Source organism: Myxococcus sp. CA033, assembly GCF_013336625.1.
In the GTDB taxonomy this organism is placed as follows: Bacteria; Myxococcota; Myxococcia; order Myxococcales; family Myxococcaceae; genus Myxococcus; species Myxococcus llanfairpwllgwyngyllgogerychwyrndrobwllllantysiliogogogochensis.
In genome coordinates this window covers 1-229,485 of sequence record NZ_JABUMU010000003.1, presented here as the reverse complement: position 1 = coordinate 229,485, position 229,485 = coordinate 1, and the positions used below count along the sequence as shown (strand labels likewise).

Below are 229,485 nucleotides of genomic sequence, written 5' to 3'. Positions count from 1 at the left end.
GGAGGACAGGTGTTGCTGTCGCTCGTGGCGCTGGTGTCGCTGCTGCGGGCGCGGGCGCTCGTCGCGCTGGGCTCGCGGGCTCGGATGGGGACCTATCTCCAGATTCTCGCGGGGATGGGGCTGCTGGCGCTGCTCGGCGTGCACCTGGTGTATTCGGAGGCGCGGCCGGCGCTGGGGAGCTTCTGTCTGGGGTTGGCGGTGTGGCTGGGCGCCATCGGCCTGCACCTGGTGCCGGGATTGTTCCTCGCGGGTGACGGCTTCATCGACCCCTTGGGGCGGCGCACGCGCTTCTCGGAGTTGGAGTGGTTCTCCTTCCAGAAGGGCGACGGCGAGCCGCCCCGGGTGTTGCTCCAGGCGGGACGAGGAGCGTCGCTGCGCCTGGAGGCGCGGCTCGCGCACGACGCGGTGGATGGCGTGCGAGGACGGCTGCTGCAGGTGGGGCTGTCTCCGCGCGCGCCCGGGCGCTGAGGCTCACTTCTTGGACGGTGGCGCGGGGAACATGGCGGGCGTGGTCCGCTGCTTCCACGGGTCTCCGCCCACGCCGAAGTCGACGAGGTGGAACGGGTTCTCTCCGCCCATGCGCACCAGGCCCAGGCCGGGGACGGCGGCGGACCACTCGGCGGTGATTCCTCCGGAGAAGGTGTACTCCAGCACCTCCAATGTCTTTCCGGCGACGGTCTCCGTCGTCTTCTGGAGGAACTTCCCTTCGCGTCTGGATTTGGCCGAGTCCTTCTTGAAGGGCTCGGCTGTCTCACGGGACTTCTCTCCGGGAATGGTGGCTCTCATCAGCAGGACGTTGTTGGAGCCGAAGCGGTCGCCCTCGACGAGGAATTGGATGGTGATGCGGCCCGAGGAGGGGACCTCTATCTCCATCTCGAGCCATCGTCCGCGCTTCTCCTGATAGCGCCCCGGCGCGCCGACCTTGACCACGAAGCGCGAAGGGCCGTCCGTGGCGAGGGCTTCGTAGCGCGCCCAGCCTCCCTCGCGCGGAACGATGGGGAGCTCGGGAAAGCCCTGGGGAGTCGCCACCTGGGCCTGGACCAGCACGGCCAGCAGGGAGAGCAGCGCCGCGGCACCCATCATCCACATCCTTCCCATTCGCAACCCCTCGCAGTGGAGGAGGTCTCCAAATCAAAGACATGCATCGGATTGGGGCGCGAGGGCGAACCATATAGGATTGCCCCATGTCCCGCATTCCGACGGCCTTGAGTGTTTCCTTCCTGCTGTTCGGTGCCTGCTCCGACTCCCGGCGGGGAGCGGAGGACGCCGGGCAGGGATTGGCCCTGGTTCCCCTGACGCCGCCGCCCGCCCCACTTCCGGTGGCGGAGGTCGAGGACGCGGGAACCACCGCCCCGGCCGCGCCCATCATGGTGGACCCGTCCCGCCTCAAGGAGGCCCGGGCGCTGGTTCCCGCGCCCCTGCTGTATGGCCAGCTTCGCCCCGTGCTCGGGGCGTGGGTCGACTATGCGCTGCGAAGCAAGGAGACCCAGTCGCGGGTCCGTATCTCCCTGGTGGGGGAGACGGTCCAGGAGGATGGCACGCCGCTGTATCAGCTGGAGCTAGACCATGAGACCTCGCCGCGCACGCTCGTGGTCCTCTGGGTCCGAGGCGGAGCGCGTCCCTTCGTCGACCGGCTCGCCATCTCCGTGCCGCCCCATGCACCCCTCTCCATTCCGGTGGACCTCCATGTCGACCAGCCAGAGCTCAGGGGCGTGCTGGAGGGGGAGCGGGACACCGTGCTGCGCGAGGGGCCCTTCGCGGGCAAGGCGCGCGAGCAGACCTTCCGTCGGGAGGATGGAGGCCTCGTGGGTGTGGTGAGCACCGAGCGGGTTCCGCTGCTCGGCGTGGAGTCCATCCGCGATGCGGAGACGACCTGGGTGGTCCGGGCGACGGGGACGGGCGCGAAGCCCGCGCTGGACTCGGTCCCCATCGCCATTCCCCGCGTGCCCGGGCAGTGAGGGCGTGCCACTCAGCCCAGAGGATAGCCGAGCACGACGTAGAAGCCGCGCACGTAGATTGTGTACACGGCGAAGATGTCCGGCGCGAAGGCGGACAGACCCAGGGTCCCCACGATGAGCGCCGCCAGCAGCAGGGAGAACTCCGTCAGCGCCTGTCCGCGTGAGCGAGGGCGGCGCAGCCAGCGGTAAGAGGAGGTCAGCCATCCGTTCATGTTCAGGGCTCCTGAGCTGAGTCGGTCCGTTCGAGGACCACGGTCACGAGTGTCTCCCCCGACTCCGGGCCACCCATGGGGGACAGGGACAGGGAGATGCGCTCCCCGGGCTTCTGGAAGTCGAGCAACTGCACTCCCTCGGCTTCGGAGCGTGCGTCCTTCTGGACGTAGCCGCGCTGTTCGAACTGTTGCCGGTAGAAGCTCGCGAGGCCGACGGGCGTGCCTTGCGCCACCTCGGTGATGGTGGTGTTGCCCTCGGTGGGACCCTTGTTGCGGTCCTCGAGGCGCAGCATCGTCGTGGCGCCAGGGGGGCGCGGCAGCGAGGCGGGCACCACGGCCTTCAGGTGCATGCCTTCGGGAGCATCGATGATGGAGGGGAAGACCTGGGTGCGGGGAGGCTTGCCGCCGATGCCCACGGTGGTGACGGAGACGAGTGCTCCGCGCTTCGAGTCGTAGTAGCTGATGGCGCCACCCCCGGCCCCATCCGGCTCGGTCGCGGTGCGGTGGCCCTGCCGGCGGAACTCGCGGGCATAGAACTCCATCACCTCTCCGGCGGAGTCGGTCGTCTCGAAGTACGCCATCTCCATCGGGTTGCCGTTGGCCTCCAGCCGTCCCATGGGAATGGCCTTCGCGCGCGGATAGGCGGGGAGGAGTCCCTGGAAGCGCTTCGTCATGGGCTGCGCGTTGGGCGGCGCGGAGACCAGGGCTCCCGTCGTCGTCGGAGGCTTGGGGCGCGGAGGTGGCTCGGGAGGAGGCTCACGGAGGGTGGCCGCCGTGGCCACCACCAGCAACACGCCGCCCAGCCCGATGACGCGCGTCAGGGCGCCCGTGCGGTCCGCCAGGCGCTTCATCGTGTGCCCTCGGAAATGGAGACCCACGTGCGCACTCGCGCTACTCCTCTTTCTTCTCGGAGCACGCGAGGTCTCCGTAGGTGAAGTAGTCCTCGCCCTTGCGCTTCGAGCGCGCGTACTCGGACTCCGGCTCCTTGGAGTCCACCGTGCCCTGGAAGTATTTGCCTCGGCAGTTGTAGGCCCGCATGGGCCAGTTGAAGTGGCCATACTCCGTGCGGGCCCTCCCGCGCTTCTCCTTGATCTCGTCGGGCTCGCAGCTGTCGAAGCACGCCCGGGTATCGTTCTTCCAGTAGGCCGCCAGGAGCTTGTCGCCGGGGACGGTGCGCGTGTCGCCACCTCGGGGCTTCCTGACGGCATTGTAGCGGCCCCCTTCCTTCACGTGACGGATGAGGACCGAGTCGCGGATGTAGTCTGACTTCAGGGGGAAATCCAAACCCAGCACGGAGAGCACCGCGCCAATGGTATCGAGCGCACCGCCTTCGGACGCGAGGCCCGCGTAGGCGATCTGCTTCACCCGGTCATGGGTGAGCTGCTGGACGCGAGGATACGAGTTGGCGGGGTCGTCGCCATGGCCCCAGGCGCGCCACGTGTCGTGGACCAGGAAGAACGTCTCCTTGAAGTTCAGGTCCAGTCGGTCGTCGTCGATGCGGCTCGTGAGGAAGGCGATCTGCGGGGGGATGATGCCGTTCTCGATGTGGACCTCCACCTGGGCGCGAACGGCGCCCTCGTCGGGGTCCAGGCCCATGGCCTTCGCGACATAGCCCGCTGTCGAGCCCAGGACTCCCAGCACCTTGCCCATGAACTGGGTTGCTCCTCCCTTGCTCCCGCGTTCGGAGAGGGATTCCTCCTGGAGCGCCGCGTTCGCGTTCTCGACGCGCACGTTGAGCGTGAGCCGGTTCTGATGGCCCAGTCCGGTGGGCAGCTCTCCCGTCTTGGTGGAGCCGTCGAGGTCCTGGTAGCGCTCCTGCGCTTCGGCGGTGATGCGGCCCAGGTCCGGGCGCACGGTCCGCTCGAAGGCGACGTAGCGCGCGAGCTCCGCGGCCTTGAGGCGCACGTGCTGCACCTCCCAGAAGTAGCTCGTCCCCAGGATGAGCACCACCATGACGGGGGCCAGGAGGGCGAACTCCGTTGTCGCCGCCCCCCGGCGTGCGCGCCTGCCTGGTTGCCAGCTTCTTCGCTTCGTGGCGATTGGAGTCGTCATGGCCATCCCGTCAGTAGTTGAGGGCGTCGGCGAATTCCGACTCGGCGGTGTGCCACCCATCAATCAGGTCGCCCAGGGCGCTCTCCTCCCAGTGGGTCTTCGCGGGCGCCAGGCGGGCGGTCCACAGGGGGTTGAAGAAGTTGGGCTCCTCCTTCCAGTCACCCGGGCGGTGGTAGATGGCGCGGCCCACGGCCATGGCCATCATTCCCCCCGTCTCCTCGCGGAACTTCTGGGCCTTCTTGTCCTGGACCCCGCCCGCGAGCCTCCAGGTGATGTCGAGAAAGCCTCCGGTGACCTTCTCTTTCTTGTCGTCGTGCTTCCCGGAGCTGGAGCCCGCCATGAAGCCCTTCTGGCGCATGCCCTCGAGGTGGAAGGGTTGGACCTCATCCCCCGCGCTCGTGGGAATCATGTTCTTGGACAGGATGGTGAGGTTGCACGGATAGCTGAAGTGGTTGTGCCACGGGTCGACGAAGCTGGTGTCCGACGTGAGGAAGGGCGTGAGGCCCCACCAGTTGTGATGGTCATCCGTCTTGCGTCGACCGTAGGTCTGGTGGAAGCCGCCCTGGTTGTCCGCGGCGACCCGGAAGTTGATGGACAGGATGTTGTTCCAGCCATCCTCCCTGCCGCCGAAGAGATAGGGGCAGGGGCTTCTCCACTGAATCTTGATGTCGTCGGAGGCGAAGAGCTGGTCCCTGCGGTTGTCCTCGAACCCCTCGTCGAAGCTCTTGACCTGGCTGTCCGCGACCTTGGCGACGCGAAGCTCCACGAGCAGGACGCAGAGGTTCAAGGACCACTTGCGGCCAATGAGAGGAATCTCCTTGCCCACGGCCGTCCATTCTCGCCGTGCGCCATTGACGAGGTTGCCCATCAGCAGCCGGTACTTGGCCATGTCGGGCTTGGACAGCTTGTTGTCGTCCTTGCTCAGGAGCTTGGAGCGCTTGCCCAGGCCCGTGGGGTCGGTGAGGTCGAACGTCTTGTCCTTGCTCGCGGGGCCGTCGTCGATGACGTGCAGGAAGTTCTTCAGGTTGGAGAAGTTGACGTTGTACTTGCCCATGATGGCCCCGAGCCCCGGGCCGGCGGACATGACCGAGCCTGGCCTGGCCTTGGGGTCCGTGCCTCGGATGACGCCCTCGCTCGAGTTGAGCAGCAGGTCCTTCATGGTCCCCAGCATCATGGCTTCCTGGGCGAGCCATAGGCCCACGTTGAGCGCCGATAGGATGGGGATGAGGAGTCTGGCGACCCACTCCACGGCTTTCTTCCAGGCTTTGATGACCTGCTCGACGGCGGTGAAGATGGCGCTGACGACCGGGATGTACTTGGCGTACTTGGCGATCTTCCCGATGGTCATGTCCAGGTACAGGGCATGGCTCACGTACGACATGAAGGTGAGCATGGCCGAGTAATGAACAATCATCGCGCGGTTGGTGTAGGCCAGGAAGTTGTAGGCCCGGGCTTCCTTCACCGCGAGGGAGTACGCCTGCGCGTCGGCGGCGTCCTGGAGCTTTATCTTTTCATAGACACCGTGGCCAATGCTGACGGAGGCCATGACGGTGACGGCGAGCACGAGCATGGCGACGGTGCCGATGACCAGGGCCTGACCCCGTTCGTCCCTGCGCAGCCTTCGAAGTAGCGAGAACATGGTCATCCCCCGGGAGCGGTGACGGGTCAGCCGTCGACGGCGCACCGACCAGGTCCGTGCTGGTCATTGTTGAGATAGTTGGACTGCATGCGCATGGACCAGGTGGCGACCAGCGGCATCACGTACTTGCTCTTGTTGCCGCCCAGCCGTGCCAGCGACACGATCTTCCCGTGGTCCGGGCTCAGGTTGCGGCCTCGGTCCTGGAGGTACTGGGTCGCGTTCCTGCCACCGACGCGCTGGCTTTCGAACTGGAAGCCCTTGAGCTGATCCAGATAGTCGCGCCCCAGATAGAAGCTGTGGAGCTGCCAGTTGGCGAAGGGGATGCGCAGTTCGTAGAAGTAGGTGAGCCGCACCGAGAGGAGGTTCGCCTCGATGACGCGGTCATCCCGGACGTCGTCGTAGTCGATTTCTCGCGCATCCAGGTGCGAGCCGTAGGTACCGAAGAGTTCGTCCAGCTCCCCCTTCTTCGGGTTGACGACGTCGACGCGGAACAGGGGCAACCCCACGTCCGTGTAGAACATCTTCATCACGCTCGTCGCGAGCAGCTTCCGTGAGTAGGCTTTGTGGACACCCACCGCGTACTTCACCGTGTCGACGCGGCCTTCCTTGCCATCGAGCGGCGGCAGCGTGGGCAACAGCGACGCGAGCGCCGCCTTCTCCATCAGCTTGCAGTCGCCGTGGTTGACGATGCCAGCCCGCACCGCGCGGTAGGCGCCGTACTCAGTCATCAGTCTGGCGTTGTGCACCATGCCGAGCTGGATGATGCCCAGCACCATGAACACCATCATGGGCGCGATGAGGGCCGTCTCGACGGCGGCTTGTCCGGACTGTCCGGAGGCGACTCCAGGTCTGTCTATCGAGCGCATGGCCCTCCTCGGGCACGACTTCACTGCACCCCCGGCCCACCCCACCCGCTGAACCCAGACTCTATGGAAGAACGCGCTACGAAGGAAACGTGTGGCTCCATTTGAAGTCGCAAGGATTCTGGAAACCCGCCAGTTCGTGGCTTTTGCAACACCGTGGCTATGACGTCAGGGTTTCCTGGTGGGTGTGCGGGGCATCCCCGGTCCGGCGAGACACCGGAGGCACCGGAGACACCGGAGGCACCGGGTCCCTGGGGACCGATTGTCGGGTGGAGGAAAGCGCGCGGGGCCCGAAAGGGTGGCGCGGGTGCGGGCTGTTAAGGTGAGGTGCGTTCCATGTTTCCGTCCCATCCCCGCCCGGAGAAGGTGGCCGAGGAGCTCGCCGTGTCGTCGGAGCTGTCCCAGGGAGCGTTGTCCTGGCAGGTCCTGGAGAGTCTTCCCCAGCTTGTCTGGATGACGCGGCCGGACGGGCAGCACGTCTATTTCAACCGGCGCTGGTACGAGTTCACCGGCCTGTCCCCCGAGCAGTCGCTCGGCGATGGCTGGCGGCGCATCTTCCATCCGGACGACATGGCGGAGGCGGACAGGCGCTGGGCACACTCCCTGCGCACCGGCGAGCCCTACGAGGTGGAGTTCCGCTGCCGGCGCCATGACGGGACGTGGCGGTGGATGCTCGGTCGCGCCAATCCCCTGCGGGACGCCGAAGGCCACATCCTCCAGTGGTTCGGAACCACGACGGACATCGAGGAGCCGAAGCGGGCCTCGGAGTCCATGCGCTTCCTCGCCGAGGCCGGCGCGCTCTTGTCCTCCTCCGCGTTGGATTTGGAGGGCACGCTGTCGTCACTGGCGCGGCTCGTCGTCCCGAGGCTTGCGGACTGGTGCGCCGTGGAGTTGGTGGAGGAGGACGGCCGCTCACGCCAGGTGGCGGTGGCCCACGTGGACCCCAGCCGGGTGCGGCTGGCCGAGCAGGTCCGAGAGCGCTACCCGCCGCGCCCGGATGACCCCCACGGCGTGCTGGCCGTCATCCGCACCGGCGCGCCCGTGTTGCAGGAGGTCATCTCCGAAGAGACGCTGGTCTCCGGCTCCCGGAGCGCCGAGCACCTGGACTTCCTGCGGCAGCTCGGGCTGCGCTCGGCGGTGATTGTCCCGCTGAAGGCGCGCGGACGCATCCTCGGCGCGCTCACGCTGGTGACGGCGGAGTCCGGCCGGCGCCTGGGCCCGCAGGACCTGACGCTGGGCGAGCAGCTCGCGTCGCGCGCCGCGCTGTCCGTGGACACCGCGCGCCTGCATCGCGAGACGCAGGAGTCGCTGCGCCGCAGTCAGGAGGAGCGCCGCACCGCGGAGACGCTGCTGCGCATCGGCGTCTCGCTGTCCTCGGAGCTGGACGCGGCGGTGCTCGTCCAGCGCATCACCGACGAGACGGTGGCCCTCACCGGTGCGGGCTTCGGCGCCTTCTTCGAGAACCGGGTGGACGAGCGCGGTGAATCATACCTGCTCTACACGCTGTCCGGCGCGCCCAGGCAGGCCTTCGCCCACATGCCCATGCCGCGCAACACCGCCATCTTCGGCCCGACGTTCCGGGGCGAGGGGACGCGCCTCTACGACGACGTGACGCTCCAGCCCGACTACGGCAAGAGCGCGCCCTTCCACGGGATGCCCCCCGGCCACCTGCCGGTGCGCAGCTACCTCGCGGTGCCCGTGAAGGGCCGCTCCGGCGAGGTGCTCGGCGGCCTGTTCTTCGGACACGAGGAGCCCGGGCGCTTCCGGGAGGAGCACGCGCGGCTGGTGGAGGGCGTGGCCTCGCAGGCCGCGGTGGCCCTGGACAACGCGCGCCTGTTTCGTGACGCGCGACGGGCCGAGGAGCGCTTCCGCTCGCTCGTCACCGCCACCGCCCAGGCGGTGTGGGTGACGCGCCCGGATGGCCTCATCGAGGAGGACAGCCCCTCCTGGCGGGCCTACACCGGGCAGACCTATGAGCAGTGGCGGGGACAGGGGTGGCTGGACGCCATCCACCCGGAGGACCGCGAGCCGGCCGCCCGCGCGTGGCAGGCGGCGGTGACGGACGTGCGCCCCTACGAGGTGGAGTACCGCCTGTGCCGTCCGGACGGCTCGTACTCGCCCACGCTGGCCCGCGCCGTGCCCGTGCTCAACGTCAGCGGCACGGTGCGCGAGTGGGTGGGCACCAACACGGACATGACGGCCCAGCGCCGCGTCGAGGAGGGGCTGCGCCGGTTGGACCGCGAGCAGGGGGCGCGACGGCTGGAGGCCCTGCGCGCGGAGGTCAGCGGCGCGCTTTCGCGCGAGGGCACCGTCGGCGAAATCCTCCAGAGCTGCGCGGAGGCGCTGGCCCGTCACCTGGGCGCGCAGGTGGCGCGGCTGTGGATGTACTCGCGGGACGCGGCGATGCTGGAGCTGGTGGGCAACGCGGGGCCGTCCGCCCCGCCTCCGGACCGCTGGGCCCGCGTGTCCCTGCATGGCCCGAGCCTGGTGGCGGAGGTGGCCCGCAAGCGGGAGCAGGTCTGGGTGGACCAGATGGAGCTGGATGCCCGCGTCCTGGACCGGGCCTGGGTGCGGGAGCAGGGCGTGCGCTCGTTCGCCGGCATTCCCTTGCTGGTGCGCGGTCAACTGGTGGGTGTCATGGGCCTCTACAGTCGCGACGTGCTGGGCGAGGACGCGATGGCGGCGCTGGCCACGGTGGCGGACGCGCTCGCCCAGGGCCTGGAGCGCCGCAGGGCGGAGGAGGCGCTCCAGCTGCGCGCGCGGGAGCTGGCCCACTCCAACGAGGAACTCCAGCAGTTCGCCTACGTGGCCTCGCATGACCTGCAGGAGCCCTTGCGCATGGTGGCCAGCTACACGCAGCTGCTCGCCCGTCGCTACCAGGGCAAGCTGGACGCGGACGCGGACACCTTCATCCACTACGCGGTGGACGGCGTCACCCGCATGCAGCAGCTCATCCAGGACCTGCTGGCCTACTCACGGGTGGGGACGCAGGGGCGGGAGCCCAGGCCCGTGGACGCGAACCAGGCCCTGGCCCGCGCGAAGGCCAACCTCCGGGTGGCCCTGCAGGAGTCCGGCGCGGACTTCCGCGCGGGGCCGCTGCCCACGGTGCTCGCGGACGAGACGCAGCTGGCGCAGCTGTTCCAGAACCTCATCGGCAACGCGCTCAAGTTCCATGGCGATGCGCCCCCGCGCGTGGAGGTGACGGCGGAGGCGCGAGGCGCGGAGGTCCGCTTCTCCGTGCGGGATTGGGGAATTGGCATCGACGCGCAGGACTTCGAGCGCATCTTCGTCATCTTCCAGCGCCTGCACGGCAAGGAGGCCTTCGCGGGGACGGGCATCGGGCTGGCCATCTGCAAGAAAATCGTCGAGCGGCTGGGCGGACGCATCGGCGTCGAGTCGCGGCCGGGGGAGGGGAGCACGTTCTGGTTCACCCTGCCCTGGCCGGCGGCCGGAGCCACGGTGTCCGAGGCGTCGTCATGAGTGAGATTGGCTCGAACGAGCGTCCCCTGCGCCTCTTGCTGGTGGAGGACAACCCGGGTGACGCGCGGCTGCTCCAGGAGGAGCTGCGCGAGGTGGGCACCACGCGGTTCGAGGTGCTCCACGTCGAGCGACTGGCGGACGCGGTGCGCGTGGTGAGCACCGACCCCCAGGTGGACGCGGTGCTGTTGGACCTGTCGCTGCCGGACGGACACGGGCTGGGCAACATCCCGCCCCTGCTCCAGGCCGCGCCGTCCATCCCCCTCGTCGTGCTCACCGGCACCGACGACGAGCGACTGGCGGTGCGCGCGGTCCACGAGGGCGCGCAGGACTATCTGGTGAAGGGCCAGGTGTCGGGCCCGCTGCTGGTGCGCGCGCTGCGGTATGCGATTGAGCGCAAGCGGGTGGAGGAGGGCCTCAAGCGCGAGGAGGCCGCGCGGCGCACGGCGGTGTTCCGCGAGCAGTTCCTCGGCATCCTCGGCCATGACCTGCGAAACCCGCTCCAGGCCATCTCCGGCAACGCGTCGTTGCTCTTGCGCCACGGCGGCCTGAGCGAGCCCCAGCGCAAGGCCATCAACCGCATCTCCATCTCCGCGGACCGCATGGCGCGGATGATCAACGACCTGCTGGACTTCACCCGCACGCGGCTGGGCTCGGGCTATGTGCTCGAGCGCGCGCGGATGAACCTGCACGAGGTGCTGCGCCAGGTGGTGGAGGAGCTGGAGGTGGCGCACCCCCGGCGTCAGTTCGAGTTGAGCCTGACGGGCAACGGCTGGGGGGACTGGGACGCGGACCGCATCGCCCAGGCGGCGTCGAACCTGGTGGGCAACGCCGTGCAGTACTCGCCCGAGGACACCTCCGTGCGGGTGATGGTGGCCGACGCGGAGAGCGGCGTGAGGGTGGAGGTCCACAACTGGGGCCTGCCCATTCCCACCGAGCGGCTGTCCTCCATCTTCGACCCCTTCGTGCGCGCCCAGGACATGCGCAGCGCCCAGCGCAACGGCCTGGGCCTGGGGCTCTACATCACCCACGAAATCGTGCGCGCCCACGGAGGCCTGCTGGGCGTCTCCTCCTCCTCCGAGGAGGGCACGTGTTTCTGGCTCAGCCTGCCGCGCCAGTACGTCGCCTCGGGTCTGGGCGGTTGAGCGACGACGCACGGCGCCTGCCTGCCCGTGGTGAAAGCAGGCGAGCCGCGAGGGAGGAAGCGAGCGCGTGTCGCGGCGCGCGGAGGGAGGACCCACCTTTGGCGGGTGCATTCAACCCGGCCGTCGTCTCCAGGCGGCCCCACTCCTGGAGGTCCGGCGATGGTGATGCTCGGTGCAGCCCTCTTTGGTACCCTCTTCTTCCTCGTGGCCCTCTTCGCCGTCATCCTGCTCGGCGCCGCGGGCAACAAGTGGGAGAAGGACATTCGCGCGGTGACGGAGCGTGAGCGCGCCAACGGCCTGCTCGGCGACGTCACCTTGAAGGACCCCGACATCGCGCGGGGGCCCCACATCCACGCGCACGCCTGAGCCACGCGGGCTTCAGCGGGGCCGCGGGCTGTAGTAGCGACGCAGCCAGCGGCTCAGCCCGTCCAGGCCGGGGAAGAGCACGCGCTCGGTGACGTTGGCCTGGTCCAGCTTGTCCCGCACCTCCCACTTCAGGGCCGCGGGGATGATGAGCTTGCGCACGCCCTGCTTCTGCTTCTCCAGGAAGGTGTCCAGGCGCAGGTCCGGCCCGTTCATCACCGAGAAGAGGGCGAACTGGTTGACGATGCGCGCGTCCAGCGACGGCGGCTCGAAGAAGAGCACGAAGGGGTGCTGGGTCAGCCGGTCCAGCTCCGCCATGGAGCCGGCCGCCGCCGCCAGCATGTCCCCGGTGAACACGTCCGCTCCCTCCTTGCGCAGCTGCGCCTTGAGGGGGCGGGGGAGCAGGCGGTTCGTCTCCCGGTAGTCCACGCACCACACCACGCCGTCCGCGCCGGCCAATTCGCTGTCCTCGGTGAGGAAGTGCAGCGCGACGTAGGGGCTGAACGTCCAGTCGAGCATCCGCGTGGGCAGGCCGTGGTGCTGGGCCAGGGCCAGCCAGTCCCAGACGGAGTCCAGGGGCTCGCGAGGCGTGCCCCGCGCGTACTTGCGAAAGGCGCGCAGGAGGTCGCGCTCCTGGCGGATGAACATGCCCTGGCGGTTGAGCGCGGTGGACAGGTCGTGCTCGACATGGGGCATGCCTCGGAAGACGAAGTTGGAGCGGTGTCGGCCGAGCGCCTCGTTCCAGGAGTCGGAGAACAGCGAGTCCTGGAGCTCCAGCCACGTGGTGACGCGATGCTCTTTCATGACGAGGGCGGGCAGTGCCCTCGGGCCCGCTGTCCCCGAAGATGCGGCGTGCCGGGCGGGGACGGAAGCGGGCGTCAGGCCACGCGTTGGTCGCGGGGCGCCACGGCGGCCGGAGGCGGGCCCGGCTGGGTGAGGCGGTGCAGGATTCGCGACAGCTCACCCGGGGCGAAGGGCTTGCGCAGCAGGCACACCGCTCCCTCGAAGCTGGGCAGCTCCAGGTCGAGCCCCGTCGTCAGCACGATGGGCAGCTCCACCAGCGAGCGCTGCGCGTGCAGCATCCGGATGAGGTCCTGGCCCTCGATGTCGGGCAGCAGCCAGTCCAGCACCAGCACGTCCACGCGAGGCTCGGAGAAGAAGGCCTTCAACGCGGTGAAGCCGTTCTCGCAAGCGAGGACCCGGTAGCCTTCCAGCTCCATGGTCTCGGCCATTGCGTCTCTGAGGAGGCCATCATCCTCGGCCAGGACGACCACGGGGCGATAAGGCATGCGCAAGGCTCGCGAAGACCGGAGGAGAAGGGCTCAAGCGGCGCGCGGGTCCGGACTCCCACCGCCACCGTTGGGCAAGAACCCCGGAGGCGGTGCGCCTCGTCCCGGCCTCCACGCGAAGGTGGAGGGCCGGCACGTCGGCTGCTCTTCGAACCGGGCTAGGGCCTGCCCGTGTCCGCTGGCTGGTTGAAGGCGTACTGGTCCGCGCCTGGCGCGGCGTCCTGCTGGAACATGGGGCACTTGGCGCAGGTGAAGCTGTCCCAGTCCTCACGCACCGCCATGTCGATGCAGCCGCCGTAGAAGCGGCAGTGCACGTTGCGGTGGTCCTCGACGGAAAAGGACTCCGCGCGCATGGGCAGGCGGAACTCTGTGGGACGCGGTTGTGGACAGGACATGTTGTCTCTCTTGCCCCCCTCGTGGGTGCGTTGAATCGTCTACCGGCTGTTGCGACGCGTCATTCCCGGGGCGGACCCCCAGGCCCGCGCGATTCACGGCGAACCTCATAAAGGCCAGCAGCAGGGGTTGCCATCCACGCCGGCCGTCCGGCCGTGGGGCGGGGGACCGGGCTCGGGGCGCCTCCGAGGCGCGACGGGTGGTGGAGCACACCCGTCAGGCCCGCCGAGGGGGCCAGGCAAGGGGCGTCGACATGCGAACACTTCACCCGGTGCCGGCTTTCCCGGAAGATGCGAGGCGTGTCCGCCCCCCTTCGTCCCCTTCGTTCGGCTCCTGGCGCATCTCGTGGCGTGCTCGGCGCCCTGGCCCTGGCCTCGCTGCTCGTCCTGACGGCCTGTTCGGCCTTCTCCCGCGCCGTGAAGGAGGGCGACTCGGCCAGCCAGCAGCAGAAGTGGGCGGAGGCGGAGGCGGCCTACCTGCGCGCGCTCGCCGCGGACCCGGAGGCCTCCGAAATCACGGTGAAGCTGCGCGAGGTGCGCCGCGCGTGGAGCCAGGTGGTGCTGGAGGAGGCCCGGGGCGTACACGACGCCGGGGACCTGGATGGCGCCATGAAGCGGCTGGTGCGCGCGCTGGAATTGGACGCGGAGAACACGGCCGCGCGAGAGCTTCTGGGGGTGACGCTGGATGAGCGCGTCGCGGCGGGCCTGGAGGCGCTGAAGGCGGACAAGCTCCAGGAGGCGCGCGCGGAGCTGGACGCGGTGCTGTTGGTGGCGCCGGACCACGCGGGCGCGAAGAAGGGCGTGGACCTGGTGCAGGTGGCGTGGGCGAAGCGCTGGTTCAACACCGGAGACGGCCTGGAGAAGGCCGGCAAGCTGGGCAACGCGCTGGTGGCCTACGTGCGCGCGGACCAGGAGCGCGTGGGCGCGACGGCCGCGCGGGAGCGGGCGGAGGCGGTGCGGCAGAAGCTGCGCGACGAGGTCGCCTTCCTCGTCGTCGCGACGCCGGTGGAGGACAACGCCGGAGCGCCGGACGTGGCGCAGCGGCTGGCGGCCGGCAGGCTCGCGGCCATGCTCCCCACCCAGCTCCCCCTGCGCGTGGTGACGGAGGCCCCCGAGGGCCGCGAGGGCGTGAAGCTGGACCTGTCCCTGGAGCGGGTGCTGCCCCTCAAGGCGGTGGAGGACTCGCAGCGCTCGCACCGCTACCTCGCCGGCAAGACGTCCGTGCCCAACCCCCGCCGCGCCGGCTTCGAGACGAAGCTGCTCCAGTCCGAGCGCGCCCAGGAGGAGGTGGACCGCAAGCAGGCCGCCGCCCTGCGCGAGTACCTGCGCATGCAGACGGAGATGAACCTGCTGCGCGCGGGCGCCGAGCGCTGCCGTGAGCGCGAGCGCCGCGAGTGCCTGGAGGCGCTGCAGGAGTGTGGCGAGGCCGCGCGCGAGGCGGAGAAGCCCGGCACGCTGCCCGGCGAGTGCAGCCCCGCGCGCTGCGCCAGCGGTCTGTGCGCGAAGGAGGAGCAGCTGCTGACGCTGATGGTGGTGGCGGTGAAGGACAAGGAGACGAAGCTGGAGGCCGCCCTGGACAAGTCGGAGTCGCAGCGCATCGAGGTGCAGCGCCACCGCGATACGACGTTCCGCGAGCCCGTCACCGTGGAGGAGCCCATGTTCTCCGACTTCGTCTACGACGTGCAGCTGCACCGCCTCACCGTGACGGCCTCCGTCACCGCGGTGATGCGCGATTTGCTCAAGGCCCAGGTCCCCGCGCCCCACACCGACGACTTCGCGGTGACGCACGAGGATATGGCGCACAAGGGCTACGACAGGTACGGCGTGCTGGCGGACCCGGTGCAACTGCGCAACGAGCTGGAGCTGCGCGTGGAGGTGGGGGACAAGGCCGTCTCCGACCTGGCTCGCCGCGTGAAAGAGCGCTTCGACGCGTACCGTGGCAAGCGCGTGGAAGATGCCCGCCGCGGCATGGTGCGCCCCGGCGCCGAGGACGTGGTGGAGACCGCCGTGCGAGCCCTGCTGCTCACCGCGGACGCGCCCCCGCCGGATGTCCTCCAGCCCCTGGCCCGCGCCCGCGGCCTCAACCGCCCCGAGACGCTCCTGGGCCTGTAGTCCGGCCTGACCCGCGACACTTTACAACGGGGGTGTCCTCTTCCTGGACACCTCCGCCGCGGCGTTCCAAACATTTGAAATCAAAGGAGTTTTGTTTCGGAATGTTACGGGGTTTTACAGCCGGGGCGTGAAACGTGGAGTCAGCGTGCTCCGGGTATCTCCAGCGTTTCCGTGAAAAGCATGAGGGAAATCCACTAGTTGCGGGCTTGGCATGGCGGCTGCTTCGTCGCCGGTCCCCGAGCTGTGGGAGCTCTGGCAGTACCCCCTCTGCAAGAAGGATGTTCATGTCCCAGTCCAAGTTGATCGGTGCCCTCGCGGGCCTGGCGCTGCTGGCCGGTTGTGGTGGCGGCGAAGGGTCCACCCCCGCCCCCGAGGCCGTTGGCCAGGGGATGTCGTGGGAGCAGTTCCTCTCGGTCGTCTACCAGGAGCCGGACACCGGCATCTTCATCGCGGATGGCGACACGACGTTCGCCAACGAGAAGCTGCTGCGCGAGTTCTACGAGAACAACGTTCGTAACGGGCAGCTCATCGTCCATACGGCCGGCGGCGCGGATGCCGCGTGGAACGCGACGCAGAAGAAGAACATCACCTACTGCGTGAGCACGACGTTCGGCTCCAACTACAACGCGGCCGTGCAGGCGATGGCGAACGCGGCGGCGGCGTGGGAAGCGGCGGCCAACGTCGACTTCGTCTACGTCAGCGCGCAGGACGCCAGCTGCACCGCGAGCAACGCGAACGTGGTGTTCGACGTGCGTCCGGTGAACTCGGGTGGCCAGTACCTGGCGCGCGCGTTCTTCCCGAACGACACCCGCGCCAACCGCAACGTGCTCATCGACAACACGGGCTTTGGCAACACCTCGCCCTGGACGCTGACGGGCATCATCCGTCACGAGCTGGGCCACACGCTGGGCTTCCGCCACGAGCACACCCGCCCCGAGTCGGGCACGTGCTTCGAGGACAACAACTGGCGCGCGCTGACGACGTACGACTCCGCGTCCGTCATGCACTATCCCCAGTGCAACGGCTCGCAGTCGGGTGACCTGGTCCTGACGGCCAAGGACATCCAGGGCGCCGTGGCGCTCTACGGCGCGCCGGGTGGCACGGACCCCGAGCCGCCGGGTCCGGGCACGGGCACGCCGACGACGGAGACCCGCTCGGGCTCCGTGGCGACGGGCAGCAACACCAGCTACGGCCCCTTCAACGTGGTGGCCGGCACCAGCTTCAGCGTGGCGATGACGGGCACGGGCGACCCGGACCTGTACGTGCGCTTTGGCGCGGTCCCCACCACGACGACGTATGACTGCCGTCCCTACCTGAGCGGCGCGTCGGAGTCCTGCAACGTGACGGTGCCCGCGGGCGTGACGACGGCGTACATCATGGTGCGTGGCTATGCGACGGGCACGTTCAACCTGACCATCAACTACACCAAGCCCGCGGCGGGCGGCACGCCGGCCACGGACAGCAAGACGGGCAGCGTCGCGGCGAACACCAACGTGAACTTCCCCGCGTACAGCGTGCTGGCCGGCTCCACCTTCCGCGTGGCGATGACGGGCACGGGCGACCCGGACCTCTACGTCCGCTTTGGCGCGGCGCCCACCACCGCCACGTACAACTGCCGTCCGTTCCAGACGGGCGCCACGGAGACGTGCGAGCTGACGGTGCCCGCGGGTCAGACGACGGCGTACGTCATGGTTCGCGGCTACACGGCGGCCACGTACAACCTGGCCATCAACTACACCAAGCCGTAGTCGCTTCCGGCTTCCGGTGTGGAACACGGGCGGTCTCCCTCGCGGGAGGCCGCCCGTTGTTTTCGTGGCGTGGCGCTTTCAGTCGATGAGGGGACTCAGGTCCGTGCGCACCGCGCGCTGCGAGTCCAGGCGTCGGCGCCGGGGGCCCGCGATGGCCAGCTGCCAGACAGCGCAGACGAGCCCCAGCGCGAGACAGCCGAGCCACAGCGCGGACGTGCCGGCGCGGCCGAGCACCCAGCCCCCGAGCGCGGGCGCGGCGCTGGACGCCAGGCCCCAGAGCATGTGGTACGCGCCCTGGTAGCTGCCGCGGAGTCCGGACGGGGCCAGGTCCGCGACGACGGAGGGCGCGACGGGGGCCTGGGCCATCTCCCCCAGCGTCCAGATGGCCACGGCCAGGGCCGCGAGCGCGACGTTGCCCGTCAGCGCGTGCAGGCCAAAGCCGATGCCGGTGAGGACCGCGGCCAGGGCCAGTGCCTGGGCGCGGCGCAGGCGGCGCAGCACCGGGTTCGTGAAGGGCTGGAGCGCGACGATGAGCAGGCCGTTGACGGACAGCACCGCGCCGAACTGCGCCTCCGTCAGCCCGCGCGAGCTCAGGTCCATCGGGAGCGACACCTGGCTCTGGTAGAAGATGAGCGCCACGCCGAAGTAGGGGACGGCGAAGGCGACGAAGCTCGGGTCCAGGAAGGGGGCCAGCAGGGAGCCCATGGCGCCCGGTGCCTGGGTGTCCGAGGTGGCCGGAGGCTTCACGGGGCGCGTCTCCGGCAGGAGCAGCCAGATGCAGCAGCCATAGGTGAAGGTGGTGATGGCGTCGACGATGAAGAGCGTCAGGTAGCCGTAGCGGACCATCAGTCCGGCCATGGGCAGGGCGATGGCGAAGCCCACGTTGACGACCCAGTAGAGCAGGCCGAACGCGCGCTGACGGTCCTCGGGGGAGACGACGTCCGCCACGGCGGCGGACACGGCGGGACGGTAGACCTCTCCGCAGATGCCCAGGCAGAAGGCCGCCGCGGCGATGGCGGCGGGCTCGCGCGCGAAGCCGAGGAAGAGCATGCCCACCGAGCCCAGCCACAGTCCGCCAGCCAGGGTGATGCGGCGGCCCACGCGGTCCGCGAGCATGCCGCCCAGGGGACTCGCGATGACCGCGCCCACGCCATAGAGCGACACGGTGAGCCCCGCGCGCTCCACGCTGAAGCCCCGCTCGCGCGTGAGGTACAGCGCGAGGAAGGGGACGACGAAGCTGCCCAGCCGGTTGACCAGCGTGCCCACCCACAGCACCCAGTACGTGCGAGGCAGTCCGCCGGCCATCTCGCGCAGCGCCCGTCGCAGCGCGCCCGTCATGAGCGCCCTCCCTTTGTTGCCGCGAGGAGATGCGAGGGGCACCGGAGGACGAATCGAGAAGCCATGGCCGCGCGCGAGCATGCGCCAGCGTGTCTCGCGCTCCAAGCCATCCTTGAACAGGGCGCCAGAGTCCGGAGAGTCGATGTCTTGCTTTGGGTTCCGAGCATTTGCGCGGGAATGACGAAGAGCCCGGGCCGCGCCTGATAACGCGTCCGGGGCCTGGGGAGTCCGACGCCGCGTGGGTTGCGACCCATGCGCACCGTCACCTCAGGGGCGCCGTCATCGCCGTACGGCCGCGACGGCGCATCCCATGCCAGGGCTGACGCGCTTCAGTGCTTGACGACGGGGTGGGTGGCCAGGGCTTGCGGACGCTTCTCCGGGGCGCACAGGTCATTGTCGGCGGGGCGCTGGCCAAAGAAGAGCTGGGTGCCTTCCACCTTCACCACGTCGTGGTCCCCGCCGCACTCGGTCAGCGGCTTGAATGACAAGCACGCGCCAGGGACGGGCTGCTCCACGCCCACCGTCCACGCGCCCGTGCCGCAGCCCGACTGGGTGAAGACGTCCGCCAGCGGCTGCAGGTGCGCGGTGAGGTAGCGCTCGCCGAAGGTGAAGGTGCCCTCGGTCGCGCCCGACACCTTCTCCGAATCCTGTCCCAGGCTGTAGGGGCCGACGACGCGCGCGGTGAACAACTTCGTCTGGCAACCCGCGTCGCGGAAGAAGTCCAGGCGGAGCGTCCAGGCGGACTCGGTGAGCTGGAAGTGGCGCTGGAGGTAGTTGTTCGAACCGTCGCCGTTGGGGACGGCTTCACATGTGGCGCTGTCCCAGGTGCCGGCGAGGTCCTGGGGGCGGACGTGGGACTTCGCTCCTCCGCACGCGGCGGCGCAGAGGGTGACGAGGGCAATGGCGAGGATGCGCATGGCGAGACTCCGTGGGTGGCTCGGGAGACCGCGAGTCGCGGCCTGTTTCCGGTGACGCCATGAATGCGCCAGGAGGCGGCCTGCGGAAACGCTGGAGGTTGCAGGGAGGGGCTGCGAGATTGCAGGGCACCATGCTGGACTGGAACGACCTGCGGTACTTCCTGGCGGTGTCGCGAGAGGGGACGCTCGCGGGCGCGGCGCGGGCGCTGAAGGTGGATGCGACGACGGTGGGGCGCAGGCTCGCTGTGTTGGAGGAGACGCTGGGGGCGCGGTTGTTCGAGCGGACTCCGGGGCGGCTCGCCCCGACGGCGGCGGCGCGAGGCATCCAGGGGCCCGCGGAGGAGATGGAGGGGGCGATGCTCGCGGTGGAGCGTCGAGCGGGAGGGGAGGACGCGCGGCTGGAGGGCGTGGTGCGGGTGACGACGACGGAGGCGTTCGCGGTGAACACGTTGTTGCCGCGCTTCGCGCCGTTCCGGGAGCGGCATCCGGGCATCGAGGTGCGGTTTCTCACGGACTACGGCGCACTGGATTTGACCCGGCGCGAGGCGGACGTGGCGGTGCGGCTGACGCGGCCGAGCGAGGCATCGCTGGTGGCGCGCAAGGTGGGGGACATCGCGATTTCGCTCTATGCGTCGGAGGCGTACGTCGCGCGCCGGGGGTTGGCGGACCCGGCCACGGGGTTCGCGGGGCATGACGTGATTGGGTACACGGGGGCGGCGGCGAAGTGGCCGGAGGCGCGGTGGTTGGAGTCGGTGGGGTCGTCCGCGAGGGTAGGGGTGCGGTGCAACTCGTTGCTGTCGGTGATGGCGGCGACGGGTGGGGGATTGGGGTTGGGGTTGATGCCGTGTCTCCAGGGAGACCTCACGCCGGGTTTGCGGCGGTTGTTGCCTCCGGTGGTGGCGTTGCGGCGAGACATCTGGCTGGTGGTTCACGCGGACCTGCAGCAGAACGCGAGGGTGCGGGCGGTGATGGACTTCCTGGCGGAGCTCATCCAGCGCGAGCGCGCGTTGTTGTCGGGAGGCGGGGTGGTGGGCGTTGGGAAACAGGAGTCACGGTCGCCGCGCGCGGGACAGCGTCGACGCGGGAAGGCGCGGGCGTCATGAGTCAGGTCATCGGGTTGTTGGGGACGTGTCTGGTGCTGGGGGTGCTGGCCCGGCGCAGTGGAAAGTTCCCCGAGGGCTCGGCGGGGCCGTTCAACACGTTCGTGCTGTACGTGGCGCTGCCGGCGTTGGTGTTGCGGGTGATGCATCGGCTGGAGTTCGTGCCGTCGCTGCTGGTGGCCGCGGTGGTGCCGTGGCTGTACTACCTGGCGGCGGGGCCGTTCTTCCGGTGGCTGGGGCCTCGGCTGGGGTTGTCGAAGGAGTCGGTGGCGGCGCTGGTGTTGACGGGAGGGTTGGGCAACACGGCGTTCGTCGGCTTGCCGATGGCGGAGGCGCTGCTGGGCTCGGAGGGGCTGGCGGTGGCGGTGGTGGCGGACCAGCTCGGCTCGTTCCTGGTGCTGTCCACGTTGGCGACGCTGGCGGCGGCGCGAGCGAGCGCGGAGGTGGAGCTGCCGCTGAGCGCGCTGGCGAGGAAGGTGGCGACGTTTCCGCCGTTCGTGGCGTTGGTGGTGTCGCTGCTGTTGCGGCCGGTGGGGTATCCGGTCTGGGTGGAGTCGGTGCTGGAGCGGCTGGGGGCGTTGTTGACGCCGCTGGCGTTGTTCTCGGTGGGGTTGCAGTTGCGGCTGTCGGGCGTGAAGGCGCGATTGCCGGCGCTGTCGCTGGGGCTCTTCTACAAGCTGGTGCTGGTGCCGGGGGTGGTGACGCTGGGGTTGTTGGCGTTGCCGGGGTTGTCGCCGGTGGTGGTGCAGGCGACGGTGCTCCAGGCGGCGATGGCGCCCATGGTGAGCGCGGCGATTCTCGCGGCCGAGCATCGGTTGGACCCGGAGCTGGCTGTGCTGATGGTGGGCGTGGGGATTCCGCTGTCCTTCGTCACCGCGCCCCTGATGTTGTGGCTGGTGCGGTGAACCAAGTGGGCCGTCGCCCGCTCGCCTGCCCTTCGGGCGGGTGCGCGGACGACTCGCTGACGTGCCGGCCCTGCTCCCCTATCTTCCCTCATGGCCGAGCAACCACCGAAGGCCTCCGGGGCACCCGGAGGAGACCCGAGGCGGATGGAAGTGCGGCGCTCCGTGGCGGAGCTGGGCGCGCGCACCTACGCCATCCAACTGCTTTCCGACGCTGGCATCCCCTTCCTCGTGGGCGGCGCCTACGCCTTCGCTCACTACACGGGCATCTATCGCGATACCAAGGACCTGGACCTCTTCCTCCACCGCAAGGATGGAGACCGCGCCCTCGAACTCCTCGCGCGCAACGAATGGCGCACCGAGAGCGAGGTCCACGGCTGGCTCCACAAGGCCTTCTGGGCGGACTTCCTCGTCGACCTCATCTACGGCTCCGGCAACGGCATCACCGCCATCGACGAAGCCTGGTTCGAGCACGCCGTCCCCGCGCAGGTACTGGGCTGCCCGTGCCGCGTCCCTCCCGCCGAGGAAATCTTCTGGAGCAAGGCGTTCGTCCTCGAGCGAGAGCGCTTCGATGGCCACGAACTCACCCATCTGCTCCTGAAGACCGGCGCGACGTTCGACTGGGAACGCCTGCTGCGCCGCTTCGACCGCTACTGGGAAGTCCTCCTCTCCCATCTGCTCTTCTTCCGCTTCGCCTATCCATCCGACCGCGCCATTGTCCCCGACTGGCTGATGCGCGAATTGCTCTCCCGCGCGGACAGCTCCGTGGACCACGGGAACTGGCAGGAGCGCATCTGCCGGGGACGACTGCTCTCACCCACCAGCTACCGCGTCGACGTCGACGAGTGGGGCTACGAGGACGGCGACTCCTGGGACAAACGCGAGCGCAAGCGCGATGACCCGTCCCTCGCGGCAGGCGGCGCTCCAGGCGCTCACGGGCCCCACTGAGCCCGTCCCTCCATGCGAGCCCACGGGGTGCACGGCCATGCCCGCCCCGGGCTCGCGACCCTACCTTCCCTCCAGTGCCCAGAGGAAAGGCAGGTGCCCCGTGTCACGCCCCGAATCCGGACCCCGAGGAGCGCTCGGCAGGCTGAGCGCGGTGCTGCTGTCGCTCGGACTCGCCGCGCCCGCGAGCGCGCAGCTCGCCGTCTCCGAACGAGGCGGTCCCATCCGCTTCCAGGTGGGCGAAGAGTCCCTCACGGTGTCCCTGAGTCGCGACGTCGTGCGCGGCGGAGGCTTCGACCTGCGCCGCACCGGCTCCTCGCTCAAGGGCCGCCTGCGCGGCGGTGACGTCGACCTGCGCTGGCCCCAGGGGCCCATCGTCGGACGCGTGGGCGTGGAGGACAGCCGGCTCGAACTGTCCCGCATGGCCTCCGAGCAGGGCCTGCGCGTGGATGGCGAACTCGCCCACTGGCCCACCTCGCTCGTCATCTCCCCCGTGGGCATCTCCGGCGACGTGGGCGGCTGCAGCTACACCCTGACGGTGGCGGGGGGCCACTACACCGGCTGGCGCACCTGTCAGCCCGACGTGGACGGCGAGCCGACCTCCGTCTCCCTCAGCCTGCCGAAGACGATGGAGGTCCTCGGGGAGAAGGAGCAGGCCGCGCTGCTGTCGCTCTTGCTCTCCGCGCAGGGCCTGCCGCCCGCACCGCCTCGTGAGGCCTCCGACTCCGGGCGCACCCTGGAAGGCCCCGGCCTCGACGAAGGCCCGCGCAGGTGAGGCCCCTGCACCCCACCGTGTCCGCTCTGCTCGAAATAGTGAAATCGAAGTGCAGATGCCACGGTGAATCATGGGCCCGTGCCTGACGGGGCACCCACGGGTCATGCTTCAATCCCTCTCCAGCGCGCACGCGCGTGCGTGATGGGCCATCGCCCATCCTTCGCTGAAAGAGAGCCCACCCATGAAGCTGTCCCTGACGGTGCTGTCGGCGCTGGTCGTGTCCGGTCTGCTGGCCTGTGGTGGAACCGAGGCCGTCGAGGCGCTGGAGCCTCTCGCCCAGGAGGAGAGCGCGCTCGAAACATGTACGACGACCTGTTCGAATGGGTCGACGGTGTCCTGCACGGGCACCACGTGCAACACCTACCCGGGCGAGTCCGTCGAGTGCGATGGGCTGCACAAAATCTGCCCCATTTCGCTGCCCTCCATCTGCCTGCAGCCCAACAGCTCCTGCTTGAGCCTCGCGGGCAAGGCGTGCTCACCGGCGGGCAGCGGCACGCGCTCGTGCTGCATCAACCGGCGCGTCGGAAACTGCTTCTGCACCATCCAGGGGGTCTGGGCCTGCTCCGCGAATTGAGCCTGCCCGTGGGGTGAGCGCGTCGAGCCTCGTGGATGCTCGACGCGCGGGACATCAAGCCGTGGCCGCCGCGCCGAAGGACAGCTCCACGCCGTTGTCCTTCACGCGCATGCGAGGTTTGGACAGCCAGTGGCAGTGGGCGCAGTAGCTGTGCGCCCCGGAGGGGCTGGCGCGCACGTTCACCGCCCCACCGCAGAGCACGCAGCCGTCGGGAAGGACGAATTCGGCGAACCGCTCGCCGATGTTGCTCTCGAATTCAGTCATGCCTCTGAGTTAACGCAGGAATCGCGCGGCACAAGCAGACCGCTCCAGGCCCTGGGTACGCGCCCTGGAGGGCATCGCACCCTTCCACCCCACAAGCAGGCAGGCAGGCGGGCATGGCTGCATTCCTTACCGCCTCGCGGCCGACTGACGTCCCGTGGACACCGCAACCCCGGGCATCCGCGTGGACTGACTGGCACGGTGATTGATCTCCAAGACGCCAGGAAACGGGAGAGGGGGACGGCATGGGTGGCGTGGAGCGCGTGGACGTGAGCGAGGACAGGAAGGGCTGGGGAGTGGAGGTCGTCACGTCGGAGGGCGAGGTGCGGCGCTACCGGTACCGGAGCGAGGCCCAGGCGCGCTACTTCGCGGCCGTCTTCGCGCTGGGGCCCCGGGTGCTGCCCCCCGTGCGCCGGGGGAAGGCCCGGAAGGCCGCTTGAGGGCCTCATTCCGGGGGGATGTCCGGGGACCAGGCCTCCAGGCGCCGTCACCGTGGCTTCCCACTACCCTTGCGGGCGGGTTTCGGGGAGGCTTTGCGTCATGAGCGACGCGAGCAAGCCCTTCCTCATCCCCGCCAACCGGCAGTACATCACCAAGGAGCCGGACCCCGCGGGCCGCTGGTCCACGCTGTTCCCGGACATGATTGGCTACAAGAACCAGGGTGGCGGCAAGGTGCCGGCGGACTTCGGCTGGAACACCAACCCCAAGCAGTGGCAGGAAGAGATGACGCCGGGCACGCTGGCCGAGCGCTTCAACGAGCTGCGCGTGCTGCCGTCGAAGGCGGAGGCTCCCGCGCTGCCCGCCGACACGAAGAAGTAGTCGCGGCCACCTAGCTGAAGGGCAGGGCCGCGAGGCGCTCCCGGAAGCGCTCGAGCAGGCCGTATGAGCCCGTCTCGGCCAGTCCCTCGGCGGCCTCCTGTCGCGCCTTGCGCAGGAAGCCGTCGAACGGCGCCGAGCGGCCGTACAGCGCCGCCGCCGTGTCCACCGCGTCCGCCAGCACGCGCGCCGCGCCTGGCGAGCCGAGCGTCAGGTGCATCTCCGCCTGCTCCAGCTTCGCGCCACACGCCGCCCACAGCTCGCGGTCATGCACGACGAGCCACGTGCGCGTCACCTCGTCCATGGCCTCCTCCAGGAAGGCGAGGAAGGGCTCGACGAGCGAGGGCAGCACGTCCGCCGCCAGCTCGGGCTGTCCTCCCGCGTCCTGGAGGCGCGCGCGGAAGGTGAGCACGTGGTGCTTCTGCGGTGTGCGCAGCGCCACCGAGGCGGACAGGGTGATGAAGGCCGACACGCTCTCCGCCATCTGTCGGGCCAGCGGGGGTCGTGACGGGGCCTCCGCCTTCGTCGCGCGCTCCAACCGTCCTTGCAGCGAGCGGCGCAGGTCCGCCGCCGCCCCGCGCAGCGCCGAGCGCGCGCCCACCTGGTGCACGTAGCCGGGCACCACGTCCTCGCGGCGCACGTCCTCGAAGGCCGCCGCCGTCAGATAGACGAGGTCGCCGATGCGCACGCGGAAGTCGGCGCGGAACGCCTGGAGCTTGGCCATCAGCGTCCAGCGGTCGCTGACGACCTCCGGCTTTCGCATCTGCTGGCCCAGCTCCGACACCCGCTTGGACAGCCGCTCCGCGGTGGCGTGGAGCACCGCCTCCACCTCCTGCGCCAGCCGCTCATCGGAGCTGGCGGGGGGAGGGGCCCAGCCGGTGTCCCCGGTGCTCGCGGCGCGCGCGGGCGGGGGGAACTGCTGGTGGATGGCGCTGACGAGCTGGTTGACGCCCACGAGGGTGTCGCCGATGGCGGGGGCCATGGTCTCCCAGAGGGACAGGTCCGCGCCGCCGTCCGACTCCAGGGAGGTGGGCTCGTACCGGGCGATGCTCAGGTGTCCCAACTGGTCGATGGCCACCGCCGCCGCGCGATGGACGCGCTCCAACCTGTCCGCCAGGTGCCGGTCCGTGAGCGACTCCAGCAGCGTCTCCAGTCGCGAGGGCAGGGCATCCGGGGGAGCTCGGGCGGCACGGGGCTTGGGCGACGGGAGCATGAGACGCGGGACGCTACCGCACCGGCGCCGGGTGCGCGAAGAAGGGGGCTCGGCAGCCAGGGGGACTCCCGGCATAGAGTGCGGCCTAGGGGAGGATGCATGACAGAGCGTTTCCGCCGTCGGGCGAAGAAGGGGGGGCTGGCGGCCCTGCTGCTGGTGGGGGTCTGGGCCTTCGCGGCATGGGACGTGTGTTTGAGCGCCTGGGTGCTGCGTGGGGTGAAGGTGCCCCAGTGCCCGGACGGACAGTTCCGCCAGACGGTGGGCCTGGATGTCCGCTCGGTGGCACGAGGGCTCTCCGGACGCGTCATCATCTGGGCGGACGCGCACGCGCCGGACGCTCGGGGCAGCCTGATGACCGCGCGGGTGCGGCGGGGCTCCGCGGAGCTGTTCCTGGTGGATGCCGAGGGGAAGCAGACGCCCCTGGAGCCGGAGAAGAAGTCCCCGTGGACGCGCGACTCCGACGACACGCTGGGGGCCGAGGTGAAGCTGCCCGAGGTGCCGGACGGCGACTACAAGCTGCGCGCCCGCGTCACCACGCCCCTGGGCACGGACACGGTGGACGCGACGCTGCCGCTCTACGCGCCCGCGGTGGCCCATGTGCTGACGGACCGGCCGCTCTACGAGCCGGGCAACGAGGTGAGCTTCCGCGCGGTGGTGCTGCGCACCCGGGATTTGTCTCCGTTGGATGGGCGGCCCGGGACGTGGTTCCTGAAGGACGCGACGGGAGAGACGGTGCTGGAGGAGCGAGCGCCCGCGGGGCCGTGGGGCGTCGTGGCTGGCAGCTTCCCGTTGGACCGGGGCGCGCCCGTGGGGGTGTGGACGCTGGTGTGGAGCAGCGGGGATACGCAGGCCAGCGCGACGTTCCAGGTGAAGCCCTTCACGCTGCCGCGCTTCCGCGTGGAGGTGTCCAGTCCCCGGCCCTCCTGGCGCGCGGGTGACACGCCCGAGGTGGAAGGCCAGGTGGTGTACGCGTCGGGCGCTCCCGTGACGGACGCGGAGGTGGAGCTGCGGTGGACTGTCTCCGGGGCGTGGCCGCCGCCTCCGGAATGGAGCACGGGAGGACTGCCGCTTCGGGCGCGCTCGGATGCGGCGGGGCGCTTCCGCGTGACGTTGCCTCGCGTGCCGGAGGACCTGCGCGGTCAGGTGACGCTTTTCGCGAGTGTGTCCGCGCGAGACGCCGCGGGGGACCGGGTGGGAGGCGCGGTGGCGCTCCTGCTCTCGGAGGATGCGCTCGCCATCTCCTCGGTGACGGAGCTGGAGGACGGGCTGGTGGATGGCTTCAGCAACCGCGTCTACCTGCGCGCCACCACGCCGGACGGCCGGGTGCTGCCGGGGGCGGAGCTGACGGTGACGCGCGCGTGGGATGCTCGGGACGAGGGCGTGCGCGGCGTGACGGACGAGGACGGCGTGGCGGCCTTCCAACTGGACCCGGGACCGCCCGTCAACGTGGTGGTGCCGCCGTTGCCCGTGCGCCGCCCGCCACGGCCGCCTCCGGTGCGGCTGGTGACGCTGACGAACCTGTTGGAGGAGGACAGCCAGGCGTCGCTGAAGGAGCGGCTCGTGGTGGAGGGCTGGCTGACGTCGCTCTTCCCGTGCGCGCGCTTCATCCCGCCGGATGAGGAAGAGCGGATGGTGAAGCTGGGCGTGCGCGTGGGCGCGGGGGGCGCGGTGACGGAGGTGGGGGGCGAATTGGACGCGCTCACGGCGTGTCTGGCCCAGGGGGTTCGCGCGCGCACGCTACCCGCGGGTCGAGAGCGCGTCCTCGCTCTGACGTTCGAGGTGCGGGATGCGGGCTTGCCTTGGATGGAGCTGGTGGCGGAGCCGGCCTTTGGTACGGGCACGTCGCTGACGGACGCGCTGGCGCCCCTCGTCAGTGACGCGCGTGCGTGCCTGCCGTCGAAGCTGGAGTCGGGAGATCGCCTGCCGGTGGCGCTGAGCTGGCGGCTGGGCGCGAAGCGGGAGTTGACGACGTCCTGGTCCGCGCTGCCATGGGTGAAGAGCACGCTGAGTCCCTCGGTGGTGGCGTGTGTCCAGGAGCGCCTCGCGCGCGTGAGGCTCACGGGTGACATCGAGGAAGAGGAGTCGATGGGGGTCGTGGGGTTCACGGTTCATTCCGGTGACGATGACTCGGAGACGGAGGGGCAGGCACAGGCCACCACGTTCCTGGGCTACGAGCTGAAGGTGGTGGCGAAGGTGGACGGCAAGCCGGTGGGGGACACGAAGTGGATGTCGCGCCCGGCGATGCTGCCGCCCTTCCGGCTGCGCGCGACACCGGTGCTGGCGCGAGCGGGCGAAGAGGTGCGCATCGACCTGATGCGGGGCCCCGCGTTCGAGGGGACGCTGCCCAAGGAGCTGCACCTCACGGTGGGCAAGCAGGAGCTGGTGGCGAAGCTGGAGAAGGGCTCCACCACGGCGCGCTTCCAACTGCCCGCGGACTTCGAGGGCTGGGCGGAGACGTCGTGGGCGGGGGCTCGGGCGCGGGTGTACGTGGCGCCGCGCGCGCAGCTCTCCGTGGAGGTGTCGTCGGAGAAGCCGGCCTATGCCCCTGGTGACCTGGCGCGGCTCCAGGTGCGCACGCGCGTGGATGGGAAGGATGGGCCCGCGGCGGTGGGGCTCATCGGCGTGGATGAGACCTTGAGCCAGTTGGTGCCGCTGCCGGGCACGGATGCGATGGCGAGCGTGAGGCCCGCGCCGACGGTGTCGCAGCCCGCCTTCGGGGTGCTGGATGGCGTGGCGCTGGCGCAGGGGCGCATCCGGGGCTCCAACGCGGCCGCCGCGGCGCTGCTGCGGGTGAGCGCGGTGCCGACACCCGAGGATGCGGAGACGCGCGTGAGCGCGCGGGCGCGGAGTGAGTTCGACCCGGAGTCCGAGCTGACGGAGCCCTTCTACGCGGTGCTCGCGGAGCTGCACGCGCAGGTGCGTGAGTGGGAGGAGAAGGCGCCGGAAGGTGAGACGCTGAACCCGGCGGGGCTCGCGAAGCTGTGGACCCAGGCGCTGGCGTCGTGCGAGCAGCGGGGCGAGAAGGTGAAGGATGCCTTCGGCCAGCGGCTGAGGCTGTCGCGGTTGCCCAGGGAGTTGCTGGAGCTGACGGACCCGCGTGCGGTGGTGTCGCGTGGGACGCGACTGCCAGAGGACGTGGAGAACTGGAACGCGTGGGTCGCCCGGGAGGCGCCATGATGCGCAATATCATCGTCGGGGCGGTGTGCCTCGTCGTCGGGGCCGGGCTCACGCTGACCCTGTTCGGGGACAACCTCCGGGGCCTCTTCGGAGCGTCCGCGTCCGCGCTGGGAGGCGACTGGGAACCCAATGCCCAGACGATGGGAGTGTCGGCGGACTTCGCCCTCAAGGAGTCGGACGCCCTCGAGGTCGCCGCCGCGCCCATGCAGGCCCCCATGGGAGGGGGCGCGGCGCCGGAAGAGGAGAGAGAGGGCGGCTCCGACAAGCGCCTCGCGCGGGGGAAGGGGGGAGAGCGCTCACCGGGCGGTGGTGGGTTGCTGGAGGAGAAGCCCGCGGCCCCAGGGGCGCCGAGCCGCGCGTGGTTCCCGGAGACGTTCCTCTTCGAGCCGCTGGTGGTGACGGATGAGTCCGGTACCGCGACGCTGCCGGTGCGCGTGCCGGACCGGCTCACCCGCTGGCGCGTGCTGGCGCTGGCGCACTCGCGCACGGGGGCCCAGGCCGGCGCGGTGACGAGCTTCGCGGGGACGCTGCCCACGTACGTGGACCCGGTGCTGCCGGCCTTCCTGCGCGCGGGCGACTCCGTGCGTGTGCCGGTGCAGGTGGTGAACACGACGGATGCGGCCGTGGAGACGTCGCTGAAGGTGGAGGCCACGGGTGCGGCGGTGGAGGGCGCCACGCGCACGGTGCGCGTGCCGGCGCGAGGCAGCGTGGTGGAGTACGTGACGGTGCGCGTGTCGGGCCCGGGGCCCATCGCGGTGCGCGCGGCGCTGGGAGACGCGGACAGCGTGGAGAAGCCCCTGGACGTGTGGCCCACCGGTCGGCCCGTGGTCCAGACGTGGAGCGGCACGCTGGCGGCGCCGCGCACGCTGTTGCTCACGGGCGCCGCGGATGCGCAGGCGGGCAGTGAGCGCGTGCGGCTCCAGGTGTATCCAGGAGGGCTGGGCGTGCTGCGCTCGGAGCTGACGTCGGCGGGGGCTCGCGGGGGTTCGGAGGATGTGGCCTATGCGCTGCTCCTGGCCGGGCGCGCGCCGGAGCTGCTGACGGCGCTGGGCGAGCCCCAGGCGGCCGAGGTCCTGAAGGCGGCCCTCTCCCCGAAGGGCGCGCGCGTGGCATCACCGCCGGAGGCGGCGGGAGGGCTCGTGGACGCGGAAGGCGTGCGGGTCCTCGTGGCGCAAGCGACGCAGCGCGCGCTGCGGCTGGGGCGCACGCCGGACGTGGTGTCCGCGACGCTGCTGGTGGAGGGCACGCTGCTCCATCCGGACAACCCGGTGCTGGCGCGGCTGGGCGAGCGGCTCGCGGGCTGGGTGGCCGCAGCGCAGCGTCCGGACGGCACGTGCCAGGGGGGTGAGGGCTGGACGCTCCAGCGACTGCTGGTGGCGACGGCGGATTGCGCGCGAGCGGTGGCGGCGGCGTCCGGGACGCCTGGGGGGCAGCGGCGCGCGGCGCGCTTCTCCACGCTGGCGTCGGGCGCGTTGGAGCGCAACCGGGCGCACGTGAAGGACGGCTACACGGCGGCGTCCCTGCTGGCGAGCGGCATCGTGACGGGCGCGCTGCGGGACTCGCTGCGGGCCCAGGTGCGTGACGCGCTGAAGAAGCGCGAGGACGGCGCCGCGTACCTGCCGGTGGAGTCGGGCGTCGTGGCGGCCAATGGAGAGGCGCCCTCGGAGGCGGAGGCCACCGCGCTGGCGGTGCTGGGCCTGGAGGGTGACGCGAAGGCGCCGCTGGCGGACCTGGGTGCCTCGCTGCTCGCGGGCTATGGGCCGGCGCGGGGCTGGGGCGGAGGCCGGGCGAACCGGCTGGCGCTCAAGGCCGTGGTGTCGCTCTTCAAGGAGCCGCTGCCCGCTCGGGTGCGCGTGGTGCTGGAGCGCGACGGGAAGCCCGTGGCCGAGGGCACCTATGACGCCAAGGCGCTGCGCGAGGTGCTGTCGCTGGAGGCCCCGGCGGCGGGCTCGGCAGGCGCGCATGTCTGGACGGTGCGAGCGGAGCCCGCGGTGCCGGGCCTGGGCTTCGCGCTGGCGTTGTCCGCCGCCGTGCCGTGGAAGCAGGAGGCGCAAGGGGGACTGGAGCTGGCCGTGGACTCGCCCCGGGAGGCGAAGGTGGGGCAGCCCGTGGAGGTGACGATGCAGGCCTCCACGCCCTCGGGCCTCGAGTTGGAGCTGCGGCACGGGTTGCCCGCGGGCGTGCAGGTGGACGCCGCGAGCCTGGACGCGCTGGTGGCGGTGGGGAGTGTCGCGTCGTGGACCTCGGAGGATGGCGCGGTGACGCTGAAGCTGCGGCCTCGGGGACAGGGAGAGCCCTTCCAGGTGCGCTTCCGCGTCATCCCCACGCTGGCGGGGACGCTCCAGGCGGGCGCCTCCTCGCTGCGGGTGGTGGCGCGGCCGGACCTCGTCTCCTACGTACCTCCCGCTACGTGGGCGGTGCGCTGAGGCGGGGTCCTCGACGACTTCGGACCCGGGCCTCGTTGCGGAGGGCCCGGTAACGAGTGTCCGCTCGCGGGCTTCTGGACCCGGCACATCAGGGCAGAAGGGCGGCTGCCACTGGGAATCCGCTCGGCGAATACAGAAGATTCATCGCAGCGTCGGCAGGCCGGGGAAGGCTTCGTCAGTGGTTCTTCACGGGTGACACCATGGAGCTCGACGGCGCGGAGAGAGACGAGTTGCTGTTGGCGATGCTGGGGGCGTTTCCCTCGGTGGAGGACCTTCGCCGGGTGGTGGCCTCGGTGTGCCACCGGGATTTGGAAGCGCTCGTTCCCACGGGCGGCCCGAGGGAGCGGGCGTCGGGACTCATCCATCGCGCGGAGTCGGAGGGCTGGACGCGGGAGTTGGTGACGGGCATGCATGGTGCCCATCCGCGCCATCCGCGGCTGCATCGCTTCATGCAGGGCTATCTCGCCTCGGTGCAGCGGAGCATTCCGCGGCGCAGCCTGGAGCGCATCGTCGGTGCCTGGAGCGAGGCCGGCGGCGCGGACGGGTGGCGCCGGAGGCTGGCCGCGATAGAGCGGCGCGTGTGCCGGGTGGAGCCGGTGCTGGGCGCATCCCTGGGCACGGGGTTCCTGGTGTCGCGCGACGTGGTGCTCACCAACTTCCACGTCATCGAGAACCGGCTCCTGGAGTCGCTGCGCGTGCGCTTCGACCACAAGGTGTTGCCGGACCGGACGTTGCTCCAGCCGGGGACACGCTACGCGGTGAAGCGGTGCATCGCGCGCAGTTCGTACAGTCCCGCGGACCTGATGCACCCCCGGCCCCGCGAGGCGACGGTGGACGAATTGGACTACGCCTTCCTCCAGGTGGAGGGCGCGCCGGGCGACGAGCGGGTGGAGGGCGAGCCCCGGGGCTGGCTGGAGTTGCCCGAGGAGGAGGTGCCCTTCGTCGTGGGCAGCCTGGCGCTCATCGTCCAGCACCCGGAGGGACAGCCGATGAGCGTGGTGCTGGACGAGTTCCTGTCCGTCAACGCGTCACGCACGCGTGTGTCCTATCGGACCTCCACGAGCCCGGGGTCCTCGGGCGCGCCGTGTTTCACCCAGGACTTGCGGCTGGCCGCGTTGCATCACAGCGGAGGGCCGCGCCTGCCGTCCGCCACGGGACACAACGAGGGTATTCCCACGGACACCATCCGCCGAGGACTGTCCCCGGAGGTGAAGGCGCTCCTGGGCTGGGAGTGAGGGTGTGAACTGGAGGCGGGGGACGCGCCTGTTATCGTCGGTGGATGTTCGTCCTCGATGCCCGTTGCCGCCGCCGTGGTCAGGGCCTCCCGCGCCTGGTGTTGCTCGTGGTGCTGACCGCGTCGAGCGTCGCGCTGGCGCAGACGCGGCTGCGCGTGGCCGGCGCCACGGCCAGCAACGAGGTGAAGCTGCGCACGACGTCGGAGGACTTCCGGACGGTGCTGCGCGTGGACCTGCTGTCGCCGCCTCCGGGTGACGCGGGTGTGGAGGAGGCGCTCCCTGGCGGCGTGACGGTGCTGGTGGACCCACTCCAGGCGAGTGACGGCTCCCAGGTGACGCTGACGGCCGTCGTGCGCGAGGCTTTCGCCGAGGACGCGGGCACGGCGGTGTCCACCTCACCGTCCATCTCCGCGCGAGCCCCGCTGCATCTGGAGGTGAGCGGAAAGCTGCCGACGGCGGGGGACTACACGGGGCAGTTGGTGCTGGTGCACGCGGGTGGGCGCGAGACGACGGCGCTCATCGTCACGCGGACGCAGGCGGTGCCGGTGGTGCAGTTCGTGGCGACGTCGCCCGCGGTGGCCTCGTCGGGTTGGGGCCTGGGCACGGTGGACGCGACGGTGCGGCTGCCCTTCAAGGAGACGGCGGGCGTGACGGGGAAGGTGGCCGCGCCCCGGTTGCTCCAGCTCCAGCACAAGGCCCCGGACCTGGGGGCGACGCTGGTGCAGCCGCGCTTCGACGGCGCCAGCTTCTCGCTGGAGGGCGGCGGGAAGGACGGCAAGGACCTGGAGCTGTCGGCCGCGGTCGACACGGTGACGGTGCCAGCGAATGGCAGCGGCACGCTGTTGTTGCATCTGCGTGGGCTGGACGGGCCGGGCGAGTACACGGGCACGGTGCGGATGGCGGTGCCGCAAGGCGTGGCGGTCGAGCAGCCCTTCACCGTCTGGGTGAGGACGCCGTGGCTGTGGGGCGCGTTGCTCATCGCGGCGGGCGCGGTGTCGTCGTATGGCGTGCGCCTGTACACGCAGAACATCCGGCCCCGGGCGCAGCAGCTCCAGCGGGCGCAGGCGCTGCGGCGGCGCGCGGCGGTGCTGCTCAATGGTCAGGACGCGGAGACCCGGCGGGTGGGGCTGGAGGTGCGCGCGCGCATCGACTCGCTCGTCTCCCGGATTCGCGGGCCGCTGCGAGGGGGCCGGGTGGCGGAGGCGGAGCTGGCCCGGGTGGAGCCGGAGTTGCGATTGTATGAGGCGTGGTGCACCGGGACGCGCGAGCTCCAGGCGCTGCCCCGGGAGTTGCGGCCTGCGCAGGCGAGCACGCTGCTGGACGAGGCGGAGACGTCGCTTCGCATCGGGAAGGTGCCGACGGAGCGACTGGAGGAACAGCTCAAGGCGCTGCGCGGGCAGAACGTGGAGGAGCTGGCGCGGGCGGGGCTGAAGGCGAAGCTGGCGGAGCTGGAGACGCAGGCGCGCGCGCTGGCGCAGAAGCTGGGGGATGACAGCCTGGGCTTCCGGCTGATGTACGAGCTGTTGCCGCTGCTCCAGGACGTGCGCGCGCGGCTGGACCAGGGAGACCTGGCGACCGCGCGGCAGCAGTTCGAGATGGCCCGTCGCTCCTACTTCGACGTCCTCTGCGCGGAGCTGTCGCTGGCGGTGGCCTCGCCGCGCAATCCCCGGGGCTTCTCGCTGGAGGAGTGGCGCGAGCTCACCACGGACGTGAAGGAGCGGCTGAAGCAGGCGCGGGCCCGTGCGGATGTCAGCGTGGACGACGGCTTCCGGTTGTACCAGGGCGCGTATGCGCACTACGTGCGGCGGCTCCTGCTGGAGCTTCGTGGAGCACTGGAGGAGGCGCGGAGCACGGCCAGCGATGCGCAGAAGGCGGAGCTGGACAACGCGGAGGCGAAGCTGCGCGAGGCGATGCTGGCGCTGGCGGCGGAGTCTCCACACGAGGCCGCCGCGAAGTACCGCGAGGCACGCGACATCCTTCATCACGCGCAGACGGGCCAGGTGCGCAAGCGCATCGACGGGCTGCGCGAGGAGGTGGCGCGCAAGCGAAGCGAGGCCACCGCGGATTCCGAGCTGCATGAGCTGGGGCACATCGACTCGCTGCTGAACGAGGCTCAGCTGGCGCTGACGCCGGAGACGCTGCAGGACGCGGACTACAAGGCGGACAAGGCGCGGCTGGCGCTCCAGAGCTACCCGAGTCCACAGAGCGCCAGCATGAGCGGCAGGATGGGGATTCCAGCGGGGAGGGAGTCGCTGTTGGCCAATGCGGCCTCCGCGCCAGAGGTGCCCTCGGCGAGCGCGCCCACGGGAGGCAGCCTGCCGTCGCTGCCGGAGGCTCCGGGCGATGACAACGCGGATTCCGCGGGCGGGCTCGGCGCGCTGGAGGGCATGCCGCTGCCTTCGCCGCGTCATCTGTGGGTGGTGGAGCTGGCGCTGCTGGCGCTGCTGACGGGCGTGGCGGTGGTGCTGGGACTCCAGCTCCTCAACGTCTTCTCTCCGACGTGGGGAGGCTTCGGCGCGGGCATGACGGCGTTCCTCTGGGGCTTCGGACTGCACCAGGTGGGCAATGCCAGCTTCGAGGGCCTCACCGGCCTGTTGACGCGCGTGGAGCGGCGGGGCGGCGCGAGTGATGGGGGCGGCGGTTCCTGAGCGCCCGCGTCATGCCCGGCTCGAGAGGCCGGGTCTGGGCGGCAATTTATGACGGCGCCGCAATGGCTGTCATGGCTCGGGTTGATTTGTCATTCCTGGGGACTTGCGCGATTTGAGTTGAATCCCTAGTGGTGGGCGTATGTCCAAAGACAAGGCAGTCCCCCCTGTCCGTTGCTCGGCGGTGTCCTGGCGTTCCACGGTGGTGAGCGCGCTTGCCCTGGTCGCCGTCTGGGTGGGCGGCGCGCCCCAGATGGCTCATGCGGAGGAAGACGCGGCGGTCTCCACGCTGGAGGCGAGTCTGGCTCCGTTCTTCGGCTCGGGCCATGGCATCACCGTGCATGCGGTGCGGCCCATCACGGACCGGCTCATCGACGTGGAGATTTCCACGGCGCTCGTCTCGCTCAACGCCGTCTATGACCCGCGTCACCATGTCCGTGTGTTGTTGCCCACGGGCTACGAGCAGAACCCGGGCTTGCGCTATCCCGTCGTGTACCTGCTGCATGGAGGCGCTGGAGCGAACTCCGCGCAGTGGGTGGAGTTCGGTGCGGCGTATGCGATTACGGAGAACATGCCGGTCATCACCATCATGCCGGACGGTGGCAAGGTGGGTTGGTACACGAACTGGGTCTTTCCTCGCGGGGTGAATCAGGCGTGGGAGGAGTTCCACCTGAACCAGTTGATTCCGTGGGTGGACCAGAACCTGCGCACGCTCGCGTACAAGAAGGGGCGGGCGATTGCGGGCCTGTCGATGGGAGGCTTTGGGGCCATCAGTTATGCGGCGCGGCGGCCGGACCTGTTCGCCTATGTGGCCAGCTTCTCCGGGGCGCTGGACCTGGGGGACTCGGGCATCCGCGCGCTCATCACCGAGGAGGCCACGCGGTGGCTCCAGAACTCGGACGGCCCGTTTGGCTCGCCGTTCTGGCCGTTCGACCAGGCGTGGAACATGAACAATCCGCTGGGGCGCGCCGCGGGGCTACGGGGCGTGGCGGTGGCGCTCTACGCGGGCTCGGGCACGTGGGATGGGGATGTGGTGGAGCGTGTTCCGGGGGCATCCACGGACCGCTTCCACCACGCGCTCAACGGTGCCGGGGTGCCGCACCACTATGAGATGTATGGCCGCCCCCTGCCGGGCCAGAAGCCGTTCGGCTGCGACGGCGGCCACAACTTCAGCTGCTGGAACTACGCGTTCTTCGACGTGCTGCCCAGGATGTTGTCGGTGCTTGACGGGCCCTGAGGGCTACGCCTTTAAACATCGCGCTCCACGAGGAATGGCTGCTGGCGGGCGAGCAGGTGTACTTGGCAAGCGGCTGCTCCGTATGCGTGCCCTTGCCCCTGTGCTGACGGTAGCCCCTGGCCACTTTGGGCGTGGGGGTTCTACTGTCATGTTCGAAGCCATCGTGGAGCGCTTGCTTGCCCAGAGCCCACTCCCTGTCTTGGCCCGGGTGGTGCCGGAGCGTGCCTGTGACGCAGCGTTGGTCGATGCGGCGCTCCATGAGCACAGAGGCCGGCAGTATGAGCGGAGTTGCTGTTCTCCGACGACGTCGACCGCACGAGCCTGGTGGTGCTGGGCATGCGACCGCGCTGCACCCTGCTGCCCAGCGGCACCGACCTCTCGTCGAACACGAAGGTGTGCCGAGCCGGCGGTCCTCTGGCGTAGCCCGTGCGCGCTCCTTCGGGTGTGCGCCGTTACGCAGTGCCTCAGTCCATTTCACCCTGACGTTGAGTGATGCCACCACCCACGCAGGTCGAAGCAATGCTGCGTCCCAGACGCCATGTCTGGGTTTCCGACACTGCTCGTTCGACGCCTGATCAGGGCAGGCCAGCATGTCGCCTCCGTCGCAGGTGCGCGCAACGAAAGCACCGTGCATGAGTTGATGCCTCTCCTCGGTCGTGATAGCACGCGCACTCCCGCATGAGCCCCCCACTCATCTAATGGCGGCACGGAGAGTTGGGATAGGTGGCGACTACAGCAGGCGTTAGTGCGGCCCCCGCGCCAGTCGAGGTTGAAACCGAGTTCAATGGAGGGACGCCCCGAGCCGGCATCGGGTGCTATCTCCGCAGGCGGCGACGGATTCTTTCAGGAGTCGTGGTCCCTGGATGGCTTGTCTTTCGGTGAAGCTACAGTTCCCAGGTTTCATTCGCTGGACCGAAGTCGTGAGCCTCTGTCGGACCCGCATGATTGAGTCATCTGCGAAAGGCGTAGGTGGTGCTGTTGATTTGGACTGAGCTGCAGGGAGTATTCAAGTAGCCGGCACTTGCAGTCGCGATGAGAGTCGTGCCTTGCCTCATGGTGTTACGAGGCGTCGTCCGCTGAGGAGCGGTTTCCTGATGAGCTTTGTTTCTTTGCATTCCGTTGTTTCGCGGATGGCGGGAGTCGTGCTCCTGGTGGCGGTGCTTGGTGGGCACGAAGCGACGGCCACGTGTTTTCCTGAAGGCGCTACCCAGGCATGTAGCAAAGGTGCGTGTGTGGGTACGCAGGTGTGCAACGAGTATTGGAGCGACTGCTCCTACGTGACCAACTCGACGCAGTCTTGCGCGGTCTGCGGCCGCTCTGGCTTTCTCCGGTGTGATTCGGATGGTGAGGTGATCTCCGGCTCGTGTACGGCCTTGGGGCCAGAGGTCTGCAACAACTGCGATGATGACGGCGACGGCCTCGTGGACGAAGGGCTCACTGCGGGGGCATGTGATCCCCAGGGCAATGGCTGCTCAGGAACGATGACCTGTGTAGCGGGTGGGTGGACCTGCAGCATTCCTCCAGGCAAGCAGCTGTCGTGCAGCGGCCAATGTGGGGCCGAAGCCTACCGACGGTGTGGCCAGGATGGCTCGCTTGGTCCGTGCACGCGAGTGACTGCCGCAGGCGAGTCGTGCAATGGGTGCGACGACGACCGAGATGGACTCGTCGACAACGCGCCTGGGCAGGGGGCGGACACATTGACCACCATTTGCGTGGGGCCCAACGGTGCCTGTCCTGGCTCGACGACTCGCTGCTCGGGAGGGGCGTGGTCGACCCAGTGCGACGCTCCCCCGGAGCAGTGCAATGGCCTGGACGATGACTGTGACGGCGCATTCGATGAAGGGGGCATCTGTCGCTCGGACACCCTCACGTGCCAGTGTCAACCCTGGACCTGCTCGCAGCTGGGGGTGAACTGCGGCTCTGTGCCGAATGGCTGTGGCGGGACGCTCGAATGCGGTGGCTGTACCGCGGGGCAGTCTTGTGGCGCCGGTGGCCTCCCCAACGTTTGTGGCACGACCAACGGGTGTATTCCCGTTTCCGTGAACACGGCCTGTGGTGGAAAGAACTGTGGCCCTGCCGCAGATGGGTGCGGGGACAGCTACTCCTGTGGTACCTGCACTGGCTATACTTCCTGTGGAGGAGGAGGTACGCCGGGTGTTTGTGGATGCACGCCTCTGACTCAGACGACCGCTTGCAACGGCAAGAACTGTGGTGCGGTCTCCAATGGCTGCGGCGGGTCGGTTTCGTGTGGCACCTGCGCCAGTCCAAACTCTTGCGGCGGTGGCGGGACACCGAATGTCTGTGGTTGCACGCCAACAGCGAAGGCGGCCGCATGCGCGGGAAAGAACTGCGGCCAGGTATCCAATGGGTGCGGGGGCTTCCATGACTGTGGTTCCTGCGCCAGTCCGCAGTCTTGCGGCGGCGGGGGAGCACCGAATGTCTGTGGGTGTACTCCGGTTCCCCAGGGGACGGCCTGCAATGGCAAGAACTGTGGCTCCGTTCCCAACGGTTGTGGCGACACATACACCTGTGGCACCTGCAGTGGCCATAACTCGTGCGGTGGCGGGGGCACGCCCAATGTCTGCGGTTGCAGGCCGATGACCAAGCCGGAGGCATGTGGTCTGGCGGAGCTGGAGTGTGGCTCCACTACCAATGGTTGCGGCGGCAGCATCATCTGTGGCCCGTGCCCAACAGGCACCTTCTGCAAGGCCGGCGTGTGCGAAGGCGATTTGGATACCCGGAGGAGCCAGGACTAGTCGTCCGGCTTGTTCTCTCGATGAAGACTCGTGGCGATGGTCGAGGCCGTCAGATGAAGCGACTTCTTTTCTCCGCATGGTGCGTGGCAATGGCCACGGGGTCCTGTGGCCCTTCGGATATAGCGACGTGGGACAATCAGGAGTCCCTGGGCAGGAACAAGGGACGGGTGGTGGAGCCTCCCAGCGATACCGTCCTGCCAACACAAGTTGGCGCGGATGGTTTCGTGGCGGAGCGAGTGACTGGACAGTCCGGGGTGAGCCCGGACGGCTCCGCTACCTATACGCTACCCCTGTGGCTGCCCACGGGCCGTGCGGGCGTCCAGCCTGAGTTGTCACTGGGCTATCGCAGTAGCGGCTCCAACGGCCCACTCGGGCGCGGGTGGAGCCTGTCTGTGAGCTCGCGAGTCGCCCGCTGCGCCAAGACCATGGCCCAGGATGGGGACGCCGCGCCCATCACCTTCACGAGTTCGGACGCCTTCTGTCTGGATGGTCAGCGCCTGGTGTCCATCCAAGGCGCCTATGGGGCCTCTGATACGGAGTACCGCACCGAGGAGGAGAGCTTCACGAAGGTGGTGTCGCTCTCCGCTGACGCGCAGGGGCCCCTCCAGTTCAAGGTCTACCAGAAGGGTGGCCTCATCCTGACGTATGGCCTGCTGCACAACTCGACGCTCGCTGGAAGGCGCGTCAGTGTGCGCCCCACCTTGGGCGAGGGGATTTCCACCACCCTGGAGGGGCAGGACAGCCGCTTGGTGTGGTCCCTGGCGAAGGTAGAGGACCGCAGCGGCAACTCCATCAACTACCACTACACCGTCCATAGCGATGCCGCTGGCGTGGGGTATGAACAGACGTTGGACCGCATCGCCTATACCGCCTCCTCCGTTGGGGCGGGGATGGCGGCCTCGCGCTTTGTCGACTTCGACTACGGGGGGGATGCTCGGCCCGACACGAGGTCCATCTATGTTTCGGGCCTGTCGCTGAAGATGTCGCGGCGGGTGCGCGAGATTCGTCTGAGCGCGCCGAATCCCACGACGGTGGGGCTCGTCCGCGCCTATCGCTTCACTTATGCCCAGGACTCCGTGAGCAACCTCAGCCTGCTGCGGACCTTCCAGGACTGTGACGGTGCTGGGGCCTGTAAGCGCCCCATGACGTTCGACTACACCCAGAACGACCCCGGCTTCGAGGAGGTGAATACGGGCCTGACGGACCTGACACAGGGTTCCATGTTCAACGGCCGCTTCTGGGTTCTCAACCCCGTGGATGTGGACGGCGACGGTCGCGACGACCTCCTCTACCGCACGCCGGATGATGATGTAGGGAGCTACAAGTGGACCCTGCGCCTGTCATCTTCGTCGGGGCAGTTCACCGTGGGCGAGACGGGCAATCTCCCGCGCGCGTGCTGGGAGGCCCCAGCGGGGCTGGACGGACGCTGGGTGGACATCAATCTGGATGGTCGCATCGACGTTAGCCTCGAGGAGTACGAGGGCTGCGTCACCAGTCCTCCCCGGAGGCTGAAGCACTTCCAGCGAACCAACCATCCTCCCCCTTCCTATAACTGGTTCTCGGAGACGGGAGACGACGGTCGAGGGGGAAATTTCTGGTACGCCGAACTCAACGGTGATGGCTATCCAGACCTGGTTCGCGAGAGTCTGGTGAACAACTCCAGGCAACTGGGCTACCGCCTCAATGTGGGGGGGACGCTCCAGGCGTTCCAGCCCATTGTGACATCGGTCCGTAACGACAATGCACAGATGGTGGCTGACCTGGAGGGTACCGGCAAGTCCAGCCTGCTCATCCTCGATATGCAGGACAGGCCAGGTGTTCCTGGCAGCTACGACGTGGTGGGGTCGAAGTACTGGGCGGTGACGCTGCGCAACGGCACCTTCACGAAGGAGGAGACGACCCTTGTCCGGACCGATGTGTCGGGAAAGCAATATTTCTTCCCCGACCTGAATGGTGACTCCCTGCCCGATGCCCTGCGCGCGAAGGCCGATGGCACGGAACTGGAGGTGCTCGTGAACACGGGCAACGGTTTCGCCGAGCCCGTCGCCGTAGCGCTTCCGCCAGGAGGCGGGCTCGGGAGCTTCACCCGAGACAATGGCATCCGCGTGCTGGACTACAACGATGACGGGCGCCAGGACTTGTTGTTGATGGACCGCGTGGGGGATGTGCGAACGGGGTTGGTGGTGCTCGAGTCCCAGGGCACGGGCTTCGCCCTGCGCCCGCTGCCCATCCCGGTGGGACAGGTCGCTTCGACGCGAGGGTACAAGCTCTCTCAGGTGCTGGACTACAATGGCGATGGCCTGATGGACCTGGCTCAGGTCGTCGATGGCTCGTTGCGCCTCTATAAACGCAAGGGAACCAAGGCGGGGCTGCTGGCGAGTGTCAGCGACTCCCTGGGCGCACAGGTCCGGTTCACCTACAAGCCGATGGTGGACTCCACCGTTTACACGCCGGGCACCACCTGCACGTGGCCGCAGCACTGCCTTCGCAAAGGCATGTGGCTGGTGGCCGAGCACATCTCCGACGCGGGGGACCACCCCATGCGCGTGAGGCAGTACAGCTACGAGGACGGTCGCTCGGACCTGTGGGGCCGTGGCTGGTTGGGCTTTGGCGCGGTAACCGTGCGCGAGGTGGCGGCTGGAACGGAGCTGCGCGCCGAGTTCGACAATCAGACGCGGGTGGGGACGGCCTATCCGCATGCGGACAAGCCACTCAAGGAGGTGGCCCGCATCACCTCGGGCGATCGGCTCAATGTCCAGACTCGGCAGGTGACTCGTGAGCACCGGGTTCGAGCTGGCGTTGGCGCGGGGACGGTCATCACGATGCTTCCCGTGGGGTTGACGGAAGAGGTTCATGACCGTCAAGCCTCCGAGCCAGAGACCGCGGGGCTTCTGCGGCGGGTGGAGAGCACGCGGGAATATGATTGGACCTACGGCAATGCCACGAGTTGGCGCGAGGCCGTGGGTTCGGAGGTGACGACGGGGACCGAGATGTTCCTCAACGACGCGTCCACCTGGCTCGTGGGATTGACGCTACACCAGACGGTGACAAGCACCGTCAACAGTGCCTCCGTGACGAGGAGCCAGTCCTTCACCTACCAGCCCGGGACAGCGTTGCTGTCCAGCGAGTCTGTGGAGGCTGGGGACCCGAGCCTGGCGCGGACGACGACATACCTGAGGGACTCGGATGGACTGGCACGGCAGATTGTCCGCACCGCGGCGGGGTTGCCGGCTCGGACCACCTCCATCACCTATGACACGGTGGACCGCACCTGGCCGTCAGTGATGACCAATGGGCTGGGGCACTCTGTGAGCCTCGCCTACCACGGAGGACTGGGCCTGCTCGCGTTGGAGGTGGACGCCAATGGGCTCACCACGCGCAAACAGTATGATGGGTTTGGCCGGCTGAGGAACATTGATGTTCCGGGGCTGTCGGACACGACGCTCAGCTATACGGCCTGCGCGGACAGCTCCCTCTGTGCGCTGACGAGCACGGTCCGGCGGCGCACCTCGGTCTCAGCGGACGGGTACCAGGAGGAAGTCTCCACGGCGGACCGACTGGGCCGGCCCAGGAGCTTCAGCCGGAGGGAGTTTGGCGGGGGACTGGCCACCACGACGCTCGAGTATGACGGCCTGGGCCGGCTGAGGAAGCAATGGGTGCCCTCTCCGACAGGCTTCGAGCGAGTCGCCACCACCTTCACCTACGACAACCTGGGCCGCCGCGTGCGCATGGAGTCGCCGGACGGTACGCATCAGGATTGGAAGTACGAAGGCGCCAAGCACTCCAACTGGGATGAGAAGGGCAACCTGGTCGAGAGTTGGTTTGACGCCCAGGGCCGCCTGCTGCGCACCGAGGACGTCGTGGAGACCCGGCGTCTGGCGTCGACCTACACCTATGCCCCGTTCGGGCTGCTGGCCTCCGTGACGAATGGGTATGGTCAGGGGCCTCATTACACGTATGACAAGCTAGGGCGCGTCCTCCAAATCCAGGAGCCCAACGCCGGGACACTGCTGACGCAATACAATGGCTTCGACGAAGTCACTCAAGAGACTCGCGCCAACGGCGACACGACGACCTACGCGCGGGATGTGTTGGGGCGTGTCGTCACGCGGACCGACCGGACGGGCGTGTCCCGCTTCACGTGGGACGTCTCCGGCTCGCTGGGCAAGGTGGGGGCGCTGCTGAGCAGCTCACAGGAGGGAGACCCGGGGTCCAACCTGGACGATATCAGCGTCGTCTACACCTACGACGCGCTGGTGCGCCCGGTGGACGAGACGTGGAGCGTGGAGGGCAGCGTCTTCTCCCTCTCCCGGACGTTCGACGACTACAACCAGTTGCAGCGGCTGTCCTATCCCTCCGCCGGGGGGCAACGCTTCGCGGTGGACTACCAGTACAAGCGCTGGGGTGTCCTGGAGTCGGTGAAGAGTGCGGGTAGCGGGCAGACCTTCTGGCAGGCGCAATCGCGAAACGGGCAGGGACAACTGACGTCGGAGGTCTTCGGCAACGGGGTGGTGAGCCAGCGCCGATATGACACCCGGGGTCGTCCGCTGTTCATCGAGACGAAGGCGGGGGCGCAGGCGCGCCAGGTCCTGGCCTACGAGTACGAGTCGAACGGCAACCTGCGCGGAAGGCATGACCGCGTGGGGTCGACGACGGAGGACTTCACCTACGACGCGCTGGACCGGCTCAAGAGTTGGACGGCCTTCCAGAATTGCGGCTCCACGGCGGTGGACTTCAACTACGACGACCTGGGCAACCTGTTAGGACGTACGGTGCGCCAGGGGGCCGGGGAGAGCCTCTCATACTTCTACGAAGGTACGGGGGGCGCAGGGCCCCATGCGGTGTCGCGCTCCTCCTTGGGGGCGTACACCTACGACGCGAATGGCAACCAGCTCACCGCGCCTGGACGGACGGTGGAATACACGCCCTTCAACTTGCCCTCGCGCATCACCAGCGGCTCCCAAGACCTGACGTACCGCTACAACGCCCACGACAAGCGGACGGTGAAGCGCTCCTCGGCCGGGGATGTGACTTTTTACGTAGGGGACCTCTACGAGATGAGGCGCACGGCGTCGGGGGTCGTGCTGCATGCCTTCAATGTAGTGGGGGCGGATGGGGCTGTCGCCCAGGTGTCGTGGACGACGAACGCCTTGGGGCAGTTGGTCGCACAGAAGACGCTCTATCTGCACAAGGACAACCTGGGCTCGGTCGACACGCTCACGGATGAGGGGGGCGCGGCTTTCGAAGTGTTGAAGTACGAGCCCTATGGCGGCAGGCGGTATCCGCATTCAATGGGGAGTCCGCAGACGCGCGGCAACTCGCGGGTGCGTCAGGGCTTCACCGGACACGAGCATGACGAGGAGGTGGGCCTCATCAACATGAGGGGGCGCATGTATGACCCGAGATTGGGTCGCTTCCTGAGCGCGGACCCCCTGTTCTCAGGACCTCGGATGAGCCAGGTGCTCAACCGTTACAGCTACGTGCTGAACAACCCGGTGCGATACACGGACCCCTCGGGTTTCGTGCCCAACGAGCTGCCGGTCATCATCTATGACAGTTGGTACGGAGGCTTCGCGGTTGCGGGGGCGGCGCGCGGGGGCGGTGCCACCACTCCGTCGGACTGGTGCACGACTCCAGAGGAGGGCGCCACCTGCTACGTGGGCTTTGAGTCGAAGCCGCCACCCGAGTTCGTCATGTCCGAGGAGTTCAGGTACTTTGTCCTGAGGACTATGTACTCGCGGCCCGACCCCCTCGAGACGGTGAAGGGCGTATTTCTGGGTGCGATTGGCGGAGCTGTCCCCTTCCTGGACCTGGTGTCCCCTCCTGAGGGGCAAACGCGCGACTTCTATGTCGGCTACGCCGGAGCTCAGTTTGCGTGGGGTGTGGTCCGGTTGATTGGAGGGACGATTGGGCTCGCCGGTGGCAGCGCCGTCGCAGGGGCTGGAACCGCAGCGACGGGAACGGGCATTTTGGCACCTGTGGGCGCGCCAGCGGCGGCTGTGGGCGGTGCCGTGGCGGTGACGAGCCCCATCGCCCTAGGACTCGGCGCGCTGAACATCGTGGCTGCCGCCAATACCGTGCAGATGGCCAATCAGGCCGGGAGCGGTGCGGGTGGGAAAGCCGGAGAGAGTGCCGCAAAGGAGAGCGTGAACTGGAAGAGCGTCAAGACGTTCCAGCACACGTTCAAGAAACATGGGGAGGGCGCGAAGATCACCCGTAGCCTCACAGATACGGCTCGAGCCACAGGGAAGCCCCAAGGACAGTGGCTGGACAATGAGGCCGCTGCGGAGTTGTTGCACAGCCACAAGGCTGGGCTTGAAGGCCCGGCGTCGATTCGCATCCCCGAAGGCCTCGGACAGGTCATCATGCCGGACGGGTCCGTCGTGGGCACGACACGAGCGACGATGGTCCCTGGCCCCAACGGTTTTGTAACCGCCTACCCCATCCCCTGATCATGATCGCCTTGAAGAAAGCGTCCATCGACAAGCTGACTGCCGCACTTGATCTTCCTGCCAATGGCCAAGAGCAGGACTGGGAGATCGAACTGGCGGATCCCTCGCGCGTAGGTGAGTTTCTGACCGCGTATCGGTCACTTCCTCTGAGCCCAGACGACAAGGTTGCGCTTATGGCGCTGATACTTGCCTCCGTGGATCGCAGGCTGGATTCTGGGATCGGTGTCCCGACCGAGTGGACTCAGATCGTGGAGTTGCTCCGTGCTGACCGGGACCTTCATCGTGCGTCGCTTGAGTACTGGACGTGCGAGGGGGACGACGATCCCGACAGCTGGTTTCAGCTGACTCCTCTGGTTCGGTCCGTGTCCACGGGTTGAGGGAGGCGCGGGTCCGGCGGACCGAGCGCACAACCTTCACCTTCCGCCCCACCCATCCTCCCCGAGTGGCGCAGGCCGCTGAATCCAGCCCAGGTTGTGCTCCAGCGTCCAGGTCCTAACCAGCGTCCGCCGGGGCACATGCCTGGCCTGGGCGATCTCCCTCCAGTTCCGGCCCTCGGCGCGCAGCGCGGACACGGCATCGAGATCCGCATCCCGCCGGGGCCTGCCGATGGTCTTGCCGCTCCTGGTGCGGCCCGTGGCCTTCACCCTGGCCGGGCTGGCGCGTACCCGGTCCCGGAAGGGTAAGCGCTCAGGGAGGGATGTGCGGCTGAAGAGGGAGCAGGCCAGAAGCCGTTCGGCTGCGACGGCGGCCACAACTTCAGTTGCTGGAACTACGCGTTCTTCGACGTGCTGCCCAGGATGTTGTCGGTGCTCGACGAGCCCTGAGAGTCACTCCTCTACCAACGCACGTGGCGTTCGAACGGCCTCAGGCAGTGAGGCTGAGGTCGGTTCGACGCGGGGATGGACTGCGGAGCGTTGGGCATTTCGTGCGGTCAGGGAGGCATTCCCTCGAGCCATGAGCCGAGCGATGGTGCGGCTCTGCGGTGGCTGCGGGGGACGTTGGCGTGCAGGTCGAGCCACACGTGCTCGATGCGATTTCCCTGAGGCCGTACGGACATTGAACTCTCCGGCTGGGTAACGCTTCTGGTTGTCGCCAGGAGTCACGACCACCCGCGCTGTCCTGGCAGGCACCAGTCGCGCACACTCAGCGATAGAGTGAATCAATGCGCCTACAACCTGACCACGTTGCTCTATTCCATGAGCGGTTCTTCGACTTCCATGACGGAGTGGTGCGCAAGGTCGAGCTTGAGGTAGGAGTCGCTTCAAGAGCCTGTCGGATTGAAGTGCAGTGCAAAGACCGAGATTCGCGCTCTGGATGGTCCAGGGTCACTTTTTCTGTGCGAGACGTGAAGGAGTTCAGGTTTCAGCTTGGCAGGACGACATTCGAGGTGCTGTCGGGCGGGGTGCAGATCGCCTGGCAAGACGACCGTGTGTATGTGGTTCTGGATGCCTATCCTGATGACGGGCCTGGACTGCCTGATTTGGCGAAGAACACTGCGTTTGTTGCAGGTGCGGATTGCGAATGGAGTTGCGTCGAGGAGCTTGATGACTGACGGGGCGCAGCTCGAACAGATTCGCCTGGTCGTTGCAGCTTGAGGGAGGTGACGGCCGTGTGGATTTGCTCCACGAAGTAACGGTTGCCGTCAAAGAGGATGTTTAGAGGGATGGTCCTGAGCGTCCGTCTGGGAGAGCTGCCGCCGCTCGAAGAGGTCCAGGGCGACGTCCAGCGTCCCATCGACGGCGCGGTTGACCCAGCGGACCATTCCATAGGTGCCGGAGAGGGCGGCGTCATGGAGGGATTGCAGGGCGCCCACGGGTGCGTCGAGCGTGGGAATCAACCGCAGCACCTCGAAGGGCTTCGCGGCGCTGGAGCGGTGGATGCGCTCCACCGCCATGGCGCCCTGCTCCACGGCATCGTGTACCAGGTCCTTCACACCACGTAGGCGAGTCATGAGGCCTCCACTGCGAGCGACTCGCGGAGCCGCGCGTAGACGTCCGCGTGGTGGGCGAGGGTGACGTGGTCGATACCTGCGACCACCTTGACGTTTTCCGGCGGGAACAGCGGGCTCGTATCACGCGGGCCGGTGCGGCCGGAAGCGCTCGCCAGGGAGACGACGCCGTCACCGAACATGGCGGACAGCCACTGTCCCTGCTGGCCGAGCGCCCCGACGATGAGGTGGTGGGCGATGCCCGGAGGAGGAAGCAAGGGCTTGCATGGAGACGCGGTGTCTTCCCAGTCCTGTCGGCGCAGTCGCGCGACGCCCAGGTCCTTCACGCCGCTGCTGCGCAGGTCGACGACGTCGGCGACCAGGCGGGTGTAGGGATTGGGCACGGCGCGGAGGACCTGGGCGACGACGTTGCCCATGCGCTCCAGGGGGCTGCCGAAGTGGGGCACGCCGATCGAGTACGAGCGGCGCACGTGGGAGAGCCAGGAGAGGCAGCTCTCGGAGGCGATGTGGCAGGCGCTGCGCAGGACGAGGCCGCCCATGCTGTAGCCGACGAGGACGAGCTCGGTGATGGGGACGGGGAACTCGGCGACGAGGCGTTGCAGGAGGTTCGCGAGGGCCTCGCCGTTGTCGGAGATGTGCAGGCCGGTGTTGTAGCGGAGGTAGAGCGGGGTGAAGCCCGCGTCGCGCTCCAAAAGGGTGCCGTAGTCGGTGGTGGGCTCGGCGGGGAAGGCCCAGACGGCCTCGGTGACGGCGAGTCCGTGGACCCAGAGGGCCACGCGTCCTGTCGACTGGGGATGGGCGGCGCGCAGGGCCTCTCGCTCGACAGGGAGGGGGCGGCCCTCGTGGTAGAGGCCCATGGGCGTGGCGAGCGCGTTGTTCTGTCGGTGGAGGTAGTCGCCCAGCACGCCGTTGAGCACGCCGAGCGCGACGTCCACCTTGCCCACGCGAGGCTTGGGCGGAGCGGGGAGCGCCGCTTCGGCGGGAGAGGACGAGACCACCGGGAACCCAGGCTCGGAGTCTGGGGTTTCAGGCCCTTCCGAAGTCGTCATTCAGTACCTCCACGCGCAGTGTGACACGATGCGTCATGGAAGTCGAATCACGGCCTGGACGCAGGGAAGCTCCCTCTCAGGGCGTCCGTCCTTGCCACTGAATGAGCCCTCTCCTTCAGCCCATGGCCCCGCTCACTTCCGCCGTTCCTGAATCGCCTTGAACACGATGCGGTCCAGGAAGCCCGGGGTGAAGAGCTTCAGGTACTGACCCACCTTGCCCTTGGTGGTCATCACCACCTCGCGCTCACGCTGATCCATGGCCTTCAGGATGATGGACACGCATGTGCCCACGTCCATGTTGCCTTCCGTCTCGTCGTGCGCGCTCACCTGCAGCGGCTTGCCGTCCTTGCCCAGCGCGTTGGCGCGCACGTTCGTCGCGACGAAGCCGGGGCACACCACCGTCACGTCCACGCCCGTCCCCATCAACTCCACGCGCAGTGAGTCGAAGAACCCGTTCATCGCGTGCTTGCTCGCCGCATAGCCCGAGCGCGTGGGCACGCCCGTCTTCCCCGTCAGTGACGACACCGCCACCAACAACCCGCGCCGTGCCTTCAGGTGCGGCAGCGCATGGTGCGTGCAGTACACCGAGCCCAGGTAGTTGATGCGCATCAGCCGCTCGAAGAGCGTCAGGTCCGTGACGTCCTCGAACCGCGCGTCCATGGAGATGCCCGCGTTGTTGACGAGCACGTCCACGCCGCCGTACGCCTCCACCGCGCGGTCCACCATCCGCCGACACGCCTCCGGGTCCCCCACGTCCGTGGCGACCGCGATGGCCTTCCCGCCCGCCGCCTCACACCGCTGCTTCACCCGCTGGAGGGCATCCTCACTCCGCGCGGCCAGCACCAGATTCGCGCCCCGCGCCGCGAGCGCCACCGACAGCTCCTCGCCGATGCCCATGGAGGCACCGGTGACCACCACGCTCTTGCCTTGCATGGCCCGCATTGTCGCCCCGCACTCCCAGCGCGTCGAGGACGTCGGCCCAGGCCTACACCCGCGCACAGCGTTCCGCTCCGAAAAATAAACCCGGTAACACTTTCCGGAACCCGCGGTGTTCCGTTCGCGCCAACGCATTTCGAGAGGGGAACGAACACCATGTCGTCCATCGCGGTCATCGCCCAGGTCCCAGCCGAGAATCTCGGCTGGCTCAGCAGCAAGCTGCTCGGTGTCACACTGACGTCCGCCGAGTGGGTGCTGTGGATCCTGGTCGTCCTCTCCGTGCTCTCCATCGCCATCATGTTGGAGCGCACGGTGTACTTCGCCCGGAATCGCCTCCCGGACTCGGAGTCGCTCGCGGTGCGACTGGCGCGCGGCGAGCTCGAAGCGGTGCGCGTGGCCATCCAGGGACGCCGAGGCATGGAGGCCGCCATCATCCGCGAGGGCCTCGCCTCCGCCGAGCAAGGCGCCGACTCCGTTGAGCAGGTGATTGCCTCCACCATGGCTCGCGAGCGCCCCCAGTACGAGCGCTTCCTCTCCTTCCTCGGCACGCTCGGCAACAACGCGCCCTTCATCGGCCTGTTCGGCACGGTGCTCGGCATCATCAAGGCGTTCCACGATTTGGGCTCCGCGGGCGTGAAGGGCGCGGCGATTCAGCAGACCGTCATGGGCGGCATCTCGGAAGCGCTTGTCGCCACGGCGGTGGGCCTGGCCGTCGCGATTCCCGCCGTCGTCGCCTTCAACATCTTCAACCGCCAGCTCAAGACGCTCACCAGCCGCGCCAACGCCCTGGGCCACGCCCTGGTCGGCAGCCTGCGCGCGGAGGTCCGCTAGTCATGGCCGGCGGCTCGCAGCAGGACGACGAGGAAATCACTGGCATCAACGTCACCCCGCTCGTGGACATCGTGTTGGTGCTGCTCATCATCTTCATGGTGACGGCCAACTTCATCGTCCGCGAGACGGTGGAGGTGGACCTGCCCCGCGCGGCCAACGGCGGCGAGACGGTGCAGGGGCTCGTCAACGTGGTGCTCGACAAGGAGGGCAAGCTCTACTTCGACGGCGCTCCAGTGAGCGAGGCGGAGCTGTCCACCAAGGTGTCCGAGGCCGTCGCCAAGGACAAGGACACCCGCGCCATCATCAGCGCCGACCAGAGCATCGCGTACGGCCAGGTGATGCGGCTCATCGACACCGTGAAGGGTCACGGCATCGCCAAGTTCGCGCTCAACATCGAGAAGGACGTCGCGCCCGCGCCGCGGGGCTGACGCGAAGGCCATGAGTACGAGCGTGCTCGAAAGTGGTGTCCTGCCCCGACGAGGCGGCAGCGGATTGTTCATGGGCTTCGTCACCGGCTCGTTCCTGCTGCACGGGCTGGGGCTGGTGGTGTTGCACACCCGCCCGCCGGAGCGTCCCGCGCCGCAGCGTCCCGTGGAGTTGGTCATGGTGGAGGTGACGAAGCCGCCTCCGCCCCCGCCGCCCGTGGTGGAGGAGCCGAAGCCGGAGCCTCCGCCGCCGCCCAAGGTCCGCGTGAAGCCCCCGCCCATCAAGGTCGCCGAGGCGCCCAGGCCGCTGCCTCCGCCTCCCGTGGATGCGCCGCCCCCGCCCAATGAAACCCCGCCGCCGAGCGCGAAGCCCGCGCCCCTGGTGGTCGGCATCTCCATGTCCTCCACCACGAGCGCGGGAGGTTTCGCGGCGCCGGTGGGCAATACCCTCTATGGTCGCAACGCCGAGAAGGCCAAGGCGCCGCAAGAGGTGAAGGCGTACAGCGCGCCCAAGTACACGCCCATCTACCAGGTGGACCGTGAGCCGCAGCTCGCCAGCGAGGTGAAGATTCCCTACCCGGATGAGGCACGCCGCGCGGGAATCGAGGGCACGGTGACGCTGTCCATCACCATCGACACCGAAGGCCGCGTGGTGAATGCGCGCGTGCTGAATGGGCCCGGGCACGGTCTGGAAGAAGCCGCGCGCACCGCCATCCTCCGCTTCCGCTTCCGTCCCGCCTTCAAGGGAGGCGAAGCAGTGTCCACGGAGATGAAGTACGCCTATACGTTCCTGCTCGATTGAACATCCGCTCCCGCCGGGAGAGGGTCGGAGCGGGGGAGTGCACCGGTGGGCCCCATTCACATCCACGGCCCGTCCATGCCCGCCGGCTCCTCCTGCACGCCTTCACTCCGCCCCTCTGCCGTCGGGAGCCCGACTCTCTTCACGCCCCTGTCCCTGAAAGCCCCATGTCCTCGAACGTGAAAGCCCGCGTCGCGCTCGCCGCCGCCTCCCTCTGGGTGGCGACTCCGGCGCTCGCCCAGGCACCTCAACCTGGAGCCCCCGCCGCCGAGTCGCCTCCGGCCGCGCAGCCCACCATCACCAAGCCCCCGGAGCTGGTGCAGCAGGTCCAAGCCCAGTACCCCGCCGAGGCGCTCGCGCAGGGCCTCACCGCCTCCGTGCGCCTCATCATCACCATCGCCGAGGATGGCGCGGTGACGGACGTGCAGTCCGCGGAGCTCGCGGGGCACGGCTTCGACGAGGCGGCCATCGCCGCCGTGCGCCAGTTCCGCTTCTCGCCCGCCGAGGTCGACGGCGTGCCCGCGCCGGTGCAGGTGGAGTACGTCTACCACTTCACCCTCAACGCGCCCCCGCCGACGGAGGGCCAGGTCGCCGCCGAGCCCGAGGCGCCCAAGGCGACGCTCACCGGTCAGCTCATCTCCCGAGGCAGCCGCTCACGCGTGGCCGGCGCCACCGTGCGCTGCGGTGACGACGCGGACGCCGCCGAGGCCGTGTCCGACGCGGACGGCCGCTTCACCCTGGAGGTCCCCCCGGGCGAGTGCGCCGTGCGCGTCATCGCCTCCGGCCATCAGCTCTACCAGACGAAGGAGACGCTGAAGGCGAACGAGACGACGGAGGTGAACTTCTACCTGGCTCCGGCCGGCAGCGCCTTCGAGACGGTGGTGCGCTCCGAGCGGCCGAAGAAGGAAGTGGTCCGCCGCACGGTGACGCGCGAGGAGGCGCAGAAGACGCCAGGGACGTTTGGTGACCCCATCCGCGTCCTCCAGACGCTGCCGGGCGTGGCGCGCGCGCCCTTCATCTCGGGTGACTTGCTGGTGCGCGGCTCCAACCCGGGCCAGACGGCGACGCTGATGGACGGCGTGCGCATCCCCAACCTCTTCCACCTGCTCGGTGGACCGTCGGTGGTCAACGCCGAGTTCATCGACTCGCTCGACTTCTTCCCCGGCGGCTACGGCAGTCAGTACGGCCGCGCGGTCGGCGGTGTGGTGGACGTGGCCACGCGCAAGGGCGCCGCGGACACGGTGCATGGCTCCGTGAAGGTGGACCTGCTCGATGCGGGCTTCTTCGTGGAGGCGCCCATCACCGAGGGCATCAGCGTGGCGGCCTCCGCGCGGCGCTCGTACATCGACACGCTGCTGCCCGCGGTGCTGCCGGACGACGAGGGCAGCACGCTCTCCATCGTCCCCGTGTACTGGGACTACCAGCTGCGAGTGGACTTCGGCGCGCCGCGCGGCTCCACGCCGGAGCCTGGGGCCGCGCGCAGCACCGGCTACATCATGGCCTTCGGCAGCGACGACAAGCTGCGCCTGGTGTCCGGTGGCGAAGAGGAGAACCGCGACATCTCCCTGGACACGCACACCGTCTTCCACCGTGTGAAGGGCGACTGGACGTACCGCAAGGGTCCGCTCACCACCGTCTTCACGCCGTACGTGGGCCTGGACTTCTTCGACATCAGCTTTGGCCAGTACATCGAAAACGACTCCATCTACTCGCTGGGCGCGCGCGAGGTGGTGTCGCTGGAGCTGTCCGATACGCTCACCCTGCGCACCGGTCTGGATGTCTACTTCGAGCACGTGAAGGTGGACGTGCAGGCTCCGTCTCCGGAAGGCACCGAGTACGTGCCCTTCCCGGGCAATGACCCCGTCGCGGAGCTCATCCACGAGAAGCTCACCATCAACGGCTTCGACGGCGCGCTCTTCGCCGAGGCGGACTTCAAGTGGGGCCCGCTCACCGTGACGCCGGGCGTGCGCGGCAACCTCCAGAAGGTGGGTGGCACGCGCAACCTGCTCCTGGACCCTCGGCTGTGGGTCCGCTACGCGGCCACCGAGCGGACTTCGCTCAAGGGCTCGCTCGGCCTCTACAGCCAGCCGGCGGACACCTTCCAGTTCATCTTCTCCCCCTACGGCAATCCGCTGCTGGGCTACCAGCGCGCGTTCCAGTCGAGCCTCGGCGTGGAGCAGAAGCTGGGGGACGTGTGGAACGTGGACGTCACCGGCTTCTTCAACCGCCGCTTCGAGAACGTGGTGGCGCCGGGTGATGTTCGCGCCACCGACGAGGGGAGCTTCACGCAGGACCGCTTCGTCAACGCGGGCATCGGCAAGGCCTATGGCGTGGAGTTGATGGTGAAGAAGGACCGCGCCGCCGCGACGGACAAGTGGTACGGCTGGCTGTCGTATACGCTCAGCCACGCGGAGGACGGTCGCGCGGGCGCCAAGCCCCGGGTCGACGGTGCCTTCGGCGACGACGGTCCTCCAGGCATCAGCGAGGCCACCTACGGTCTGAGCATCTGGGACCAGACGCACATCCTCACGCTGGTGGCCAACTACGTGCTGGGCAATGGCTGGGAGCTGGGCGGACGCTTCCGCCTCACCACCGGTCGACCGACGACGCCGCTGGTGCATCCGCATGACGTCTACAACTCGGACTCGAACAGCTACGAGCCCACCTATGGCCGCTCGCTCTCGGCGCGGACCTCCACGTTCCATCAGCTCGACGTCCGGGTGGAGAAGGGCTGGCGCTTCGACAACTGGACGCTCGCGCTCTACCTCGACGTGCAGAACCTCTACAACGCGGAGAACGTCGAGTTCGTCTTCAATGACTACCGGTTTCGCGACGAGGTGGAGATACCGGGCATCCCCATCCTCCCCGTGCTGGGCGTGAAAGGAAGCTTCTGATGAATACCTGGATCAAGTATGGGGCGCTGTTGCTCACGCTCGGCGCCGTCGCCTGTGTCGACCCCGATGACCGGCCGTCCATCGTGCATGACCTGCGCGTGCTGGGCATCGCCGTGGAGCGCCCGGAGTTGATGGCTCCGACGTGCGAACTCACCGCGGAGGCGCTGGAGGTCCTCACCGAGGAGGTGTCCTACCGCGCGCTGGTGGTGGACCCCGCGGGCGAGGGGCGCGCCCTCTCCTACACCCTGTGGGCCTGCGCGGACCCGGAGGACTTCCTCTGCGAGAACACCGCTCTGCGCGTGCAACTGGCGCAGGGCACCACGACGGCGGGCGAACTGGTGGTGCCCATCCGGCCCGGTGCGAGCACGCTGCCGGACGGCACGCTGCTGCTGGACAAGGTGCGGCAGGCGGACCCCTACGAGGGCTTCGGTGGGCTGCGCATGCCGCTGGTGCTGAACCTCAGCGCGGGGAGCGAGGCCATCTACGCGCAGAAGCTGATGGTGTTCTCCTGCCCGCTCGTGCCCGGCATGGCGCCCAACCAGCAGCCGGAGCTGCAAGGGCTTCGCCTGGAGGGTCAGCCGTGGGCGGAGGAGGCGCTGCCCGAGTTGACGGGACAGGGGCCGTTCGTGATTACGGCCGAGGACGTGTCCGCCCTGGAGGAGGCCTATGTGGTGCCCGGGTTCCGGCAGGAGTCCGTGTCGCTCAAGGAGGCCTGGTCCATCAGCTGGCATGTGTCGCTGGGAGAAATCCCGGACGAGGAGACGGGCGGCGCCGACTTCAACGGCGAGCCTGGGCGGCACCGCGTGGAGTGGGAGCCTCCTGAGAAGGACGGCGTCGCTCAGGAGGTCACCTTCTGGGCCGTGGCGCGGGACGGGCGAGGAGGCAGCACCTGGCTCATCCGCAAGGCCCGCTGGTCGCCTTAGCGTCGTGAGGATGGCTCGCAAGGGGGCGGCCATCCGAGGTATGCCCCCGGTGCTCACGCGAGGCCGGGCCGGGGCTGGAGCGGGGTGGGAAGCGGATGATGAGACGGAGCACAGCGCGCGGGTGGGGACGCGTGGCCAGCGTGCTGGCCGCGTGGGTGCTGGTGGCGTGGAGCGTGGGCTCTCGGGCCGCTCCGCTCGAGGAGGCGCCTGACGCGGCGCTGCGCCGCTTCGCGCTCGTCGTCGGCTCCAGTGAAGGCGGGCCCGGGCGCGAGCGCTTGCGCTATGCGGGCTCCGACGCGCTGGCCATGTCGCGCGTCCTGGAAGAACTGGGCGGCGTGGCCACCGCGGACCGGGTGCTGCTGCTGGAGGCGGACCGGGACGCGCTCCTGTCGGCGCTGGAGCGGCTCAAGACGCTGGTGGAGGGCGCGGCCGTGCCCGGCGTGCGGCGCGAGCTGGTGGTGTACTACTCGGGCCACTCGGACGCGGATGGCCTGTTGCCGCGCGGCGAGCGCGTCACCTACGGCGACCTGCGCAAGCTGATGGGCCTGGTGCCGGTGGACGTGCGCATCGCTATCCTCGACTCGTGCGGCTCGGGCGCGCTCACCCGCTTCAAGGGCGGACTGCGGCGTCCGTCATTCCTCACGGACATGTCCGCGCAGGTGCGAGGCCATGCGTATCTGGCTTCCAGCTCCGCGGATGAGGTGGCGCAGGAGTCGGATGCCATCGGCGCGTCCTTCTTCACGCACTTCCTCGTCACGGGCCTGCGCGGCGCGGCGGACACCACGGGAGATGGACGAGTCACGCTGCACGAGGCGTATCAGTTCGCCTTCCACGAGACGCTGGCGCGCACGGAGCGTTCGCAAGGCGGCCCGCAGCACGCGGCCTATGACATCCAGCTGGCGGGCAGTGGCGACCTGGTGATGACGGACCTGCGGGGCTCCAACGCGCGCCTGCGGGTGGCGGAGGACGTGCAGGGCCGCCTCTTCGTTCGCGACTGGGGCAACCAGTTGGTGGCGGAGCTGCAGAAGCCCGCGGGGCGACGGCTTTCGCTGGGCCTGGAGGCCGGGCGCTACCACGTCACGCTGGAGCGCCCCACGCAGCGCTTCGAGGCGGAGCTGCTGGTGGGGACGAAGGGTGACGCGGAGCTGCGCGTCGGTGACTTCGTTCCGGTGACGCTGACGCGCACGGCGGCGCGCGGAGGCACCGTGTCGTCGGACGCGCCGCTCGCGCGCGAGGGGGCGCTGGAGGACATGCCCTCCGTGCCCATCAACCTGTCGCTGGTGCCGCCGCTGTCCACGAGTGCGTTGTGGGGCGGTGGTGGCCTCAACAACGTGGCGCTGGGGGGGCTCGCGGTTCGCTCGTTCCAGCTCCGAGGGGTGGGCGCGGCGGCGGGGTTGGGCTGGGTGGACGGGACGATGGAGGGCGTGCAGTTGGCGGGCATCGCCAACGTCACGGGCGGCGAGGCGCTGGGGTTCCAACTGGCGGCGGGTGGCAACCTCGCCTTCGGTGGAGCGACGGGCGGGCAGTTGGCGGGCATCATCAACTACTCGGAGCGCTCGTTCTCCGGGTTCCAGCTCGCGGCGGTGGGAAACCGCTCTGACGCGGACATGCATGGGCTCCAGCTCGTGGGCGGCGTCAACATGGTGGAGAACCTCACGGGCGCGCAGATTGGTGTCTTCAACCTGGCCGGCAGTGTGACGGGCGCGCAGGTGGGCATCATCAACGTCGCGGGCAACGTGAGCGGAGTGCAGCTCGGGTTCATCAACATCGCCGATGATGTGTCGGTGCCCATTGGCCTGCTCAGCCTGGTGCGCAAGGGGCGCATTGCCTTCGAAATCTGGTCCGACGAAGTCACGCCGCTGTCCGTGGGCGTGAAGTACGGCAGCCGCACGGTGCATGTGCTCGCGAGCATCGGCATGAAGGACCTGGAGGGCGACTCCTGGCGCACCGTCACGTCGCTGGGCGTGGGCGTGCATCTGCCCTTTGGTGACTCGGACCGCTACTACGCGGACATCGACCTCTCCATCGGTGGCTGGCAGCCCAAGCTCTTCGGCGAAGGCACGGAGAACAACCTCTATCGCCTGCGCGGCAGCGTGGGCTGGGAGTTGAAGCGGCGCTTCGCCCTCTTCGGCGGTGTGTCGCTCAATGCCTACAAGCCGCCGGACGACAACCCGGACAAGGGGATGACGTGGATGCCGCAGTGGCAGACGGGGCGCGGGCCCACGGGCACGCGCATGTGGCCCGGCCTGTTCCTGGGCGTGCGCATCTGACGCGCGGGCGTCAGTCGCGAAGCAGCCACTCCAGCAGCTCCTTCGCCGCGTCCACGTGGACGAAGTGGCCCGCGCCTGGGAGCGTCGCCACCGGGCAGCCCGCGGCCTCCAGGCGAGCGGCCTCCGCGTCGGAGACGTAGCGCGAGCGGCCTCCCCGGATGCAGCGCATGGGGGGACGGTCCTTGCGCTCCACCGCGGCCCACAGGTCCGTGCCATTCACGCGCGAGTGCAGCTCCGCGAGGGCCTGTCGGTCGAAGCGCCAGCGCACGCCGTCTCCGTCCGCCACCAGGTTCATCACCAGCCAGTCCGCGAGTCCGTCGGACAGTCCCTTGGCGGTGAGCGTCGCTCGCATCTCCTTGCGGTTCGGCGCGCGGGGTGGGGCCTGGAGGAGGATGCCCAGCACCATGCCGCTGTCGGACAAGTCGTAGGGTACGGGGCCGGGGGCGATGTCGAGCAGCGACACGCGGGAGACGGCCTCGGGGACGTGGAGGCTGGCGGCGAGGGAGACACGTCCGCCCAGCGAGTGGCCCACCCAGTCGAGCGCGCCGGTGAAGCCCTGGGCGCGGGCGGTGTCGAGCACGTCGCGGGCGAGGGTGTAGAGGTCGGCGCTCGGGGGTGGGACGGGAGAGGCGCCGTGGCCGGTGAGGTCCGGCATCAGGAAGCGGCGCCGAGGGTCCGCGGCGCTCCACGCCATCGCCAGGGAGCGCAGGTTGCGTCCCGTGCCAAGGAAACCGTGCAACAGCACCGTGGGCACATCCCCCTCACCGACCTGGAAGCTCTCGAGGACCACGCGACTCACGCCTTTCTGGCCGGCCCGGAGTATTGACCTGGGGGTGGGCCGTGCCGCTTCATACCGCGAACTTCTCTTCAACGAGGTCGCCTCGCGTGTCCACTGTCTCCCTGTTGTTGTTCGTGCTCGCCTCCGCTCCCGTGACGGGAACCGCCACGGACCCCAAGGCCGCTATCACCACCGTGCTGGATGACTGGCACAAGGCCGCCGCCCAGGCGGACGAAGCGCGCTACTTCGGGTACTTCACGCCGGACGCCGTCTACATGGGCACGGACGCCACGGAGCGGTGGTCGCGCGACGAGTTCCGCGCCTGGTCAAAGCCGTACTTCTCCAAGGGCAAGGCGTGGAGTTTCAAGGCGGTCTCCCGCCACATCACCGTGTCGAAGGACGGCGCGGTCGCGTGGTTCGACGAGACGCTGGACACGCCGAACCTGGGACCCAGCCGGGGCAGTGGTGTGCTGGTGAAGGATGGCGGCACCTGGAAGATTGCCCAGTACAACCTGTCCATTCCGATTCCGAACGACCTCATGGATGAGGTGGTGAAGCGCATCCAGACGCAGGCGCCTGCGAAGCCCGCGCCGGCTCCCGCGCCTCCGGCTCCGAAGAAGAAGTAGCGGTGCGGGGTCGCGATGCGGTGCGCGTGCTACCGCGACCTCACTCAAGGCGCGCTCCTTTTCGTCAGGTGGGATTTGCTCCATCCCGTGACGAGGGCGGTGTCACCTGCTCACCGAGCCGCGAGGGCAACAGCACTCGCGGAATCACTCCGAGCACGGCCCGAAGCTGGGACTCCTTCCCCAGCGTCCTCAACCGCTCCCGCGCGATGACGAGCAGGAGCGCGTTGAATCCGAAGGCCACGAGCACGTGCCACCACGCGTGGAACTGGGGATTGGGGATGCCTCGCGCGGGCAGTGTCTCGTTGAGCGTGGGGCAGAACTGGATGTCGCTCACCCACAAGACAATCGCGAGCGCATAGGCCCCGATGCCGAGCTGGAACAGCCGCTTCGTGCCTGCGTCAGGACTGCGTCGCTGGAGGAAGTACGTCCGGCCCAGCGCGAAGAACTCCAGTGACGCGAAGCTCACCTGGAAGAGGAAGAACTGCACCGCGCCCCGGGTGAACGCCGTCAGGTACGTCACGAGCAGCGCGTGCCCGAACAACGCCCACGGGAACCAACTCCCGAACCGTTGCCGCGGCCGGTCCTCCAGCAGGATGTAGACGATGACGATGGCCAGATAGAGCATCGGCAATTCGTCCAACATCTGGTGCTCGCGGCGCAGCGTCATGTGGAACGCCGTGCTGCCCACGCCCACCAACGCGAGCAACGCGAAGGCGAGGAGGAACCGCCGCTCCAACACGCGTCGGTGCAGCACGACGCCCAGCACGCCCGTGAGAACCAGGATGAGACTGGACGCCGAGTTGAACAGCTCTCCGATGTGGAACAGGTGCTGGTAGTTCGTCTCGCACCAGTCCACCGTCGAAGTGCTCGGGCCCCAGAAGCCCGTCGTGGTCGAAGACATGATGCCCGGGAGCGTAACACCCGAACTTCAAGTCAGCGCGGCGCGACGATGTAGCGACCCAACCGCGACACGCTGCCGCTCACGGTATGAGTCACCGTGTCCACCTGTGCGCCAGGGACCTCTTGCGCGAAGCTCGTGTCGGGCTTCCAGTAGAGCGTGAGGGAAGCCTCGGAAGCGCCAGCGGGCATGAGGCTCGGCTCGTAGCGCACGGTCAGACGGACCGGCTTCTGGAGCGGCTGCTCGCCCGGCATGAAGGAGTAGTTGTGCGCCCCAGCGAACGTCGACCATCCGGAGGGCACCACCATGCCCGAGCGCCAGCTTCCAGGCTCGACTTGAAGCTCCGAGGCCACGGCCCCTGATGGAAGCTCCCAGCGAACCCGCCCTCCGTACATGGAGACGATTCCCCCTGCCGGTGTGAAGCGCGCGGAGTCACCGCACTGATTTGGACGCAGCTCGCCCGCATCGGTCAGGCCGGTGAAGGTGTCCTCGCCTGCGAGCCCATCCAGGATGCGGTGGTACTGATAGATGGACGTGGCGAGCGGAACGCCCGGGTAGAGCACCTCCACTCCTTGTCCGCTCGACCACAGTGTGTCGATTCGTCGCACGCTCTCCGCGAGATGCGGATAGTCGAGCCCATGCTGCTGGCACAGGTTCCAGGCCGTGGGCGCGAGCAGCTCGTTCGTCGCATCACACAGGCTCCGCGCTTCTCCTCCGACGCGGTAGGAGATCGCGCGCACGAACCATTCGTGCGAGAGCTCATGGCGCAGGAAGAACACGACGTGCGCGTACTCGTGTGCCACCAGCACCTGGTTCTCGCGGGCCAGCGCGTTCTCCACCGTCAAAGGACGCGGGACGCTGGGGGGCTGCACTTGTGAAGCCTCCAGCTCCCAGAGGCAGACGTTCGACCCGGGCCCGGGGCCCTCCGGTGTGGTGTTCATGAACGCCGCGCCCGCGCGGTTCCCTGGACTCCCGCACACGCTGTCCGAGGCGAGGTGGATATCCACCGGCGTCATCTTCGGCACCACATCGACGCCCGTAAGTGACAGCAGGTCGTCCTTCACCGCGCGGAAGCCCTCGTAGCGGGCGAAGATGTACGGCTCCTCGATGGGGCAGGGGACCTGACAGACGATGCGGAACGTGTCTCCGGCGCGTTGGTAGGCAACGTAGGTCTGCCCGCCCAGCGTCACCGTCTGCGCGGGAATCGAGGGCACCTCGATGGGAGGACCCGCGTCGGTTCCGGCGTCGCCCCCCGCATCCATCCCACCATCGCGCCCCGCGTCGCGCCCCTGGACTCCCGCGTCGTCAGCGTCACCGGGGGACGGGTCCTCCTCGTCGCCACAGGCCGTGAGCAAGAGCAGCGTTCCGAGCAGGGCACATCGCGCGAGGTGAACGAGAGGCGAAGGAGAGGTCATGGGTGTGAGGTCCGGAACGAGGTGGCCTGCTGGGACCGATATGGCCCAGGTCGCGCGTCATGGGGACCCATCGTCCTTGGGGTTTCCGCATGAAATGGGTCGCCCATCGGGCCGAGTCACCACGCGCGGCGCTTTGTCCTGGCGGTGTTGATGGCGTGGGTGGGAGTATCCCTGGCGCATCATTCGAAGGGGCGCCATGTTTGATCATCCTCATCCGTGGGCCTGGGCCGGCTCGAGTTTGCTGGTCATCGCTGTTGGGGCGCTGGCCATCAGAAAGGTCCGGCAGCAGCGACACCGGCGGAACTGGATCCTCACCAATGGCCGACGGGTGAAGGCCACGTTGCGCGAAGTCACATACGATTCCATGTTCGCGGGCGACGAGGCCACCATGCACCTGCGGCTCCTGATGCACGAAGGGGAGCCGGGCAAGGACTGGCTCGTGGAGCAGGTGCGTCTGGTGCACGGGCGTGAGCTCATCCTCCGGCTGGTGCCCGGCACGGTGTTGGATGTGGCCTATGACCCCGCGGACCGTGAGAATCGTCCGGTGATTCTCCAAGTGGATGGCGACACCCTGATGTGAGTCGCATCGACAGCGCCTCCCAATCAATGACAGTGGGAGGCACTGTTGGAAAACGCGGGGAGGTCAGGACGCGCGTGCGCCGGTGCGCTGCTTCCACGCCGTGAGCAGGTGCTCGATGACTTCGTCCAGGCCCACGTCCTTCGTGACTTGAGTGAAGACGAACGGCCCGCTGCCGCGCATCTTCTTCGCGTCGCGCTCCATCACACCCAGGTCCGCGCCCACGTGCGGCGCCAGGTCCGTCTTGTTGATGATGAGCAGGTCCGACTGGGTGATGCCAGGCCCACCCTTGCGCGGCACCTTGTCCCCGCCCGCTACGTCAATGACATACACCGTGTAGTCCGCCAGCTCCCGGCTGTACTGCGCCGCCAGGTTGTCGCCGCCGCTCTCCACAATCAGCAGCTCCGGCGTCAGCTCCTCCATCAACTGCTCCAGCGCCAGCAGGTTGTGGCTGATGTCCTCGCGAATCGCCGCGTGCGGACATCCTCCCGTCTCCACCGCCTTGATTCGCTCCGGAGACAGCGCGTGGTTGCGGACCAGGAACTCAGCGTCCTCCTTCGTGAAGATGTCATTCGTCACCACGCCCAGCCGATAGCGCTCGCGCAGCCCGCGGCACAGCGCCAGCACCAGCGCCGTCTTCCCACTCCCCACCGGCCCACCGATGCCGATGGTGAAGGCCCGCGACTGGTAGTCACGCTTCTTCGGCTCCTCCCGCTCCTCGAAGTGGCCCGGATGGTCCCACTCCTCATGCGTGTGGTCGTGCTCGTCGTCATGGCCATGGCCGCGGTGGTCATCGTCGTGCATGTGCGCTTCACCTCAGGACAGGAAGAGTCTCGAATAGAGCCGGTCGTGCGTGGAACCCAGCAAGTCCAACAGCGGTGAGGGCTGCGCCAGCTCCTCCAACCCCAGCCCCGCGCATCGCTCCAACACCGTGTCCAACAATGACGTCGCCTGATGCTGGAGCTGGTGCGACTCGTGCGTGCCGATGATGCCCAGCCGCACCGCCGCCGACAGCGTGCCTCTCAACGTCAGCGACAGATGCAGCCGCTGCGCCTCCGACAGCTGGACCTCCAACACGTTCAACACCGCACCGAACACCGGCGCATGGTGGAAGCCCAGCCCCGCCGCCCGCGCTGCCTCGCGCAGCGGCCCCACCGGCCCCGGGAAGATGCGCGCGCACGTGTCCAGGAATGCTCGCCCCTGTGTGCGGCTCGCCCGGTGCGCCACATGGCTCGTGAGGAACGCCTCCGTGCGCGCGTCCAGCTCCGGCAGTCGCGACGGCTCGCGATGCGCCGCGCTCAACAACGGAAGTGCCCCGTACCCCGCCTGCCACAGCAGCTCCCGCGCGAAGCGGCGCAGCTCCGGCGCCCCACGCACCTCGCCCGCCTGCACCGCCGCCTCCAGTCCCCCTGAGTGCGCGAAGCCCCCCGTGGGAAACCCCGAGTCCGCGAGCTGAAGCACCTTCCAGGAAGAGCCCATGGCGCGCGGCTCCCGGTCAGAACAGCGAGTAGCGCTGCGCCAGCGGCAGCTTCACCGCGGCCTCACACCGCAACAGCTCTCCGTCCGCCCGCACCTCGTACGTCTCCGGGTCCACCGTGATGACCGGCAGCGCGTCGTTGAGCCGCATGTCCCGCTTGCTCAAACCCCGACACCGCTTCACCGCGACCACCCGCTTCATCAACCCCAGCTCGCGCGTCGTCCCCTCCGCCAACGCACGCGGCGAGACGAACACCACGCTGGTGGCCCCGAGCGCGCGGCCTCGCGCTCCGAACATGGGCCGCATCAAATACGGCTGCGGCGTGGGGATGGAGGCGTTCGCGTCCCCCATCTGTCCCCACGCGATGAAGCCGCCCTTGATGACCAGCTCCGGACGGATGCCGAAGAAGGCCGGCCGCCACAGCACCAGGTCCGCGAGCTTGCCCACCTCCACCGAGCCCACCTCGTGCGACAGCCCATGGGCGATGGCGGGGTTGATGGTGTACTTCGCCACGTACCGCCGGATGCGCAGGTTGTCGTTGTCGCCGGCTTCCTGACTCAACCGCCCACGCTGCTCGCGCATCTTGTGCGCCGTCTGCCACGTGCGACAGATGACCTCGCCCACGCGCCCCATGGCCTGACTGTCCGAGGACATGATGCTGATGGCGCCCAGGTCATGAAGGATGTCCTCGGCGGCAATCGTCTCGCCCCGGATTCGGCTCTCGGCGAAGGCCACGTCCTCGGGAATCTCACGGTCCAGGTGATGGCAGACCATGAGCATGTCGAGGTGCTCGTCCAGCGTGTTCACCGTGTACGGCCGCGTGGGGTTCGTGGACGAGGGCAACACATTGTCCACACCGCACACGCGGATGATGTCCGGCGCATGGCCGCCACCCGCGCCCTCCGAATGGTACGTGTGGATGGTGCGGCCCTTGATGGCCGCCAGCGAGTCATCCACGTAGCCCGACTCGTTGAGCGTGTCCGTGTGGATGGTGACCTGGATGTCTTCGTCCTCGGCCACGGTGAGGCACGTGTCGATGGCCGCGGGTGTGGTGCCCCAGTCCTCGTGCAGCTTCAGGCCGATGGCGCCCGCGCGAATCTGGTCGACCAGACCCTCCGGCATGGACGTGTTGCCCTTGCCCGTGAGGCCGATGTTGAGCGGAATCGTGTCCGTGGCCTGGAGCATCCGCTGGAGATTCCAGATGCCTGGCGTACACGTGGTCGCCTTCGTCCCCGTCGCGGGGCCCGTGCCTCCGCCCACCCACGTGGTGATGCCGCTGGCGAGTGCCTCGTCCGCCTGCTGCGGGCAGATGAAGTGGATATGCGTGTCCAGCCCGCCCGCCGTGACGAGGTGCCCCTCCGCGGAGATGGCCTCGGTGGTGACGCCCACCACCATGCCCGGCGTCACCCCGGCCATGATGTCCGGGTTGCCCGCCTTGCCGATGCCGACGATGCGGCCCGCCTTGATTCCGATGTCCGCCTTGTAGATGCCCGTCCAGTCGAGGATGAGCGCGTTGGTGAGGACCACGTCCAGCGCGTCCGCGTCACCGGCCCCCGCGCGCTGGCCCATGCCCTCGCGCAGCACCTTGCCTCCGCCGAACTTGCACTCGTCTCCGTAGACGGTGGCGTCGCGCTCCACCTCCGCCCACAGCCCCGTGTCGCCCAGCCGCACCTTGTCCCCGGTGGTGGGCCCGAACATGTCCGCGTAGTGGCGCCGGTCCATCTTCCGACTCATTCGCGCTCCTCTTCATGGCCGAAGCCTTGCGCACGGACCGCTTCCATTCCGCGCTCGCGATTCTCGGCGGACACCTTGCCGCTGCCCAACGCGTTGCCGCCGCGCACCACCTGCTCGCCCGCGATGGCCACCAACTGCACCGTCTTGCGCTCACCCGGCTCGAAGCGCACCGCCGTGCCCGCGGGGATGTCCAGGCGCCGGCCGTAGGCCTTCTCGCGGTCGAAGGCGAGCGCGCGGTTCGTCTCGAAGAAGGGGTAGTGGCTGCCCACCTGGATGGGGCGGTCCCCCAGGTGCGTCACGGTGAGGGAGATGGTGTCGCGGCCCGCGTTGAGTTCGATGTCGCCGGGCAGCACGCGCACCTCACCGGGCACTCCATCCGACGTGGACACCGGCGCGCTGAAACGCTCCAGCGAAGGCACGGGGAGGAAGCTGCCATACAGCGCCAGCTCCAAATCCCCATGCTCGGCCACCACCGGGTGGTGCACCGTCACCAGCTTGGAGCCGTCCGGGAAGGTGCCCTCCACCTGCACCTCCGCGAGCATCTCCGGCACGCCCTCCATCACCTGCGCGCGCCCCAGGAAGCGCCGCCCCAGGTCCATCAGCTCCGCCACGCTGCGGCCGTCACGGATGAACTCCAGCAACTGCGTGGCGATGAGGGCGACAGCCTCCGGGTAGCTCAGCCGCACCCCTCGGGCGAGCCGCTTCTGGGCCAGGAAGCCCGCCTGATGCAGCAACAGCTTGTCGACGTCGCGAGGGGACAGGTGCACGAGACCAACTCCCAGGGGCCCGAAGGCGCCATGACTTGACGCGTCAACAGTAGTGCAAGCTGTCGGGCGTCGCCAGGGAGGGGGCTCAGACGCGGCGGGCCCAGGGGTCGTCCCCGAGCAGCGCCGGGAGGAAGGAGAGCCAGTCGCGGGTGGTGCGCACCAGCTCCTCCACGGACACGGCGGCGGCGCGCACGAGCAAGCCGTGGGTGCCCAGCGGGCTGGAGGAGGGGATGAGGGAGGCGCGCGAGGTGACGGGCAGCGCGGTGACTCGGGCGTGCAGTGCCTCGCGCGCGGTGGCCAGCGCGGGGCCGACGAGGAGGAGGGTGGCCATGGCCTCGAAGCGGCCCAGGCGCTCCGGGAGCGTCCCGTGGCTGGGGTCCAACAGCCAGCGCTCGTCGATGAGCGCGCGCTCGCCCACGTGGACGCGCAGGGTGGAGGCGTAGTGCGAGAACGCCCAGCGCTCGCCCCGGGCGCTGCGTCCGGAGGTGACGAGGTCCGCGAGGACGAGCGATGCGCCAGGCGCGAGCTGGAACGCGAGGGTCTGGCTGTATCGCGCGCCAGTGAAACACGCGGTGGGGTCTGGCACCCAGGCGAGCAGGGCGTCCTCACCCACGCGGGCGGACACGTCGCTGCGACAGCCGGAGGGCGAGCGATAGACGCGGTTGGCTCCCTGGGAAGACAGCCATGCGGTGGCACCGGGCGCCACGTCCACCTCGAGCGAGAGGTGGTCTCCATCCACGAGGCCACCCCCGAACGAGCTGGTGTAGGCCCACGCGGCGTGGCCGTGGTTGCGCGGGGTGAGCAGGCGCAGCGGGCTGTGCGCCAGCGCCTTGCTCACCACGGTGCGTGGGCCCGAGCGCTCGAAGGCGAGGTGCGCGAAGCCCGCGCGTCGGGATGTCTCGGGGAGGGGTGACCGCGGGGCCAGACTCACCCGGTCAGCCTGGGCCAAACAAGGCTGGAGCACAACGCCCGGCCCGCCAACGTGCGCGACTCGCGGCTGCAAGAGCGCGCTCGAAGCCCCCCGGAGAAGAAGGGGAGCAGCGGCTGCGCATGTCGTCGCGCATCCACGCCATGTCCAGAGCGACCCGCGAGGGCCCGTGGAGGGGGAGGCGCGTGCCCGGCTTCGCCACGGGCGTCGCGCCGTGGGTGCGTCGAGCTTCGAGTCCCTCCGCACTCCCGGAAGGGCCTCCCGGGCGATTGTCGTGAAATTTAGGTCATATGACCTATATTGATTCCCATGGGGGCGGAAACACTCCGTGCCCGAGCGTGGGAGTCGCCATGGTGTCCGAGGGAAGTGTCGTGCTGGTGGGGGGCTACGGAGTGGTGGGCGCCCGGCTCGCCCGCCTGTTGAGGGAGCGTCATCCCGGGTTGCCGCTCGTCATCGCCGGTCGGAGGCTGGAGCCCGCGCGGGAGCTGGCCGCGCAGTTGGGTGGAGCCGAGGGTGTGGCGCTGGATATCCGCGCGCCCTCGCCCCTGGCGGCGCTGGGCGTGAAGCCTCGGGCCGTGGTGTCGCTGGTCAATGACCCGGAGGACCACCTGCTGATGTCGGCGGCGCGCGACGGCATTCCCGTGCTGGACATCACCCGGTGGACGTCGCGGGTGCGAGCCGCGGTGCTGCGGCTGTCGGGCACGCCTCCTCGGGGGCCGGTGATGCTGGGCTCGGCGTGGATGGCGGGGCTGGTGCCGCGACTGGTGGCGATGGCCGCGCGACGCCTGGGGCGGCTGGAGCACGTGGACGTGGGCATCCGCTTCGCGCTCGCGGACGAGGCGGGGCCGGACTCCCTGGAGTACATGGACCGGCTGGGGCTGTCCTTCGACGTGACGGAGCGCGGCCAGGAGCGCCAGGTGCTGCCCCTGACGGACGGGCGGCGCGTGACGTTCTCGGATGGAAGGAGCACGCGGGTGTTCCGGCTCGACACGCCCGAGCAGGCGACGCTGCCCATGGTGCTGGGCGCGCGCGGCGTGGCGACCCGGTTGGGGTTCGACTCGGGCTCGGCGACGTGGTCGCTGGTGGTGCTCCAGCGACTGGGCATCCTGCGTCTGCTCCAGCATCCCCGACTGACGCCGCTGCGCCGGGCGCTGCTGGCGACGAGCGGCACGGGCGGCGAGGCCGCGTGGCTCGCGGACCTCGAGGGCGAGCATGGCCGCACCCGCATCGAGGTCGTGGACCCGAAGGGTCAGGCGCACCTGACTGCGGTGGGCGCGCTGCTCGGCGTCGAGCGACTCCTGGGCCTGGATGGCGCGCCTCCTCCGTCCTCCGGCGTGTGGTTCCCGGAGCACGAGCCGAGGCCCGAGCAGATGCTGGCCACGCTGCGCGCGTGCGGCGTCACCGTGCGGCTCGATGAGGTAGCGTCGTCCGCCGAGGTGCCGACGAGGAAGGCGGCCTGATGCCCCCACGCGTGAGCAAGTCCCCCGGGAAGCTCCCCTCCGCGAAGCCGCGAGAGGGCACGGCGGTCCATGCCAAGGGCCACGAGCGCGTGGAGAGCATCCTGGACGCGGCCATGGAGGTGCTGGTGGAGGACGGCTACGCGGGGCTGAGCCTGCGCGGCGTGGCCCAGCGCGCGGGCCTGAGCCTGGGCAATCTCCAGTACTACTTCCCCACCAAGCAGGACGTGGTGCGCGCGCTGCTCGCGCGCTACCTGGAGACCGCCATCCGCCGGGTGCGCGAGCGCATGGAAGGGGGAGGGCAGGACCCGGTGAAGCGCTCACGGCACGCGCTGGAGGCCCTGTTGGAGGACCAGGAGTCACCCCAACACTTCCAGCTCTTCGCGGAGCTGTGGGCCCTGGCCGCGCGGGACACCATGGTGGCCGAAGCGTTGGGCGTCTTCTACGCGGGCTATCGCAAGGGCATCGTCGAGCTTTTGCGCGAGCTCGCGCCCGACCTCACGCCCGCCCGACGGGAGCGACGCGCGGCCCTGCTGATGGCCTTCTTCGAGGGGCTGTCGCTCTTTCGCGGCGGAGGCAGCCTGCGCGCCTCCTCCGTGCCCGGACTGGAACAGGAGCTGCGCGCCCTGTGGGACGACGTCGCCGGACGGACGTGAGCCTTCAGGGGCTCAGTCTTCTTCGGCGACGAGCACGGACTTGAGACGCTCCAGCGTCTCCGGAGAGACGTCCGTGAACGCGAGGCCTACTTCGAACCGGGCCACCGCGTCCTTGGGAAGCTTGCGCAGCCACGCCACGCGCGCGCGACATTCCAGCGTGGAGCCGTCTCCCGGAAACAGGTCCACCTCGAGCTGGGCGCCCTCGGCGTACTGCTCGTCGGAGTAGATGCGCACGCCTCCCAGGCTCGCGTCGAGCACCTGCCGCTTGTCGCCGAATTTCAGCCGGGCCGGGCGCGCATACAGCGGCGCCTGGAGACGGGGAAACAGACGACGGTCATCCGCTGGAATGCTCTTCGTGCTCACTTGGCTCATCTTCGGCACTCCCCCCGTCACAATCCGGCGGGTCTCACGGGCCTGTCACGAGCATAGGGGATTCAGAAGCCATGTGCAGGTGGGTCAATGGAACAACCCCGCCACCACCTCCAGCAACCCACCCACCGCTTCTCCCACCACGTTCGCTCCCTCCACGGCCGCCCCGGCGGCGGAGCCCAGGCCCTCGCTGGCCGCCTCCACCGTGACGACCAGCATCTCTCCGACTTCCACCACGTCCGCCGCGTCTCCCGCTCGCTCCAGTGAGGCCGTCAGGACCTCGGCGGCCCGGGAGCGCTCGGGGCTGCCCGCGGTCACCTGGGACAGCGCCGCCGCCGCGGCAGCCGCTGCCGCCGCCGTGCCCACCACCGCCGCACCCACCACGAGTGAACGCTTGGAGCGCTGGTGCCAGTCGATCAACGCCTTGAGTTCATTCGCATCCAGCCACAGGCCATGGCAGCTCCCACACAGGTCCACGGAGCACACCTCCGTGCGGACCTGGGAGAGGAACTCCGCGCAGGACGGACAGCGCGCGGCGGGTGCGCCACACAGCCCGCACAGCTCATGTGTCGCTGAAACATGGTGTCGCGTGTGTCGACAGCGCCGGGTCGCCGTCGGCAGGGCCGCCTGGACGGCCTCTGTCCTCCAGCCCGGTGCCAGCCGTTCCAACTCACCCGCGTCCAGCCAATGGCCGTGACAGCGGGTGCAGGTGTCTACGGAGACACCGCGCAGGTCGATGACGCGCAGCGTGGGGGCAGGTTGTGGGCAGATGGGGCAGTCGCTCTTCATGCGATGTGCATCCTTCCATGAATCAGGGCGGAGGGATGCGCAGCCTGCGGCCATACGAGGGTACGCCCGCGTTGTTCACGATGAAGAGTTGGTAGTAGCCGGGCGGCGCGAGGTTGCGGTTGGCGGGCGCGGTGACGGTGAGACTGCCCGTGTTGCGCGTGAAGTTGAGGGTGAGCAGCCGCTGGTTCATGTCGAACGTGTGCGTCACCGAGCCGAGCGCGATGAGGGACACGCGGGAGATGTTGGCCGCGTCGGGCGTGGTGATGGTGAAGGTGCTCGCGGGCAGGGCGGTGGTGGGGGCCGCGGTGACGACGGGGCGCGCGCCCTTGAAGAGATAGGGCGGAGAGTAGATTTCCGCGGTGCGCTCGAGCCGTCCTCCCGCGGACAGCACGCGTCCGTCCGGCAGCAGCAGGGCGGTGGAGTGATAGCCGCGGTAGCGGACGTTGCTCGCCAGCGAGGTCCAGGTGTTGGTGGCCGGGTTGTAGACCTCCGCGTAATAGACGGGGAAGTCGGCCGAGTCGAAGCCGGGACCGCTGCTGCCACCGAGGACGAGCACGGTGCCGTCCGGCAGGAGCACCGCGTTGTGCTGGCGTCGTCGGATGCTCATCGCGGCCCGGTACTGCCAGGCGGGCGTGGCGGCGGTGAGGTCTATCTGCTCCACGGTGGCGGTGGGCGGCTCGCTGCCGCCGATGATGAGCACCTTGCCGTCCATGTACACGGCGGGGCCGTAGTTGCGGCCGCCGAAGAGGCTCTGCGGCCCGTTGGTCCAGGCGCCATTGCCGTTGGGGTCCAACCACAGCGAGAGGCGCAGGGAGCCCGCGTAGAAGAGCCGTCCGTTGGGCGCGAGGAACATCTTCGGGTAGTAGGGGAAGTTCTTCTGCGCGCTGGTCAGCGTCCTCCAGGTGTTGGTGCCCGCGATGAAGCGCTGGGGAATCTGGTTGATGTCGCCGGGCCCCGCGATTTCTCCGGAGGTGACCACCACGTCTCCGTTGGAGAGGGTCGTGTTGGTGGGGTACCAGCGCCCGTTGTTCATGTCCGGCAGGCGCGTCCAGGTGTTGGTGGCGAAGTCGAAGAGGCTCGCGTCGTCGAGCCCCACGTGGCTCGCGATGTGTCCCCCGGAGACGAGCATCTTCCCGTTCGAGAGGAAGGAGTGGCCCGAGCAGAAGATGTTGTAGCTGGGGGAGGCAAACGTAGAGAGCGCCCCCGTGGTGGGGTCCCAGCGCATGGGAGGCAGGTCGCCCTCCTCGAACTCGCCGAAGAACATCACCTTGCCGTCGGGAAGCAGACTCAGGTGGGTGGCGGTGATGGGCCAGTTCATGACACTGGACCAGCGACCGACCTGCGCGGGGGTTTGCGCGCGGGCTGAAGTCGCCAGCAGCACGAGGCCGAGGAGCCAGACCGCATGCGCGCGTGGCGGGAGGGTGAGGCCGAGGGGCTTCATGAGCGCTCCGGGTGAGTGCTTTTCAATGGCGGCGGCAGAACGTAGGGGCGCGGCGCAAAGTGCATAGCTGTTCTCGCGTCTCGAACAGTGCTGCTTGGGCGACGTGGCGCTCCCACCGGAGGGTCGTTGTCTCGCGGCGCGAATTGGCTTCGTCTCACGCTCGCGCGGAGGTCTCGACGTCGGTGTCCTCTCAAGGGCGCCCGCGGTCGGCTCGCGCGGATGGAGGAGAAGTCCCGATGAGGTACCGGCGTCGTTTCCTGGGGATGGTGTGTCTGCTCGCGAGTTGTTCCTCCGCTCCGGGCTCGTCGGAGCCAGCGGGGGAGGCCGCATCCCCGCTCGTGAGCACCTGGGAGGCCTGCTCGCGGACCGCCGTGTCGCTGGGTGTCACGGCGGTGGAGGAGACACCGTTCTCGCCACCCCTGGCCCCTGGCCCGACGGGCCTGGTGTTCAGCGTGGACGACGGCGTGCGAGGTCGCGAGCCGTGGGTGAGCAACGGCGTGCCGGGAGCGGGGACCCGACTGCTGAAGGACCTCGTTGTCGGAAGCGGGAGTTCGGACCCCCGGTGGTTCACGCGGGTGGGGACTCAGGTGTTCTTCGCCGCCACGGACCCGGTGGCGGGGCGCGAGTTGTTCGCGACGGATGGCACCACTGACGGCACCCGACGCGTGAAGGACATCTGGCCCGGCGCGGTGGGCTCGTTCCCGACCGAGCTGTTCGCGTTCAAGGGGCTGCTCTACTTCACGGCGGGAGACCCGGTGCACGGGCGCGAGCTGTGGCGCAGCGACGGCACGTCCGCGGGCACGTTCCTGGTGGAGGACCTGGAGGTGGGGACCGAGGACTCGTCTCCGTCCCAGCTCACCCAGGGAGGAGATGGCGCGCTGTATTTCCTGCGCTCGGCGCTCAGCACCTTCACGTTGTTGATGCGCACGGAGGGCGGCCCCGGCGCCGTGGAGGTGTTCCGCACGCCGAGCGACCAGGGCATCCCGAGTCCGCTGACGCCCGTGGGCCGCAAGCTGTTCTTCGTCGAGGGCGGCGTGCACGGAGGCGGCGGCTCCCACGGCAGGAGCGGGACGTTGATGGTGACGGACGCGGGCGCGACGCCGGTGATGCTGGGCCAGTTCGGGATGGTGGGAGAGCTGGCGGGGGTGGACGGGAGGTTGCTGTTCGGCGCCTCACCGCACATGGCCATCGAGGACATGGAGCTGTGGCGCAGCGACGGCACCCCCGCGGGCACCACGCGGGTGGAGGACATCCGCCCGGGACCCGAGGGCTCGTATCCCGAGCACTTCGCGGTGCTGGGCAACCAGCTCTTCTTCGCCGCGAATGACGGCGTCTATGGCGTGGAGCCCTGGGACAGCGACGGCACGGAGCAGCGCACGCGCCTGTTCGGAGACCTGGAAGCCGGAGCGGGCAGCTCGTTCCCGAGCGAGCTGACGACGCTCGAGGACCTGCTCTTCTTCGGCGCGTCCATTCGCAACCGGGGCGCGGAGCCGTGGGTGGGCGACGGGGTGCGCATCTCCACGGTGTCCCTGACGGAAATCGCGCCCGGGCCGCTCTCCTCCAACCCGAGGAGTTTCACGCGCTCCCAGGACCATGCGTTCTTCACCGCCGAGGACAACACGGGCGTCCGGCGGCTGTATGCCCTGCTCATCCGGCCGGATGGGGGGTGTCCTCCCTGAGCCGGTGAGTCCAGGCGGGCACGGCGGCACCGGGACGTTGTAGACAGGGGGCATGGCCCTTCCGTGGGAGAACGGTGCCCTCCGTGGCACGCGGGTGCGGTGTCCGGGCTGCACCCGCTTCAACACGCCCGGCATCCGGTGTCCCAGCTGCGCGTGCGGCCCGGTGTCGCCCGAGCACTACGGCGCCGCGCGCATGCTGCTGCACGCGGGCGTGGACCGCTTCTCGGTGGTGGGGCGACTGGAGGCGCTGGAGCCCTCCCTGTCCTGGCAGTTGGAGTCCCAGTACGCCGCGCGGTGGGCGGACGTGCTGCGCGTCGTCGCGGACGTGCGCGAGTGCCAGCCCTTCCTGACGCTGCCGGACTTCGCGGAGGACGCCGAGGACCGCTGGGCCGAACAGCTCCCGTGGACCCAGCCGCCCATCCCTGAATCCTCCTCCGATGAGGATGACGAGGACTTTCTGGCGGCGATGTTCCAGCGCAGCCAGGCTCCCGAGGTCCGCCAGCTCGCGGCGCTCGCCAAGGTCCAGCTGAGACAGGACACGCGGGACATGTTCTCCACCGTCCTGTCCTGTCTGTACCAGGAGGGACGCGCGGCGATGGAGGCCGCGCTCGCCCTGACACGCTGGCGGGTGTGGAGCCGCACGCGGTTGCAGCGGCAGCAGCGCGAGCTCATCGAGCGCCACGCGCGCGACATCTTCGCGGGCTTCCCGGAGCACACCGCGCGCGCCGCGGTGGCCTGGGTGCGCGCCACCGGCAAGCCGCCCGAAGTGGACCTGCTCTTCGCGCTGCGCGAAGGGCTGCGCTCTCCGGACGAGGACCTCCGCTTCGAGTGCGCGCTCGTGCTCCGGGACGAGCCGGGGCTGCTCGCCGCTCTGGACTCGGAGGACGCGGAGGTGGTGACGGAGGCGCGGGGGGCGCTGGCGTCGCTCGGCTCGTCGGCGCTGCTTGAGCGCCTCCGCGAGACAGGGGACGCGGCGTTCGTCCGGGATGTGCTGCGACGACTGCCCTCACGGCCCACGCTGGAGGTGTTGGACGCGGTGCTCGCCGTCAGCGCGCGGGAGCCGGATGCGCTCGCGGACGCGGTGCAGTCCTGGGCGCGCAACATGCCCTTCGAGCGCCTGTCACCAGAGGTCCAGGCCCGCTGGGGAGCGTGGGCTCGCGACACCCTGGGCACGTGGCCCGCGCGCAACGTGATGCGGTGGCTGGAGTGGGCCACCGAGGAGCGCGAGGCCCGGGCCACGCCGGCCGCGCGCGCGTTCCATGACGCCGCCGTTCGAGCCCTCCGCGTCGCGCCCTCCTCCGAGCGCGCGGAGCTGGTGAGGGCGGGCGCCTTCACGAGCCTCCTCGCGCTGGGCGATGTGGAGGAGCTGACGCTGGTGCACTCGTGGGCGCGGGACGCCGCGTGCGCGAAAGAGCTGCTGGACCTGCTGGTGTCGCTGCCGGGGCGGCTGGACCGCCTGGCGCCGGAGCTGGGGCGAGGCCGCTCGGCGCGGCTGCTGATGGCGGCGTGGGAGCGGCCCGCGCGCGCGGCGGTGCTGGCCCCGCTGGTGAAGGCGGTGCGCTCCTGGAGCGGCATCTCCGGCCGTGAGGAGCTCATCGACGCCGTGTGGCTGCGCTTCCAGCGCCACCCCAGCGAGCGCGCGGAGCTGCTGGCCGCCTTCACGCCCTGGCGACAGGAGCTGTGGGAGCGCCAGCTCGCGGCGGAGCCGGACGCCATCGCCACCTTCGAGGCGTGGTGGCGCGCGGACTCGCAGCTCCAGCTCCCGGGGCTGGTGGGGTGGCTGTTGGGTGACGTCCCCGCCCAGACGCTGGCCGAGCGGCTCCCCTTCGTCTGGGCGGCCGCGGAGGCGCGGGTGGATGCGTGGCCGCGCTCCACCTCGCACGCGGTGTCCTCCGCGTCCGCGCCGCTCAACAATGCGCTGCGCCAGGGGCACGACTTCCTCATCCCCGACGTGGAGCGCTTCATGGCGTGGCTCCCGGACTTCGAGCGGCGCGTGCGCGAGGCGCCCGTCGCGGAGGCCGAGTCCAGCTACCACCGGGACCTGCTGGAGGACATCCACGTCGACGTGAAGATGATGGGCGAGTACCTGGAGCGTCGGCGGGACGAGGAGGAGCGTCGGCGCCAGGACGAGCTGAGGCGGCGCGTGGAGGAGTCCCGACGCAGGGACCAGCAGCGGCAGATGGAGCTGGCCCAGCTCGAGGCCGACCGCATCCGGCAGGAGCAGGAGGATCACCGCGCGCGGCTGATGAGCGCGGTGGCCCAGATGGGAACGCCCATGTCCCCGGAGCGGTGGTTCCAGTCCAGCCCCCGGGTGGATGCACAGGACCTGGACACGGAGGTCATCCTCCCCGGGGCGACACTGGGCACGCTGCTGGAGTACGCGCGGGTGCTCAAGGCGATGAGCGTGTGTGGCAACTCGCTGGAGGTCTTCGAGGCGCGCGGCCTGTCGATTGGCGACTGGAGCACGGAGGCGCAGGCCTGGATACAAGCGATGATGCGGCGCCCGGAGCTGAGCGTGCGCTTCGCGCAGCTGCTGACGGCGCCCTGGAACTGAGCGCCGCCAGTCACCCCGCTTGAAGCCTCCGCTACTGCGCGGAGGAGCCGCCGTCGAGGACGAACTCCGAGCCCGTCATCAGCTTCGACTCATCGGACGCGAGGTACACGACGGCGTGGGCGATGTCGTCCGGCTCGCCCAGGTGCCCCAGGGGGATGCTGCGCCGCATGCCCTCGCGCGCCTTGTCGGGCATTCCGCTGGCTTCCATCAGCGCCTTCACCATGGTCGTCTCGACGAAGGTGGGGTGGATGGAGTTGCAGCGGATGCCGTAGCCCTGCTGCGCGCAGTGCAGCGCCACCGACTTGGTGAACATGCGCACGGCGCCCTTGGCGCTGCCATAGGCGGGCAGGGTGGGCACGCCGATGAGGCCCGCCAGCGAGGAGATGTTGATGATGGAGCCCCTGGCGCCACACTGGCGCATGGCGCGGATGCCGTGTTTGCAGCCCAGGAACGTGCCGTCCAGGTTGACCGCGTGCACCAGCCGCCACTCCTCCAGGGAGAGGTTCTCCACGTCCTTGGGGATGCCCAGGCCCGCGTTGTTGACGAGCACGTCCAGCCGGCCGAACTGCTCCAGCGTCGTGTCGATGGCGCGAATCCAGTCCTCCTCGCGGGTGACGTCCAGCGGGAGGAACAGACCCATGCCCTCGCCCAGGGACGCGGCCACTTCGCGCCCGAGCGCCTCCTGGCTCGCGCGGTCCGTCACCACGACCTTCGCGCCCTCGCGCGCCAGCATCCGCGCGGACGCGCTGCCAAGGCCCCCCGCCGCGCCGGTGATGAGTGCCACCTTGCCTTCCACGCGTTTCATCGTCGTGTGCCTTTCAGGGCTGCGAGTTGGAATCAAACCGGACCGTTGGGCGTGAGCAGCACCTTGCCGCCCCGTCCACCTTCCATGGCGCGCGCCAGGGCTTCCTGGATGGCGTCCAGCGAGAAGGTGCCTTCCACCGCCGTCTTCAGCGTGCCGTCCGCCAGGAGCTTCGACAGCCGGGCGTAGGTCTCGCGCTGGTGCTCGCGCTCGGCGCGCTTCAACCACAGCACCAGCCAGAAGCCGCGCAGGGTGACGTCCTTGAAGATGGTGGCCGCCGCCGACAGCTTGGGGCCCTTGCCGCTCATGACGCCGTAGTTGACCACCGTGCCACCGGTGGCGAGCGAGTCGCCGAGCCGCCGCGTGGAGTCGCCGCCCACGCCGTCGATGGCCAGCCGCACCTTCGCGCCGCCCGTCGCCGCGCGCACCCGCTCCGGCAAATCGTCCGTGTCCGTGAGCACGACATCCGCGCCCAGCGCGAGCAACTCCGGCGCCAGCTCCTCGCGGCGCACGACGTTGAGCGTCTTGTAGCCAGCCTGCTTCGCCAGGGTGATGAGGTAGCGGCCCACCGCGGAGTTGGCCGCGTTCTGGAGCACCCAGTCTCCGGACTGGAGGGTGACGAACTCGCGCAGCATGATGTCCGCGGTGGGCGGGTTGACGAACAGCATGGACGCCTGCTTCACGTCCGTGCCCTTGGGCACCGGCGTCAGTCCCTCGGCGGGGGCGACCAGGTGGGTGCGCCATGTCCCCGAGCCCAGCGGCAGGAAGACGACGTCTCCCACCTTCACCGCCGAGGAGTCCTTCACCTCCACCACGCGGCCCACGCCCTCGTTGCCCGGCACCGCCGGCAGCTTGGGCAGCGAGCCGTACTGTCCGGAGAGGGTGAGCACGTCCGAGGGATTGATGGGCGCGGCCAACACTTCGATGCGGACCTCACCCGACTTCAGCTCCGCGTCGGGCTCCTCCACCACCTCCACCACTTTCAACGGGTGCCCGAACTTCGAAAACCGGACCGCTTTCATGTGTTGCTCCGTGTGCGCGCGGGAAATCGGGCCCTCACCCTAGCGACCTTCGGCGCCGGAGCCGAGCACGCACTCCGCGTCGCTCGGGCAACCGGTGCTCCGGGGTGGGGGGACCAGGCTCGGATGTCCACCGGCTGACTCGGGAAGAGGGAGGTGGCCGCCGTGCGGCGGACGGCCCTCGCCATCCCGTGGGGGGCTGTCCACCTTCCACGGTGACTCGGGGCGCAGGGATGGTGAGGAGGCGACGGTGAGCAACGCGCGCGGGGAAATGACCCTCGGCCGACCGATGGATGCCGCGATGGCGGTGCCTTCGGTGTCGGGGTCCTGGCGACGAAAGGTGACGGGGCTGCTGCGGCCCGTCTTCGCGGTGGCCGGACTGGGGATGCTGGCGCTGCTGGTGCGAAAGGCAGGGCCCCAGGAGCTGGGCGGGGTGCTGCTGGCCGCCGCGCCCTGGCTGCCGTGGGTGGCGCTGCTGGAGCTGGGACGTCAGGGCATGGACGCGCTCGCGACGCGCGCCTCCTATGGAGCCAGGGCGGAGCACGTCCCGCTGAAGGTACTGGCGCGCGCGCAGCTCATCGGCACGGCGGTGTCCAGCATGGCGCCCGCGGGCCGCGCGGCGGCGGAGGCGACCAAGGCGGCGCTGCTGTCGCCCCACATGGGAGGCGCCACGGCCACCGCGGCGGCGGCCACGTCGCAGGCGGCCTCGCTGGCGGCGGGAGGGCTCATCTCCTTTCCCTGCGCCGTGGCGTCCTTCCTGCTGACGGGCTGGTCCGCCTTCACCCTGGCCATGCTGGGCCATGGCGTGGTGCTGGTGGTGGCCTCCACCGGCCTGCGCGCGTGCATGCGCGCACGCAAGCCCTGTGCGTGGCTCGCGCGCCGCTCCCAGCGCTGGGCCCACCACACGGAGCAGTTCCGCGTGACGGCCTGTCACGGCACCCTGCTGCCCTGGGGCCCCGTGCTGGCCTTCCTGGGCAGCCGCACGCTGCAGGTGGCGCAGTACGCGGTGCTGACGCACGCGGTGGGCATCGACACGTCGCTGGTGCAGGCCCTCTTCTCGCAAGGTCTCTACCTCTGCGCGCTGGCGGTGGGCTCTCTGGTGCCCGGGCAACTGGGCGTCAGCGACGGCGCCTTCGCGCTGGCGGCGGGCGTGTTGGACACCACCACCGCGCGCGCCATGTCAGTGGCGCTGCTGAGCCATCTGGTGCAGCTCGTCTTCGTCGCGGCCGGCGCGCTCACGCCGCTGGTGTGGCGGGTGCGCCCGGCGCCTCGGCCGGCTTCACCTTCACCGGTGTACCGTTGAAGGCGGCGTTGCCGCTGAGCAGGTCCACGGCGCGGTCATCCGTCAGGTCGTTCTGACTGATGCCCGCGTGCTCGGCGGCGATGCGCTGGCCCGTGCCCTGACGGCGGTGGCCGTAGCCGTGCGGCAGGCTCACCACGCCTCGCATGACGTCGTCCGTCACCGCCACCGGCACCGTCACTTCGCCCACGCGCGAGGTGACGACGGCGGCCACTCCGTCGACGAGGCCCAGCCGCGAGGCATCCTCCGGGTGCACCATCAACGTGCAGCGCGGCTTGCCCTTCACCAGCCCCGCCACGTTGTGCATCCAGGAGTTGTTGTCGCGCAGGTGTCGCCGGCCGATGAGCAGCAGCTCCCCGTCGCGCGGCTCACAGGCGGCGCCCTCCGGGAAGGTCTCCCGCAGGCGGCGCACGTCCGCCATCAGCGGCGCGGGCGCCAGTTGGATGCGCCGGTCCTTCGTCTGGAGCCGGCCCAGCAGACACGGTTGGAGCGGGCCCAGGTCCACGCCGTGCGGGGACGCGCGCAGCTTCGCCAATGACAGGCCGTCGCGCAGTGGATGGAAGCGGGCACCGTAGGGCCCCATGCGCAGGCCGATATCCAGCACCCGCTCCGGCCCCATCCGCGTGAGGGCCTGGTACTTCAGGGTCTGCCGCAGCGAGGGCCGGCCCCGGCGCAGGTTCTCCAGGCGGTGCTGGAGCGCCAGGACGACCTGCCAGTCCTGACGTCCCTCCGGCCCGGGCTGGAAGAGCGGCGGCGAGTACTTGGCGGTGTTGCGCACCGACAGCACGTGGAAGGCCACGTCGTAGTGGCCGCGCTCCAGCGGGGAGACGGGCGGGAGGATGAGGTTTGCGTGGCGCGTCGTCTCGTTGAGGTACGGGTCCAGGCTCACCATGAAGTCCAGGCCCTCCAGCGCGCGCTCCAACTGCGGACCGTTGGGCGTGGAGAGCACGGGGTTGCCGGCCATGGTGACGAGCGCGCGGATGCGGCCCTCGCCCGGGGTGAGCATCTCCTCGGCGAGCACGGCGGCGGGCAGCTCTCCGCCGACCTCCGGCAGCCCGCGCACGCGGCTCTTCCAGCGGCCGTAGCTGCCGCGTCCGAGCGCCATCGCCTTGGGCCCGCCGACGACGTCGAACGCGGGCTGGGTGAACATGGCGCCGCCCTGTCGGTCCAGGTTGCCCGTCACCGTGTTGAGGACGTTGATGAGCCACTGGCACAGTGAGCCGAACGGCTGGGTGGACAGGCCCATGCGCCCGTAGCAGACGGCCTGCTCGGTGGAGAGGAAGTCGCGGGCGATTCCGCGCAGCGTGTCGGCGGGCACGCCGGTGTGGGGCGCCACGCGCTCGGGCGGGAAGTCGCGCGCAAGCTCTCGCACGGCCTCCAGGCCCTCCAGGTGCGCGGCCAGGTGGCTTGCGCGCGGCGTGTTCTCCACGAGCACGACGTGCAGCAGCGCCAGCAGCGCGAGCGCGTCCGTGCCGGGGCGGATGAAGATGTGGCTGTCGGCGATGGCGGCCGACTCCGTGCGGCGCGGGTCCACGACGATGAGCTTGCCGCCGCGCTGCTGAATCGCGCGCAGCCGGGCGCGGATGTCGGGCGCCGTCATCAGGCTGCCGTTGGACGCGAGCGGGTTGGCGCCCATGACGAGCAGGTACTGTGTGCGGTCCAGGTCCGGGATGGGCGTGAGGAGCTGGTGGCCGAACATGAAGTACGACACGAGCTGGTGGGGGAGCTGGTCCACCGACGTGGCGGAGAAGCGGTTGCGTGAGCGCAGCGCGCGCACCAGCTCCGGGCCGAACACCATGTTGCCCAGGTTGTGCACGTTGGGGTTGCCCAGGTACGAGGCCACCGCGTCGCGTCCGTGCTCCTTCTGCACGGCGTGGATGCGTTTGGCCGCCTCGTCGAGCGCGTCATCCCACGACACGCGCTCCCAGCCCGTCGCCGTGCGACGCATCGGATGGCGCAGCCGGTCCGGGTCCTCGTGCAAGTCCTTCAGCGCCAGCGCCTTGGGACACACGTGGCCCCGACTGAACGGGTCCTCGTCGTCTCCTCGGATGGCGGTGATTTTCTCGCCCTCCAGCTCGATGCGCAGGCCGCACATGGCCTCGCACAGGTTGCACGTACGGAAGTGGACCCGGGACGTAGCCGTCGCGCTCATGCGCGGCACTCTACATCGCCCATGACAGCGCCAATGCCTGTCAGCGCCGCGTTTCGCTCTGCGGATTCAGGGCTGACGGTGGCGGCAAGCACATGAAAGGATTGCGGCGAGAGGGGAACAAATGCGCCGAATGTGGTCGTGGGTCGTTGTCGCGGTGATGTCGCTGTCGTCCGTTTCGCTGGGAGCCCAGGGCGACGAGGTGAAGGGCGACGGGGACGAACAGGGCCGGACGATTCGCTTCACCAAGAAGGACGCCGTGGTGGGGGAGTCCGAGGAGCAGCGGCTTCGCATGGAGATGACGCAGGAGTTCTCCGTCACCGCGCCGGAGATGGAGCCGGAGTCCATCTCGCTGAAGAGCGCGATGGTCCAGAACCAGGTCCTCACCACGCTCGCGGCGAAGGGGCGCATCGTCACCCAGCGGAAGATTGCCTACGGCGAAGTGCAGGACGTGACGAAGGACGGCAACGGCAAGGAGACGCGCGAGGTGGCCGCCGTCAGCGGCAAGAGCTACCTGGGGGAGTTCAAGAAGGGGCGCATCGCGGTGACGGACCTCGATGGCATGGCCGTGACGAAGCAGGTGCGGGAGATGGTGGTCTCGGACCTGGAAGGGCTGGGCGAGGAGGACCCCATCGTCGCCGCCTTCCCCGAAGCGCCGCTCAAGATTGGCGACAGCGTGGAGCGCGTCGCCAAGGCGTTCCAGGACAGCCTCCAGAAAGGCGGCGGCGACGACGGGGTGGTGTTCAAGGACACCCGCATCCAGCTCTCGGAGATTCGCCACGAGGCGCGCGGGCCCGTGGGCGTCTTCACGGTGTCCACCACGCTGGAGGTCCCCGCGGACGAGGAGAGCCCCGTGGCGATGTCCGTCACCTACCAGGGAACGATGAACATCCTGGCCGCCGGCATCGTGCTCACCAGCTTCTCCATGGCCGGGCCCCTGAAGCTCACCCCGACTCCGGAGCTGTTCGAACTGGGCATGCGCGTCACGGGCAAGGGCGACTCGCGCCTTGTGCTCACCACCAAGGTCTTGCCACCCCCGCCGAAGAAGTGACGACACGGCGCGTCAGCGGCGTGGCGAAGGTGTGACGGGAATGGTCCGGCGCGCCGCATGAATGGCTGGTTGCTCCGCGGAGTGGCGAAGGCGTGACAGGGCGCTGACAGAGAATGGGCAGGGTACGTGGTTAGAGGGTTCACATGTTCCTGCACGCGCTCGGCCACTTCCATCCGCCCAACCTCCTGACCAACGCCTTCCTCGAGGAGCTGGGGCTCGAGACCTCGGACGCGTGGATTCTGGAGCGGGTGGGCATCCGCTCCCGTCACACGGTGCTGCCGCTGGAGTACCTGCGGGAGACGCGCAACCGGGACGTGCGGGCCGCTCAAGAGGCGGCCCTCTTCAGCAACGCGGAGACCGGGGCGCGGGCGGCGCGGATGGCGCTCGAGCGCGCGGGGCTGAAGCCGTCCGACATCGGCCTCGTCGTCGCGGGCGGCTGCAGTCCGGACGAGTGCATCCCCGCCGAGTCCAACCGCGTGGCGCAGGTGCTGGGCATCGACGCTCCGGCGGTGGACCTCCAGAGCGCCTGCTCCTCGTTCTGCACGCAGCTGCACTTCCTCACGGGCATGCGGCCGGAGCGCCTGCCGGACTACGTGCTCGTGGTGAACATGGACAACTCCACGCGCGTCGTCGACTACACGGACCGCTCCAGCGCGGTGCTGTGGGGGGACGGCTCGGCGGCGGCGGTGCTCTCTCCCCGCGTGCCTGGGCGGTGGCGAATCACCGAGACGCGGCTGGCGGGAGACCCATCGGGCGCGGACAAGGTGCGGGTGCCGCGCATCGGCCACTTCACCCAGCACGGCGCGGAGGTGCAGAAGTTCGCCATCCGCCGCGCGGGCGAGACGTTCCTGGATTTGCGCGCCCACTACCTGGCCCAGCACCCCGGCAAGGGCAACGAGGACGTCACCTTCATTGGCCACCAGGCCAACCTGCGCATGCTGGAGGCCGTCCAGCGCCGCTGCGAGGTGCCCGAGTCCCGCCACCGCTTCAACGTCCACCTCCGGGGCAACACCGGCGCGGCCGGGGCTCCAGGCGTGCTGAGCGAGCACTGGGACGACGCCTCCCTGGGCGACGCGGTGGTGCTCAGCGTCGTCGGCAGCGGCCTCACCTGGGCCGGCGCCCTGCTCGAGCGCACCAGCGCCGGCACCCCCTGACCCCCCCGCCTGGCCGGCCCGGATGCCCGGAACCCGACCTGTCATGAAGCCTGCTGCCCCGCACGTCGGAGAGCACTGGTATGTTCTCCAACGAGCGTCATGGCCCTGAATCACCCCGACATCCCCCTCCTGCTCCCGACCTGGTGCCCCGGCGGTCCCTCCGTGGGTTTGACACCGGGCGTGGGCTGGGACTCACCGGCGGTCTTCTCCGTCCACCAGACCACAGGGGCACGGACGGATCTGCTGGCGGTGGGGCGGGGGCGTGTGCACCTATCCCGGCACCGTACTCGGACGGGGCGGGGGTCGGACGCATGAGAGAGCAGGCGTGGCGGAAGAGCGCGCAGTGGCTCGTGCTGGGGTTGGTTCTGGCGACGGGCGTGGCGCAGGCAGGGCAGAAGCAGGTGGGCGGGGTCCGCATGCCGGACTCGATGACGCTCCAGGGGCGCACGGTGGAGCTCGCCCACATGGAGCTGCACAAGCGCTTCATCTTCAAGGTCTACGTGTGGAGCCTCTATCTGGAGGACCGCCCACGCAGCGCGTCGGAGGCCATCGCCTCCAACTCCGTGAAGCGGCTGCACTTCCGCTTCCTGCGCGACATCACCCGCTCGCAGCTCGTGGACAGCCTCCGCAACGGCCTGAACCGCAGCGCGGAGCTGCGCGAGGGGCCCTTGTCCCAGCAGCTGGGCGTCATGCTCGACTCCATGCGTGACGTGGAGAAGGGCGGGGACCTCATCATCACCTACACGCCCGGGGGCGGACTGGAGATCGGCGGCGCGGCCAGCGGCGGCGTCTTCATCCCCGGCAAGACGTTCGCCGACGCGCTCTTCTCCGTCTGGCTGGACGTGCACCCCATCTTCCCGCGCTGAGGGCCGCGCCGCCGTGGCCCCCCTGGCCCACCCGCCAGGGCGCCGGGCTGGCGAAATGCCCGTGTGGGTTCTTCCTGACCTTGGCGCTCCCGAGCAGTAAGGTGGTGCTCCAACCATCGTTGTCGGGAGAACCCATACATATGCGGACACGGCTGATTCTGGCGGCATTCGTCGCGCTCTCCACGGGATGCGTTTCGCAGGGCAAGTTCGACGCGAAGGCCCTGGAGGCGGAGCAGCTCACCAAGGGACTCACCGACGAGAAGGGTGCTCGCGAGGCCGCCGAGGCCAAGGTGAAGGAGCTGGAGGAGAAGATCTCCGCGCTGGAGCAGGAGAAGACAGCGCTGGAGACGCGGCTGACCACCTCCGAGTCTCGCCTCACGGCGGGCGCCGCCGAGCGCCGCGCGTTGCAGGAGCAGAACGCGCAGCTGGCCGCGCTCAATGACGAGCTGGCGCGCAACTCCAAGAAGCTGGCGCAGGCGAAGGAGGAGCTGGAGAAGAAGAGCTCCGAGTACGAGAACCTGGCGCAGAGCCTCAAGTCGGAGATTTCGGAAGGCAAAATCGAGCTGTCCGAGCTCAAGGGCCGCATGACGGTGCAGCTCAAGGACAAGATTCTCTTCGCCTCCGGCTCCGCGCGGGTGGGCAAGGAGGGCGTGGCGGCGCTGAACAAGATCGCCGACGCGCTCAAGACGGTGCAGGGGAAGATTGTCCGCGTGGAGGGCCACACAGACGACGTGCCCACGGGCGGCGGTCAGTTCCCCACCAACTGGGAGCTGAGCCTGGCGCGGGCCATGGCGGTGGTCCGGGCGCTCCAGGACGCGGGTGTCGACCCGACGACGTTGTCGGCGGCGGGGTACGGCCAGTACCAGCCGATCGCCGCCAATGATTCGCCGGAGAACCGCAGCCTGAACCGGCGCATCGAAATCGTCCTCGCGCCCAAGTTGTGAGAGCTTCGGGAGGGCGCGCGTAGGTGCGCCCCTCCCTCATGAAAACGCTCTTCACCGTCTTCTGCTTCCTCGTTGCCACCGGGGCGCTGGCCCAGGCCCCGGATGGCGGCGTCGCCGACCCCGATGCGGGCGTCCCCACCGGTGTGCTGACGAAGCCGCCCGCGCTCCTGCGCCAGGTGGAAGCGCCGTACCCCCCCGAAGCCGCCGCCCAGCAGTTGGAGGGGACGGTGGTGATGTTCATCGACATCTCGGAGACGGGCGCCGTCACGAATGTCGAAGTGACGCAGCCCGCGGGGCACGGCTTCGACGAGGCCGCGGTGGAGGCGGTGAAGCAGTTCCAGTTCTCCCCGGCCGAGGTGGACAACGTCCCGTCGCCGGTGCGCATCCAGTACGCGTACCAGTTCGTCTTCCGGCCCGTGGCGCCCGAGCCCACGGAGGACGGAGGTGTCTCGCAGCCCGAGGCGCCGGTGAACTTCAGCGGTCAGGCGCTGGAGCGCGGCACGCGCAAGCCGCTCAACGGCGCGGAAATCGTGTTGCCGGAGCTGGACCTGTCCACCGTCGCGGACGCGGAGGGGCGCTTCTCCTTCCGGGGCGTGCCCCTGGGCACCCACGAGGTGCTGGTGGTGCAGGGCGGGTATGACCGCTTCAAGACGAAGGAGACGATGTCCGAGGGCCTGGAGACGCGCGCCACGTACTACGTGCAGAAGCGCATCTTCAGCCCCTTCGAGACGGTGGTGAGAAGCGACCGTGAGCGCAAGGAAGTGACGAGCACCACGCTCCAGGTGGCGGAGGTGCAGCGCGTGCCCGGCACGCAGGGCGACACGCTGAAGGTGGTGCAGAACCTGCCCGGCGTCGCGCGGCCCGCGTTCAACGGCGGCGCGCTCGTGATTCGAGGCACCAGCCCACAGGAGTCCGGCGTCTTCCTGGACGGCCAGCGCATCCCCCTGCTGTTCCACTTTGGCGGCCTGACCTCCGTCTACAACTCCGAGCTGCTGGAGTCGCTGGACTACCTGCCCGGCAACTTCTCCTCGTACTACGGCGACATCACCGGCGGCGTCATCAACGTGAACAGCCGCGAGCCGAAGATGGACCGCATCCACGGCACCGTGGGCGTGAGCCTCATTGAATCCAACGCGGTGATTGAAGGGCCGATTACGGACACGCTGGGGTTCGCGATTGGCGGTCGGCGTTCGTACATCGACATCGTGCTGGGGGTGATTCCGGAGGGGGACGGCCCGAGCCTCCAGGTGGCGCCTCGCTACTACGACGCGCAGCTCAAGCTGGTGTGGAAGCCGCTGTCGCGCCACACCTTCACGCTGCAGGGCATCACCTCGCGCGACAGGTTGGGGCTGGTGTTCGACCGGCCGTCGGACAACGACCCCACCGTCAACGGCAACCTGGAGGTCACCACGGGCTTCAACCAGCTGCGGCTGCGTCACCAGTACCGCGCGGACCGGCTCACGTTGGACACGCACGCGCTGGTGGGCAACACGCTGGTGGAGTTCGAGATTGGCGACCGCAACCTGCGCATCGCCTCCACGGACCTGAACCTGCGCGCCACCGCGGAGTATGCCCTGGTCGAGCCCTTCACCCTGGCGGGTGGCGTGGACGTGACGAGCAACTTCGCGAACGTCAAGGCGCGCATCCAGCGTCCGCCGCGCGAGGGCGAGCCGCCCAGCCCGCTCATCACCGAGGACCTCCTCACCACCGACGGCGACTTCCTCCAGTACTTCCCTTCGCTGTGGATTGAAGGGCGTTGGCGTCCGTTCAAGGGGCTGCTGGTGGTGCCGGGCGTTCGGTACGAGGGGTATATCTTCACGGACCAGAAGGAAGTGAAGCGCACGCTGAACCCGCGCCTCGCGGTGCGCTATTCGCTGACGGACACGCTGACGCTGAAGGGTGGCGCGGGCGTGTACCACGGGCCTCCGGTGCAGGATGAGCCCAGCCTGGCGTTCGGCAATCCGGACCTGTCGGCGAAGCGCTCGCTCCAGTACGGCGTGGGCGCGGAGTGGCAGCCGCGGCAGGAGTGGTTCGTCAGCGGCGAGGTCTTCTACAACGACCTGGACAACCTCATCAGCCGCTCGGACGCGCTGGTGGAGCGGGACGGGGAGCTGGTGCCGGAGCGGTTGAAGAACGGGGGCATCGGCCGGGTGTATGGCCTGGAGATTCTCATCCGCCGCTCGCTGACGGAGCGCCTGTTCGGCTGGATTGCGTACACGCTCAGCAGGAGCGAGCGTCGGGACGCGCCCGGGGCGAACTGGCGCCTGTTCGACAACGACCAGACGCATGTGCTGACGGCCATTGCCTCGTACAAGCTGCCCAGGGGCTGGGAGGTGGGGGCGCGCTTCCGCTTCGCGTCGGGCAATCCGACGACGCCGGTGGTGGGCTCGGTGAGGGATGACGGCACCGACGTGTTCCTGCCGCTGTTCGCGGGGGTGAACTCGCGACGGCTGCCGTCGTTCAATCAGTTGGACGTGCGCGTGGACAAGATTTTCGTCTTCGACAAGTGGACGTTGGACCTCTATCTGGATTTGACGAACGCCTACAACAACGCGGCGGTGGAAGGCATCGCCTACAACTACAACTACACCGAGAGCGCCTACTTCGAGGGACTGCCCATCCTCCCGGTCATCGGCGCCAAGGGGAGTTTCTGAGCATGCGCACGCGAGTCTTCGTCACACTGGCCGCGCTGCTGCTTGCCTGCGGCCCCGACTTCGAGTTGCAGAGTGAAATCCGCCGGGTGCGGGTGCTGGGCATCCGCGCGGAGCCGCCCGAGCTGGTGTTGGACCCGGACACCGGGGCGTTGCCCGGGCCGATGACGTTCAGCGCGCTGGCGGTGACGCCGGACGCGCGTCCCGTCACCGTCTCGTATGCGCTGTGTCGCTTCAACGGCAACCCGTACGACGGCCGTTGCCCCGGGGTGAACGGTGTGGCGCTGCCGGACGGCATGTTGTCGCTCCAGGACCCCAACGTGCAGGTGGTGCTCCAGGAGGCGCTGGTCGCGGCGAATCCCAATGGAGGAGGGACGCCGAACCCGGATGACCCGCGCACGCGCGAGGCGCTGGAGAAGGGCATTCCACTCTTCGTGGGCTACGAGGCATCGGATGGTTCGGGGACGCCGGAGGGCACGGAGCGGGGCGTGAGGCAGGTGTTGGTGCGCTCGACGACGGCGCCGAATCAGAATCCGGCGGTGGCGGACATCCTCTGGAATGACGCCACGCTGACGGGGCCGTTGCCGTTGGACGCGGAGGTGGTCTTCCGCCCGGTGCTCACGGAGGGCAGCCTGGAGCTGTACACGGCGGAGGACGGCCCGCGCACGGAGCAGGTCTTCTACAGCTGGTTCGCCACGGGTGACGGCGAGGTGAAGGAGTTCCGCTCGCAAGAGCCGGTGGACAACAGGCCCGGCGACCCGACGTCGAAGTACGAGACGCCCGCCACGCCCCAGCGCATCACCGTCTACGTGGTGGCGCGCGACGGACGCGGCGGAGTGGGCTGGCTCAGCCGCGACGTGGATGTGGGGCCGTAGTCGTCAACGCGCAGCGCGCCCGCCGATTTGAGGGAAGCGTTCGTAGGCTTTCAGGAGCGCTTCGAGGTGGGATGGGTTGTCGAGATTGAGTGGCTCCTCCGTGAGCCAGACAACCCATCCACCCGTCGCGGTGCGCCTCGCTCGTGCGAGCAGGTCCGTGTCGCGTGCCGGGTCCGGAAACTCGATGGCCTGTGCCGCAGCGGCCGACCAGTAGTTCATCCACCCCAGGCGGTGCGGAATCTCGGGTGAGCGGAGGTGCTCCGGGAACTTGAGCGCCGGCAGCCCTCTGGGCGGAACACCCGGCTTGCGTGAGGGGTGGACCGTCTGCCTCGAAATCTCCACGGTCGCCTTGAAAGGCGTCGCGTGCCCCCAATGCGCGAGTGCGGCCTCCGCTATTGCCTCCAGCGTATCGGCTGCCCCCGTGATGCTGGCTGCGTTCAGCGGCAGGTCCGCATGGACGTCGAACAGTGGCTGACCTCCCGGCCCGGAACTCGCGGAGACTTCCATCCCCGAGAGCGTCACGAGGTTGTCCTCATCGCCTCCGTTGCAGATGAGCGGAAAGCCCGGCTCGTCACGCCTCCTTTGGGCGAGCCACGCGTCACGCTCCGGCAACGGCACGAGGTTCCCCTCGTCGGAAATCGTCCATTCCAAGCGCAGACCCGGGGACGCGCGTTCCATGGCACGGACAATGGCCAGGGGACGGCCATCGTCGCCCACGAGCGCAGGTGCGTAGACAGCGATGTTCAGGTCATTTCTCCGCGTGGGCGGCATGTCAGCACCAGTCCATCACGACGATTTCGAGAGTGCCATCCAAACGCTCCAGCGCGGCCTGGTGCTCGGGGCTGCGTACGCCCACCCGGAAGTCGAATCCGCAGGCCCGCGCGAGGTCGCGCTCGCGCCGCAGTTCTCGCACTTGTCGGTCTGGCACCGTCCTCTGAAGGTAGACAGAGTAGGTGTCGAAGTTGTCGGTCTTGACCTCCCACAGCACGCGCTCCTGCAGTTGGAGTGCGTCGAAGTGCTTGCCGTTGACGAGCGCATCCGAGCCCCGGAAGTCATTCCGCGGAACTCTGTCGGCGCACTTGTTGTGAAGGGCATCGCCACCCAGGTGCGGTACGGGCCGGGGAGTGCAATCAGGGCGTCGCTCCTGTCCCGAGGGTTCGGGTGGCAAGGGAGGAAGCGAGTCCTGCCCCGAGGGTTCTGGCTTGGGCTCTCGTTTCGCCCAAGGTTCCCATGGAGCAGGCTCTGCCTGGGCGACGGGCTTCGCTTCATCGGAGTGGTGCCCCCTCAGCTCATACGCCTCCAGCTCCTCTTGGATGGCGACCGCCAGCACCACGATGCCGATAACGACCACCGCGCCCACCACGATGTACGGCTGTGACAAGAGGCAGATGCCGACCATCGCGGGCACCGCCACCGCACCTGCCGATGCCACGGAACAGCGCCGCTCGGGGTCCTTGAATAGAATCCTTCGGGTGTCGAGCGCATGAAAGCAGCGCTCAACGACCACGGGCCAGGGATGAGAGGCCTCGTCGACGACACACCGCCCCTCATCCCTCCAGGGGAGCGTCGCCGCTCGTCGGAGGTTGGCGAGCCTTGGGCCCCGGGCCGCCGACTCTCTTGGGCTGGGCCCCGACGAAGCACAGGCCGAGAGAATGAGCAAAAGTACGATGCAAGCGCGGAAGCCCATGGCCAGGTTCTTTCAATCGAGACAGTGAGCAGTGAGGCGAGGCCGGCCCGCGCTTGCGCAGGCCAATGCCCTCCGCGACGTGGACGCGGCCCGCTACGGCGCCGTCGCGGGTGGCTTCCAGAGGAACACGTTGCGCCGTGTCCCATTCACGACGACGAACACGTTGCGCGCGGGGCTGTAGCGGAACCTCCCGTACGTGCCGTTCGACGCGGGCGCGCCCGGGTCATCCCCCGTGCCCGTGACTTCCACCCAGCGCGCGTTCGGCAGGTCGAGCATCGCCAGCCTCTTCCCACCGGGGTACGCGACGAACCGGTCCAGCACCGGTGAGTACGCGAGCCCCGGCGCTCCGCCCACCGGCGTGCTCAACCCCGTGGTGGTGACGGTGGCTTGCGTCTTCGCCGCGTCGCTCAGCGCATACGTCGACACCGTGGCGCCCTCGCGCACCAACGCCAGGACGTTGCGCCGCGTGTCCACATCCGCGCCTGCGTAGTAGTAACCAGCGCCGTTCGCCGCATGCGCGGTCCAGGTGTTGGCGACCGGGTCGTACTCATGCAGCTTCCTCGGCCCGATATACCAGACGTGCCCACGCGCATCGGTCGCGCTGGCCCCGTAGTCGATGACCGGATTGTTCGCGCCGCGCACCCAGCGTCCCGTCGCGAAGTCGAAGCCCATCACCAATCTCGAACCCGCCTGCCCACTGGGATACGTGCCCACGGAGCCGAGCACATAGAACCGACCCGTCGCCTCGCTGAAGGCGATGTTGCCGTACGTGTGCGCGCTGCGCGGCTGCTGCGTGTCGAGCTGGGCGACGATGCTCGGCTCGTCACACAACTCCGGACGCACATAGCCGCTGGCCGTCAGGCTCGCGTCGGGAATGGCGAGCGACGTGACGGACGGGTAGAAGCCACACGTCTCCACTCGCTTGTCTCGCATCACCGGCGTGACGCTGTTGCCCGTCATCCCCGCGGGCAGCTCCGTCCACCGCTTCCACTTCATCGTCGCCAGGTCGAACGTGAAGACGTTGTTGTACGGCGAGTCGTCATGCCCGCCGCCCCAGACAATCAACCTGTCCCGCAACGTGTCGTAGGCCCCGCCGCTCCACGCAATCATCACCGCTTCGCACGGATAGCTGGAGTACGGCGTGGGGCAGACGTCCGCCATGTTCGTCCCGGGCAGCTCCTTCCACGAGCCCTCCGGCATGGCGGCGATGATGGCGTCGACAGGGCCGGGCTCGACTCCGCCCGCGTCGGGCACGGGACCCGGACCTCCGTCACCTCCGGCGCCCGCGTCCGCACTGGAGCCGCCATCCTCTCGTGGAGGTGTTTCGGAGGGCTCGCTCTCAGCGCAGCCGGGAGACAGCGTGGCGGCCCAGACCAACGCGGCGGGGAGCAGGACTCGGGAGATTCTTCGCATCCCTCATCCTGTGCGGCCTTTTCCCCTCATGTCTCGGGAAGACTCGCGCAGCCTCCCATCCAGAGCGCTGTGGTTGATGTGCCGCATGTCATCCAGGTCGATGCGCGGGCCTTGTCGCTGACCATCGGCATGTGAGCGGGGCGTTCAGATATTGGTGAGGATGATCCGCTTCAAGGCGAATTCCGGACGCATGACCAGCGGGTCGTTGCTCAAGGTGATGGAGGAACGATACTGCGTGCCAGCGGAGACGAGCGGCAGCGCGACGCGCAGGGTCAGCTTCACCGGAGCCTGCGTCTGGCTGCAGCTGTCCTCGAAGACCGCTGCGTTCGCGCGGGTGAGGTTCCAGGAAAAGGTCTTCTTGTCCGGCGACAGACTGACGTTGTTCCAGAATTGGGCCATCCCCGCCACCAAGGTGTTTCCGTCGGTGACGTCACAGCCGTTGCCCACCTGGGTCAGAACCAGCTTGAGGAACCCCGCGTCAGGGCGGGGCACGCCCATGTTCAGGTCATCCCTGATTTGGGTGATGACCGCTTCGTCGAAGACATGGCTGCTGCTGACGCTGATGGAGCCCTTGAGTGGCAGCCTGATAGAGGGCTGGACGGTATTCATCAGATAGTCGCAGTTCGGGGGGCCGATCCGATTCATGCAGATGTGGATGAGATTGTCGTTCAAGGCGAGGTCGAGCGGAGCCTCGACCGTGAGCGAGCCCAGAGCGGGCCACTCTGGGATGACGAGCCCGCCCTCGGCGCCGACCTTGGAGGACGAGCCCCAGTACCGCGCGAGGGACTCCAGGACCAGGTTGCCCAAGGCGTTGAGGGTGAGGTCGCGGCCGCCAATGGAGATGGCCTCCTCGACTTGAGATGCCTGGTCAGACGTCCCGACTCCCCGCTGATGGCTGTCGTGGAGTTCCGGCATCGAGTCCTGGGAACTCGACAGGCAACCCGCCAGCAGACTCACACACGCACTCGTCATCACCCGGCTCATCGCCAGACGGCATCGCCCGCGCATCATGGTGCATCCTCCTCTGCACGCTGAAGACACGCGGCGGAGGCAGGCCATGCAGAGATTTCGCACTTTCGCCAATGCTGAAATCTTCCGTCACTGCCGCCCCAGATGATGCTTCCCAGCAAGAGCGGTGTTCGCTGGAACGACCGATGTAACCCGAGTCAATTGAAACCTAATTCTGTCCACGAAAATAAGAATTCGCGAGAAGTCCACTTGGTTCCGTTCACCAGGAATGGTTGGTTCCGCCCCTCCCTTCACCTGGAAAGGACTCCCCCATGCGGAACTTCCTCGCAGTGACTGCCTCCCTCTTTTCGCTCACGTTCCTGGGCTGTAACGCCGCGCCCGCCGAGCCGACCCCCGAGCCCACGCCGGAGACCGCGGAGCAGACGCAGAGCCTGAACGCAACGGGCACGGGCTGCTCGGCTGACTCGGAGTGCGCCTCCGGTCTGTGCTGGGTGGAGGCGGACTCCTACCCCCTCTACAACCCGTACTGGATTCGCGCGGACAGCTGCACCGAGGAGTGTGGCGGCCCGACGGACCACGCGCCTTGCCGCATCCTCGCGGCGGACCTCAACGCTCCGGCCGCGAACTCGGCGCGCTGCATCCCCGCGCGCGGCGTCTACGACGACTACCCCTATGACGACATCTTCTACGTGTGTGACCTGGTCGCCGCCGGCCTGGGCACGGTCCACTGGGTCGAGTAGTCGCGACGTGACTCGTGCCGCCCGGAACGCTGGAGCTCCGGGCGGTGTGTCGCCGGGGGTGAACTCCACCGGGTTGCAGGTGTCAGGCAGTGGCGCCCCCGCATCATGATGATTTCATGACGGGTGTTGGCGCGGGCGCGGGAGGGAGACTCCCCCGTCATGAGATGCCTCCTGCTCGCCGTGGGCCTCGTCGCCATCTTCTCGTCGAATGCCTGTGCCCCACGTGTGACGCGCCCCTCGCCGGCGCTGGGGCAGGTCGCGGACGTCCGCACGAAGCCGGGCCGATACGACGGCTACTCCGTGGCGTGGCGCTTCGAGAAGGACGCCAAGGCGCTGGGGGTGGGGTTATGGGGCGGCGTCGAACTCCATGGACAGGGTCGCAGGCCCATTGTCGTGTGGCCGCGAGCCGAGTCTGGTGACCCCTCGTCTGACGGTGACTCCGGTCCGGCGCTGCGCATCGACTCTCCCATGGTGACGCGCTCGTCGGACCCTCGGGTGAGGGAGTTCCTGTCGGGTCGCATCGAGGGACTCGACTACGAGTACATGAAGGCCCAGGGCTGGCTCTACGAGCGCTGTGGCCCGCCCTTCGTCGAGCCGTGTGTCTTGAGCGGGACCTTCATCAAGACGTCGAGCTTCGAGTCCGTGGACCCGCTCATCGCGTACCTGGGGCGCTGGCTGAAGGAGGGCGATTACGCGGGGGTCCTTCACATCAACGTCGTGCAGCACGTCGGCGTGCCCGAGGACATCCGGACGCGCATGGGCGCTTACGACGGCTACTCGGTGGACCTCTGCAAGCCCGAGGAGAATCCGGACCGACGCCTCATCGTGGTCACCGGTCAGGGCTCACGGGTCTTCGCGCCCTTCATCGCCGGAGAGCCCGAGGACTACGACAAGCGCCGCACCTGGGCGGTGCTGATTGGCGGTCCAGACCCGCAGGCCCGCGCCGACCTCACCAGGCCCGGTTGCCACGCTCCCCATGCGGCCCGTATCCGGGTCGTCGGCTACGAGGACGTCGACGCGGCGATTGCCTATTGGGGGGGCCTCCTGAAGGCAGGCAACCATCAAGGCGAGGTGCTCATCTACGTGCAGGGCCTGGCTCAGGGCTCATGAGGCGCGAGCGCCGTGGGCCGCGATTCATGATGATTCCATGAGTGTCCGCGGTGGGACCGCGGCTCAGCCGAAGGTCGCGGAGGCGCGTCCCAGACCCTCGGCCACGGAGGTGAAGGCGTCAGCGGTGCGCACGCGCTCCTCGCCGAAGCGATTCACGTAGAGCTGGCGCACGGCGGGAATCTGCGAGGAGCCACCCGTGAGGAACACAGCGTCGATGTTCGCCGCCTCGGGGTGGCGCGACAGCAGCCCTACCGTGCACTGCTCCAGCTCGTCGAGCAGCGGCTTGCTGAACGCCTCGAACTCCGCGCGGGTGATGGGCTCGTGGAGGTTGATGCGGGCCTCCTCGAAGTCCACGGTGGCCACCTCGTCGCGCGACAGGCGCACCTTGGCGGCTTCAATCGCGCGGAACAGGCGGTAGCCCAGGTTGTCCATCACCAGGTCGTGGAGCGCCTCGATTTCGGGCTTCTTGTCACTGGTCTCCAGCATGGTGTCCAGCAGGTCCTGGGTGGACTTCTCCCGGATGAAGGACATCTCGTGCCAGGACAACAGCTTGGCCATGACGTGCTGGGGCATGGGCAGGCGCTTGTCGCTCAGGCCTCGCACCCGGTAGGTGGAGCCCGCGCCAAAGCGGGGCAAGAGCTTGTGGCGCATGATTTCGGCGTCGAAGCGGTCTCCACCGATGCGCACACCGGTGGAGCCCACGACGTCCGGGCGGCGGTCCTTGACGCCTCGGCGCGAGGGGCCCAGGCGCATCAGGGTGAGGTCGGTGGTGCCGGCGCCGAAGTCCGCGACGAGGACCAGCTCGTCGCGGGTGAGCTGGGCCTCATAGGCGAGCGCGGCGGCGATGGGCTCGATGAGGAACTCGATGTGCTGGAAGCCGGCCAGCTCGGCGGCGCGGTGCAGGCGCTTCTGGGCGAGCGCGTCCGCGTCCTTGTCCGGGGTGAAGACGGCGGGGCGGCCGAGGATGACGGCCTCCGGAAGGCTGCCCATGTGGGCGCCCGCCGCCTCGCGCACGCGCCGCAGGAGGATGGCGACCAGGTCCTCGATGGTGAAGGTGCGGCCCTTCACCTGGGTGGCGCGGAACGAGTTCGAATGGAGGAAGGACTTCACGGACTGGATGAAGCGTCCGGTGTTGTCCTCCATGTAGCGGTTGATGGCGTCGGCGCCTGTGTAGATCTCGCGCTCGTCGTCCGGGAAGAACATCACGGAGCGGAAGAGGCGGGGCTCCGAGGTATGGGGTTGCAGCGACAGCACCGTGCCATCAGGCAGGGCCGCGGCGGTGTTGCTGGTTCCGAAGTCGAGTCCGCAGGCTTGCATGGGGGTGCGCCCCTTATCGCCAAACTCCGGGAAAGGGTAGGGCGTCGTGAGCCGGGCTGCTCGGTGGAGGACGGGCGAGTGGGCGGCCGCCCGGAGAGGGCGTGGGTTGGCGAGGTTCGATGACTTCCCATGTTTCTTTTTCGGGAGTCACGACACAGGGGGTCTCCATGAAGCTCCGCGCGAGAGGGTGGGTGGCCGCCGGTGCCGCCGCGCTGCTCGTCACCGGCTGCCGCGAGCGCGGCCAGGACGAGCGGTCGCAGCAGGGCACGCAGGCGACCGTGAGTGAACAACAGCAGCAGGCGGAAAGCGCCCAGGATGAGGTGCGGCGCAAGCAGGAGGCGCTGGACGAGGCGAAGGCCCGCGCTCAACGTGAATCGGCTGAGTCGGACGAGGCCCAGACCGCACAGCAGGCCGGAGCCGCACAGCAACAGGCCACGGACGCCACGGCGCAGGCCGGAGCCGCACAGCAGCAGGCCGGAGCCGCACAGCAGCAGGCCGCCGAGGCGAACTCGCAGCAGGGCGCCGCTCAGCAGCAAGGCGCCCAGGCGAATCAGCAGGCCGCTGATGCCACGCAACAGGCGGGCGCCGCACAGCAGCAAGCAGCGAATGCCACGCAGCAGGCGGGAGCCGCGCAGCAGCAGGCCACGGATGCGGCTCAGCAGCAGGCCGCCCAGGCGGGCCATCAGGCCACGGATGCAGCTCAGCAGCAGACCGCTCAGGCGGGACAGCAAGCCACGGATGCTCAGCAGCAGGCCGCCCAGGTGGGCCAGCAGGCCACGGATGCTCAGCAGCAGGCCGCCCAAGCAGGACAGCAGGCCGGAGATGCGCAGCAACAGGCCGCCCAGACAGGACAGCAGGTTGGAGAGACTCAGCCGCAGGCCCAGGCCAGCGCGACTGACTCGGAGAGCGAGGCCGAGCGACAAGCCGACCTTCGGTCGGAGAAGGAAGCCGAACTGCGCGCGGAGCAACGGGCCGAGCAACAGGCGGCGCAGACCGGCTCGACATCTACGGGCACCGAATCGCAGCCGGGCCAGGGCACACCGCAGTCGCCCGTGGCCTCCGCGCCCACGGGGACGGAGTCGCAGACCGGTCAGGACACGCAGTCGTCGGGCACACAGTCGCAGACCGGCCAGGACACGCAGGCCTCCGCGCCCACGGGGACGGAGTCGCAGACCGGTCAGGGTACGCAGTCGCCGGTGGCTTCCTCCTCCGAGACGGGCTCGCAGACGGCCCCTTCCACCGGGTCCTCCACGGATTCGAGCTCGGACCAGGCCTCCGGGGGTTCGGGGCAACAGGTCGACGAAGGCACTCAGCCGCTGTCTCCCCTCGAGCAACTCGATGCCCGGCAGCAACAGGGACAGACGACGAGCGGAACGGAACAGCAGACCACCGACTCGGCCTCGTCCGGCACGGAGCAGCAGCCCATCGCCACCGCGCCTTCGACGACCGAGCAGCAACAGCCTGCTTCCGGGACCTCTGATTCCACGACGGGCACCTCGGGCACCACCTCGCAACCACAGTCGGGCACGCAGCTGCCCCAGCAACCGCCCGTGGTCGCGCTCCCGATTCCCTCCGGCTCACAGCAGGGCAGCGGCACCTCGTCGGGAACCCAGAGCCAGCAGAACACGCCGCAACAGTTCACCGGCGAGGTGGTCCGCGCGAGCGAGACCGAGGTCCTGCTCAGTCAGGGCGGTGAGCCTCAGCTCCGCTTGACGGTGAACCCGCAGACGCAGGTGACAGTGGATGGATTCAGCGCGGTCGCCGAGGACATCCAGGAGGGAGCCCAGGTCCGCGCCTCGTTCACCACGGACGAGACGGGGGAAGCCAAGGCGGTGAGCATCAACGCGACGTCCAAGGGGAGCACCACGGGAACAGGCTCCACCCAGGAGACGCAACCCACGCAGCAGCAGTAATCACATAGCGTCAGTGTCACTCCTTCCGGCGCTGCCCATGATAATCCCCGGCCCCTCTTTCGAGAGGGGTCACACATGAAGCAGCAACTGGTCGTCCTCCTGGGTGGATGGTGTCTCGGCGCGCTCGTGGCTTGTGGTGTTGACGAAGCGCGGTTGTCGCGAGCCGCGGAGGACTCCGTGGCGAGAGCGGCGCTCACCGAGGAGGGCCCGTCACCTCAGGGGCTTTGCGGTGAGGACGGCGTCTGTGACCCCTGGGAGACGCACGAGACCTGCCCGCTCGACTGCGACGGGCCCAGCGACCCTTGCGGAAACGGCGTGTGCGAACCGCTCGAGACGCAGCAGAGCTGCCCCGCAGACTGCGGTGGTCCCATCGGCGGCACTTGTGGAGATGGACTGTGCGCGTCGTCCGAGACGCAGCAGAGCTGCCCCGCCGATTGCGGTGGTCCCATCGGCGGCACTTGTGGAGATGGCCTGTGCGCACCGTCCGAAACGCACCTGAGCTGCCCCTCCGACTGTGGCGGTCCCATCGGCGGCACTTGTGGAGATGGACTGTGCGCATCGTCCGAAACGCACCTGAGCTGCCCCGCCGACTGTGGCGGCCCCATCGGCGGCACTTGCGGAGATGGACGGTGCGAGCCGGCCGAGTCACACCAGAGCTGCCCTCTCGACTGTGACACTCCCGTTGGCGACCCTTGCGGGAACGGGCTGTGCGAGTCCTTCGAGTCACATCAGAGCTGTCCGCTCGACTGTGACGGCTGAGCTTCGCCTCGTGAGTGCCACGTCGCGCCACCGATGATGGGCGCGACGTGGCCGAGACACTCAGGGGCCCTCGCTACGTGAGGACCTGGATGAGTCGCCGGGGAATCGCCTCGGCGTGCCAGCGCTGAAGCTCGCGAGCAATCTCCGCGGAGCGCTTCGCCCGACCCTCGCGGATGAGCGGCAGCAGGGCGCGCGCGGCCTTGCGCTCCCGGGGCTTGCCGCCCGCCGCGAGCCGCTCGAACACCTCCAGCCGGACGTCCGCGTCGTGCAGCTCCCCCAGCCCCTCCTGGAGAGGGACGAGCACCTCCACCAGCGCGCCCAGGGTGCGGCGGAACGCGGGCTGGAAGATCTCCAGCTCATAGCGCAGCTTCTTCAAATCCTTGCGCAGCGCATGCGCGGACGCCGCATCGGGCGCGTCCATGTAGACCTGCATCCGCTTGCGCACCCGGCGCACCCGCCAGTGCAGGGGCTCCTTCACCCGGCGCCCACCGAAGCGATGGTCGTCCTCCAGCGCATCCACCTTGCGCAGCATCCGAGGCACGGTGCGCGAAGCCCACCGCTCCAGCTCCGAACGCAGGCGCTTCTCCTTCGCCTTCAGGCCCGCTAGTCGCGCCTTGCCCAGCGCGGCGATGCCCGCACGGGTGTCGGGCTTCTCGCGGCGCGCCTTCTTCGCGACCTCCTCCAGCCAGGCCGCCTGGACGTGCAGGTCCCTCACGTCGCCCAGCGCGTCCTGGAGCCGCTTCACCTCCATCTCCAGCTTGCCCAGCCCTCCGAGCGGACGGAACACCTGGATGGCGGCGCGCAGCCGACGCGTGGCCACGCGCATATCGTGGACGCCGTCGTCGTCGAGCTCGTCCGACAGCTTCGCCTCCGGCTTGCGGACATCCGCCAGCCGGCCCGCGAGGATGCGCCGCGCGGCCTGTCCCAGCTCGCTGTCGGGGCCCAGTCCGCGGATGGGCGTGGGTTGGGCCATCCGACTAACCTCCCGTCCCGGCCTGGGTGTTCAACATCCGCTCGGCGGCCTCGGGGCCTTCCCAGCCGAGGATGCGCGCTTCCTTGTCCTCGAAGTGCACGGCGGTGAGGAAGAAGTGCGCCAGCTCCTCGCGCTCGCGTCGGGACACGTCCTGATACGTGCGCAGGTGCTCGGTGCGAGGCGACGCCGTGGGCAGGGCGATGATGCGGTCATTGCGCTCGCGCTCGCCCGGCTTGCCTCCCTTGCGCTTCTGGTCCACCTGGAGGACCCCCAGCGCGCGGCAGGGCAGCACGACGCCGGGCCACGTGGTGTCGTCCCACAACACCATGGCGTCGAGCGGGTCCCCATCTGGCCCGCGTGTCGAGGGGATGAAGCCCCAGTCGAACGGGTAGCGCAGACCCCGGGTGAGGGGACGGGAGAGCGTGAAGGCCGAGAGCGCGGCGTCGTACTTCAGCTTCACCGTCGAACCCCGTGGGGACTCGACGACGACGTGGAATGCGCCCTGGGACCCACGCGAGGGCAGGCGGGTGAGGTCCGTCGTCATGGAAGGTGGAAGGTCAGCCTGCCTCCCCCGTGCGGCAAGCGCCCTTCAGGGTGACTTTTGGCTCGCCAACCTTCCAGGCGGGCAGGCGAGCCAGACGGCCATCAGCCCACGGACCTCAGCGCGATGATGACGACCCCCACGAAGCCCACGCCCGTCAGGACGAGGCCGGTGATGGGCATCCATCGTCGCGCCCGCTCCGGTGGCTCCCGCGTGCGGCCGAAGGCGATGATGTTCACCACCAGGGCGGCTATCTGAAGCACGAAGCACGCCGGCAGCAGCGAGAGCACGCCGAGGATGAGCCCGATGATGGGGAGCGCCGGGCCATGGCGCTCGGGCGCGTCGACGGTGCGCGTGCGCAAATCCCAGCACGTGGGGCACATGGGGCGTGCCTCCGGGCGCATCCGCCGCTCGCACGCCGGACACATGAACGTGCCGCAGCGGCCACACACCCAGCTCGCGATGACGTCGGGGTGTGCCGCGCAGGAGGCCCCCTCTGGCGGCGTCTCCAGGCTCATGCCGAGCGCAGCTCCAGCGGATGCTGCGCGCTTCGCGGCCGCCGCCCGGAGTTCAGGTGCGCCGCGATGGTGGTCGCCGCCGAGTCGCTGGGAAGGCGGAGGGTGATGGTCCGCTCGTCGATCTTCTTCACCGACGGCACCCGTCCCTTCACCGCCGTGAAGTAGGCCACGACGGGCACGAGGACGGCCACCAGCACCGCCACCAGGATGGGAGTCCCATCGCCCTTGCCCGCGAACACCGCGATGCCGCCCACCAGGATGGCGATGGTGCCCAGGAAGGAGAGGCCGAAGAGCAGCTTGCTGCGCTGCCACCGGGCCCACCCCTCCTCGCTGAAGGGCAGGGTGCCCTTGGCCCGCTTGGTGAGGATGCTGGCGATGATCAGCACGATGAGGGCCGCGAACGGCAGGAAGATGAGCAGCCAGCGCGGGTACCACGCGAACTTCACGGGCTTGAAGGAGATGCCCTCTGTCTGTCCGGTGATGACGCAGACACGGGGCAGGTCGAACTCACTGAGCTCGTTCTTGGGAATGACGACGTCGGCAGGCATGGCGCGCGGTTCTAATCCAGACACTTTGGCGCGCGCCAGCCAGGGCCCACCGTCCTTCAGGAGCTGCAGCTCACCACCAGGTGCCGGCCCCAGGCGGGAGGCTCCGTGGTGTACTCCTCGTACTCGGAGCGCTGCGTGAAGGGGTCCTCCAGGGCGGCGAGCAGTCGGTCCACCTCCGAGAAGTCGCCCTCCTGGGCCCGGGTGATGGCGGCCTGCGCCATCCAGTTGCGCAGCACGTACCGGGGATTGACGCGCTCCATCAACGTCCGGCGCTCCGCGTCCACGCTGCCCTCGGAGGCGAGCCGCGCCCGGTAGCGCTCCGCCCAGGCGTCGAAGCCCGTCCGGTCCGCGAACATCGCCCCCACCGTGTCCGGCTGTCCCAGCGCGCGGAAGAAGCGGGTGTAGTCCACGCGGGCCTCGGCCATGCGCGCGAACAGGTCACCCACCAGGGCGCGGTCCTCCTCGCGCACCTCGCGCAGGCCCAGCTTCTGGCGCATCAGCGTCAGGAAGTGCGCGCTGAAGGTGGGCTCGAAGGTGTTGAGGGCCGCTCGGGCCTCGTCCTCGGACATCAGCGTGAGGAGCGCTTCCCCCAGACAGGCCAGGTTCCACATCGCGATGCGCGGCTGCTGGTTGAACGCGTAGCGGCCCCGGTGGTCGGAGTGGTTGCAGATGAAGCCCGGCTCGAACTCGTCCAGGAAGCCGAAGGGGCCGTAGTCCAGCGTGAGCCCGAGGATGGACATGTTGTCCGTGTTCATGACCCCGTGCGCGAAGCCCACCGCCTGCCATTGCGCCACCAGCCGCGCGGTGCGCTCGATGACTTCCGCGTAGAAGCGAGCATGACGCCCTGGCGCTCCGGACAGGTGGGGAAAGTGGCCGTCGATGATGTGGTCGGCCAGCAGCGCCACGTGCTCGTGCTGCTCGGAGTGGTGGAAGAACTCGAAGGTGCCGAAGCGCACGTGCGACGGTGCCATCCTCACCAGCATGGCGCCTGTCTCCACTTCCTCGCGGTACACCCGCTCGTCGCCGCCAATCAGACACAGCGCGCGCGTGGTGGGGATGCCCAGCCCGTGCATGGCCTCGCCGCACAGGTACTCCCGAATGGAGGAGCGCAGCACCGCGCGGCCGTCCCCACCGCGAGAGAAGGGCGTGGGCCCACCACCCTTGAGATGCAAATCCCACGACTGGCCCGCGCCGTTGCGCACCTGACCCAGGAGCAGGGCGCGGCCGTCTCCCAGCCGGGGCACGTACACGCCGAACTGGTGCCCGGCGTACACCATGGCGAAGGGCTCCATGCCCGGCAGCGGACGCCCACCGCCGAGCGCCTCGACGAACTCCGGCCGTCGGGCCTCCTCTGGCGCCAGCTCCAGCAGGCGCAGCGCGGCGGGGTTGAGGCTCACCAGCCGGGCATTCGGGAAGGCGCGGGGGGACACCCTCGCGCCGAAGCCGGGAGGCAGGCGGGCGTACGTGTTGTCGAAGCGAAGTTGTTCGAGCGCGGGCATGGAGGGGGAAACGGTAACGCTCAGGGGACCTTCATGCCGCGCTGCACGGCGGGACGTTCACCCACGCGCGCCAGCCACTGCGGCACCTGGCCCAGGCCCGCGAAGAGCTCCGGGACGTACGTGCGCATGCCCGCGACCCACGGGTACAGGGCGATGTCCGCGATGGAGTAGCGGCCCGCCACGAAGTCTCCCTTGCCGAGCTGCCCGTCGAGCACCTTGAGCAGTCGCTTCGACTCCTCGGTGTAGCGGTCGATGGCGTAGGGAATCTTGGTGGAGGCGAAGCGGCCGAAGTGGTTGAGCTGGCCGAACATGGGGCCCACGCCGCCCATCTGGAACATCAGCCACTGCGTCACTTCCGTCTTGCCGCGCAGGCTGGACGGCATGAGCTTGCCCGTCTTCTCCGCGAGGTACAGCAGGATGGCGCCCGACTCGAAGACGGTGATGGGGCGGCCGTCCGGCCCTTCCGAGTCGACGATGGCCGGAATCTTGTTGTTGGGATTGATGGCCAGGAACTCGGGCGTGAACTGCTCGCCCTTGCCGATGTTCACCGACTTCGCGGTGTAGGCCAGCTCCAGCTCTTCCAGGGCGATGGACACCTTGCGCCCGTTGGGCGTGGCGAACGTATACAGGTCAATCATGGTGAGACTCCCGTGAGCCGCGCGCTTTCACGCCAGAGCTGCTCGGCGAGGGCGTCGTCCCGCGCGGCGGCGGACGGCTTCCTCTTCCGGCAACGGATGAAGTACTTCCCGGAGACTCCGTCCACCTCCGGCGAGGCAGCCAGGTAGATGGACGTCCGCGCGCCGCCCTCGGCGGACAGCATGAACGGCGCGCCGAGCTTCACAATCCAGCGGAAGAAGCCCTTCGTGTTGTGACCGAAGCCCGAGCGCACCACGCCAGGGTGCACCGCGTTCGTCGTCACGGGCGTGCCTTCCAGCCGCTTCGCCAGCGCGTGGGTGAACAGGATGTTGGCCAGCTTGGACGTGGCGTACACGCGGAAGCCGTCGTAGCGGCGCTCGCTCTGGAGGTCGGTGAAGTCGAGCTTGCCGACCCGGTGCGCGTCCGACGACACGTTGATGACGCGCGCGGGGCCGCTGGCCTTGAGCGTGTCCATCAGCAGATGCGTCAGGAGGAAGGGCGCCAGGTGGTTGGTGGCGAGCGTGGCCTCCAGCCCATCCACCGTCACCTCGCGGCGGTCGATGATGAGGCCCGCGTTGTTGAGCAGCACGTCCAGGCGCGAGTAGCGCGAGCGGAAGGTGTCGGCCACCGCACGCACGGCCTGGAGCGAACTCAAGTCCGCCAGAATCGTGTCGACGCGCGCGCCCGCGACGGACTGGTTCACCGCGTCGACGGCGGCCTGGGTGCGGGCGGGGTCCCGGCCCACCAGTACCAGCGTGGCGCCAAGTCGTCCCAGGGCCTTGGCCGTCTCCAGGCCAATGCCGCCGGTGGCCCCGGTGATGAGGCACACCTTCCCGTCCAACCGTGTCTCAGCGCTCATGGGGCGTCCTCTGGATTTCGAGGACGCCTTCTATATGCCGACACGGGCCCGGACGCTCGTGGAAGCGCCGGGCCCATGGGGAAGGGAGGTCTGGGTGCCGCCGTGGCTCAGGCGTGCGGAGGCCGGGTGGGCTCGCTGGAGCGGGCGTCGTCGCGTCCGCCCTTGGTGCGCGGACTGGGGCGCGGGGCGCCGTTGAGGTGGCTCTCCAGGAACCACATGTCCAGCTCCACGTCGCCCAGGACCTGGGTGAGCAGGTCCACGGTGATGGGCTCCTCCAGCTCATCGCAGCGCTCGATGCCGCCGCGGATGGAGGCGCCGTAGCGCGCGAAGCGGTCCACCAGGCACTTCAGGTGGTCCTCGCTCTCCACGGCCTTGAGGTCGTACTCGGGCAGCTCGCTGTTCTTGGCGGCCAGCCGGATGGTGCCCTCGGCGTAGCCGCCCAGGGTGCCGGCGCGCTCGGCGAACTCGTCGGCCTGCTTGCGCGCGTGCTTGGCCAGGTCGTCGAAGAGCAGGTGACGGCTGTAGAAGTGGGTGCCCCGGATGTTCCAGTGCGCTTGCTTGATTTGCCAGTGCAGGTCGATGGAGTCGGCCAGCAGGTTGTTCAGCAGGTCGATGATCTCCTCGCGCGTCTCACTGGGGACATTCACATGGCTGGGAAAGTTCATGGTTGGCGCTCCCTCCAAGAAGGCTTTCGGAAGAGTGGGGATGGCCTTCCCCACGCGCCATGCCGAGGCGTCCTGGCTGGGGGGCGAGCGGACAGCCGGGCGTTCCATGAGAAACCGCTCTAGAGGTCATTGATGACGCTACCTCCGTCGCCGGGGAGGCGGCGGGAGGGAGCGACTGGACATCATCGAGCTCGGACGTCAGGGCGCTTCTCCTCGGAGGAGCTAGGAGGCACACTCCGAGGTGTGTCCCGGCGTTCATCGTGGTGGATTGCGGTCCTGCTTTCCGTGCTCGTGCACGCGGCGCTCTTCCTGGCGCTGTCGCGAGTGCGGTCAGCCGCGCCAGCGCGTCCGACGGCCACAGAGCTGGAGATTGTCTACCTGGAGCCCAAGGCGCCGGTAGCGGCCCCACCCGTGCCAGCGCCGACCCCGCGGCCTCCCAAGCCCGAGCCGGTTCCGCCTCCGCGTCGGACGGACGAGAAACCGCCGGAAGCCATCGCGCGGGCACCCGAGGGCAAGAAGAAGGAAGAAGAGTCCCCGGCCGTCGCGGAAGCGCCCGGAGTCGCGTCGACGGAGCAGGGGCCCGAGGCTTCTCCGGAGGATGCGCCCACCCGGACCGCGCCGCCGACGATTTCGCTCGTGCCGAAGGGGCTCTGGGGGAGCGAGCCTCCAGGCAAGCCCGCGCAATCGGGCAGGACGCTGCGCAATGACGGACAGCCTGGTGAGGACCCTCGGGCCATCGCGCGGCGGGAGGAAGCGCAGGCGAAAGAGCTGGTGGATGGCTGGGCGGCGGACGCGAGCGCGGCGGCACGCGCGGAGAGCGGCGCCGTGAATCCGTACTTCACGAAGCTCCAGGACCGGTTCGCCAAGAAGCTGGTGAACCCGCCGTCGCCGGACCTGAACGTGCTGGGCTCACGCCTCAAGCGCGAGCAGGTGGAGGCCACGGAGCGCTTCGGGAAGACGGGCTCGCCCTACGTGGCGGAGAAGCGGGACCGGCGGCTGGAGCAGCGCAACCGCCTCCAGGCGGCCGTCGAGGCGGGGCGGGCGGCGAACATGTTCATGATGGACGTCACCACGCCGGTGCTCGCGCTCGCCACGGTGCTGGAGGTGCGTCAGGCGCGAGACGGCAAGCTGCTGGACCTCAAGGTGCTGGAAGGCTCGGGGGACCCCAAGTTCGACGCGTGGGCGGTGTCGCATCTGCGCGATGCGCTGGCCAGCGCGGACGCGCCGCCGGAGTCGGGCCCGGGGCTGCGCGCGGATGAGCTGCGCAGCCGGTGGCGGCTGGAGGAGTACCTGGGCAATCCCCGCGTGAAGGTCGTGCTCATCGGCGTGTACTGAGCCGCCTGGCTCACACGGGGTGTGCTCAGCGCGGCAGGCGCTCGGCGTAGACGGGTTGGCCCTGGGGCGCGGTGCCCTCGGTGGCGTAGCCTTCCTTCACCCAGTACTCGATTCCGCCGATGAGCTCCTTCACGCGGAAGCCCAGCGCGGACAGGCGCGCGGCGGCCTTGGTGGAGCCGTTGCAACCAGGGCTCCAGCAGTAGGTGACGATGACGTCGTCCTTGCTCAGGTGCGCCGTCGTGGTGGCGGAGAGGGTCCGCGCGGGCAGGTTCAGCGCGCCGGGGATGTGGCGCTCGGCGTAGGCGTCGGGCGAGCGGACGTCCACGACGACGAAGCCCTTCTTTCCGCGCTCCAGGTCCAGGTGCAGGTCGGCGGCGTCGGTCTCCACGGAGAGCTTCGCGAGGAAGTGGCGGTGTGCCTCTTCGGGCGGGGCGGCGGGGGTTTCGAGAACGAACGAGAATGGGGTGGCGGGCGTGGTCATGACGAGTACTCCCTGGGCTTCGATGCCCGGAACAGTGCTCCCGGAGTGGTCCACGCGAAAGCACCATTCAGCGACAGTCGACTGGACCACTTTCAGGCGTGCCCGGGTTGTCGTGGGGCAGGGGGCCGACTACAGAGTGCGCATGTCGAAGCGCTCCGTGGGTGTGTCGCTGCCTTTCCTGTTGCCGGACACAGGCAGGCAAGCGGGCTCGCTGCATCGGCGGCTCTATGAGCGGCTGCGCGAGGCCATCCTCGCGGGAACGCTCGCGCCACGAAGCCGGCTGCCGTCCACGCGCACGCTGTCCCGGGAGCTGGGGATTTCACGGGGGACGGTGGAGGAGGCCTTCGCGCAGCTCGACGCGGAGGGCTTCCTGGAGCGGCGCGTGGGCTCGGGCAGTGTCGTCGCGCTGCCGGAGCACGCCCGTCAGCCCCGGTCTCCGCTCGCGCGTGGGAGCGCGAAGGCCACGCGACAGGGAGGGCTGTCTCGCCGGGGGCAGCGCATGGCGAGCGAGGTGCTTCCGCCCGAGCCGCGTGACGTGCGGCCCTTCACGCCGTGCCTGCCCGCGCTGGACCTCTTCCCCGCGAAGCTGTGGGCACGCGCGGTGGCGAAGCAGGCCCGGGTGCTGGAGCCCGGGCGGATGACCGCGGGCGAGCCCGAGGGTTTTCGTCCGCTGCGCGAGGCCATCGCGGCCCACCTGGGACCTGCGCGTGGCGTGCGGTGTGACTGGCGGCGGGTCCTGGTCTTCTCCAGCACGCAGCAGGCCCTGGACCTCTCCGCGAGGCTGCTCCTCGATGAAGGGGACGGGGTGTGGCTGGAGGAGCCGGGGTACCTCGGCGCTCGAGTGGCCTTCGAGTCGGCGGGAGCGCGCCTGCATCCCGTCCCCGTGGATGCGGAGGGCCCGCGCGTGGAGCTGGCGGTGTCGCGGGCGCCGAAGGCACGGCTGGCCTATGTCACGCCTTCGCACCAGTACCCGCTGGGCGTGACGATGAGCCTGTCGCGGAGGCTGGCGTTGCTGGAGCATGCGCGCGCCTCCGGGATGTGGCTGTTCGAGGACGACTACGACAGCGAGTTCCGCTACGCGACCCGGCCGCTCGCCGCGATTCAGGGCATGGACGTGGCGGGGCGAGTCCTCTACGCGGGCACGTTCAACAAGGTGATGTTCCCCTCGCTGCGGCTGGCCTTCCTCGTCGTCCCGGAAACGCTGGTGGACGCCTTCACCGCCGCGCGCGCCGCCACGGATGGCCACGCGCCTCCGCTCACGCAGGCCGCGATGGCGCGGTTCATGGAGTCAGGGCACTACGCCGCGCACCTTCGACAGATGCGCCTGGTCTATGCGGAGCGCCGCGACGCGCTCCTTGATTCACTGAAACGCGAGGCACCCGGAGTGCTGCGAATCGGCACGGCGGAGGCGGGCATGCATGTCACGGCCTTCCTGTCCGAAGGGCTCCTGGATGAGGCTGTGATTGCGCGGACGGATGCACGGCGGCTGGGGGCTCGCCGGCTGTCTCCGCTCTACCTGGGGCGAAAGCGCGAGCAGGGGTTGGTGCTGGGCTTCTCCGGCGCGAGTCCCGCCGGGCTTCGCGCCGCTGTCAGGACGCTGTGCGGGGTGCTCGACGGCCCGACCCGGTAGCCTCTTCGCGCGTGGCCCCGCGCCAGCGCAACGGTGTTGTTCCCTCCCAGCCCTGAAACGCACGGCTGAAGGAGTTCAGCTCCTCGAAGCCCAGCAGGAAGGCCACTTCGTTGGCGTCCAGGTCCGTGCTCCCTAGCAACTGGCGCGCGGCCTGGTGTCTCACTTCATCCAGCAGGAGTTGATACGTGGTCCCCGCGGCTTCGAGCTTTCGCTGGAGCGTGCGCGAACTCAAGTGCAGCTCCTCGGCGACCTTGTCGACGGAGGGACGCTCGCCACACATGCGGCGTCTCAACGCCAGCCGCACGTCGTCCGCCAGGGTGTGTCGCCGTCGCTGGTCCAGCTCCCGCTCCAGTCCCGGCACGAGCAGCGCCAGCAGGTCCGCGTTGTGCGTCAGGAGGGGCTCGTCGAGCGCGCTCGCCTCGAACACGAGCAGGTCCACGGGGGCATCGAAGCGGACCTTGCAGCCGAAGTGGCGGGTGAGCAGTTCCGCGTCGGAGCGACGTCGCGCCAGCTCGACACGCCTGGGCACCAGGGGCTTGCCGGTGCCTCGCCGCGCGAGCGCCAGGGTGGAAGCGAACGTCGCGTCGACCAGGAACAGGGGCAGCGGTCCTTCGGCCAGCAGCCAGTGGAACCTGAACCGCGCCTCGTTCTTCACGACCTCGACGCTCACCTCCTCCGGGCAGACCAGACCCTTGTAGCGGGCGAGCTTCGCCAGGGCCTCGCCGAGGGTGGGGGAGTGGAGGGCCGCCATCGTCGCGACATCGAAGTGATGGGGTCTGGCGTCGGAGCCCACGCGCAGGCCGACCTCCCTCCCTCCGCCCGTGGCCTCCACCGCGTGCCAGAACGCCATGAACTCCTGGGTCGTCAGGCGCGCCTTGGGCTCCTGGAAGCGGGAGCGGACCAGGCCCGCGTGTCGCAGCACGCGCTCGACCTCGACGCCGAGCGCGGTGAGGCGGTCGAGCAGCACGCTGGGAACAGGGACGAGGTCGGCGGGCACGTCAGTTCCTCTTGGGCATCAGCATCTTGGCGACCGGAGTCTCCGCGAAGGGGACGAGGCCATCAATGTCCGTGGAGACGCTGAGCGACTTCCACCGCGAGTCCTCCGCCGTGCGCTGCTGGACGACGAGCTCCGCGAGGAAGACGGCGTCCGAGCCGAGCAACAGCCGCAGGGGTGGCTGCTTCTCGTCGGCAATCTGGAGAATCGCCTTCGCGGCCTTGATGGGGTCTCCGCGCGGGCTGTCCGCGCCGCGGCGCACGTGCTGGGAGAAGGCGCCCACGGTGGCCTTGTAGGCGTCGCTGATGTCACCGACGTTCATGGACGAGCCGGCCCAGTCGGTGCGCATGCCTCCGGGCTCGACGAGGGTCACCCGGATGCCCAGCGGCGCCACTTCCTGGGCGAGGACCTCCGAGAACCCTTCCATCGCCCACTTCGCGGATTGGTACGACGCCAGTCCGGGCGAGCCTCGGCGTCCGCCGATGGAGGACACCTGGATGATGTGGCCGTCCTGCTGCGCGCGGAGCACCGGCAGGGCGGCGCGGGTGACATGCATCATCCCGAAGAAGTTCGTCTCGAACTGCTCGCGGAAGTCCGCCTCGTCCACGTCCTCGATTGCGGCCACGTTGGCGTAGCCCGCGTTGTTGACGACGACATCCAGCCGTCCGAAGGCCAAGGTCGCCTCGGCGACGGCGGCTCGTGCCGCGGCGGAGTCCGTCACGTCGAGCGCGACGGCGCGCACCCGGTCGCCATACCGCTCCACCAAATCCTTCAGTTGCTCCGGCTTGCGCGCCGTGGCCACGAGCCGGTGACCGGCCGCCAGCACGGCCTCCGCCAAATCACGGCCGAGGCCGCGAGAGCTTCCAGTGATGAGCCAGACCTTCGACATGGGGACCGTCCTTCTCTTCGTCGCGCCGTGAATTCGGCCACGCCCAAGAGTTACGAACCGCCCTCACGCGCGCCAATCGCATGGCGCCAAAGATTCATCGAATCGCGCCACCGTCCCGAGAGGCATCCGAGGGCCCGCTCAGGGCGTCAGCGCTTCTCGTCCTCGAAGAGGAAGTCGGTGATGGCCTTCCAGGTGGCCTCGAACTGGGGCCGCCGGAAGCCGGAGCCGGAGATGAGCCAGTCCACGTGCGGCGGCTGATGCGCCGGCTGGTCGAAGTGGCCAATCGCATCCAGGTGGTCCGCGCGCACCGCCGCCAGCACACGCCCGTAGACCTGCGAGCGCGTGGGGACGATGCCGTCACACGCCGTGGGGCCCGGCATCGCCCCATACGCCTGCACCAGCGCCGCCGTCTGCGCGGGTGAGTGCAGCGGCAGCGCCGTCAGCGGCATCCGCTGCGTCTGCCCATACATGAACGCATAGATGGTGTGCGTGAGCTGCGCGTAGGGGTCCAACCCCGCCGACACGCGCGTGCGCAGCGACGGTGGCCGGGCCTGCGTCACCACCGAGCCGTAGCGCACACCCGGCCGGTCCAACGTGCTCGCGTTGAACAGGTCGATGCCCTCCGGCGTGAGCTGCGGAATCAGCGACGTGTCGTTGCCCACATCGCTCAGGAACTTCGCCACCGCGTCGCGCCGCTCCGAGGAGAAGTCCCCGAGCAGTTGGTCATAGAGCTGATCCAACAAGGTCTGCTTCCACCCGAGCTGGTCATCCACGCGCGCCATCAGGTGCCCGAAGCGGAACACCACCCGCAGCGGCAGCCGGCCGAAGCGCAGCACGTACACGGTGAACAGGGACAGTAGCTTCAACAGCCGCTGTCCGAACAGCCCCAGGAAGAACGACGCCAGCGGCGTGCCCGCGTGCGGCGCGGACACCGTCACCACCGAGCGCACCCGCCGGGCGAACGGCTCCAGCTCCAACCCCTCCGCGAGCTGCGCGCCCGGGCTGACGAACAGCCGCGCGTCCAGGCCTCCCGTCGAGTGCCCTATCAGGTGGATGGGGCCGTCATCACCGCTCGCCGTCTCCTGCACGGCTCGGAGCAGGTCCGCCGTCCGCGTCCGGATGGACGCCGTCGGGTGAGACAGGACGATGACGACCTCCGACTCACCCATGTCTCGACGAGCCAGCTCCGCCTTCAAGTAGTCGAGCGCGTGTCCGAAGTAGACGAGCTCGCCCAGGTTGATGAACCCGAAAAACCCGGGGACGAGATAGATGTGGTGCTTCGCGGCCATTGTCTCCACCATACCTGACGCGACGCGTGATTCCCGCTCGGGAATGCACTCTCCGAGCAGGCGTTCACCGGCGCCTTTCTCACCCCATCAGCCAGAAGGACGAACACCGTGGACCGTGCATTGCTCGCACTTGGCCTGCTCATGTCTCTCCCCGCCGCCGCGGACGAGGGCATGTGGACCTACGACGCCTTCCCCGTGGAGACGGTGAACAAGGCCCATGGTTTCACGCCCACTCAAGCATGGCTGGACAAGGTCCGGCTCGGCTCGGTGAGGTTGGCCGGTGGCTGCTCCGCCAGCTTCGTGTCTCCGGACGGCCTGGTGATGACGAATCACCACTGTGTCCGCGGCTGTATCGAGGACCTGTCCTCGCCCAAGGACGACCTGCTGGCCAAGGGCTTCCAGGCCCGCACCCCCGCGGAAGAGCGCCGCTGCCCCAAGGTGGAGGCCAACCAGCTGGTGAAGATGACGGACGTCACCGAGCGGATGAACGCGGCGACGAAGGGCCTCACCGGCGCCGCCTACAACACCGCGCTCAAGAAGGAGATGTCCGCCGTGGAGTCCGCGTGCGCCACGTCCACCGACGTGCGCTGCGACGTGGTGACGCTGTTCAACGGCGGCAAGTATCACCTCTACGAGTACCGCCGCTTCCAGGACGTGCGCCTGGCCTTCGCCCCGGAGTTCTCCATGGCGGCGTTCGGCGGGGACCCGGACAACTTCAACTTCCCGCGCTTCGGCTATGACGTGGCGTTCCTGCGCGTGTGGAAGGACGACGCGCCCGCGAAGAGCCCGGACTACCTGCCGTGGGCGAAGCAGGGCGCCAGAGACGGGGACCTCGTCTTCGTCTCCGGCCACCCCGGTGGCACCGAGCGCAAGGCCAGCGTCGCGGAGCTGGAGTTCCAGCGCGATGTGAACCTGCCCTACACGCTGCTGATGCTCTCCGAGCTGCGCGGCAAGTTGAAGGAGTTCTCCAGCGGTTCGCCGGAGCGCTACCGCACCACGCGCTCGCGGCTGCGCGGAGTGGAGAACGGCCTGAAGGCGCTGCGTGGTCGGCACCAGGCCCTGGCGGACCCGTCGCTGCTGGCGCGCAAGCGGGAGGACGAGGCGGAGCTGCGCAAGCGCGTGGAGGCCAACGCCACGGTGAAGGCCGCCACGGCGGGGGCGTGGGAGGAGACGGCGAAGGCGCTCGACACGTATCGCCGGATGCTGCCCGAGTACCGGATGAAGGAGGGCGGGGACGCGTTCTCCTCGGAGTTCTACTCGCTGGCGCGTCACCTGGTGCGCATCGCCGACGAGCAGCCCAAGCCCAACGCGGAGCGCCTGCGCGAGTACACCGACGCGCAGCTCCCCTCGCTGCGTCAGCAGTTGCTGCGCGGCGCGCCCATCGCCGTGGAGCTGGACGAGGCGGTGCTCGCCTTCGGCCTCGGCCGCCTGCGCGAGACGCTGGGCGCGGATGACCCCTTCGTGCGGCAGGTGCTCGGAACGGAGTCTCCGGAGTCCCTGGCCCGCTCGCTGGTGCGCGGCACGAAGCTGGGTGACGTGAAGACGCGGCAGGCCCTGCTGGATGGAGGCAAGGCGGCGGTGGAGGCGTCGAAGGACCCGATGCTGCTCTTCGCGCGCAAGGTGGACGCGGAGGCGCGCGCGGTGCGCAAGCGTTACGAGGACTCGGTGGAGGCGGTGCTCAAGCGCAACGGCGAGCGGTTGGCCAAGGCGCACCTCGCGGTGTACGGCACCTCCGGCTATCCCGATGCCACCTTCACGCTGCGCCTCAACGCCGGCCAGCTGAAGGGCTGGGACGAGAATGGCCGCCCCGTGCCGGCGCTCACGACGTTCGGCGGTGCGTATGTGCGCCACACCGGCAAGGAGCCCTTCAAGCTGCCGGACACCTGGATGAAGGCGAAGGGCAAGGTGCCGGACGCGACGCCGCTGGACATGGCCACCACCAACGACATCATCGGCGGCAACTCCGGCTCTCCCGTCGTGGACCGCGATGGACGCGTCGTGGGGCTCGTCTTCGACGGCAACCTGCACTCACTGGGCGGCCGGTATGCGTACGTCCCGGAGACGAACCGCGCCGTGGCGGTGCACGGAGACGGCATCCTCGCCGCCCTGGAGCACGTCTACGGCGCCACGCGGGTGGTGAAGGAGCTGCGCGCCGCGAGCGAGGTCGCGACCCCACCCGCCAGGTAGGCCGGCGCCGGGTTTTCGCCGCCGGAGCCCTCCGGCGGTGGACCCCACCGGTTCCTCATGCTGTGAGAAGGCGATAGCCGGCGCGCCCGAGCCGAGGCGTGCCGGCGTTCAGTGTCCTTGCGGAAATCTCGCGGGGGCGTGTAGCAACGCCAGATGACTGGCCAAGGCGTGTCAGGGGCTCCAGGATAGAATGCGGCTTCCGGAGTGAAGGCCGGTCTTCCATGAGTTCCTTGCCAGCCCACGACATTCCACTCGGCACCGTCCTACGGGACACGTACGAGATTGCCGGCGTGCTCGGCCGGGGAGGCATGGGCACCGTCTTCCTGGCGCGTCATCTGCGGCTTCCGGGTCGGCAGGTGGCGATCAAGGTGCTGCGGCCGGACTCGAGCCTGGGGAAGGATGTCTATCTTCGCTTCCGGCGCGAGGCGGAGATTGCGTCGCGGCTGGGCCATCCGAACATCGTGGAGGTCATCGACTTCGACACGCTGGAGGACGGCTCGCCGTTCCTGGTGATGGAGCACCTGCGCGGGATGCCGCTGTCGCGGCGCATGCGCAAGGGCGCGCCCCTGACGCTGACGGAGGTGTACTCGATTGCCCGGCAGATGGGCTCCGCGCTCCAGGCGGCGCACGGCGCGGGGGTCATCCACCGGGACTTGAAGCCCGGCAACGTGTTCCTCGTGCCCATGGAGATCGCGGGCATGCCGGTGGAGCACGTGAAGCTGCTCGACTTCGGCATCTCCAAGATTCTCGATTCGAAGACGGTGCAGACGCAGGACGCCATCCTGCTGGGCACGCCGCAGTACATGGCGCCGGAGCAGGCCACGGGGAAGAACAAGGACGTGGACCTGCGCACGGACATCTTCTCGTTCGGGTGCATGGTGTACGAGATGCTGGCCCGCAAGCTGCCCTTCAAGGACGGGGGCATCCTGCCGGAGCTCATCTACCGCATCGTTTATGATCCACCGGAGCCCCTGGCCGAAGTGGCGCCGGAGACTCCCGCGCACGTCATCCGCGCCATCGAACAGGCGCTGGCCAAGCGCCCTGAGGACCGCTTCCCGGACGTGAGCGCCTTCATCGCCGCGCTCACCGGGACGCCGCTGCGCACCGTGACGCCGCCCGCGGACGTGCTGCTTCAGCCCGTCGTCGCGCAGGCCGCCGCGCACGTGCCCACGGCGACCGTGCAGCCCCGGCCCATCGCGTCGCCCCCGTCGAGGCCCGCCACGGTGGCTGCCGTGCCCCGCCGTCCGTCCCAGCACGCCGGGTCCCGCCGCTCCGCGCAGGGTGAGGCCGCCCAGTCGCCTGAAGCCTTGCGGCGCTCCGCGCAGGGTGAGTCCGCGCAGTCCGCTGAAGCGTCGCGGCGCTCCGCACAGGGTGAGTCCGCCCAGTCTCCTGATGCCTCGCGGCGCCCTGCTCACGGTGAGTCCGCGCAGTCTCCTGAAGCCTCGCGACGCTCCGCGCAGGGTGAGTCCGCGCAGTCCGCTGATGCGTCTCGACGCCCCGCGCAGCATGAGTCCGCGCAGTCGCCGGAGGCTTCGCGACGCTCGGCGCAGGCAGACGCCTCACGACCTTCGGAGGCTTCGGGCCTCATCGGGAAGTCGGTGCGTGTGTCGCCGCCGAAGGTCGTGTCCTCCGCTCCGCCCGCGCCTCCGGTGGCCGAGCCCGCGGCGGCGGTTCCGCTCGAGGTGTGGAGGCCCTCGGTCGCGAATGCCGCGCCGATGAGTCCGGACCCTTCGGAGCCCGACTCGGTCCCAGAGCCCCCGACGATTCGGTCCGCCTCGCGAGGTGTCCTGGCGGGCTCGCGCAAGGTCTGGGTCTGGATGGCGTTGGCCGCGGGCGTGCTCATCGCCGTGGGCGTGGGGTTCTCGCGGGTCCTGCCCTTCGCGTCTCGGGAGGACTCCGTGTCCGCCTCCGCCGACCCGGCGGCTCCGCCTGTCCAGGCGCCCGCGAGTCCCCCGGATGTAAGTCCCACCCTGGCGCGCGAGGCCCCCGCGGACCCACCCAAGGCGAAGGCCGACTCAGAAGGCGCACTGGCGGTCGGCTCTCCGGAAGCCGCCCCTCCATCGGCGGAGACGAGCGTGACCCCAGAGGTGAAGGCGAAACCCCAGGGCAACGGAACCCCACCGAATGACGCCGCTCGAAACCCCGTGGGCACCTCGCGTCCGACGCCCGAGGCGGAGCGGCGACGCAGCCCGGAGACCATCCAAGAAGGCGCGCTCGCGGACCTCGAACTGGCGGAGAAGGCGCTGGCGAGCGGAGACACCAGCGAGGCCCTCCACCTGGTGCGCCGCAGTCAGCGGTCGCAAGTCACAGGCGCCTCCTTCGCGCTGCTGACGCGGGTCCACTGCCGCCAGGGAGATTTGTCCAACGCGCGCACCGTCTGGCTTCGGGTTCCCACGGCGGAGCGCGCTCAGGTTCGCCAGTACTGCAAGCAGTACGATATCGCCCTGTGACGGCGGCGCCCGTGTCGGGCGTCCACGCGGGGCTCCACGAACAGGGGGCGTTGCTTGAGAGTCTTGTTGGCGTTGAGTGTCGTCATCGTCGTCGCGCTCGGTTGTTCGCGGAGCGCGCGGCCCACCACCGAAGCACCAAAGCCGGAGGGCACGGGGCTCGTCTTCACCTCCGAGGGAGGGGACATCATCACCATCGTCCCGCTCCTGCCCGCGGAGCCCCGACGGGCCCTGGTCCAGTTCCACGCCCCGGGCGATGACCTGGACGGGAAGGTGGCGCTCCACAGCGTCGGTGACGACAACTCCTACTGGACGGACTGGCGCGGCAAGCGTCTGCGCCTGGTGCGACTGGCGCCGTCCCAGAAGTCGAACGGGAGGAACACCCTCAACCGCTTCGACAAGGAAGACCCCGTCACCCTCTACGCGAGCGAGGAGCGCTCGAAGAAGGTGGACGTCGAGGACGTGGTGGAGCTGTACCAGCGCCAGCTCGCCGACGGCACGCTCAGCCGCGCCGCCGCGTTCGACAAGGCGTTCTGGGCCGCATCCGAGGAGCGCGACCTGGCCGAGAAGGTGAAGACGCTCAACCAGACGTGCGGCTCGAACGTGGCCGTCCAGGTGGCCTGGGACACCGTCTCCGACAAGGAGCTGAGCGAGTACCCCATCGGCGCGTACTGCGCCGGGCCGCTCGAGGCCCTCGAGTTCCTGTGCCGGGGCTCGGAGGAAGCCCGGCGCACCGTGAAGAGCACGCTGAAGCGGGTGGAGTGCCGCAACGGCGCCAGCTACGGAGGCAAGGTCGAGAGCGGTGCGCTCCAGTGGACCATCGCCCCCGCCGCGGGCGGCATGGACACGGCTTCCTACGCCGACTTCTTCCTGGACCACCTGTGAGGCTCCATCCCATGTCCCTGGCCCATCGCCTCGCCCTGCTCCTGACGTTGTCGTCCACCGCCGTCCTGGCCCACGAGCCCCCCTGGGCGCGCGAGGACTCGCTGCGCAAGCGCATGCTCCTGGAGCGCACCGCCGTCTGCACCGACGGCAAGGGGCACTACGTCTCCTCGACGGAGGTCTTCGACAGCTCGCAGCCCCAGCTCTTCTACGGAGACGGCGCCACCTTCACCGAGATTCCCATCGCCCCCAACGTCGTCCGGCTCCCCACCGGCTCGTTCTTCGAGCCCCGCTTCTGGAACCCGGACCTGGAATCCAACGCGAATGGCGTGGACGCGCGCGCCTACTCCGTCGTCCAGGTGGACTCGAAGGAGGGCACCTGCTCGGTGCGCTGCGGCCAGCGCGCGACGGCCTTCAAGCTGCTGGCGACGGAGACCTCGCGCGAGCTGCTGCGCAAGGCGGCCTATACCCCCAGCCCCATGAAGTACGAGCCGTACGCCCTCCTGCGCGACACCAAGGGCGTCTACTTCCTGGTGGAGCGGGGCCGGCTCCAGGCCGAGCAGAAGAGCTTCCGCGTCTTCATCGGCCCCCGTGGCCGGATGAAGCAGCAGCAGATGGTCAACGTCGTCTCCGACTCGAAGGGGGAGATTTTCTCCACGAAGAAGGGAGACCTCCAACTGCTGCTGGACCGCGAGCTGCCGTCGCTCTGGGTGGAGAAGAAGGCCCGCCGCAAGCTGCGACAGGTGCCTGTCTCGGAGAACCTGGCGCTCATCTACAACGAGCTCGGCATCTACACCGGCGCCCGCCTGGGAACCCCCTGCGACGACCTGTGAGGCCCACCCCTCACCTGTCCTGAGAAGAACGCGCACCTGACTCACTGCGTTGGAGGTCGGACACCCGTGGAGTCCGACCTCCTGGGCTGTTTGTGCGTCGCGTCAGTGATGAATTATCCTGATGGAGTCGAGCAGAGTGGTTCAGTGCTCGTCCCATCGCTCCCCGGCCCTGACGCAGCGGGACTGAGAGCGAGCGGCCGTCGAAGCCGAGACGTCAGGAGCGAGGGACTTCACGCGATGCATGGCCGCGCCCGTCCGGGCGAGAGGTCATCCGGGGCCCGGTCCCAGCCGTGACGGGGGGCTCGGCTGGGACCGGGGGCCTCGTCCTGGAGTAACGTTTTGGACAATTGGCATCGGGGGGAGGGGAGCTGAGCGATGGTGGTGGAGGAACCCGAGCCGGGCAAACTGTCGGCCATCCTGTTCACGGGCATCGAGGCCGCGGGACGCCAGTCCTGGCGTGACGAAGCGCTCCAGCAGGTGGTGCGCGACGAGCACGCCGTGCTGGTCCGCGAGCTGCTCCCGCGACACGGTGGCCGCGAGGTGAAGCGTCTGGAGGACGGCTTCCTGCTGGAGTTCGAGGGCGGGCTGGCCGCCGTGGACTTTGGCCTGGAGCTGCAGCGGGCGCTGGAGGTGCACAACGGGCTGGTGGCCGTGGAGCGCCGCGTGGTGATGCGCGTGGGCGTGCACCTGGGCGTCGTCGTGCACCGCGACGGTGAGGTGTTCGGCGAGGGCGTCAACCTGGCCGCGCGCATCGAGGCGCTGGCGCGGCCCGGCACCCTCTACGTCAGCGAGACGGTGGCGCGACAGGTGGAGGGGCAGCTGGAGTCCCCGCCGGTGCGCCTGGGCCGGGGCGAGATGAAGAACATCCGCCTGCCGGTGGCCGTGTATCGCATCGACCCGCCGGAGCACCGCCGTCGCCAGCCGTGGCTGTCGCGCGTGCGCTCGTTCCTGGGCCGCAACACGCCGGCGAACTGAAGCGCGGGCGTCCCGTGGCATGGAGCGCTACCGTGCGCGCCATGTCCCAGCTCACCCTCGTCGTTGCCTCGAAGAACTATTCCTCGTGGTCGCTTCGGCCGTATCTGGCGCTGGCCCACACCGGGCAGCCGTTCCAGGAGGTGGTCATCCCCCTGGACACACCGGACACGCGGGAGCTCATCGCCCGTCATTCCCCCACGGGCCGTCTGCCTCTGCTCAAGCACGGCGACGTGTCCATCTGGGATTCGCTGGCCATCTGCGAGTACCTGGCGGAGACGTTTCCAGAGGCCCGGCTGTGGCCCCAGGAGCGCGAGGCCCGCGCGGTGGCGCGCGCGGTGACGGCGGAGATGCACTCCAGCTTCACGAAGCTGCGCGAGCACATGGGGATGAACCTGCGCGCGCGCCGTCCGGGACAGGGCCGGGTGCCGGGCGTGGCCGAGGACATCGCTCGCATCCAGGCGCTGTGGACCGACTGCCGCGCCCGCTTCGGGCAGGGCGGGCCGTTCCTCTTCGGCCACTTCACCATCGCGGATGCCTTCTACACGCCGGTGGCCACGCGCTTCGTCACCTACGACGTGGCGCTGGAGCCGGTGTGCGCCGCGTACCGCGACACGCTCCTGGCCCAGCCCGCCTTCCAGAAGTGGGCGGAGGCGGGGCTGCGCGAGCCGCCCGTCGCGAAGTACGAGTGAGCCGCCGGCTTGGGCCTCAGTCCAGCCGGCCCTCGCGCACGCGGGCGAACAGCTCGTCGTAGCGCTCCTCCGAATAGATGCGCGCCAGCTCCGCGAAGCGGCCCTCGCGCAGCTGGCCCAGGTACTCGTACTTGGTGGAGTGGTAGCCAGCCACGCCCCACGCCAGCCGGGAGGCGTCCGCTCCGCCCCGGAAGACGGCGCCGGTGAGCACGCAGTCGCGCACCCACGCGGCCAGGCGCTGGATGACCACGGGCTTGAGCCTGCGCTGCTCGAAGTGGGCGCGCAGGGCCCACAGCAGCGCGTAGCGCTCCTCCTTGGCGCAGCGGCGCGCCACCGAGGTGGCGAAGCGGTGGTCGATGGGCGCCAGCACGCGCCCGCCCCGCATCTTCGGCAGGGCCTCATGGACGATGTGCCGCGCGTGCCACACGGCCTTCTCCCGCCGCACCAGCCGTGCGCGCCACTGCGTGCGGAAGAGGAAGCGGCGGCCTTCCATCTCCGCCCAGTCGCGCCGGGGCAGCCGGTAGACGTCGGCGTCGGGCGAGGAGCCCTTCCACGCGCGCAGCGTGTCCACGGCGCCGGGCTCCAGCGACTCGTCCGAGTCCAGGTAGAAGACGTAGTCGCACGGCGCCAGCGCGTTCACCGCGGCCACTCGCGCGGCGCCATAGCCCTTCCAGGAGTGTGGCACCGAGCGCGCCCCCAGGGAGCGCGCCAGCTCCCCCGAGCCGTCCGTGGCGCCGGAGTCCAGCGCCACCACGTCATCGCAGAGGGCCAGCAGGCCGCGCAGGCAGGGCTCCAGCGTGTCCTTGTTGTCGCGGTGCAGGACGTAGCCACCGAGCCTCATAATCCGAGCGCCTCGAGCTGGGTGTCGAAGGCGGCGGCGGTGGTGAAGAGCTGGCCGCGCAGGCCCAGCGCGTTGGCCGCGTCCACGAACTCCGGCAGGTCATCGAAGAAGGCGGCCTCTTCGGGCGCGCAGCCCGCGCGCTCCAGGGCGATTCGGTAGATGTCTGGCTCCGGTTTGACGCTGCCCACCTCGCAGCTCATCACCAGCGCATCGAAGCGCTGGAGCAGGGGCAGGCGAGGCCGCAGGTAGGCCGCGTGCAGCGCGTTGGTGTTGGACACCAGCACCAGCTTCACCCGACCCACCAGGGACTCCACCCGGGGGAGCACCGCGTCGTGGGTGGTGAAGTGGCTGCTCCACAGGGGCGCGAACTCCGCCATGGGCAGCTCCAGGTTGAGCGCCCCGCACACGCTGCGGCGGATGCCCTCGGCGTCCAGGAGGCCCTTGTTGGCCGCGGTCCATCCCGCGCCCATCAGCCGCTGGGAGACCTCGTGCGCCTGCATTCGGGCACAGGCTCCCAGCCTGGAGAACAGCAGCGCGTTGTCGTGGAAGACGAGGACGTTGCCCAGGTCCAACAGGACCGCCTTCACCGCCGCCATTCATGCTCCTCGTGCCGCGCGGCCCGCGCGGGCCCGGGCGTCGCCCCACCGCTGACGCCCGGACTGCTGTTCCGGAAATTCCGGAAAAGGCCACGCTAGAGGAGGGGAACGCGTTCAGGCAAATCGCGGGCCGGCACGGTGGAGTAGTCCGAGCCCACGTCCAGCAACACCCGCTGTCGGACGCGGGTGCTCAGCGCCTTGCGCAGCCGCCCGAGGAATTCAGGGGGCGCGGCGATGACGAGCTTGTCGAAGGCGTGGCGGTCATGCCCCTTGTCCAGGACGCCGGACAGCTCCCGGGCGAACCGCTCGTGCTCCAACTCCTTGCGGCCATTGGGCTCATTCTCACCGGGGGGCCCGTGCAGGGTGCCGGCGTTGGGGTTGTCTGGCTGGTCGCGCAGGTCATCGCCCTTGGCCCTGCTCTCCTCGTGGTGGAACTCCTCGACCAGACTCCAATCCTTCTCCGCCTTCGCGTCCGTCGCGAAGAGCCTTGCCCGGCTCGCGTTCCCCACAAGAATCCAGAGCTTTGCGTCCGCCATGTGTCACGCCTCCTTAGGATGGGAGATGAGGACCCACGCGACACCCGGCAAGCTTCCGGCCCCGAGCCGCTTCCCCTTCGTGCGCAGGGCAGGCGGCCATGTCGCACAGGGTTGACACCCACCCCCAGACCCACGGTGTCTGGAATCTGACCGATCATTCCGTTGGGAATGGCAAAGGAGTAGAACGGCGGGATGCGCATTCCCGTCGTTCTGCCTGTCGCCATGCTGGCGCTCGCGCTGCTGGCCCGTCCCGCGCGGGCTCAGGAGCAGGGCGGCCTGGGGCTGGACCTCAGCTCAGAGACCTCCTCCCAGGAGTCCCCGTCGGAGCAGCCGGGCGGACAGGACATGGGGTTGGACCTGCGAGCGGAGGACGAGAACGCCGTGTCGCTGACACCGCGTTTCGTCCTGCTCGGGTTGGACACGCCAGAGCGCGCGGGCTCGCAGCAGGCGTCGGTGTGGCTGCGGGAGCTGGCGAAGGGCGCGATGTCGTCCGGCATGGTGGCCTTCGGCGCGGGCCCCCGGGAGGTGCGCGAGCGACTGGAGGCGAACTACGACGCGGCGCTGCGCTGCTCGCAGGCGTCGTGTCTGGCGGAGCCGGCGGAGTCGCTGGACGCGGACCTGCTGACGACGGCTCGGCTGTCGCTGGAGGACGCGGGCTGGACGCTGCGCGCGTGGACGTACGACAGGGACAAGGGCGTGGTGCACGAGGACGTGGTGTCGGGGCGCAACCCGAAGGACGCGGCCTTCCAGCAGGAGGCGGCCACCAAGCTGGGCAATCGGATGATGGCGCTGGGCCGACCGCGCGCGCTGCTGAAGGTGAGCGTCAACGTTCCCACGGCGGTGGTGAAGGCGGGCGAGCGCATCCTCGGTGTGGGAAGCGTGGAGGCGCGCCTGCCGCCGGGCACCGTGCAGGTGGAGGTGTCCGCGGATGAGTATGCGTCCTTCACGCGGACGGTGACGCTCAAGCCCGGTGGGCGCGAGGAACTGGAGGTCCGCATGGAGATCTCCGGCCCGGCGCCGGAGGGTCCCGAGGACGCGGTGGCCCGGCAGGTGGCGAAGCGCGGTCGCGGCACGCCCATCTACAAGCGGCCGGCGTTCTACACCGCGCTGGTGGGCCTGGCGGCGGTGGGCGTGGGCGCGGTGCTGGGCAAGGGCGCCAAGGACGTGGAGGGCCGGGCGAAGGACGCGGATGGAGACGGGATGCTGGATGTGTCCCGCAAGGAGCGGCTGGATGCGCAGTCGCAGGCGAACCTCGCCACGGCGCTGCTCATTGGGGGTGGCGCGGTGACGGCGGGCAGCGTGACGTGGCTCTTGGTGGTGCCCTCGCGCAGCGAGGCGCCGACGCCCGCGGGTACGGTCAGCGCGGGCGCGGCCACGGCGGTCCATGTCGTCGTCGGCGGGAGCTTCTGAGCTTTATGAAGACCTTCAATTCCTGGCTGCGAGCCTTCGCCGCCTTGCTGCTGGTGTCCGGCGCGGCGGGCTGCAAGGTGGAGTTCCCCGACAACGCCGCCTACACCTGCGCGGTGGAGGCGGACTGTGGTGGGGACGGTTATCTGTGTACGGCGCTGCCCAACGGGGGACCCAAGTACTGTTGTTTCCCGGAGCCCGACGAGAAGTGCAACGGCGTGGACGACGACTGCGACGGCGCCGTCGACGAGCTGGAGGCGGCGTGCTTCTCGGGTGCCGCCAACCTGCGCAACGTGGGCGCGTGCCGCGATGGCCAGTCCGTCTGCACCCGTGAAGGCACGGTGGCCTGCGTGGGCGATGTGCTGCCCGCCGGCGAGCGCTGCAACAGCGTGGATGACGACTGCGACGGTCAGGTCGACGAGGACTTCGACCGGATGACGGACCCGTTCAACTGCGGCACCTGCGGCACGGCGTGCACCGCGCAGCAGAACTGCGTGGAGGGCCAGTGTCAGAAGCGCACGGAGCTCGACTGCGGCAACGGCATCGATGACAACCGGGATGGCCCGGCCGACTGCGCGGACCGCGACGACTGTGACAACCAGGCCTGCGGCGCGGGCTGCACCTGCCAGAACGGGAAGAAGACCGAGACCGGCTGCGGCAACGGCGTGGACGACGACGATGACCGGAGCATCGACTGCGCGGACCGCGACGACTGCGACGACCAGTCCTGCGGCGCCGGCTGCGTGTGTGACCAGGGCCGCAAGGCGGAGTCGCTGTGCACGCCCGACAGCGCGGACGAGGATGGCGACGGCCAGCTCAACTGCAACGACACCGACTGCGAGCGCAAGGAGTGCGGTCCTGGACTGGCGTGCAGCGTCCCCAGCGGCCAAACCCCCTCGGCGTGTGTCGAGGGCGCCTGCGGCAATGGTGATGACGACGACGAGAACGGACAGACGGACTGTCTGGACTCGGCATGCAACGGTCAGTCGTGCGGCATGGGCTGCACCTGTCTGGCGCTGGCGAAGACGGAGTCGGACTGCACCGATCGCATCAACAACGACGGTGACGAATTCACCGATTGCGCGGACCCGGACTGCGGCAACAAGTATTGCGTGGCCGGCGAGACGAACGCCGTGTGTGTGACTGCTGCGAACAGGTGCGCGGAGCAGAACTGCCGTGATGGCGTCGACAATGACGGAGACACCCTGACGGACTGCGCGGACACGGTGGACTGTCCGAACAACGTGGCCTGCACGCGAGTGGTTGGAGGCAACCGTGTCGCGGGTGTCTGTCGGGCCGGTTCCTGCACCTGAGCACCTCCCTGGAGGTGGGGGTTTCCCGGCCCCGCCTCCCGTCTCATCCTTCCTCTCCGCGAGTCGCAGTCGTGATCCTCTCCCTGACGTCCCAAAGCCCGGTGAGCGAGCCTGTCCGGTGGAGGACGGCGCACGAGGCGTGGGCGCGTCCGTGCGGGCTGACCTCTCCTGCGCGGGGAGAAGGGTCTTCGAGGACCTCGGATGCGTCGTCTTCACAGGGAGGGAACGGCGCTGACGTTGGATGGAAGACAGAGGGCCCGGTGTGGGTTGCCGTTGCTCCTGAGCATGGAGAGTTCTTCACACCATGGGCAACGATGACCTCTTCGCGCAGACCCTGCTGTCCGGTCGTGGAGGCTCCATGAGCGGAGAGCCCCGGATGGGCGAGGAGCTGCGGGAGGGCTTCGTGCTGGGCAGCTACCAGCTGGAGACGTTCCTGGGTGAAGGCTCCATGGGGCGGGTGTTCCAGGCGCGTCACGCGCGGCTGGGGCGGCAGGTGGCCTTGAAGGTGCTGAAGCCGGAGCACGCGCGGGACGGCGGCTTCGTGCAGCGCTTCTTCCAGGAAGCCCGCACCGTGAATCAAATCAACCACGAGCACATCGTGGAGATTTTCGACTTCGTGGACGAGGGCGAGGGTGGCCACGTCTACTGCGTCATGGAGCTGCTGCGGGGCCAGGGGCTCGGCGTGCTCTTGAAGCAGGAGCCGCTGTCGCTCGCGCGCATCCAGCGCATCGCCGTGCAGGTGTGCGCGGCGCTGGGCGCGGCCCACCAGGTGGGCGTGGTGCACCGGGACATCAAGCCGGACAACCTCTTCCTCACCCAGCGCGCGGGCCAGCCGGACTTCGTGAAGGTGCTGGACTTCGGTGTGGCCAAGCACCTGTCCTCCGAGGGGGCTCCCACCGGCACGCTGGACGGGACCATCATCGGCACGCCGGCGTACATGTCCCCGGAGCAGGCCGCGGGCCTCTCGGTGGACGCGCGCTCGGACATCTACGCGGTGGGCAACATCTTCTACGAGATGCTCTGCGGGCATCCGCCCTTCCAGGCAGAGGCCTTCGGGCAGCTGGTGGTGCAGATCATCACGCAGCCGCCGCCGCCACTGCCCTCGCACCTGCCTTCGGGTGAGCCGTTGCCGCCCCAGCTCACGGAGCTGGTGATGCGCTGCCTGGCGAAGGAGCCGGAGGGGCGGCCCCAGTCGCTCGCGGAGGTGACGACGGGGTTGTTGCTGCTGCCCGTCCAGGTGCCCACGTCGCCGGAGGCGGTGGCCGCGATGGAGTTGTCCGAGCGGCCCACGCGGCGGATGTCCGTCGTTGGAGCGGGGCGTCGCCGCGCGGTGATGCTGGCCGGTGGAGGCGCGCTGGCGCTGCTGACGGGCGCGCTGCTGTGGACGGGGCTGGGTGCGGCGGATGCGCCCGTGCTCGCGCAGGCGCCGGTGTCCGTTGTCTCGCCGGAGCGGAGGGTCGAGCCCAGGAAGTTGGAGCTGTTGCCTCCCGCGCCCGTGCAACCCGGTGTGACGCTCACCGTGCACTCCTTCCCGGAGGGCGCGCAGGTGGTGCGCTCGGACACGGGTGAAGTGCTGGGCATCACCCCGCTGGTGCGCGAGCTGCCGCGCCGTGAGGTGCCGCTGAGTCTTCGCGTGGAGCTTGCGGGCTACGTGTCGTCGGAGCGCTCGGTGCGGCTGGATGCTCACACCGAACTGGAAGTGCCGCTCGCCAAGTCCCTCACGGCGCCAAAGCCGGCCGCGAACGCGAAGAAGGGGACCCGGAACGCGACCGCGCCTCGCAAGGGTGCGCGCGCCGCGAGCGCCGCCCCCGCATCACGTTGAGCGCGGACCGCCGGGCTCCTGCTCCACGCAGCGCGGTGAGTTACCCACCCCTCGTCACGGACAGTGTCAGGTGGTTGCGTTGCTGGCGGTGCATCCGCGCTCCACGCAGCGGCGCAGCGGGGTGAGAGCCCAGCCCGCGCCACTCCGGTTGCCGCGCTGCTGGCGGCGCGCCCGCGCTCCACGCAGGGGCACCGAGGTCTCCCCGCCTCAGCGCGAGGCGGCCGTTTGCGCCAGCACCTGCGCGGCGATGCGGGAGATGCGCTCGTCGAAGCCGCTCGCGTCGTGGAAGGTGAGGCGTACGTCGCCCACCTCCAGCTTCGCGCCCGGACTCAGCACGGCGCCCTCCTCGGGGAGTTCCTGTCCGTCCAGCTTCACCGGACGGGCATCCGCCACCCTCGCCACGTGCCAGCCCGCGTCGGGGCGGGGCGTGAGGATGAGCTGCTCCCGCGACACCGTGGCGTCGTTGATGACCAGCGCGTTGTTCGAGGCGCGCCCCATCCGCATGGGGCCTCGCTCGGCCAGGGCCACCAGCTCGAAGCACATGGCGTCCCCGGCGGGCAGGCAGTCCCGCAGGTCCGTCAAGGGCAGCCGAGTGGCACCCACGTTCCCCTCCGTCGTTTCGGGGACGTTCCACGCGCCTGCCTCCCACACCAACCAGGGGTGTGGGTACTTGGCGCGAAACTTCTCCTTGAGAGCCATGTGCTGCCTCACGAGCAGCGAGAGCAGCAGAGCGCGTGCCATGGGTAACTCATAACCTCTTCGGGGCCCGCCAGGCGCGAGAAGGTGGGTTTGGGTGTCCACGAATGGTCGGAATCCAGGCGAGGAGGCCCCTCTCGCGCCCGGGCGGGAGCCTGTAGTACACCCGCGCCCACATATGTCTGGAGGTCCCATGCGTCGCCTGCTGCTCGCCCCGTTGTTGCTCCTCGTCCCCGCCTGCAAGGGTGAAACCGCGAAGGACGTCACTGCCGCAGTGGTGGGCAAGACGGTGGAGGTCGCCAAGGGCGCGGGCAGCGGCGTGGTGGAGGGCATGAAGGAAGGCCGCAAGGGCGCGGTGAGCACGGATGGCTCGCGCACGCTGTCCGCGGCCGACGAGGTCCACGCCAACACGGAGCTGTCCGTGCTGGAAGTGAAGGCGTCCAGCGGGGGCGGGGTGGAGGTGGTGCTGGCCGTGACGAACAAGACGGCCGAGCCGCTGCACCTGCTGGGACTCCAGGAGGGTGGCGGCGCGCAGTTGCTGGACAAGGACGGCTTCGCCACGCCGCTCCAGGCGCGCTCTCCGGGACAGGCCGCGGACTCCATCAAGGTGCCGCCCTCGGTGAAGGTGAAGGCGAGCGTCTTCTTCGATGGCGAGGCCGACAAGGCCGCGAAGGTGCGGCTGTGGGGGCGCGAGTTCACGGTGTCGGGCACCGCCACCGCCGCCACGCCCCAGCCCTGACGCTGGTTCCCTCCAGCCACTGGAGACGTTGATGCGCCGTCTGTCCGCCGTCCTGCTGTGCGCGACGCTGCTGTCCGCCTGTGATGACTCCGAGGGCGCGGCGTACGTGCCACCTCCGCCCTTCACCCAGACGTATCCGGATGGGGGCGTCTCGCCGGACGGCGGCTCGGGGCCGGAGAGCTGGGCCTGTCAGCGCTCGGCGGTGGTGCGCGGCGCGCCCATCTCCCTGTGGGTGAACCTGCAACTGGCGATGAGCCGCGCCACCTCACCCGAGGTCCGCACGGCGGCCATCGACCAGTTCGTGGCGGATGTGGCGGCGCAGGGCGGCACGCCGCTGGTGAGCGATGCGCGCTCGGGCCGGCAGCGGGTGGTCTTCTTCGCGCGCGGCGACTCCGCGCGCGACACGTCCGTGGCTGGCGACTTCAACGAGTGGTCCCCCACCGCCACGCCGCTGGCGCAGGTGCGTGACACGGACCTGTTCGTCGCGGAGGTGGACATCCCGCGCACGGGGCCGCACCCGTACAAGCTGGTGAAGGGTGGAGGCTTCTTCGAGGACCCTCGGGCGAAGCACGTGGTGTGGGACCGCCTCAACCGCAACGCGGTGGGCCAGTTCAACTCGCTTGTCTATCCGGACGCGCAGGACGCGACGAAGGGGCGGCTCACCGCCTGGTACGGCGTGCGCGCCACGGTGCTCGGGGATGCGCGCGACGTGTTCGTCTACACGCCGCCGTCCTACGACGGTCCGGAGTGCCCGACGCTGCCGGTGATGTACGTGCACGATGGCAACGAGAGCATCACCCGCGAGTCCTTCGTGGACGCGGCGGACGCGCACTACAAGGCGCGGCCCCAGGACGCGGCGGTGCTCGTCTTCGTGGCGCTTCCCACGCAGGACGTGCGGCTGGCGCAGTACACCTTCGCGCCCGCGCGCGCCCCGGGCTGGCCCGCGCCCAAGGGCGATGAGTACCTGGCCTTCCTGAAGGATGACCTGATGCCTCGCGTGGAGGCGGGCTTCCGGGTGAAGACGGGTCCCCAGGACACGGGCATCTTCGGTGCGTCATTGGGGGGCCTCATCTCCGTGTACGCGGGCTTCCAGTTCCCGGAGAAGTTCGGCTTCGTGGGCACCCAGTCGGGGACGTTGTTCTGGCCGCACGACGGTGAAGTGGACCGGGACGACGGCAACGCCATGGTGCTGCGCGCGGCGCAGGAGCCGGTGGTGCCGGTGCGCTTCTACGTGGACCACGGCTCGCCGGCGACGGGCTGCACGGACGACGGCGAGCAGGGCTCCGACGACTGTCAGTCCAACCTCCAGTTCATCGCGGCGCTGAAGAGCCGGGGCTACGACGTGGCCCACGTGCACGAGCCGAGCGGGCAGCACGACTGGTCCTTCTGGAAGAAGCGCCTGCCGAAGCTGCTCTGCGTGTTCCGCAACACCGACGCGAAGGTGTGCGGCCTCTAGGGCTTCAGAGTCTGGCGGCGATGGCTCGAGCCAGTCGGCCTGCGGCCTCGGGGTCCAGTGACAGGAAGAGGGAGGGCTCGGTGACTTCCACTTCCTGCAGGCGCGTGACGCCTGCGTTGTCCGTGGCCACGTCCACGCGGGCGTAGAGCAGCGGCTGGCCGATGGCCTCCAGTACGCGCTCGGCCAGACGTGACTCCTCGCGGTTGTCGGGCGTGAAGACGGTGGGCTGCGCGAAGCCCCGGGGCGCGGACTTCAGCGTGGGGGGGCGGCGCACCGCGTGGCTGAAGGCGCCGTCGAAGGAGATGTAGCTGCGCTCGCCCTCCGTCTCGAAGGCGGTGAGGTAGGGCTGCACCATGAGCTCGCACTCGGCGGCCAGCTCCGTCACGAGCTGAGTGGCGGCGGCGGCTTCGGTGCGCGGAAGAATGTGTGTCTTGAGTGCGCCCGCGGACACGGCGGGCTTGAGGACGACGGCGTCCCAGCCGCGCGACTTCACCAGGGCGCCGATGTCGAGCGTGCCGCCGCGCTCCACCCAGACGGTGGGCGTGACGGGGATGCCCTTGGCCTCCAGCTCGCGCAGGTAGAACTTGTGCGTGTTCCAGCGCAGCACGTCGGCCGGGTTGTGGAGCTTCGTGAGGCGGCCGACCTTCTGTGCCCAGGCGACGAAGGTGTCGCGGCGCAGGTGGCTGTCCCAGGTGGTGCGCACGACGGCCATGCGCACGGTGCGGAAGTCCACCGTCGGGTCGTCCCACACGACGGGCCGCGCATCCAGTCCCAGCGCCTTCAAGGCGGGAAGCAGGGGAGCGTCGAAGGCGTCGAGCTCCGGCAGGTCGGCATAGGTGAGGACGGCCACGTCCATGGTGTGTTGCTCCCGGTGAGGCGTGCGCGCCCTAAGTAGCGCGAAGGCGCCGAGCGCGCAGGGATTTTGAGTGGAGGGGCGGCTGCCGCGAGGGCGATGCCCGGAGCGTGGTTGTTCGAGCAGGGAGGCCCTGTGCGCGGTGGCGGATTGAACGCCGATGCGCGTCAGGCCCGAGGGCGCGGTGGCTGGTCGCGCCTCGACGCGTATCAGGCCGGGCGAGCGGTGGCGGGGGCGCGAGGCGGTGCCTGTCCGCCCGCATCACTGGCCTTGTCCTTCTGGTTGCGCTCTTGCGCCTCACGCAACGCGTGCGCGAGCAGAGCTTGTCCTCGGGGATAGGGCGCGGCTTCACCGCCTATCGCGAGCATTTGCTGTCGCAGCAGCGCGCCGCTGGCCGTGCGTTGCTCGGGCCGCTTCTCGAGCAACCCCATCACCGCCGCGTCCAGCTCGGGCGGCACCTCCGGGTTGAAGTGCGAAGGCGGCGCCAGCTCCTGGTCCAGCGTGGCGCGCAGCAGCGCTTCCTGCGTGGAGCCCTGGAGCGCGCGTCGGCCCGTGAGGGCCTCATGCAGCGTCAGTCCCAGCGCGAAGAGGTCCGCGCGCCCATCGAACGGCCGTCCCGCCGCCTGCTCGGGCGCCATGTAGCCCAGCTTGCCGCGCACACTGCCCGCCGCCGTGAGCTGCGAGCGCGCCGAGTCCCGCGCAATCCCGAAGTCCGACAGCTTCGCTTCCCCGAAGCGGGACACCAGCACGTTGGGCGGGTTGAGGTCCCGGTGGACCAGCCGCAGCGGCTGTCCATCCGCGCCCGTGCGGCGGTGCAGATAGTCGAGCGCCGCCGCCAGCTCCGCGCCCAGGAAGGTCACCGCCGCCACCGGCAGCGGCCGGCGCGACAGCCCCCGCATCAGCGAGCTGAGCGGCATGCCATCCACGAACTCCATCGCCAGGAAGTACGTGCCGCCATGTCGCCCCAGGTCGAACACCTGGACGATGTTGGGATGGTTGAGCGACGAGCACAGCTCCGCCTCCCGGCGGAACATGGTGACGAACTCATCGTCGTCCGCGAACGAGGGGAGGATGCGCTTGAGGGCCACCTGCTTCTGGAAGCCACCCTCCGGGCAGTACGTGGCCCGGTACACCTCCGCCATGCCTCCGGCGCCCACGCGCTCGTGCAGCACGTACTTGCCCATGACCTCCTGCTCACGCAGAGCGGACAGCGCCCCCCGTGTCAGCTGGAGGAAGTGCCTCGCCAGCGTGGCGGTGAAGACCCCCGCGGCCACGAAGAAGAAGGCCCGCGTGGCGATGAAGCGCGGCGTCAGCGTGATGAGCGCCGACTCCGGCAACAGCGGCTGGACGAAGAGGAAGTAGATGCCCAGGTACTCGGCGGCCACCAGGATGCCCGCAGCCAGCGCCAGCCGGGGATTGCTGCGCAGCGTCGCGAGCGTAATCAGCGTGGGCCAGATGACGAGCGTGGGCGCGGTGAGCGCGTAGATGGGCCCCTGGAAGCGCAGGTCGAACGCCAGCACCACCGCGGGGATGCTGACCTCAATCGCCACGTTGAGCCAGGGAATCGCCGGGTGGAACGCACCCGAGCGCAGCACTCGCCACAGCGCCGTGTAGTAGAGCGCCAGCACCGCCGACAACCCCATGAGGGCCTGCGTCAAGCCCCAGCCAATCGAGGGCCCCAGCGCCGCGGCCACCACCACCGACGCGCCCGACAGGCCCGCCATGAAGCGCGCCACCGACAGCTCCCGGGCCTGCGCATCGCGTCGTAGGTGTCCGTCCAGGAAGCGGGAGACGGGGCTCGTCAGGGTGTGCGCGGTCATCGGTCGTCCCACTCTACAAAAAGCTGGGAACTCGACACGGCCCCCCGGCCCTCCAGCCCGCATCTGGCTCGTGGGGTCGTCCTGACTACAGGTATTTCGCGGCGGGGCCCCGGGGTCGCCTGTCGCTGAAATGTTTCACGAGCTACTCTCCGCGCGTGTCGAGGACGTACCGCCTCACCCCAGGCCGGTGTCCCCGGGAGACCCACGAGATGCGAAAGTTCCCTCGCTTGCTGCTGGCCGCGCTCGCCGCGGTGTTGCTGTCCCACGTTGGTTGCTCTGGCGACGACAGGCCGGAATGTGAGGGCGCGAGCTGCGTCGCCCCTGCCGTCTGCGGCAACAGCGCCAAGGAAGAGGGCGAGCAATGCGACGACGGCAACAGGGTCAGCGGCGACGGCTGCGACGCGGACTGTACGGTGACGCCCGAGGTGGAGAAACCCGTCTGTGGCAACGGGAAGCTGGAGGGCACGGAGACGTGCGACGACGGCAACGCGGCGGACGGTGACGGCTGTCAGGTGGACTGCTCGCTGACGCTGACCCGCTGCGCGGCGGCGGACGTACCCCCGCTCGCGGATGGGGCCACGTGCGCGGTGACGAAGGCCGGCAATGGCGCGCGCCTCTTCACGGGCGTCATACTGAAGGACGGCGAGACGCTGGTGGGCGGCCAGGTGATGGTGAACCCCCAGGGCGTCATCACCTGCGCGTCGTGTGACTGCTCCACCGAGGATGGCGCCGCTGAAGCCACCCACATCTCGTGCCCGACGGGTGTCATCTCCCCGGGCCTCATCAATCCGCACGAGCACGTCACCTTCCAGAACGGCCCGTACGCGTGGACGGACGAGCGCTACGAGCACCGGCTGGACTGGTTCCGGGGCCTGGGCAACCACACCCGCGTCGCCAACAGCACCCGGTCCGCCGCGGACTCGGTGGGCTTCATCGAGCTGCGCCACCTGCTCTCGGGCACCACGTCCATCGCGGGTGTGGGCGGCGTCGCGGGCCTCCTGCGCAACCTGGACCAGGTCCCCGTGACTCGTCAGGAGGGCATGGACATGTGGGTCGCGGTCTCGGACACCTATCCGCTGGGGGACCAGGAGACGGACCTGAGGGCGGATGACTGTACCTATGCGCGGATGCCGAGGACGTCGAGCCTGTCCAAGGTCGCCGCCTACCTGCCGCACCTGGGCGAGGGCATCAGCACGGAGGCCTACAACGAGATTCGCTGCGTGTCCGTGGCGCCCAATGACGTGCTGCAGCCGCGCACGACGCTCATCCACGGCATCGCGATGACGGCGCGCGAAATCACGCTGATGGCGGACCGGGGCACGGCGCTCATCTGGTCGCCGCGCTCCAACCTCACGCTGTACGGCGACACCGCCATGGTGTCCGCGTACAAGCGGCTGGGCGTGAGCATCTCGCTGAGCACCGACTGGGCCCAGTCCGGCTCCATGAACATGCTGCGCGAGCTGAAGTGCGCGGACACGCTAAACACCGTGCAGTTCGCCCGGACGTTCAGCGACGTGGACCTCTGGAAGATGACGACGGCCAACGCCGCGGAGGCGGTGGACATGCAGAGCCGCGTGGGCCGCCTCGCGCCGGGCAAGCTGGGCGACCTGGCCATCTACTCGCTGCGCACCCACGCCAGCTCGCCGCACCGGGCGGTCATCTCCGCCGAGCCCGCCGATGTCGTGCTGACGATGCGCGCCGGCAAGGCCCTCTACGGCGACCAGACGCTGGTGGGCGCGCTGAAGGCCGAGGCGGAGGCGTGCGACGCGATGGACGTGTGCGGCACCGCCAAGACCGTCTGCCTCCAGTCGGAGCTGGGCAAGAACCTGGAGGCGCTCAAGGCCGCCAACCCCGTGGGCTATCCGCTGTTCGCCTGCGGCGTTCCCCAGGGCGAGCCTGTCTGCGTGCCCCGCCGCATCTCGAACAACCCGGACTTCCCGGCGTCGGTGCGCGGCTCGAACGTCTACTCCGGTGAGAGCAAGGTGGATGACCCGGATGGCGACGGGTTGCGCAACTCCATCGACAACTGCCGCACCATCTTCAACCCCATCCGTCCCATGGACGGCGGCAAGCAGGCCGACTCGGACAACGACGGCGTGGGCGACGCGTGCGACCCGTGCCCGCTGGCGGCGAACACCTCCGCGTGTACGCACGTCGTCGTCGGCGATGATGACCAGGACGGGTTCCCGACGTGGCAGGACAACTGCCCCTTCACGTCCAACCAGGACCAGGCGGACCAGGATGGAGATGGCAAGGGCGATGCGTGCGACGTGTGCGCCGCGACGCCCAACGCGGGCCACCTGGGCTGCCCGTCCAGCATCCATGCGCTGAAGACGCGGGAGGATGGACGCCTGCCCCTGGAAGGGCGGCCGGTGTCGTTCAACGACGTCATCGTCACCGCCGTGGTGAAGGGCGCCGCGACGGTGGAGGGCTACTGGCTGCAGGTGCACCCGCTGCCGTCGGGAGCGAGCGTGGAGAACTCGGGCATCTACGTGTACGCGCCCAAGGGTGACCTCGCGGTGGGAGACCGGCTGGACATCGTCACCGCGACGCTGACCCTCTTCAACGGGCTGCCGGAGCTGGTGGACGTGAAGTACGTCCGGCGCAGCGCTGGCAACCCGCTGCCGGCGCCGGTGCCCGTCACCACGGCGGACATCCGCACCGGAGGCCCGAGGGCCGAGGCGCTGGAGGGCGTGCTGGTGGAGGTGTACGACGTGAGCACCACGAGCACGGTGGACAACTTCAAGCAGTTCTTCGTCAACGAGAGCGGCAACACGTCGCAGCCCGGGCTGATGGTGGACGACCTGGCGTACACCTACGCGGACCCGACGCTGGGGACGCGGTTCGGCGTGCTGCGCGGTGTGCTGACGTTCAGCTTCAGCGACTCCAAGGTGATGCCGCGCAGCATCGCGGACCTGAAGCCGCCCATGCCGTCGTTGACGGGCTTCGGGCCGGGCGACGGGTTCGTCCGCCTGGGCGAGACGGGCGCGGTGAGCACCTTCCCGCAGGCGCTGACGGTGACGCTGTCCGGCACCTACTCGGAGCCGCTCGACATCTTCATCACCTCCAGCGACAGCAGCGCGCTGCGCGTGGCCAACGGACGGGTGACGGTGCCCGCGGGTCAGAGCGCAGTGGAGGTGAAGGTGGAGCCCCTGGCCCCGGCGGCGAACGTGACGCTGACCGCGTCGCTGCGAAACACCACCCGCCAGGCGTCGTTCCGGGTGCTGGGCGCGACGGAGCAGCCCGCCATCACCGGGCTGACGCCTTCCGAGGCGACGGTGGTTCCGGGGGGCTCGGTGAGCTTCGCGGTGGCGCTGGACCGTCCGGCCCCCGCGAACTCCACCATCGCATTGACCGTGAATCCCACGTCGGGCTTCGGCACGCTCACTCCGGTGGACGGGGCGCTGACGGTGGCGACGAACGCGATGGAGGCGACGTTCACCCTCACTGTCGACGAAACGGCCACGGGCCCCACGGGCACCGTGACGGCGGAGCTGGGCGCCAGCAGCGCGACTTCCACGGTGACGGTGGACCTGGTCTCCCCGAGGTTGTTGGGCATGACGCCCACGGGGCCGGTGGTCGTCCGGTACGGGTTGACGCAGGAGTTCCGGGTGACGCTGTCCTCGGCGCCGACGGCGGACCTCGCGGTGGCGCTGGCCGCCACGCCGGGCGCGGGTGTCACGCTCTTCGGCACGGTGCCGGCCACGGTGACGGTGCCCGCGGGTGCGACGGAGGCCACGTTCCTCTTCACCGCGGATGCGCGGGGCGAGGGCGAGGGCACGGTGTCCGCGTCGCTGCTCGGTGTGCGGCGGACGTCGGCCGTCACGGTGACGCCGCCGCCCGCGCAGCTCGCCTCGCTGACGCCCGAGACGGCGTCGGTGTACTTCGGGGCGAAGCAGGCCTTCACGGTGACGCTGGACCGCAGGGCGGCCGTCGGTGGCGCCGTCGTCACGCTGGCGGTGTCCTCGGCCACGCTGGGGTCGCTGCCCGCGGAAACGGTGACGGTGCCGGAGGGACAGACGAGCGTCCAGGTCCTCTTCACGGCGGGGACCGAGGCCCTGAGTGGCACGGTGTCCGCGACGTACGAGGGCGTGACGAAGACGGTGGCCATCACCACGGTGCCGCGCCCGGCCATCAACCACCTGGTCATCAACGAGGTGGACTACGACCCGAAGGGCACGGACACGACCGCGAACAAGGAGTTCGTGGAGATCTACAACCCCACGGCTTCGGCCATCTCCCTGGTGGGGGTGTACCTCGTGTTCGTCAATGGTTCGCCAGCGGTGCCGGCGAGCTACGAGAAGATCGACCTCGCGAGCGTCGTCACGCTGGCACCGGGTGAGTACCTGGTGGTGGGCCCCGCTGCCATCGTGGATCCGCTCGCGGGTCAGGCGGGAATCAAGACGCTGCTGTCGACGAAGGCCATCCAGAATGGTGGCAGCAACTCCACTCCCACGGCGGACGCGGTCGCCCTCTTCGACAGTGCCACGGAATCCATCCTCGATTCGCTCGCCTACGAGGGGCCCGTCAATCAGGGCACCATCGCGGGCGTGGCGAACAAGCGGTTCGACTTCACGGAGGGGCCGCGGAGCACGGCGGCGTTGGCGGACATCGACACGACGGAGGGGACGCTGGCGCGCGGCGCGGACAGCTCCGACACGAACGACAACCTGGATGACTTCAGGTTCACCACCACGCTGACCCCCGGCAGGCAGAACATCATCACCCCACTGCCGTGACACCCCGCGCGGCGTCGAGCCGCGTGACACGGTGAGAAGTTGCTCGGGCGGCTCCCGCGATGTCGGGGCCGCCCGAGCCTTTTCGAGGGACGTGGATGGCCACGTCGAGGTTCTCAGGGACGAGGCGCGGGAGCGACAGCGCCGCCCCTGGTGGCGCTTCTGGGGTTGAGCAGGGCGCTACGGCGCCTTGCGTACCAGCGCGCCGTCCATCAGCAGTCGGTCCAGCGAGGCGGCCATCGAGTCGTAGTCGAGCGTGGCGCGGAAGAGGTTCTGGTACATCAGCGCGCCCAGGTAGCCACCGAAGACGCCGTGGGCCGCCAGCTCCGTGTCCACGTCCTGACGGAACTCGCCGGTCGTCTGCCCGTGACGGAGGATGCCGCCCAGCACCTTCGCGTACAGGCCCAGCTTCTCGCGGATGGCCTCCGCCACCCGCTCGTTCGAGTCCGCCGCTTCGGCCGCGAGCATGCCGAAGAAGATGCCGTACTCGCGATGCTGGCCCAGGAAGGAGTGCGTGCCGCGGGTGAAGGCCTGGAGTTGCTCGCGAGCGGACAGGCCGCGGTGCTCGTCGAGCAGGTCCACGAAGCCACTCAGGTAGCGCTGGTGCAGCTCCTCGATGGCCGCGAGCAGCAGGTCTTCCTTCGTGGGGAAGTGCCAGTACAGCGCTCCAGGGGTCATCCGGATGGCGCGCGCCAGGTCCGCCATCGTCGTCGCCAGGAACCCTCGCTTCGCGAACAGGGTGATGGCTGCTTCGAGGATGTCCACGCGTGTGCGCGCGGAGCGTTCCTGCTTGAGCTCTCTCTTCGCCGGTTCCTTGCTCATGGCAACGAAAACCATACCCCAGTCCCGCGGCGACACCCGGGCGTCATTCTAACGCGTTGGCGGCTCATGGTGCCCGGAGCGCGCACCAACAGGAGTCAAGGGTTGAACCTGTGTCTGTCTTTCAGGCCGCCAGCAACGTCACCTTGACGATTTCCGGAGGAGCGCCGACGCGCAGGGGCGGCCCCCAGAAGCCCGTGCCCCGGCTGACGTAGAGGTGCTTGTCGCCCTCCTCGAAGTGTCCCGCGTCGTGCTCCCAGATGGCCGACACCGCGAGCGTGAACGGAAAGAACTGTCCCCCGTGCGTATGCCCGGACAACTGCAACCCCATGCCCGCTTGCGCCGCCACGCGCCAGTTGGAGGGTTGGTGCGCGAGCAGCACCGCCGCCCGCTCCGGCTCCCTCCCCGCCACCGCCGCCTTCAAGTCATAGCCCTGCTTCGCGCCCGACAGCCCCGCCGACCAGTCATCCACGCCCACCAGGTCGAACGAGGCCCCCGCGTCTCCAATCCGCACATGGCGATTGCGCAGCACCCGCACCCCCATGCCCTCCAGCGCTCCCGCCCAGGCACCCGGGTCCCAGTAGTACTCGTGGTTTCCCGTGACGAAGTACGTGCCGTGCCGTGAGCGCAGCTCCCGCAGCGCCGCCACCGAGGGCCCCAGCGAGGCGACCTTCCCGTCCACCAGGTCCCCAGTGATGGCCACGAGGTCCGGGCGCAACGCGTTGCACCGCGCCACCAGCTCGTCCATGAACTTGCGCTGGATGACGGGGCCCACGTGGATGTCACTCAGTTGCACCAGGGTGAAGCCATCCAGCTCCCGAGGCAGTCCGGGCAGCCGCACCGCGACTTCATTCACCACCGGGGGATGGAACGCGCTCCACGTCCCGTAGCCCGTCAGGCTCCCCGACGCGAGCAGCGCGCCGCCCGCCGTGGCTCGCGCGAGGAAGCGCCGCCGCGCCACATCCACTTCCGGCACCTCGACCTGACTCGCCGCTCCAGCCGGACTCGTGGAGAGGTCCACGGAGGGCGCTTGCGTCATCGCCACGGCGCCCGCACCCCCAAGCGTGGCCAGGCTCACGCCGTCGGCCGTGGCCGCCCGGGCCCGCGTCAGCCTCCGCGACAGGGCGCGCACGCCGCCAATGGCCCACAGCGCGAACAGCAGGTACGTCGCCGCGCCCATCCACATCCACACGGCCGTGGCCACCGCGAACGTGGCGTCCATCGGCAGGAAGCGCGTCACCGACCAGGACAGCACCAGCAGTGCGCCCAGCACCGTCATCACCGCCATGCCCACCCGGCGCCAGCTCCGGTCCTCCGACGTGTCCGCGAACAGGCGCCGGTACAGGTAGATGTGGACCCCCACGGTGATGAGGCTCGTGAGGACCGCGAAGATGATGAAGCGCGCCGGTGAGTCCATGGTCGCCCCAATACTCGCCCGGCCTCGACGCGCCGCAACGCATTCCTCGTGAAGAAACGTGAATCGCCCCGTGCGTGCACCCCGCCTGCCTGGCCGTGGAGGAGGCTCCCGAAAGGGTGTGACTCAGGCGTCCCGTGCGGGGTCTTCCCGTCGCGCCGTCCTCCTCCTGGTGCGCGTGCCCATGCACGACGCTTCTCATCCGCCAAGGACACGAGGTATGGACGGCCGCTTCTCGCGCTGGAGGCGAAGTGATGCGGATGGACAACTTGAAGGCGGGGCAGAAGTTCCCGCTGGTCTTGGTGCTGAGCGTTCTGCTCACCGCGGGGTGCGAAGGATTTTCCACGCCCGTCGCGCCTGTCGTCCCGACGGAAGCGGTCGCCACGCGCTCGCAGGCCCTGGCGGCCGCGGCCCCCAGGTTGGCGGCGGGCGCGCAGCACTCGCTCTATGTCACGCCGCTGGGCACCGTGTGGGCCTGGGGTGGCAATGCCTCCGGGCAGCTGGGCACCGGCGACAAGTCCTTCCAGCGCGTCCTCGCCGGGCAGGTACCGGGACTGAAGGACATCACCCACGTCGTGGCCGGTGATTCCCACTCCCTCGCGTTGCGCTCCGACCGCACGGTGTGGACGTGGGGCAGCAACTCCTCCGGGCAGCTGGGTGACGGCACCACCGTGGACCGCGCCACGCCGCGCCAGGTCCCCGGGCTCGCAGACGTGGTGTCCGTGGCCGCCGGTGAGTTCCACTCGCTCGCGCTGCGCTCCGACGGCACCGTGTGGGCATGGGGCAGCAACTTCTACGGCCAGCTCGGTCGCGGTCACACCCAGCAGGCGCTCACTCCGGCCCCGGTCGTCGGCCTGACGAACGTGGTGGCCCTCGGTGCTGGCTTCGACTTCTCCCTCGCCGTGCGCGCGGACGGCACGGTGTGGGCCTGGGGCGCCAATGCCTCCGGACAGCTGGGCGACGGCACCTTCACCCAGCGCCTCGCGCCGACGCAGGCGATGAACCTCGGGAACGTCACCGCCGTGTCCGCGGGCATCTACCACGCGCTCGCGCTGCGCTCGGACGGCACGGTGTGGGCCTGGGGTGGCAATGCCTCCAGCCAACTGGGCGATGGCACCTGGACGGACCGTCCCACGCCGATGCAGGTTGCGGGACTCTCGCGAGTGACGTCCGTGGCCGCGCAGGACGCCGGCTCGCTGGTGCGCGTCGAGGACGGCACCGTGTTCGCCTGGGGCCGCAACACGCAGGGGCAGCTCGGCGACGGCACCACCACCGACAGCAGCTCTCCCGTGCAGGTGCGGGGGCTGGGCTCGGTGACGGCGCTGGCGGCGGGGACGCAGCACGCGGTGGCGCTGCGCGCCGACGGGACGCTGTGGTCCTGGGGGAATGGGACCTCTGGCCAACTGGGCAACGGCAGCTCCGAGCGGCTGCTCTCTCCAGAGGTCGTCACACGCCTGTCCGGAGTCACCTCGGTGGCCTCGGGCAGTTTCCACTCGCTGGCCGCGCTGTCGGACGGCTCGGTGTGGGGCTGGGGGCGCAACTACTACGGGCAGCTGGGAGACGGCACCGCCGCCGAGCGTCACGCGCCGGTGCGGGTGTTGGGCCTCGGCAACGTGCGCTCCGTCACGGCGTCCGGACACCACTCGCTCGCGCTGCGCAGCGACGGCACGGTCTGGGGTTGGGGACGCAACGCGAACGGGCAACTGGGTGACGGCACCACGAAGGACCGTCTCACGCCGGTGCAGGTGGTGGGCTTGAGTGGCGTGACGTCCCTGGCCGCGGGAGGCAGCCACGTGGTGGCGCTGCGCGGTGACGGCACGGTGTGGACGTGGGGCTACAACGGCGTGGGCCAGCTGGGTGACGGCACCACGAAGGACCGCCTCACGCCGGTGCCGGTGAAGGCCCTGTCGAATGTGGTGTCCGTGGCGGCGGGGACCTACTTCTCGCTCGCGCTGCTCGCCGACGGCACGGTGCGGGCCTGGGGTGACGGCTTCGAGGGACAACTGGGGGATGGCGGCGGCGTCCAGCGCGAGTCACCCGTGCCGGTGCTGGGGCTGACGGGCGTGAGGGCCCTGGCCGCGGGCGCGGCGCATGGGCTGGCCGTGCTCGAGAGCGGCGCCGTGTGGGCGTGGGGCGACAACGCGGAGGGGCAGCTGGGCGATGGCTCCTGGGTCGACCGGTTCCGCCCCGTGCAGGTGCCGGGGTTGACGGGGGTGTCCTCCGTCGCGGGAGGTCTGTACCACTCCATGGCGCTGGGCCTGGACGGAACGCTGCGCAGCTGGGGCGCCAACATGTATGGGCAGCTGGGGGATGGCGGAGTCACTTCGCGCGTGGTGCCCGGCGTGGTGCCCGGTGCCTCCGGCATCAAGCTGCTGGGTGGCAGCTACCTGCATGTGCTGGCGGTGCGCCAGGACGGCATGGCGTTGGCGTGGGGCTACAACCGCTTTGGTCAGCTCGGCATCGGGGCGGCGGGCTGGAGCGCGCTGCCCGTGCAGGTGCGCGGGCTGGGACAGGGACGGCGGCTCGCGGCGGGGAGCTCGCATTCGATGCTCGTGCGCGCCGACGGCACCGTGCTCGCGTGGGGACAGAATGCGTCGGGGCAGCTCGGAGATGGCACCGCCACCTACCGCGCATCGCCCGTGCCCACTCAGGGCCTGCCGTGCGCCCGCTCCGTGGCGACGGGAGGTCAGCACTCCCTGGCCCTCGCCTGCGACGGCACGGTGTGGTCGTGGGGCGCCAATCAGCGCGGGCAGCTCGGGGATGGCACCGTCAAGCCGCGCCTCCTGCCGGCGATGGTGGAGGGATTGTGGGGCGTGGTGGCCGTGGCGGCGGGGGGCGACGCCTCGATGGCCCTGCGCGTGGACGGCACGGTGTGGACGTGGGGCGCCAATGGCAGCGGGCAGCTGGGTGAAGGAGGCCTGGTGGACCGCGCCACGCCCATGGAGGTGAAGCGCTTGTCGGGCATCGCCTCCGTGGTGATGGGTGAAGCGCATGCGCTGGCGGTGGGACAGGACGGCGCGGTGTGGGCCTGGGGCGCGAACGAGAAGGGCCAGCTCGGGGATGGCACCACGACGGCGAGCACGGTGCCTCTTCGGGTGACGGGGCTCGCGGGCGCCGTGAGCGTGAGCGTCGGCCGGGCCTACTCGCTGGCGGTGCTGCACGACGGCACGGTGTGGAGCTGGGGCGCGAACAACTCCGGGCAGCTCGGGGATGGCACCAACATTCCGAGGAGCACGCCGAAGCCGGTGCTCCTGCCGACGAACATCAAGGCGGTGGCCGCGGGCCCGCACCATGTGCTGGCCGTGCGTCAGGACGGCACGGCGTGGGCCTGGGGTGACAACGGTTACGGACAACTGGGCGAAGGCACCCACTACCTGCGCTTCACGCCGGTGCAGGTGTTGGCGCTCACGCAGGTCGCGGAGGTGGCCGCGGGCGAGCAGCACTCGCTGGCGCTGCTGGACGACGAGAGCGCTCGCTCGTGGGGCAGCCACGAATACGGCCAGCTCGGCGAGGTGGAGTCGGGGCCGAGGACGGCGCCGGTGGCGGTCAAGCTTCCGACGTCGAAGGACTTCGCTCCCGTGCTGTCCCTGCGGGCCTGGTACCAGCACGCGGTGGCGCTCCTCGAGGATGGCACCGTGCAGACGTGGGGCGGCAATGGCTACGGGCAGCTCGGCGACGGCACCATCGAAAGCCAGGCGATGCCCACCACGGTGCAGGGGCTGCCGAAGATGCAGGCGGTCTCTCCTGGCGCGTGGCACACGCTGGCGCTGGCCGAGGACGGCACGGTGTGGGCGTGGGGCAACAACGTCTTCGGGCAACTGGGTGACGGCACCACCACGCCGCGCCCGCGGCCCGTCCAGGTGGTGGGGCTCGACAAGGTGGTGGCCCTGTCCGCGGGCAGCTACCACTCGCTGGCGGTGCGGGAGGACGGCTCCGTGTGGAGCTGGGGTTACAACGTCTTCGGGCAGCTCGGCGACGGCACGCTGGTGGCGCGTCAGGTCCCCACGCGCATGGTGGGGATGGAGGGCGCGGTGGCGGTATCGGGCGGTGAGCACCACACGCTGGTGTTGCGCTCGGACGGGACGCTCTGGGCTTGTGGCCACAACGCGCATGGGCAGTTGGGCGAGGGGACGGCCACCAACCGCACCTCACCCTTCCAGGTGCTGGGGCTCGAAGGGGTGAAGTCCGCGCAGGCGGGGGGCTACCATTCCGTGGCGCTGCGCGACGACGGCACCGTCTGGACCTGGGGCAGCAACGACCATGGCCAGCTGGGAGATGGAGGGTTGTCCACGCGCATCTTCGCCTCGCCGGTTCCGGGACTGGCGGGCGTGGTGTCGCTGGGCGTCGGGGCCAGCCACACCTTCGCCGTGGGCTCCGAGGTCTGGGCCTGGGGGCGCAACTCGCACGGACAGCTCGGCACCGGAGACGGCTCCCCGCGACTGGAGCCGACGCGGGTGAAGGGCCTTCGAGGCGCGAACTCCGTCTCCGCCGGCACGGACTTCTCCGTCGCGCTCGACGGTGAAGGGACGGCGTTGAGCTGGGGCACCAACTTCCACGGGACGCTGGGCGTGGGGGTGCCAGGGCAGCGTGCCGTGCCGGGGGCCGTGGCACTGCCCTGAGGCCGCGCTCGGTTCCGGGGCGATGACGGCATGACTGTCTTCGCCCCGGTGTACCGGGCTGCGCGCCGCTCAGAGTCGCAGTCCGGCACCCAGTCGCTTGACGAGCGGGCCGAGCTCGTCGCGGTCCAGGCCCATCTCCATCAGCTCCAGGCGCCGCAGCTTCGGCAGCGCCTTGGCGGTGCGGAACGCGAGCGCGCCCTCTTCGCTCAGGTCGTTCTGCGACAGCTCCAGACGTTCGAGGCCGGTGAGGCCCTTGCTCTTCGCGAGCGCCTCCGCGGCTTCGTCGCTCAGCTCGTTGCGGTTGAGCGTCAGCCACTGGAGCGCGCCCAGGCCCTTCGCGCCCGCGAGCGTCGCCACGCCCTCGTCGGACAGGCCGGAGCCGGACAGGTAGAGCCGCTCCCACACGAGGGTCGCCTTCGCGAGCACCTCCGCGCTCGTGTCCGTCAGCGCGCTGCTGGAGAAGCTGACGGAGCGCAGCGCGGGCAGGGCCTTGCTCTCGACCAGGGCACGGACCGCGGTGTCCTTCGCGCCCGCGAGCACCAGGCCCGACAGGTTTCCGGCCCGAGGTGAGGCCGCGAGGGCCTTCGTCGCCGCATCGACGCCGGAGCCCTCCAGGCGGAGCCAGCGGACCTGGGAGAACCAGGGTTGCTCGGCGGCGTGCTCCAGGCCCTTGCCGTCGCGCGTGTCCACGCACAGCCGGGACACGGGCTCCAGCGCGAACAACTCCGGGCCGTGCTTCGCGAGCCGGTCCTCCGCGAGACTCAGCTCCTCGATGAAGCCCCGGTGGTAGCGCGGCTCATGCACCTTCGCGTCGCGCAGGGGCTTGAGCCAGGCGCGGCCATTCGCGTCCATCAGTTCCCGCACGCGCGACTGGAGCGAGCGGCGTCGAGCCGGGTCCATGCGCCCGGGCAGGGCGAGCTGCACACGGATGAACTCGGCGCGCGCGGCATCCACGGTTTGAAGTGCATCCGCGCACGCCAGCCTCGGCGCGTCGTTGGTGGGGTCCGCCACCACCTTCGCCAGCAGTGCATCGAGGTCGCTCATGAGGTCAGCAGCTCCTTCACCTCGCGCTGCCAGCGCGCGCCCAGCTCCGGATGCACCATGCGCACGTAGGCGGCGTAACCCTCCAGCCAGGCCGGGAAGTTGGGGCGGCCTCGGGACTGGGACTCCACGCCGTGCTTGCGGCAGTTGGCGAGGATGGCCTTGAAGCGGCGGCGCTCCTCGCGAGGGATGGCCACCCGTTGGTTGACGGTGAGGCCCGTCACCCGCTGGCGTCCTCCCTGGCGCATGACGCGGCGCTTGGCGCCGTTCTCGGAGAAGCCCTCCTGCTGGAGGATGGCGTTCACCCACCAGAGGAAGCGGCCGAGCCGCTCCGGAGGACTGGCGAAGGAGAAGGACAGGTCATCCGCGTAGCGGGTGTAGGAAGCGCCCGCCTTCTTCGCGAGCGCGTGCAGGCGCGCGTCCATGCGGCGGCAGACGAGGTTGGCGATGGCGGGCGAGGTGGGCGCGCCCTGGGGAAGCACGCCGGGCCACACCACGGTGCCGTCCGGGAGCTTGGGGCGCCAGGTGGTGAGGCCCGCGAGGGTGGAGGACACCTCGTCGTTGTAGCCGTGGGCCTCGAAGAAGCCCTTCACCCGGCGGTAGTGCACCGTGGGGAAGAAGTCCTCCAGGTCCACGCGCACCACGACGTGGGCGCCGACATGTGCCTCGGCGTTCGTCACCGTGGAGCGGCCGGGCACGAAGCCATGCACGGCGGGGTGCGTGGGCAGGTGCGCGAGCAGTCCCTCGAGCAGGGCACGTTGCGCGGCCTTGAGCTTCGCGCGGGGAGCGCAGATGCGGCGCACGCCGCCGGAGCGCTTGGGCGTCTCGAACTCCACGTAGCCGGAGCCCGCGCCGGAGCCTGGGCGCATCAGCGCGTCCAGCTCCGCGACGTCCACGCCCACCAGCTTCGCCACGTCCTCGCGGGATTGCAGTGGGGGCAGGTTCTCGGTGGCGGCGGGCTTGCGCTTCACCTCGTCGTCGCGCAGCCCCGGGTAGAGGCCGAAGAGCCAGCCCGTGGGGTTCCAGCCTCCCACGGACCTGGGGCTCGGGCGCCTCGGCGGCTCCACGCGGCTGTCGGGAAGCGACACGTCCGCGAGGCCCAGCTTGCGCACGGCGGCGCGCGCGGCGGAGGCCACGCGGGAGTCAGCGTCCTTCACCCGGCGGCGCAGATGTCCGGCGGCGGCGACGCGGGGAAAGAGCAGGGGGATGAGGCGCACGGCCTGGAGGCGCTCGCGGGGGTCCACGCTGCCCAGGCGCCGCGCGACGGTCTCACTCCAGTGGCGGCTGACGTAGAAGCGGGCCACTTCGTATTCGGCGAGCCCCTGGTGACGCTCCAGCAGCTCGGCGATGCGGCTGAAGTGCGCCTCCGGGTCCTCCATCAAGGGCTTGAGCTCGAGGAGGAGTGAGACCAGGTCCATTCAGCGCTCCAGGGCCACCGGTGCGGTGGGAACCACGAGCTCCTGGGGACGCCGCCACCTGCACGGCAGAGGCGGACGAGGTCGGGGAAGCCCGCCAGGCGGACCTCGTACCGCGTCGTCCTTCAATGGGTGTCATCGGCAGCCGCGACGTGACATCGCGGACGAAAGGCTGGCTGCACGCGGCCCCAGGAGCGGAGCGAAGCTCACCACATCCTTCACGTTGAAGAAAGGTCGTCGAACTCCGCGAGCCCATCTTCTTCCAGTAGTGCGAGCAGGGCTTCCCGAGGCCCTCCGGGCGCACGACGCACCAGGGTGTCGAGCTGTCGCCCTTGTGCTCGCACGCGCTCGCCGTGGGCGAGCATGGCGGACAGGGCATCTGGCTCCATCCAGGGGCGGGACAGCACGTCGAGGTTGTGCAGCAGCTCGCGGCGGTTGCGTGGCGCGGTGAGGCTCGCGCTGACGCCGGGTTGGGAGAGCGAGTAGCGGTAGCAGTCCACCGCGGAGGGGAGGGTGGTGTCCTGGGGTGCGCCGGGGACGGGGCGCAGGAGTCGGCCGTAGCAGGTGGTGGTGAAGGTGAGCACGCCGGTGCCCTGGCGCTGGGCCTCGGGGAGGAGCGCGGCCTCGGCGCCCGGGTGCGCGGCGCTGTGGCGGGTCATCACGACGGGCCAGGGCTGTCGCGCGAGTGCGGCGCGGGCGAGGTCTCGCAGGTGCGTGGAGAAGCCGAAGGCGCGCAGTTTGCCTTCGGTGCGCAGGCGCTCCAACGCGGAGTAGTCCTCGTCGGAGAGTCGCTCGGGGGCGCGGACCCAGAAGAGGAGGAAGACGTCGAGCCAGGAGGTGCGCAGGCGCCGCAGCGCGGACTCCACGTCGCGACGGATGGCGCCTGGGCCCGAGTGGTAGGTGCCCGCGACGATGACGGAGCGCTCGCGAGGGCCGCGACCGCTGCGCAGGAACTGGGTCAATGCGGCGTAGCGGGGTTCCCAGAAGAACGTGTTGATGCCGGCCTCATGCGCCTCGAAGAAGGGCTCGCGCGTGGTGAGGTGCGCGCCCGAGAGGACGAGCGGCGAGACGTTCAGGCCCGTGCGGCCCAGGGAGCGGGACGAGGCTCGCGGCGGAGGCGCTGGGCGCGGGGATGGGGTGGTCCGCTGACGCGGGGCGGAGGTGGGGCGGAGACGCGCGAGCTCGGGCTCGGCGGTGAAGCGCGCATCGGGGAAGGTGAGCGACAGCGCTTGCAGATGGGTGACGACGCGAGAGGGCTCGGCGTGGGCGAGCAGGGCGTCACGGAGTCGGGCGAAGGCGTTGTCATCCGCGCGGCGCAAGCGCCAGGTCCATGCGGCAATGCGCAGGTCCGTGTCGCTGTCGGGAGCGGGCTGGCGTGGTGGCACTGCCTGTCGCGTGTCGCGTGTGTCGAGTCGCTCCAGTGGCGAGGCGGGCACTGTGTGGAACTTGTTGGGAGGGCTGTCCGACTCGACGCCTCGTTCCAGTATCGAGGCCTCGGGTGTGGGCAACTTGTCGTGAACGGCTTGGAGTAGTGAGGCGCCCGGTCGCGCGTTGGGCGCATCGGTGGCCGGCAGGCCCAGCAAGGACTCCAGTCGTGCATCGAGTGTGTCGCAGTCTTCCAGCGGAGAGGCCGCCGCCGTGCGGACCATCAGCTCGGTGTCGCGCGACAGGCGCAGCAGGGCGCGCAGCTCCGCGTCTCCGTTCTCGGGTCGGAGTTGCTCGGCGGCGCGGGCTCGTATCCACGGGTCGGGAGAGAGGGCGCAGCCGAGCGCGAGGGTGGACTGGAACGAAGGGTCCTCCACTGCGAGCGCGCGCCCGTGCGAGAGGGCGAGCTGCAACGCCATGCGCCGCACGCTCGGGTCTGAATCCGCGAGGCAGACCTGGGCAGCGCTGTCGACGTCGAGCACGGCGGCGCGCAGCCACGGGTCCTCGTGGGACTCGGCGTGCTGACGCTCGGTCTCCGTGAGCCAATCCAGGGACGCGAGGGCTTGCAGTGCCACCGCGCGCACGGAGGGATCCTCGTCTTGAGAGGCGTGGAGAAGTGGCTCGGAGGCTTCCAGGTACGCGGCGGCTGTCGCGACGGCCCGCCGCTCTCGGGGAGAGGTAGCGCGCGGCGCGAAGGCCACCAGCGCCGAGGCGAAGTCCTGGACGGCGGCGGTGGACCGGGGCCGGCGCTCCCATGCGCCGATGACCTCTGCGCGCACGGCGGTGTCCTCGTCGTCGAGAGCCTTCAACACGAGGCTTCGACTGTCCGGGTCGAATACGAGCGCGGAGAGCGCCGCGCGGCGGATGGCGGCCTCGGGGTGACTCGCCAGCGTGCGCACCCGAGCAAGGAGTGTCTCGTGTCCCTGTTTCACCGCGACACGCGCGGCCCAGGCCAGTGAGCCCGGACGAGGGAGCGCCGCGAGGACGCGGGTCGCGAGGTCGACCTCGTCCACGTTGAGACGCTCCAGCAACGCGCGCGCTTCGTCCTGTGCGTGTGGTACGCGCGGCTCGTCCAACCAGTGCATCGCGAGGCGCAGCGCTTCCGGGTCCTTGCGCTCGAGGAGTCGCCGACGCGCGAGAACGCGAAGAGGTTCGTGCGGATCTCCCAGCCACTCCACCAGTTCCCGCGCGGAGAGCGAGCCTGCGGGGCGAGCCTCCAGTCTCGCGGTGGTGACCGCCGGGTCCTCACTGGTGAGACCTGCTTCCATCTCCGTGGATGCGGTCGCGTGAGAGTGCTCTGGCGGGCCGGGTGGACCTTCGCTGCTGAGCTGACCACCTGAGTGCGGAAGCGCCGTCGATGCAGTCGTGTCACCTGCGCGCGTGTCCTCGGTCCGGGAGCTCGCCGCCGTTCCCACGGCGACGCGCTGCCGTGTCGCGGAGCCCTCGGCTTCAAACGGACGAGGACCCGCTTCACCCGAAGCCACGGCGCGCCACTCGGTCTCCAGCCACGCCACCGCCGAGCGCATCGGACCGTGGGTCTGTTCTCCCGCCTCCGCGGCCCGACGCACCTGTTGCCGCAGGTCCTCGTGCTCCGCCCCCAGCCACGCCAACGCCTGCACCGCCGCATGACGCACGCGCCAGAACGGGTCTTCCAGCGCGGCGAGCAACACCCCCACCGCACCCGTGCCCGCGACGGAGGCCGAGGCCCGCACCATCGCCCGTCGCACCCACCACACGGACTCCTGCCGCACCGCTCGCGCCGCATGAGGCAGCAGCGCCTCCGCGCCCAATCGCGCCAGCGCCCGCCACGTCCTGTCCCGCACCATCGGCATCGGGTCGTCGAGCGCTTCGAGCAGCGCGGAAACGAAGCGCCCATCCCGCGCATCACCGACCCGCCGTGCCGCGATGGCCCGGACCTCCGCGTCCTCATCCGTGAGCAGCGCCTGCCTCAGCGCGTAGCGCCCCACCAACTCGGAGGCATCGACCGCGCTCGCCGCCTCGCGCCGCACCGTGACGTCCTCATCGAGCAACCGCACGGTGGCCAGGTCCAGTTCGAGCATCGCCAGAGACTCTAGGCGCCCTGCTACACTGCGGACATGCCCGACATGCTGGCCATCATCAGCAAGGCGATTTTCGAGAAGGAGGCCGCCGGCCTCTCACCCGGCCAGGTGTTGCCGACGGACCGCTACCGCAGCCAGAGCAGGCACCTGTCCCCGCTCGAAGACGGTGGACGCCTCTTCCTCGTCACGGTGCGCCCGCCCAACGAGTCCCTCTGGCTCGTCGCCGTGCTGGAGGGCCTGTCCTCCGATGACGAGGGCTGGGTCGGTCGGAAGAACCGCATCCCCATCACCGACGTCACATCCGCCATTCCCACGCTGCGCTTCGAATCCGGCAAGGGCCTCCAGGCCGCGAAGGGCGCGCTGGGCATGTCCCTCCAGACGCCTCGCGTCCTCACCTCGACGGACGCGGAGCTCCTGCTCGCGAGCGCGGGAGGCGGCCCCATCAACTTCACCGCGCATCAGGAGCACTCCGCGCTGCCCTGCTTGTGCAAGCAATGCTTCCCCCGAAGCCCCGAGCGCGCGGAGGCCCAGGGCATGCGCTTCGTCCGCGCCCAGGTGGAGACGAGTGGCCGGCTGCTCTACTACTGGCTGCCCGAGGAACTCGCCGGTGACTCACGCGCCGTCGCCCAGGCTGTTCGAGGCGCGCTCATCGGGCGGCTCGGCGCCTGACACACGTCCACCGTCTCCATGGGTGACTCACCCATGGTGCGAACGGTGGTGGAACGTCAGGGGAAGCTACGGCTTGCTCGGGCCCGCGTCCGACGTGGACAGCTCGGAGCCGATCTGCTGCCACTCCTGGGCGTAGGCGCCCCGGGTGAAGGTGCGCAGGTCGTCGCTCGTCACGGTGCCTCGCGCCATCGCGGTGTCGAGCGCGCGGACGACGGCGGCGCGGTGCGGCTGCTCCACGTAGGGGTTGCCCTCGCGGAACACCTCGCCAAACAGCGACTCCAGCCGGCCGTCCTGCTTCAGCCGCTCCACGATTCGCGCCTGGGAGGCGGGCTCGTCCGCGTGCGCATGCAGCATCGCGGAGGCGAGACCACCCTGGGCGTCGGCATCGGGGAACTCGGAGAGCAGCTCCAGCTCCGCGTCCGCTCCGGCGATGGCCGAAGCCTCCGAGGCGGCGGGCGCCAGCGCGGCGTTGATGGCCGGCGTGGCGCGCGGCGTCGGACGACGGTCCGGCTCGAAGTCGCTGCGTCCCTGGAACGGCCTCACCGCCTGGTGTGCCGGGAGGTCCTTTTTTCCGGGGCTCTGCTGCGCGCCCTTGGAGGCGGAGTCCGGCCGCTCCGTGCTGGAGCGCTCCGAGACGGAGCTCTTCGGCGAGGACGAACGGTTGCCACCATCAATGCGCGACATGAGTGCGCTCCAGGAAGACTGCGAGCCGGTGCGGGCATGGCTCCGGGAAGTCTCAAGGAAGTTATCGGACGCCCCCGGCGCCAGTTGCGTCCAGTGCAAAGGTGAGGTGGCACACGCGCGAGTGCAGCGCTGATGACCGCCAGAAGACACTTGAAGAAGCGCAGCAACTACCGGCGCTTGGCCGCGGGCCGCGGGGGAAACAGCCACTCCAGCCCACGCACCACGTCATCCCGCCAGGCCGGGTAATTGTGCCCGCCGCTGTACTCCCGGTACTCGACCCGGTGTCCCGTGGCCTTCAGCAAGGGCCCCAGTCGCTGGTTGCTCTCCAGGAGCACCTCGAAGCGCCCGCAGCTCATCCACACCTCCAGCGGGCGCCGGGGCACGTGCCGCGCCAGATCGAACACGACGAACTCGTGGTTTTCCACGATGAACGCCCCCGACTGCGACAGCACCCGCCCGAAGGTCTCCGGCGCGCGCAGCCCGATGAAGAGCGACATCAGCCCGCCCAGCGACGAGCCCAGCACCCCATGCACCCCCGGGTTGTGTCTTTCGTCCACCAACGAAAGGTGTTCCCGCGCCAGGGGCAGCACCTTCCACAGCAGCAGGGCCACGGTGTACTCGCTGCACGCGTACTCCACGCCGCGCGTCAGGCCGCCGTTGGAGACGAGCGCGAGGGCGACGGGCTGCATGCGGCCGTCGGCGACCAGCGTGTCCACCAGCTCCGGCAGGCGCACGCGGCGCAGGTAGTCGTCTCCGTCGAGCACGACGAGGAGCGGCACCGGCTCTCGCGTCGGCGGGGCGTACAGGTGCACGGTGCGCTGTCCATCCAGGCCCACGTCGGACATGTCCACGCGGTGGCGGGTGACGCGGCCGCGCGGCACGCCCCGGGGGCGTCGCAGGGGCAGCGAGGGCCCGCCGTCGGGCATGTAGAAGGCGTGGTTGACGTCGCCGAAGCCGTTGTCGGAGACGCGGGTGTTGAAGTCGTCCTTCAGCCGTTGGCCGTGCGCATCGAAGAGGGCGTATTCGACATAGGCGTCGCGGGGCAGCGCCAGCGAGCGCGTCCACAGGCCGGGGGCCACGCGCTCCAGCGCAAGCGGCTCGCCCCTCCAGTCCTGGAAGTCACCCTGGACGAAGACGGGGCCTCGCCCACGCCACACGAAGGTGGCCGTGTCTCCGATGATGACGGGTGTCCCCTCGGCGCGCGCTCTTGCTTCCAGCTCCTTGGCGTCCATCCCGTGTCGCTCCCTGGTGGGTCCAGGGAGCGCGTTCTAGCGCGAGACGGCCACGCGGGCGCGCGCCGTGCTCCGGAGTGTGTGGTGGCCCCGGAGCGCGGGTGGACTCAGCCGACGTTGTCGCGGTGGCGGGCCTGGATGTCACCCGGGAGCGGCTTGCCGGGGACGTGCAGGGGGCCCAGGTCCTCCGCGAGACCGCCGAGCCCTCGCGGGGCGTTCTTGGTCAACGTCAGGATTTCGGCGACCTCGGCCGGGTCCTTCGCGTTGGCGAGCTTCTGGACGAACTCGAACTGGTTCGTCGCCATCTTTCCCGAGTGGCTCTCCCACCGGGACTTGAAGTCGCGGGCGCGATCGGCGAGCTCGGTGAGCTGGTCTCCGGAGAACGTCAGCTCGATGTCCTTCTTCTTGTCGAAGTCGTGCTGGTCGACGTTGTACTGCTGCGCGAACGTGTACTCGGCGCCGCCGGACAGGCCCTCCATGAACATCTTGTATTCGAACTTGTCCTTGTCGAAGACCTCCTTGCCGTCCTTGTCGAAGCTGCGCTTGTAGTCGAGCCGCGTGCCGTCCGCGTCCTTGGTCTCCAGCACCGTGTCCCGCGAGCCATCACCCTTGGTGGTGATGGTGATGCTGCCGCCGTTCTCGGGGACGGCCTGGAACTCCTTGCTGAGGGGGCCCAGCTCCAGCTTCACCTTGGCGTCCGAGGAGAGCTCCAGCTTGTCGACGGTGGCGGAGTCGGAGACGCCCGCGCCGTCCTTCTCCGGCAGCTGCTTCGTCTTCGCGAACTGCTCGAAGGCGTCCTTGCCCTCCTTCGTGTTCACGTCGAACGTGGCGGTGCGCATCTTGTAGTCGGTCAGCTCGGTGCTCCCGTTGAGGGAGACCGTGGCGCCCGCCGCGCCGACGCTGACGGAGGCCCCGCTCTTGATGAGGTCGGTGGGGCCCGCCGTCACGGTGACCTGGCCCTTGTCATCCTTCGAGGTCTCGAAGGAGACGCCACGGCCCTTCTGGATTTCCTCGCCGAGGCCCAGGTCGACGCCCTTCACGTCCACGCTGCCGTTGTAGGAGAAGCCCTTGAGCTCGGCGGCGTCCATCTTCACCGAGGCGCCGTTCGGAATCGTCTCCGGCTTGAGCGGATGCGGCGGCGCGATTTTGCCCTGCTTCAGCTTCTCGAAGTCCTCGTCCTTCATCTTCACTTCGTATGTCTGGGTGTTCGCGCGGGAGACGCCTCCGCCCACGGTCACCTTCTTCATGTCCAGCTCGGCGTTCGCGCCCACCGACATCTCCGCGGAGAGCTCCACGGTGGTGTAGCCGTCCGCCTTCTTGACCTTCTTGTCGAGCTCCGCGCTGAACTCCAGGCCCACCGAGCCGTTCTTTCCCACCGGCACCGTGAGGGGCGGAAGGGGGAGGGAGCCGGTGGGAGCGTTGGCGGCGTCGGGGGCCTGCGAGGGAATGGTCGGGTCGGCGACCATCATCTTCTGCAGCTCGGGTGACACCTTCCCGTCGCTCAGTGCCTGGGCCCGCTCGGGCGAGCCGGCCTCGGTGGCCAGAATCTTCGCGGCGGTGGTGCCCGGGATGGAGCCAGCCTCGGAGTAGTGCGGCTGCTCCTTGAGGTAGCTCTTCATGTCCTCGTAGCTCTTGCCGTTGCTCGGGTCGAGCACGCGCTCACCCTGCCGCACGACGACGTGGCCCGCCTGGCCCTCGGCGCCCGTGCGCGAGTCCTTGAGGAACACCAGGTCCGAGCGGCCCTGCAGCTCCGGCGAACTCTTGCTGACGAAGTCCGCGGCCTTGTCCAGGCAGTTGACCTTGCTGTCCTGGCTGTTCTCCGTGAACAGCGAGGTCGCCGGCGCGGAGCCCTTTCCATCCAGGTTCAGCGTGTTCTTCGCGCCCGCGGCCTCGAAGGTCGACTCGTCCTTCTTGGCTTCCTGCGCCTGGCGCGCGGCCTCGGCGGCCTGACGCGCGGCCTCGGCGGCCTGGCGCGCTGCTTCCGCCGCACGGCGCGCCGCCTCTTCCGCCGCGCGTCGAGCCGCTGCCTCCGCCGCGCGTTGTGCCGCTTCGGACGAACCACCACTGCCTACTCGTTCCACAGTCATCGTCGACTCCTCGAGCCTGAAGGGGGGTGTGGGAAGGCTCAAGTCATGTTGTCTTCTGAATTCTCAGGAGTCGATGTCTGAAGTTGCGCGCGCGTCCCCTTCGGCTCGCGGATGCTTGAAACACACACACCGGGTACATGTGCGCAAGGCGTCAGGTGACGCCTCGGTACGAACAATCGTTCATGCGAGCAGGTGTTTCAGCGCGGCCTCCAGCTCCGGGAAGCGGAAGGTGAAGCCCGACTCCCGCGCGCGCTCGGGCAGCACCCGCTGGCCCTCCAAGACGACCTTCGCCATCTCCCCCATGGCCGCCTTCACCACGAACGCGGGGATGTGCATCACCGAAGGGCGGCCCAGCGCATGTCCCAGCGCATGGGCGAAGGCCGCGTTCGTCACGGGCTCCGGGGCCGTCGCGTTCACCGGGCCGTCTTCCAGGGTCGCGTGCTCCAGCGCGAAGCGCAGCAGCGCCTGGGCGTCCTCGCGGTGAATCCAGCTCACGTACTGCCGGCCGCTGCCCACCGGTCCCCCCGCGCCCATGCGAAAGGGGGGCAGCATCTTGTGCAGCGCGCCGCCGTCCGGGTGGAGCACCACGCCCATCCGCACCACCACCGTGCCGATGCCCGCCCCGCGCGCGCCCCACGCCTCCGCTTCCCAATCCACACACACGCGCGCCAGGAAGTCGTCCCCCGGCGGGCTCTGCTCCGTCAGCGGCTCCGCTTCGCGCGTGCCTCCGTAGTAGCCAATGGCCGACGTGGACACGAAGCGCTTCACCGTGCCCGCCGCCTTCATCGCCTCCACCAGCGTGCGAGTGCCCTGCACCCGGCTGTCATGGATGCGCTGCTTCGCATCCCGGCTCCACCGCTGCGCCACCGGCTCGCCGGCCAGATGGATGACCGCGTCCGCGCCCGCCAGCGCCTCCGGAGCCAGCGCCGTCCGCCCGTCGAAGGGCGCCCCCGTCACCCCCGGAGGCAGCTTCTCCAGCGCCCGGGCCACGTCCCGCGTCAGCACATGCACGCCATGGCCCTGGCTCAACAAACCCTGGACAAGCCCCGTGCCGAGAAAGCCCGTGGCCCCGGTGACGGCCACCTTCATGGCGCGGCCTCCGGGGCCTTGGGGGCCGCGGGCGTGTTGAGGTCCACCCCCACCAGCTGGCTGAGCGCGGAGAAGAACGCCACCTGCTCCTCCGGTTTCATCTTCCCGGAATGCCGGTAGACCAGGGCGCCCTGGGCATCCAGGAGGAGGATGTTGGAGGTCTTCATTGGCAGGCCCCAGGGCGGCGCGCCCAGCGTCCCGTCCATATCCACCAGGATGGGCACGCCCACCTTCTTCTCCTCGTCCCGCACGTAGGACAGCGCAATCTGTCGAGCGGGAAAGAAGTCGAACTTCCTCAGATTCGCCACCGCCACCACCCAGGCGGAGCCCAAGAGATTCCGCTCCTTGCCGCGCGCGAAGAGCTCTTCCTTCATCCCCGCGTTGAGCGTCGTGGAGTCCTTGTCCTCATAAAACAGAATTACCGGTTTTCCGCGCCAGCGAGAGAGGCGGACCTCATCTCCGCTGGAACTCCGTAACGTGGCGTCGAGCGGGCCGTCTGCTGGGCTGGAAGCCAACGCGCCCTGCGTGAGCAGGGCCGCCGCCAGTGTGCTTGTGATCCACATCCTCATGAGGTGACCCCCGGTGGACAAGGTTCTTACAAACCCTGTACATAGCCTTGACAAGCCCTCGACGCAAACGCTACGTCTGGGGGGCAGGAACGTCCTGAATCTGGAGGATCACCCCATGGCACTCCCGCGTCCCGCTGCGCAGCCGTTGCCGGGCGAGGTCCCCCTGGAGCAGGCGTGGCTGGGGCTGGTGCACGCGGAGGTGGAGGCGTCGCTGTCGGAGCTGTTCGAGCTGCCGGACGAGGCGGGCCTGGACGCGCGGTGGACGCGGGCGCTGGAGGAGGCGCGGCTGTACGCGCTGCGGCCCGCGAAGCGGGTGCGGCCGGCGCTGGTGATGGCGGGGCACTGTCTGGCGAAGGGCACGCCGGTGGTGCCCTCGGAGCTGTGGCGCTTCGCCGCGGGGCTGGAGCTGCTCCACACCTTCCTCCTGATTCATGACGACGTGGCGGACCGCGCGGTGCTGCGGCGCGGGAGCGCGGCGTTGCACCACCTGCTGGCGCCGGGCCGGACGGGCGAGGACCTGGCGGTGGTGGTGGGCGACCACCTCTTCGCGCGAGCGCTGGAGGCGATGCTGGAGTCGGAGCTGCCGGGCGTGGCGAAGGTCGTCCGCTACTACCTGTCGGTGTGCCGGCACACGGCGGCGGGCCAGTACCTGGACCTGTCGCTGGAGCGCGCGCCGCTGTCGGAGGTGTCGCTGTTCCAGGTGCTGCGCGTGGCCTATCTCAAGACGGCGCGCTACGGCTTCTGCGCGCCGCTGGTGTGTGGCGCGATGCTGGGCGGCGCGAGCCCCGCGCTGCTGGAGGGGTTGGAGCGCGTGGGCCGCCAGGTGGGGCTCGCCTATCAGCTCCGCGATGACCTCATCGGCCTCTTCGGTGACTCCAGCGTGGCGGGCAAGTCGTCGGATGGCGACTTCACCCAAGGCAAGCGGACCTTCCCGGTGCTCGCGGCCTTCGCGCGCGCCACGCCCGAGGGACGTGAGGAACTGGAGGCGCTCTGGGCCCTGCCGGAGTGTGAGAAGGACACGGTGGCCCTGGCGCGTGCTCGCGCCTTGGTGGAGGCGCATGGCGGCCGTGCCGCGTGCGAGCGGATGGTGGAGCGCGCCTCTCGCGCGGCTCGCCGCACCCTCCAGTCGTTGCCCAACCCCAACGGCGTGAGGGATTTGATGGACGCCCTCATCGCGCGGCTCGCGCATCGCGCGGCCTGAGGAACACATGAGCCCGCGGACACAAGGCAGACGTGTGGTGGTGGTGGGCGCCGGTGTTGGAGGTCTGGCCGCCGCGGCGCGACTGGCGCACCAGGGCTTCGACGTCCAGGTCGTCGAGAAGACGGTAGGACCCGGAGGGCGCTGCAACCGGCTGCGGGTGGATGGCTTCTCCTGGGACATCGGTCCCACCATCGTGCTGATGCCGGAGGTGTTCGAGGAGACCTTCCGCGCGCTCGGCCGCCGAATCGAGGACTACCTGACGTTGCTCAAGTGCGACCCGAACTACCGGGTGCACTTCCGGGACGGCTCGGACGTGACGTTCACCTCCGAGCTGTGCGCCATGGGGCGCGAGCTGGAGCGGGTGGAGCCCGGCAGCTACGCGCGCTACCTCGCCTTCCTGGCCCAGGGGCGTGTCCAGTACCGCACCAGCCTGGACCATCTGGTGGGCCGCAACTACGCGGGCATCACCGACTACCTGTCCCCGCGCGTGCTGGCCCGCATCTTCCAGGTGCGCGCCCACCGGCGCATGTACCCGGACGTCAGCCGCTTCTTCCGCGATGACCGGCTGCGCGCGGCGATGACCTTCCAGACGATGTACCTGGGCGTGTCGCCCTTCGAGTCGCCCGCCGTCTACGGCCTGTTGCCCTTCACCGAGCTGGGCGTGGGCATCTGGTTTCCCAAGGGCGGGCTGTACGCCATTCCGCAGGCGCTGGAGCGGGTGGCCATCGAGGAGGGCGTGCGCTTCCATTACGGCACACCGGTGGAGCGCATCCTCACGGACGGCGGCCGCACCACCGGAGTCCGACTGGAGGGCGGCGAGGTGCTGGAGGCGGACGCGGTGCTGTGCAACGCGGACCTGCCCTACGCGTACGAGAAGCTGCTGGACCCCCAGGCCACCACGCTCAAGCGCCGCGAGTCGCTGCGCTACACCTCCAGCGGCTACATGCTCTACCTGGGCATGCGCCGGAAAATCCCGGGGCTGTTGCATCACAATGTCATCTTCGGCCGCGACTACCGGGGCTCGTTCGAGGACATCTTCAAGCGCTTCCGCGTGCCGGAGGACCCGAGCTTCTACGTGAATGCGCCCACGCGCACGGACGCGTCGCTGGCGCCCGAGGGCAAGGATTCGCTCTACGTGTTGGTGCCCGTGCCGCACCAGCACCCGTCGCTGGACTGGAAGACGGAGGGGCCGGCGCTGCGCGCCAAGGTCTTCGCGCGCCTGGCGGAGCTGGGCTTCCCGCGCCTGGAGTCGGACATCGAGGTGGAGCGCGTCTTCACGCCGGACGACTGGGCGGGGACCTTCAACCTGGCGCGAGGCAGTGCCTTCGGCCTGGCGCAGAACTTCCTCCAGATTGGTCCGTTCCGTCCGGCCAACCAGGACGCGAAGGTGAAGAACCTCTTCTTCGTCGGGGCCTCCACGCAGCCGGGCACGGGGCTGCCCACGGTGCTCATCTCCGCGCGGCTCGTCACCGAGCGACTGGGAGACTGGGCGCGCCAGCAGGGCGTGAAGCTGGCGCCGCGCGCGGCCCCGGTGAAGGTGGCGGAGGCGGCATGAGCGTGTCCGACGAAAGGGCGCTGGTGCGCCGGGGATACTGGCTGGCCCGGCGGGTGACGCGTCACCACGCCAAGAGCTTCTTCTTCGCCTCCTATCTGTTGTTCGGCCAGCGTCGGAAGGCGGCGTTCGCGCTGTATGCGTTCTGCCGACGGCTGGATGACCTGGTGGATGAGGCCGGCTCCGGGATGGAGGAGTTGTCCGTGCGACTGGGGCGGGCGCGGCGCATGGTGGCGGAGCTGTATGTGCCCATGCCGGAGCTGGCGTCGCGGGAGCTGGGGCCGCCGGGTGGGCGGTTGGAGGGCGCGGCGGCGCGCTCGCCGTGGGACGCGGGAGAGTTCGCCGCGCTGGCGCACACGGTGCGCCACTACCGGATTCCTGAGCAGCCCTTCCAGGACCTCATCTCCGGCATGGAGATGGACCTGACGAAGCACCGCTACGACACGTTTGAGGAATTGGACCTCTACTGCTACCGCGTGGCGGGCGTGGTGGGGCTGATGCTGACGCCGGTGCTGGGGTGCTCGGACGAGGGCGCGCTGCAACCGGCGGCGGACCTGGGCCGGGGCATGCAGCTCACCAACATCCTGCGCGACGTGCGCGAGGACCTGGAGCGGGGGCGGGTGTATCTGCCCTCCCAGGAGCTGGCGTCCTTCGGGTTGTCGGAGGACGACTTGCGGCAGGGGAAGGTGGACGCGCGGTGGCGTGACTTCATGCGCTTCCAGGTGGAGCGCGCGCGGACGTACTACGCGCGCGCGGCGCGGGGCGTGCCGTCGCTCACGGGCTTTGGCAGTCAGCGGATGGTGCGGCTGATGGGCGCCATCTACGGCGACATCCTCCGTGACATCGAGGCGCGCGACTACGACGTGTTCAGCGCGCGGGCGTATGTGACGACGCGCCGCAAGCTGTCGCTGGCCGCCGCGGCCTTCATCCGACCCAAGTCCGTGTTGCCCTCGCTTCCGGGCGAGCCGCGAGTGCCACTGCTGCCGAGCGAAGTGGGGGGACAGCGCCATGGGTGACGCGTGTGCGAAGGCCGGCTCGAGGTCGCTTGAGCGCGGGGGTCGATGGAGGAGCGCGAGTGTCCTCCAGGACACCGAGGTGGCGTGGCGAAGGCGGGGGCCATGAGCACGACGCGTGTCGCGGTGGTCGGCGGAGGAATTGGGGGCCTCACCGCCGCGGGTCTGCTGGCGAAGGAAGGCCACGCGGTGACGCTCTTCGAGGGCGGGGCCTCACTGGGTGGCAAGGCGCAGGCCGTCACCGTGGATGGCGTGACGCTGGACACGGGCCCGACGTTGCTGACGTTGCCGGACCTGGTGCGTGGGACGTTCGAGCAACTGGGCGCGCTCGACCTGATGCCGCCCCTCACCGAGCTGGAGCCGCAGTGCTCCTACCGCTTCGGGGATGGGTGCGCCTTCACCGCGTACAAGGACATGGACCGCACCGCGGACAGCGCCGCCGACGTGAAGCCGGTGGAGCGCAGGGGCATCCGCGGCTTCTACGCGGAGGCCGCCGCCATCTGGGGCGCGGCGGGTGAGCCGTACCTGGAGGCGCCCTTCGAGGGCATGGCCGGGTTCATGGGGCGCGTGGCTCGCCGGGGGATTGGCGCGGTGATGGCGGGCATGCAGTTGTCGTCCCTGCACGGGCTGGCGGTGAAGCACCTGCGCACCGAGCACCTCCAGCAGTACGTGGGCCGCTTCGCCACCTACGCGGGCGCGTCTCCCTACGAGGCGAGCGCGGCCTTCGCGCTGATTCCGCACATTGAGCGCGCGTACGGCGTCCACCATGCGCGGGGCGGCGTGGGCGCGCTGGTGAACGCGTTGGGACAGGCGGTGCGCAGGCTCGGCGTCACGGTGCATCTCCAGACGCGCGCCCGCTTCGCGCACACGCGCGATGGCTACCGCGTGGGACCTGGTGAGGACGCCGCGTGCTTCGACAGCGTGGTGGTGAACGCGGACCCGATGGAGTCCCTGAGTCGTGGAGAGGAGCCGTTGGCGCTCTCCGGCTTCGTGTTGTTGCTGGAGGTGGAGGGGCGTCCCGCGCTGCCCCACCACGCGGTGCTCTTCGGGAGGGACTACCGGCGCGAGTTCGACGAACTGTTCAGCGGGCAGCTCGCGTCGGACCCGACGGTGTACTTCTGCAACCCGTCCGCCACGGATGCCACCATGGCGCCTCCGGGACGCACGGGTCTGTTCGTCATGGTGAACGCGCCGCCTTTGCCCGTGGATGCCGCGGAGGCGGACGTGGCGACGCGTGCCTGGGAGCTTCAGGCCGAGCAGGTGAAGGCGCAGATGTTCGAGAAGCTCGTCGCGCACTTCCCGGAGCTGAAGGGTCGCGTGCGAGTCATCGGCCAGCGCTCGCCGGTGGACCTGGCCGCGCAGGGGGCACCGGGTGGGTCCATCTACGGCTTCCTGCCGCACGGCAAGCTGGGGCCGTTTCGTCGTCCGCGCATCCGGGGCAACACGCCGGGCCTGTTCTTCGCGGGAGGAGGGACGCACCCGGGTGGGGGCGTGCCCCTGGTGATGCTGTCCGGCCGTTTCGCCGCGGAGATGGCCTCCGTGCACCTGCGGAGGGGCGAATGAACACCTTGCGAGACATTCCCGCGCTGCCCATCGAGGCGGGGGCCTATCGCTGGTTCTACGCGGACGTGACGGCGGGGCCCTACAGCGCGGTGTGTATCTTCATGCTGGGCTCGCTGTTCTCCCCGCGTTATTCGGTGGCGGCGCGACGGGGCGGCCGGCCCATGGAGCACAGCGCGGTGAACTTCGCGCTGTACCACGAGGGTGTGCGCCGCCTGTGGGTGTTGAGCGAGTACTCTCGCGCGGAGGTGGAGTCGGCGGGGCGGTTGCGGATTGGACGCTCGACGCTGACGTATGGAGAGGGCGGAACGGTGCGCATGGACGTGGAGGACTGGACGGCGCCCTGGGGTCGGCCCGTGAGTGCGCGCCTCACCCTGGAGCCGCTGACGCCGGTGGGCGAGGTGGTGCGGTTGATGCCGGAGCTTCCGCACTACTGGCAGGCCCTGGCGCCTCGAGCGCGTGCGCGACTGGAAGTGTCGTCGCTCGGCGTGAAGGCGGAGGGGTTGGGCTACCACGACACGAACCACGGTGAGGAGTTGCTGGGCGAGCGGCTCGCGGGCTGGCACTGGGCGCGCACGCATCGCGGGGATGCGACGACGGTGGTGGACTACCACCTGCCGGATGGTGTGGCGCCGCTGCGGATGACGGCGTGCGAGCAGAGCGTGCGTTGTGAGCGGGGGCCGGGGCCGCAGACGCGTCCCACTGTCATCACGGGCTGGGGCCTGCGCGTGCCCACGCGTTTGCAGACGGGCAATGTGGAAGTGGGTGAGGCACGGCTTCTGGAGTCCTCGCCGTTCTATGCGCGGCTGGAGGCTCGCAAGGGCGCACTGGACTGCATGGGTGAGGTGGCGGACTTCCGCCGCTTCCACTCGCCCTTCATCCGCTGGATGGCGCACTTCCGGACGCGGCTGGGGACGGCGGCATGAACGCGCCCGTCCTCCTGTGTCTGGGCTGGGCCGTGCTCGCGACGGGCTTCAGTGGCGTCGCGCTTGCGCGCCTGCTGCGCGTGCGCAGAGGCGGCTCGTTCATGGGGGCACGGCCAGCGCAGGGGCTCCGCGGTTCGATGGAGACGTCCTCGCTTCGGAGCACGGAGCAGTCCGCAGCGGTCCTGCGTGCTCAGCCCGCGCGGAGTCACCTGCATTCAGAGGATGTGCTCGCACCTCGGGATGAGGAGCCGCCCACCGAGGACCTGCGCCCTCAATCAGCGAAGAGTCCCCTTCATCCTGAAGAGGCGCTCGCGCTTCGGAGCCAGGACGTGCCTGTCGAGTCCCCGCGCACCACTCCTTCGGTGCTGCTCCTGCGCCCGGTCGATGCGCCTACGCCTCGAGAGCTGGAGAACCTGGCGCTGCCCATCGAGTACGCAGGCGCGCTGGAGCAGGTGGTCGTGTCTCCCTATCGGCCTCGGCTCGCGCCCGGCGTGCGCTGGCTGCCGAGCGACCCGCTCACCCCCAACCGCAAGGTGGGCCATCTTCTCTATGCTTTGGAGACGCTCCCCACCGAGGGCCGCGTGGTCCTCTCCGTCGACGCCGATGTCGCGGTGACCGGCGCGCTGGTGGAGGGACTCGTGGCTCCTCTGGTCCGAGGTGCCGCGCTGAGCACGGCCGCCCCCACACCCGTGGACGTGCGTGACGGAGCCGGCCGCGCCATGGCCGGATTGCTGCGCTACACGCACCACAGCTTCCTCGCGCTGCACGCGATGAGCGCGGGCGCGAAGGCCGTGTGTGGCAAGGCCCTGGGCCTCTCCCCCGAAGCCATGGAATCGCTCAAGTCCCTGGCCGACCACATCGGCGAGGACCTGGAGCTGTCGAAGCGCCTGCATGCCCGCGGTCTGGACGTCGCGCTGAGCGACGCGCCCGCGGTGGTTCCCCTGGGCGACATCGGCGCTTGGGAAGTCCCACTGTCCCGCTTCACCCGCTGGATGCGCGTGCTGGCCAGTCACCGCCCCGCGCTGTACCCCACGGTGCCGCTGCTGTTCACTCCCACCGTGCCACTGGTGTTGCTGGCGGCGCTTCTGGGCTCGCCCGTGCTGTCGCTCGCGGTGGTGTCGCTCGTGGGTGTGCGCTCGCTGCTGGCGCTCCGACTCGCGGTGCTCGGCGCGCCTCGCGCGGCGGGTGTTCGCGACGCGAGCCTGGGACATGCGCTGACGGACTGGCTCCTGGGTGAGATGTTGTTGCTGACGGCCTTCGTCATCTCCCTGGGTCGCCAGGGGATGGTGACCTGGCGGGGGCGCACGTACGCGCTGCTGCCGGGAGGCCGCATGGTCCGGGTGTCGCCGGAGCTGACGGGAGGACCTGGATGACCTACGCGCGTTTCCTCGGGCTGTTCGTCGTACTGCCCATCTTCTTTCTGCTGTGGCGCTACCGCCGCACCTTCACGGCCCGAAGCCTGGCGCCCATGGGCCTGCTGCTCGTGGTCGTCTACGCGGCGACGTCACCCTGGGACAACCTGGCGGTGAAGTGGGGCCTGTGGGGCTTCGATGAGACCCGCATCTGGGGCATCAAGCTGGGCTACCTGCCACTGGAGGAGTACCTGTTCTTCGGCCTCCAGACGCTGCTGGTGGGACTGTGGGCCCGGGCCCGGCTCGCCCGCGCGCTGGCTCGGCCCGTGACGACACCGGCGTCGGCTGCGGAGTCCACGGTTTCCTCCGAGCGAGCCCTGTCCCCGAGCGAGGTGTCCTCATGATGGATTCGCGCTGGGCCTACCTCATCCATCTGGTTGGCTGGACGCTGCCGCTCATCGTGTTCCAGACGGTGGTGCTGGTGCGCCACTACAAGGAACGCTCCGGCGCGGTGCTGCGCGCGGTGCTGCCGCCCGCGTTCATCATCGGCATCTATCTAGCGGTGGCGGACCACCTGGCCATCTCCACGGGCATCTGGAACTTCGGCGAGGGCCTGCACCTGGGCATCTACGTGGGGCTCGTTCCCCTGGAGGAAGTGCTGTTCTTCCTGCTGACCAGCGTGCTCGTGTCGTTGGGCCTGGCCCTCTTCACGGGGCTGGTGGAGCTCTTGACGAAGAAGGAGGCCGGGGCGTCGTGATTCCCGCCGCCAAGGGAGGCCCCTTCGGGTGGGCGCTGGACGCGTACATCGGGTGGAAGTTCCGCTCGGCGTTCCGGGGCCTGTGGGTGCGCGGTGAGCTGCCCGCCGCCGGCCCTGGGAGGCTGGTGTACCTGAACCACGCCAACTGGTGGGACGGCTTCATGCTGCACCAGCTCTCCCGGGTGGCGGGGTGGGACGCCTACTGCCTGATGGACGAAGAGAACCTGCGCCGCTACCCCTTCCTGGCGCGCATCGGCGCGTTCAGCATCCGCCGCAAGGACGCGGTGTCGTCGGTGGAGTCGCTGCGCTACGCGAAGGACCTCCTGAAGCGTCCGCGCGCGGCGCTGTATGTCTTTCCCGAAGGCGAGCACCGTCCCTTCGGCGAGCTGCCGCTGCGACTGGAGCGCGGCGTGGAGCTGCTGGCGCGCGTGGCCAAGGTGGAGTGCGTGCCCATTGGCGTGCGCTACGCCTTCTTCGAACACGAGCGCCCGGACGTGCTGCTGGAGGTGGGCACGCCGCATCCGCCCGGCTCGCTGGCCGTCTTCCAGCAGGGCCTGGAGTCGGTGGTGCGAAAGCTGGCGGCGGTGACGACGCTGGAGGGCTTCACGCGCAAGGTGTCGGGCGCGCGGGGCGTGGCGGAGAAGTGGGATGCGGCCCGGGGAGTGGGGCCATGATGTTGCGCATCCGCACCATCGCCCGGCTGACGGGCATCCGAGAGGCGACGCTGCGCGCATGGGAGCGGCGCTACGGCTTCCCGCGTCCGATGCGCTCGGAGGGCAACAACTACCGCGTGTATTCGCGCGAGGAAGTGGAGGCCATCCGTCGCGTGGCGCGCCTCATCGAACTGGACGGCCTGGCGGTGAGCGAGGCCATTGCCCAGGTGGTCGCCTCCCCCGTGAAGACGATGCCCCGCGCGGAGCGGCACCAGGAGCGCTTCTGGGCCGCCGTCATACTGCTGGACGGGGACGAGGTCTCGCGCGTGCTGGACGAGGCGCAGGAGGCGATGGACGTGGACACCTACTGCGACGGCTTCCTGATGCCGCTCCTGCGGGAGATGAGCGCGCGGCTGGATGTCGCCCGCGAGCACCTGGCGTCCGGGTACGTCCGCCAGCGGCTGCGGCAGGTGCTGTCGAGCCTGGAGAGCACGGCGAACGGGCCCCGCGCGCTGCTGGCGTGCCCGGCGGGGGACTTCCATGAAGGGGGCCTGCTGGGCCTGGGGGTGCAGCTCAAGCGCAAGGGGTGGCGGGTGACGATGCTGGGGGCGGATACCCCGGCTGACGCGCTGCGTGCCGCGTGCGAGCAGCTCCACCCGGACATGGTGGCGCTGTCCTTCGTGCAGCGGCGCGAAACGGACGAATTCGCAACGCTGTTGTCGGATGCGCTGCGAGCCTGCGCCCCCTCTCCGGTCGTGGTAGGAGGGCCCGGCGCGCGCGAGCACCTGAAAACCACCTTCACACTGGGTGCGCAGTACGCGGAGTCCTCGCAGGAGCTGATTGCCCTCTGGAGCCAGGTGCGAACCGCGCATAGTCGCCCCTGACCCGTATCGCCCATGGCCGAGCGCACCTACCGAATCCACGTCGCCGCGGAGCTGTCAGGGGTTCGGGTGGAGCTCATCCGGGCCTGGGAGCGGCGGTATGGCGTGCTCCAGCCCTTGCGCACGCCCGCGGGCTACCGCGTCTACACCGAGCGGGACGTCGCGCTGCTCAAGCGGCTGAAGAAGCTGACGGACGAGGGCGTGGCCATCAGCGAGGCGGCGAAGCTGCTGCCTCAACTGCTCGAGGAGCTGGACGCCGCGCCCACCGCCACCGAAGACGTCCAGGGCTCCAGCACGGGCCTGGAGTTCTGGCGCGACGCCGCGCTGCTCGCCGCGGAGGCGTATGACCAGGGCGGCGTGTCGGCGGTGGTGGACGAGGTGCTGTCCGCGCTGCCCCCGCTCAAGGCGTTCGAGGGCGTGCTGGCGCCGCTCCAGCGCGAGGTGGGCGAGCGCTGGCACACGGGCGAGCTGTCCGTGGCGCAGGAGCACCTGGTGACGCAGGTGGTGCGCGCCCGGCTGGTGAGCCTGCTGCACGGAGCGCCGGACAGCGGGCGACGCCACGCGGTGCTGGCGTGCTTCCCGGATGAGGAGCACGAGCTGGGGCTCTTGGGCGTGGCGCTGCGCCTGCGCCACGCGGGCTTCCGGGTGACGCTGCTGGGACAGAGGGTACCCGCGCTGGATTTGGGGCGGGCGGTGGCGTCGCTGAAGCCGGAGCTGGTGGGGCTGTCCGCCATCACCAATCACGGCGTGGAGGTGTTCCGCGACACGCTCTCCCAGCTCATCCGGGCGCTGCCGGACGGCGTGCCCGTCTGGGTGGGCGGCGCGGCTGCAGTGGCCCACTCGGACACCGTCGTCCGACTGGGCGCGCGCCTGTTCAGCGACGAGGACGACTGGGTGAAGGTGCTGAAGGAGTAGGCAGCGGCGCCCGCACGCGCTGGAGCATCGCGATGATTCCCGCGTCTCCGACGGCCCACACGCGCTTGCCGGTGAGCGACGCGGACACGGCATGGAAGCCCGTGGACCCCAGCGACTGCCAGCTCCGCGCGCCATCCGCGGACATCTCCGAGCCAGAGGGCCCGACGGTGACGAGCGTGGGCCCTGGCGCGCCGTGGACCTGCGCGACGCAGGAGCGGTAGCCCGCGGGCCTCGCTCCCCCGGGCACGCTCCACGTCTTGCCGCCGTCTCGCGTGAGGGCCAGGTTGCCCGTGGCGTCCGTGGGGAGCTTGTGGTTGCCGCCCACCGCGATGCCGTCGCGCTCGCTCCAGAAGACGAGCGAGAACACGCCGCCGCCCTCTCCCGTGGCCAGGGGCGTGGTCGCGACACTCCACGACTTGCCTCCGTCCGACGTGCGGAGCACGCGCGCCGCCGCGCCCCCCAGGCCGAACCACGCCTGCTTCGGTGCTCGCACGGCGATGCTGGTGCCGCTGGCCGCGAAGCCCGCCTCGCCGGGGAGCGCTGGAGGAAACGCCTGGGCGGGCAGGGGCGTCCAGGTGGCTCCGCCGTCCGAGGTCGCGACCACGAGGAAGCGGCCCTCCACCGGGTCGCTGAAAGCGAGGCCATGCTTCTCGTCCCAGAACGCCATGCCGTCGAAGAACGCGCCCGGCGTCGGGTTGGTGAACTGGAGCGTCCAGTGCTCGCCGCCGTCCACCGTCTTGTAGATGCGGGACTTGTCACCCTCGCCGATGGAGAGCAGATACGCGGTGGTGTCGCTGAAGGCATCCACGTCCCGGAAGTCGAGCGTCTCCGCGCCGGGCACGGTGCCCGCCTTCCACGTCTGACCTCCGTCCGTCGTCCGGACGAAGGTCCCCTTGTCTCCGCTGGCCCAGGCCACGCGTCCGTCGACGGCGCTGACGCCTCGCAGGCGCACGGTGGTGTGGCTGTCCTGGGTCACCCACTTCATCTCCGCGCTCCCCAGTGACAGCAGCGCTGTCAGCCAGATGGCTCCCGTCATCATGCCGCGTCCTCCTCGCGGCCCGGGAGGCTAGCTCAGGGTTGGGGATTGGCGAGCTGCTCGTTGGCCAGGGATTTGTTGAAGACGAGGCTCTTGAAGAGCTGCTTCGCCTCCTCGGCGTTGTCGCAGATGGGTGAGCACTTGTACGCGCCCGCGACGTTGTGCGGGTCCCTGCAGTCGTTGATGACGTGGCCGTTGGAGTCCTCGATGGGCGGCTGGAGCGTCACGCAGCCGGCTTGCAGGTGCTTCCAGCGCCAGTGGCTCAGACACGCCGGGCCGCCCGTGTCCCATCCCGCTTCGAACTGCATGCCCGACGGGCCCGAGCCCTCCGTGGGCGGGGCGATGATGTTCGGCGTCAGCGCGTCCCACGGCTGGATGAGGGTGCCATCCTGGGTGAAGGACGCGCCGCTCCCGCAGTAGTCGGCGCGAGCCATCCGGGTGCAGGCCCAGTGGGTCTTCGTCACCACGCCGGGGTTCGCGCCATCCAGCCACGGCTTGTAGCCCCAGCGGTAGCACTTGGCGAGCACGCCCGGGTCGCACGCGAGCGTGAAGGCGTTGGTGCTCTCCTCGCGCTCACCCGCCTTCGAGAAGAGGCCCTCCAGGGGGAGCGTCCACGCCCAGCCCACGGCGGGGTCCGCGCCTGTCTGGCACAGGTCGATGGGCGACCCGCTGGTGGGCCTTATCTGCAAGCGATAGAGGAAGGTGTCGCCGCTGACGTCCCAGATGCCGGGTGACTCGGGGATGGTGACGTTGGCCGCGTTGGTCGCGTCCTTGACTTCCAGGACGGTGCCGTAGCCGGACGGCGACGAGCTCAGCATCCGCGCGCCGATGAGCTGCTCACCCCTCAGGTCCTTCACCGTCACCGGGAAGCGGCCGGCGGTGGAGCGCAGCGTCACGCTCGCGCTCTGCGTCGTCGTATAGGGGCCCGTCAGCACGGTGAAGATGCCGCTCTTGGGGCAGGTGAACTTCACGGCGGGGCAACTGGACGTGCTGCACTGAAGGTCGGGCCCCGCCGTCCCCACGCCCGAGCCCAGGTAGCCCGTGCGCTCGAACTCGCAGGGGCTCTCCCCCGAGCAGACGCGAAGGATGGGGCGGCCCGTGCAGCTCCCCGGTGCTCCCGAGCATTCGCCGCTGGAGACGGTGACCAGCGTGTTCGGCGAGCAGGTGCCCTGGCCCTCGACGCTGAAGCCACAGGTTCGGTCGGCGCCTGTTCCACGCAGGAGGCACGGGACCAGGCTGGGCGTGGCGCCCGTCACCGACAGGTTGATTCGGGCGACCAGCTCACCCTTGTAGATTCGCAGCGTCGCCGCGCGGCGGACGCCGTCGTGCAGCACGGTGGCTCCCGTGTAGGCCGCGGACGGGATGTGCGAACCGTGGAGCTGCGTGCCCTGGGAGTGGGAGTCGTCGTTTCCAGCGGAGAAGGCCTGGGACTCCAGGGGAGGCGTCGCGTCCTCGGGGGCCAGCGGCCCGCATGCGGCGAGGAGACAGAGACAGAAACTGGGTAACAACAGTCGCGAGATGGCGCTCATGTGAGGGACCTCGGTTTCGTTCAAGGCAGACCCAGGTCCCTAGAGCATGTCGTATGCCACGGACACGTCCGCGCACACCTTGGGGGGAGGGTGGGCGGGGCCTCGGGGAGTGGGGTGAAGTGGCGGTTCTGGCCGGCAAGACTTGCCGGGGTCCGGCGAGGGTTGCCGTTTCAGGGGCGCGGCGTGGCGCAGACGCGCAGGCCGATGAGGGCCTCGCGCTGCGTGGGCTCCACTCGGTCCCGGTTGGCGGAGTGCGCGGTGAGGTCGCTCTGGTACCAACTGCCGCCCTGCGCGGACGGCTTGGTGGGGTCCACGCTGGAGCGGGTCCACTCCCAGACATTGCCCGCGAGGTCGTCCACACCGAAGGGGCTGCGCGAGCGCGGGTGGCTGCCGACCTCGTCGGGTCCGAAGCCTCCGGGCTCTCGGCCGTACGTCACGTCGTGGTTGGCGTCGTCCGGGGACAGCCAGTCGCCCCCCGGGTAGCGTCGTCCGTCGGCGCCCCGGGCGGCGCGTTCCCACTCGTGCTCCGTGCAGATGCGCGCTCCGGGGACCTGGCCGGTGCGGTCCAGCCAGGCCACGTAGGCCTCCGCGTCCACGAAGGAGATGGCCGACACGGGGAAGCGCAGCCAGTCCTGTTCGAGACGTCGGTCTCGCTTGCCGTAGCGCAGGCGCTCTCCGTCGAGCACGCTGTAGCTGGCGGAGGCCGGCCGCAGGTTGAGGCGCCACCGTCCGTCCGGCTCCTGGGCCAGGTCCACCACCGTGAGGCGCCGTCGCGAGCCGGGCATGCGCGCGGTGCGCTCCTCGGGCGAGAGGGTCTCCAGGAAGGTGATGTACTGGCCGAACGTCACCTCGTGCCGGGCGATGAGATAGGCGCCGGTCTCCAGCTCGTGCAGCGGGGGCGAGAAGAAGAAGGCCCGGCGCAGGAATTCGCTCTCGGATGCGCCCTGGAGGAAGCGGCCGGGGGGCACGTACACGAAGCCCTCGGGGACGGCGGAGGCTTCGGGCAGCGCGAGGTCCAGGGAGAGGGTTTCGCCCGGGCGCACCAGGATGGGGGCTCGCACGGGGAAGCGACCTGGGGCCTCCACCAAAATCAGATGAGAGCCCGCGGGAAGCTCCAGCTCACGCAGCGGCGTCTGGCCCAGGTCTTGTCCGGAGGATGCCGGTGGCACAGGTGAGTCCGAGGGCCGCGCCGTGTCGCTCGTTGGAGAGACGTCGGAGGTGGCTTGCAGCAGTCGCACCCGTGCGCCCGGAGGCGAGGTGATGACGGAGACGCGCGCGGGTGCCACCAGCTTCTGTTGTCGCAGGCCCGATGTGTCGTAGGCGGCGAGGCGCGTGAGCAGTTGGGTGCGCAGCTCGGGCTGTCGCTGTCGGTCGGCACGCTCCGCGCGCTCCGCGAGCAGGTCCGCGAGGGGCTCGTTCACCCGAGGGCTCCCCGGGTCCAGGCCCCAGGCCGTCTCCAGCGCGGCCTGGGCTCGCAGCGAGAGGGTTTCGACTGCCTGCTCCTCCTCTCGAACGCGAGCCCACAGCGTCTCGGCGGCTTCGCGGCGCTCGGGGCCCGGCGTGTCGAAGAGGGCGAGGGACTCCTGGCGCAGTCGCCGCGCCGTCGCGTCCTTCTCGCGGGCATCGTCGTGGTGCCTTCGTGCTTCGTCGAGGTGCTGCGCGATGCGGGCTTCCAACTGCGCGCGCGACTGCACGCGAGTCACCGCCACCACCGCCAGCAGCGCGATTGGCGCCGCGATGGCCACCGTCCAGCGTGCGGCCCGGCGACGACGGGCCGTCTGGTGCGAGCGGGCGAGGAAGTCCTCCTGGCCTGCTCCCTCGGGAAGCACTCCGGCGGCGCGCGCCTCGGTGAGCTGTCGCTCCGCGTAGAGCAGCTCGGAAGGTTGGCCCAGTCGTGCCCATTCGGTGGCGGCGCGAGCGAGGCGGTGCCGTATGGCGCGGCGCTGCTCATCCTGACCCAGCCAGCCGCGCAGCGTGTCCCAGCCCGTGAGCAGGCTTTCGTGCGCGAGCGTGTAGACACCCTCGCCGCTCTCGGCCTCGCCCGCCGTGAGCAGGCGACCGCGCACGAGGCCATCCAGCACCGCGCGGCCGTTGTCATCGTCGGGCCCTCGCAGCAACTCCTCGCGAGTGCGGCGCAGTCGCGTGCCCTCGGGAGTGACCAGCTCCAGCAGCAGCTCCCGTGCGCGGGGACGCTGTTCCGGTCGGAGCTTCTCCACCACCGCGTCCGCATGACGGGCCAGCGCGCCCTCCACGCCGCCGAGTGACGCCAGCGCCTCGGCGGGAATGGTGCCTCGCGCGACGTCGCGTGCCTCCCACAGTGCTTCCAGCGCGAACTGCAACAGCGGAAGTCCGCCGTCGGCTCGCGCGGCGGAAGTCACGAGTGTGTCGACCAACGCGGGGGACTCGAAGCGAACGCCGAGTGCGCGGGCGGGACCTTCCACGGCCTCGCGCAGTCCTCGCTCGGACAGGGCTCGTACGAGGTACAGCGCGCGGGGAAGCTCGTCTCCCAGGCCCGGCAAGGCGACCAGGCGGGTGAGGCAGTCACTGCGCGCGGTGGCCAGCACGCGGATGCGCGGAACCCGGTGCAGCGCCAGGGCCAGCTCCTCGGCGAGCCGCGTGGCCTGGGTGGGCTCGGAGAAGGTGACGAGTTCCTCGAGTTGGTCGATGAAGAGGAGCACCGGTGGGGCGCCCGAGGGGCGACGGCGCAGGGCTCGGGCGAGGGCTCCGGGTTCCTCGGTGGCCACTTGCGAGAGGAGCGCATCGGGGCCTTCCTCGAGCACGGGCGCCAGGGCTTCGGCCAGCGCCTCCAGTGGGTGCCTTCCGGGAGTCCACGAGACGATGGTCCACGCGGGGTTGTCGTCGCCACGTCCGGCGCTGGCGATGGCGGGCAGCACTCCTGCGCGACACAGCGACGACTTGCCGACGCCCGAGTCTCCCGCGAGCAGGACGAAGCGCTCGCCGCGCAGCCGGTCCAGGACCTCACCCAGCTCCGTCTTGCGGCCGAAGAAGACGCCCCGGTGCTCGGCCTCGAAGGTGCGAAGTCCCCGGTAGGGATTGCCGGAGGGCAGGGGAGAGGTGTGAGCGGAGTGGGCCAGGGCTTCCAGGGCCTCGCGCAGCGCGTCTCCGGATTCGAAGCGTTGCTCGGGGGCCAGGGCGAGGCAGCGGTCCACCACGGCGGCCAGTCCGGGAGGAAGGTCGAGGTCCTGCTCCACGAGCAGGCGAGGGCGCTGCTCCAGCACTGCGCGCCCGAGGTCGGACAGGGGCACGTCTTCGTGGGGCGCGGTGCCAGTGCACAGCTCGTGGAGGAGCACACCCATCGCGTAGATGTCGCTGGCTCGGCTGGCCTGCTCACCGCGCCAGAGTTCGGGTGCGAGATAGAGCGGCGTGCCGGGCACGGTGAGCGGGAGGGGCGAGGGTCCTCGGTGCGCGGGGGGCACTCCGTCCCAGGGCCCACCGGGAGACGAGTCGTCGCGAGGGCTCGCGACCTCGCGAGGGTCCGTCGTCGGCCGTGGTGCTCCGCTTCGTTCTCCGTGCGCCGAGGGAGCCGAGTCTTGCGACGTGCTTGATGGATGCTCGTTCGCGAGAGCATCTTGTGAACGCAGCGCTGACGGAACGGCGAGCCGCGGGCGCGTCTCCGATGGCTGCCCATGCGCGACGTTCTCGCGAGGAGGCCCTACTGGACGCGTCTCCGCTGGCTGTCCTGGTGCGAAGTCCTCTCCAGGAGGCGCCATAGGACGCGTCTCCGCTGGTTGCCCTGGCGCGGCGTCCTCGCTGGGAGACGCTACTGGCCCCATCTCCGCTGGCTGCCCAGGCGCGATGTTCTCGCCAAGAGGTGCTACTGGCCGCGTCTCTGCTGGCTGCCCTGGCGCGACGTTCTCGCGAGGAGGCGCCATGGGACGCATCTCCGCTGGCTGTCCTGGCGCGGCGTTCTCGCCAAGAGGCGCCATGGGACGCGTCTCCACCCGCGACGCTGGCGAGGTGGCGTCGCCAGGAGGCGTCATGGGCCAGGGCTGCACCAGCGCGTTGAGCGGGGTGGCGTCGCCAGGTGGCGTCATGGGACGCGTTTGCACCTGTGCCTTCGGCGTGGTGCCCCCGCCAACATGTGACACCAGGCGCGTTTCCACATCGGGCTCCGTGCCCCCACGCGCATCCTCCCGGCCAGCTCCCCGTCCCGTGTCGAGCGTCTCGCGAGGTGCCTCTCGTTGTCCCGTGTCGCGCGTCGCGCGCGGTGCCTCTCTCCGTCCCGTGTCGAGCGGCGCCTCTCGTCCCTCGTCACGCGCGTCTCGAAGACCCGCTGTGCTCGCGCCCCCCGTCCACACCAGCGCGCGAGGACCGTCCTCGCCCGTCCACGACTCCGCGAGCCCGAAGTCGAGCAGCTTCACCTCACCTTCTTCGGAGAGGATGGCGTTGGCGGGCTTGATGTCGCGGTGCAGGACCCCGCAGCGGTGCGCCGCCGCGAGCCCGCGCGCGAGTCCAATCCCCAGCACCAGCACCTGCCGCCCGTCCATCGGACGCCGCAGCGTGTCCAGCGGCTCGCCTCGGATGAGCTCCGACACGAGATACGGCTGGCCGCGCACCTCACCCACGCGGTGGATGGCCACCACGTTGGGATGCTGGAGCCGGGCAATCGCCCGCGCCTCCTGGAAGAACCGCGCGCGTGCCACCGCGTCCGGCAGTCGCCCCGCGGGCGTCGCGATGAACTTCACCGCCACCAGCCGGTCCAACAAGGTGTCCCGCGCGAGAAAGACCTGTCCCATGGCGCCACGCCCCAGGGGGCGCAGCACCTGGTACTCCTCGAACTCGCGGGGGGGCTCCAGCAGCCCGGGTGGCGCGCTCATTCCGGCGAGGTGCCTCGGCGCGCGGAGCGAGGTTGCAGTCCCAGTTGCTTCAGCTTGAACGAGAAGGTCCGGATGGGCATTCCGATGAGCGCCGCCGCGCGCGTCTGCACGCCCTCCGCCGCCTCCAGCGCCTCCTGCATCCTGCGTCGCTCCAGCTCCCGAATCTCCTGCGCCAGCGGCAGCCGGGGCCGATGCGCCGGAGCCAGCGCATGCTCCGGTTCCGGCTCCACCACCTCCGCCTGCGCTACCGTCCGCCCGCTCGACATGCGCGCCGGCAGGTGGTGCGGCTCCACCACGTCGCCCGTCACCGCCGCCGCCACGTAGTCCATCAGGTTGCGAAGCTCGCGCACGTTGCCCGGCCAGGTGTGCCGCGACAGCGCATGCAACGTGCCCGACGCCAGCTCCAACTCCCCACGCCCCAGCGCCACACAGGCCCGCTCCAGGAAGTCACGCGCGAGCATGGGCACCTCGCGAGGCCGCTCCCGCAAGGGAGGCAGCAGCACCGTGGCCGCACCCAGCCGGAAGTACAGGTCCTGCCGGAAGCGCCCCGCCGCGACTTCCGCCTCCAAATCCCGATGCGTGGCGGCCACCACGCGGATGTCGATGGGCCGCTCCCGCGTATCTCCCACGCGGGTGATGCGACGCACCTCCAGCGCGCGCAGCAGCTTGGCCTGCGCGGACGCGGGCAGCTCGCCCACTTCATCCAGGAACACCGTGCCGCCCTGCGCGCTCTCCAGCAACCCCGCGCGCGACGTGGTGGCACCCGTGAACGCGCCGCGCTCGTGGCCGAACAGCTCGCTCTCCACCAGGCCTTCCGGAAGGGCCGCGCAGTTGACGGGCACGAACGGACCGGAGGCGCGACGAGACCAGTGATGCACCGCGAACGCGGCGTTCTCCTTGCCCGCGCCCGTCTCTCCGCACACCAGCACCGGCAGCTCGCTCGCGGCCAGCCTGCGCAAAAGCGCGTAGAGCTGCGCCATCGCCGGGTCCGCCACCAGCACCGTGCGCTCGCCCAACGACACCCGGGTGATGTCCTCCGCCGCCGAGGCGAAGCCCCCCGGCGCCGCCGTCCGCGCCGCCGTGCGCGCCGCGGCCACCAGCGTCTCCGCGTCACAGCCATCCGACGGACACGTGGCGGAGCCCAACCGCGCGCGAGGGCACGCACTCAAGAGCGCCTCCACGCGCTCCCCCATCCCCTCCTCGCCTGGATCTCCCGACACCTCGGGTAGCAGCCACAGCAGGTGCTCACCGTCCAGCCAGCCCGCCGCCTCCGCGGGCCCCGCGTCCGAGCCCAGCACCGCCTCCACCGCCTCGCGCTCGGAGGAGCCCTGCTCGGCCAGCGCGAGCGTCAGCACCGTGAGCGGCCGGCCATAGCGCAGCGCGCGTTCCACCTCCTCGCGCAACTGCCCCATCAACCGGTCCGCGTCGAGCGCCCTGCGCGCGGGCATGGGCCGGCGCTTCGCCCGCACCACCGCCACCACCGCGCCGAAGGAGAGCACATCTCCCGACAACAGCGGCCGCGCATCCTCGAGCTGGCGGCCGTTGATGGACGTCCCATTCTGGCTGCCCAGGTCCACCACCCGCGCGCCCTCTTCCGTCACCAGGATGCGCGCATGACGGCGCGACACGCTCTCGTCCTTCAGCTTCAGGTCCGCCTTGTCGTCGCGGCCCACCAGCACCACGCCCTCGGCTGGCAGCGGGAAGCGCCACGACGACTCGCCCTCCAACACCAGCAGGTACGCCGCGCCCGTCCCGGAAGGCTCCGAGGGGGTGCCGATGGGGCGGGTGTCTCGAGCACTGGGAGGCGGAGCGGACATCAAGCGGTCGTCCATGCTGGCACGCCCGCGTCGAGTCGAGCAACCCAGGGGTACCCAGGAAACAAGGAGCCGCTTGGGACCCGAGCGAAGGATGCTCACTTGCGCAGCGTCATGGGCAGACGCTCTCCCGCCCGGGAGAGGTAGACGCGGGAGCTTCGGCGGCCCCCTTCGTTCTGGGGACGTACGACGGCCTGCCCCCGCAGGCCCTGTACGCGCAACAGCGAGGTCAACAGCTCCGCCTGGGCATCACCGTTGTCATGCTCCACCTCCAGCGTGCACAGGTGGGTGCGGCACTCCACTCGGGTGAGCCGCGAGCCCGTGAAGTCCGGGCCCTGAAAAGACCTGGTGACGAGCGACTCGGTGGGGACCGCCCACTGCGTGTCCCGAGGCTCCGTGTTCGCGGCGTCCTCCAGCTCCGCGTCCAGCTCCATCACCCGCTCCCGCCGACGCTGCTCCTGCGCCGCCTGCTCGGCCTCCTTCGTGGGCGCGGTGTCCGGGCCCTCGGAGCCCTCCTCCTTCGCGGTGACGCTCCCCCCCGGAGGCGTCGCCGGCGCATGGGGCTGCTGCTCCAGGCGGCCCTGTGCGCGGCGCAGGGCCTCCAGCTCCGCGCGCAGCGCGCGCACTTCCTGCTCCAGGTCCGCTGGAGGCCCGGTGCGAACTTCCGCGACGGCCGGAGGTGTCGCGCCCTGCATGGGCACATCCCCCCTCAGACTCCACACTCCGGCGACGGCCACGGTGGCTCCAGCCAACCCCAGGACTCCCCAGCGGACCTTGGACATGGTGGCTACTCCGAGATGTAGAAGCTGGAGAGCGTGGACTGGAAGCCGGAGTAGGGGCCCGGCAGCTCGCAGCGCAGGGCGATGTAGCCGTTCACGGACGCGAAGGCCGTCGCCAGGTTCAGCGAGATGGTCTTCGGGTTGGCGGTGTCGGCGCCGGCGGTGCAGCCGGAGTCAGCGGTGATGGCCGTCCCGTCGGGCTCGGTCAGCGTCGCGGTGCAGCAGACGTTCTCGGTGAGGTGCGGGTCTCGCGCGGTGATGAGGAAGGAGACGTTCTCGTTGAACGAGGGGGCGAGGACGTTGCGCTGCACGGGACAGACGACCTCGATGGCGCCGCCCGTCTGGTTGATGAGCCGGCCGCTGCGGAAGATGCTGGGCGCGGCGAAGCCCGACACGGACGTGCACAGCGCGCCCGCGTAGGTCGCGGGACCGGCGACCGCCGGCAGGGCACCGAGCAGCGCGAGCGCCGCCACCGACTTCTTGAACGTGTTCTTCGTCATGGGATTTTCCTTGTCCTGCGCGCCACCCCCGAGATGTCGCGTCATGCGCAAACCCGGGTGGCGTGCTGGGACAGGGAAGAGCAACGAAGATGCCAGCGTCTGGCGGCCCGCCTCTCGAAGGAGGGGCCGCGCGCCCCCGGCAGGAGTTGCCGCACGGCGCGGTCTTCGGACCGGCAAGGCTTGCCGTCCCCGGCGAATCTTGCCGGGGTGTGAATGACGAAGCCCGGGCCACCTACGGGCGCCGGGGCTCCAGGCTCACGACAGGGGTTGTCGCGGGCTACTTCGCGGCGTCGAGCTGTGCGACCTTGCTCTGCGTCTGCAGCGCCGGGGGCGAGGCATTCAGCGTGCCCAGGTACAGCCGCCCGTGGAAGCCGTCCGGCCGCGCGGCGTCGAAGAGCTGCACGCCCTCGTTCACCTTGGAGAGCTGCAGCGCTTGATTCGTCGGGCTGATGGCGAAGACGTTGCACTCCACGTCCTCCCAGACGCTGTAGCGACAGGCGAACTGGGTGCCGCGCTTGAAGCCCACATCCAGGGCGCGCACGGACGAGGGCAGGGCCCGGGCCACGCGCGCGCCGAACGGCTCGAAGTCGCCGTCCCAGCCCACCTTCGCGGTGCGCGCGTGCACGCTGCCGGTGAGCACCAGCGTCCAGGACTGGGCGCGCTTGGACTGGAAGGCGAGCAGGTGTTTGGCCATCTGCGCCTCGCGCTCGTTGCCCTGCACCTTCTCCCCGTCGATGGCGGCCAGGGCCACGTCCTTGCCGGAGACGCGCAGGCGGCGCACCTGCTCGACGAGCCAGAGCATGGCGCGGCTGCTGCGACCGTCCTGGTACACGCGGCGCCAGAAGGCGCTCTCCGACAGCAGCTCCTGCGCGTCCTCGGACGTGCCCTCACTGGCGAGGTAGCGCTCCAGCAGCGGCTGCTCGGAGATGGGCGCCGACAGGGCCAGCGTCACCGGCAGCCCCTTCGACGTGGCCTCGCACAACATCCGCAAGGCGGTGGACGGCACCTCCTGGGTGCCCAGCGGGTCCGCGACGAACAGCACCTGCCCCGCGGCCAGCAGGGGGCTTGCGCCCTCCACGGGCTCGCCGCACTCCGCCGCGCGGACCGTGCCCGCTTCGCCCGTCTCTCCCCAACCCTCCATCATCACCGAGCGCATGGGCACCGGCGCGTTGCCGCCCACCAGCTCCAGCGCCGGCACCATCTCCAGCCGCTCGAGGAGCTGCCGCTCGATGCCCAAATCGCGCACGCCGTGCACCATCCGGAAGCGCTCCATGCCCGGCGCGTTCGGGAACGGGTCCTCGAGCGCGACCTGCCGGCGGAAGCCCTGCGCGTTGGTCTCGGTCCGGAAGGCCTCCAGCCGCGCATCCAGGGGGTTCGAACTCTGGTCGGAGAGCAGGTCCCTGTTTATCGAGCCCGCCACGCGAGGCCCCTGCTCCACGACGTTCTCCATCTCGTTGTAGCTGAGCCGGAAGACGCGGACGAGCGTCTTGCGAGGCCCCAGCCGCTCGCCCTTGACGTAGTAGCGCTCGAGGGTGCGCAGGTTCTTGTTGTTCTTCCCGGGCTCGTGCGCGGAGGAGAACAGCTCCAGTCCGCCGTCCTTCTCCAGCACGTCGTAGCGCTCCGACTCCAGGATGCGCCGGGCCGTCATCATCGCGTCCTCGACGGGCACCAGGTACACCGTCTCCTCGACGGGGGTTTCGAACTGGCCTGTCTCCGGGTTGATGTTCGACCCGAGCGGACGGGTGAGCGACGCACACCCCGTGAGCATCAATCCCAGCAGCAGTCCGTACCGGCGCATCTTGGCTCCCTGTTCCAGGCGTGAGCTGCCCGGTGCGTCACTCCCACGCAAAACGCCCGGCGGCCGGCGAGTATATCGCGGCCTCCCGCACGGCTCAGTGCGTCGCCCGCGCGGGTGTGTCGACAGGGGCACGGGCCTGGGCGTGCAGTGCGGGCGGCGACGCACTCAACGCGCCCAGATACAGCCGGCCGTGGAATCCCTCCGGAAGGGGCGCGCCGAACAGCTCCAGGCTCGCGGGCTGGCCCACGGGGTGTCGCGTCTGTTTCGAGGGGCTGATGGCGAAGACGTCACACTCCACGTCCTCCCAGACGCTGTAGCGACAGGAAAACTGGGTGCCGCGCTGGAAGCCGATATCGAGCGCCTGGACGGAGGGCAGCTGACCTGCGAGCCGTGCGCCCAGCGGCTCGAAGTCGCTGTCCCAGCCGACCTTCTGCGTGCGCGTGTGTGTGCCTCCGGCGAGCACCAGCGTCCACGCGGGGGCGTGCTGGCGCTGGAAGTCGAGCACGTGCCGGGCCATCCACGCCTCGCGCTCGTTGCCGCTCGCCTTGTCGGCGTCGAAGGCCAGGAGCGACACGTCCTTGCCACTGGCGCGCAGGCGGCGCACCTGTTCGATGAGCCACAGCATGGCGCGGCTGCTGCGACCATCCTGATACACGCGGCGCCAGAAGGAGCCGTTGCCCAGGAGCGTCTGCGCGTCGCTCGCGAGTCCGGCGCTGGCCAGGTAGGCGTCGAGCAGGGCCTGCTCGGTGGAGGGAATCGACAGGCCGAGCACCACGGGAAGTCCCTTCGCCGTCGCGTCACACACCAGCCGCAGCGCGGCCGAGGGCACCTCGCGCGTTCCCAGGGGGTCCGCGAGCAGCACCGTGGCGCCCGCGGTCATCACCACGTCCGTGCCGGTCAGGGGCGCGCCGCACTCGGGTTCGGGAGCGGACGCCGGGGCTTCCTCCGCCCACTCCTCCATCATCACCGAGCGCACGGGCACGGAGGCGTTACCGCCCACCAGCTCCAGGGAGGGCACCATCTCCAGCCGCTGGAGGAGCGTGCGCTCGATGCCCAAATCCCGGTTGCCGCGCGCCAGGCGATAGCCCTCCACCTGGGGCGCTCCGGCGAAGGGGTCTCTCTTGAAGGGATTGTCCACGCCGTCCGCGTTCCGGTGCGCTTCTTCCCGGACACCGGCGGCCAGGGGCGGCGTCTCCGCCACGGTGTCGATTTCGCTGTAGGAGAGTCGGAAGACGCGGACCAGCGCCCTGCGCTCACCCAGCTTCTCGCCCTTCACGTAATAACGCTCGAAGTTGCGGGAGCCGGCGCTGCCCTTGCCGGGCTCATGGGCGGAGGTGAACAGCTCCAGCCCGCCTTCCTTCTCGAAGACGTCGTAGCGCTGCTCCTCGAGGATGTTGCGTGTCATCGCCATCGCATCGGCGAGGGGGACCAGATAGACGGTCTCCTCTTTCGGCGCGGGCTCGCCCGCCTCGTCGATGGGGACGCCCAGGCCCCGCGAGAGGACCGCGCACCCCGAGCACACCAGCCCTAGCATCACCGCCATCCAGCGCATGGGAAGCCTCCATGGGCGCCCGGCCGCTCGCGACTCCCGGCCGCCCGCCTGTCACTCGACACGGAACGCTCCGGCGCTCCGGCTATATCGAGACGCGAGGGGGTGGGTTGGTGCCGGGGCCGTGGCTGTAGTGAACTGCGGTCCGTGCCCGCTCCCCTCGCTGTCTCCGCCGCGTCTCAGGAACGGACGGTCGGTCCGCTCCAGCTCCTCGCCCTGGGCGTCAACGGCATCGTCGGTGTCGGCATCTTCTTCGCGCCCGCGGAGGTCGCCGCGACCACGCCGGGCATGGGCGCGGTGCTGGCATTCGCGCTCACGGGGCTCTCGCTGATTCCCGTGGCGCTGGCCTTCGCGGTGCTCGGTCGTCGCTTCGACGCGGATGGGGGGCCCGTCGTCTTCGCGCGGGCGGCCTTTGGCGAGCGAGTCGCCTTCCTCGTCGGCTGGGTGGCCTACGTCAGCGCGTTCCTGAGCACGGCCGCCGTGGTGGCGGGACTGTCGCAGGCGGTGGCGCCGTCGCTGGGGCTGGAGGGGCCGGTGGGGCAGCGCCTGCTCGCCTCTGCGCTGGTGACGGCGCTCGCGGCCATCGTCGCCTCGGGCATCCAGGTCTCCGCGCGGACGTGGACGTCGCTCACGGTGCTGAAGCTGCTGCCGCTGGCGGCGCTGCTCATCGCGTTCTCACTCGCCTCGGGGCCCCGGCCCGTCATCGCGCCCACGTCGGGGCTCGCGGATGGCGCGTGGCTGCGCGCGGGGCTCACGGTGATGTTCGCGTACCAGGGCTTTGAAATCGTGCCAGTGATTGCCGGACAGGTGCGCTCGTCGGAGCGCAGCGTGCCGCTGGCCACGGTGGGCTCGCTCCTGGGCGCGGTGCTCTTGTACGTGGGGCTCGTCTGGGCGTGTGTCGCGGCGCTGCCGGAGCTCGCGACGAGCGCCGCGCCCCTGGCCGCGGCGGCGGGAGTGTGGGGCGGGACGGGCCTGTCGAGGGTGGTGTCGGCGGGCACCAGCGTGTCCGCGCTGGGCATCTGCGTGGGGATGATGGTGACGACGCCGCGCTACCTGTCCGCGCTCGCGTCGGGAGGCCGGTCGCTGTTGGGGCTGGAGGGCATGTCACCCCGGGGCGTGCCCCTGCGGGCGCTGGCCGTCACGTGGGGCGCGGTGCTGCTCTTCGTCAATCTGGGGAACCTGTCGGAGCTCTTCGCGCTCTCCAGCATCGCCGTGCTGATGCAGTACGGCGTCACGGCGGCGGCGCTGGCGTGGCTCTCGTGGAAGCGTCAGCGGGGCCTGCGGCCGGTGCACGCGATATTGGCGGTGCCCACGCTGGGGCTCGGCCTGACGCTGGTGGCGTTCGGCGCGAGCCTTCGGGAGGCCGCCACCACCGGAGTCGCGGTGGTGGCGGGCCTGGTGCTGCTGGGGCTGTCCAGGCCGAGGGCCTAGAACTGGCTCCAGAGGTACTGGTTGGTGATTTCGTGGTGGAACTGGATTTCGGACGTCTTCACGCGGGCGCCCAGCTGCTTGGGGCAGCGCTCGGCGGAGGCCGTCTTCAGCTCCGCGAACTTGGACTGCACGTTCTCACCGAGGATGTTGGCGATGAACGAGCTGCCCTTGAAGAGGCGGATGGCGTCGAAGATGTTGTCCGGCAGGAAGCGGGTGCGGCTGCGCTTGGACTCCGCGTCCTCCTGCGGCTGCGGGCCTTCCAGGCCGGTGCGGAGCAGGGAGTAGAGCACCAGGTAGGGGTTGGCGTCCGGGGCGACGGAGCGGCACTCGACGCGCGCCGAGCGCTCGTTGCCGTAGGGGATGCGCACCATGGCGCCGCGGTTGTTGGCGCTGGCCTTGATCTGATTCGGGGCCTCGTAGTGCGGGTCCAGGCGGCGGTACGCATTCACGCTGGAGTTGAGGACCAGGCAGATGTCGTTGGCGTTGGTGAGCAGCCGGTCGATGAACTCCCAGCCCATGGGGCTCAGGTTGTCCTGGCCGGCCTTGTCGTAGAACAGGTTCTTGTTGTTCTTCGACAGCGACATGTTCATGTGCATGCCGTTGCCGTTGACGCCCGTCACCGGCTTCGGGAGGAAGCTGGCGGTGGTGTCCATCTGGGCTGCGACCTGGCGGCACAAGAGCTTGTAGAGCTGAATCTGGTCCGCGGAGATGAGCGCCTCGCTGTACGAGAAGTTCATCTCGAACTGGCTGGGGGCGACCTCCGGGTGGTCCTTCTCGTTCTGGAAGCCCATGGCGCGCTGGGCCTCGGCGGCCTTGTCGATGAAGGCGCGCAGCGGGTCTCCGGGCAGCGAGTGGTAGTAGCCGCCGGTGGAGATGAAGTCGAACTTGCCCGTCTCGTGGTAGTGGCGCTCGGCGTCACGGCCCTTGAAGAGGAAGCCCTCGACTTCGGGCGCGGCGTGGAAGACGGTGCCGTCCTTCTGGTACAGCGCTTCGGTGATGCGCTTGAGCTGGCCGCGCATGTCCGCGTGGTACGGGCTGCCGTCGCGCTCCAGCACTTCGCTGAACACCAGCACCTTGCCGGGCCCGAAGATGTCGGAGGGCAGCCAGTAGAAGGAGCCCCAGTCGATGTTCAGCCGCAGGTCGCTCTCCGACTGCTGGGAGAAGCCGCGGATGGAGGAGCCGTCGAACGTGAGGTTGTCGGCGCTCTTGAGCAGGAACTTCTTGTCGTAGTCCAGCATGTGCAGCCGACCCTCGAGGTCGGTGAAGCACACGGTGACGGCCTTCAGGTTGCGCTCGTCGGTGAGGTACTTGATGCGCTCCTCGCGGACCTTGTCGGCGGCCACGTGCTGGACGCGCTGCTCCTTCACCTTGAGGTTGCGCTCCTCCAGCTCGTCGTAGGGAATCTCCAGGAAAGTCCGCAGCCCCTTCGTCTCCATGTGTCCGTGCCTCCAGGCCGGTGCCCGCCGTCAAACGGCGGCAGCGAATCCGTGGGCGCAGGTATTTACATTTGGCGACGGGAAATCAAGCCTAAATTTAGGCGAGTGAAGGCTAAATCCTTGGTCTAAAAACGTTTAAAGCCCGTTTGGCAACACTTGGGAGGGCCTCCGGGAGGGTGGGAGTGACGTCCGAAGGACACTTGGACGCCCTGGGAGCTTGCCTGCCCTGAAGGGCCATGGACGGGGTGGAGCCAAGCTACAGTCGGCTGTCTTCGGGGACAGGTGGAGGTGGAGGGGCGGGATGTTGGGTCCAAATGACATCAAGGAGCAGCTCAGCATCGCGTACGTGCATGCCGTCGCGGCCCGGGCTGGCTGCTCGGTCGAGCGGGTGGGCGTGGATCGGGACAGCATCGACCTCAAGGTCTGCGCCCGGGGGCTGCTGGGCGCCCACGCGGTGCTCACGTCGCCGGAGCTGGCCATCCAGCTCAAGGCCACGGCGAAGGCGTCCGCCATGGCGGAGGCTGACGAGGGAGGTTTCTCCTTCCCCCTGTCGCGGAAGAACTACAACGACCTGGTGGCTCCCTCGCTGGTGCCGCGCATCCTGGTGGTGTTCGTGATGCCGGAGGCGCAAGACGAGTGGCTCACGCTGACCCCGGAGTCGCTCACGTTGAGGCGGTGTGCCTACTGGACATCGCTGCGAGGCCAGCCCCTCACCGCGAACGAGACGCGGAAGACCGTCCTCCTGTCGCGAGAGAAGCGCTTCACCCACGACACGCTCCGGGAGTTGCTGGAGAAGGTGGCCCGCGAGGAGGATCTCCACCCATGAGTGGCGAGCCACTGCTTCGGCTGGGAACCCGGGTCGACTACCTGGATGTGAGGGCCTACCTGGAGGCGCGTGGCTGGAGTCGCGTGCCTTCGCGGCGCCCCTATGCCGCCATCTACCGGAGCGCCCACGAGCCCCTCGTGGAGGTTCAGGTCCCTCTGGACCGTGACCTCGCCGACTACGGCGAGGCGATGGTTGTCATCGCCCGGCGCGTCTCGGAGTGGGAGGGGCGGTCCGTCGAGTCCGTCCTGCATGACCTGCTGCAACCTCGAAGGGACCTGCTGCGCTTCGGGCTGGAAGGCGACACCACACGAGACGGTGGCGTGAGTCTGGCGGATGGTCTGGACCTGGCGAATGGCGTGCGCAAGGCCCTGCTGGCCAGTGCGTGCAGCGTGAAGCGGCCCAGGGCCTTCCACCCGCGCATGGGGCTGGCGGAGGCGGAGAGTTTCGTCCGCCAGTGTCGTCTGGGGCAGACGGAGGTGGGCAGCTTCGTGCTCACGGTGGAGACGCCACTCGACATCGGGCTGCAACAGTCCTCGGGTGTCGAACCGTTTGGTCGGCAGACGGCGTCGCTCCTGCTGCGGTCCGTGGCCCATCTGGCGAGGTGGGTTCGCGCGGGAGAGCCGCAGCGGATTCTGGAGTCCGAGGAGGGCGCGCCGAGGGTGAGCGCCAACCTCTGCGAGGCCCTGGTCGAGATGATGCCCTCCGACGAGTCCGCGGACCTGCGCTTGCGCGGCTCCTGGTCCCCGCTCCTGCCCGTGGCTCCGGACATGCCGTCTGAAGTCCATGTGGACCGGAACATGTATGAGAGCCTCGAGCGCATCGCGCATCAGCTCCGACCCACGCGTGAGATGCAGCCCGCCCAGTTCGTGGGACAGGTCAGTGAGCTGATGGGCGCACCTGGGGAGCAGGGCGGTGTCGAGGGGCCGGTGGTCCTCCAGGTGCAGGTGGATGACGAGCTGCTCAAGGCTCGCGTCATGCTGGGCGCGGTGGAGTACCGACAGGCCGCCGCCGCGCATCTGGAGCAGCGCTACGTGACGGTGCGCGGAGTTCTCCGACGAGGACCGCGCATCCATTGGATTGAAGCCGCGTCGGGCTTCGGAATCGTCGGTGGCCCATCTGGAGGGGTGGCATGAGCTCGCTGTGGATTCTCGAGGAGGCGCCTCCCGCGCCGGATGCACGCATCAGCTATGGCCCGGGGCCGCACCACTTCGGGGAGTTGCGGCTTCCGTCGGGTCCGGGGCCTCATCCCGTCGTCGTGGCCCTCCACGGGGGCTTCTGGCGCGCGAAGTATGACCTCGCTCACCTGGGCCACCTGTGCGCCGCGCTCACCGCGAGCGGCTTCGCCACATGGAGCCTGGAGTTCCGACGCATCGGCCACGAGGGCGGTGGCTATCCCGGCACGTTGGAAGACGTCGCGCTCGGCGCGGACTTCCTGCGCACCCTCGCGCAAGCGCATCCCCTGGACCTCTCCCGCGTCGTCTTCCTGGGACACTCCGCGGGCGGCCACCTCGCGCTGTGGCTCGGGGCACGTCACCGGATGCCCGTGGGAAGCGCGCTGCGCCGCGAGGACCCGCTGCGCCCTCGCGGAATCGTCTCCCTCGCGGGCCTGGCCGATTTGACGCGCACCTACGAGCTGGGGCTGAGCGACCGCGCCGCGGAGCTCCTCCTCGGCGGCTCCCCCTTGGAAGTACCCCTGCGCTACCAGCGCGCCTCGCCCGCCGCGCTCCAGCCCCTGGGCGTTCCCCAGGTCATCCTCCACGGCTCCGAGGACGACACCGTCCCCGTGGCGATGAGCGCGGACTACTGTGCCCGGGGCCGCGCGCATGGCGACGACGTGCGCTGTGTCGTGCTGCCCGGCGCGGGCCACTTCGAGGTCGTCGACCCACGCTCACGCGAGTGGCCCCAGGTGGTGGACGCCGTGCGCTCGCTGCTCTGAGCGCCGTCGTCCCCAGGCCCATCTGGAGTCGAGCGCGCCCTCATCGCCTTGTCGGCATGAGCGGCGCGCCCTGTCCCGCCGCTAGTTCACGTCACCGAAGACGAGGCCGTAGCCCACCGAGTTGGGCGTCCCACCATCCGGGCCTCCGGTGCCCGTGGTCATGCACGTGAAGGTGCTGGTCGCGTCGTCATACGCATACGTGTACGCGGTGGGGCACGCCTTCTTGAGGAACGCGAGCCACGGCTGGACGTTCTGCGCCCACGTGGTGTTGTTGTTGATGCACTGCCCCTGGGCTTGCTGGGCCGGGTTGTTGCCGGCCTCCAACGTGGTGGGCCAGAAGCCGCCCGCGGGGTTGCCGGGGAACGTCGGGCAGCCGCAGCAGGAAGGGGTGTTGCCCGCGCTCGAGTTGTAGCAGGACTGGCCGAAGTTCCCCGCGCACTGGAAGAGGTTGTTCAGCGTGTCCGTCACCGTGCCCGCGCTCATCGGCTGCGCGCAGTTGAGCGGGCCGTAGCTGAACGGAGGCATCGCCGCGCACAGGTCCTCGTAGGACCACCAGCCGATGGACTGGCCACACGTCTGGATGAGCGGCGTCATGGTGTTGACGCCCGGAAGGAAGGCCGTGCCGCACGTCGGCGTGCCCCCGTCATCCAGGCCCGCGCAGTCGCTGTTCGACGCGCAGGTGCTGCAATAGCCGGCGGCGGGGTTGTTGGGGTTGCTGCACACCGCGTTGCCCGCGCAGTACGGCTCGGTGAGGGCGCACTTCGTCAGCGTGGGCTGGCACACGCCGCTGATGCAGGTGGTGCCCACCCCGCAGTCGCTGTTCTGGCCGCACGTCGGCAGGGTGATGGCGCGCAGCAGGGTGGAGTAGTCGGCCGAGAGCCCGGCCGTCGTGTCCGGAGTGAATTGCCACGAGCACGCCTCCAGTGTCCCCGCGTCGGGAACACTCTGGGCGACGCGCGAGCCCGCGGTGCCACAGTTGTAGGGCGACGGCTGGGACGCGGGCGCGAAGCCGCCGTCATTCGTGGGGCCCATCTGGATGCTGACGTTCGCGCCGTTGATGACGGTGACGTCGTAGAAGTCGGACGCATTGGGTTGGAGGGTGAACTCCGCCGCGGCGAAGGGATTGGTGCCGCCCTTGCCGAGCGGACACGGCATTCCGGGCCCGTTGCCGCAGTCCGCGCTCTGGCACTTCGTTCCGTCCGCCTGACATCCCGTGCGCCCGAAGATGCCGCCGCTCCAGCCGACGACGGGGCGACACAGGCACGCGGTGGAGCCCGCGTCCTGGGGACAGTCCGTGGGCGGGTTGGTGATGTCGGGGCCGCTGGCCACCAGGCAGCGGTTGCTCTGGCATTGCGAGTCCTGGGTGCAGGCCGTCAACTGGGGTTGGAGGTTGGCGTAGGCGGGCGGAAGCGAGGACGGCATGCACAGCGTGGCCGTCTCCTGGGGCGTCAGCTCCAGCGCATCCAGGGGCACGCCGCCATCCGTGCGCGAGTACTGGCACAGGCCCAACTCCACGTCGCACGTCTGTCCCGTCGGACACGTGGTGTTGCCCGAGCCGCAGGCCTGGTTCTCACCGGGGACCACCTGCTGGAAGTAGCAGGTGCCGCCGTTGGCGAGGCTGCACTCCTGCACGGTGTTGGCGCACGTCGTCCCGGTGGGGCACACGCCCTGGCCACCCGTCGCGCAGTTGCACAGGCCCGTGGTGGAGTCACAGCCCTCGGAACCGCAGCCCGCGCAGGCCGCCACCTGTTTCGCACCCGTGCACTGCATGGAGGGAAGATTGACGGTGACGATGGGCGCGCCACCGTTGCACGCGCTGCCAGTCGCCACCATGCACTGGCCCGTGTTCGTGTCACACATGTTGCCGGCGTTGCAGTCGGCGCTGCTGGTACAGCCCGGGTTGTTGCACTGCTGATTCGGACCACAGTCCGTGTCGGTGGTGCAGGCGAAGGGCGGAGGCGCGGCGCCCGCCGTCTGTCCAATCCACACCGTCTGGCTCGCCTGGTTCGTCAGCGTGAAGGGACGGAAGCCCGGAGGGCATGTCACGGGCGGCGAGGAGTCCGCGTTGGTGCGAAGTCCGGTGCCCGTCGTCCTGCAGCCATTGCCCACCGTGAGCACCAACACGAGCGTGGACAAGCCGAGCGACACCACGGGTGCAACCAATCGACGCGAAACCATGAAGGGGGACTCCGAGGCAGGTTCGCCCAGGGACCGTACTGCGGGTGAAAACGCGCACCAAGGATTCGGCGCGTCGGATGCGCGCGTGCTCCAAGGCGTACCCGCCACGGGTGTGCTCCCGAGCTTCGTGCGGAGCGCTCGCGAAGTCCCTCGGCGCACGAGCACGCGGGCCCGTCGTCGCGGCCCCGCCGTGCGCGCGTTCTGTCGCGAGGGACTTGCGCGCGACAGCGTCCTTGATTATCACTGAACCATATGGTTCAGTTTAATTCGCAGCTCGATTTGGCCTTCGGAGCGCTGGCGGATGCCACGCGTCGGGGCGTGCTGGAGCGGCTGGGACGTGGCGAGGCGTCCATCAGCGAGCTGGCCGGGTCCTTCGACATGACCCTGACGGGCATGAAGAAGCACGTGCACGTGCTGGAAGAGGCGGGGCTGGTCTCCACCGAGAAGGTGGGGCGGGTGAGGACCTGCAAATTGGGACCGCGTCGCCTCGAGGATGAGGCGGCGTGGATCGCCGGCTATCGGCGGATGCTGGACGCTCGGCTCGACAGGCTGGGTGAGTTCCTCGCGCGAACGAAAGATGAGGAGGAGTCATGAGCAAGTCTTCGCAGCAGATGTCCAGGGATGCCGTCGTCACGCAGCCGTCCGACCGGGAGATTCGCACCGAGCGCATCTTCGATGCCCCGCGCGAGCGCGTCTGGAAGGCGATGACGGACCCGAAGCAGGTGGCCCAGTGGTGGGGCCGTGGCAACAAGCTCGTCGTCGAACGGCTGGAGGTCGAGCGCGGAGGACACTGGCGCTTCGTCGAGCACGCCGAGGGCGACGCTCACGGCTTCGAGGGCCGGTTCCGCGAAGTCACGCCGCCCGAGCGGATGGTGCAGACCTTCGAGTGGGATGGCATGCCGGGCTACGTCATCCTGATCACGACGACGCTCGAGGACGTGGGTAACGGCCGTACGAAGCTGGTGGCGACGTCGCTCTTCTACACGACGGAGGAGCGCGACGGCATGGCGTCTTCCGGCATGGAAGGCGGCCTCAACGAGAGCTACCGCGCACTGGACGCGCTGTTGGCTCGGGAGGCGTAGGCGCCGTGACTTCCGAGGGGATGAGCCCTGCCCGCTCATCTCCCTCGGAGCCTTCGTCGCTTCAGAACCCGCGCTGCGCGCCGCCATCGACGACGATGGACTGGCCGGTGATGTACGAGGCCTGCTCGGAAGACAGGAACGCCACCAGCGAGGCCAGCTCCTCGGGACGACCCAGTCGCCGCGCGGGAATCTGCGGCGCCACCTTCTCGTCCGTGAGGCCCAGTTGTGTCATCCGCTCGGTGGCGTGGAAGCCCGGCAGCACCGCGTTCAGCGTGACGCCGTGCTGCGCCACTTCGTTGCTCACCGTCTTCACCAGCCCGAGCAACCCGGCGCGCAGGCCGTTGGAGATGGTGAGGTTGGGCATCGCCTCACGCGCGGCCAGCGACGTCACCAGGACGATGCGGCCCCACTTGCGCTCCTTCATCCCCGGCAGCGACGCCTGGATGCCATCCACCGCCGCCATCCACAGGCTCTGGAAGCCGAGCTGCCACTGCTCCGCTGTCAGCGACTCGAAGCCGCCCGCCGGAGGCCCGCCCGTGTTCACCACGAGCACGTCCACGCCACCCAGCTTCGCGACAACCTCGTCCACCAGTCGCTTCGCCGCGCCCGGCTGGTTCAAGTCACACGGCACCGCGAGCGCCGCGCCCAACTCCTTCGCCGCGCGCTCCAACTTGTCGCCACCGCGCGAGCAGATGGCCACCGTGGCGCCTTCCTTCACCAGCGCCTGTGCCGTCGCGTAGCCCAGCCCCGCCGATGCGCCCATGACGAGCGCGCGCCTACCCTTGAGTCCGAAATCCATCCGCGTGCTCCTTCATGAATGGCACCAGCCGCTCCTGGATGAGCTGCTTCGCCCGCCCCAGGTCCACGTCCTCGGCGCGCGTCAGCCCCTCGGACAACTCGGAGACGATGCCACCGGCAATCGCCCCCACTTCATAGGCCAGCCGGTACGGCACTCGGCTGAAGCTCACCATCGAGTAGCGACTGACGAACTCGCCCGGAAAGGCATTGAGCAGCGCCTTCTCCACGGCCTTCTCCAACAGGAAGCGCGGGCTGCCGGTGCTGTCGCGCATCTCCACGAAGTTCTCCACCGCCATGTCCGCGATGGCATCCGCGTTCGTCTTGCGCAGCCGCTCCAACGTCCCGAAGACGTCCGCCCACGTGCCGTGCTGCTCCAACAGCCCATCCAGCACCGTGCAGTCCTCGAAGCCGCAGTTCATCCCCTGGCCGAAGAAGGGGACGATGGCGTGCGCCGCGTCGCCCAGCACCAGGGCCTTGTCACCCACGCGCCAGGGTGCGCACTTCACCGTCACCATGCCTCCCGTGGGCCGCGCGAAGAAGGCCTCCGTCAAATCCGGGATGAGCGCCTTCGCGTCGGGGAACTGCTCCTCGAAGAACGCCTCCAGCTTCGCGGGCGAGTCCAGCGACTCGAAGCTCACCGGCCCCTTCCACGGCAGGAACAGCGTGCACGTGAAGCTGCCATCTTCATTGGGCAGCCCGATCAGCATGTACGTGCCACGCGGCCAGATGTGCAGCGCGTGCTTCTCCATCTGGAACGCGCCGCCCGGGCCCGCCGGAATTGTCAGCTCCTTGTATCCGTGCCCCAGTTGCTCCTGCGTCGCCGCGAAGCCCGGCACCTGCTCCATCGCCTGCCGCACCGCCGAGCCGGAGCCGTCCGTGCCGAACAACACGCGGCCCGCTTCCTGGCGCTCCTGCCCCGTGGCCTCGTCCAGCACCGTGAGCGAACCCGTCGCGAGGTCCGCCTGCGTCACCCGCTGATTGAAGCGGATGCGCACCTTGCCGGTGGCCTCCGCCGCCGACATCAGGAACTTGTTCAGCCACGCCCGCGACAGCGAGTTGATGTGCTGCGAGTCGTCCTTGCCATAGGGCTGGTACGCCAGCGCCCCCTTCGGCGGGTGAATCATCCGCCCGCGCATCGGAATGGCATGCTTCAGCGCCTCCTCCTCCAGCCCCACCTGCCGCAGCGCGTACAGGCCGCGCGTGGAGATGGCGAGGTTGATGGAGCGGCCCGCGTCGATGACCTCGCGGCGCATGTCCGGGCGGCGCTCCAGCACCTCCACGGAGTAGCCCCGGCGCGCCAGGAACACGGAGAGCAGCGAACCCACGAGGCCCGCGCCCACCACGGTGACGGCTTCGTTCCGCTCACCCACGGGCATGGCCCTCCAGCGTCTTCACGAAGCGGTAGACATCGGTGAAGTTGCAGTACAGCGGCGCGGGCGCCGCGCGGATGATGTCCGGCTTGCGGAAGTCGCAGACGATGCCCGCATCCGACAGTCGCTTGAGCATCCCCTGCGCCTCGCCCTTGAAGCGCAGTGAGAGCTGAGCGCCGCGCTGCTTCGGGTCCCTCGGCGTGGTGATGCGCACGAAGGCCGGCGGCAACTTGTCCAACAGGAACTCCAGATACCCCGTGAGCCGCTCGCTCTTCGCGCGCAGCGCCTCCATGCCCGCCTTGTCGAACAGCTCGAACGACGCGCGCAGCGCCGCGAGCTGGAGGATGGGCGGGTTGGACAACTGCCACCCCTCCGCGCCCGGAATCGGGTCGAAGTCGGGACCCATCTGGAAGCGCGTCGTCTTGTCGTGCCCCCACCAGCCCTCGAAGCGGGGGATGTCCCGCGAGCGCGAGTGACGCTCGTGGACGAACACGCCGCCCAGGCTCCCCGGGCCCCCGTTGAGGTACTTGTACGAGCACCACACCGCGAAGTCCGGCCCGTCGTCGTGCAGCGACAGCTTCAAGTTCCCCGCGCCGTGCGCCAGGTCGAAGCCGACGAGACACCCCTTCGAGTGCGCCGTGCGCGTAATCGCCGCCAGGTCGAACGCCTGGCCCGTGAGGTAGTTCACGCTGCCGAGCAACACGAGCGCCACCTCGTGCCCGTGCTGGTCCAACGTGGCGAGGATGTCCTCGGTGCGCAGCGTCTCCTCACCGGGGCGCGGCTTGAGCTCCAACACCGCCTCGCGCGGGTCATACCCGTGGAAGCGCGCCTGGGACGCCACCGCGTACTGGTCCGACGGAAACGCGCCGCCTTCGACGAGGATTTTGAACCGCCCGCGCGTGGGCCGGTAGAACGACACCATCATGAGGTGCAGGTTCACCGTGAGGGTGTTCATCACCACCACTTCCTGCGGCTTCGCGCCCACCAGCCGCGCGGCCTGCTCGGTGACGAGCTCGTGGTAGTGCAGCCACGGGTGTCGCCCCTGGTGGTGCCCCTCCACGCCCAGCTTCGCCCAGTCCTCCAGCTCCTCCTGCACGTAGCGCGCGGCGTTGCGCGGCTGGAGCCCCAGCGAGTTGCCCGCCAGGTACACCACCGGCTTGCCGTCCGGGGCTTGAGGGAAGAGGAACGCGTCGCGGAAGGTGCGCAGCGGGTCCTCCGCGTCGGCGCGGCGCGCGAAGTCCTCGGAGTCCTCGTAGGGAAGCGTCGTCGTCATGGTGCGAAGTCCTCGCGAGAGCGCCCCAGCCACGCCAGGGCGTTCTTCCAGAGCAGTTGCTCGCGCGCGTCGGGCGCCAGCTCGCTCATCGATTCGATGAGAGTGCCCGGGCGCAGCTCGCCCAGGGGGAACGGATAGTCACTGCCCAGCGCCACCTTGTCCGCGCCGAACAGCTTGACGATGAAGCGCAGCGTCTCCGCGTCGTGCACCAGCGAGTCCACCCAGAAGCGGCCCAGGTAGTCGCGCGGCGGCACCTTGTTGTCCACGGCCACCAGGTCCGGACGCGCCTCGAAGCCGTGCTCGATTCGCCCCAGCGTCCCGGGGAACGAGCCGCCACCGTGCGCGAAGGCGAAGCGCAGCCTGGGCAGCCGCTCCAGCACGCCGCCGAAGATGAGCGAGCACATGGCCAGCGACACCTCCGCGGGCATGCCCACCAGCCACGGCAGCCAGTACTTCTGCATCTTCGCCTCGCCCATCATGTCCCACGGGTGGACGAAGATGGACGCGCCCAGCTCGCTCGCGGCCTCGAAGAACGGGAACAGCTTCTCGTCGGACAGGTTCCAGTCGTTGACGTGGCTGCCAATCTGCACGCCCGCCAGGCCCAGCTCCTTCACGCACCGCTCCAGCTCGCGAATCGCCAGCTCCGGCGACTGCAGCGGCACCGTGCCCAGGCCCACGAAGCGCTTGGGGTGCTCACGCACGACGGAGGCGACGTGGTCGTTCAGGAAGCGCGACAAATCCAGCCCGTGCTCCGGCTTCGTCCAGTAGCTGAACATCACCGGCACGGTGGAAATCACCTGGACGTGCACGCCCGCCGCGTCGCACTCCTCGATGCGCTTCACCGGGTCCCAACAGTTGCTCTCCACCTCGCGGAAGAACTTCCCGTCGTCGCGCAGCATCCGCGCGCGGCACGGCTGGTGATGGTCCAGCGTGATGAAGCCGCCATAGCCATAGCGCTCCGCGAAGCGCGGCAGCTTCTCCGGCAAGAGGTGCGTGTGGATGTCGACCTTCAACGCTTCGGCCCTTCCTTGGTGACCTTCGTCCCGCACTTCTTGCAGGTGCAGTTGTCCGGGTTGCCGTAGAAGTGCTCGAAGATGGGCGGCAGCTGCGTCACCAGATTGGTGACGTGCACGAACTCCTCGTAGAGCTTCTCGCCGCACGTGGGGCACAGCCACATGAAGCCGTCCAGCTCCCCGGGCAGGCGGCGGCGCTCCAGCACCAGCCCCACCGTGCCAGCGGGACGCTGCGGCGAGTGCGGCACCTTGGGCGGCAACAGGAAGATGTCCCCTTCGGAGATGGGGATGTCCACGGGCTTGCCGTCGTCGAGCACGCGCAGGTTGATGGTGCCCTCCAACTGGTAGAAGAACTCCTCGCCCTCGTTGATGTGGAAGTCCGTGCGCGAGTTGGGGCCGCCGACCACGGTGACCATGAACTCGCGGTCCGCCCACACCTGCTGGTTGCCGACGGGCGGCTTGAGCAGGTGGCGGTGCTCATCAATCCACTTCTTGAAGTTGATGGGGGTCAGGCGGCCCATTCAGTCGTCTCCGATGGTGGCGATGCACTTGAGCTCGATGGCAATGGGCGTGGGCAGCCGATTGATTTCGAGCGTCGTCCTGCACGGCGGGTTGTCCTTGAAGTACTCCGCCCACAGCCGGTTGTAGGTGGGGAAGTCCTTCTTCATGTCCGTCAGGTACACCGTGACGTCCACCAGCTTTTCCCAGGACGAGCCCGCGGCCTCCAGGATGTAGCGGACGTTGCGGAACACCGAGTGACACTGCGCCTCGATGTCGTACGAGGTGATGTTTCCCTCGGCGTCCAGCTCCACGCCGGGAATCTTCTTCACCCCGCGCTCACGCGGGCCCACGCCCGACAGGAACAACAGGTTGCCCACGCGGCGCGCGTGGGGGTACAGGCCCACGGGCTCCGGGGCCTTCTGGGAATCGACTCGCTCACTGGTGCTCACGTCGTGTCTCCGTCCAGCGCGTCACAGCTTGATGCACACGTTCTTCGGCTCGGTGAAGAAGCGCAGCGCTTCCCACCCGCCCTCGCGTCCCACGCCCGAATCCTTCACTCCACCGAACGGCGTGCGCAGGTCTCGCAGCATCCAGCAGTTCACCCAGACGATGCCGCTGTGCAGTCGGGACGCGAAGCGGTGCGCTCGCGTCACGTCCTTCGTCCACACGCTGGCCGCCAGGCCGTACTTCGTGGAGTTGGCCCACGCGAGCACCTCGTCCTCCTGGTCGAAGGGGATGATGCTGGCCACCGGCCCGAAGATTTCTTCCTGGTTGGTGCGGCACGCTGAGTCCAGTCCCTCGATGAGCGTGGGCTCCACGAACCAGCCCTCGCGGCAGCGGCCGGACAGGCTCGCGCGGCGGCCTCCGGTGAGGATGCGCCCGCCCTCCTGCTTCGCCAGGTCGATGTAGCCCATCACCTTGTCGAAGTGCTGCTGTGACACCAGCGCGCCCTGCTCGGTGCCGGCCTCCAGCGGGTCGCCCACCTTGAGCGCCCGCGTGCGCGCCACCAGCGCGTCCCTGAAGCGCTCGTAGATGGGGCGCTGCACGAAGATGCGCGGGCCGCACAGACAGATTTGTCCCTGGTTGGAGAACGACGAGCGCACCGTCGTCGCCAGCGCCTCCTCGAAGTCGCAGTCCTCGAAGATGACGTTGGGGTTCTTCCCGCCCATCTCCAGTGACAGCTTCTTGAAGTTCGGCGCCGCCACGCGCGCAATCTCCGAGCCCACGCGGGTGCTGCCCGTGAAGGAGATGGCGGCGATGTCCGGATGCTGGCTCATGGCGGCGCCCACCTTGGGGCCCAGGCCATGGACGACGTTGAGTACGCCCGGCGGCAGGCCGACTTCGCGGCAGACCTGGGACAGGAGATACGCCGTCATCGGCGTGACTTCGGAGGGCTTGGCCACCACGCAGTTGCCGATGGCCAGCGCGGGCGCGAGCTTCCACGTCAGCAGGTACAGCGGCAGGTTCCACGGGGAGATGCAGCCCACCACGCCCAGGGGCGAGCGCAGCGTGTAGTTGAGCGCCACGCCGTCGGTGGCGTGCGCCTCACTGGAGAACTGCGTCACCGCGTCCGCGAAGAACTCGAAGTTGAGGATGCTGCGCGGGATGTCCACGCTCGACGCCACGGACAGCGGCTTGCCGGAGTCGATGGACTCCGCGCGGGCGAAGTCGGCCAGGCGGCCCCGGATGGCGTCGGCCAGGCGACGAATCAGGCGGGAGCGCTCGGCGGCGGGCGTGGCGGACCAGGCCGGGAAGGCGCGCGTGGCGGCCTCCACCGCGTGCTGGATATCCGTCGCGTCCGAGTCGGGCACCTGGGCGTACGTCTTCCCCGTCGCGGGCTCCGGCTTGTCCAGCCACTGGCCACCGCGGGCGGGCAGCAGCTCCCCACCGATGTAGTTGAGCACCTTCTCCATGGCTGGACCCTCCGTGCGTGCCCGCACCACGAGTCGCTCACGGGCGCCCGCCTCCTCGGTTGCCGAGAGGGAGGGGGACCGCGGGAACCCCGGTCGAACGGCGCGCAATGTACGCAACCGACGGAGCCGTCACCAGCATCACGGCAGGCGCACCCCACCATGTCGTCCGCTCGCGTCAAACGCATGACGGCCCAGGCTGTCCGGAGGGCAGGGGAGCAGTGAAGGCCCACGGGTGGCCGGAGGGGGTGAGGGGCCGGACGGGGTTGAACCCAAGGGGAGTCGAACATGCCGATGGAACCTGTCGCGCCCATGTCGCTGGAAGAGGCTCGCGCGGCGGAGGATGCGGACTCGAGGCAGCTCCTGTCGGCCGCGACCGTCGAAGAGGCGCTCGCCGTGCTCGTGGAGATCGCCCGCCGTCTGACGCGCGCCCACCAGGCGACCGTGGTGATGACGCCCGCCGCCGGGAAGACGCGGGGGGCGAGCGTCACGTCGCTCTCACGGGCCTACGAGGTCTGGGGTGGCTACGCGGTGCCCTCCGGCGACGAGCCGGGTCGCACGGCGAGGGAGCGTCGCAGCGCGCGAGCGGAGCCCCGCGGCCGAATCTCCGCCTCGCTGCCCTCGGACGCCGGCGTGCTCTACCTCTTCGACCGGGAGGTGGGCGACTTCAGCCGCGAGGACGAGCTGGCCCTGCACCGACTCGCCCGGCTGGCGGGACTGGCGCTGGAGTCCGCGCGCCTGTTGCGTGAGGAGCAGCAGGCACGCTCGGAAGCGGAGGCCGCCGAGCAGCGCGCGGCCTTCCTCGCCGACGCCAGTCGCCTCCTGTCCACGTCCTCGCTGGACCCGAAGGCCACGCTCGACACGCTGGCCCGGCTCTGCGTGCCCATCCTCGCGGACTGGTGCTTCGTCGACATCGTGGACGAGTCGGGCACCGTGCAGCGCACGTCGGTGGCGCATGCCGACCCCGGCCAGGACGCGCTCGCCCGGCGCGTGCGGGACTTTCCTCCCGGGCCCGAGGGCAGCGCGCACCCCACCACCCGCGTGGCCCGTCAGGCCGAGTCCCTGCTCGTGGACAACATCGACGACGCGTGGCTGCGCGGCGTCTCCGTGAGCGAGGCCCACTTCGAGACGATGCGCGAGGTGGGCTTCCACGAAATCCTCGCCGTGCCGCTGCTCGCGCGAGGCCGCTCACTGGGCGCGCTCACCTTCCTCGCGGTGCGCCCCTCGCGCCACTACAACCAGACGGACTTGGAGACGGCGCAGGACCTGGCCCGCCGCGCCGCGCTCCTCGTGGACAACGCCCGGCTGTACCGCGAGGCGCGCCGCTCCGTGCGCCTGCGCGACGAGTTCCTCGCCGTGGCCAGTCACGAGCTGAAGACACCCCTCACCCCGCTCCAACTGCGCCTGCAGTGGCTGCGGCGGCAGACGCGCAAGGACCGGCCCTTCCTTCCCACGCCGCTGGTCGTCTCGCAGCTCGACGTCGTGCAGCGCCAGGTGGACAAGCTGTCGGGGCTCGTCCACGGGCTGCTCGACGTGTCGCGCCTGTCCAGCGGTCGGCTGACGCTGCATCGCGAGGACGTGAATCTGGAGGCCGTGGCGCGCGAGGTGAAAGACCGGCTTGCGGTCCCCGCCAGTCAGGCCGGAAGCCCCGTGTCGCTGTCCCTCCAGGGCGACCTGCGCGGGCACTGGGACCGCGTCCGCCTGGAGCAGGTGCTCACGAACCTGCTCGCCAACGCGCTGAAGTACGGCGCGGGCCAGCCCGTGCACATCGCGCTCCGGGGCGAGGCGGACCGGGTGCTCCTGCGCGTGGAGGACTCGGGCATCGGCATCGCGCGGGAGTACCAGTCGCACATCTTCGAGCGCTTCGGCCGCGCCGTCAGCGAGCGCCACTACGGGGGACTGGGCCTGGGGCTCTACATCACCCGGCAGATTGTCGAGGCCCACGGCGGCGAAATCGGCGTGCGCAGCGAGCCGGACATGGGCAGCCGCTTCGAGGTCAGCCTCCCCCGGCACGAGAGCACCGCGTGAGTCCTCCCGCGCTCGGCTATAAAGGCGCTGGGAGGAAACAACATGTCACGCAAGGTGGCCCTCATCACCGGAGCTTCGGCTGGCCTCGGAGTGGATTTCGCGCGGCGCTTCGCCCGGGACGGGCACGACGTCATCCTCGTCGCGCGCGGAGCGGCGCGGCTGGAAGCGCTCGCCGCGACGCTGGAGAAGGAGCACGGGGTGAAGGCCCACGTGCTGCCCACGGACCTGTCCCAGCCGGACGCGCCCGAGCAGCTCTTCGCGCAGGTGGCCGAGCGCGGGCTGGAGGTGGAGTTCCTCGTCAACAACGCGGGCTTCGGCTCCTCGGGCCCCTTCCTGGACCAGGACGTGAAACGCGAGGCGGAGATGGTGCAGGTGAACTGCACCGCGCTGCTGAAGCTCACGCACCTGTTCGCCCGGCCCATGCGTGAGCGCGGCCACGGGCGCATCCTCAACGTGGCCTCCACCGCCGCCTTCCAGGCCGGGCCCTACATGTCCACGTACTACGCGACGAAGGCGTTCGTCGTGTCGCTGTCGGAGGCGCTGGCGTACGAGCTGAAGGGCACCGGCGTGACGGTGACGTGCTCCTGCCCCGGCGCGACACACACGGAGTTCGCGCAGAAGGCGGGCAATGACAAGAGCCGCCTGTTCCAGCGCTCCGGTGTGGCGAAGCCCGAGGACGTGGTGGAGCACGCCTACAAGGCGATGCTGCGCGGGCGGGTGCTGGCCATCCACGGCGCGCTCAACGGGCTGGCCGCCTTCATGGTGCGCTTCAGCCCGCGCTCCGCCGCGCGCGCCATCGCCGCGGGGCTCAACCAGCAGGCCTGAGCACGCTCACGCCGATGGAGGGGCCGTGACACTTCGGAAGAAACGGAAGCGTCACGGCCACCCGTCCCACGGTCAGTTGAAGGTGGCGGTGAAGAGCAGCGAGAAGTGGGTGACGTTCCAGTCGTCCCCATCGTCGTTGTCGCTGCGGATGCGGCCCAGCGCCACCTCGCCGCCGATGCCCACCGCCCAGTTGTTGCTCACCCACCACTCCTTGCCCAGGCCAAAGTGCAGGCCGACGCCGGAGTCCGTCTCCGCCTCGCGCTCGCCGTCCTGGGTGATGCTCAGCTGGTTGGCCACCACCGCGCCAGAGATGTAGAGGTTGACGGGCATGAAGTAGTACGTGGCGCCCACGCCGAGCGCGGCGTAGTTGCTGCTCACGTCGCCGTCGTCGTCACCCTCGATGGTGGTGTCGCCAAACTGGATGTCCGGGTTCGGCGTGGAGGTGCCGAAGAGCTTCCCGTAGATGATGAAGTTCTCGATGAGCGCGTAGCCCAGCTCCAGGTTGATGGTGGCGCCGGCGCCCTTGAGCGCCAGGTCAATCTCCTGCGCCTCGGAGTGGGTGTAGGCGATGCCGAGCTGACCGCGCAGGTAGAAGCCGTCGTGGGTGTGCCGCCCTGGGGTTTCGTCCGCGAACGCCGCCGAGGTCGGAAGAAGCACTGCCGCGAAGAGCCAGAAGAGTCGCATGATGGGAGTCCTTGCTTCGGAGGCCCGCCCCGGCCGGGGGGCTGGAACCGGGGTTATGCAGCACGTCGGCCCGGTGAATCCAGTCCCCGGAAGCCCTGTGCTTCCGGTGCGCGCGGCTAATACCCCGACGCGGGACAACCTGCGCATCAGCCGCCTCGCCTGGGACCCCTGGCCGTGCTCTGCTGCGCCGCCCGGCGCGTCTGTCCGCGCTGAACCGACCTGGAGAGGGATGCAATGACGCAGACCGTGGACCCCTCGGAGCTGGCCCGACGCCTCGACGCCGCGCGGCGAGAGCGGCGCGAGGTACCGCCCCTCACCAACGAGCTGCCGAAGCTCACGCTGCCGGAGGCCTACGCCGTCCAGGAGGCGGGCCTCCAACTGCGCCTCGCCGACGGTGAGCGCGTCGTCGGCCTGAAGATGGGCCTGACGTCCGAGGCCAAGCGCCGGCAGATGAACCTGGACTCGCCCGTGTACGGCGTCCTCACGGACCGGATGCGCGTGGCGGCGGGCGGGGTCATCGCACTGGGCCAGGGCATCCACCCGAAAATCGAGCCGGAGATTGCCTTCCGCACCGCGCGCGAGCTGCGCGGGACGGTGACGCGCGAGGAGGCGCTGGACGCGTGCGAGTCCGTGTTCGCCGCGATGGAAATCCTCGACTCGCGCTACCGCGACTTCAAGTACTTCTCCCTGCCGGACGTGGTGGCGGACAACTCGTCCTCCTCGCTGTTCGTCCTCGGGGAAGAGGAGCACCCGCCGCGCTCGCTGGATTTGACGCGGCTGGAGATGAAGATGTCGGTGAACGACGCGCTGGCGCAGTCGGCCCGCTCGGACGCCATCTCCGGGGACCCGGTGTTGTCGGTGGTGCAGTTGTGCGAGCTGCTCGCGCTGCGCGGCCAGGTGCTCCCCGCCGGCAGCATCGTCCTGGCGGGCGCCGCCACGGTCGCGCACATGCTCCAGCCCGGAGACCGGGTGCGGCTCATCGTGGAGGGCCTGGGCTCCGTGGCGGTGTCGGCCGCGTAGCTCAGTGCATCCAGGACGACACGCCCGCGCTCGAGTGGCGCGGGCTCGTGTCGGCCTCTTCCCAGCGCACCGGGTAGCGGTCCCCGTGCTGGCGCAGGAACGCGTCCAGGCGCTTCAAGTCCAGCCGCTCCGGCATCGGGTAGCGCGCGGCCATCGCCCGCTTCACCGCGGGGTGGTAGCGGACGACGGCGGCGAAGTCGCGCGGATACTCCTGCTCGTCCACGCCCAGGAACTCACCCCGGTCCAAACCCCGGGAGAGCAGCTCCCGCCAGCGTTGCAGCGGCGCCAGGCCAATGGACTCCACGCCCCGGGAGCAGAGCATGAGGTACAGCGCTTCCCACGGCTCGGACGCGTCCAGGTAGTGCTCCAGCGCGCGCGCCGAGGGCCGCGTGTTGAGCACCATCCAGAACGGCACCGCGCCGCCGCGCAGCGCCCACCAGGGCTCCATCAGAATCGACGACTCCACCAGCAACCGCCCCAGCGGCATGTGCCTGTCGCGGTACCAGTGCCGGTACAGGTCCGCCACCAGCGGGCTGAGCGCCTCCGGCTCCGGATAGACGATGCGCCGCAGTCGCCAGCGTCGCTTGCGCGCCAGGCGCTGGAGGTCCTCGCTCAGCGCGGGCTCGTAACCCCACTCCGCTTCCGGGCTGTCGCTGTCCGGAGGCGGCGTGGGCCAGCGCGGACGCGGCGAGCCCTGGCGCCGCAGGTACGCCTCCACGCGCGGGCCGCCCAGGTAGTACTCGTCAGGGCTCGCGCCGCCGAGCGCCCCGTGCTGGAAGACGTGCCGCTCGCCCTGTCGCAGCGTCGGCCAGCGCAGCTCGCACTCGGACACGAAGAGGGTGGCGCCGGGCTCCAGCACGTCCTCCAGGAAGCGGACGTAGGCGACGCCCAGGCGTCGTCGCTTCACCCGGAAGTGCGTCAGCCCTCGCAAGAGGAGCCGGTCGTGGTTGGCGTCGTGCGTGTGGTGCAACTGGAGGTCTGGATGGGACTCCAGCAACCGGCGCGCGGGCTCTCGCGCGAAGTCCAGGTGCTGGAGCGGCTCGTCCACGGGCACGCGCCCGTCGTGACGCACGGCGAGCAGTTGCGTCTGGGGCAGCCACGGAATGCCCAGCGCCGCGCACAGGTGGACCAGGGCGCCGTTGGAGGAGCCCACCACGGCGGCCGGATAGCGTTGGCGCGGATAGCGGGCCACCACCCAGCGCGACAGGGCCTCCGCATCGAAGTGCGTCAGCGCGCGCGGCGTGAGGGCCTCGGCCAGTCCGCTGCGGACATAGGCGGCCTCGCGCCTCGGCACCGGGAGGCGGTTGACGACGGGGAGCAGCGCCTCGAACAGCGGGCTCGTGTGGCGGTGGGTGCCCAGCGCGGGAAAGTCGCGGCCGTGCAGGAAGCCCGCGAGCGCGCGCAGCATGGCGGCCGACGAGTCGAAGTCCGCGACGAAGCGGCGCGCCCTCATGGCGGCCCCGCTTCACACCCGGAGCGCTTCGGCGGATCCCAGCCGGGACTCCTCGCGTGCGGCAGGTCCATACCCCCTCCAGGGCGGTGACGCGTCCATCGGGAAGGTAGGCCCTGAAGAGCACCCGAGCAGGCCGCCGACACCGGCCTGCCCGCCCGAGGGCCCAGGAGGCGTCCTGGCGTCGCTCAGGGCTTGGGCTGGCGCGTGGTGAGCGGCGGGTCCGCGGTCACTCGCAGGCCGTGGGCCGCATGGGCGCGCGAGCACGGCTGGAGCCGGGCCTCCGTGGGGCCCAGCGTCTCGAGCACGAAGGAGGAGTCCTTGTGCCGGGGCGGCGACTCCGGCCAGTGGCCCCGCTCGGCGCGCGCCAGGTCGACCTCCGCCAGGGTGATGAGCGCGTCGTGCTGGAGCTTGCGCAGGTCCAGTCGCTCGGCGTACTCGCCGTAGGTGGCGACGTGGGGCCCATGGATGGAGCCCAACTGCTCTTCCTCCTCGCTGGCTTCCATGAGGGCGAAGGCCCGCCGGCGCGCCGGAGTGGGCAGGTCCGCCGCGGTCGTCAGCGCGTCGAAGCCCTCCACCAGCGTCCACCACGCGCGTCGCGCCGCCAGGGGGCCGTCGTCGGAGGCCTCCGCGTCCCGCAGCTCCGGCGGCACGCAGTCCTGACTGCCCGAAGGCAGCGCGGCCAGGGCCTCGTCGGACAGCAGCCCCCGGAAGTGGACCAACTGCACCAGCGCCGACTCGTGCCGCAGCGTCATGGAGAAGGGCGCGAAGCCCTCGGCCAGCTTCACCAGCTGCGAAATCGCCAGCCGCTTGCGCTCCGTCGGCGCCGCGTCCAGCGCGTCCGCGCACGGCCGGTAGAGCACGCCGTGGCCCGTGGCGGAGAGCAGTTGCCCCTCCATCCCCCCGCCCAGCTCCAGCTCCCGGCTCAGCGCCAGCGCGTCCAGGCACGTGTCCAGCGCCGCCAGGGGCCGCCCCTCGGCGAGCTTCAGCCGCGTGTCCAGCGCGGCCAGGTTCACCACGTACATCAACGCGAACCTGCCGTTCGCGCGCGCCTGGGTGAAGGGCGCGAGCACCCCCAGGCTCCGCGGCAGCCCGCCGACCTCCGCGTGGGTCGCCGCCAGCACCTGCTCCAACAGGGGCCGCGCCCGCTCCAGCGTCTCGGCGCACGCCGAGGACAGCGCCGACGTCGGCAGCTTCCCGTCCGCCACGTCCCGGCAGGACTGCCCCAGCGTGGAGTCCGGCCCCGTGCCCGACTTCTGTCGCTCCTGGTACAGGTGCAACACGTCATCCAGCAGCGGCTCCAGGTGGCGGGCGAAGGTGCCCGGCCTCGGCGGATGCGCATGCGAGGGCCGCGCATACCGCGCTTGCGTCAGCTCGTTCACCTCGCGCACCAGCCGCGCTTCCAGCGGCCCCGTGCGCAACTTCACGTACGCCAGGCCCCCCGCGCAGGCGAGGAGGACGGCGAACACGCCTCCAGCGACTGTGACGAGAGAGCGGTGAGAAGTCATGAGGGGGAGTAACGCGGGCCGAAGCCTCGCACGAAACCCCGGCTCCAGGGATTTCCACCCATCCTTGGATAGGCTTCACTGCCAGTCCGGGCTCAGCCGGCGCTGCGGCGGGGGGCGACGAAGCCGTGGCCCAGGCGTTTGAGGAGGTGTTCGGCCAGGGCACGGGCCTGGGTGCGAATCTCCGGCACGGCCGTGGTCTCCCACAGCTCTCCGCGCCGCAGGGGGCCCAGGGTGAAGAGGCGGCCCCCGGCATGTCCGCGCGCGTCCAGCAGCGCCCCGTGGCGGTCGGTGTCCAGGCCCAGGCCGAGCGCATCCGGGCGCACCCGGCCCGCCTCCGCCAGGTGCTTGAGCAGCGGGTGGCCATGGCGGGTGACAGAGCCCTCCGGCCCCGTGCAGTTGACCACGTGGTGGACCTGGAGCTGCTCCTCCCGCCGCTCGCCCCGGCGCCGCACGCTCACCCGCACCGTGCCGGAGTCGTCCAGTTGGAAGCCGCGCACCCGGGCCGCGGACAGCGCGAGCCGGCCCTGGGCCCTGAGCCGCTCCACCCCGTCGCCGACATCCGGCGCCATCCGGTGGCGGTGCACGTCCCAATAGGCGCGCAGGTGCCGCAGGAAGCGCCTGCGCTCCCCGTCATCCAGCCGCTGCCACAGGGGCACCGTCACGGGCCGCAGCGCGTCCACCACCGCGCGCCAGCTCGCCCCGGCCTGTGTCGCGAGCCGCACCTCGTGGCGGAGGACGCGCAAGAGCGCGCGCACCCTCACGGGGATGGGATGGGAGGGCTCCGGAGCGCGCAGTCCCTCGCGGCGCAGCGCGCGCAGCACGTCGCGGATGCCGGGCGACGCATACGTCCCCGGGGCCGCCGCGCGCGGATGACGGTGCGGCAGGAGCCCGTGCCGCGACAGCGCGTGCAGCGGGCCCTGGTGTCCCATCTCCTCCAGCGACAGCACGGCGTCCACCATGGTGAGGCCCGTGCCGATGAGCAGCACGGCGTCGTGCTCGCCAATGCCCGCCAGCGCATCCGGTGCCCACGGCGAGCGGTGATAACGCGGGCTCGCATACAGTCCGCCGTCCGCCACGCGCAGGTCCGCGGGGCTCGCGTTGCCCAGCGCCAGCACCACCGTCCGCGCGACGAGCTCTCCGCCACTCCGCGTCGACAGCGTCACCAGTCCGCCATGCTCCCGGGTGGACGTCACCTCGCCTGCCAGCGTCTCCAACTGGACGCCCGGCGGAGCGCGCGCGACGGTCTCCTTCAGCACGGCCTCCAGGTACTGGCCGTAGCGCAGGCGGGGGACGAAGTCGCCGGCCTCCGTGTCGGGTGTTTCCTGGCGCAGCCAGCGCAGGAAGTGCTCGGGCTCGTCCGCGAAGGCGCCCATCCGCGAGGCGGGGACGTTGAGCAGGTGACGCTGACTCCGGGTCGAGTAGGCAAGCCCCTGTCCCACCCGCCCGCCGCGCTCCACCAGGAGAATCCGGAACGGCGCGCGTGCTTGCCGCAAGAGGTGGATGGCCAACAACGTTCCGCTGGCCCCGCCCCCCACCACGGCCACGTCCCAAGGGCTGCTCTGAACTTGCACGCCGCAATCCTATGTCCGCTCCCGTCCAGCGGCATCCGTGGATGTGCGTGGACAATCGAATGCCAACCCCTGGTCGCGGTACGAGAGCGTGTCCACACTCCCACGCACATCCCGGGAGGATCCATTGCGCGAGCGCCCCAATGAAGACTGGGACGGAGAAGTCCCGGACGCGAGAAGCCTGCTGGGCTGGCCCCTGCCCGAGCGACGCGGGTCCATTCCCTCGCTGTCGTGGTTGGTGGAGAGGCTTCGCGACAGCCGGCCCGACTGGGGGCTGCTGGAGTCGTTCGTCGAGTTCGACCCCGCGCGCTACGTGCGCAAGACGCTGGCGAAGACGCGGGCGTGCGAGCTGCTGCTGGTGTGCTGGGGCCCGGGCCAGGGCTCGCTCGTCCATGACCACGGGGGCTCGTCGGGTGTGTCCCTGCTGGTGCGAGGCGAGCTGCGGGAGACGCGCTACGCGTGGGCTGGAGACAGGCTGGTGCCCGACGTGTCCGTGCGCGCGGCGGAGGGAGACCTGCTGCTCGAGGAGTCGGACACCATCCACCGCGTCCTCAACACGTCGCGGCGCGGCGCCGTGTCACTGCACCTCTATGCGCCGCCGATGGAGGGCATGACGCCCTACGACGACCAGGTGGCGTCGCTCAAACCGCCGCGTCCAGCTGACGTGGGGGCTGGGCGAAGGCGCCGGCCACGGGCAGGGTGACGCGGAAGATGCTGCCCTGACCGGGCGCGCTCTCCACCGTCAGCGTGCCGCCCAGGGACGTGACGATGCCGTGACACACCGCGAGGCCCAGGCCGGTGCCCACGCCCAGGGGCTTGGTGGTGAAGAACGGGTCGAAGATGCGCTCGCGGTGCTCGGGGGAGATGCCGCAGCCGGTGTCGCGCACCTCGACGGCGACGCGGCCGGGCATCGCCTCGCGCGCCACGACGCGCACCTCGTTCACCTCCACCTGACCGGGGACGATGGCCTGCGCCGCGTTGAGCAGCAGGTTGAGGAATACCTGCCCCAGCCGCGAGCCGTTGCCCTGCACGGGCGGCACGCCGTCACACTCGACGACGAGTCGCGCGCGGTGCCGCAGCTCATGCATGGCCATCTTCGCCGCCGTGCGCACCACCGCGCCCACGTCCGAGGGCCCGCTGCCCACGTCCTCCGAGCGCGACAGCGTCTGCAAATCACGCACGATGAGGCGGATGCGCTCGGCGCCGTCGCGCGTCTCCGCCAGCGCCTCCAGCACCTCCTGGCGCTCGCGCTCGGGGAGCTGCTCCTTCTGCTGGAGCTCCTGGTGGATGTACTCCAGGTTGCTGAGGATGAAGGCGAGGGGGTTGTTGATTTCGTGCCCGACACCCGCGGCGATGCGGCCCAGGGCGATGAGCCGGTCCGCGAAGAGCAACTGAGCCTGGGTGGCGTGCAGCTGCTCCAGGCTGCGGGACAGCTTCGCGTTGGCGGCCTCCAGCTCCGCGGTCCGCTCCCGCACCGTCTCCTCCAACCGCCTGCCCGACTCGCCGGCCTCGCGGGTGAGGTCCGTCCCTGGACGCTCCGCTCCGTGTGGAAATCCCGCGCGAGTCTGGAAGGCGCGGCGCAGCGTGCCGCGCCGTTGCGCCACCGCTGACATCAACAGCACCCTGGCTCGTAGCGTCATCACGTCGCGGTCCCGGCGTCAGGTGTCCGTCCCGAGTGCTGCGCGCGGAGGAGGAGCGGACCTTCCCAGTCAACACCGCCGGGCCGTGTCGGGCAAGGAGCCGATGTCGGCCCGCGCGAGGGTGGGTGCCCGTCCAGATGGTTAGTCGACGCCCGCGCTCCCGGCGGACTCCGACAGCGTTGGCGAGTGGAAGGTCCGCGTGTCACCGCGCCGGTGTGGGTGCTTCTCGGAGGTGGGGATGGGAGGCCCCGCTCTGCTCCGGCGCTCGCGCGCGACTGCTCAACGTCACCGCGAGCACCGAGGGCAGCCAGCGCCGCGCCCACCACCCCACGCCGCCCACCAGGCAGACCCCCACGCCCAGTGCCAGCAGGGCGCGCGGTAACTCGATGGCGCGACGCGTCCGCGTCACCGGCCGCGCCCGGACCACGAGTCTTGGCGGCTCCGCTTCGGCCAGGGGCTCGACGGTCTGAATCGCGGGCAGCCTCCCGGAGTGGCTGGAGCGCCGTCCTCGCGACGGGGTCCGCGGGCTTGGGCCGTCGGGTGGGAGCTCGGCGGCGTCCGGGAACAGCGGCTGCTCCCACGCCGCGTCGGCGCTGGCGAGCGCGGTCTCCAGGGCCTCGCACCAGGTTCTCGCGGTGCCCCGGCGCCAGGGCTGCTTGGAGAGCAGCCGCAGACACAGCTCGCTGAGTTCCCACGGCACCCGGGGGTTGAGCACGTACGGCGTCACCGGAGGGTGGTGGATGACGGCCAGTTCTCCCTCGGGTGTCTCGACCTGCTCGAAGGGGTAGCGCGCGGTGAGCATCCAGTAGAGGACGACTCCGAGCGCATACAGGTCATCCGCGATGGTGGCCGGGTACACGCCGTCGCGGCCCTCGCGGCGGAAGGCCAGGGCCTCCGGGCTGCGGTAGCGCGGGGTTCCGGGGGGCAGCACGCCGCGCGGCAGTCGGGGCGCTCCGGAGTAGTCCCCCACGCCGAAGTCCATCAACACCGGCGTGCCGTCCTCCTCGCGCACCACCACGTTGGCTTCCTTGATGTCGCGGTGGAGCACCTGCGCCGCGTGCGCGGCCTCCAGTCCTCGCCCCATCCCCAGCGCCAGCCGCGCCGCGCTCCGTGCCCCGGGGTTCTCCTCTTCCACCCACTGGGCCAGCGGGCGCCCGCGCACGTACTCCATCGCCAGATAGAGCCACTCGGGCGCCTCCGGCGGGAACAGGCCGCCTTCGCGGAAGCCCACCACGTTGGGGTGCGCCAGCCGCGTCAGGATGGCCACCTCGCGCCGGGCCCAGCCGCCCAACTGCGCCAGCGACTGGAGCTTGAGCGCCACGGCCTGTCCGTCGCGAGTGGCCCGATACACCACGCCGCAGCCGCCCGCGCCCAGCAGTCCTTCCACCGTGTAACCGGCGATGTCCGTGCCCTCGGGCGCGTCCAGGACGTGAAGACCGTTCATGCCACCTCCCGTGTCCGGCCCGACCTCGGGAATGGGGAGAGACTAACACCACCCAGGGGGACGTCCCCACCGGCGGGGGCCCGGGGGGCCCGACACGCCGGCGCGGACTGTGTCGTGGAAGACCAACGGTCCGCCCTCAGGGGCACGTGCCACAATCCGCGCGGCAGCTCAACGCGGTGGTGTCCGTGCCGCAGCGCTCGGTGAACTGACAGATGCCGTCGCCGCAGCGATAGATTTCCTGCGAGCGAATCCGCGCGGTGATGGGGCGGTACGACTTCCCGTTGTACGCGCAGCTCTCGTAGTAGGGCTGGGGCGTGGTGCCGACGACCGCGGGCTGGCACAGCGTGGCGCACATGCCCACGTGGGTGATGGGAGGGCACGCCTGCGTGGGGCCCGACGCCAGTCCACACGTGCGCGGGGTGCTCTTGTCCGCGGACAGGTAGGGCTGGTCATTGGCCGCGAAGACGCCGGTGCCGTCGAACAGGTTGCCGAAGAAGCACGCCTCCTGCTGGTTGTACGTGGCCAGCTCCTCCGCCGTGTAGGGGATGGGCGCGTTCGTTTCGGACGTGGTGAGGCCCAGCACGGAGATGGGCACGTGGAGGCCGTACTTGTTCGCGTGCGCCGCGAGGCAGGCGGAGACCACCTGCTGCTCCACCTCCGTCGCCGGCAGCCCCGAGGCCCAGCGCGGCGCCAGCCCCAGCGCTCCGAGCCACATGTGTGTGATTCCCGTCACCGGATTGGTGAACTGGCGCGCCACCCCCGCCTGCACCGCGCACGTCACCACGTAGGCCATCACCGAGTCCGCCGTCGCCGGATCCTGGTTGAACCAGGTCACGAAGCCATTCGTGGACAGGCCATTTGTCGACAGGCCATTCGTGGACAAGCCATTCGTGGACAGGCCATTTGTCGACAGGCCATTCGTGGACAGGCCATTTGTCGACAGGCCATTTGTCGACACCTGGCTTTGTCGCAGGTGTCCAAGGTCATCCCCCACCGGTTCCACCCCCACGCCACAGGCCCCTGTTCCAAGCGCCAGACTCAGGAGCCCCGCGAGCCATCCCCGGGCGTGGAGTTGGAGAGCGGTGGTGTGACGACGCGACGGCGAAGCTGGTGTGCGGTGCATGCTTTTCCCCCGTGTGTGGCAGTCAGCGTTCGCTGACCACCTTGCCGCCCACCTGTTTCAGCACTCCCAAAGAATGCCGCTGTAACTGATGGGTTCGACAAGATTTGCCGGGGTTTCAGGCTTTTGCATGCCGCATGGGAAATAATGTTCCCATGGAAGCTGAATCACAACAGTCAGGCTGTAAGGTCCAGGACTCAGGCAGTCCTGGATGAAATGGAATCAACGGATGTCTGTGATTTCCGGGAGGCCTAGATTGGTTCCGGGAATTCCAGGGACAAGGCCGCCGCGGGGGTGAGGGCGAAGCCCTCGGGTCCGCGCAGTCGCCAGGCGCCCACGTCGGTGACGGGGCCTCCCACGACTTCGGACTCTCCGGTGTCGCCGCGCGTCTCGGCCTGGCCCAGGTGCAGGCACAGGTGGACGCGGGCATCCACGGGGTCGGCGAGCTTCTGCGCGGCCTGCTGGAGGATGCGCAGGGAGCGCTCGGCCTCGCGCAGGTACGCGGTGCGCTCCGGCGTGGGCGCCCCGTTCTCCAGGGGGCGCACGGCCAGCAGGGTGGTGCCGGACTGGAGCGCGAGCAGGAAGCCGCCGCCGCGCAGGCCCTGCTCGAGTCCGTCCAGCACATCCGCGAGCACGGCGTACATCGCGTCGTCGTCCTGGGCGGCGGAGGGCAGCATCACCTCCGCGTGGACGGCGAGCGCCAGCCGGGAGCGGTTCGCGGGCTGCACGGGCTCCTCCGCGGCGTCGGCGAGCGAGGCGAGGAAGGCGCCCACGCTGCTGAAGCGCCGGCTGGCGTCCTTCTCCAGACAGCGCAGCACCACCGCGTCCACGGCGGGGGACACCGGCGCGATGGCGCTGGGCCGGGGAGCGGGGGCCTCCAGGTGCAGCCGCTCCAGCTCCATCCGGTCCTCGCAGAGGAACGGGTAGCGGCCGGTGAGCAACTGGTGCAGCAGCACGCCCAGCGCGTAGATGTCCGTGTACGGGCCAATGGTGGAGCCGCGGAACTGCTCGGGCGCCATGGCGTGCGCGGTGCCCAGCCGCTGGCCGGCGATGGTGAGGCCCTCCTGCGAGGGCTCCGCGTGCATCAGCTTGGCGATGCCGATGTCGAGCAGCTTCACCCGGGGCTTCTCGCCCTCCTCCACGACGAGGATGTTGCTGGCCTTCAAGTCGCGGTGGACGACGCCGGCGCGGTGCGCGGCCTCCAGCGCGCCGCACACGGGCTCCAGGTAGGCGCGCGCGCGGGACGCGGAGAGCCGGCCGCGCTCCTGCACCACCTGGCCCAGCGTCCGGCCCGCGAGCAGCTCCATGACGTAGTAGGGGCTGCCGTCCGGCATCAGCCCGAAGTCATAGACATCCACGATGTTGGGGTGGCGAATCTGGTTAACCACGCGGGCCTCGCGCACGAAGCGCTTGAGCATCTCGCCCTGATCCGCCAGGTGCGGATGCAGCACCTTCACCGCGGCGCGGCGGCCCAGAATCCGGTGCTCGGCTTCGTAGACGCTGCCGTGTCCACCGGAGGCGAGCAGGGCCTTGAGGATGTACTCGCCCGCAAGCGTGCCAGGGCCCCGTTCACCTCGGCCCGCATCGCCACGACCTCGCTCGGAGCCATGCAGATCCGCCCGTGCCTGGATGCGGAACGTGCTCTCGGAGTCGGCCGCCATGTGTGGTCAGCACCCTACCACCCACCCTGGAGCCCTGCTGCATGCCCCGGGCCCGAAGCGACCGCCGCGTCGCGCCAATCCCCGCCATGCGTTCACCACCCATCACCTCGGGTGGGGTGCGCGGGGGCAGATGTTGCCTTGCGAATGCTCGGACGCCCCAACACCCCGGGTGGTTGGACGCCGTGGCTGGGGACTGCTGGATTCTCGGGACGTGACATCACGCGTGCGAGTCGGGGCAGGTCGGGTGGACGGAAGCGGCGCGTGGTGCCGGGGGGCCTCTTGATGACGACATTGGATGACCTCACGACCTGCGCCGGCATGGCGCTGGCTCCGCCTTCCTCGACGGGTGCCTGCCTCATCCTCATCAGCACCACCACGCCCGCGGCCATCGGCAAGGCGTACCGGCTGGAGCCCGGCGAGCACATCATCGGCCGAGGCTCCGAAGCCACGGTGCGCATCGACGACCACGGCGTCTCGCGAAAGCATGCCCGCATCATCCGCGCGCTCGACGGGGGCTGCCACGTCACGGATTTGGAGTCGACCAACGGCACGCTGCTCAACGGCACTCCCATCGCCACGGCGGAGCTTCAAGAGGGAGACCGGCTCCAGATTGGCACCGTCACGGTGTTCCGCTTCTCCAAGCGGGAGCTCCTGGAGCAGCGTGAGGAGCAGCTGCGGCAGGCGTTGTCCGCCGCGCGCGTGGGCATCTGGGATTGGAACGCGCAGAGCGGCCGGGTGACGTGGAGCGAGCAGGTGGACCGGCTGTTGGGGCTGGCGGTGGGAAAGCTGTCCGGCCGCGCCATGGAGCTGGAGGAGGTGGTGCACCCCGGCGACCTGCCGCGCGTGCGGGAGGCCCTGTCCACCGCGCTGGAGAAGAAGACGCAGGTGGATGTGGAGTACCGCATCGAGCCGCAGGGCAGCGGGTGGCGGTGGATTTCCTGCAAGGGTGACGTGCTGTGCGACGCGTCGGGCATGCCGGCGCGGGTGACGGGCACGGTGATGGACATCACCGCGCGCAAGCAGGCCGAGCAGGAGCTGAACCGTCAGGCGCTCATCTTCGAGAGCATCTACGACGGCGTGGTGATTACCGATTTGGGCGGCGGCATCATCGACTGGAACGCCAGCGCGGAGCGGATGTTCGGCCGCAACAAGACGGAGGCGCTGGGGCAGACGCTCTTCCGCGTGCTGCATCCGGAGGAGCCGGACCGGCTCACCGGCATGGTGCTCGCCGCGCTGGAGAAGCAGGGGCGGTGGACGGGGGAGCTGGAGTTCAAGCGCCACGACGGCACCACCTGCTGGTGCGAATCCGTCGTCGTGCCGCTGCGCGACAGCGAGGGGCGCACCATCGCCAACATCATGGTCCACCGCGACACGTCGGAGCGAAAGCAGCTCCAGGCGCACCTCGTCGTGGCGGACCGGCTGGCGTCGGTGGGCACGCTGGGCGCGGGCGTGGCGCACGAAATCAACAACCCGCTGGCCTACATGCTCGTCAACCTGCACCTGGTGCGCGAGGGGCTGGAGCGGATGGAGAGCCAGGTGCCCGCGGCGGCCATCGCCTCGCTCCAGCAGTTGGTGCGCGAGACGACCGAGGGCGCCGAGCGCATCGCCACCATCGTCCGCGACTTGAAGGTCTTCGCGCGCGGCGAGCAGGAAGTGCGGCTGATGCCGGTGGACGTGCGCCGCGCGGTGGAGCTGGCGTGCAAGATGGCGGACAACGTCATCCGCCACCGCGCGCGGCTGGTGACGGAGTTCGAGCCGGTGGCCCCGGTGGAGGCCAGCGAGTCGCGGCTGTGCCAGGTGTTCCTCAACCTGCTGCTGAACGCGGCGCAGGCGATTCCGGAGGACCGCTCGCCGGAGCACGAGCATGAAATCCGCGTCGTCATCCGCGCGGGAGACCGCGGCCGGGTGCTGGTGGAGGTGCGGGACACGGGCATGGGGATGTCGCCCGAGGTGATGGACCGCATCTTCGACCCGTTCTTCACCACGAAGCCCGTGGGCGTGGGCACGGGGTTGGGGCTGTCCATCTGCCACGGCATCATCGAGTCGATGGGCGGCTCCATCCATGCGGAGAGCGACCCGGGCAAGGGGAGCACCTTCCGCGTGGTGTTGCGCGCGGCGACGCGGGAGCTGGAGGTGTTGCCGAGGCTGACGGCGGTGGTGGCCGTCAATGCGCGGGCGCGCATCCTCGTCGTGGATGACGAGCCGAACGTGACGTTGGCGCTCCAGCGCTCGCTGGCGGCGGACCATGAGGTCGCCACGGCGAACAGCGCGCAGGCGGCGCTGAGGTTGCTCAACGAGGGCAGCCGCTTCGACCTCATCCTCTGCGATGTGATGATGCCGGGGATGACGGGCATGGACCTGTACCACGAGCTGGGGCGCAGCGTGCCGGAGCAGGCGGGCCGCATGGTGTTCATGACGGGCGGCGCCTTCACCCCGCGCACGGTGTCCTTCCTGCGCGACGTGCCCAACCTGAAAATCTCCAAGCCGTTGGACCTCACCCAGCTCCGGGAGTTGGTGGGTCGTTCAGCGGAGGCGGGCAGATGAGCAGCCCCCTGGAGCCCATCGTGTCCTCCACTCCTGTTGTTCCCGAGGTCGCCGGCGAGACGCGTCTGGCGGTGGTCTCCGATGAAGCACCGTCCCCTGTCCGCGAGCCGAGGGAGGGGACCGCGCGTGCGCTGGGGATGGGGCTCGTCGTCGGCGCGCTCCTGGCCGTCACCAACGTGTCCATGGGGTTGAAGCTGGGCTGGTGGGAGAGCGGCTCCGTCACGGCGGCGGTGTTGGGCTTCGGTGGTCTCGCGGCGGTGTCACGCAGGCGCGGCTCGCCGTACACGCCGCTGGAGAACAACCTCACGCAGGTGACAGCGGTGTCGGTGGGCGCGATGCCGGCGGCCGCGGGGCTCCTGGGGCCTTTGCCCGCGCTGATGCTGCTGGGGTTGGACGTGCCCGGCGTGGGAGTGGCGGTGTGGAGCGTGGCGCTGGGGGTGCTAGGCGTGCTGGCGGCGCACCTGTTGCGGCGGCGGTTGATGGAGGAAGAGGCGCTGGCCTTTCCCACCGGCATCACCACGGCGGAGCTCATCACCGCGATGCATGCCTCGGCGCCCGAGGAGAATCGCGGGCGCGGGGTATGGTTGGCGGTGGCGGCGGGGGTGTCCGCGGCAATCACGGCGGTGCGCGATGTGCTCCAGAAGCTGCCCGGAATGGTGGCGGCGCCGGGCTCGGTGGGCGGGGTGTCGACCGCGTCGCTGACGTGGGGGCTGGCGTGGAGTCCCATGCTGCTCGCGGTGGGGATGATGGCGGGGCTGCACCTGGGCTTGAGCATGCTGGCCGGGGCGCTGGTGGGGTGGGGCGTGCTCGCGCCGTGGCTCTTGAATACAGGCGCGGTGAAGGACGCGACCTATGACTCCCTGCTTGGCTGGCTCACGTGGCCGGGCGTGGGGTTGCTGGTGGGCTCGGCGGTGGTGTCGCTCGCGGCGCAGGCTCGGGACTTTTGGGGCGCTGCGAAGGATTTGGGCTCACTGAAGCGGGGTGGAACGCTCCCTCGGTGGGCGTGGCTGTGCGGCGGCGCGGCGGCGGTGGTGACGCTGGCGCTGGGCGTGGGCATGTTTGGGATGAGCGTGCCGCAGGTGTTGCTGGCGCTGGTGGTGTTGCTGCCGCTGTGCGCGGTGTGCGCGCGTGGCGCGGGACAGGTGGATGTGTCGCCGGTGACGCAGGTGGGGCAGCTCTCGCAGGTGGCGGCCGGGGTGCTGCTGCCTGGGGCGGTGGCGCCGAACATCGCGGTGGGCGGTGTGGTGTCCGGGGCGGCGGCGCAGACGGGCGTGAGCATGTGGGCGCTCAAGGCTGGGCACCTGCTGGGGGCCTCGCCACGGAGGATGCTCGGGGCGCAGTTGGTGGGAGTGCTGGCGGGTTCGCTGGTGAGCGTTCCGGCGTATCTGCTGCTGACGCGAGCGTATGGATTGGGCTCGGAGGCGTTGCCCGCGCCGTTCTCACATCAGTTCCGCGCGGTGGCGGAGCTGGCGGTGAAGGGGCTCGCGGGTCTGCCGCCGAACGCGGCGCTGGCGGGTGGCGTGGCGGCGGGTGTCGGCGCGCTTTTGACGCTGTTGGCGCGAGGTCGGGCGGCGCGGTGGATGCCTTCACCGGTGGCGATGGGAATCGGCTTCATCCTGCCCGCCTACTTCGCGGTGACGCTGTGCCTGGGTGGAGCGATGGCGGCGGTGGCGCGGTGGCGTTGGCCGCACGCGACGGGGCGCAATGTGCCCGCGCTGGCAGCGGGCGCGATTGCCGCGGAGTCGCTCGTGGGCGTGCTCATCGGCGCGCTCAAGCTGCTGGGCCTCATGGCGTAGCGGGCACTTCACGTTGGAGGGGCGTTGTCCCGAGCACGCTCCAGCGAGCGGCGGATGCGCGCTTCCATGAGATTGGGCAGCCGCGAGGCGAGCTGGAGCGCGTCGGTCAGGATGCGGATGGCTTCCTCTCGCTCACCCCGGCGCAGCGCCGCCAGCCCCATCATCTCCAGCACCTCGAGCGGCTCCTGCTCCACGGACACCTGGGCGGACCACTCCCGCAGCGTGTGCCATGCCTCTGCCGTGGCGTCGCGCGTGGCCAGCTCCACCATGGCGAAGAGCACCTCCTCCGATGGGCTCAGCTCCACCCCATTGCGGCCCTCCGACAACACCTGCCGCACCTGCGCGAGCAACTCGCGGGCCCTCGCCTGCCGTCCCAGCCACGCCATGGTGCGCGCCTGGAGCAGCAGGGCCCACGGACGTGGCGCCACCTCCGGGTGCCGGCGCTCCAGCGTGATGGCCCGGGTGATGTGGGGCGTGGCCGCGTCGACGTCACCCGCCTGGTAGTGCAGCTCACCCAGGTTGTGCTCGGCGAAGTACTCCCAGCCCACCATGCCCAGCTCGCGTCCCAGGTGCATGAAGCGCTCCTGGTCCTTCAACGCGTTGGCCAAATCCCTGCGAGCCACCCACAGGTTGCGGCGGTTGTTGATGGCGCTGCCCAGATGGAACAGGTCTCCACGCTCGGTGCACGCGGCGACGACCTCCGACAGCACCCGGTCCGTCTCGTCGATGTCGCCCAGATTGGGGAGCATCACCGCCAGCAGCAACTGGGACACCACCTGCGTCTCATAGCCCGCGTCGCCCAGGCGCCGGGCAATCTCCGCCGCCGCCTCCAGGGGCTCGCGGGCTTCCTGCCACTCGCCCTTGCGGAACAGCGCGCGGCCCACCGCCAGGAGCAGCCGGCCCTGCACATAGGCCGAGCCCACACGGGCCGCCTTCGCCTGTGCCTCCAGCGCGCGAGCCTCGCTGGCGGGATAGTCATTCACCCAGTCCAGCGCCATGGCCTCGTCGAGGAGCAGCTCCACCTCCGTGCGAGTGTCACCCAATCGTTGGGCCCGCTCCCGAGCGGCGGCGAAGTCCGCCAGCGAGTCGTCATACCGACCGATGCGGATGCGCATCAGCCCGCGCCCTCGCAGCGCGGTGAGGCAGCGCAGCTCGTCCGTGCTCTCCAGCAAATCCAACGCGCGCGTGTACATGGCCTCCGCGTCGAGGAACGCGTGGCGTCCGCGCGCGGACTCGGCCAGGTCGATGGAGAGCGCGGCGGCCTCGTCGCGCAGGTCCGCGGCGGCGGCATGCAGGGCCAGCCGAGGCAGGCGCTGCCGCTCGCTGGCCCCGGTGGGGCCCAGGAAGTAGCGGTACGCGGCGCGGTGGATGCGCTGGCGTTCGGCGGCGGGGAGGGTGGCGGCGACCGCGTCGCGCAGAAGCTCGTTGCGGAAGCTCAGTCCTTCCAGGCGGTGGGACACCAGCAGTCCGGAGTCCAGCAACCTGCGAGTCGCATGGCCCGCATCCAGCGGGAAGCCACCGGCCGCGCCGTCGCGCTCCAGCTCCCGCACCACGCCCTCCGCCGTGGCGGCGGTGAAGTCCGTGCCCAGCAGGGCGCACAGCCGGGCATGCGCGGCGAGCGTCGGCGGCAGCGCCCCCAGCTCGCGGTCCGCCAGCCACTCCACGAGCCGCAGCTCGGGCACCTTCTCCACGCCGTCCGTGACGAGGTACCAGCTCCCGCCCGGAGCGCGCTGGCGCACCAGTCCCTGGCGCTTGAGGCCGCGCACCAGCTCCACCATGTAGAGCGGCACGTGCTGGGCGCGCTCGACGATGCGGTCCACCGCCTGCGCCGGCACGTTCTCCACCGGCTTGAGGAGCATGCGGCACAGCTCCTGCGCCTGCTCCGCCCCCAGCGCGCGCAGGGTCACCGTGGACTGTCGGGCCGCGCGAGTGCCCCACAGTGGCCGGCTCTTCTCGAACCCCGGGCGCGCCAGCACACACACCCAGATGGGGACGCTCGCCTCGGCGAGACACGCGTACTCCAGCGCATCCAGCGCCGTCTCCTCCGCGAAGTGCGCGTCGTCGATGACCAGACACAGCGAGCGCTCGCGGGCGGTGGCGGCCAACAGCTCACCCGTGGCGCGCATGGCCAGGGAACGCAGCGCACCCGGCGCCGCCGCCCAGCTCTGCAGCTCCGGCCCGCCCGGCGCATACCACCCCAGCGTCGCGGCCACGCCCGGCCACAGCTCCGTGCCGAGCGTGGGCCCCAGCCGCTGCATGATGGACGCGCGGCCCTGCTCCTCCGTGTCCGTGTTGTCGCTCTCGAAGGCGTTGAGCGCGCAGCGCAGGAGCGTGCGCAGCGTACCGTCCGGGTCGCCCTGGACCGGCTCGCGTGAGCGCGTGGTGTAGATGCGAGTCAGTGGCAACTGCATCTGGAGTTCGCGAGCGAGCGCCGCGGCGAGGTGGCTCTTGCCCAGCCCTCGCTCGCCCATCACGGTGACCAGCGTCGGCGCCGCTTCGCCCACCGCCGCGCGGGCGCTGTCCAACAGCGAGGTCAGCTCCGCCTCGCGGCCGACGAGCACCTCGCTGCCCAACTGGAGCACGGTGATGTCTGGGCGAGGCGCGGCGCCAGGGGACGCGGGACGCAGCAGTCCGGGATGGCCGGGCACCTCCGTGCAGGGCACCTCCGGCACGGCCTCCGCGGCGGCGGGAGACAGCAGGAGCCCGTGGGTCTCCGGGCCAATGGGGTAGCGGTCCGCGCGGGAGAGGATGGCGCCCAGGTAGCGAGGGGTGCCGGTGGGACGGCGCTGGACGGTGACGGCGGACACGTCCACCAGGGCGCTCGCGGCCAGTCCCCGGTCGGCCAGTCCCTCCGCTGCGCGCATGGCCCGGCGCACGGGATTTTCTCCCACGTCCGGGTCGAACACGGCGGCGATGCGCGGCCCATCCGTGAAGGCCAGATGCCCACCGTAGGAAGCGAGCCCCTTCTGCAGGCTGACGGGGTTGGCGCGAGACGTCAGGAAGAGCACGGCGACCGAGCGGCGCACCTGCGCGGGCCGAGGCTCACCGGGCGCGGTGGGCCGGGGCGTGACGGGCTCGTGGGGACGGTGCGCGTGGGTGAAGGCCTCGCGCAGCGCGGTGCCGAGCGCCGTGGCGTCCTCCGGCCTGCGCGCGCGCTCCTTGGCCAGACACCGCAGTACGACTTCCTCCAGCGCCGGAGGCACGGGCGCGAAGTCGGAGGGTGGAGGCGGGCGCAGGGCCAGGTGTGCCTGGAGCACGTCCGGCGTGGGGCCGAAGAAGGGCGGCCGACCGGTGAGCATCTCGTAGAGCAGCACGCCCAGCGCGTACACGTCCGTGCGCGCGTCCACGTCCGAGTTGCCCGCGCACTGCTCCGGCGCCATGTACTCCGCGGTGCCGGCGAAGCCAGACGAGTCGCTCGTCGTCGCGCCCTCACCGGGCAGGGCCGAGCCCTCCAGGGGAGAGGTTCCGCGCACCAGGCCGAAGTCGAAGACGCGCACCTGCCCGCCGCCGTCCTCGTTCAGGAAGAGGTGCTCGGGCTTCAAGTCGCAGTGCGCCAGCCCTCGTGCGTGGACGTGGGCCACCGTGTCCGCCACGGACAGGGCCAGGGCGGCCAGCTCCTGGGCCGGCACGGGCCCCGCGGCGCGCGCCAGCCGCTCCGCCAGGGTGGGCAGCGGGACGTGCTCCATGACGAGGAAGCGAATGCCTCCGGAGAGCACGCCCACCTCGTACAGCGCGGGCACGGTGGGCGGCCCCAGGGTGCGCAGCGCCTCCGACTCCCGGACGAGCTGCGCGCGGGCCAGGGCATTGCCGGTGCGGGCCAGCTTGATGGCCACGCGTTGCTGGTCCGTCTCACGCCGGGCGCCCAGCAGCACGCCGAAGCCGCCGCGCGCCAGCACCCCTTCGACGAGGTAGCCGGGGATGAGTGGTGGAGGGGGCTCGGCGGACGACGCACGTCCCGCCCCGTCGACAGGTGAGTTCGGCGGGCACGGCGCGTGGGAGCCTTCCCAGCGCCGCCCACATGTCTGGCACCGCGGCACGCGGCAACTCTACGCCAAATGCAATGGGGATTCAGGACACCCCCTGGAAACCCCGGGGGTCGGTCTCGCATCACCTGGACTCCAGGGCCTCTTGCTGGCGCGAACGCACGTTCATTGCCCCGCCCGGGTGGCGATGCTGTCATGCCGCCTTCCCCGAGGAGGACCGCGTCGCGTGGGTGGCGCATCCAAAGGCGGGGCAGCTCGACACGGACCTCAACCGGGACATCCTCGCCAGGCGCCTGGAGCAGGAGGGAATCCAGGCCGTGCGGCAGGTGGCCATCGACACGGTCTGGAGCGCCCTGCGCTTCCGCCCGGGGACGTGAGCGCGTCGCGCCGAGGTGTCGGAATCTTGTCGTGATGAAGGGATGCTTCCCGTGGCGCGAGGAGCGGCGTGTTTGACTGGCCGCTCTTCTCGTTCCTGGAGGTTGTCATGCCCTACGTCGATGGATTCGTCCTGCCAATGCCCACGAAGAACCTCGCCGCCTACCGCAAGATTGCGCGCAAGGCCGGCAAGATCTGGCGCGAGCACGGCGCGCTCCAGTACACCGAGTGCGTCGCCGATGACATCGCCGAAGCCCCGCTCGCCCTGTTCGCCAAGAGCGTGAAGCGCAAGCCCGGGGAGACGGTGGTGTTCTCCTTCATCGTCTATGCGTCGAAGGCCGACCGTAATCGCATCAACAAGCTGGTCATGAAGGACCCCCGCCTGAGTGGCATGCAGAGCATGCCCTTCGACATGAAGCGGATGATGTACGGCGGCTTCAAGCCCATCGTCTCGCTCTAGAAAACCTCAGCGGCGTCCGGCGGGTGGGAGGGAAGGCCCGCCGGACACCGTGAGGGACTACGGAATTTCCAGGGCGCGAAGCACCGTGGATTCCGAGTCCGGGGCTCGCACGCGCAACAGGAGCGCGGCGCCCGACTTCACAGAGGACAGGGTGTTGGCCGCGTCAGACGCGCTGGACACCTTGTCGTCACCCACCTGCACCAGCACCATGCCGGGCATCAGGCCCGCGCGCTCGGCGGGGCTGCCGGGCTCCACTTCCATGATTTGAGCGCCGCCGCCTTCCGCGTCACGCAGGCTGATGCCCAGCTTGCGCGTGGCGGGAGCGGTGAAGTTGCGCGGCGTGACTTCCTCCTCGCCGCGCTGGGCCGGACGCGTTCCGAGCGTCACCTCCAGCGACAGGGGCTTGCCACCGCGCACCAGCTCCACCTTCACGCGGCTGTCGGGCTTGAGCAGCGCCACGGCGCGGGTGAGCGTTCCGGCGGACTCCACCGCGCGGCCACCGACGGAGGTGATGATGTCCTCTTCCTTGAGGCCCGCGCGGTCGCCAGGGCCCCCTCGGCTGATGCCGGACACGACGGCGCCCTTGGCCGCGTCGACCTTGAGCGCGCGCGCCAATTCCGGCGTGAGGTCCTGGATGGCCAGGCCCAGGTAGCCACGGCGCACCGCGCCCGTCTCCTGGAGCTGGGGCAACAGCGCGCGGATGAGGTTGCTGGGCACCGCGAAGCCGATGCCGCTGGCGCCGCCGATGATGGCGGTGTTCATGCCCACCACTTCGCCCTTCATGTTGAAGAGCGGGCCGCCGGAGTTGCCGGGGTTGATGGCGGCGTCCGTCTGGAGGAAGTCGTCATAGGGGCCGGAGTGGATGTCGCGAGCGCGCGCGGAGAGGATGCCGGCGCTGACGCTGGAGTCCAGGCCGAACGGGTTGCCGATGGCCATCACCGCGTCGCCCACGCGCACCGCGTCCGAGTCACCCAGCGGCACGAAGGGCAGGTTGTTCGGCGCGCCCTTGAGCTTGAGCAGCGCGACGTCGGTGAGCGGGTCTCTGCCCAGCACCTCCGCGTCGAACGAGCGGCCATCCTCCAGCTTCACGCGCACCGCGTCCGCGCCCTCCACCACATGGTTGTTGGTGAGGACGGTGCCCGTCGCGTCGATGATGAAGCCCGAGCCCAGGCCCTGGCGCGGCTGCGGATTGCCCTGCATGCCCGGCGGCATGCCGAAGCGCTCCGCGAAGCCCGGAGGCAGGCCCTGCATACCGGACATGCGCTTGGGGCGGGCCTGCACTTCGACATAGACGACGGAGCCCTTCACCGAGTCGACGAGTGGCGCCAGCGAGGTGACGGTGCCGGACGTCGCGGGATTGAAGCGCGCGGGCTGCACGGGCGCGCCGGAAGGTGTCGCGGCGGCGGCCGTCGCGGTGGCGGCGACCGTGGCGGTCGCTTGAGAGGAATTGGAGGCACCCAGGGCCTGGGCCTGTCCGCACGCGAAGCCCAGCGTCGCGGCGGGCAGGAGGGCCAGGGCACCGAGGAAACGGCGAGAGGGGAGCGAGCAGGCCATCGTTCGTTCTCCGTGAGGCCGGAGGCGTTCCGGCCAGGAAAGAGTGTTTGAGAATCGGCCCGGACGTGGGGAGGACGCGGAGCGGCTCCCCCTGGAGGTGGAAAGGTGTGCCGCTGGTCGTCCCCCGACTCCCGACGGCTGCCATTGCTCGGGGCTCGTTCCGCGAGTCCCCACATCCGAACCGATGCCAGACACCTGTGCACGTGCCGGGCCAGGGCTCCGCGCGGGGGGCCCTCCTCTGAGGGTGGGGGCAGCGGGGCAGGAAGCGCGGGGCAATGTGCCCCGCCCGGGGCAAATGTCCCCGGGGCGAAGTGCCTCCTTCTCCTGGGGAATGAAGTGGCACGTCGAATGCTCTGCCCGGGCCCGCTCGCACCCACGTTCCGGCCTTCATCGTGGAGGTTGGAGGGAGGGTGGGCAGCCCACCACGCTGGAAGGAGTCGACCTTTGATGGGGCCAGACGAAGAGCAGGAGCAGCAATCAGGAGCGCGGCCGTGGCCGCTCCTGGATCCGGAGCGAGGGCAGCGCCCGCGAGTGCTCGTCGCGGAGGACCAGCCGGAGATGCGCGCGTTGTTGCGCAGGGCGCTCAAGCGCCAGGGTTATGAGGTGGTGGAGGCGGCGGACGGGCCTGGGCTGGTGAAGGCCATCATCGATGGCCTGCTCGCGGACCAGACGCAGGTGCCGGACCTCATCATCACCGACGTGCGCATGCCCGGGTACTCGGGGCTGGAGGTGGTGGCGCGGCTGCGGCGCGAGGGCTGGACGACGCCGGTCATCCTCATCACCGCGTTTGGAGATGCGCAGCTGCATCGGGACGCGGAGCTGTTGGGCGCGGCGCGTGTGTTGGACAAGCCCTTCGCGATGGAGGACTTGTGCGCCACGGCGGAGGCGCTCGTTCCGCCGGTCCGCTGAGCGCCTGCCTGCCTGAAGCGGGCGGGGATGGAAGCAGGTGTGCACTCTCGAAGGGTGCTCTCCCGAACCGCGTTGAGGCGAGCGCTCCTCGCCTTGCTCCCCCTGGTGCTGCTGGCGCTGGCGTTCATCGTGATGCGCCACGAGCTGCATGAGTTGCGAGGGGTGGACGTGGCCCGGGGGCTGTCGTCGATTCCTCGCGAGCGCATCGCGTTGGCGGTGGTGTGCGCGGCGTGCAACTACCTGGCGCTGACGCTCTATGACGTGCTGGCGCTGAAGCACTTGGGGCGCAGGCTGCCCTATCGGCAGGTGGGGTTCACGGCCTTCGTGGGCTATGCGTTTGGCCACAACATCGGCATGTCGTTCCTCACGGGAGGGGGCGTTCGCTACCGGCTGTATTCGGCGCGGGGGTTGACGGCGCTGGATGTGGCGCAGGTGGGGACGTTCAACGCGCTGACGTTCTGGGTGGGGTTGTTGGCGGTGGCGGGTGTGGCGCTGGTGGTGGATGCGGGGCAGGGAGCCATGGCGTCGCTGTCGCTCTCGCCCGGGGTGGCGCGGGGGCTGGGCTTCTCCCTGCTCGGGGTGTTGCTGGGCTACCTGGTGCTGTGCGCGCGGATGCGGCGGACGCTGAAGGTGGAGCGCCTGCATCTGAAGGTGTCGTTGCCCACGCTGAGGCAGGCGTTGGAGCAGCTCGTGGTGTCGTGCCTGGACTGGTCGCTGGCGGCGATGGTGTTGTGGGTGTTGTTGCCGTCAGGGGTGGGGATTTCGCCGCCGAGCATGGTGGCGTTGTTCGCGGTGGCGCAGCTCGTGGGCATCGCGAGTCAGGTGCCCGGCGGGCTGGGCGTGTTCGACTCCATCATCCTGGCGGCGCTGACGCCGGAGGTGCCGGCGTCGATGCTGCTCGGCACGCTCGTGGTGTACCGCATCGTCTACTACCTGCTGCCCTTCGCGGTGGCGGTGGTGATGCTGCTGGGGCACGAGCTTTCGCAGCACCGTGGCCACCTGTCGGAGCTGCGAGCGCGACTGGGACGGCGACGACAGGAGGGGTGAAGGAGGACTCTCAGCTCGCGGGGCTGGCATCCGCTAGCGAAGGTCCGCGAGGATGTGGCGATGCGATTCCTCGGGTGCGCTGTGCTCCTGCTCTTCTTCTCGGCGTGTGCGACGTCGGCACCGGGTCCAGGAGCGCGCGTGCCCCCGAGCCGGCGGGTCGCCAATCTCCAGAGAGCGGCAAATCTGCCGTGGACGGACGGAGGAAAGTGCGCCGTCCATCAGGCCTCCCAGCCATGGCCCGTACTGGCGGAGCGGTGCTTCCAGGCACTCGACCATGATCGGGTCCGGTTCAATGACCCCACGGGCAGGTGCTCCGTTGCCTCGGTGGGCATGGCTGTCATGGGAACCGGACTCTGTGTCCTTGCGGCGCCGGAAATCATCGCGGGTGCTGTGCTTGTCGTTGGCGTCTTGGTGGTGGGAGTCGCCATCAAAGAGGCGCTGGATGCATATGCCCTGAGCGGGAGTCGCCCCGAGGAGGAAGAGGTCACACTCCTCGCGAAGCCCGCCTCGCGGGAGTCCTCCTCGAATCGAAAGCCCCAACCCGAGCCAGCAGGGCAGGACTGGTTTTCTCCAACACCGCCCGATTCCCCTGAGAAAGAGCGCCACCCCCGGTGCGAGCCCGTCCCGGTGCCGCACCTTGGCGGAGATGCAGCGCATGACAGGTGCGCCGACCAGTTCCCTCCGAACCGTTTCCCCGGCAAGGACGTGCTCGTGAAGGGCAAGCGCTTCGACGCGCTGCAGGTCGGCGTGCGTGTGCTGTGGGAAATCAAGACCGACCAATTCGACACGTACTCTGATTTCCTTCAGGGGCAGGTGGTCCGGCAGCAGGTGGCGACGATGCGAGAAGAGCGAAGCATCGCGACCGAGTGCGGATATGGCTTCGTGGTTGGGGTGAGCACCGAAGCCCACAAGGAAGCACTGGTGGAAGAAGAAGCAACTCTCAACATCGTCGTCACGGGATGCAAGCGGTGACAACTCGAAGAAGGCTCGGCATCGCCGTCTACGCGCCAGCGCTCACGAACAGTGACGGCCGCGTGCTCGCGGTCATCCAAGGCATGGAACGGGCTCTGCTCGGCTTGCGTCTGGAGTGGAAGGTCTCCGAAGACGGGCACCCCATCGCCTTGCCTGCGCGCGACACATGGCTCGCTGAGGAGATGAGGGACGGGGGATTCCCTCTCGTGTGCAACGGTGACGAGCGCTACCCCGTGATGGTTCATGGACTGCAAACACCTGGGAGTCAGGCGCCGGGCGGTCAGCCGATGCTCGATGTCCATGCAAAGCTGCCGCTGGATGAGGCCATGACCGCGGTGGCGCCGGGTGTGCTTGAAGGCGTGGCGGAGGGCGCCCGCGCGTACTGGGGGCATGCGACGCCGTCCAAAGCGGCGGCGCAGATCGCTGGGCAGACGGTTGACCCGGTGCACAAGCCTGGGGTTCCGCCCCGAGGGCTCCCAGTACTCAAATTCCCTGAGAGAATCCGCTCGCCGGAGATTCCCCATCGCTTGGGGTGGCTGAACTATTGGTCGGCTGCTGCTGCCCGAGCCATCGGGTTTCCGGATGCCTCGCGCGACGCCGAACTGCTCACGCGAGCGCGTGGAACTCCATCGGGCGGGTGGGTCGTACAGCTCACGGACGCGCCGCTCGACCTGGATGACCCCGCCCATCTGGACGTGCTCCTGCGGACCTATGAACGGTTCCCGGAGATTGGTGGTCGCTCAGTTCCTTGACCTTCGTGAACAGGGGCTCCGCGCGCGTGTTGTGCCGGCCTTCGTTTCCTGCTTCCGTGGCTCCCTCGATGCGAGTCCATCAAACGGCGTGGGTGTCGGCGCTCTGTGTCCTGGGCATGGGGCTGGGCAACGGCTGTAGCTGTGGCCCCGCGCAGCGGCGCATCACCCCCGAGGGCGCGCCGACGCGGAAGGTCGCGCACATCGTCCAGGAGTATCCGCACTCGACGGACGCCTTCACGCAGGGCCTCGTCTTCCACCAGGGCCGCTTGTTTGAAAGCACCGGCAATCAGGGCACGCTGCGCGAACTCTCCCTGGAGTCCGCCACGCCGCTGTGGATGGAGCCGCTGGGCAACATCTTCACGGAGGGCCTCGCCAGCGACGGCGAGCGCCTCTACCAGCTCACCTGGACCGAGGGTCTGCTCTACACCTGGAGCGGCCTTCCTCCCACGCGCGAGCGCACCACGCGTTACTCCGGTGACGGCTGGGGCCTGTGTTACTGGCAGGGCCGCCTGGTCCGCAGCGACGGCACCTCCATGCTGACCTTCCACGCACCCGACACCTTCGAGCCCGTGGGCTCCGTGGAAGTCACCCTGCAAGGCCTCCCCCAGGACCAGCTCAACGAACTCGAGTGCGCCAACGGCGTCATCTACGCCAACGTCTGGCACTCCTCGAGCGTGCTCGAAATAGACCCCACCACGGGCCACGTCACCGCCATCATCGACGCCTCCGCCCTGACGCGCGCCGTGTCCCCCCAGCTGAACAGCCGCGAGGCCGTCCTCAACGGCATCGCCGTGGAGCCCGGCACCGGCCGCATGCTGATGACCGGCAAGCTCTGGCCGAAGCTCTTCGAAGTGCGCCTGGAAACCGTCGACTGACGCTCAGGGCTTCTTCGCCTCGTCGTCGCGCTCCAGCTTCCGGTACAGCGTCTTCCGGTCCACGCCGAGGATGCGCGCCGCCAGCGTCCGACTGCCACCCACCGCCTCCAGCACGCGGTGGATGTAGCGCCGCTCCAGCTCTTCCAGCGTCACCAGCTCCGACGGGTCCGTGTTCTCCGGCACCACCTTCGGCTGGCTGTAGTTCCGGATGCGCTCGGGCAGGTCATCCACCGTGAGCTGCTCGAACGACGTGAGCGCCACCGCGCGCTCCATGCAGTTCTGCAGCTCCCGCACATTCCCCGGCCACCCATAGGCCAACAGCCGCTGCGCCGCCGCCGGTGACAGTCCCACCACGCGCTTGTTGTTGCGCGCCGCGAACTGCTCGATGAAACGCTGCGACAACAGCAGCACGTCATTGCCCCGCGCCCGCAGCGGAGGCAGCTCCACGCCGATGACGTTGAGCCGGTAGTACAGGTCCTCGCGGAACCGGCCCTCCTCCACCGCCAGCTCCAAGTCCCGATTCGTCGCCGCCACGATGCGCGCGTCGAACGGCACCTCCGTGTCCCCACCCACCGGCCGCACCACTCGCTCCTGGAGCGCGCGCAAGAGCTTGGGCTGGAGCGTGAGCGGAAGCTCGCCCACTTCATCCAGGAACAGCGTGCCGCCATTGGCCTGGACGAAGAGGCCCGTGCGCGTCGCCTTGGCGTCCGTGAAGGCGCCCTTGGCGTGGCCGAACAGCTCGCTCTCCAGCAGCGCCTCCGGCATCGCCGCGCAGTTGAGCGCCACGAACGGCCCCGCCGAGCGACGCCCCCGCGTGTGCACCGCGCGCGCGGCCACTTCCTTGCCCGTGCCGCTCTCGCCGGTAATCAGCACCGTGGAGTCCAGGTCCGCCACCCGGTCGATGAGCGCATAGGCCTGCTGCATGGCGGGGCTCTCGCCCACCACCGCGCCGCTGTCCTGCTGCCGTCCCAGCTCCTGCCGCAGCCGGCGCACCTCGTCGCGCAGGGCCCGGTGCTGCACCGCGCGCTCCAGCACCAGCACCAGCGCGTCCAGGTCGATGGGCTTGGTGACGAAGTCGTACGCCCCCGCGCGGATGGCGGCGACGGCCGTCTCCAGGCTCCCGAACGCCGTCAACACGATGACGGGGATGTCCGGCCGGTTGAGGACGATGCGCTCGCACAGCGCCAGCCCATCCATCCCGGGCATGCGCAGGTCCGTCAACACCACGTCGAAGTCCTCGCCGGACAGTCGCGCCAGCGCCTCGTCGGCGGACCCGAGCGCCACGGGCGTGTAGCCCCGACGGGTCAACCCCTTCTCCAACATGGCGCGCATCTCGCGCTCGTCCTCGACCATCAGGACGCGGCCTGGCATGTGTCCCCTCCGCTCGGCAGGTAGATGGAGAAGCAGCTACCGCGTCCCAGCTCGCTGCGCACGGCAATCCAGCCGCCATGGTCTCTGACAAGACCATACGAGACGGACAGCCCCAGCCCCGTGCCCTCGCCCACGTCCTTCGTGGTGAAGAAGGGCTCGAAGACATGGCCCAGCACGTCCGGGGGGATTCCGCCGCCCTGGTCCTCCACGTCCACCCGCACGTAGCTGCTCTCCGCGCCCCCCACGTCAGTGGGCGGTGTGGCGCGGGTGCGCGTCGCGTGGATGCGCACCGTTCCGGGCTTGTTCATCGCCTGCAGCGCGTTCATCACCAGGTTCGTCAGCACCTGCTGCACCTGTCCTCCATCGGCCTCCAGCATGACACCCGGGGGCACGTCGTCCACCAGGGTGATGCTCTTCTTGGAGGCCATGGGCTTGAGCAGCGACAGCGAGCGGTCCACCAGCTCCCGCACGTCCTCCGGGGCCCGGTGGGGCGCGCGGCGCCGCGCGAAGTCGAGCAACTGCCGGATGATGCCCGTCATGTGCTGGGCCTGCTGGCTGATGATGCGAGCGCACTCGCCCACCTCCTCGCCCTCCGCTTCGCCCGAGGAAATCATCTTCGAGCGGCCCATCACCACGTTGAGTGGCGTGCCCAGCTCGTGCGCCACGCCGGAGGCGAGCTTGCCCACGGTGGTGAGCCGGTCCGCGTGGCGCAGGTGCTCCACCGCGGACAGGCGCGCGACAGTCTCCGAGGACAGGCGGGAGCGCGTCTCCTCCAACTGCTCGCCCATGCGGTTCATCGCGTTGGCCAGCATGGTGATTTCATCACCCCGGCGCCGGGTCGGCAGCCGCACGCGGGCCGTCAAGTCGCCCTGACCGAAGCGGTTCGCCAGTTGGACCAGCTCGTCCACGGGCTCGCCGACGAGCTTGCGGCCCATGGCCATGGCGGCGATGAAGAAGGCGAAGGTGATGGTGCCGGTGGCGACGATGGTGCCCACCACCGTGACGAAGACGTGCTGGCGCTCCTCGCCCAGCGACTCGGTGATTTCGATGGCGCCAAAGCGCTGGCCCCGGCCGATGAAGACCGGCGTGTAGGAGTGCAGCAGGCCAGGGTCCGGGCTCGGGTCCACCATGGAGCCGTCCTTCCCCTGGCGCAGCGTGGCCAGCAGGCGCGGCGGGAATCCGACGAGCGACGGAGTCCCCGGGCCACCATCCAGCCAGACCCAGCGCAGGTGGACCTGCCCCTGGTAGCTGTTGGACTGGTTCAGGATGGTGAGGGCTTCACGCTCACCGGCGAGCTGCCACGCCTTGCCGATGGCTCCGGCGAGCGTGTGACCGAGCAGCTGGTGGTCGTGTTGCATGTCCAGCGCCGAGCGCTCCAGCTCACGGCGAACCTGGATGACCTGCAGCCCGGCGATGACAGCCACGGCGAGCAGGACGAGGGCGAGGGTGAACTTGCGAGCGAGTTTCACGGGAGGTCGAGGCTATTCCGGTCCATGCACCTTGGAGGGGTCGAATACGCATGGACCGGAAGGAAGTACTCACAACGTACCGCGAGTGCCGCGAGAAGAGAGCAGTGCGTCGTGCCGGAGTCCTTGGAGGGAGTGGGAGCGACCTTCGTGCGTCACACGGAGGCCTAGAGCATCCGCCATGCCAGGGCGGTGCTCGGAGCGCTCTGTCTCGGAGGAGGGTGTCTCGGCGGGGCGGGATGACCCGCCGAGACCGGGGC

The 229,485-nt window shown here is 69.7% G+C and carries 183 protein-coding genes (1 of these 183 only partly in view); 91 read left to right on the top strand and 92 right to left on the bottom strand.

Annotated elements, in window-relative coordinates; genetic code table 11:
• Positions 1–468: the 3' portion of a hypothetical protein gene (locus tag HUA78_RS11235; RefSeq protein WP_174476267.1), read on the top strand. 150 nt of this gene lie to the left of the window's left edge; the window shows 468 of its 618 coding nt (coding positions 151–618); the start codon falls outside the window, past its left edge; the stop codon is at positions 466–468.
• Positions 469–471: 3 nt separating this feature from the next.
• On the opposite strand, the gene HUA78_RS11230 is transcribed toward HUA78_RS11235, so the two are convergent.
• Positions 472–1,083 (bottom strand): hypothetical protein, encoded by a 612-nt coding sequence (locus HUA78_RS11230; RefSeq protein ID WP_174476266.1) that lies wholly within the window; start codon positions 1,081–1,083, stop codon positions 472–474.
• Between the two features lie 101 nt (positions 1,084–1,184).
• Here HUA78_RS11230 and HUA78_RS11225 point away from each other — a divergent pair, with 101 nt between their 5' ends.
• Positions 1,185–1,958: a hypothetical protein gene (locus HUA78_RS11225; protein WP_174476265.1), complete on the top strand. Its 774-nt coding sequence runs from the start codon at positions 1,185–1,187 to the stop codon at positions 1,956–1,958.
• Positions 1,959–1,969: 11 nt separating this feature from the next.
• Here HUA78_RS11225 and HUA78_RS11220 read toward each other — a convergent pair whose 3' ends face one another.
• Genes HUA78_RS11220 through HUA78_RS11200 form a run of 5 tightly spaced genes read right to left on the bottom strand, consistent with a single transcriptional unit; the run spans position 1,970 to position 6,727 of the window.
• On the bottom strand, positions 1,970–2,170 hold the full coding sequence (locus HUA78_RS11220) for a hypothetical protein (RefSeq protein ID WP_174457351.1): 201 nt from the start codon (positions 2,168–2,170) through the stop codon (positions 1,970–1,972).
• Between the two features lie 2 nt (positions 2,171–2,172).
• Positions 2,173–3,021: a hypothetical protein gene (locus tag HUA78_RS11215; RefSeq protein ID WP_174476264.1), complete on the bottom strand. Its 849-nt coding sequence runs from the start codon at positions 3,019–3,021 to the stop codon at positions 2,173–2,175.
• Positions 3,022–3,061: 40 nt separating this feature from the next.
• Positions 3,062–4,222: a TadE/TadG family type IV pilus assembly protein gene (locus HUA78_RS11210; protein ID WP_174459890.1), complete on the bottom strand. Its 1,161-nt coding sequence runs from the start codon at positions 4,220–4,222 to the stop codon at positions 3,062–3,064.
• Positions 4,223–4,232: 10 nt separating this feature from the next.
• The gene (locus HUA78_RS11205) at positions 4,233–5,861 is read right to left on the bottom strand and encodes a TadE/TadG family type IV pilus assembly protein (RefSeq protein WP_174476263.1); all 1,629 of its coding nucleotides are present in this window, start codon (positions 5,859–5,861) and stop codon (positions 4,233–4,235) included.
• 26 nt (positions 5,862–5,887) lie between these two features.
• Positions 5,888–6,727 (bottom strand): TadE/TadG family type IV pilus assembly protein, encoded by an 840-nt coding sequence (locus HUA78_RS11200; RefSeq protein WP_174457347.1) that lies wholly within the window; start codon positions 6,725–6,727, stop codon positions 5,888–5,890.
• Between the two features lie 333 nt (positions 6,728–7,060).
• On the opposite strand from HUA78_RS11200, the gene HUA78_RS11195 reads away from it, so the two are divergent.
• From HUA78_RS11195 to HUA78_RS11185, 3 genes are all read left to right on the top strand, one after another.
• The gene (locus HUA78_RS11195) at positions 7,061–10,204 is read left to right on the top strand and encodes a PAS domain-containing protein (protein WP_174476262.1); all 3,144 of its coding nucleotides are present in this window, start codon (positions 7,061–7,063) and stop codon (positions 10,202–10,204) included.
• The gene (locus HUA78_RS11190; RefSeq protein ID WP_174457345.1) at positions 10,201–11,346 is read left to right on the top strand and encodes a HAMP domain-containing sensor histidine kinase; all 1,146 of its coding nucleotides are present in this window, start codon (positions 10,201–10,203) and stop codon (positions 11,344–11,346) included. Before HUA78_RS11195 ends, HUA78_RS11190 begins: the two co-directional genes overlap by 4 nt.
• 159 nt (positions 11,347–11,505) lie before the next feature.
• Entirely contained in the window at positions 11,506–11,712 is a 207-nt protein-coding gene (locus HUA78_RS11185) for a hypothetical protein (RefSeq protein WP_141643020.1), read from the top strand.
• Positions 11,713–11,724: 12 nt separating this feature from the next.
• On the opposite strand, the gene HUA78_RS11180 is transcribed toward HUA78_RS11185, so the two are convergent.
• From HUA78_RS11180 to HUA78_RS11170, 3 genes are all read right to left on the bottom strand, one after another.
• A complete protein-coding gene (locus HUA78_RS11180; protein ID WP_141643021.1) occupies positions 11,725–12,513 on the bottom strand; it encodes an FRG domain-containing protein in 789 nt (262 codons plus the stop codon).
• A 74-nt stretch (positions 12,514–12,587) separates the two neighbouring features.
• Positions 12,588–12,998: a response regulator gene (locus HUA78_RS11175; protein WP_256434340.1), complete on the bottom strand. Its 411-nt coding sequence runs from the start codon at positions 12,996–12,998 to the stop codon at positions 12,588–12,590.
• A 158-nt stretch (positions 12,999–13,156) separates the two neighbouring features.
• Positions 13,157–13,393, bottom strand: a complete 237-nt coding sequence (locus HUA78_RS11170; RefSeq protein WP_141643023.1) for a hypothetical protein — start codon at positions 13,391–13,393, stop codon at positions 13,157–13,159.
• A gap of 348 nt (positions 13,394–13,741) precedes the next feature.
• On the opposite strand from HUA78_RS11170, the gene traC reads away from it, so the two are divergent.
• Positions 13,742–15,502 carry an outer membrane exchange accessory lipoprotein TraC gene (gene traC / locus HUA78_RS11165; RefSeq protein ID WP_371745550.1) on the top strand — a complete coding sequence of 587 codons (1,761 nt, stop codon included), beginning with the start codon at positions 13,742–13,744 and terminating at the stop codon, positions 15,500–15,502.
• Between the two features lie 284 nt (positions 15,503–15,786).
• Positions 15,787–17,250 (top strand): M57 family metalloprotease, encoded by a 1,464-nt coding sequence (locus HUA78_RS11160; protein ID WP_174476259.1) that lies wholly within the window; start codon positions 15,787–15,789, stop codon positions 17,248–17,250.
• 78 nt (positions 17,251–17,328) lie between these two features.
• Here the strand turns inward: HUA78_RS11160 and HUA78_RS11155 are convergent, their stop codons facing one another.
• Positions 17,329–18,588, bottom strand: a complete 1,260-nt coding sequence (locus HUA78_RS11155; RefSeq protein ID WP_141643026.1) for an MFS transporter — start codon at positions 18,586–18,588, stop codon at positions 17,329–17,331.
• 329 nt (positions 18,589–18,917) lie between these two features.
• Positions 18,918–19,505 (bottom strand): hypothetical protein, encoded by a 588-nt coding sequence (locus tag HUA78_RS11150; protein WP_174476258.1) that lies wholly within the window; start codon positions 19,503–19,505, stop codon positions 18,918–18,920.
• Positions 19,506–19,636: 131 nt separating this feature from the next.
• Between HUA78_RS11150 and HUA78_RS11145 the strand changes: the two genes are divergently transcribed.
• From HUA78_RS11145 to HUA78_RS11125, 5 genes are all read left to right on the top strand, one after another.
• Complete coding sequence (locus HUA78_RS11145; protein ID WP_174459885.1) at positions 19,637–20,608, top strand: LysR family transcriptional regulator; 972 nt, start codon at positions 19,637–19,639, stop codon at positions 20,606–20,608.
• On the top strand, positions 20,605–21,510 hold the full coding sequence (locus HUA78_RS11140) for an AEC family transporter (RefSeq protein WP_174459884.1): 906 nt from the start codon (positions 20,605–20,607) through the stop codon (positions 21,508–21,510). Before HUA78_RS11145 ends, HUA78_RS11140 begins: the two co-directional genes overlap by 4 nt.
• A 90-nt stretch (positions 21,511–21,600) precedes the next feature.
• Positions 21,601–22,455 (top strand): nucleotidyltransferase family protein, encoded by an 855-nt coding sequence (locus tag HUA78_RS11135; protein WP_141643628.1) that lies wholly within the window; start codon positions 21,601–21,603, stop codon positions 22,453–22,455.
• A 100-nt stretch (positions 22,456–22,555) separates the two neighbouring features.
• Positions 22,556–23,227 (top strand): hypothetical protein, encoded by a 672-nt coding sequence (locus tag HUA78_RS11130; protein WP_141643627.1) that lies wholly within the window; start codon positions 22,556–22,558, stop codon positions 23,225–23,227.
• 181 nt (positions 23,228–23,408) lie between these two features.
• Positions 23,409–23,801: a hypothetical protein gene (locus tag HUA78_RS11125; protein ID WP_141643626.1), complete on the top strand. Its 393-nt coding sequence runs from the start codon at positions 23,409–23,411 to the stop codon at positions 23,799–23,801.
• Positions 23,802–23,855: 54 nt separating this feature from the next.
• On the opposite strand, the gene HUA78_RS11120 is transcribed toward HUA78_RS11125, so the two are convergent.
• On the bottom strand, positions 23,856–24,065 hold the full coding sequence (locus HUA78_RS11120; protein ID WP_141643625.1) for a hypothetical protein: 210 nt from the start codon (positions 24,063–24,065) through the stop codon (positions 23,856–23,858).
• A gap of 242 nt (positions 24,066–24,307) precedes the next feature.
• Between HUA78_RS11120 and HUA78_RS11115 the strand changes: the two genes are divergently transcribed.
• Positions 24,308–24,502 (top strand): hypothetical protein, encoded by a 195-nt coding sequence (locus tag HUA78_RS11115; RefSeq protein WP_141643624.1) that lies wholly within the window; start codon positions 24,308–24,310, stop codon positions 24,500–24,502.
• Positions 24,503–24,602: 100 nt separating this feature from the next.
• Complete coding sequence (locus HUA78_RS11110) at positions 24,603–24,881, top strand: hypothetical protein (RefSeq protein ID WP_141643623.1); 279 nt, start codon at positions 24,603–24,605, stop codon at positions 24,879–24,881.
• A 10-nt stretch (positions 24,882–24,891) separates the two neighbouring features.
• On the opposite strand, the gene HUA78_RS11105 is transcribed toward HUA78_RS11110, so the two are convergent.
• On the bottom strand, positions 24,892–26,091 hold the full coding sequence (locus HUA78_RS11105; protein WP_174459882.1) for a hypothetical protein: 1,200 nt from the start codon (positions 26,089–26,091) through the stop codon (positions 24,892–24,894).
• Between the two features lie 99 nt (positions 26,092–26,190).
• Here HUA78_RS11105 and HUA78_RS11100 point away from each other — a divergent pair, with 99 nt between their 5' ends.
• From HUA78_RS11100 to HUA78_RS45920, 9 genes are all read left to right on the top strand, one after another.
• Positions 26,191–29,268: an MG2 domain-containing protein gene (locus HUA78_RS11100; RefSeq protein ID WP_174459881.1), complete on the top strand. Its 3,078-nt coding sequence runs from the start codon at positions 26,191–26,193 to the stop codon at positions 29,266–29,268.
• Positions 29,265–31,694: an alpha-2-macroglobulin family protein gene (locus HUA78_RS11095; protein ID WP_174476257.1), complete on the top strand. Its 2,430-nt coding sequence runs from the start codon at positions 29,265–29,267 to the stop codon at positions 31,692–31,694. The genes HUA78_RS11100 and HUA78_RS11095 overlap by 4 nt, the downstream gene beginning before the upstream one ends.
• Positions 31,695–31,894: 200 nt before the next feature.
• The gene (locus HUA78_RS11090; protein ID WP_174457335.1) at positions 31,895–32,929 is read left to right on the top strand and encodes a trypsin-like peptidase domain-containing protein; all 1,035 of its coding nucleotides are present in this window, start codon (positions 31,895–31,897) and stop codon (positions 32,927–32,929) included.
• A gap of 44 nt (positions 32,930–32,973) precedes the next feature.
• Positions 32,974–35,577, top strand: coding sequence for a hypothetical protein (locus tag HUA78_RS11085; RefSeq protein WP_174476256.1), 2,604 nt, complete (start codon positions 32,974–32,976; stop codon positions 35,575–35,577).
• Positions 35,578–35,716: 139 nt separating this feature from the next.
• Positions 35,717–36,811, top strand: coding sequence for an alpha/beta hydrolase family protein (locus HUA78_RS11080; RefSeq protein WP_254623668.1), 1,095 nt, complete (start codon positions 35,717–35,719; stop codon positions 36,809–36,811).
• 288 nt (positions 36,812–37,099) lie between these two features.
• Positions 37,100–37,234 (top strand): hypothetical protein, encoded by a 135-nt coding sequence (locus tag HUA78_RS47245; RefSeq protein WP_256433547.1) that lies wholly within the window; start codon positions 37,100–37,102, stop codon positions 37,232–37,234.
• A gap of 2,191 nt (positions 37,235–39,425) precedes the next feature.
• Complete coding sequence (locus HUA78_RS11075; RefSeq protein ID WP_371745549.1) at positions 39,426–46,019, top strand: RHS repeat-associated core domain-containing protein; 6,594 nt, start codon at positions 39,426–39,428, stop codon at positions 46,017–46,019.
• A 2-nt stretch (positions 46,020–46,021) separates the two neighbouring features.
• Positions 46,022–46,396: a hypothetical protein gene (locus HUA78_RS11070; protein ID WP_174476254.1), complete on the top strand. Its 375-nt coding sequence runs from the start codon at positions 46,022–46,024 to the stop codon at positions 46,394–46,396.
• 968 nt (positions 46,397–47,364) lie between these two features.
• Positions 47,365–47,571 carry a hypothetical protein gene (locus tag HUA78_RS45920; RefSeq protein ID WP_174488527.1) on the top strand — a complete coding sequence of 69 codons (207 nt, stop codon included), beginning with the start codon at positions 47,365–47,367 and terminating at the stop codon, positions 47,569–47,571.
• Between the two features lie 90 nt (positions 47,572–47,661).
• Here the strand turns inward: HUA78_RS45920 and HUA78_RS11060 are convergent, their stop codons facing one another.
• The 3 genes from HUA78_RS11060 to HUA78_RS11050 form a co-directional block, all read right to left on the bottom strand.
• On the bottom strand, positions 47,662–47,970 hold the full coding sequence (locus HUA78_RS11060; RefSeq protein WP_174476252.1) for a hypothetical protein: 309 nt from the start codon (positions 47,968–47,970) through the stop codon (positions 47,662–47,664).
• Positions 47,967–49,016, bottom strand: coding sequence for a triacylglycerol lipase (locus tag HUA78_RS11055; protein WP_254623667.1), 1,050 nt, complete (start codon positions 49,014–49,016; stop codon positions 47,967–47,969). Before HUA78_RS11055 ends, HUA78_RS11060 begins: the two co-directional genes overlap by 4 nt.
• A 132-nt stretch (positions 49,017–49,148) precedes the next feature.
• Entirely contained in the window at positions 49,149–49,958 is an 810-nt protein-coding gene (locus HUA78_RS11050) for an SDR family oxidoreductase (protein WP_141643608.1), read from the bottom strand.
• Between the two features lie 150 nt (positions 49,959–50,108).
• On the opposite strand from HUA78_RS11050, the gene HUA78_RS11045 reads away from it, so the two are divergent.
• From HUA78_RS11045 to HUA78_RS11020, 6 genes are all read left to right on the top strand, one after another.
• Positions 50,109–50,783: a MotA/TolQ/ExbB proton channel family protein gene (locus HUA78_RS11045; protein WP_141643607.1), complete on the top strand. Its 675-nt coding sequence runs from the start codon at positions 50,109–50,111 to the stop codon at positions 50,781–50,783.
• 2 nt (positions 50,784–50,785) lie between these two features.
• Positions 50,786–51,211 (top strand): biopolymer transporter ExbD, encoded by a 426-nt coding sequence (locus HUA78_RS11040; RefSeq protein WP_141643606.1) that lies wholly within the window; start codon positions 50,786–50,788, stop codon positions 51,209–51,211.
• Between the two features lie 10 nt (positions 51,212–51,221).
• Positions 51,222–52,010 (top strand): energy transducer TonB, encoded by a 789-nt coding sequence (locus HUA78_RS11035; RefSeq protein WP_141643605.1) that lies wholly within the window; start codon positions 51,222–51,224, stop codon positions 52,008–52,010.
• A gap of 164 nt (positions 52,011–52,174) precedes the next feature.
• Positions 52,175–54,901, top strand: coding sequence for a TonB-dependent receptor (locus HUA78_RS11030; RefSeq protein WP_174457331.1), 2,727 nt, complete (start codon positions 52,175–52,177; stop codon positions 54,899–54,901).
• Positions 54,901–55,824 (top strand): hypothetical protein, encoded by a 924-nt coding sequence (locus tag HUA78_RS11025; RefSeq protein ID WP_174459874.1) that lies wholly within the window; start codon positions 54,901–54,903, stop codon positions 55,822–55,824. The genes HUA78_RS11030 and HUA78_RS11025 overlap by 1 nt, the downstream gene beginning before the upstream one ends.
• 95 nt (positions 55,825–55,919) lie before the next feature.
• Positions 55,920–58,094, top strand: coding sequence for a caspase family protein (locus HUA78_RS11020; RefSeq protein WP_174476251.1), 2,175 nt, complete (start codon positions 55,920–55,922; stop codon positions 58,092–58,094).
• A gap of 10 nt (positions 58,095–58,104) precedes the next feature.
• Here HUA78_RS11020 and HUA78_RS11015 read toward each other — a convergent pair whose 3' ends face one another.
• Entirely contained in the window at positions 58,105–58,884 is a 780-nt protein-coding gene (locus HUA78_RS11015) for an alpha/beta fold hydrolase (protein WP_141641010.1), read from the bottom strand.
• A 95-nt stretch (positions 58,885–58,979) separates the two neighbouring features.
• Between HUA78_RS11015 and HUA78_RS11010 the strand changes: the two genes are divergently transcribed.
• Entirely contained in the window at positions 58,980–59,498 is a 519-nt protein-coding gene (locus HUA78_RS11010; RefSeq protein WP_174457329.1) for a nuclear transport factor 2 family protein, read from the top strand.
• Positions 59,499–59,562: 64 nt separating this feature from the next.
• Here the strand turns inward: HUA78_RS11010 and HUA78_RS11005 are convergent, their stop codons facing one another.
• Together HUA78_RS11005 and HUA78_RS11000 are read right to left on the bottom strand one after the other, a co-directional pair.
• The gene (locus tag HUA78_RS11005; RefSeq protein WP_174476250.1) at positions 59,563–60,399 is read right to left on the bottom strand and encodes a ceramidase; all 837 of its coding nucleotides are present in this window, start codon (positions 60,397–60,399) and stop codon (positions 59,563–59,565) included.
• A gap of 32 nt (positions 60,400–60,431) precedes the next feature.
• Positions 60,432–61,811: a hypothetical protein gene (locus HUA78_RS11000; RefSeq protein WP_174476249.1), complete on the bottom strand. Its 1,380-nt coding sequence runs from the start codon at positions 61,809–61,811 to the stop codon at positions 60,432–60,434.
• A 196-nt stretch (positions 61,812–62,007) separates the two neighbouring features.
• On the opposite strand from HUA78_RS11000, the gene HUA78_RS10995 reads away from it, so the two are divergent.
• Positions 62,008–62,391 carry a hypothetical protein gene (locus HUA78_RS10995; protein WP_174476248.1) on the top strand — a complete coding sequence of 128 codons (384 nt, stop codon included), beginning with the start codon at positions 62,008–62,010 and terminating at the stop codon, positions 62,389–62,391.
• A 63-nt stretch (positions 62,392–62,454) separates the two neighbouring features.
• Here the strand turns inward: HUA78_RS10995 and ureG are convergent, their stop codons facing one another.
• The 5 genes from ureG to HUA78_RS10970 all read right to left on the bottom strand — a co-directional run bounded on the left by ureG (position 62,455) and on the right by HUA78_RS10970 (position 67,297).
• Complete coding sequence (ureG, locus tag HUA78_RS10990) at positions 62,455–63,192, bottom strand: urease accessory protein UreG (RefSeq protein WP_174476247.1); 738 nt, start codon at positions 63,190–63,192, stop codon at positions 62,455–62,457.
• A 12-nt stretch (positions 63,193–63,204) separates the two neighbouring features.
• Positions 63,205–63,867 (bottom strand): urease accessory protein UreF, encoded by a 663-nt coding sequence (locus HUA78_RS10985; protein WP_174459868.1) that lies wholly within the window; start codon positions 63,865–63,867, stop codon positions 63,205–63,207.
• 16 nt (positions 63,868–63,883) lie between these two features.
• Positions 63,884–65,599 carry an urease subunit alpha gene (gene ureC, locus HUA78_RS10980; RefSeq protein WP_141640998.1) on the bottom strand — a complete coding sequence of 572 codons (1,716 nt, stop codon included), beginning with the start codon at positions 65,597–65,599 and terminating at the stop codon, positions 63,884–63,886.
• Positions 65,596–66,366: an urease subunit gamma gene (gene ureA, locus HUA78_RS10975; protein ID WP_141640997.1), complete on the bottom strand. Its 771-nt coding sequence runs from the start codon at positions 66,364–66,366 to the stop codon at positions 65,596–65,598. The genes ureC and ureA overlap by 4 nt, the downstream gene beginning before the upstream one ends.
• Before the next feature lie 85 nt (positions 66,367–66,451).
• On the bottom strand, positions 66,452–67,297 hold the full coding sequence (locus tag HUA78_RS10970; RefSeq protein WP_371745548.1) for an urease accessory protein UreD: 846 nt from the start codon (positions 67,295–67,297) through the stop codon (positions 66,452–66,454).
• A 347-nt stretch (positions 67,298–67,644) separates the two neighbouring features.
• On the opposite strand from HUA78_RS10970, the gene HUA78_RS10965 reads away from it, so the two are divergent.
• Positions 67,645–68,754 (top strand): saccharopine dehydrogenase, encoded by a 1,110-nt coding sequence (locus HUA78_RS10965; protein WP_141640996.1) that lies wholly within the window; start codon positions 67,645–67,647, stop codon positions 68,752–68,754.
• On the top strand, positions 68,754–69,407 hold the full coding sequence (locus HUA78_RS10960) for a TetR/AcrR family transcriptional regulator (protein ID WP_174476246.1): 654 nt from the start codon (positions 68,754–68,756) through the stop codon (positions 69,405–69,407). Before HUA78_RS10965 ends, HUA78_RS10960 begins: the two co-directional genes overlap by 1 nt.
• 12 nt (positions 69,408–69,419) lie before the next feature.
• Here the strand turns inward: HUA78_RS10960 and HUA78_RS10955 are convergent, their stop codons facing one another.
• The 3 genes from HUA78_RS10955 to HUA78_RS10945 all read right to left on the bottom strand — a co-directional run bounded on the left by HUA78_RS10955 (position 69,420) and on the right by HUA78_RS10945 (position 72,006).
• Positions 69,420–69,779: a PilZ domain-containing protein gene (locus HUA78_RS10955; protein ID WP_141640994.1), complete on the bottom strand. Its 360-nt coding sequence runs from the start codon at positions 69,777–69,779 to the stop codon at positions 69,420–69,422.
• A gap of 84 nt (positions 69,780–69,863) precedes the next feature.
• Entirely contained in the window at positions 69,864–70,565 is a 702-nt protein-coding gene (locus HUA78_RS10950) for a zf-TFIIB domain-containing protein (protein ID WP_174476245.1), read from the bottom strand.
• A gap of 22 nt (positions 70,566–70,587) precedes the next feature.
• On the bottom strand, positions 70,588–72,006 hold the full coding sequence (locus HUA78_RS10945; RefSeq protein ID WP_174476244.1) for a galactose oxidase-like domain-containing protein: 1,419 nt from the start codon (positions 72,004–72,006) through the stop codon (positions 70,588–70,590).
• A 236-nt stretch (positions 72,007–72,242) separates the two neighbouring features.
• Between HUA78_RS10945 and HUA78_RS10940 the strand changes: the two genes are divergently transcribed.
• Both HUA78_RS10940 and HUA78_RS10935 read left to right on the top strand, forming a co-directional pair.
• Entirely contained in the window at positions 72,243–73,685 is a 1,443-nt protein-coding gene (locus HUA78_RS10940; protein ID WP_174476243.1) for an ELWxxDGT repeat protein, read from the top strand.
• Positions 73,686–73,737: 52 nt separating this feature from the next.
• Positions 73,738–76,239 (top strand): hypothetical protein, encoded by a 2,502-nt coding sequence (locus HUA78_RS10935; RefSeq protein ID WP_174476242.1) that lies wholly within the window; start codon positions 73,738–73,740, stop codon positions 76,237–76,239.
• A 31-nt stretch (positions 76,240–76,270) separates the two neighbouring features.
• On the opposite strand, the gene HUA78_RS10930 is transcribed toward HUA78_RS10935, so the two are convergent.
• Complete coding sequence (locus tag HUA78_RS10930) at positions 76,271–77,044, bottom strand: glucose 1-dehydrogenase (RefSeq protein WP_174476241.1); 774 nt, start codon at positions 77,042–77,044, stop codon at positions 76,271–76,273.
• Between the two features lie 32 nt (positions 77,045–77,076).
• Positions 77,077–78,063: a zinc-dependent alcohol dehydrogenase family protein gene (locus tag HUA78_RS47490; RefSeq protein ID WP_174457317.1), complete on the bottom strand. Its 987-nt coding sequence runs from the start codon at positions 78,061–78,063 to the stop codon at positions 77,077–77,079.
• A gap of 247 nt (positions 78,064–78,310) precedes the next feature.
• Here HUA78_RS47490 and HUA78_RS10920 point away from each other — a divergent pair, with 247 nt between their 5' ends.
• Positions 78,311–79,363, top strand: coding sequence for a lysylphosphatidylglycerol synthase domain-containing protein (locus HUA78_RS10920; protein ID WP_371745547.1), 1,053 nt, complete (start codon positions 78,311–78,313; stop codon positions 79,361–79,363).
• Here HUA78_RS10920 and HUA78_RS10915 read toward each other — a convergent pair.
• Positions 79,296–81,512: a molybdopterin oxidoreductase family protein gene (locus HUA78_RS10915; protein WP_174476240.1), complete on the bottom strand. Its 2,217-nt coding sequence runs from the start codon at positions 81,510–81,512 to the stop codon at positions 79,296–79,298. The two genes, HUA78_RS10920 and HUA78_RS10915, sit on opposite strands and share 68 nt — an antisense overlap.
• 121 nt (positions 81,513–81,633) lie before the next feature.
• On the opposite strand from HUA78_RS10915, the gene HUA78_RS10910 reads away from it, so the two are divergent.
• The 6 genes from HUA78_RS10910 (at position 81,634) to HUA78_RS10885 (ending at position 89,050) form a co-directional block, all read left to right on the top strand.
• On the top strand, positions 81,634–82,560 hold the full coding sequence (locus HUA78_RS10910; protein ID WP_174476239.1) for a hypothetical protein: 927 nt from the start codon (positions 81,634–81,636) through the stop codon (positions 82,558–82,560).
• A gap of 143 nt (positions 82,561–82,703) precedes the next feature.
• The gene (locus tag HUA78_RS10905) at positions 82,704–83,714 is read left to right on the top strand and encodes a 3-oxoacyl-ACP synthase III family protein (RefSeq protein ID WP_174476238.1); all 1,011 of its coding nucleotides are present in this window, start codon (positions 82,704–82,706) and stop codon (positions 83,712–83,714) included.
• A gap of 311 nt (positions 83,715–84,025) precedes the next feature.
• The gene (locus tag HUA78_RS10900) at positions 84,026–84,580 is read left to right on the top strand and encodes a chalcone isomerase family protein (protein WP_141640984.1); all 555 of its coding nucleotides are present in this window, start codon (positions 84,026–84,028) and stop codon (positions 84,578–84,580) included.
• Positions 84,581–84,720: 140 nt separating this feature from the next.
• Positions 84,721–85,524, top strand: a complete 804-nt coding sequence (locus HUA78_RS10895) for an OmpA family protein (RefSeq protein ID WP_174457313.1) — start codon at positions 84,721–84,723, stop codon at positions 85,522–85,524.
• A 38-nt stretch (positions 85,525–85,562) separates the two neighbouring features.
• Positions 85,563–88,178 (top strand): TonB-dependent receptor domain-containing protein, encoded by a 2,616-nt coding sequence (locus HUA78_RS10890; RefSeq protein ID WP_174476237.1) that lies wholly within the window; start codon positions 85,563–85,565, stop codon positions 88,176–88,178.
• Between the two features lie 2 nt (positions 88,179–88,180).
• Positions 88,181–89,050 carry a hypothetical protein gene (locus tag HUA78_RS10885; protein ID WP_141640981.1) on the top strand — a complete coding sequence of 290 codons (870 nt, stop codon included), beginning with the start codon at positions 88,181–88,183 and terminating at the stop codon, positions 89,048–89,050.
• 3 nt (positions 89,051–89,053) lie between these two features.
• Here HUA78_RS10885 and HUA78_RS10880 read toward each other — a convergent pair whose 3' ends face one another.
• The 4 genes from HUA78_RS10880 to HUA78_RS10865 form a co-directional block, all read right to left on the bottom strand.
• Positions 89,054–89,821: a DUF5953 family protein gene (locus HUA78_RS10880; protein ID WP_174476236.1), complete on the bottom strand. Its 768-nt coding sequence runs from the start codon at positions 89,819–89,821 to the stop codon at positions 89,054–89,056.
• Between the two features lies 1 nt (position 89,822).
• The gene (locus HUA78_RS10875; RefSeq protein WP_371745546.1) at positions 89,823–90,482 is read right to left on the bottom strand and encodes a DUF6310 domain-containing protein; all 660 of its coding nucleotides are present in this window, start codon (positions 90,480–90,482) and stop codon (positions 89,823–89,825) included.
• A gap of 348 nt (positions 90,483–90,830) precedes the next feature.
• A complete protein-coding gene (locus HUA78_RS10870; RefSeq protein WP_174476234.1) occupies positions 90,831–92,150 on the bottom strand; it encodes a hypothetical protein in 1,320 nt (439 codons plus the stop codon).
• A gap of 144 nt (positions 92,151–92,294) precedes the next feature.
• Positions 92,295–93,161: a hypothetical protein gene (locus HUA78_RS10865; RefSeq protein ID WP_174476233.1), complete on the bottom strand. Its 867-nt coding sequence runs from the start codon at positions 93,159–93,161 to the stop codon at positions 92,295–92,297.
• A 269-nt stretch (positions 93,162–93,430) separates the two neighbouring features.
• Between HUA78_RS10865 and HUA78_RS10860 the strand changes: the two genes are divergently transcribed.
• Both HUA78_RS10860 and HUA78_RS10855 read left to right on the top strand, forming a co-directional pair.
• Entirely contained in the window at positions 93,431–93,859 is a 429-nt protein-coding gene (locus HUA78_RS10860) for a hypothetical protein (protein ID WP_174476232.1), read from the top strand.
• A 159-nt stretch (positions 93,860–94,018) separates the two neighbouring features.
• Positions 94,019–94,969, top strand: coding sequence for a hypothetical protein (locus HUA78_RS10855; RefSeq protein ID WP_174476231.1), 951 nt, complete (start codon positions 94,019–94,021; stop codon positions 94,967–94,969).
• Positions 94,970–95,032: 63 nt separating this feature from the next.
• Here HUA78_RS10855 and HUA78_RS10850 read toward each other — a convergent pair whose 3' ends face one another.
• Entirely contained in the window at positions 95,033–96,286 is a 1,254-nt protein-coding gene (locus HUA78_RS10850; RefSeq protein WP_174476230.1) for an Hsp70 family protein, read from the bottom strand.
• 167 nt (positions 96,287–96,453) lie between these two features.
• Between HUA78_RS10850 and HUA78_RS10845 the strand changes: the two genes are divergently transcribed.
• On the top strand, positions 96,454–98,199 hold the full coding sequence (locus HUA78_RS10845) for a hypothetical protein (protein WP_174476229.1): 1,746 nt from the start codon (positions 96,454–96,456) through the stop codon (positions 98,197–98,199).
• Positions 98,200–99,031: 832 nt separating this feature from the next.
• Here HUA78_RS10845 and HUA78_RS10840 read toward each other — a convergent pair.
• The 8 genes from HUA78_RS10840 to dps all read right to left on the bottom strand — a co-directional run bounded on the left by HUA78_RS10840 (position 99,032) and on the right by dps (position 105,197).
• Positions 99,032–99,931: a CHAD domain-containing protein gene (locus HUA78_RS10840; protein ID WP_174476228.1), complete on the bottom strand. Its 900-nt coding sequence runs from the start codon at positions 99,929–99,931 to the stop codon at positions 99,032–99,034.
• Between the two features lie 4 nt (positions 99,932–99,935).
• Positions 99,936–100,475 carry an inorganic diphosphatase gene (locus tag HUA78_RS10835; RefSeq protein WP_141640970.1) on the bottom strand — a complete coding sequence of 180 codons (540 nt, stop codon included), beginning with the start codon at positions 100,473–100,475 and terminating at the stop codon, positions 99,936–99,938.
• 101 nt (positions 100,476–100,576) lie between these two features.
• On the bottom strand, positions 100,577–100,990 hold the full coding sequence (locus tag HUA78_RS10830; protein ID WP_174454397.1) for a DUF4190 domain-containing protein: 414 nt from the start codon (positions 100,988–100,990) through the stop codon (positions 100,577–100,579).
• Positions 100,987–101,538 (bottom strand): hypothetical protein, encoded by a 552-nt coding sequence (locus HUA78_RS10825; protein ID WP_174454398.1) that lies wholly within the window; start codon positions 101,536–101,538, stop codon positions 100,987–100,989. Before HUA78_RS10825 ends, HUA78_RS10830 begins: the two co-directional genes overlap by 4 nt.
• A 56-nt stretch (positions 101,539–101,594) precedes the next feature.
• Positions 101,595–103,037, bottom strand: coding sequence for a YdiU family protein (locus tag HUA78_RS10820; RefSeq protein ID WP_174454399.1), 1,443 nt, complete (start codon positions 103,035–103,037; stop codon positions 101,595–101,597).
• Between the two features lie 20 nt (positions 103,038–103,057).
• The gene (locus tag HUA78_RS10815) at positions 103,058–103,675 is read right to left on the bottom strand and encodes a glutathione S-transferase N-terminal domain-containing protein (RefSeq protein ID WP_174454400.1); all 618 of its coding nucleotides are present in this window, start codon (positions 103,673–103,675) and stop codon (positions 103,058–103,060) included.
• Entirely contained in the window at positions 103,672–104,532 is an 861-nt protein-coding gene (locus HUA78_RS10810; RefSeq protein ID WP_174454401.1) for an SDR family oxidoreductase, read from the bottom strand. Before HUA78_RS10810 ends, HUA78_RS10815 begins: the two co-directional genes overlap by 4 nt.
• A 107-nt stretch (positions 104,533–104,639) precedes the next feature.
• Positions 104,640–105,197, bottom strand: coding sequence for a DNA starvation/stationary phase protection protein Dps (gene dps / locus HUA78_RS10805; protein ID WP_141640965.1), 558 nt, complete (start codon positions 105,195–105,197; stop codon positions 104,640–104,642).
• A gap of 243 nt (positions 105,198–105,440) precedes the next feature.
• Here dps and HUA78_RS10800 point away from each other — a divergent pair, with 243 nt between their 5' ends.
• The gene (locus HUA78_RS10800) at positions 105,441–106,532 is read left to right on the top strand and encodes a ferrichrome ABC transporter substrate-binding protein (RefSeq protein ID WP_174459850.1); all 1,092 of its coding nucleotides are present in this window, start codon (positions 105,441–105,443) and stop codon (positions 106,530–106,532) included.
• A gap of 25 nt (positions 106,533–106,557) precedes the next feature.
• Here HUA78_RS10800 and HUA78_RS10795 read toward each other — a convergent pair whose 3' ends face one another.
• Positions 106,558–107,013 (bottom strand): rhodanese-like domain-containing protein, encoded by a 456-nt coding sequence (locus HUA78_RS10795; RefSeq protein ID WP_174454403.1) that lies wholly within the window; start codon positions 107,011–107,013, stop codon positions 106,558–106,560.
• A 142-nt stretch (positions 107,014–107,155) separates the two neighbouring features.
• Here HUA78_RS10795 and HUA78_RS10790 point away from each other — a divergent pair, with 142 nt between their 5' ends.
• The gene (locus HUA78_RS10790) at positions 107,156–108,643 is read left to right on the top strand and encodes a PLP-dependent aminotransferase family protein (RefSeq protein ID WP_174466293.1); all 1,488 of its coding nucleotides are present in this window, start codon (positions 107,156–107,158) and stop codon (positions 108,641–108,643) included.
• Here HUA78_RS10790 and HUA78_RS10785 read toward each other — a convergent pair.
• The 3 genes from HUA78_RS10785 to HUA78_RS10775 all read right to left on the bottom strand — a co-directional run bounded on the left by HUA78_RS10785 (position 108,603) and on the right by HUA78_RS10775 (position 111,815).
• Positions 108,603–109,640 carry an AraC family transcriptional regulator gene (locus tag HUA78_RS10785; RefSeq protein WP_174466294.1) on the bottom strand — a complete coding sequence of 346 codons (1,038 nt, stop codon included), beginning with the start codon at positions 109,638–109,640 and terminating at the stop codon, positions 108,603–108,605. The two genes, HUA78_RS10790 and HUA78_RS10785, sit on opposite strands and share 41 nt — an antisense overlap.
• A gap of 1 nt (position 109,641) precedes the next feature.
• A complete protein-coding gene (locus tag HUA78_RS10780) occupies positions 109,642–110,526 on the bottom strand; it encodes an oxidoreductase (protein WP_174466295.1) in 885 nt (294 codons plus the stop codon).
• 146 nt (positions 110,527–110,672) lie between these two features.
• Positions 110,673–111,815, bottom strand: coding sequence for a triacylglycerol lipase (locus HUA78_RS10775; protein ID WP_174454406.1), 1,143 nt, complete (start codon positions 111,813–111,815; stop codon positions 110,673–110,675).
• A gap of 108 nt (positions 111,816–111,923) precedes the next feature.
• Between HUA78_RS10775 and HUA78_RS10770 the strand changes: the two genes are divergently transcribed.
• From HUA78_RS10770 to HUA78_RS10745, 6 genes are all read left to right on the top strand, one after another.
• The gene (locus HUA78_RS10770; protein WP_174476227.1) at positions 111,924–114,002 is read left to right on the top strand and encodes a S46 family peptidase; all 2,079 of its coding nucleotides are present in this window, start codon (positions 111,924–111,926) and stop codon (positions 114,000–114,002) included.
• Positions 114,003–114,223: 221 nt separating this feature from the next.
• Complete coding sequence (locus HUA78_RS10765; protein WP_217442435.1) at positions 114,224–116,452, top strand: serine/threonine-protein kinase; 2,229 nt, start codon at positions 114,224–114,226, stop codon at positions 116,450–116,452.
• A gap of 54 nt (positions 116,453–116,506) precedes the next feature.
• Positions 116,507–117,334 carry a hypothetical protein gene (locus tag HUA78_RS10760; protein WP_174476226.1) on the top strand — a complete coding sequence of 276 codons (828 nt, stop codon included), beginning with the start codon at positions 116,507–116,509 and terminating at the stop codon, positions 117,332–117,334.
• Positions 117,335–117,345: 11 nt separating this feature from the next.
• Positions 117,346–118,164 (top strand): hypothetical protein, encoded by an 819-nt coding sequence (locus HUA78_RS10755; RefSeq protein ID WP_174476225.1) that lies wholly within the window; start codon positions 117,346–117,348, stop codon positions 118,162–118,164.
• Between the two features lie 375 nt (positions 118,165–118,539).
• Positions 118,540–119,139, top strand: a complete 600-nt coding sequence (locus HUA78_RS10750) for an adenylate/guanylate cyclase domain-containing protein (RefSeq protein ID WP_141640954.1) — start codon at positions 118,540–118,542, stop codon at positions 119,137–119,139.
• Positions 119,140–119,180: 41 nt separating this feature from the next.
• Positions 119,181–119,828 (top strand): glutathione S-transferase family protein, encoded by a 648-nt coding sequence (locus HUA78_RS10745; protein ID WP_174454835.1) that lies wholly within the window; start codon positions 119,181–119,183, stop codon positions 119,826–119,828.
• A gap of 16 nt (positions 119,829–119,844) precedes the next feature.
• On the opposite strand, the gene HUA78_RS10740 is transcribed toward HUA78_RS10745, so the two are convergent.
• The 3 genes from HUA78_RS10740 to HUA78_RS10730 all read right to left on the bottom strand — a co-directional run bounded on the left by HUA78_RS10740 (position 119,845) and on the right by HUA78_RS10730 (position 121,801).
• On the bottom strand, positions 119,845–120,669 hold the full coding sequence (locus HUA78_RS10740) for a glycosyltransferase family 2 protein (protein WP_174454410.1): 825 nt from the start codon (positions 120,667–120,669) through the stop codon (positions 119,845–119,847).
• Entirely contained in the window at positions 120,666–121,265 is a 600-nt protein-coding gene (locus HUA78_RS10735; protein ID WP_141640952.1) for an HAD family phosphatase, read from the bottom strand. The genes HUA78_RS10740 and HUA78_RS10735 overlap by 4 nt, the downstream gene beginning before the upstream one ends.
• Before the next feature lie 95 nt (positions 121,266–121,360).
• Complete coding sequence (locus tag HUA78_RS10730) at positions 121,361–121,801, bottom strand: host attachment protein (RefSeq protein WP_141640951.1); 441 nt, start codon at positions 121,799–121,801, stop codon at positions 121,361–121,363.
• 192 nt (positions 121,802–121,993) lie between these two features.
• Between HUA78_RS10730 and HUA78_RS10725 the strand changes: the two genes are divergently transcribed.
• From HUA78_RS10725 to HUA78_RS10715, 3 genes are all read left to right on the top strand, one after another.
• Positions 121,994–123,211 (top strand): hypothetical protein, encoded by a 1,218-nt coding sequence (locus HUA78_RS10725; protein WP_174454412.1) that lies wholly within the window; start codon positions 121,994–121,996, stop codon positions 123,209–123,211.
• Between the two features lie 5 nt (positions 123,212–123,216).
• A complete protein-coding gene (locus HUA78_RS46335; RefSeq protein ID WP_254623666.1) occupies positions 123,217–124,521 on the top strand; it encodes a hypothetical protein in 1,305 nt (434 codons plus the stop codon).
• Between the two features lie 304 nt (positions 124,522–124,825).
• On the top strand, positions 124,826–126,343 hold the full coding sequence (locus tag HUA78_RS10715; protein WP_174476224.1) for a serine/threonine-protein kinase: 1,518 nt from the start codon (positions 124,826–124,828) through the stop codon (positions 126,341–126,343).
• Positions 126,344–126,550: 207 nt separating this feature from the next.
• Here the strand turns inward: HUA78_RS10715 and HUA78_RS10710 are convergent, their stop codons facing one another.
• Positions 126,551–127,084 carry an FHA domain-containing protein gene (locus tag HUA78_RS10710; protein WP_174454415.1) on the bottom strand — a complete coding sequence of 178 codons (534 nt, stop codon included), beginning with the start codon at positions 127,082–127,084 and terminating at the stop codon, positions 126,551–126,553.
• A 148-nt stretch (positions 127,085–127,232) separates the two neighbouring features.
• Between HUA78_RS10710 and HUA78_RS10705 the strand changes: the two genes are divergently transcribed.
• Together HUA78_RS10705 and HUA78_RS10700 are read left to right on the top strand one after the other, a co-directional pair.
• Entirely contained in the window at positions 127,233–127,778 is a 546-nt protein-coding gene (locus HUA78_RS10705) for a hypothetical protein (RefSeq protein WP_141640947.1), read from the top strand.
• A gap of 31 nt (positions 127,779–127,809) precedes the next feature.
• Positions 127,810–129,234 (top strand): esterase family protein, encoded by a 1,425-nt coding sequence (locus HUA78_RS10700; protein ID WP_174454416.1) that lies wholly within the window; start codon positions 127,810–127,812, stop codon positions 129,232–129,234.
• Between the two features lie 4 nt (positions 129,235–129,238).
• On the opposite strand, the gene HUA78_RS10695 is transcribed toward HUA78_RS10700, so the two are convergent.
• Positions 129,239–130,090, bottom strand: a complete 852-nt coding sequence (locus HUA78_RS10695) for a RimK family alpha-L-glutamate ligase (RefSeq protein ID WP_174454417.1) — start codon at positions 130,088–130,090, stop codon at positions 129,239–129,241.
• A gap of 206 nt (positions 130,091–130,296) precedes the next feature.
• Entirely contained in the window at positions 130,297–131,907 is a 1,611-nt protein-coding gene (locus HUA78_RS10690) for a serine/threonine-protein kinase (protein WP_174454418.1), read from the bottom strand.
• A 209-nt stretch (positions 131,908–132,116) separates the two neighbouring features.
• Between HUA78_RS10690 and HUA78_RS10685 the strand changes: the two genes are divergently transcribed.
• Complete coding sequence (locus tag HUA78_RS10685; protein WP_174476223.1) at positions 132,117–136,646, top strand: amidohydrolase family protein; 4,530 nt, start codon at positions 132,117–132,119, stop codon at positions 136,644–136,646.
• A gap of 177 nt (positions 136,647–136,823) precedes the next feature.
• On the opposite strand, the gene HUA78_RS10680 is transcribed toward HUA78_RS10685, so the two are convergent.
• Together HUA78_RS10680 and HUA78_RS10675 are read right to left on the bottom strand one after the other, a co-directional pair.
• Complete coding sequence (locus HUA78_RS10680) at positions 136,824–137,465, bottom strand: TetR/AcrR family transcriptional regulator (RefSeq protein WP_141640941.1); 642 nt, start codon at positions 137,463–137,465, stop codon at positions 136,824–136,826.
• Positions 137,466–137,586: 121 nt separating this feature from the next.
• On the bottom strand, positions 137,587–138,879 hold the full coding sequence (locus HUA78_RS10675; protein WP_174454420.1) for a metallophosphoesterase: 1,293 nt from the start codon (positions 138,877–138,879) through the stop codon (positions 137,587–137,589).
• Between the two features lie 251 nt (positions 138,880–139,130).
• Between HUA78_RS10675 and HUA78_RS10670 the strand changes: the two genes are divergently transcribed.
• On the top strand, positions 139,131–143,495 hold the full coding sequence (locus HUA78_RS10670) for a chromosome condensation regulator RCC1 (protein WP_174467793.1): 4,365 nt from the start codon (positions 139,131–139,133) through the stop codon (positions 143,493–143,495).
• A gap of 69 nt (positions 143,496–143,564) precedes the next feature.
• Here the strand turns inward: HUA78_RS10670 and HUA78_RS10665 are convergent, their stop codons facing one another.
• From HUA78_RS10665 to HUA78_RS10655, 3 genes are all read right to left on the bottom strand, one after another.
• On the bottom strand, positions 143,565–144,539 hold the full coding sequence (locus HUA78_RS10665) for a TIGR02996 domain-containing protein (protein WP_174459835.1): 975 nt from the start codon (positions 144,537–144,539) through the stop codon (positions 143,565–143,567).
• Positions 144,536–145,954, bottom strand: coding sequence for a reverse transcriptase family protein (locus tag HUA78_RS10660; RefSeq protein WP_174459834.1), 1,419 nt, complete (start codon positions 145,952–145,954; stop codon positions 144,536–144,538). The genes HUA78_RS10665 and HUA78_RS10660 overlap by 4 nt, the downstream gene beginning before the upstream one ends.
• Positions 145,955–146,169: 215 nt before the next feature.
• Positions 146,170–149,436 carry an aldo/keto reductase gene (locus HUA78_RS10655; RefSeq protein ID WP_174476222.1) on the bottom strand — a complete coding sequence of 1,089 codons (3,267 nt, stop codon included), beginning with the start codon at positions 149,434–149,436 and terminating at the stop codon, positions 146,170–146,172.
• A gap of 36 nt (positions 149,437–149,472) precedes the next feature.
• On the opposite strand from HUA78_RS10655, the gene HUA78_RS10650 reads away from it, so the two are divergent.
• A complete protein-coding gene (locus HUA78_RS10650) occupies positions 149,473–150,105 on the top strand; it encodes a hypothetical protein (RefSeq protein ID WP_174454425.1) in 633 nt (210 codons plus the stop codon).
• A 66-nt stretch (positions 150,106–150,171) separates the two neighbouring features.
• Here HUA78_RS10650 and HUA78_RS10645 read toward each other — a convergent pair whose 3' ends face one another.
• The 5 genes from HUA78_RS10645 to HUA78_RS10625 all read right to left on the bottom strand — a co-directional run bounded on the left by HUA78_RS10645 (position 150,172) and on the right by HUA78_RS10625 (position 155,571).
• A complete protein-coding gene (locus tag HUA78_RS10645; protein WP_141640934.1) occupies positions 150,172–150,789 on the bottom strand; it encodes a hypothetical protein in 618 nt (205 codons plus the stop codon).
• Between the two features lie 167 nt (positions 150,790–150,956).
• Entirely contained in the window at positions 150,957–152,021 is a 1,065-nt protein-coding gene (locus tag HUA78_RS10640) for an esterase family protein (RefSeq protein WP_174476221.1), read from the bottom strand.
• Between the two features lie 107 nt (positions 152,022–152,128).
• On the bottom strand, positions 152,129–154,108 hold the full coding sequence (locus HUA78_RS10635) for a hypothetical protein (RefSeq protein WP_174459831.1): 1,980 nt from the start codon (positions 154,106–154,108) through the stop codon (positions 152,129–152,131).
• 180 nt (positions 154,109–154,288) lie between these two features.
• Complete coding sequence (locus HUA78_RS10630) at positions 154,289–155,197, bottom strand: TIGR01777 family oxidoreductase (protein WP_174459830.1); 909 nt, start codon at positions 155,195–155,197, stop codon at positions 154,289–154,291.
• The gene (locus tag HUA78_RS10625; protein ID WP_246137697.1) at positions 155,194–155,571 is read right to left on the bottom strand and encodes a hypothetical protein; all 378 of its coding nucleotides are present in this window, start codon (positions 155,569–155,571) and stop codon (positions 155,194–155,196) included. The genes HUA78_RS10630 and HUA78_RS10625 overlap by 4 nt, the downstream gene beginning before the upstream one ends.
• Before the next feature lie 310 nt (positions 155,572–155,881).
• Between HUA78_RS10625 and HUA78_RS10620 the strand changes: the two genes are divergently transcribed.
• The 11 genes from HUA78_RS10620 to HUA78_RS10570 all read left to right on the top strand — a co-directional run bounded on the left by HUA78_RS10620 (position 155,882) and on the right by HUA78_RS10570 (position 166,576).
• Positions 155,882–156,967 carry a polyprenyl synthetase family protein gene (locus HUA78_RS10620; RefSeq protein WP_141647704.1) on the top strand — a complete coding sequence of 362 codons (1,086 nt, stop codon included), beginning with the start codon at positions 155,882–155,884 and terminating at the stop codon, positions 156,965–156,967.
• 7 nt (positions 156,968–156,974) lie between these two features.
• Positions 156,975–158,522, top strand: coding sequence for an NAD(P)/FAD-dependent oxidoreductase (locus HUA78_RS10615; protein ID WP_174459829.1), 1,548 nt, complete (start codon positions 156,975–156,977; stop codon positions 158,520–158,522).
• Entirely contained in the window at positions 158,519–159,535 is a 1,017-nt protein-coding gene (locus HUA78_RS10610; RefSeq protein ID WP_174459828.1) for a phytoene/squalene synthase family protein, read from the top strand. Before HUA78_RS10615 ends, HUA78_RS10610 begins: the two co-directional genes overlap by 4 nt.
• A 102-nt stretch (positions 159,536–159,637) precedes the next feature.
• Complete coding sequence (locus HUA78_RS10605; RefSeq protein ID WP_174459827.1) at positions 159,638–161,095, top strand: NAD(P)/FAD-dependent oxidoreductase; 1,458 nt, start codon at positions 159,638–159,640, stop codon at positions 161,093–161,095.
• Entirely contained in the window at positions 161,092–162,018 is a 927-nt protein-coding gene (locus HUA78_RS10600; RefSeq protein ID WP_174459826.1) for a carotenoid 1,2-hydratase, read from the top strand. Before HUA78_RS10605 ends, HUA78_RS10600 begins: the two co-directional genes overlap by 4 nt.
• Complete coding sequence (locus HUA78_RS10595; protein ID WP_254613963.1) at positions 162,015–163,391, top strand: glycosyltransferase; 1,377 nt, start codon at positions 162,015–162,017, stop codon at positions 163,389–163,391. The genes HUA78_RS10600 and HUA78_RS10595 overlap by 4 nt, the downstream gene beginning before the upstream one ends.
• Positions 163,388–163,774 (top strand): lycopene cyclase domain-containing protein, encoded by a 387-nt coding sequence (locus tag HUA78_RS10590; RefSeq protein WP_141647699.1) that lies wholly within the window; start codon positions 163,388–163,390, stop codon positions 163,772–163,774. Before HUA78_RS10595 ends, HUA78_RS10590 begins: the two co-directional genes overlap by 4 nt.
• Positions 163,771–164,127 (top strand): lycopene cyclase domain-containing protein, encoded by a 357-nt coding sequence (locus HUA78_RS10585; RefSeq protein WP_141647698.1) that lies wholly within the window; start codon positions 163,771–163,773, stop codon positions 164,125–164,127. Before HUA78_RS10590 ends, HUA78_RS10585 begins: the two co-directional genes overlap by 4 nt.
• Positions 164,124–164,801, top strand: a complete 678-nt coding sequence (locus tag HUA78_RS10580; protein WP_174454433.1) for a lysophospholipid acyltransferase family protein — start codon at positions 164,124–164,126, stop codon at positions 164,799–164,801. The genes HUA78_RS10585 and HUA78_RS10580 overlap by 4 nt, the downstream gene beginning before the upstream one ends.
• The gene (locus HUA78_RS10575) at positions 164,798–165,664 is read left to right on the top strand and encodes a MerR family transcriptional regulator (protein WP_174459825.1); all 867 of its coding nucleotides are present in this window, start codon (positions 164,798–164,800) and stop codon (positions 165,662–165,664) included. The genes HUA78_RS10580 and HUA78_RS10575 overlap by 4 nt, the downstream gene beginning before the upstream one ends.
• 12 nt (positions 165,665–165,676) lie before the next feature.
• A complete protein-coding gene (locus HUA78_RS10570; protein ID WP_174459824.1) occupies positions 165,677–166,576 on the top strand; it encodes a MerR family transcriptional regulator in 900 nt (299 codons plus the stop codon).
• Here the strand turns inward: HUA78_RS10570 and HUA78_RS10565 are convergent.
• The 8 genes from HUA78_RS10565 to HUA78_RS10530 all read right to left on the bottom strand — a co-directional run bounded on the left by HUA78_RS10565 (position 166,536) and on the right by HUA78_RS10530 (position 180,422).
• Entirely contained in the window at positions 166,536–167,615 is a 1,080-nt protein-coding gene (locus HUA78_RS10565; protein WP_174459823.1) for an oxidoreductase, read from the bottom strand. The two genes, HUA78_RS10570 and HUA78_RS10565, sit on opposite strands and share 41 nt — an antisense overlap.
• A gap of 32 nt (positions 167,616–167,647) precedes the next feature.
• Positions 167,648–169,141, bottom strand: coding sequence for an ADYC domain-containing protein (locus tag HUA78_RS10560; RefSeq protein ID WP_174468765.1), 1,494 nt, complete (start codon positions 169,139–169,141; stop codon positions 167,648–167,650).
• 170 nt (positions 169,142–169,311) lie between these two features.
• Entirely contained in the window at positions 169,312–173,979 is a 4,668-nt protein-coding gene (locus HUA78_RS10555) for an SUMF1/EgtB/PvdO family nonheme iron enzyme (RefSeq protein WP_174476220.1), read from the bottom strand.
• On the bottom strand, positions 173,976–175,811 hold the full coding sequence (locus HUA78_RS10550) for a sigma 54-interacting transcriptional regulator (RefSeq protein ID WP_254623665.1): 1,836 nt from the start codon (positions 175,809–175,811) through the stop codon (positions 173,976–173,978). Before HUA78_RS10550 ends, HUA78_RS10555 begins: the two co-directional genes overlap by 4 nt.
• A gap of 80 nt (positions 175,812–175,891) precedes the next feature.
• Positions 175,892–176,575, bottom strand: coding sequence for a hypothetical protein (locus tag HUA78_RS10545; RefSeq protein ID WP_174476219.1), 684 nt, complete (start codon positions 176,573–176,575; stop codon positions 175,892–175,894).
• A gap of 5 nt (positions 176,576–176,580) precedes the next feature.
• Positions 176,581–177,072, bottom strand: coding sequence for a hypothetical protein (locus HUA78_RS10540; protein WP_174454439.1), 492 nt, complete (start codon positions 177,070–177,072; stop codon positions 176,581–176,583).
• A gap of 277 nt (positions 177,073–177,349) precedes the next feature.
• Positions 177,350–178,870, bottom strand: a complete 1,521-nt coding sequence (locus tag HUA78_RS10535) for a hypothetical protein (protein ID WP_141645140.1) — start codon at positions 178,868–178,870, stop codon at positions 177,350–177,352.
• 94 nt (positions 178,871–178,964) lie between these two features.
• Complete coding sequence (locus HUA78_RS10530; RefSeq protein ID WP_174476218.1) at positions 178,965–180,422, bottom strand: hypothetical protein; 1,458 nt, start codon at positions 180,420–180,422, stop codon at positions 178,965–178,967.
• Between the two features lie 144 nt (positions 180,423–180,566).
• Between HUA78_RS10530 and HUA78_RS10525 the strand changes: the two genes are divergently transcribed.
• Entirely contained in the window at positions 180,567–181,850 is a 1,284-nt protein-coding gene (locus tag HUA78_RS10525) for an APC family permease (RefSeq protein WP_141645138.1), read from the top strand.
• On the opposite strand, the gene HUA78_RS10520 is transcribed toward HUA78_RS10525, so the two are convergent.
• Positions 181,847–183,286, bottom strand: a complete 1,440-nt coding sequence (locus HUA78_RS10520) for a glutamine synthetase family protein (protein ID WP_141645137.1) — start codon at positions 183,284–183,286, stop codon at positions 181,847–181,849. The two genes, HUA78_RS10525 and HUA78_RS10520, sit on opposite strands and share 4 nt — an antisense overlap.
• Positions 183,287–183,587: 301 nt before the next feature.
• Here HUA78_RS10520 and HUA78_RS10515 point away from each other — a divergent pair, with 301 nt between their 5' ends.
• From HUA78_RS10515 to HUA78_RS10505, 3 genes are read left to right on the top strand one after another with little or no spacing between them, the layout of a single operon-like run.
• On the top strand, positions 183,588–184,112 hold the full coding sequence (locus HUA78_RS10515) for a DUF4365 domain-containing protein (RefSeq protein WP_174459817.1): 525 nt from the start codon (positions 183,588–183,590) through the stop codon (positions 184,110–184,112).
• Complete coding sequence (locus HUA78_RS10510; protein ID WP_174459816.1) at positions 184,109–185,245, top strand: hypothetical protein; 1,137 nt, start codon at positions 184,109–184,111, stop codon at positions 185,243–185,245. Before HUA78_RS10515 ends, HUA78_RS10510 begins: the two co-directional genes overlap by 4 nt.
• Positions 185,242–186,048 (top strand): S9 family peptidase, encoded by an 807-nt coding sequence (locus HUA78_RS10505; RefSeq protein WP_141645136.1) that lies wholly within the window; start codon positions 185,242–185,244, stop codon positions 186,046–186,048. The genes HUA78_RS10510 and HUA78_RS10505 overlap by 4 nt, the downstream gene beginning before the upstream one ends.
• A gap of 81 nt (positions 186,049–186,129) precedes the next feature.
• On the opposite strand, the gene HUA78_RS10500 is transcribed toward HUA78_RS10505, so the two are convergent.
• Positions 186,130–188,226 carry a thaumatin family protein gene (locus HUA78_RS10500; protein ID WP_174476217.1) on the bottom strand — a complete coding sequence of 699 codons (2,097 nt, stop codon included), beginning with the start codon at positions 188,224–188,226 and terminating at the stop codon, positions 186,130–186,132.
• A 252-nt stretch (positions 188,227–188,478) separates the two neighbouring features.
• Between HUA78_RS10500 and HUA78_RS10495 the strand changes: the two genes are divergently transcribed.
• Together HUA78_RS10495 and HUA78_RS10490 are read left to right on the top strand one after the other, a co-directional pair.
• Complete coding sequence (locus HUA78_RS10495) at positions 188,479–188,820, top strand: helix-turn-helix transcriptional regulator (RefSeq protein WP_141645134.1); 342 nt, start codon at positions 188,479–188,481, stop codon at positions 188,818–188,820.
• A complete protein-coding gene (locus HUA78_RS10490) occupies positions 188,817–189,308 on the top strand; it encodes an SRPBCC family protein (RefSeq protein WP_254623664.1) in 492 nt (163 codons plus the stop codon). The genes HUA78_RS10495 and HUA78_RS10490 overlap by 4 nt, the downstream gene beginning before the upstream one ends.
• 61 nt (positions 189,309–189,369) lie before the next feature.
• Here HUA78_RS10490 and HUA78_RS10485 read toward each other — a convergent pair whose 3' ends face one another.
• Genes HUA78_RS10485 through HUA78_RS10455 form a run of 7 tightly spaced genes read right to left on the bottom strand, consistent with a single transcriptional unit; the run spans position 189,370 to position 196,176 of the window.
• Complete coding sequence (locus HUA78_RS10485; RefSeq protein ID WP_141645132.1) at positions 189,370–190,107, bottom strand: SDR family oxidoreductase; 738 nt, start codon at positions 190,105–190,107, stop codon at positions 189,370–189,372.
• Positions 190,085–191,482, bottom strand: coding sequence for an NAD(P)/FAD-dependent oxidoreductase (locus tag HUA78_RS10480; RefSeq protein ID WP_217442434.1), 1,398 nt, complete (start codon positions 191,480–191,482; stop codon positions 190,085–190,087). The genes HUA78_RS10485 and HUA78_RS10480 overlap by 23 nt, the downstream gene beginning before the upstream one ends.
• Positions 191,469–192,749: a kynureninase gene (kynU, locus tag HUA78_RS10475; RefSeq protein WP_141645130.1), complete on the bottom strand. Its 1,281-nt coding sequence runs from the start codon at positions 192,747–192,749 to the stop codon at positions 191,469–191,471. The genes HUA78_RS10480 and kynU overlap by 14 nt, the downstream gene beginning before the upstream one ends.
• Positions 192,746–193,762: an amidohydrolase family protein gene (locus HUA78_RS10470; protein WP_141645129.1), complete on the bottom strand. Its 1,017-nt coding sequence runs from the start codon at positions 193,760–193,762 to the stop codon at positions 192,746–192,748. Before HUA78_RS10470 ends, kynU begins: the two co-directional genes overlap by 4 nt.
• Positions 193,759–194,283, bottom strand: coding sequence for a 3-hydroxyanthranilate 3,4-dioxygenase (nbaC, locus tag HUA78_RS10465; protein ID WP_141645128.1), 525 nt, complete (start codon positions 194,281–194,283; stop codon positions 193,759–193,761). The genes HUA78_RS10470 and nbaC overlap by 4 nt, the downstream gene beginning before the upstream one ends.
• Complete coding sequence (locus tag HUA78_RS10460) at positions 194,284–194,712, bottom strand: RidA family protein (RefSeq protein ID WP_141645127.1); 429 nt, start codon at positions 194,710–194,712, stop codon at positions 194,284–194,286.
• Between the two features lie 21 nt (positions 194,713–194,733).
• Positions 194,734–196,176: an aldehyde dehydrogenase gene (locus tag HUA78_RS10455; protein ID WP_174476215.1), complete on the bottom strand. Its 1,443-nt coding sequence runs from the start codon at positions 196,174–196,176 to the stop codon at positions 194,734–194,736.
• 285 nt (positions 196,177–196,461) lie between these two features.
• Between HUA78_RS10455 and HUA78_RS10450 the strand changes: the two genes are divergently transcribed.
• Both HUA78_RS10450 and HUA78_RS10445 read left to right on the top strand, forming a co-directional pair.
• A complete protein-coding gene (locus HUA78_RS10450; protein WP_174454449.1) occupies positions 196,462–198,201 on the top strand; it encodes a HAMP domain-containing sensor histidine kinase in 1,740 nt (579 codons plus the stop codon).
• Between the two features lie 42 nt (positions 198,202–198,243).
• Positions 198,244–199,026, top strand: a complete 783-nt coding sequence (locus HUA78_RS10445; protein WP_141645124.1) for an SDR family oxidoreductase — start codon at positions 198,244–198,246, stop codon at positions 199,024–199,026.
• 72 nt (positions 199,027–199,098) lie between these two features.
• Here HUA78_RS10445 and HUA78_RS10440 read toward each other — a convergent pair whose 3' ends face one another.
• Positions 199,099–199,710, bottom strand: coding sequence for an outer membrane beta-barrel protein (locus tag HUA78_RS10440; protein ID WP_174454450.1), 612 nt, complete (start codon positions 199,708–199,710; stop codon positions 199,099–199,101).
• Positions 199,711–199,944: 234 nt separating this feature from the next.
• On the opposite strand from HUA78_RS10440, the gene HUA78_RS10435 reads away from it, so the two are divergent.
• Positions 199,945–200,730, top strand: a complete 786-nt coding sequence (locus HUA78_RS10435) for a 2-keto-4-pentenoate hydratase (protein WP_174454451.1) — start codon at positions 199,945–199,947, stop codon at positions 200,728–200,730.
• Position 200,731: 1 nt separating this feature from the next.
• On the opposite strand, the gene HUA78_RS10430 is transcribed toward HUA78_RS10435, so the two are convergent.
• From HUA78_RS10430 to HUA78_RS10420, 3 genes are all read right to left on the bottom strand, one after another.
• The gene (locus tag HUA78_RS10430; protein WP_174454452.1) at positions 200,732–202,183 is read right to left on the bottom strand and encodes a hypothetical protein; all 1,452 of its coding nucleotides are present in this window, start codon (positions 202,181–202,183) and stop codon (positions 200,732–200,734) included.
• Between the two features lie 185 nt (positions 202,184–202,368).
• A complete protein-coding gene (locus HUA78_RS10425; protein WP_174454453.1) occupies positions 202,369–203,649 on the bottom strand; it encodes a hypothetical protein in 1,281 nt (426 codons plus the stop codon).
• 131 nt (positions 203,650–203,780) lie between these two features.
• A complete protein-coding gene (locus tag HUA78_RS10420) occupies positions 203,781–205,259 on the bottom strand; it encodes an FAD/NAD(P)-binding protein (RefSeq protein WP_174454454.1) in 1,479 nt (492 codons plus the stop codon).
• Positions 205,260–205,383: 124 nt separating this feature from the next.
• Here HUA78_RS10420 and HUA78_RS10415 point away from each other — a divergent pair, with 124 nt between their 5' ends.
• Positions 205,384–205,959, top strand: coding sequence for a cysteine dioxygenase family protein (locus tag HUA78_RS10415; protein WP_174476214.1), 576 nt, complete (start codon positions 205,384–205,386; stop codon positions 205,957–205,959).
• Here the strand turns inward: HUA78_RS10415 and HUA78_RS10410 are convergent.
• The 4 genes from HUA78_RS10410 to HUA78_RS10395 form a co-directional block, all read right to left on the bottom strand.
• On the bottom strand, positions 205,898–206,896 hold the full coding sequence (locus tag HUA78_RS10410; RefSeq protein ID WP_174454839.1) for a sensor histidine kinase: 999 nt from the start codon (positions 206,894–206,896) through the stop codon (positions 205,898–205,900). The two genes, HUA78_RS10415 and HUA78_RS10410, sit on opposite strands and share 62 nt — an antisense overlap.
• 202 nt (positions 206,897–207,098) lie before the next feature.
• Positions 207,099–208,340: a serine/threonine-protein kinase gene (locus HUA78_RS10405; protein WP_174454456.1), complete on the bottom strand. Its 1,242-nt coding sequence runs from the start codon at positions 208,338–208,340 to the stop codon at positions 207,099–207,101.
• 136 nt (positions 208,341–208,476) lie between these two features.
• Complete coding sequence (locus HUA78_RS10400; protein ID WP_174476213.1) at positions 208,477–209,463, bottom strand: hypothetical protein; 987 nt, start codon at positions 209,461–209,463, stop codon at positions 208,477–208,479.
• Positions 209,464–209,711: 248 nt separating this feature from the next.
• On the bottom strand, positions 209,712–211,121 hold the full coding sequence (locus tag HUA78_RS10395) for a serine/threonine-protein kinase (RefSeq protein ID WP_174476212.1): 1,410 nt from the start codon (positions 211,119–211,121) through the stop codon (positions 209,712–209,714).
• Between the two features lie 282 nt (positions 211,122–211,403).
• Here HUA78_RS10395 and HUA78_RS10390 point away from each other — a divergent pair, with 282 nt between their 5' ends.
• Positions 211,404–213,665 (top strand): PAS domain S-box protein, encoded by a 2,262-nt coding sequence (locus HUA78_RS10390; protein WP_141647412.1) that lies wholly within the window; start codon positions 211,404–211,406, stop codon positions 213,663–213,665.
• Complete coding sequence (locus HUA78_RS10385) at positions 213,662–215,461, top strand: OPT family oligopeptide transporter (protein WP_174476211.1); 1,800 nt, start codon at positions 213,662–213,664, stop codon at positions 215,459–215,461. The genes HUA78_RS10390 and HUA78_RS10385 overlap by 4 nt, the downstream gene beginning before the upstream one ends.
• A gap of 8 nt (positions 215,462–215,469) precedes the next feature.
• Here HUA78_RS10385 and HUA78_RS10380 read toward each other — a convergent pair whose 3' ends face one another.
• On the bottom strand, positions 215,470–219,498 hold the full coding sequence (locus HUA78_RS10380) for a serine/threonine-protein kinase PknK (RefSeq protein ID WP_141647414.1): 4,029 nt from the start codon (positions 219,496–219,498) through the stop codon (positions 215,470–215,472).
• A gap of 176 nt (positions 219,499–219,674) precedes the next feature.
• Between HUA78_RS10380 and HUA78_RS10375 the strand changes: the two genes are divergently transcribed.
• Entirely contained in the window at positions 219,675–219,821 is a 147-nt protein-coding gene (locus tag HUA78_RS10375; RefSeq protein WP_174476210.1) for a hypothetical protein, read from the top strand.
• Between the two features lie 107 nt (positions 219,822–219,928).
• On the top strand, positions 219,929–220,279 hold the full coding sequence (locus HUA78_RS10370; protein WP_141647415.1) for a DUF1428 domain-containing protein: 351 nt from the start codon (positions 219,929–219,931) through the stop codon (positions 220,277–220,279).
• Positions 220,280–220,336: 57 nt separating this feature from the next.
• Here HUA78_RS10370 and HUA78_RS10365 read toward each other — a convergent pair whose 3' ends face one another.
• Positions 220,337–221,833: a Do family serine endopeptidase gene (locus tag HUA78_RS10365; protein ID WP_141647416.1), complete on the bottom strand. Its 1,497-nt coding sequence runs from the start codon at positions 221,831–221,833 to the stop codon at positions 220,337–220,339.
• A gap of 447 nt (positions 221,834–222,280) precedes the next feature.
• Here HUA78_RS10365 and HUA78_RS10360 point away from each other — a divergent pair, with 447 nt between their 5' ends.
• The 5 genes from HUA78_RS10360 to HUA78_RS10340 all read left to right on the top strand — a co-directional run bounded on the left by HUA78_RS10360 (position 222,281) and on the right by HUA78_RS10340 (position 226,388).
• Positions 222,281–222,742, top strand: coding sequence for a response regulator transcription factor (locus tag HUA78_RS10360; RefSeq protein ID WP_141647417.1), 462 nt, complete (start codon positions 222,281–222,283; stop codon positions 222,740–222,742).
• Positions 222,743–222,814: 72 nt separating this feature from the next.
• The gene (locus HUA78_RS10355) at positions 222,815–223,789 is read left to right on the top strand and encodes a lysylphosphatidylglycerol synthase domain-containing protein (RefSeq protein WP_174476209.1); all 975 of its coding nucleotides are present in this window, start codon (positions 222,815–222,817) and stop codon (positions 223,787–223,789) included.
• Positions 223,790–224,119: 330 nt separating this feature from the next.
• Entirely contained in the window at positions 224,120–224,761 is a 642-nt protein-coding gene (locus HUA78_RS10350) for a DUF6310 domain-containing protein (protein WP_371745545.1), read from the top strand.
• Positions 224,758–225,513, top strand: coding sequence for a DUF5953 family protein (locus HUA78_RS10345; RefSeq protein ID WP_174454840.1), 756 nt, complete (start codon positions 224,758–224,760; stop codon positions 225,511–225,513). Before HUA78_RS10350 ends, HUA78_RS10345 begins: the two co-directional genes overlap by 4 nt.
• 68 nt (positions 225,514–225,581) lie before the next feature.
• The gene (locus tag HUA78_RS10340; protein WP_254623663.1) at positions 225,582–226,388 is read left to right on the top strand and encodes a glutaminyl-peptide cyclotransferase; all 807 of its coding nucleotides are present in this window, start codon (positions 225,582–225,584) and stop codon (positions 226,386–226,388) included.
• Between the two features lie 3 nt (positions 226,389–226,391).
• Here HUA78_RS10340 and HUA78_RS10335 read toward each other — a convergent pair whose 3' ends face one another.
• Complete coding sequence (locus tag HUA78_RS10335) at positions 226,392–227,759, bottom strand: sigma-54 dependent transcriptional regulator (protein ID WP_174454464.1); 1,368 nt, start codon at positions 227,757–227,759, stop codon at positions 226,392–226,394.
• Complete coding sequence (locus HUA78_RS10330) at positions 227,741–229,228, bottom strand: HAMP domain-containing sensor histidine kinase (protein ID WP_174476207.1); 1,488 nt, start codon at positions 229,226–229,228, stop codon at positions 227,741–227,743. Before HUA78_RS10330 ends, HUA78_RS10335 begins: the two co-directional genes overlap by 19 nt.
• Positions 229,229–229,485: the final 257 nt, after the last annotated feature.

Excerpts from the sequence above, each read along its gene's own strand:
- HUA78_RS10855 (WP_174476231.1), top strand. The coding sequence starts at position 94,019 with ATGAGATGCCTCCTGCTCGCCGTGGGCCTCGTCGCCATCTTCTCGTCG.
- HUA78_RS11040 (WP_141643606.1), top strand. The coding sequence starts at position 50,786 with ATGGCCGGCGGCTCGCAGCAGGACGACGAGGAAATCACTGGCATCAAC.
- HUA78_RS11080 (WP_254623668.1), top strand. The coding sequence starts at position 35,717 with ATGTCCAAAGACAAGGCAGTCCCCCCTGTCCGTTGCTCGGCGGTGTCC.
- HUA78_RS10670 (WP_174467793.1), top strand. The coding sequence starts at position 139,131 with ATGCGGATGGACAACTTGAAGGCGGGGCAGAAGTTCCCGCTGGTCTTG.
- HUA78_RS10505 (WP_141645136.1), top strand. The coding sequence starts at position 185,242 with ATGAGCTCGCTGTGGATTCTCGAGGAGGCGCCTCCCGCGCCGGATGCA.
- HUA78_RS10985 (WP_174459868.1), bottom strand. The coding sequence starts at position 63,867 with ATGGGCTCTTCCTGGAAGGTGCTTCAGCTCGCGGACTCGGGGTTTCCC.
- HUA78_RS10500 (WP_174476217.1), bottom strand. The coding sequence starts at position 188,226 with ATGGTTTCGCGTCGATTGGTTGCACCCGTGGTGTCGCTCGGCTTGTCC.
- HUA78_RS11110 (WP_141643623.1), top strand. The coding sequence starts at position 24,603 with ATGAGCGACGCGAGCAAGCCCTTCCTCATCCCCGCCAACCGGCAGTAC.
- HUA78_RS10435 (WP_174454451.1), top strand. The coding sequence starts at position 199,945 with ATGACGCAGACCGTGGACCCCTCGGAGCTGGCCCGACGCCTCGACGCC.
- HUA78_RS11230 (WP_174476266.1), bottom strand. The coding sequence starts at position 1,083 with ATGATGGGTGCCGCGGCGCTGCTCTCCCTGCTGGCCGTGCTGGTCCAG.
- HUA78_RS11060 (WP_174476252.1), bottom strand. The coding sequence starts at position 47,970 with ATGACTCGCCTACGTGGTGTGAAGGACCTGGTACACGATGCCGTGGAG.
- HUA78_RS11185 (WP_141643020.1), top strand. The coding sequence starts at position 11,506 with ATGGTGATGCTCGGTGCAGCCCTCTTTGGTACCCTCTTCTTCCTCGTG.
- HUA78_RS11055 (WP_254623667.1), bottom strand. The coding sequence starts at position 49,016 with ATGACGACTTCGGAAGGGCCTGAAACCCCAGACTCCGAGCCTGGGTTC.
- HUA78_RS10615 (WP_174459829.1), top strand. The coding sequence starts at position 156,975 with ATGAGCCCGCGGACACAAGGCAGACGTGTGGTGGTGGTGGGCGCCGGT.
- HUA78_RS10400 (WP_174476213.1), bottom strand. The coding sequence starts at position 209,463 with ATGCACCGCACACCAGCTTCGCCGTCGCGTCGTCACACCACCGCTCTC.
- HUA78_RS10960 (WP_174476246.1), top strand. The coding sequence starts at position 68,754 with ATGCCCCCACGCGTGAGCAAGTCCCCCGGGAAGCTCCCCTCCGCGAAG.
- HUA78_RS11195 (WP_174476262.1), top strand. The coding sequence starts at position 7,061 with ATGTTTCCGTCCCATCCCCGCCCGGAGAAGGTGGCCGAGGAGCTCGCC.
- HUA78_RS10705 (WP_141640947.1), top strand. The coding sequence starts at position 127,233 with ATGCGTCGCCTGCTGCTCGCCCCGTTGTTGCTCCTCGTCCCCGCCTGC.
- HUA78_RS10430 (WP_174454452.1), bottom strand. The coding sequence starts at position 202,183 with ATGAGGGCGCGCCGCTTCGTCGCGGACTTCGACTCGTCGGCCGCCATG.
- HUA78_RS10775 (WP_174454406.1), bottom strand. The coding sequence starts at position 111,815 with ATGGCCGCGAAGCACCACATCTATCTCGTCCCCGGGTTTTTCGGGTTC.
- HUA78_RS10735 (WP_141640952.1), bottom strand. The coding sequence starts at position 121,265 with ATGGCGGCGGTGAAGGCGGTCCTGTTGGACCTGGGCAACGTCCTCGTC.
- HUA78_RS11105 (WP_174459882.1), bottom strand. The coding sequence starts at position 26,091 with ATGCTCCCGTCGCCCAAGCCCCGTGCCGCCCGAGCTCCCCCGGATGCC.
- HUA78_RS10850 (WP_174476230.1), bottom strand. The coding sequence starts at position 96,286 with ATGCAAGCCTGCGGACTCGACTTCGGAACCAGCAACACCGCCGCGGCC.
- HUA78_RS10995 (WP_174476248.1), top strand. The coding sequence starts at position 62,008 with ATGTTTGATCATCCTCATCCGTGGGCCTGGGCCGGCTCGAGTTTGCTG.
- HUA78_RS10340 (WP_254623663.1), top strand. The coding sequence starts at position 225,582 with ATGCGAGTCCATCAAACGGCGTGGGTGTCGGCGCTCTGTGTCCTGGGC.
- HUA78_RS10950 (WP_174476245.1), bottom strand. The coding sequence starts at position 70,565 with ATGAAGAGCGACTGCCCCATCTGCCCACAACCTGCCCCCACGCTGCGC.
- HUA78_RS10495 (WP_141645134.1), top strand. The coding sequence starts at position 188,479 with ATGGTTCAGTTTAATTCGCAGCTCGATTTGGCCTTCGGAGCGCTGGCG.
- HUA78_RS11200 (WP_174457347.1), bottom strand. The coding sequence starts at position 6,727 with ATGCGCTCGATAGACAGACCTGGAGTCGCCTCCGGACAGTCCGGACAA.
- HUA78_RS10700 (WP_174454416.1), top strand. The coding sequence starts at position 127,810 with ATGCGCCGTCTGTCCGCCGTCCTGCTGTGCGCGACGCTGCTGTCCGCC.
- HUA78_RS10640 (WP_174476221.1), bottom strand. The coding sequence starts at position 152,021 with ATGGACGCCAAGGAGCTGGAAGCAAGAGCGCGCGCCGAGGGGACACCC.
- HUA78_RS10650 (WP_174454425.1), top strand. The coding sequence starts at position 149,473 with ATGCCCGACATGCTGGCCATCATCAGCAAGGCGATTTTCGAGAAGGAG.
- HUA78_RS10480 (WP_217442434.1), bottom strand. The coding sequence starts at position 191,482 with ATGCCCGTGGGTGAGCGGAACGAAGCCGTCACCGTGGTGGGCGCGGGC.
- HUA78_RS11180 (WP_141643021.1), bottom strand. The coding sequence starts at position 12,513 with ATGAAAGAGCATCGCGTCACCACGTGGCTGGAGCTCCAGGACTCGCTG.
- kynU (WP_141645130.1), bottom strand. The coding sequence starts at position 192,749 with ATGACGACGACGCTTCCCTACGAGGACTCCGAGGACTTCGCGCGCCGC.
- HUA78_RS11140 (WP_174459884.1), top strand. The coding sequence starts at position 20,605 with ATGAGTCAGGTCATCGGGTTGTTGGGGACGTGTCTGGTGCTGGGGGTG.
- HUA78_RS10860 (WP_174476232.1), top strand. The coding sequence starts at position 93,431 with ATGCGGAACTTCCTCGCAGTGACTGCCTCCCTCTTTTCGCTCACGTTC.
- HUA78_RS47490 (WP_174457317.1), bottom strand. The coding sequence starts at position 78,063 with ATGAAAGCGGTCCGGTTTTCGAAGTTCGGGCACCCGTTGAAAGTGGTG.
- HUA78_RS11135 (WP_141643628.1), top strand. The coding sequence starts at position 21,601 with ATGGCCGAGCAACCACCGAAGGCCTCCGGGGCACCCGGAGGAGACCCG.
- HUA78_RS10680 (WP_141640941.1), bottom strand. The coding sequence starts at position 137,465 with ATGAGCAAGGAACCGGCGAAGAGAGAGCTCAAGCAGGAACGCTCCGCG.
- HUA78_RS11170 (WP_141643023.1), bottom strand. The coding sequence starts at position 13,393 with ATGTCCTGTCCACAACCGCGTCCCACAGAGTTCCGCCTGCCCATGCGC.
- HUA78_RS10575 (WP_174459825.1), top strand. The coding sequence starts at position 164,798 with ATGATGTTGCGCATCCGCACCATCGCCCGGCTGACGGGCATCCGAGAG.
- dps (WP_141640965.1), bottom strand. The coding sequence starts at position 105,197 with ATGAACTTTCCCAGCCATGTGAATGTCCCCAGTGAGACGCGCGAGGAG.
- HUA78_RS10895 (WP_174457313.1), top strand. The coding sequence starts at position 84,721 with ATGCGGACACGGCTGATTCTGGCGGCATTCGTCGCGCTCTCCACGGGA.
- HUA78_RS10620 (WP_141647704.1), top strand. The coding sequence starts at position 155,882 with ATGGCACTCCCGCGTCCCGCTGCGCAGCCGTTGCCGGGCGAGGTCCCC.
- HUA78_RS10845 (WP_174476229.1), top strand. The coding sequence starts at position 96,454 with ATGAAGCTCCGCGCGAGAGGGTGGGTGGCCGCCGGTGCCGCCGCGCTG.
- HUA78_RS10595 (WP_254613963.1), top strand. The coding sequence starts at position 162,015 with ATGAACGCGCCCGTCCTCCTGTGTCTGGGCTGGGCCGTGCTCGCGACG.
- HUA78_RS10635 (WP_174459831.1), bottom strand. The coding sequence starts at position 154,108 with ATGACTGTGGAACGAGTAGGCAGTGGTGGTTCGTCCGAAGCGGCACAA.
- HUA78_RS11020 (WP_174476251.1), top strand. The coding sequence starts at position 55,920 with ATGATGAGACGGAGCACAGCGCGCGGGTGGGGACGCGTGGCCAGCGTG.
- HUA78_RS10830 (WP_174454397.1), bottom strand. The coding sequence starts at position 100,990 with ATGAGCCTGGAGACGCCGCCAGAGGGGGCCTCCTGCGCGGCACACCCC.
- HUA78_RS10550 (WP_254623665.1), bottom strand. The coding sequence starts at position 175,811 with ATGGACGACCGCTTGATGTCCGCTCCGCCTCCCAGTGCTCGAGACACC.
- HUA78_RS10490 (WP_254623664.1), top strand. The coding sequence starts at position 188,817 with ATGAGCAAGTCTTCGCAGCAGATGTCCAGGGATGCCGTCGTCACGCAG.
- HUA78_RS10565 (WP_174459823.1), bottom strand. The coding sequence starts at position 167,615 with ATGATGACGGGAGCCATCTGGCTGACAGCGCTGCTGTCACTGGGGAGC.
- HUA78_RS11215 (WP_174476264.1), bottom strand. The coding sequence starts at position 3,021 with ATGAAGCGCCTGGCGGACCGCACGGGCGCCCTGACGCGCGTCATCGGG.
- HUA78_RS10540 (WP_174454439.1), bottom strand. The coding sequence starts at position 177,072 with ATGACGAAGAACACGTTCAAGAAGTCGGTGGCGGCGCTCGCGCTGCTC.
- HUA78_RS10510 (WP_174459816.1), top strand. The coding sequence starts at position 184,109 with ATGAGTGGCGAGCCACTGCTTCGGCTGGGAACCCGGGTCGACTACCTG.
- HUA78_RS11210 (WP_174459890.1), bottom strand. The coding sequence starts at position 4,222 with ATGACGACTCCAATCGCCACGAAGCGAAGAAGCTGGCAACCAGGCAGG.
- HUA78_RS11095 (WP_174476257.1), top strand. The coding sequence starts at position 29,265 with ATGATGCGCAATATCATCGTCGGGGCGGTGTGCCTCGTCGTCGGGGCC.
- HUA78_RS10815 (WP_174454400.1), bottom strand. The coding sequence starts at position 103,675 with ATGATTGACCTGTATACGTTCGCCACGCCCAACGGGCGCAAGGTGTCC.
- HUA78_RS10545 (WP_174476219.1), bottom strand. The coding sequence starts at position 176,575 with ATGTCCAAGGTCCGCTGGGGAGTCCTGGGGTTGGCTGGAGCCACCGTG.
- HUA78_RS10795 (WP_174454403.1), bottom strand. The coding sequence starts at position 107,013 with ATGACCACGCCCGCCACCCCATTCTCGTTCGTTCTCGAAACCCCCGCC.
- HUA78_RS11100 (WP_174459881.1), top strand. The coding sequence starts at position 26,191 with ATGACAGAGCGTTTCCGCCGTCGGGCGAAGAAGGGGGGGCTGGCGGCC.
- HUA78_RS10725 (WP_174454412.1), top strand. The coding sequence starts at position 121,994 with ATGCGCATTCCCGTCGTTCTGCCTGTCGCCATGCTGGCGCTCGCGCTG.
- HUA78_RS10485 (WP_141645132.1), bottom strand. The coding sequence starts at position 190,107 with ATGGATTTCGGACTCAAGGGTAGGCGCGCGCTCGTCATGGGCGCATCG.
- HUA78_RS10440 (WP_174454450.1), bottom strand. The coding sequence starts at position 199,710 with ATGCGACTCTTCTGGCTCTTCGCGGCAGTGCTTCTTCCGACCTCGGCG.
- HUA78_RS10585 (WP_141647698.1), top strand. The coding sequence starts at position 163,771 with ATGATGGATTCGCGCTGGGCCTACCTCATCCATCTGGTTGGCTGGACG.
- HUA78_RS10535 (WP_141645140.1), bottom strand. The coding sequence starts at position 178,870 with ATGCGCCGGTACGGACTGCTGCTGGGATTGATGCTCACGGGGTGTGCG.
- HUA78_RS11085 (WP_174476256.1), top strand. The coding sequence starts at position 32,974 with ATGTTCGTCCTCGATGCCCGTTGCCGCCGCCGTGGTCAGGGCCTCCCG.
- HUA78_RS11030 (WP_174457331.1), top strand. The coding sequence starts at position 52,175 with ATGTCCTCGAACGTGAAAGCCCGCGTCGCGCTCGCCGCCGCCTCCCTC.
- HUA78_RS10930 (WP_174476241.1), bottom strand. The coding sequence starts at position 77,044 with ATGAAACGCGTGGAAGGCAAGGTGGCACTCATCACCGGCGCGGCGGGG.
- HUA78_RS10755 (WP_174476225.1), top strand. The coding sequence starts at position 117,346 with ATGTCCCTGGCCCATCGCCTCGCCCTGCTCCTGACGTTGTCGTCCACC.
- HUA78_RS11000 (WP_174476249.1), bottom strand. The coding sequence starts at position 61,811 with ATGACCTCTCCTTCGCCTCTCGTTCACCTCGCGCGATGTGCCCTGCTC.
- HUA78_RS10685 (WP_174476223.1), top strand. The coding sequence starts at position 132,117 with ATGCGAAAGTTCCCTCGCTTGCTGCTGGCCGCGCTCGCCGCGGTGTTG.
- HUA78_RS10890 (WP_174476237.1), top strand. The coding sequence starts at position 85,563 with ATGAAAACGCTCTTCACCGTCTTCTGCTTCCTCGTTGCCACCGGGGCG.
- HUA78_RS10905 (WP_174476238.1), top strand. The coding sequence starts at position 82,704 with ATGTTCCTGCACGCGCTCGGCCACTTCCATCCGCCCAACCTCCTGACC.
- HUA78_RS10610 (WP_174459828.1), top strand. The coding sequence starts at position 158,519 with ATGAGCGTGTCCGACGAAAGGGCGCTGGTGCGCCGGGGATACTGGCTG.
- HUA78_RS10690 (WP_174454418.1), bottom strand. The coding sequence starts at position 131,907 with ATGACCGCGCACACCCTGACGAGCCCCGTCTCCCGCTTCCTGGACGGA.
- HUA78_RS10350 (WP_371745545.1), top strand. The coding sequence starts at position 224,120 with ATGGCTGTCATGGGAACCGGACTCTGTGTCCTTGCGGCGCCGGAAATC.
- HUA78_RS10710 (WP_174454415.1), bottom strand. The coding sequence starts at position 127,084 with ATGGCACGCGCTCTGCTGCTCTCGCTGCTCGTGAGGCAGCACATGGCT.
- HUA78_RS10520 (WP_141645137.1), bottom strand. The coding sequence starts at position 183,286 with ATGGAGACGAAGGGGCTGCGGACTTTCCTGGAGATTCCCTACGACGAG.
- HUA78_RS10555 (WP_174476220.1), bottom strand. The coding sequence starts at position 173,979 with ATGAGCGCGCCACCCGGGCTGCTGGAGCCCCCCCGCGAGTTCGAGGAG.
- HUA78_RS11075 (WP_371745549.1), top strand. The coding sequence starts at position 39,426 with ATGTGGTCTGGCGGAGCTGGAGTGTGGCTCCACTACCAATGGTTGCGG.
- HUA78_RS10715 (WP_174476224.1), top strand. The coding sequence starts at position 124,826 with ATGGGCAACGATGACCTCTTCGCGCAGACCCTGCTGTCCGGTCGTGGA.
- HUA78_RS11050 (WP_141643608.1), bottom strand. The coding sequence starts at position 49,958 with ATGCGGGCCATGCAAGGCAAGAGCGTGGTGGTCACCGGTGCCTCCATG.
- HUA78_RS10835 (WP_141640970.1), bottom strand. The coding sequence starts at position 100,475 with ATGACGACGGACCTCACCCGCCTGCCCTCGCGTGGGTCCCAGGGCGCA.
- HUA78_RS10750 (WP_141640954.1), top strand. The coding sequence starts at position 118,540 with ATGGTGGTGGAGGAACCCGAGCCGGGCAAACTGTCGGCCATCCTGTTC.
- HUA78_RS11155 (WP_141643026.1), bottom strand. The coding sequence starts at position 18,588 with ATGACGGGCGCGCTGCGACGGGCGCTGCGCGAGATGGCCGGCGGACTG.
- HUA78_RS10965 (WP_141640996.1), top strand. The coding sequence starts at position 67,645 with ATGGTGTCCGAGGGAAGTGTCGTGCTGGTGGGGGGCTACGGAGTGGTG.
- HUA78_RS10665 (WP_174459835.1), bottom strand. The coding sequence starts at position 144,539 with ATGAGCGACCTCGATGCACTGCTGGCGAAGGTGGTGGCGGACCCCACC.
- HUA78_RS11090 (WP_174457335.1), top strand. The coding sequence starts at position 31,895 with ATGGAGCTCGACGGCGCGGAGAGAGACGAGTTGCTGTTGGCGATGCTG.
- HUA78_RS11025 (WP_174459874.1), top strand. The coding sequence starts at position 54,901 with ATGAATACCTGGATCAAGTATGGGGCGCTGTTGCTCACGCTCGGCGCC.
- HUA78_RS11045 (WP_141643607.1), top strand. The coding sequence starts at position 50,109 with ATGTCGTCCATCGCGGTCATCGCCCAGGTCCCAGCCGAGAATCTCGGC.
- HUA78_RS11150 (WP_174476258.1), bottom strand. The coding sequence starts at position 19,505 with ATGCGCATCCTCGCCATTGCCCTCGTCACCCTCTGCGCCGCCGCGTGC.
- HUA78_RS10645 (WP_141640934.1), bottom strand. The coding sequence starts at position 150,789 with ATGTCGCGCATTGATGGTGGCAACCGTTCGTCCTCGCCGAAGAGCTCC.
- HUA78_RS11160 (WP_174476259.1), top strand. The coding sequence starts at position 15,787 with ATGTCCCAGTCCAAGTTGATCGGTGCCCTCGCGGGCCTGGCGCTGCTG.
- HUA78_RS10410 (WP_174454839.1), bottom strand. The coding sequence starts at position 206,896 with ATGACGCTACGAGCCAGGGTGCTGTTGATGTCAGCGGTGGCGCAACGG.
- HUA78_RS10825 (WP_174454398.1), bottom strand. The coding sequence starts at position 101,538 with ATGCCTGCCGACGTCGTCATTCCCAAGAACGAGCTCAGTGAGTTCGAC.
- HUA78_RS10600 (WP_174459826.1), top strand. The coding sequence starts at position 161,092 with ATGAACACCTTGCGAGACATTCCCGCGCTGCCCATCGAGGCGGGGGCC.
- HUA78_RS10865 (WP_174476233.1), bottom strand. The coding sequence starts at position 93,161 with ATGATGCGCGGGCGATGCCGTCTGGCGATGAGCCGGGTGATGACGAGT.
- HUA78_RS10385 (WP_174476211.1), top strand. The coding sequence starts at position 213,662 with ATGAGCAGCCCCCTGGAGCCCATCGTGTCCTCCACTCCTGTTGTTCCC.
- HUA78_RS10945 (WP_174476244.1), bottom strand. The coding sequence starts at position 72,006 with ATGAAGCCCCTCGGCCTCACCCTCCCGCCACGCGCGCATGCGGTCTGG.
- HUA78_RS10630 (WP_174459830.1), bottom strand. The coding sequence starts at position 155,197 with ATGAAGGTGGCCGTCACCGGGGCCACGGGCTTTCTCGGCACGGGGCTT.
- HUA78_RS10730 (WP_141640951.1), bottom strand. The coding sequence starts at position 121,801 with ATGGCGGACGCAAAGCTCTGGATTCTTGTGGGGAACGCGAGCCGGGCA.
- HUA78_RS10395 (WP_174476212.1), bottom strand. The coding sequence starts at position 211,121 with ATGGCGGCCGACTCCGAGAGCACGTTCCGCATCCAGGCACGGGCGGAT.
- HUA78_RS10745 (WP_174454835.1), top strand. The coding sequence starts at position 119,181 with ATGTCCCAGCTCACCCTCGTCGTTGCCTCGAAGAACTATTCCTCGTGG.
- HUA78_RS10660 (WP_174459834.1), bottom strand. The coding sequence starts at position 145,954 with ATGGACCTGGTCTCACTCCTCCTCGAGCTCAAGCCCTTGATGGAGGAC.
- HUA78_RS10915 (WP_174476240.1), bottom strand. The coding sequence starts at position 81,512 with ATGAGCGCGACGGCTACGTCCCGGGTCCACTTCCGTACGTGCAACCTG.
- HUA78_RS10840 (WP_174476228.1), bottom strand. The coding sequence starts at position 99,931 with ATGGCCCAACCCACGCCCATCCGCGGACTGGGCCCCGACAGCGAGCTG.
- HUA78_RS11070 (WP_174476254.1), top strand. The coding sequence starts at position 46,022 with ATGATCGCCTTGAAGAAAGCGTCCATCGACAAGCTGACTGCCGCACTT.
- HUA78_RS11205 (WP_174476263.1), bottom strand. The coding sequence starts at position 5,861 with ATGTTCTCGCTACTTCGAAGGCTGCGCAGGGACGAACGGGGTCAGGCC.
- HUA78_RS11225 (WP_174476265.1), top strand. The coding sequence starts at position 1,185 with ATGTCCCGCATTCCGACGGCCTTGAGTGTTTCCTTCCTGCTGTTCGGT.
- HUA78_RS10570 (WP_174459824.1), top strand. The coding sequence starts at position 165,677 with ATGGCCGAGCGCACCTACCGAATCCACGTCGCCGCGGAGCTGTCAGGG.
- HUA78_RS10530 (WP_174476218.1), bottom strand. The coding sequence starts at position 180,422 with ATGCGCTGGATGGCGGTGATGCTAGGGCTGGTGTGCTCGGGGTGCGCG.
- HUA78_RS10335 (WP_174454464.1), bottom strand. The coding sequence starts at position 227,759 with ATGCCAGGCCGCGTCCTGATGGTCGAGGACGAGCGCGAGATGCGCGCC.
- HUA78_RS10450 (WP_174454449.1), top strand. The coding sequence starts at position 196,462 with ATGCCGATGGAACCTGTCGCGCCCATGTCGCTGGAAGAGGCTCGCGCG.
- ureC (WP_141640998.1), bottom strand. The coding sequence starts at position 65,599 with ATGAGTCGGAAGATGGACCGGCGCCACTACGCGGACATGTTCGGGCCC.
- nbaC (WP_141645128.1), bottom strand. The coding sequence starts at position 194,283 with ATGGGCCGCCTGACCCCCATCAACTTCAAGAAGTGGATTGATGAGCAC.
- HUA78_RS11035 (WP_141643605.1), top strand. The coding sequence starts at position 51,222 with ATGAGTACGAGCGTGCTCGAAAGTGGTGTCCTGCCCCGACGAGGCGGC.
- HUA78_RS10360 (WP_141647417.1), top strand. The coding sequence starts at position 222,281 with ATGGGGCCAGACGAAGAGCAGGAGCAGCAATCAGGAGCGCGGCCGTGG.
- HUA78_RS10810 (WP_174454401.1), bottom strand. The coding sequence starts at position 104,532 with ATGAGCGCTGAGACACGGTTGGACGGGAAGGTGTGCCTCATCACCGGG.
- HUA78_RS10625 (WP_246137697.1), bottom strand. The coding sequence starts at position 155,571 with ATGAAGGAAGAGCTCTTCGCGCGCGGCAAGGAGCGGAATCTCTTGGGC.
- HUA78_RS10365 (WP_141647416.1), bottom strand. The coding sequence starts at position 221,833 with ATGGCCTGCTCGCTCCCCTCTCGCCGTTTCCTCGGTGCCCTGGCCCTC.
- HUA78_RS11190 (WP_174457345.1), top strand. The coding sequence starts at position 10,201 with ATGAGTGAGATTGGCTCGAACGAGCGTCCCCTGCGCCTCTTGCTGGTG.
- HUA78_RS10445 (WP_141645124.1), top strand. The coding sequence starts at position 198,244 with ATGTCACGCAAGGTGGCCCTCATCACCGGAGCTTCGGCTGGCCTCGGA.
- HUA78_RS10695 (WP_174454417.1), bottom strand. The coding sequence starts at position 130,090 with ATGGACGTGGCCGTCCTCACCTATGCCGACCTGCCGGAGCTCGACGCC.
- HUA78_RS10955 (WP_141640994.1), bottom strand. The coding sequence starts at position 69,779 with ATGAGCCAAGTGAGCACGAAGAGCATTCCAGCGGATGACCGTCGTCTG.
- HUA78_RS10560 (WP_174468765.1), bottom strand. The coding sequence starts at position 169,141 with ATGAGCGCCATCTCGCGACTGTTGTTACCCAGTTTCTGTCTCTGTCTC.
- HUA78_RS10590 (WP_141647699.1), top strand. The coding sequence starts at position 163,388 with ATGACCTACGCGCGTTTCCTCGGGCTGTTCGTCGTACTGCCCATCTTC.
- HUA78_RS10605 (WP_174459827.1), top strand. The coding sequence starts at position 159,638 with ATGAGCACGACGCGTGTCGCGGTGGTCGGCGGAGGAATTGGGGGCCTC.
- HUA78_RS46335 (WP_254623666.1), top strand. The coding sequence starts at position 123,217 with ATGAAGACCTTCAATTCCTGGCTGCGAGCCTTCGCCGCCTTGCTGCTG.
- HUA78_RS10870 (WP_174476234.1), bottom strand. The coding sequence starts at position 92,150 with ATGCGAAGAATCTCCCGAGTCCTGCTCCCCGCCGCGTTGGTCTGGGCC.
- HUA78_RS10940 (WP_174476243.1), top strand. The coding sequence starts at position 72,243 with ATGAGGTACCGGCGTCGTTTCCTGGGGATGGTGTGTCTGCTCGCGAGT.
- HUA78_RS10390 (WP_141647412.1), top strand. The coding sequence starts at position 211,404 with ATGACGACATTGGATGACCTCACGACCTGCGCCGGCATGGCGCTGGCT.
- HUA78_RS11115 (WP_141643624.1), top strand. The coding sequence starts at position 24,308 with ATGGGTGGCGTGGAGCGCGTGGACGTGAGCGAGGACAGGAAGGGCTGG.
- HUA78_RS10910 (WP_174476239.1), top strand. The coding sequence starts at position 81,634 with ATGCGCCGAATGTGGTCGTGGGTCGTTGTCGCGGTGATGTCGCTGTCG.
- HUA78_RS10820 (WP_174454399.1), bottom strand. The coding sequence starts at position 103,037 with ATGCCCGCGCTCGAACAACTTCGCTTCGACAACACGTACGCCCGCCTG.
- HUA78_RS10675 (WP_174454420.1), bottom strand. The coding sequence starts at position 138,879 with ATGGACTCACCGGCGCGCTTCATCATCTTCGCGGTCCTCACGAGCCTC.
- HUA78_RS10765 (WP_217442435.1), top strand. The coding sequence starts at position 114,224 with ATGAGTTCCTTGCCAGCCCACGACATTCCACTCGGCACCGTCCTACGG.
- HUA78_RS10885 (WP_141640981.1), top strand. The coding sequence starts at position 88,181 with ATGCGCACGCGAGTCTTCGTCACACTGGCCGCGCTGCTGCTTGCCTGC.
- HUA78_RS10455 (WP_174476215.1), bottom strand. The coding sequence starts at position 196,176 with ATGGAGAAGGTGCTCAACTACATCGGTGGGGAGCTGCTGCCCGCCCGC.
- HUA78_RS11145 (WP_174459885.1), top strand. The coding sequence starts at position 19,637 with ATGCTGGACTGGAACGACCTGCGGTACTTCCTGGCGGTGTCGCGAGAG.
- HUA78_RS11120 (WP_141643625.1), bottom strand. The coding sequence starts at position 24,065 with ATGACTGAATTCGAGAGCAACATCGGCGAGCGGTTCGCCGAATTCGTC.
- HUA78_RS10515 (WP_174459817.1), top strand. The coding sequence starts at position 183,588 with ATGTTGGGTCCAAATGACATCAAGGAGCAGCTCAGCATCGCGTACGTG.
- HUA78_RS11175 (WP_256434340.1), bottom strand. The coding sequence starts at position 12,998 with ATGCCTTATCGCCCCGTGGTCGTCCTGGCCGAGGATGATGGCCTCCTC.
- HUA78_RS10935 (WP_174476242.1), top strand. The coding sequence starts at position 73,738 with ATGGCCCTTCCGTGGGAGAACGGTGCCCTCCGTGGCACGCGGGTGCGG.
- HUA78_RS10655 (WP_174476222.1), bottom strand. The coding sequence starts at position 149,436 with ATGCTCGAACTGGACCTGGCCACCGTGCGGTTGCTCGATGAGGACGTC.
- HUA78_RS11125 (WP_141643626.1), top strand. The coding sequence starts at position 23,409 with ATGAAGCTGTCCCTGACGGTGCTGTCGGCGCTGGTCGTGTCCGGTCTG.
- HUA78_RS11005 (WP_174476250.1), bottom strand. The coding sequence starts at position 60,399 with ATGTCTTCGACCACGACGGGCTTCTGGGGCCCGAGCACTTCGACGGTG.
- HUA78_RS10900 (WP_141640984.1), top strand. The coding sequence starts at position 84,026 with ATGAGAGAGCAGGCGTGGCGGAAGAGCGCGCAGTGGCTCGTGCTGGGG.
- HUA78_RS11220 (WP_174457351.1), bottom strand. The coding sequence starts at position 2,170 with ATGAACGGATGGCTGACCTCCTCTTACCGCTGGCTGCGCCGCCCTCGC.
- HUA78_RS10405 (WP_174454456.1), bottom strand. The coding sequence starts at position 208,340 with ATGAACGGTCTTCACGTCCTGGACGCGCCCGAGGGCACGGACATCGCC.
- HUA78_RS10780 (WP_174466295.1), bottom strand. The coding sequence starts at position 110,526 with ATGTCGAAGGTCTGGCTCATCACTGGAAGCTCTCGCGGCCTCGGCCGT.
- HUA78_RS10790 (WP_174466293.1), top strand. The coding sequence starts at position 107,156 with ATGTCGAAGCGCTCCGTGGGTGTGTCGCTGCCTTTCCTGTTGCCGGAC.
- ureG (WP_174476247.1), bottom strand. The coding sequence starts at position 63,192 with ATGCACGACGATGACCACCGCGGCCATGGCCATGACGACGAGCACGAC.
- HUA78_RS10740 (WP_174454410.1), bottom strand. The coding sequence starts at position 120,669 with ATGAGGCTCGGTGGCTACGTCCTGCACCGCGACAACAAGGACACGCTG.
- HUA78_RS10880 (WP_174476236.1), bottom strand. The coding sequence starts at position 89,821 with ATGCCGCCCACGCGGAGAAATGACCTGAACATCGCTGTCTACGCACCT.
- HUA78_RS10370 (WP_141647415.1), top strand. The coding sequence starts at position 219,929 with ATGCCCTACGTCGATGGATTCGTCCTGCCAATGCCCACGAAGAACCTC.